The organism is Janthinobacterium glycogeni (assembly GCF_051380725.1).
Lineage (GTDB): Bacteria > Pseudomonadota > Gammaproteobacteria > Burkholderiales > Burkholderiaceae_D > Janthinobacterium.
Genome location: NZ_JBNYXP010000006.1, coordinates 226,683 through 447,162 on the forward strand (window position 1 = coordinate 226,683; position 220,480 = coordinate 447,162).

At 63.1% G+C, this 220,480-nt stretch carries 203 protein-coding genes, 2 tRNA genes and 1 rRNA gene (1 of these 206 running past the window's edge); 89 read left to right on the forward strand and 117 right to left on the reverse strand.

Annotation, left to right across the window (positions count from 1 at the left end; genetic code table 11):
* Both ACQ4W4_RS16130 and ACQ4W4_RS16135 read right to left on the reverse strand, forming a co-directional pair.
* Nucleotides 1–419, reverse strand: the 5' end (the start) of a protein-coding gene (locus ACQ4W4_RS16130; protein ID WP_436542853.1) for a DUF4132 domain-containing protein. 1,648 nt of this gene lie to the left of the window's left edge; 419 of the gene's 2,067 nt are visible here — the first part of the coding sequence; it begins with the start codon at nucleotides 417–419; its stop codon lies beyond the left edge, outside the window.
* Nucleotides 406–1,104 carry a Crp/Fnr family transcriptional regulator gene (locus tag ACQ4W4_RS16135; RefSeq protein WP_436542854.1) on the reverse strand — a complete coding sequence of 233 codons (699 nt, stop codon included), beginning with the start codon at nucleotides 1,102–1,104 and terminating at the stop codon, nucleotides 406–408. The genes ACQ4W4_RS16130 and ACQ4W4_RS16135 overlap by 14 nt, the downstream gene beginning before the upstream one ends.
* A gap of 180 nt (nucleotides 1,105–1,284) precedes the next feature.
* On the opposite strand from ACQ4W4_RS16135, the gene ACQ4W4_RS16140 reads away from it, so the two are divergent.
* The 9 genes from ACQ4W4_RS16140 to ACQ4W4_RS16180 all read left to right on the forward strand — a co-directional run bounded on the left by ACQ4W4_RS16140 (nucleotide 1,285) and on the right by ACQ4W4_RS16180 (nucleotide 10,729).
* Nucleotides 1,285–3,216 (forward strand): AMP-binding protein, encoded by a 1,932-nt coding sequence (locus ACQ4W4_RS16140; RefSeq protein ID WP_436542855.1) that lies wholly within the window; start codon nucleotides 1,285–1,287, stop codon nucleotides 3,214–3,216.
* 14 nt (nucleotides 3,217–3,230) lie between these two features.
* Nucleotides 3,231–4,046, forward strand: a complete 816-nt coding sequence (locus ACQ4W4_RS16145) for an ABC transporter ATP-binding protein (RefSeq protein WP_035828489.1) — start codon at nucleotides 3,231–3,233, stop codon at nucleotides 4,044–4,046.
* A 19-nt stretch (nucleotides 4,047–4,065) separates the two neighbouring features.
* Nucleotides 4,066–4,962: a branched-chain amino acid ABC transporter permease gene (locus ACQ4W4_RS16150; RefSeq protein WP_436543009.1), complete on the forward strand. Its 897-nt coding sequence runs from the start codon at nucleotides 4,066–4,068 to the stop codon at nucleotides 4,960–4,962.
* Between the two features lie 90 nt (nucleotides 4,963–5,052).
* Nucleotides 5,053–6,111: a branched-chain amino acid ABC transporter permease gene (locus ACQ4W4_RS16155; RefSeq protein ID WP_436542856.1), complete on the forward strand. Its 1,059-nt coding sequence runs from the start codon at nucleotides 5,053–5,055 to the stop codon at nucleotides 6,109–6,111.
* Between the two features lie 58 nt (nucleotides 6,112–6,169).
* Complete coding sequence (locus tag ACQ4W4_RS16160; RefSeq protein ID WP_099665905.1) at nucleotides 6,170–7,489, forward strand: ABC transporter substrate-binding protein; 1,320 nt, start codon at nucleotides 6,170–6,172, stop codon at nucleotides 7,487–7,489.
* Nucleotides 7,490–7,615: 126 nt separating this feature from the next.
* Complete coding sequence (locus ACQ4W4_RS16165) at nucleotides 7,616–8,455, forward strand: ABC transporter ATP-binding protein (RefSeq protein ID WP_099408128.1); 840 nt, start codon at nucleotides 7,616–7,618, stop codon at nucleotides 8,453–8,455.
* 16 nt (nucleotides 8,456–8,471) lie between these two features.
* Nucleotides 8,472–8,831, forward strand: coding sequence for an MmcQ/YjbR family DNA-binding protein (locus ACQ4W4_RS16170; protein WP_436542857.1), 360 nt, complete (start codon nucleotides 8,472–8,474; stop codon nucleotides 8,829–8,831).
* Nucleotides 8,828–10,084: a phenylacetate--CoA ligase family protein gene (locus ACQ4W4_RS16175; protein ID WP_436498100.1), complete on the forward strand. Its 1,257-nt coding sequence runs from the start codon at nucleotides 8,828–8,830 to the stop codon at nucleotides 10,082–10,084. The genes ACQ4W4_RS16170 and ACQ4W4_RS16175 overlap by 4 nt, the downstream gene beginning before the upstream one ends.
* A gap of 63 nt (nucleotides 10,085–10,147) precedes the next feature.
* Nucleotides 10,148–10,729 carry a hypoxanthine-guanine phosphoribosyltransferase gene (locus ACQ4W4_RS16180; RefSeq protein ID WP_070218966.1) on the forward strand — a complete coding sequence of 194 codons (582 nt, stop codon included), beginning with the start codon at nucleotides 10,148–10,150 and terminating at the stop codon, nucleotides 10,727–10,729.
* 106 nt (nucleotides 10,730–10,835) lie between these two features.
* Here the strand turns inward: ACQ4W4_RS16180 and ACQ4W4_RS16185 are convergent, their stop codons facing one another.
* From ACQ4W4_RS16185 to ACQ4W4_RS16195, 3 genes are all read right to left on the reverse strand, one after another.
* Complete coding sequence (locus ACQ4W4_RS16185; protein ID WP_436542858.1) at nucleotides 10,836–11,789, reverse strand: NAD(P)H-dependent flavin oxidoreductase; 954 nt, start codon at nucleotides 11,787–11,789, stop codon at nucleotides 10,836–10,838.
* A 100-nt stretch (nucleotides 11,790–11,889) separates the two neighbouring features.
* Nucleotides 11,890–12,813 carry an MBL fold metallo-hydrolase gene (locus ACQ4W4_RS16190; RefSeq protein WP_436542859.1) on the reverse strand — a complete coding sequence of 308 codons (924 nt, stop codon included), beginning with the start codon at nucleotides 12,811–12,813 and terminating at the stop codon, nucleotides 11,890–11,892.
* Nucleotides 12,814–12,821: 8 nt separating this feature from the next.
* Nucleotides 12,822–13,055 (reverse strand): DUF1289 domain-containing protein, encoded by a 234-nt coding sequence (locus ACQ4W4_RS16195; protein ID WP_436542860.1) that lies wholly within the window; start codon nucleotides 13,053–13,055, stop codon nucleotides 12,822–12,824.
* Between the two features lie 279 nt (nucleotides 13,056–13,334).
* On the opposite strand from ACQ4W4_RS16195, the gene ACQ4W4_RS16200 reads away from it, so the two are divergent.
* Nucleotides 13,335–13,748 carry a CopG family transcriptional regulator gene (locus ACQ4W4_RS16200; protein WP_034783786.1) on the forward strand — a complete coding sequence of 138 codons (414 nt, stop codon included), beginning with the start codon at nucleotides 13,335–13,337 and terminating at the stop codon, nucleotides 13,746–13,748.
* Between the two features lie 54 nt (nucleotides 13,749–13,802).
* The gene (locus tag ACQ4W4_RS16205) at nucleotides 13,803–15,065 is read left to right on the forward strand and encodes an extracellular catalytic domain type 1 short-chain-length polyhydroxyalkanoate depolymerase (RefSeq protein ID WP_436542861.1); all 1,263 of its coding nucleotides are present in this window, start codon (nucleotides 13,803–13,805) and stop codon (nucleotides 15,063–15,065) included.
* Here ACQ4W4_RS16205 and ACQ4W4_RS16210 read toward each other — a convergent pair.
* From ACQ4W4_RS16210 to ACQ4W4_RS16220, 3 genes are all read right to left on the reverse strand, one after another.
* Complete coding sequence (locus ACQ4W4_RS16210; protein WP_436498109.1) at nucleotides 15,058–16,209, reverse strand: response regulator; 1,152 nt, start codon at nucleotides 16,207–16,209, stop codon at nucleotides 15,058–15,060. The genes ACQ4W4_RS16205 and ACQ4W4_RS16210 overlap by 8 nt on opposite strands.
* 31 nt (nucleotides 16,210–16,240) lie before the next feature.
* Nucleotides 16,241–19,297, reverse strand: a complete 3,057-nt coding sequence (locus ACQ4W4_RS16215; protein WP_436498111.1) for a response regulator — start codon at nucleotides 19,295–19,297, stop codon at nucleotides 16,241–16,243.
* A gap of 99 nt (nucleotides 19,298–19,396) precedes the next feature.
* Nucleotides 19,397–19,594 (reverse strand): cysteine-rich CWC family protein, encoded by a 198-nt coding sequence (locus tag ACQ4W4_RS16220; RefSeq protein ID WP_436498113.1) that lies wholly within the window; start codon nucleotides 19,592–19,594, stop codon nucleotides 19,397–19,399.
* Nucleotides 19,595–19,825: 231 nt separating this feature from the next.
* On the opposite strand from ACQ4W4_RS16220, the gene argB reads away from it, so the two are divergent.
* Both argB and ACQ4W4_RS16230 read left to right on the forward strand, forming a co-directional pair.
* A complete protein-coding gene (gene argB / locus ACQ4W4_RS16225) occupies nucleotides 19,826–20,719 on the forward strand; it encodes an acetylglutamate kinase (protein WP_010393729.1) in 894 nt (297 codons plus the stop codon).
* 65 nt (nucleotides 20,720–20,784) lie between these two features.
* Nucleotides 20,785–20,859, forward strand: a tRNA-Thr gene (locus ACQ4W4_RS16230).
* 251 nt (nucleotides 20,860–21,110) lie between these two features.
* Here the strand turns inward: ACQ4W4_RS16230 and ACQ4W4_RS16235 are convergent.
* The gene (locus ACQ4W4_RS16235; RefSeq protein WP_436542862.1) at nucleotides 21,111–21,980 is read right to left on the reverse strand and encodes a TraB/GumN family protein; all 870 of its coding nucleotides are present in this window, start codon (nucleotides 21,978–21,980) and stop codon (nucleotides 21,111–21,113) included.
* 90 nt (nucleotides 21,981–22,070) lie between these two features.
* Between ACQ4W4_RS16235 and ACQ4W4_RS16240 the strand changes: the two genes are divergently transcribed.
* From ACQ4W4_RS16240 to pabB, 3 genes are all read left to right on the forward strand, one after another.
* Nucleotides 22,071–22,805 carry a pyrimidine 5'-nucleotidase gene (locus ACQ4W4_RS16240; RefSeq protein WP_436498117.1) on the forward strand — a complete coding sequence of 245 codons (735 nt, stop codon included), beginning with the start codon at nucleotides 22,071–22,073 and terminating at the stop codon, nucleotides 22,803–22,805.
* Between the two features lie 102 nt (nucleotides 22,806–22,907).
* Complete coding sequence (gene slmA, locus ACQ4W4_RS16245) at nucleotides 22,908–23,483, forward strand: nucleoid occlusion factor SlmA (protein ID WP_070313104.1); 576 nt, start codon at nucleotides 22,908–22,910, stop codon at nucleotides 23,481–23,483.
* 21 nt (nucleotides 23,484–23,504) lie between these two features.
* On the forward strand, nucleotides 23,505–25,349 hold the full coding sequence (pabB, locus tag ACQ4W4_RS16250) for an aminodeoxychorismate synthase component I (RefSeq protein ID WP_436542863.1): 1,845 nt from the start codon (nucleotides 23,505–23,507) through the stop codon (nucleotides 25,347–25,349).
* 400 nt (nucleotides 25,350–25,749) lie between these two features.
* Here the strand turns inward: pabB and ACQ4W4_RS16255 are convergent, their stop codons facing one another.
* Together ACQ4W4_RS16255 and ACQ4W4_RS16260 are read right to left on the reverse strand one after the other, a co-directional pair.
* A complete protein-coding gene (locus ACQ4W4_RS16255) occupies nucleotides 25,750–26,109 on the reverse strand; it encodes a DUF1428 domain-containing protein (protein ID WP_436542864.1) in 360 nt (119 codons plus the stop codon).
* A 115-nt stretch (nucleotides 26,110–26,224) separates the two neighbouring features.
* Complete coding sequence (locus ACQ4W4_RS16260) at nucleotides 26,225–26,824, reverse strand: glutathione peroxidase (protein ID WP_436498123.1); 600 nt, start codon at nucleotides 26,822–26,824, stop codon at nucleotides 26,225–26,227.
* Between the two features lie 175 nt (nucleotides 26,825–26,999).
* On the opposite strand from ACQ4W4_RS16260, the gene ACQ4W4_RS16265 reads away from it, so the two are divergent.
* Entirely contained in the window at nucleotides 27,000–28,127 is a 1,128-nt protein-coding gene (locus ACQ4W4_RS16265; protein WP_436542865.1) for an extracellular catalytic domain type 2 short-chain-length polyhydroxyalkanoate depolymerase, read from the forward strand.
* A gap of 157 nt (nucleotides 28,128–28,284) precedes the next feature.
* On the opposite strand, the gene gabD is transcribed toward ACQ4W4_RS16265, so the two are convergent.
* The 15 genes from gabD to ACQ4W4_RS16340 form a co-directional block, all read right to left on the reverse strand.
* Nucleotides 28,285–29,739, reverse strand: a complete 1,455-nt coding sequence (gene gabD / locus ACQ4W4_RS16270) for an NADP-dependent succinate-semialdehyde dehydrogenase (protein WP_436498127.1) — start codon at nucleotides 29,737–29,739, stop codon at nucleotides 28,285–28,287.
* Between the two features lie 92 nt (nucleotides 29,740–29,831).
* Complete coding sequence (locus tag ACQ4W4_RS16275) at nucleotides 29,832–30,674, reverse strand: PPK2 family polyphosphate kinase (RefSeq protein ID WP_436498129.1); 843 nt, start codon at nucleotides 30,672–30,674, stop codon at nucleotides 29,832–29,834.
* On the reverse strand, nucleotides 30,671–31,093 hold the full coding sequence (locus tag ACQ4W4_RS16280; RefSeq protein WP_436542866.1) for a CoA-binding protein: 423 nt from the start codon (nucleotides 31,091–31,093) through the stop codon (nucleotides 30,671–30,673). Before ACQ4W4_RS16280 ends, ACQ4W4_RS16275 begins: the two co-directional genes overlap by 4 nt.
* Nucleotides 31,094–31,159: 66 nt before the next feature.
* Nucleotides 31,160–31,813: a bifunctional 2-keto-4-hydroxyglutarate aldolase/2-keto-3-deoxy-6-phosphogluconate aldolase gene (locus ACQ4W4_RS16285; protein WP_436542867.1), complete on the reverse strand. Its 654-nt coding sequence runs from the start codon at nucleotides 31,811–31,813 to the stop codon at nucleotides 31,160–31,162.
* Nucleotides 31,814–31,826: 13 nt separating this feature from the next.
* Nucleotides 31,827–32,720 (reverse strand): SMP-30/gluconolactonase/LRE family protein, encoded by an 894-nt coding sequence (locus tag ACQ4W4_RS16290; protein ID WP_436542868.1) that lies wholly within the window; start codon nucleotides 32,718–32,720, stop codon nucleotides 31,827–31,829.
* 140 nt (nucleotides 32,721–32,860) lie between these two features.
* Complete coding sequence (gene araD, locus ACQ4W4_RS16295; protein ID WP_436542869.1) at nucleotides 32,861–34,591, reverse strand: L-arabinonate dehydratase; 1,731 nt, start codon at nucleotides 34,589–34,591, stop codon at nucleotides 32,861–32,863.
* On the reverse strand, nucleotides 34,588–35,601 hold the full coding sequence (locus ACQ4W4_RS16300; protein ID WP_436542870.1) for a 2-dehydro-3-deoxygalactonokinase: 1,014 nt from the start codon (nucleotides 35,599–35,601) through the stop codon (nucleotides 34,588–34,590). Before ACQ4W4_RS16300 ends, araD begins: the two co-directional genes overlap by 4 nt.
* A 77-nt stretch (nucleotides 35,602–35,678) precedes the next feature.
* Nucleotides 35,679–36,446 carry an aldose epimerase family protein gene (locus ACQ4W4_RS16305; protein WP_436542871.1) on the reverse strand — a complete coding sequence of 256 codons (768 nt, stop codon included), beginning with the start codon at nucleotides 36,444–36,446 and terminating at the stop codon, nucleotides 35,679–35,681.
* Nucleotides 36,443–37,642 carry a XylR family transcriptional regulator gene (locus tag ACQ4W4_RS16310; protein ID WP_436542872.1) on the reverse strand — a complete coding sequence of 400 codons (1,200 nt, stop codon included), beginning with the start codon at nucleotides 37,640–37,642 and terminating at the stop codon, nucleotides 36,443–36,445. The genes ACQ4W4_RS16305 and ACQ4W4_RS16310 overlap by 4 nt, the downstream gene beginning before the upstream one ends.
* Before the next feature lie 32 nt (nucleotides 37,643–37,674).
* Nucleotides 37,675–38,817, reverse strand: coding sequence for a sugar ABC transporter permease (locus ACQ4W4_RS16315; RefSeq protein ID WP_077398401.1), 1,143 nt, complete (start codon nucleotides 38,815–38,817; stop codon nucleotides 37,675–37,677).
* Entirely contained in the window at nucleotides 38,814–40,391 is a 1,578-nt protein-coding gene (gene xylG, locus ACQ4W4_RS16320) for a D-xylose ABC transporter ATP-binding protein (RefSeq protein WP_436542873.1), read from the reverse strand. Before xylG ends, ACQ4W4_RS16315 begins: the two co-directional genes overlap by 4 nt.
* Nucleotides 40,392–40,573: 182 nt before the next feature.
* Complete coding sequence (xylF, locus tag ACQ4W4_RS16325) at nucleotides 40,574–41,548, reverse strand: D-xylose ABC transporter substrate-binding protein (protein WP_099377905.1); 975 nt, start codon at nucleotides 41,546–41,548, stop codon at nucleotides 40,574–40,576.
* Between the two features lie 151 nt (nucleotides 41,549–41,699).
* Complete coding sequence (locus ACQ4W4_RS16330) at nucleotides 41,700–43,487, reverse strand: IlvD/Edd family dehydratase (protein ID WP_436542874.1); 1,788 nt, start codon at nucleotides 43,485–43,487, stop codon at nucleotides 41,700–41,702.
* Nucleotides 43,484–44,251: a D-xylose 1-dehydrogenase gene (xylB, locus tag ACQ4W4_RS16335; protein WP_436542875.1), complete on the reverse strand. Its 768-nt coding sequence runs from the start codon at nucleotides 44,249–44,251 to the stop codon at nucleotides 43,484–43,486. Before xylB ends, ACQ4W4_RS16330 begins: the two co-directional genes overlap by 4 nt.
* Nucleotides 44,252–44,277: 26 nt before the next feature.
* Entirely contained in the window at nucleotides 44,278–45,438 is a 1,161-nt protein-coding gene (locus ACQ4W4_RS16340) for a fumarylacetoacetate hydrolase family protein (protein WP_436542876.1), read from the reverse strand.
* A gap of 430 nt (nucleotides 45,439–45,868) precedes the next feature.
* On the opposite strand from ACQ4W4_RS16340, the gene chvE reads away from it, so the two are divergent.
* The 3 genes from chvE (at nucleotide 45,869) to mmsB (ending at nucleotide 49,759) form a co-directional block, all read left to right on the forward strand.
* Nucleotides 45,869–46,891: a multiple monosaccharide ABC transporter substrate-binding protein gene (chvE, locus tag ACQ4W4_RS16345; protein ID WP_436543010.1), complete on the forward strand. Its 1,023-nt coding sequence runs from the start codon at nucleotides 45,869–45,871 to the stop codon at nucleotides 46,889–46,891.
* 113 nt (nucleotides 46,892–47,004) lie between these two features.
* A complete protein-coding gene (gene mmsA / locus ACQ4W4_RS16350) occupies nucleotides 47,005–48,546 on the forward strand; it encodes a multiple monosaccharide ABC transporter ATP-binding protein (protein ID WP_436542877.1) in 1,542 nt (513 codons plus the stop codon).
* Nucleotides 48,536–49,759 carry a multiple monosaccharide ABC transporter permease gene (mmsB, locus tag ACQ4W4_RS16355; protein WP_436542878.1) on the forward strand — a complete coding sequence of 408 codons (1,224 nt, stop codon included), beginning with the start codon at nucleotides 48,536–48,538 and terminating at the stop codon, nucleotides 49,757–49,759. Before mmsA ends, mmsB begins: the two co-directional genes overlap by 11 nt.
* A gap of 81 nt (nucleotides 49,760–49,840) precedes the next feature.
* On the opposite strand, the gene ACQ4W4_RS16360 is transcribed toward mmsB, so the two are convergent.
* The 3 genes from ACQ4W4_RS16360 to ACQ4W4_RS16370 form a co-directional block, all read right to left on the reverse strand.
* Nucleotides 49,841–50,356 carry a hypothetical protein gene (locus tag ACQ4W4_RS16360; protein WP_326457819.1) on the reverse strand — a complete coding sequence of 172 codons (516 nt, stop codon included), beginning with the start codon at nucleotides 50,354–50,356 and terminating at the stop codon, nucleotides 49,841–49,843.
* 120 nt (nucleotides 50,357–50,476) lie between these two features.
* Complete coding sequence (locus ACQ4W4_RS16365) at nucleotides 50,477–52,108, reverse strand: NAD(P)-binding protein (RefSeq protein ID WP_436542879.1); 1,632 nt, start codon at nucleotides 52,106–52,108, stop codon at nucleotides 50,477–50,479.
* On the reverse strand, nucleotides 52,108–53,619 hold the full coding sequence (locus ACQ4W4_RS16370) for a polyamine aminopropyltransferase (protein ID WP_436542880.1): 1,512 nt from the start codon (nucleotides 53,617–53,619) through the stop codon (nucleotides 52,108–52,110). The genes ACQ4W4_RS16365 and ACQ4W4_RS16370 overlap by 1 nt, the downstream gene beginning before the upstream one ends.
* Nucleotides 53,620–53,678: 59 nt before the next feature.
* On the opposite strand from ACQ4W4_RS16370, the gene ACQ4W4_RS16375 reads away from it, so the two are divergent.
* The 8 genes from ACQ4W4_RS16375 to ACQ4W4_RS16410 all read left to right on the forward strand — a co-directional run bounded on the left by ACQ4W4_RS16375 (nucleotide 53,679) and on the right by ACQ4W4_RS16410 (nucleotide 59,918).
* Nucleotides 53,679–54,065, forward strand: coding sequence for a DUF350 domain-containing protein (locus tag ACQ4W4_RS16375; RefSeq protein WP_070313122.1), 387 nt, complete (start codon nucleotides 53,679–53,681; stop codon nucleotides 54,063–54,065).
* Nucleotides 54,066–54,096: 31 nt separating this feature from the next.
* Nucleotides 54,097–55,137 (forward strand): SPFH domain-containing protein, encoded by a 1,041-nt coding sequence (locus ACQ4W4_RS16380; RefSeq protein WP_436542881.1) that lies wholly within the window; start codon nucleotides 54,097–54,099, stop codon nucleotides 55,135–55,137.
* Between the two features lie 20 nt (nucleotides 55,138–55,157).
* Entirely contained in the window at nucleotides 55,158–56,621 is a 1,464-nt protein-coding gene (locus tag ACQ4W4_RS16385) for a DUF4178 domain-containing protein (RefSeq protein ID WP_436542882.1), read from the forward strand.
* Nucleotides 56,618–56,791 carry a hypothetical protein gene (locus ACQ4W4_RS16390; protein ID WP_170840580.1) on the forward strand — a complete coding sequence of 58 codons (174 nt, stop codon included), beginning with the start codon at nucleotides 56,618–56,620 and terminating at the stop codon, nucleotides 56,789–56,791. The genes ACQ4W4_RS16385 and ACQ4W4_RS16390 overlap by 4 nt, the downstream gene beginning before the upstream one ends.
* Nucleotides 56,792–56,793: 2 nt before the next feature.
* Nucleotides 56,794–57,159: an adenosylmethionine decarboxylase gene (speD, locus tag ACQ4W4_RS16395; RefSeq protein ID WP_436542883.1), complete on the forward strand. Its 366-nt coding sequence runs from the start codon at nucleotides 56,794–56,796 to the stop codon at nucleotides 57,157–57,159.
* Between the two features lie 63 nt (nucleotides 57,160–57,222).
* Nucleotides 57,223–57,777 carry a hypothetical protein gene (locus ACQ4W4_RS16400; RefSeq protein ID WP_436542884.1) on the forward strand — a complete coding sequence of 185 codons (555 nt, stop codon included), beginning with the start codon at nucleotides 57,223–57,225 and terminating at the stop codon, nucleotides 57,775–57,777.
* 348 nt (nucleotides 57,778–58,125) lie between these two features.
* Nucleotides 58,126–59,190: a ribosome small subunit-dependent GTPase A gene (rsgA, locus tag ACQ4W4_RS16405; RefSeq protein ID WP_436542885.1), complete on the forward strand. Its 1,065-nt coding sequence runs from the start codon at nucleotides 58,126–58,128 to the stop codon at nucleotides 59,188–59,190.
* A gap of 140 nt (nucleotides 59,191–59,330) precedes the next feature.
* Entirely contained in the window at nucleotides 59,331–59,918 is a 588-nt protein-coding gene (locus ACQ4W4_RS16410; RefSeq protein WP_436542886.1) for an HI_0983 family protein, read from the forward strand.
* A 67-nt stretch (nucleotides 59,919–59,985) separates the two neighbouring features.
* On the opposite strand, the gene ACQ4W4_RS16415 is transcribed toward ACQ4W4_RS16410, so the two are convergent.
* The 13 genes from ACQ4W4_RS16415 to mnmG all read right to left on the reverse strand — a co-directional run bounded on the left by ACQ4W4_RS16415 (nucleotide 59,986) and on the right by mnmG (nucleotide 71,822).
* The gene (locus ACQ4W4_RS16415) at nucleotides 59,986–60,405 is read right to left on the reverse strand and encodes a F0F1 ATP synthase subunit epsilon (RefSeq protein WP_065307860.1); all 420 of its coding nucleotides are present in this window, start codon (nucleotides 60,403–60,405) and stop codon (nucleotides 59,986–59,988) included.
* Nucleotides 60,406–60,467: 62 nt separating this feature from the next.
* The gene (atpD, locus tag ACQ4W4_RS16420; RefSeq protein WP_034752705.1) at nucleotides 60,468–61,868 is read right to left on the reverse strand and encodes a F0F1 ATP synthase subunit beta; all 1,401 of its coding nucleotides are present in this window, start codon (nucleotides 61,866–61,868) and stop codon (nucleotides 60,468–60,470) included.
* 29 nt (nucleotides 61,869–61,897) lie between these two features.
* Entirely contained in the window at nucleotides 61,898–62,773 is an 876-nt protein-coding gene (gene atpG, locus ACQ4W4_RS16425) for a F0F1 ATP synthase subunit gamma (RefSeq protein WP_086144317.1), read from the reverse strand.
* Between the two features lie 62 nt (nucleotides 62,774–62,835).
* On the reverse strand, nucleotides 62,836–64,377 hold the full coding sequence (atpA, locus tag ACQ4W4_RS16430) for a F0F1 ATP synthase subunit alpha (RefSeq protein WP_034752701.1): 1,542 nt from the start codon (nucleotides 64,375–64,377) through the stop codon (nucleotides 62,836–62,838).
* Between the two features lie 78 nt (nucleotides 64,378–64,455).
* Nucleotides 64,456–65,001, reverse strand: a complete 546-nt coding sequence (locus tag ACQ4W4_RS16435) for a F0F1 ATP synthase subunit delta (protein ID WP_034752699.1) — start codon at nucleotides 64,999–65,001, stop codon at nucleotides 64,456–64,458.
* 2 nt (nucleotides 65,002–65,003) lie between these two features.
* Nucleotides 65,004–65,474 (reverse strand): F0F1 ATP synthase subunit B, encoded by a 471-nt coding sequence (locus tag ACQ4W4_RS16440; RefSeq protein ID WP_099761157.1) that lies wholly within the window; start codon nucleotides 65,472–65,474, stop codon nucleotides 65,004–65,006.
* A 43-nt stretch (nucleotides 65,475–65,517) separates the two neighbouring features.
* On the reverse strand, nucleotides 65,518–65,796 hold the full coding sequence (atpE, locus tag ACQ4W4_RS16445) for a F0F1 ATP synthase subunit C (RefSeq protein WP_034752695.1): 279 nt from the start codon (nucleotides 65,794–65,796) through the stop codon (nucleotides 65,518–65,520).
* A gap of 59 nt (nucleotides 65,797–65,855) precedes the next feature.
* Nucleotides 65,856–66,665: a F0F1 ATP synthase subunit A gene (gene atpB / locus ACQ4W4_RS16450; protein WP_046681851.1), complete on the reverse strand. Its 810-nt coding sequence runs from the start codon at nucleotides 66,663–66,665 to the stop codon at nucleotides 65,856–65,858.
* A 51-nt stretch (nucleotides 66,666–66,716) separates the two neighbouring features.
* The gene (locus ACQ4W4_RS16455; RefSeq protein WP_034752692.1) at nucleotides 66,717–67,085 is read right to left on the reverse strand and encodes an ATP synthase subunit I; all 369 of its coding nucleotides are present in this window, start codon (nucleotides 67,083–67,085) and stop codon (nucleotides 66,717–66,719) included.
* A 270-nt stretch (nucleotides 67,086–67,355) separates the two neighbouring features.
* Complete coding sequence (locus tag ACQ4W4_RS16460) at nucleotides 67,356–68,240, reverse strand: ParB/RepB/Spo0J family partition protein (RefSeq protein WP_436542887.1); 885 nt, start codon at nucleotides 68,238–68,240, stop codon at nucleotides 67,356–67,358.
* Between the two features lie 64 nt (nucleotides 68,241–68,304).
* Nucleotides 68,305–69,075, reverse strand: a complete 771-nt coding sequence (locus tag ACQ4W4_RS16465; protein ID WP_034752687.1) for a ParA family protein — start codon at nucleotides 69,073–69,075, stop codon at nucleotides 68,305–68,307.
* A 168-nt stretch (nucleotides 69,076–69,243) separates the two neighbouring features.
* Nucleotides 69,244–69,888, reverse strand: a complete 645-nt coding sequence (gene rsmG, locus ACQ4W4_RS16470) for a 16S rRNA (guanine(527)-N(7))-methyltransferase RsmG (RefSeq protein ID WP_436542888.1) — start codon at nucleotides 69,886–69,888, stop codon at nucleotides 69,244–69,246.
* On the reverse strand, nucleotides 69,885–71,822 hold the full coding sequence (gene mnmG, locus ACQ4W4_RS16475; RefSeq protein WP_436542889.1) for a tRNA uridine-5-carboxymethylaminomethyl(34) synthesis enzyme MnmG: 1,938 nt from the start codon (nucleotides 71,820–71,822) through the stop codon (nucleotides 69,885–69,887). The genes rsmG and mnmG overlap by 4 nt, the downstream gene beginning before the upstream one ends.
* 315 nt (nucleotides 71,823–72,137) lie before the next feature.
* Here mnmG and ACQ4W4_RS16480 point away from each other — a divergent pair, with 315 nt between their 5' ends.
* The 4 genes from ACQ4W4_RS16480 (at nucleotide 72,138) to ACQ4W4_RS16495 (ending at nucleotide 74,907) form a co-directional block, all read left to right on the forward strand.
* Complete coding sequence (locus tag ACQ4W4_RS16480) at nucleotides 72,138–72,458, forward strand: DMT family transporter (RefSeq protein WP_436542890.1); 321 nt, start codon at nucleotides 72,138–72,140, stop codon at nucleotides 72,456–72,458.
* A gap of 11 nt (nucleotides 72,459–72,469) precedes the next feature.
* Nucleotides 72,470–72,829 (forward strand): NADH-quinone oxidoreductase subunit A, encoded by a 360-nt coding sequence (locus ACQ4W4_RS16485; RefSeq protein ID WP_436542891.1) that lies wholly within the window; start codon nucleotides 72,470–72,472, stop codon nucleotides 72,827–72,829.
* An 84-nt stretch (nucleotides 72,830–72,913) separates the two neighbouring features.
* Nucleotides 72,914–74,071, forward strand: a complete 1,158-nt coding sequence (locus tag ACQ4W4_RS16490; protein WP_436542892.1) for an iron-containing alcohol dehydrogenase — start codon at nucleotides 72,914–72,916, stop codon at nucleotides 74,069–74,071.
* Between the two features lie 44 nt (nucleotides 74,072–74,115).
* Nucleotides 74,116–74,907 carry an EAL domain-containing protein gene (locus tag ACQ4W4_RS16495; RefSeq protein WP_436542893.1) on the forward strand — a complete coding sequence of 264 codons (792 nt, stop codon included), beginning with the start codon at nucleotides 74,116–74,118 and terminating at the stop codon, nucleotides 74,905–74,907.
* Between the two features lie 54 nt (nucleotides 74,908–74,961).
* On the opposite strand, the gene ACQ4W4_RS16500 is transcribed toward ACQ4W4_RS16495, so the two are convergent.
* The 8 genes from ACQ4W4_RS16500 to ACQ4W4_RS16535 form a co-directional block, all read right to left on the reverse strand.
* Nucleotides 74,962–77,022 carry a 3-hydroxybutyrate oligomer hydrolase family protein gene (locus ACQ4W4_RS16500; RefSeq protein ID WP_436542894.1) on the reverse strand — a complete coding sequence of 687 codons (2,061 nt, stop codon included), beginning with the start codon at nucleotides 77,020–77,022 and terminating at the stop codon, nucleotides 74,962–74,964.
* A gap of 76 nt (nucleotides 77,023–77,098) precedes the next feature.
* On the reverse strand, nucleotides 77,099–78,079 hold the full coding sequence (locus ACQ4W4_RS16505; protein WP_436542895.1) for a branched-chain amino acid ABC transporter permease: 981 nt from the start codon (nucleotides 78,077–78,079) through the stop codon (nucleotides 77,099–77,101).
* A 31-nt stretch (nucleotides 78,080–78,110) separates the two neighbouring features.
* Nucleotides 78,111–78,995 carry a branched-chain amino acid ABC transporter permease gene (locus ACQ4W4_RS16510; protein ID WP_070288905.1) on the reverse strand — a complete coding sequence of 295 codons (885 nt, stop codon included), beginning with the start codon at nucleotides 78,993–78,995 and terminating at the stop codon, nucleotides 78,111–78,113.
* 161 nt (nucleotides 78,996–79,156) lie between these two features.
* Complete coding sequence (locus ACQ4W4_RS16515) at nucleotides 79,157–80,365, reverse strand: ABC transporter substrate-binding protein (protein WP_436542896.1); 1,209 nt, start codon at nucleotides 80,363–80,365, stop codon at nucleotides 79,157–79,159.
* A gap of 70 nt (nucleotides 80,366–80,435) precedes the next feature.
* The gene (locus ACQ4W4_RS16520) at nucleotides 80,436–81,164 is read right to left on the reverse strand and encodes an ABC transporter ATP-binding protein (RefSeq protein WP_092713169.1); all 729 of its coding nucleotides are present in this window, start codon (nucleotides 81,162–81,164) and stop codon (nucleotides 80,436–80,438) included.
* Nucleotides 81,164–81,934, reverse strand: a complete 771-nt coding sequence (locus ACQ4W4_RS16525) for an ABC transporter ATP-binding protein (protein ID WP_035823437.1) — start codon at nucleotides 81,932–81,934, stop codon at nucleotides 81,164–81,166. The genes ACQ4W4_RS16520 and ACQ4W4_RS16525 overlap by 1 nt, the downstream gene beginning before the upstream one ends.
* Nucleotides 81,935–82,067: 133 nt before the next feature.
* The gene (locus ACQ4W4_RS16530) at nucleotides 82,068–83,693 is read right to left on the reverse strand and encodes a GMC family oxidoreductase (protein ID WP_436542897.1); all 1,626 of its coding nucleotides are present in this window, start codon (nucleotides 83,691–83,693) and stop codon (nucleotides 82,068–82,070) included.
* Between the two features lie 426 nt (nucleotides 83,694–84,119).
* Entirely contained in the window at nucleotides 84,120–84,395 is a 276-nt protein-coding gene (locus ACQ4W4_RS16535) for a hypothetical protein (protein WP_436542898.1), read from the reverse strand.
* Between the two features lie 765 nt (nucleotides 84,396–85,160).
* Here ACQ4W4_RS16535 and ACQ4W4_RS16540 point away from each other — a divergent pair.
* Nucleotides 85,161–85,937, forward strand: coding sequence for a 5'-methylthioadenosine/adenosylhomocysteine nucleosidase (locus ACQ4W4_RS16540; RefSeq protein WP_436542899.1), 777 nt, complete (start codon nucleotides 85,161–85,163; stop codon nucleotides 85,935–85,937).
* A gap of 75 nt (nucleotides 85,938–86,012) precedes the next feature.
* Here the strand turns inward: ACQ4W4_RS16540 and putA are convergent, their stop codons facing one another.
* A complete protein-coding gene (putA, locus tag ACQ4W4_RS16545) occupies nucleotides 86,013–89,666 on the reverse strand; it encodes a trifunctional transcriptional regulator/proline dehydrogenase/L-glutamate gamma-semialdehyde dehydrogenase (protein ID WP_436542900.1) in 3,654 nt (1,217 codons plus the stop codon).
* Between the two features lie 207 nt (nucleotides 89,667–89,873).
* Here putA and ACQ4W4_RS16550 point away from each other — a divergent pair, with 207 nt between their 5' ends.
* Nucleotides 89,874–90,329 (forward strand): Lrp/AsnC ligand binding domain-containing protein, encoded by a 456-nt coding sequence (locus ACQ4W4_RS16550; protein ID WP_010393827.1) that lies wholly within the window; start codon nucleotides 89,874–89,876, stop codon nucleotides 90,327–90,329.
* A 203-nt stretch (nucleotides 90,330–90,532) separates the two neighbouring features.
* Nucleotides 90,533–92,092, forward strand: coding sequence for a methyl-accepting chemotaxis protein (locus tag ACQ4W4_RS16555; RefSeq protein WP_436542901.1), 1,560 nt, complete (start codon nucleotides 90,533–90,535; stop codon nucleotides 92,090–92,092).
* Between the two features lie 54 nt (nucleotides 92,093–92,146).
* On the opposite strand, the gene ACQ4W4_RS16560 is transcribed toward ACQ4W4_RS16555, so the two are convergent.
* Nucleotides 92,147–93,127 (reverse strand): LysR family transcriptional regulator, encoded by a 981-nt coding sequence (locus tag ACQ4W4_RS16560; protein WP_034752642.1) that lies wholly within the window; start codon nucleotides 93,125–93,127, stop codon nucleotides 92,147–92,149.
* Between the two features lie 192 nt (nucleotides 93,128–93,319).
* Between ACQ4W4_RS16560 and ACQ4W4_RS16565 the strand changes: the two genes are divergently transcribed.
* On the forward strand, nucleotides 93,320–93,625 hold the full coding sequence (locus tag ACQ4W4_RS16565) for a hypothetical protein (protein ID WP_101483346.1): 306 nt from the start codon (nucleotides 93,320–93,322) through the stop codon (nucleotides 93,623–93,625).
* 63 nt (nucleotides 93,626–93,688) lie between these two features.
* Here ACQ4W4_RS16565 and ACQ4W4_RS16570 read toward each other — a convergent pair whose 3' ends face one another.
* From ACQ4W4_RS16570 to ACQ4W4_RS16590, 5 genes are all read right to left on the reverse strand, one after another.
* On the reverse strand, nucleotides 93,689–94,285 hold the full coding sequence (locus tag ACQ4W4_RS16570; RefSeq protein WP_436542902.1) for a chalcone isomerase family protein: 597 nt from the start codon (nucleotides 94,283–94,285) through the stop codon (nucleotides 93,689–93,691).
* Between the two features lie 108 nt (nucleotides 94,286–94,393).
* The gene (locus ACQ4W4_RS16575) at nucleotides 94,394–94,660 is read right to left on the reverse strand and encodes a YfhL family 4Fe-4S dicluster ferredoxin (protein ID WP_070218911.1); all 267 of its coding nucleotides are present in this window, start codon (nucleotides 94,658–94,660) and stop codon (nucleotides 94,394–94,396) included.
* 14 nt (nucleotides 94,661–94,674) lie between these two features.
* Nucleotides 94,675–95,172 carry a pantetheine-phosphate adenylyltransferase gene (coaD, locus tag ACQ4W4_RS16580; RefSeq protein ID WP_034752633.1) on the reverse strand — a complete coding sequence of 166 codons (498 nt, stop codon included), beginning with the start codon at nucleotides 95,170–95,172 and terminating at the stop codon, nucleotides 94,675–94,677.
* 112 nt (nucleotides 95,173–95,284) lie between these two features.
* Nucleotides 95,285–95,944, reverse strand: a complete 660-nt coding sequence (rsmD, locus tag ACQ4W4_RS16585) for a 16S rRNA (guanine(966)-N(2))-methyltransferase RsmD (RefSeq protein WP_436542903.1) — start codon at nucleotides 95,942–95,944, stop codon at nucleotides 95,285–95,287.
* Between the two features lie 70 nt (nucleotides 95,945–96,014).
* Nucleotides 96,015–96,920 (reverse strand): DUF6279 family lipoprotein, encoded by a 906-nt coding sequence (locus tag ACQ4W4_RS16590; protein ID WP_436542904.1) that lies wholly within the window; start codon nucleotides 96,918–96,920, stop codon nucleotides 96,015–96,017.
* Nucleotides 96,921–96,945: 25 nt separating this feature from the next.
* Here ACQ4W4_RS16590 and glmU point away from each other — a divergent pair, with 25 nt between their 5' ends.
* Nucleotides 96,946–98,322, forward strand: a complete 1,377-nt coding sequence (gene glmU, locus ACQ4W4_RS16595; RefSeq protein ID WP_436542905.1) for a bifunctional UDP-N-acetylglucosamine diphosphorylase/glucosamine-1-phosphate N-acetyltransferase GlmU — start codon at nucleotides 96,946–96,948, stop codon at nucleotides 98,320–98,322.
* Between the two features lie 652 nt (nucleotides 98,323–98,974).
* Here glmU and ACQ4W4_RS16600 read toward each other — a convergent pair.
* Nucleotides 98,975–99,448, reverse strand: a complete 474-nt coding sequence (locus tag ACQ4W4_RS16600) for an Lrp/AsnC family transcriptional regulator (protein WP_436542906.1) — start codon at nucleotides 99,446–99,448, stop codon at nucleotides 98,975–98,977.
* 161 nt (nucleotides 99,449–99,609) lie between these two features.
* On the opposite strand from ACQ4W4_RS16600, the gene glmS reads away from it, so the two are divergent.
* Both glmS and ACQ4W4_RS16610 read left to right on the forward strand, forming a co-directional pair.
* On the forward strand, nucleotides 99,610–101,439 hold the full coding sequence (gene glmS, locus ACQ4W4_RS16605) for a glutamine--fructose-6-phosphate transaminase (isomerizing) (protein ID WP_436542907.1): 1,830 nt from the start codon (nucleotides 99,610–99,612) through the stop codon (nucleotides 101,437–101,439).
* Between the two features lie 148 nt (nucleotides 101,440–101,587).
* Nucleotides 101,588–102,730 (forward strand): serine hydrolase domain-containing protein, encoded by a 1,143-nt coding sequence (locus ACQ4W4_RS16610; RefSeq protein WP_436542908.1) that lies wholly within the window; start codon nucleotides 101,588–101,590, stop codon nucleotides 102,728–102,730.
* A 27-nt stretch (nucleotides 102,731–102,757) separates the two neighbouring features.
* On the opposite strand, the gene ACQ4W4_RS16615 is transcribed toward ACQ4W4_RS16610, so the two are convergent.
* Nucleotides 102,758–103,657, reverse strand: a complete 900-nt coding sequence (locus ACQ4W4_RS16615; RefSeq protein ID WP_436542909.1) for a LysR family transcriptional regulator — start codon at nucleotides 103,655–103,657, stop codon at nucleotides 102,758–102,760.
* Nucleotides 103,658–103,784: 127 nt separating this feature from the next.
* Between ACQ4W4_RS16615 and msuE the strand changes: the two genes are divergently transcribed.
* The 3 genes from msuE to ACQ4W4_RS16630 all read left to right on the forward strand — a co-directional run bounded on the left by msuE (nucleotide 103,785) and on the right by ACQ4W4_RS16630 (nucleotide 106,467).
* Nucleotides 103,785–104,366, forward strand: coding sequence for an FMN reductase (msuE, locus tag ACQ4W4_RS16620; RefSeq protein ID WP_436542910.1), 582 nt, complete (start codon nucleotides 103,785–103,787; stop codon nucleotides 104,364–104,366).
* A 70-nt stretch (nucleotides 104,367–104,436) separates the two neighbouring features.
* Nucleotides 104,437–105,417: a DUF1852 domain-containing protein gene (locus ACQ4W4_RS16625; protein WP_436542911.1), complete on the forward strand. Its 981-nt coding sequence runs from the start codon at nucleotides 104,437–104,439 to the stop codon at nucleotides 105,415–105,417.
* Between the two features lie 24 nt (nucleotides 105,418–105,441).
* Nucleotides 105,442–106,467, forward strand: coding sequence for a methionine synthase (locus tag ACQ4W4_RS16630; protein WP_436542912.1), 1,026 nt, complete (start codon nucleotides 105,442–105,444; stop codon nucleotides 106,465–106,467).
* A 111-nt stretch (nucleotides 106,468–106,578) separates the two neighbouring features.
* Here the strand turns inward: ACQ4W4_RS16630 and ACQ4W4_RS16635 are convergent, their stop codons facing one another.
* Nucleotides 106,579–108,258, reverse strand: coding sequence for a methyl-accepting chemotaxis protein (locus tag ACQ4W4_RS16635; RefSeq protein ID WP_436542913.1), 1,680 nt, complete (start codon nucleotides 108,256–108,258; stop codon nucleotides 106,579–106,581).
* Nucleotides 108,259–108,526: 268 nt separating this feature from the next.
* On the opposite strand from ACQ4W4_RS16635, the gene ACQ4W4_RS16640 reads away from it, so the two are divergent.
* Nucleotides 108,527–110,968: a DUF3772 domain-containing protein gene (locus ACQ4W4_RS16640; RefSeq protein ID WP_436542914.1), complete on the forward strand. Its 2,442-nt coding sequence runs from the start codon at nucleotides 108,527–108,529 to the stop codon at nucleotides 110,966–110,968.
* Here the strand turns inward: ACQ4W4_RS16640 and ACQ4W4_RS16645 are convergent.
* Nucleotides 110,965–111,453 carry a DUF2938 domain-containing protein gene (locus tag ACQ4W4_RS16645; protein ID WP_436542915.1) on the reverse strand — a complete coding sequence of 163 codons (489 nt, stop codon included), beginning with the start codon at nucleotides 111,451–111,453 and terminating at the stop codon, nucleotides 110,965–110,967. The genes ACQ4W4_RS16640 and ACQ4W4_RS16645 overlap by 4 nt on opposite strands.
* A 63-nt stretch (nucleotides 111,454–111,516) precedes the next feature.
* Between ACQ4W4_RS16645 and ACQ4W4_RS16650 the strand changes: the two genes are divergently transcribed.
* From ACQ4W4_RS16650 to ACQ4W4_RS16665, 4 genes are all read left to right on the forward strand, one after another.
* The gene (locus ACQ4W4_RS16650) at nucleotides 111,517–112,161 is read left to right on the forward strand and encodes an ArsR/SmtB family transcription factor (protein WP_070223320.1); all 645 of its coding nucleotides are present in this window, start codon (nucleotides 111,517–111,519) and stop codon (nucleotides 112,159–112,161) included.
* Complete coding sequence (locus ACQ4W4_RS16655) at nucleotides 112,158–112,673, forward strand: ClbS/DfsB family four-helix bundle protein (RefSeq protein ID WP_436542916.1); 516 nt, start codon at nucleotides 112,158–112,160, stop codon at nucleotides 112,671–112,673. Before ACQ4W4_RS16650 ends, ACQ4W4_RS16655 begins: the two co-directional genes overlap by 4 nt.
* Before the next feature lie 95 nt (nucleotides 112,674–112,768).
* Nucleotides 112,769–114,484 (forward strand): NAD+ synthase, encoded by a 1,716-nt coding sequence (locus tag ACQ4W4_RS16660; RefSeq protein WP_436542917.1) that lies wholly within the window; start codon nucleotides 112,769–112,771, stop codon nucleotides 114,482–114,484.
* Nucleotides 114,481–115,536: a bifunctional nicotinamide-nucleotide adenylyltransferase/Nudix hydroxylase gene (locus tag ACQ4W4_RS16665; protein WP_436542918.1), complete on the forward strand. Its 1,056-nt coding sequence runs from the start codon at nucleotides 114,481–114,483 to the stop codon at nucleotides 115,534–115,536. The genes ACQ4W4_RS16660 and ACQ4W4_RS16665 overlap by 4 nt, the downstream gene beginning before the upstream one ends.
* Nucleotides 115,537–115,559: 23 nt before the next feature.
* On the opposite strand, the gene ACQ4W4_RS16670 is transcribed toward ACQ4W4_RS16665, so the two are convergent.
* The gene (locus ACQ4W4_RS16670) at nucleotides 115,560–116,390 is read right to left on the reverse strand and encodes a hypothetical protein (RefSeq protein WP_436542919.1); all 831 of its coding nucleotides are present in this window, start codon (nucleotides 116,388–116,390) and stop codon (nucleotides 115,560–115,562) included.
* A 115-nt stretch (nucleotides 116,391–116,505) separates the two neighbouring features.
* Entirely contained in the window at nucleotides 116,506–117,408 is a 903-nt protein-coding gene (locus ACQ4W4_RS16675; protein WP_436542920.1) for a LysR family transcriptional regulator, read from the reverse strand.
* Nucleotides 117,409–117,538: 130 nt separating this feature from the next.
* On the opposite strand from ACQ4W4_RS16675, the gene ACQ4W4_RS16680 reads away from it, so the two are divergent.
* The 3 genes from ACQ4W4_RS16680 to ACQ4W4_RS16690 all read left to right on the forward strand — a co-directional run bounded on the left by ACQ4W4_RS16680 (nucleotide 117,539) and on the right by ACQ4W4_RS16690 (nucleotide 119,824).
* Entirely contained in the window at nucleotides 117,539–118,960 is a 1,422-nt protein-coding gene (locus tag ACQ4W4_RS16680) for an MFS transporter (protein WP_436542921.1), read from the forward strand.
* Nucleotides 118,957–119,367, forward strand: a complete 411-nt coding sequence (locus tag ACQ4W4_RS16685; protein WP_436542922.1) for a DUF4440 domain-containing protein — start codon at nucleotides 118,957–118,959, stop codon at nucleotides 119,365–119,367. The genes ACQ4W4_RS16680 and ACQ4W4_RS16685 overlap by 4 nt, the downstream gene beginning before the upstream one ends.
* A 112-nt stretch (nucleotides 119,368–119,479) precedes the next feature.
* Nucleotides 119,480–119,824, forward strand: a complete 345-nt coding sequence (locus ACQ4W4_RS16690; RefSeq protein ID WP_436542923.1) for a hypothetical protein — start codon at nucleotides 119,480–119,482, stop codon at nucleotides 119,822–119,824.
* 25 nt (nucleotides 119,825–119,849) lie between these two features.
* Here the strand turns inward: ACQ4W4_RS16690 and ACQ4W4_RS16695 are convergent, their stop codons facing one another.
* The 5 genes from ACQ4W4_RS16695 to ACQ4W4_RS16715 form a co-directional block, all read right to left on the reverse strand.
* Complete coding sequence (locus tag ACQ4W4_RS16695; RefSeq protein ID WP_436542924.1) at nucleotides 119,850–120,425, reverse strand: DUF1349 domain-containing protein; 576 nt, start codon at nucleotides 120,423–120,425, stop codon at nucleotides 119,850–119,852.
* A 25-nt stretch (nucleotides 120,426–120,450) separates the two neighbouring features.
* Entirely contained in the window at nucleotides 120,451–121,839 is a 1,389-nt protein-coding gene (locus ACQ4W4_RS16700) for an efflux transporter outer membrane subunit (RefSeq protein ID WP_436542925.1), read from the reverse strand.
* Nucleotides 121,836–124,934 (reverse strand): MexW/MexI family multidrug efflux RND transporter permease subunit, encoded by a 3,099-nt coding sequence (locus tag ACQ4W4_RS16705; protein WP_436542926.1) that lies wholly within the window; start codon nucleotides 124,932–124,934, stop codon nucleotides 121,836–121,838. The genes ACQ4W4_RS16700 and ACQ4W4_RS16705 overlap by 4 nt, the downstream gene beginning before the upstream one ends.
* Nucleotides 124,935–124,949: 15 nt before the next feature.
* Nucleotides 124,950–126,050 carry an efflux RND transporter periplasmic adaptor subunit gene (locus ACQ4W4_RS16710; RefSeq protein WP_436542927.1) on the reverse strand — a complete coding sequence of 367 codons (1,101 nt, stop codon included), beginning with the start codon at nucleotides 126,048–126,050 and terminating at the stop codon, nucleotides 124,950–124,952.
* 66 nt (nucleotides 126,051–126,116) lie between these two features.
* On the reverse strand, nucleotides 126,117–126,599 hold the full coding sequence (locus ACQ4W4_RS16715) for a DUF2165 family protein (protein WP_436542928.1): 483 nt from the start codon (nucleotides 126,597–126,599) through the stop codon (nucleotides 126,117–126,119).
* A gap of 125 nt (nucleotides 126,600–126,724) precedes the next feature.
* On the opposite strand from ACQ4W4_RS16715, the gene ACQ4W4_RS16720 reads away from it, so the two are divergent.
* Entirely contained in the window at nucleotides 126,725–127,384 is a 660-nt protein-coding gene (locus ACQ4W4_RS16720; RefSeq protein ID WP_436542929.1) for a helix-turn-helix transcriptional regulator, read from the forward strand.
* Here ACQ4W4_RS16720 and ACQ4W4_RS16725 read toward each other — a convergent pair.
* Nucleotides 127,381–128,658, reverse strand: coding sequence for an MFS transporter (locus tag ACQ4W4_RS16725; RefSeq protein ID WP_436542930.1), 1,278 nt, complete (start codon nucleotides 128,656–128,658; stop codon nucleotides 127,381–127,383). The two genes, ACQ4W4_RS16720 and ACQ4W4_RS16725, sit on opposite strands and share 4 nt — an antisense overlap.
* Before the next feature lie 111 nt (nucleotides 128,659–128,769).
* Between ACQ4W4_RS16725 and ACQ4W4_RS16730 the strand changes: the two genes are divergently transcribed.
* Complete coding sequence (locus ACQ4W4_RS16730; protein ID WP_436542931.1) at nucleotides 128,770–129,669, forward strand: LysR substrate-binding domain-containing protein; 900 nt, start codon at nucleotides 128,770–128,772, stop codon at nucleotides 129,667–129,669.
* Here the strand turns inward: ACQ4W4_RS16730 and ACQ4W4_RS16735 are convergent.
* Both ACQ4W4_RS16735 and ACQ4W4_RS16740 read right to left on the reverse strand, forming a co-directional pair.
* Nucleotides 129,666–130,418, reverse strand: coding sequence for an SDR family oxidoreductase (locus ACQ4W4_RS16735; RefSeq protein ID WP_436542932.1), 753 nt, complete (start codon nucleotides 130,416–130,418; stop codon nucleotides 129,666–129,668). The genes ACQ4W4_RS16730 and ACQ4W4_RS16735 overlap by 4 nt on opposite strands.
* A gap of 117 nt (nucleotides 130,419–130,535) precedes the next feature.
* Entirely contained in the window at nucleotides 130,536–131,567 is a 1,032-nt protein-coding gene (locus tag ACQ4W4_RS16740; protein ID WP_436542933.1) for a methyltransferase domain-containing protein, read from the reverse strand.
* Between the two features lie 127 nt (nucleotides 131,568–131,694).
* Here ACQ4W4_RS16740 and ACQ4W4_RS16745 point away from each other — a divergent pair, with 127 nt between their 5' ends.
* Nucleotides 131,695–132,585, forward strand: coding sequence for a helix-turn-helix domain-containing protein (locus ACQ4W4_RS16745; RefSeq protein WP_436542934.1), 891 nt, complete (start codon nucleotides 131,695–131,697; stop codon nucleotides 132,583–132,585).
* 57 nt (nucleotides 132,586–132,642) lie between these two features.
* On the forward strand, nucleotides 132,643–133,047 hold the full coding sequence (locus ACQ4W4_RS16750) for a VOC family protein (protein ID WP_436542935.1): 405 nt from the start codon (nucleotides 132,643–132,645) through the stop codon (nucleotides 133,045–133,047).
* A gap of 124 nt (nucleotides 133,048–133,171) precedes the next feature.
* Here the strand turns inward: ACQ4W4_RS16750 and ACQ4W4_RS16755 are convergent, their stop codons facing one another.
* A complete protein-coding gene (locus tag ACQ4W4_RS16755) occupies nucleotides 133,172–136,042 on the reverse strand; it encodes an insulinase family protein (protein WP_436542936.1) in 2,871 nt (956 codons plus the stop codon).
* Nucleotides 136,043–136,325: 283 nt separating this feature from the next.
* Here ACQ4W4_RS16755 and ACQ4W4_RS16760 point away from each other — a divergent pair, with 283 nt between their 5' ends.
* The 4 genes from ACQ4W4_RS16760 (at nucleotide 136,326) to ACQ4W4_RS16775 (ending at nucleotide 140,271) form a co-directional block, all read left to right on the forward strand.
* On the forward strand, nucleotides 136,326–137,738 hold the full coding sequence (locus ACQ4W4_RS16760; protein ID WP_436542937.1) for a HAMP domain-containing sensor histidine kinase: 1,413 nt from the start codon (nucleotides 136,326–136,328) through the stop codon (nucleotides 137,736–137,738).
* Nucleotides 137,735–138,277, forward strand: coding sequence for a hypothetical protein (locus ACQ4W4_RS16765; protein ID WP_436542938.1), 543 nt, complete (start codon nucleotides 137,735–137,737; stop codon nucleotides 138,275–138,277). Before ACQ4W4_RS16760 ends, ACQ4W4_RS16765 begins: the two co-directional genes overlap by 4 nt.
* Nucleotides 138,274–139,641, forward strand: coding sequence for a sigma 54-interacting transcriptional regulator (locus ACQ4W4_RS16770; RefSeq protein WP_436542939.1), 1,368 nt, complete (start codon nucleotides 138,274–138,276; stop codon nucleotides 139,639–139,641). The genes ACQ4W4_RS16765 and ACQ4W4_RS16770 overlap by 4 nt, the downstream gene beginning before the upstream one ends.
* Before the next feature lie 267 nt (nucleotides 139,642–139,908).
* Nucleotides 139,909–140,271 (forward strand): BON domain-containing protein, encoded by a 363-nt coding sequence (locus ACQ4W4_RS16775; protein ID WP_034752546.1) that lies wholly within the window; start codon nucleotides 139,909–139,911, stop codon nucleotides 140,269–140,271.
* 66 nt (nucleotides 140,272–140,337) lie between these two features.
* On the opposite strand, the gene ACQ4W4_RS16780 is transcribed toward ACQ4W4_RS16775, so the two are convergent.
* Nucleotides 140,338–140,781, reverse strand: a complete 444-nt coding sequence (locus tag ACQ4W4_RS16780; protein WP_436542940.1) for a hypothetical protein — start codon at nucleotides 140,779–140,781, stop codon at nucleotides 140,338–140,340.
* Between the two features lie 284 nt (nucleotides 140,782–141,065).
* On the opposite strand from ACQ4W4_RS16780, the gene ACQ4W4_RS16785 reads away from it, so the two are divergent.
* Complete coding sequence (locus ACQ4W4_RS16785) at nucleotides 141,066–142,079, forward strand: bile acid:sodium symporter family protein (protein ID WP_436542941.1); 1,014 nt, start codon at nucleotides 141,066–141,068, stop codon at nucleotides 142,077–142,079.
* 2 nt (nucleotides 142,080–142,081) lie between these two features.
* On the opposite strand, the gene ACQ4W4_RS16790 is transcribed toward ACQ4W4_RS16785, so the two are convergent.
* Entirely contained in the window at nucleotides 142,082–143,506 is a 1,425-nt protein-coding gene (locus ACQ4W4_RS16790; protein WP_436542942.1) for a UdgX family uracil-DNA binding protein, read from the reverse strand.
* A complete protein-coding gene (locus ACQ4W4_RS16795; protein ID WP_436542943.1) occupies nucleotides 143,503–144,735 on the reverse strand; it encodes a putative DNA modification/repair radical SAM protein in 1,233 nt (410 codons plus the stop codon). The genes ACQ4W4_RS16790 and ACQ4W4_RS16795 overlap by 4 nt, the downstream gene beginning before the upstream one ends.
* A 141-nt stretch (nucleotides 144,736–144,876) precedes the next feature.
* On the opposite strand from ACQ4W4_RS16795, the gene modA reads away from it, so the two are divergent.
* The 4 genes from modA to ACQ4W4_RS16815 are packed head-to-tail and all read left to right on the forward strand — an operon-like array spanning nucleotide 144,877 to nucleotide 147,849.
* Nucleotides 144,877–145,635: a molybdate ABC transporter substrate-binding protein gene (gene modA / locus ACQ4W4_RS16800; RefSeq protein WP_436542944.1), complete on the forward strand. Its 759-nt coding sequence runs from the start codon at nucleotides 144,877–144,879 to the stop codon at nucleotides 145,633–145,635.
* Between the two features lie 16 nt (nucleotides 145,636–145,651).
* Nucleotides 145,652–146,323 carry a molybdate ABC transporter permease subunit gene (gene modB / locus ACQ4W4_RS16805; protein ID WP_436542945.1) on the forward strand — a complete coding sequence of 224 codons (672 nt, stop codon included), beginning with the start codon at nucleotides 145,652–145,654 and terminating at the stop codon, nucleotides 146,321–146,323.
* A gap of 16 nt (nucleotides 146,324–146,339) precedes the next feature.
* Nucleotides 146,340–147,041, forward strand: coding sequence for a sulfate/molybdate ABC transporter ATP-binding protein (locus ACQ4W4_RS16810; protein ID WP_436543011.1), 702 nt, complete (start codon nucleotides 146,340–146,342; stop codon nucleotides 147,039–147,041).
* Between the two features lie 40 nt (nucleotides 147,042–147,081).
* Entirely contained in the window at nucleotides 147,082–147,849 is a 768-nt protein-coding gene (locus ACQ4W4_RS16815) for a TOBE domain-containing protein (RefSeq protein ID WP_436543012.1), read from the forward strand.
* A gap of 67 nt (nucleotides 147,850–147,916) precedes the next feature.
* Here the strand turns inward: ACQ4W4_RS16815 and ACQ4W4_RS16820 are convergent, their stop codons facing one another.
* On the reverse strand, nucleotides 147,917–150,991 hold the full coding sequence (locus tag ACQ4W4_RS16820) for a response regulator (RefSeq protein ID WP_436542946.1): 3,075 nt from the start codon (nucleotides 150,989–150,991) through the stop codon (nucleotides 147,917–147,919).
* 239 nt (nucleotides 150,992–151,230) lie between these two features.
* Between ACQ4W4_RS16820 and fnr the strand changes: the two genes are divergently transcribed.
* The gene (gene fnr, locus ACQ4W4_RS16825) at nucleotides 151,231–151,989 is read left to right on the forward strand and encodes a fumarate/nitrate reduction transcriptional regulator Fnr (protein WP_086137410.1); all 759 of its coding nucleotides are present in this window, start codon (nucleotides 151,231–151,233) and stop codon (nucleotides 151,987–151,989) included.
* A 137-nt stretch (nucleotides 151,990–152,126) separates the two neighbouring features.
* Here the strand turns inward: fnr and ACQ4W4_RS16830 are convergent, their stop codons facing one another.
* The 6 genes from ACQ4W4_RS16830 to ccoN all read right to left on the reverse strand — a co-directional run bounded on the left by ACQ4W4_RS16830 (nucleotide 152,127) and on the right by ccoN (nucleotide 157,313).
* On the reverse strand, nucleotides 152,127–152,651 hold the full coding sequence (locus ACQ4W4_RS16830) for a FixH family protein (RefSeq protein ID WP_436542947.1): 525 nt from the start codon (nucleotides 152,649–152,651) through the stop codon (nucleotides 152,127–152,129).
* Nucleotides 152,652–152,750: 99 nt separating this feature from the next.
* Nucleotides 152,751–154,133, reverse strand: coding sequence for a cytochrome c oxidase accessory protein CcoG (gene ccoG / locus ACQ4W4_RS16835; protein WP_436542948.1), 1,383 nt, complete (start codon nucleotides 154,131–154,133; stop codon nucleotides 152,751–152,753).
* Between the two features lie 4 nt (nucleotides 154,134–154,137).
* Complete coding sequence (gene ccoP, locus ACQ4W4_RS16840) at nucleotides 154,138–155,058, reverse strand: cytochrome-c oxidase, cbb3-type subunit III (RefSeq protein WP_436542949.1); 921 nt, start codon at nucleotides 155,056–155,058, stop codon at nucleotides 154,138–154,140.
* Entirely contained in the window at nucleotides 155,051–155,254 is a 204-nt protein-coding gene (locus ACQ4W4_RS16845; RefSeq protein ID WP_034752515.1) for a cbb3-type cytochrome oxidase subunit 3, read from the reverse strand. Before ACQ4W4_RS16845 ends, ccoP begins: the two co-directional genes overlap by 8 nt.
* A gap of 1 nt (nucleotide 155,255) precedes the next feature.
* Nucleotides 155,256–155,870, reverse strand: a complete 615-nt coding sequence (gene ccoO, locus ACQ4W4_RS16850; RefSeq protein WP_070223252.1) for a cytochrome-c oxidase, cbb3-type subunit II — start codon at nucleotides 155,868–155,870, stop codon at nucleotides 155,256–155,258.
* 15 nt (nucleotides 155,871–155,885) lie between these two features.
* Nucleotides 155,886–157,313 carry a cytochrome-c oxidase, cbb3-type subunit I gene (gene ccoN / locus ACQ4W4_RS16855; RefSeq protein ID WP_046681775.1) on the reverse strand — a complete coding sequence of 476 codons (1,428 nt, stop codon included), beginning with the start codon at nucleotides 157,311–157,313 and terminating at the stop codon, nucleotides 155,886–155,888.
* A 246-nt stretch (nucleotides 157,314–157,559) separates the two neighbouring features.
* Here ccoN and ACQ4W4_RS16860 point away from each other — a divergent pair, with 246 nt between their 5' ends.
* Both ACQ4W4_RS16860 and ACQ4W4_RS16865 read left to right on the forward strand, forming a co-directional pair.
* Complete coding sequence (locus ACQ4W4_RS16860; protein WP_436542950.1) at nucleotides 157,560–159,695, forward strand: T6SS effector phospholipase Tle3 domain-containing protein; 2,136 nt, start codon at nucleotides 157,560–157,562, stop codon at nucleotides 159,693–159,695.
* A gap of 134 nt (nucleotides 159,696–159,829) precedes the next feature.
* The gene (locus ACQ4W4_RS16865) at nucleotides 159,830–161,167 is read left to right on the forward strand and encodes a hypothetical protein (RefSeq protein WP_436542951.1); all 1,338 of its coding nucleotides are present in this window, start codon (nucleotides 159,830–159,832) and stop codon (nucleotides 161,165–161,167) included.
* Here ACQ4W4_RS16865 and ccoS read toward each other — a convergent pair.
* The 8 genes from ccoS to ACQ4W4_RS16905 all read right to left on the reverse strand — a co-directional run bounded on the left by ccoS (nucleotide 161,155) and on the right by ACQ4W4_RS16905 (nucleotide 171,497).
* On the reverse strand, nucleotides 161,155–161,337 hold the full coding sequence (ccoS, locus tag ACQ4W4_RS16870; RefSeq protein ID WP_436542952.1) for a cbb3-type cytochrome oxidase assembly protein CcoS: 183 nt from the start codon (nucleotides 161,335–161,337) through the stop codon (nucleotides 161,155–161,157). The two genes, ACQ4W4_RS16865 and ccoS, sit on opposite strands and share 13 nt — an antisense overlap.
* Nucleotides 161,337–163,766, reverse strand: coding sequence for a heavy metal translocating P-type ATPase (locus ACQ4W4_RS16875; protein ID WP_436542953.1), 2,430 nt, complete (start codon nucleotides 163,764–163,766; stop codon nucleotides 161,337–161,339). Before ACQ4W4_RS16875 ends, ccoS begins: the two co-directional genes overlap by 1 nt.
* A gap of 10 nt (nucleotides 163,767–163,776) precedes the next feature.
* Nucleotides 163,777–164,544 carry a sulfite exporter TauE/SafE family protein gene (locus ACQ4W4_RS16880; protein WP_436542954.1) on the reverse strand — a complete coding sequence of 256 codons (768 nt, stop codon included), beginning with the start codon at nucleotides 164,542–164,544 and terminating at the stop codon, nucleotides 163,777–163,779.
* 9 nt (nucleotides 164,545–164,553) lie between these two features.
* Nucleotides 164,554–166,002: an oxygen-independent coproporphyrinogen III oxidase gene (gene hemN, locus ACQ4W4_RS16885; protein WP_436542955.1), complete on the reverse strand. Its 1,449-nt coding sequence runs from the start codon at nucleotides 166,000–166,002 to the stop codon at nucleotides 164,554–164,556.
* 25 nt (nucleotides 166,003–166,027) lie between these two features.
* Nucleotides 166,028–167,686 (reverse strand): methyl-accepting chemotaxis protein, encoded by a 1,659-nt coding sequence (locus ACQ4W4_RS16890; protein ID WP_436542956.1) that lies wholly within the window; start codon nucleotides 167,684–167,686, stop codon nucleotides 166,028–166,030.
* Nucleotides 167,687–167,880: 194 nt separating this feature from the next.
* Nucleotides 167,881–169,989, reverse strand: a complete 2,109-nt coding sequence (locus tag ACQ4W4_RS16895; RefSeq protein WP_436542957.1) for an EAL domain-containing protein — start codon at nucleotides 169,987–169,989, stop codon at nucleotides 167,881–167,883.
* Between the two features lie 44 nt (nucleotides 169,990–170,033).
* On the reverse strand, nucleotides 170,034–170,465 hold the full coding sequence (gene yiaA / locus ACQ4W4_RS16900; protein ID WP_436542958.1) for an inner membrane protein YiaA: 432 nt from the start codon (nucleotides 170,463–170,465) through the stop codon (nucleotides 170,034–170,036).
* An 84-nt stretch (nucleotides 170,466–170,549) separates the two neighbouring features.
* Nucleotides 170,550–171,497: a DUF808 domain-containing protein gene (locus ACQ4W4_RS16905; RefSeq protein WP_436542959.1), complete on the reverse strand. Its 948-nt coding sequence runs from the start codon at nucleotides 171,495–171,497 to the stop codon at nucleotides 170,550–170,552.
* 193 nt (nucleotides 171,498–171,690) lie between these two features.
* On the opposite strand from ACQ4W4_RS16905, the gene ACQ4W4_RS16910 reads away from it, so the two are divergent.
* From ACQ4W4_RS16910 to ACQ4W4_RS16920, 3 genes are all read left to right on the forward strand, one after another.
* Complete coding sequence (locus ACQ4W4_RS16910; RefSeq protein ID WP_436542960.1) at nucleotides 171,691–172,332, forward strand: LysE family transporter; 642 nt, start codon at nucleotides 171,691–171,693, stop codon at nucleotides 172,330–172,332.
* A 103-nt stretch (nucleotides 172,333–172,435) separates the two neighbouring features.
* Nucleotides 172,436–174,208 (forward strand): DUF6600 domain-containing protein, encoded by a 1,773-nt coding sequence (locus tag ACQ4W4_RS16915; RefSeq protein WP_436542961.1) that lies wholly within the window; start codon nucleotides 172,436–172,438, stop codon nucleotides 174,206–174,208.
* Between the two features lie 315 nt (nucleotides 174,209–174,523).
* Nucleotides 174,524–174,820, forward strand: coding sequence for a DUF493 family protein (locus tag ACQ4W4_RS16920; RefSeq protein WP_070257888.1), 297 nt, complete (start codon nucleotides 174,524–174,526; stop codon nucleotides 174,818–174,820).
* Here the strand turns inward: ACQ4W4_RS16920 and ACQ4W4_RS16925 are convergent.
* Nucleotides 174,813–176,012, reverse strand: a complete 1,200-nt coding sequence (locus ACQ4W4_RS16925) for a multidrug effflux MFS transporter (RefSeq protein ID WP_436542962.1) — start codon at nucleotides 176,010–176,012, stop codon at nucleotides 174,813–174,815. The two genes, ACQ4W4_RS16920 and ACQ4W4_RS16925, sit on opposite strands and share 8 nt — an antisense overlap.
* A gap of 138 nt (nucleotides 176,013–176,150) precedes the next feature.
* Between ACQ4W4_RS16925 and pdxR the strand changes: the two genes are divergently transcribed.
* The 6 genes from pdxR to ACQ4W4_RS16955 all read left to right on the forward strand — a co-directional run bounded on the left by pdxR (nucleotide 176,151) and on the right by ACQ4W4_RS16955 (nucleotide 180,893).
* Complete coding sequence (pdxR, locus tag ACQ4W4_RS16930; RefSeq protein ID WP_436542963.1) at nucleotides 176,151–177,635, forward strand: MocR-like pyridoxine biosynthesis transcription factor PdxR; 1,485 nt, start codon at nucleotides 176,151–176,153, stop codon at nucleotides 177,633–177,635.
* Nucleotides 177,636–177,710: 75 nt separating this feature from the next.
* Nucleotides 177,711–178,415, forward strand: a complete 705-nt coding sequence (lipB, locus tag ACQ4W4_RS16935) for a lipoyl(octanoyl) transferase LipB (RefSeq protein WP_436542964.1) — start codon at nucleotides 177,711–177,713, stop codon at nucleotides 178,413–178,415.
* 39 nt (nucleotides 178,416–178,454) lie between these two features.
* Nucleotides 178,455–179,462, forward strand: a complete 1,008-nt coding sequence (gene lipA / locus ACQ4W4_RS16940) for a lipoyl synthase (RefSeq protein WP_101483288.1) — start codon at nucleotides 178,455–178,457, stop codon at nucleotides 179,460–179,462.
* Nucleotides 179,463–179,584: 122 nt separating this feature from the next.
* Nucleotides 179,585–179,854, forward strand: a complete 270-nt coding sequence (locus ACQ4W4_RS16945; protein WP_215410191.1) for a type II toxin-antitoxin system Phd/YefM family antitoxin — start codon at nucleotides 179,585–179,587, stop codon at nucleotides 179,852–179,854.
* Entirely contained in the window at nucleotides 179,835–180,140 is a 306-nt protein-coding gene (locus ACQ4W4_RS16950; protein ID WP_436542965.1) for a Txe/YoeB family addiction module toxin, read from the forward strand. The genes ACQ4W4_RS16945 and ACQ4W4_RS16950 overlap by 20 nt, the downstream gene beginning before the upstream one ends.
* Nucleotides 180,141–180,230: 90 nt before the next feature.
* Nucleotides 180,231–180,893, forward strand: coding sequence for a uracil-DNA glycosylase (locus tag ACQ4W4_RS16955; protein WP_436542966.1), 663 nt, complete (start codon nucleotides 180,231–180,233; stop codon nucleotides 180,891–180,893).
* A 77-nt stretch (nucleotides 180,894–180,970) separates the two neighbouring features.
* Here ACQ4W4_RS16955 and ACQ4W4_RS16960 read toward each other — a convergent pair whose 3' ends face one another.
* The 4 genes from ACQ4W4_RS16960 to ACQ4W4_RS16975 all read right to left on the reverse strand — a co-directional run bounded on the left by ACQ4W4_RS16960 (nucleotide 180,971) and on the right by ACQ4W4_RS16975 (nucleotide 184,990).
* A complete protein-coding gene (locus ACQ4W4_RS16960; RefSeq protein ID WP_436542967.1) occupies nucleotides 180,971–183,127 on the reverse strand; it encodes a TonB-dependent receptor in 2,157 nt (718 codons plus the stop codon).
* Nucleotides 183,128–183,227: 100 nt separating this feature from the next.
* A complete protein-coding gene (locus ACQ4W4_RS16965) occupies nucleotides 183,228–183,566 on the reverse strand; it encodes a hypothetical protein (RefSeq protein ID WP_436542968.1) in 339 nt (112 codons plus the stop codon).
* Nucleotides 183,567–183,633: 67 nt separating this feature from the next.
* Entirely contained in the window at nucleotides 183,634–184,455 is an 822-nt protein-coding gene (locus ACQ4W4_RS16970) for a helix-turn-helix transcriptional regulator (protein WP_436542969.1), read from the reverse strand.
* Nucleotides 184,445–184,990, reverse strand: a complete 546-nt coding sequence (locus ACQ4W4_RS16975) for a YbhB/YbcL family Raf kinase inhibitor-like protein (RefSeq protein ID WP_436542970.1) — start codon at nucleotides 184,988–184,990, stop codon at nucleotides 184,445–184,447. The genes ACQ4W4_RS16970 and ACQ4W4_RS16975 overlap by 11 nt, the downstream gene beginning before the upstream one ends.
* 214 nt (nucleotides 184,991–185,204) lie before the next feature.
* Between ACQ4W4_RS16975 and ACQ4W4_RS16980 the strand changes: the two genes are divergently transcribed.
* Nucleotides 185,205–186,362 (forward strand): PepSY-associated TM helix domain-containing protein, encoded by a 1,158-nt coding sequence (locus ACQ4W4_RS16980; protein ID WP_436542971.1) that lies wholly within the window; start codon nucleotides 185,205–185,207, stop codon nucleotides 186,360–186,362.
* A 90-nt stretch (nucleotides 186,363–186,452) separates the two neighbouring features.
* Nucleotides 186,453–186,875, forward strand: coding sequence for a PaaI family thioesterase (locus tag ACQ4W4_RS16985; RefSeq protein WP_436542972.1), 423 nt, complete (start codon nucleotides 186,453–186,455; stop codon nucleotides 186,873–186,875).
* Nucleotides 186,876–186,921: 46 nt separating this feature from the next.
* Here the strand turns inward: ACQ4W4_RS16985 and ACQ4W4_RS16990 are convergent, their stop codons facing one another.
* The 7 genes from ACQ4W4_RS16990 to ACQ4W4_RS17020 form a co-directional block, all read right to left on the reverse strand.
* The gene (locus ACQ4W4_RS16990) at nucleotides 186,922–187,617 is read right to left on the reverse strand and encodes an anti-sigma factor (protein WP_436542973.1); all 696 of its coding nucleotides are present in this window, start codon (nucleotides 187,615–187,617) and stop codon (nucleotides 186,922–186,924) included.
* Entirely contained in the window at nucleotides 187,614–188,204 is a 591-nt protein-coding gene (locus tag ACQ4W4_RS16995) for a sigma-70 family RNA polymerase sigma factor (protein ID WP_436542974.1), read from the reverse strand. Before ACQ4W4_RS16995 ends, ACQ4W4_RS16990 begins: the two co-directional genes overlap by 4 nt.
* A gap of 109 nt (nucleotides 188,205–188,313) precedes the next feature.
* A complete protein-coding gene (locus ACQ4W4_RS17000) occupies nucleotides 188,314–188,835 on the reverse strand; it encodes a peroxiredoxin family protein (protein ID WP_436542975.1) in 522 nt (173 codons plus the stop codon).
* 95 nt (nucleotides 188,836–188,930) lie between these two features.
* Complete coding sequence (locus ACQ4W4_RS17005; RefSeq protein ID WP_436542976.1) at nucleotides 188,931–189,617, reverse strand: BON domain-containing protein; 687 nt, start codon at nucleotides 189,615–189,617, stop codon at nucleotides 188,931–188,933.
* Nucleotides 189,610–190,206 carry a phosphoheptose isomerase gene (locus tag ACQ4W4_RS17010; protein ID WP_034752465.1) on the reverse strand — a complete coding sequence of 199 codons (597 nt, stop codon included), beginning with the start codon at nucleotides 190,204–190,206 and terminating at the stop codon, nucleotides 189,610–189,612. Before ACQ4W4_RS17010 ends, ACQ4W4_RS17005 begins: the two co-directional genes overlap by 8 nt.
* Before the next feature lie 57 nt (nucleotides 190,207–190,263).
* Nucleotides 190,264–190,623: a YraN family protein gene (locus ACQ4W4_RS17015; protein WP_436542977.1), complete on the reverse strand. Its 360-nt coding sequence runs from the start codon at nucleotides 190,621–190,623 to the stop codon at nucleotides 190,264–190,266.
* Nucleotides 190,624–190,633: 10 nt separating this feature from the next.
* Nucleotides 190,634–191,836, reverse strand: a complete 1,203-nt coding sequence (locus ACQ4W4_RS17020; RefSeq protein ID WP_436542978.1) for a penicillin-binding protein activator — start codon at nucleotides 191,834–191,836, stop codon at nucleotides 190,634–190,636.
* A 159-nt stretch (nucleotides 191,837–191,995) separates the two neighbouring features.
* Here ACQ4W4_RS17020 and rsmI point away from each other — a divergent pair, with 159 nt between their 5' ends.
* The gene (rsmI, locus tag ACQ4W4_RS17025; RefSeq protein ID WP_436542979.1) at nucleotides 191,996–192,904 is read left to right on the forward strand and encodes a 16S rRNA (cytidine(1402)-2'-O)-methyltransferase; all 909 of its coding nucleotides are present in this window, start codon (nucleotides 191,996–191,998) and stop codon (nucleotides 192,902–192,904) included.
* A gap of 41 nt (nucleotides 192,905–192,945) precedes the next feature.
* On the opposite strand, the gene ACQ4W4_RS17030 is transcribed toward rsmI, so the two are convergent.
* Nucleotides 192,946–193,545 carry a hypothetical protein gene (locus tag ACQ4W4_RS17030; RefSeq protein ID WP_436542980.1) on the reverse strand — a complete coding sequence of 200 codons (600 nt, stop codon included), beginning with the start codon at nucleotides 193,543–193,545 and terminating at the stop codon, nucleotides 192,946–192,948.
* A 205-nt stretch (nucleotides 193,546–193,750) separates the two neighbouring features.
* Between ACQ4W4_RS17030 and ACQ4W4_RS17035 the strand changes: the two genes are divergently transcribed.
* A tRNA-Pro gene (locus ACQ4W4_RS17035) sits at nucleotides 193,751–193,827 on the forward strand.
* Nucleotides 193,828–194,048: 221 nt separating this feature from the next.
* On the opposite strand, the gene ACQ4W4_RS17040 is transcribed toward ACQ4W4_RS17035, so the two are convergent.
* The 12 genes from ACQ4W4_RS17040 to ACQ4W4_RS17095 form a co-directional block, all read right to left on the reverse strand.
* Entirely contained in the window at nucleotides 194,049–194,972 is a 924-nt protein-coding gene (locus ACQ4W4_RS17040; RefSeq protein ID WP_436542981.1) for a hydroxymethylglutaryl-CoA lyase, read from the reverse strand.
* 1 nt (nucleotide 194,973) lies between these two features.
* Nucleotides 194,974–195,906: a 2-hydroxyacid dehydrogenase gene (locus tag ACQ4W4_RS17045; RefSeq protein WP_436542982.1), complete on the reverse strand. Its 933-nt coding sequence runs from the start codon at nucleotides 195,904–195,906 to the stop codon at nucleotides 194,974–194,976.
* Nucleotides 195,907–195,915: 9 nt separating this feature from the next.
* Complete coding sequence (locus ACQ4W4_RS17050; RefSeq protein WP_436542983.1) at nucleotides 195,916–197,943, reverse strand: acetyl/propionyl/methylcrotonyl-CoA carboxylase subunit alpha; 2,028 nt, start codon at nucleotides 197,941–197,943, stop codon at nucleotides 195,916–195,918.
* 160 nt (nucleotides 197,944–198,103) lie between these two features.
* A complete protein-coding gene (gene bioB / locus ACQ4W4_RS17055) occupies nucleotides 198,104–199,150 on the reverse strand; it encodes a biotin synthase BioB (protein WP_436542984.1) in 1,047 nt (348 codons plus the stop codon).
* 30 nt (nucleotides 199,151–199,180) lie between these two features.
* Entirely contained in the window at nucleotides 199,181–199,972 is a 792-nt protein-coding gene (bioD, locus tag ACQ4W4_RS17060; RefSeq protein WP_436542985.1) for a dethiobiotin synthase, read from the reverse strand.
* A complete protein-coding gene (bioF, locus tag ACQ4W4_RS17065) occupies nucleotides 199,962–201,158 on the reverse strand; it encodes an 8-amino-7-oxononanoate synthase (protein ID WP_436542986.1) in 1,197 nt (398 codons plus the stop codon). The genes bioD and bioF overlap by 11 nt, the downstream gene beginning before the upstream one ends.
* Before the next feature lies 1 nt (nucleotide 201,159).
* The gene (gene bioA / locus ACQ4W4_RS17070) at nucleotides 201,160–202,488 is read right to left on the reverse strand and encodes an adenosylmethionine--8-amino-7-oxononanoate transaminase (protein ID WP_436542987.1); all 1,329 of its coding nucleotides are present in this window, start codon (nucleotides 202,486–202,488) and stop codon (nucleotides 201,160–201,162) included.
* Nucleotides 202,489–202,533: 45 nt separating this feature from the next.
* Entirely contained in the window at nucleotides 202,534–203,322 is a 789-nt protein-coding gene (locus ACQ4W4_RS17075) for an enoyl-CoA hydratase/isomerase family protein (protein WP_436542988.1), read from the reverse strand.
* 13 nt (nucleotides 203,323–203,335) lie between these two features.
* Nucleotides 203,336–204,958, reverse strand: a complete 1,623-nt coding sequence (locus ACQ4W4_RS17080; protein WP_099408245.1) for a carboxyl transferase domain-containing protein — start codon at nucleotides 204,956–204,958, stop codon at nucleotides 203,336–203,338.
* 40 nt (nucleotides 204,959–204,998) lie between these two features.
* A complete protein-coding gene (locus ACQ4W4_RS17085; RefSeq protein ID WP_436542989.1) occupies nucleotides 204,999–205,451 on the reverse strand; it encodes a YchJ family protein in 453 nt (150 codons plus the stop codon).
* 81 nt (nucleotides 205,452–205,532) lie between these two features.
* Nucleotides 205,533–206,819, reverse strand: a complete 1,287-nt coding sequence (locus tag ACQ4W4_RS17090; RefSeq protein ID WP_436542990.1) for a D-amino acid dehydrogenase — start codon at nucleotides 206,817–206,819, stop codon at nucleotides 205,533–205,535.
* A gap of 91 nt (nucleotides 206,820–206,910) precedes the next feature.
* A complete protein-coding gene (locus tag ACQ4W4_RS17095; protein ID WP_436542991.1) occupies nucleotides 206,911–208,230 on the reverse strand; it encodes a serine hydrolase domain-containing protein in 1,320 nt (439 codons plus the stop codon).
* Between the two features lie 226 nt (nucleotides 208,231–208,456).
* Between ACQ4W4_RS17095 and ACQ4W4_RS17100 the strand changes: the two genes are divergently transcribed.
* Nucleotides 208,457–209,197: a GntR family transcriptional regulator gene (locus ACQ4W4_RS17100; RefSeq protein WP_436542992.1), complete on the forward strand. Its 741-nt coding sequence runs from the start codon at nucleotides 208,457–208,459 to the stop codon at nucleotides 209,195–209,197.
* A gap of 259 nt (nucleotides 209,198–209,456) precedes the next feature.
* On the opposite strand, the gene ACQ4W4_RS17105 is transcribed toward ACQ4W4_RS17100, so the two are convergent.
* The gene (locus tag ACQ4W4_RS17105) at nucleotides 209,457–209,738 is read right to left on the reverse strand and encodes a helix-turn-helix domain-containing protein (RefSeq protein WP_436542993.1); all 282 of its coding nucleotides are present in this window, start codon (nucleotides 209,736–209,738) and stop codon (nucleotides 209,457–209,459) included.
* Nucleotides 209,739–209,895: 157 nt separating this feature from the next.
* Between ACQ4W4_RS17105 and ACQ4W4_RS17110 the strand changes: the two genes are divergently transcribed.
* The 8 genes from ACQ4W4_RS17110 to ACQ4W4_RS17145 all read left to right on the forward strand — a co-directional run bounded on the left by ACQ4W4_RS17110 (nucleotide 209,896) and on the right by ACQ4W4_RS17145 (nucleotide 218,029).
* Complete coding sequence (locus tag ACQ4W4_RS17110) at nucleotides 209,896–210,165, forward strand: hypothetical protein (protein ID WP_436542994.1); 270 nt, start codon at nucleotides 209,896–209,898, stop codon at nucleotides 210,163–210,165.
* Nucleotides 210,166–210,567: 402 nt separating this feature from the next.
* Nucleotides 210,568–211,449, forward strand: coding sequence for an N-acetylmuramic acid 6-phosphate etherase (locus ACQ4W4_RS17115; protein ID WP_436542995.1), 882 nt, complete (start codon nucleotides 210,568–210,570; stop codon nucleotides 211,447–211,449).
* Nucleotides 211,450–211,494: 45 nt separating this feature from the next.
* On the forward strand, nucleotides 211,495–212,805 hold the full coding sequence (locus ACQ4W4_RS17120) for an MFS transporter (protein WP_436542996.1): 1,311 nt from the start codon (nucleotides 211,495–211,497) through the stop codon (nucleotides 212,803–212,805).
* 90 nt (nucleotides 212,806–212,895) lie between these two features.
* Entirely contained in the window at nucleotides 212,896–214,557 is a 1,662-nt protein-coding gene (locus ACQ4W4_RS17125) for a glycoside hydrolase family 10-like protein (protein ID WP_436542997.1), read from the forward strand.
* A gap of 94 nt (nucleotides 214,558–214,651) precedes the next feature.
* Nucleotides 214,652–215,599, forward strand: a complete 948-nt coding sequence (locus ACQ4W4_RS17130) for an N-acetylglucosamine kinase (protein WP_436542998.1) — start codon at nucleotides 214,652–214,654, stop codon at nucleotides 215,597–215,599.
* Between the two features lie 30 nt (nucleotides 215,600–215,629).
* Nucleotides 215,630–216,430, forward strand: coding sequence for an N-acetylmuramoyl-L-alanine amidase (locus ACQ4W4_RS17135; protein WP_436542999.1), 801 nt, complete (start codon nucleotides 215,630–215,632; stop codon nucleotides 216,428–216,430).
* 82 nt (nucleotides 216,431–216,512) lie between these two features.
* Nucleotides 216,513–217,415 (forward strand): LysR family transcriptional regulator, encoded by a 903-nt coding sequence (locus tag ACQ4W4_RS17140; protein ID WP_436543000.1) that lies wholly within the window; start codon nucleotides 216,513–216,515, stop codon nucleotides 217,413–217,415.
* Entirely contained in the window at nucleotides 217,415–218,029 is a 615-nt protein-coding gene (locus ACQ4W4_RS17145) for a M15 family metallopeptidase (RefSeq protein WP_436543001.1), read from the forward strand. The genes ACQ4W4_RS17140 and ACQ4W4_RS17145 overlap by 1 nt, the downstream gene beginning before the upstream one ends.
* Here ACQ4W4_RS17145 and ACQ4W4_RS17150 read toward each other — a convergent pair whose 3' ends face one another.
* Complete coding sequence (locus tag ACQ4W4_RS17150) at nucleotides 218,030–219,409, reverse strand: sodium-dependent transporter (RefSeq protein ID WP_436543002.1); 1,380 nt, start codon at nucleotides 219,407–219,409, stop codon at nucleotides 218,030–218,032.
* A gap of 488 nt (nucleotides 219,410–219,897) precedes the next feature.
* Between ACQ4W4_RS17150 and ACQ4W4_RS17155 the strand changes: the two genes are divergently transcribed.
* A 16S ribosomal RNA gene (locus ACQ4W4_RS17155) occupies nucleotides 219,898–220,480 on the forward strand; the annotation flags it as partial.

The window sequence follows — 220,480 nt, forward strand, 5'->3', positions numbered from 1 at the left end:
TAGGCCTGGTAGGGGCACTCGGCCCAGCCCGAGGTTTTGCCGAGAATGCGCCGCGCCTGCCCCGCCGTGCCTGCCGGTGCCTCGCCGTGCAGGCAAGCCAGGCAGCCGATGACATACTCCCATTCCCGGTTGTAATCGCCGGCCGCGTCCAGCGCATCGAGGAACATGTCGCCTGCCAGCGCCGGCGCCAGGTTCATGCTGCTCGCTTGTGCCAATAGCGTCGTGGCCAGCTCGCGCCGCGCCGTATCGTCATGGCCGAAGCGCGCCGCGCGGTGCAGCGCCCCCCAGATGGCGCCCAGTTCTTCGGGTGTCCAGTCGCTGAAATCGACGGGTGGCCCCGTGAATCGCGCATGCTCGACAAAGCCGCCATCGAGGCGCGCGCGCAGCGCAGCGGCGCGAGCGGACTCAGATGGCATCATCGGCCTCGTAGCGGCGCAAGCCTTCCAGGTCCAGCACGCGGATGCCGCCGTAATCGAGGCGCAATAAACCCTTTTTTTCCAGCACCTGCAAGGCCTGGTTGGCGCGCTGGCGCGAAGAGCCCGACAGCAGGCCGATTTCTTCCTGCGACAGCTGCACCAGCGTATCCACGCTCGGGTACAGGTGCGAATGGAACATCGAGGCCAGGCAGCGCGCCACGCGCGTGTTCAGGTCCAGCAGGCGCTCGTTTTCCACCATGCCGATGAACTGGCCCAGGCGCTCATTGAGCTGCATCAGCAGAAAGCGCGTGAATGGCAGGCTCGTTTCCAGCAGCCAGTGGAAGGTGGCGGCAGGCAGGCGCGCCACGCGCGTATCGCGCACGGCGATGGTGTCGTATTTGCGCATCTCGCGTTTGAGCAGCGAACCTTCGCCAAACCAGCTGCCTGGCGGCATGCCCGTAAACGTCATGGCCTTGCCGGACGCGGAAAAATTATTCATCTTGACCATGCCGCTGATGACGCCGATCCAGTTGTCCACCGGTTCGCCCTTGCGGCAGACAAAGCCGCCTTTCGGCACGAAGGTTTCAAACACATCCGCTTCGACCCGGGCCATTTGCACGGGGTCGAGCAGCTGCGCCCAGTTGGCCGCGCGCACGGCATCCTTGAGGCTGATATCAGGGTAGGTCATTGTGCGATGCACCATCGAAAAGTGGGTAAATGTCCCCGAAAAGACAACTCGGCAAACTAACGCAAGCTACTATCATTGCACAAACGCCTGACACATAAAAAACACAGAGCGCCATCCAACGAGGTGGAGCCTGAGACAAGCAACAGGGAGACACTGGTGCAAACGAATACCACAGCAACAATGCCGACTTTTCCGCGGCGCTTATTGCAACACGGGACAGTACGATCCGACAAGCCCGCCTTTCGCGAAAAACACCTGGGCATCTGGCAGACCTGGACCTGGGCCGAGGTCAACGAGGAGGTGCGCGCGCTGGCCTGCGGCCTGGCCGCCATCGGTTTCCAGCGCGGCATGAACCTGGCCATCATCGGCGACAACCGTCCCCGCCTGTACTGGGCCATGCTGGCCGCGCAAAGCCTGAGCGGCGTGCCCGTGCCGCTGTACCAGGACGCGCCGGCCGCCGACATGGCCTACGTGCTGCAGGATGCGGAAATCCGCTACGCCATCGTCGAAGACCAGGAGCAGGTCGACAAGCTGCTCGAACTCAAGGCCCTGTATCCGCACGTCGCCCACATCGCCTATGACGATGAACGGGGCATGCGCCATTACCGCCAGCCTGAGCTGACGTCCTTTGCCGCCCTGCAGGTGCTGGGCAGGGCCTACGACCGCGACCATCCGGGCTTTTATGATGCCGCCGTGGCGGCGGGCCAGGGCAACGACTCGGCCGTGATTCTGTACACCTCGGGCACCACGGGCAAGCCGAAAGGCGTGTGCCAGAGCCATACGGCGCTGCTGGCAGCGGGCGAAGGCGGCGTCGCCTTCGACCAGCTCACCGACAATGAGGACATCCTGTCCTACCTGCCCATGGCGTGGGTGGGCGACTGCCTGTTCTCGCTGGCGCAGGCCATGGTGGCCGGCTTTACCGTCAACTGCCCCGAGTCGGGCGACACGGTGATGATCGACATGCGCGAAATCGGCCCGACGTGCTACTTCGCGCCGCCGCGCGTGTTCGAGAACATGCTCACCAGCGTGATGATACGCATGGAAGACGCGAGCAGCATCAAGCGCCGCATGTTCAGTCATTTCATGGACGTGGCCAAGCGCTGCGGCGCGCAGATCCTGGATGGCAAACCCGTGTCGCCGGCGGACCGTCTCAGCTACAAGCTGGGCGAACTGCTCGTCTACGGCCCCCTGAAAAACGTGCTGGGACTGTCGCGCGTGCGCGTCGCCTACACGGCCGGCGCCGCCATCGGCCCCGACCTGTTCCGCTTCTACCGCTCGATCGGCGTCAACCTCAAGCAGCTGTACGGCTCCACCGAAACCTGCGCCTACGTGTGTTTGCAACCGGACGGCAATATCAAGTTCGACAGCGTCGGCTTGCCGGCGCCCGGCGTGGAAGTCAAGCTGGCGGCCAATGGCGAAGTGCTGGTCAAGTCGCCCGCCACCATGAGCGGCTACTTCAAGCGCCCCGACGCGACGGCTGAAGTGATCGACGACGACGGCTACTTCCACACGGGCGACGCGGGCGTGTTCGACAGCGAAGGCCATTTGAAAATCATCGACCGCGCGGCCGACGTGGGCAAGATGAATTGCGGTGCCATATTCGCGCCCAACTACATCGAAAACAAGCTCAAGTTCTTCCCCTTCATCAAGGAAGTGGTGGCCTTCGGCCATGCGCGCGACCAGGTGTGCGCCTTCATCAACATCGACATCGAAGCGGTGGGCAACTGGTCCGAGCGGCGCGGCATCGCCTATTCGGGCTACACGGACCTGGCGGCGCGCGCCGAGACCTACGGCTTGATCCGCGACTGCATCGAGCAGGTCAACGCGGAACTGGCGGCCGACCCCTTGATGGACCGCACGCAGGTGCACCGCTTCCTGGTGCTGCACAAGGAACTCGACCCGGACGACGACGAGCTGACGCGCACACGCAAGGTGCGCCGCAAATTCATCGCCGAAAAGTACGCGGTGCTGATCTCCGCCCTGTATGAAGGCAAAACAACGCAATACATCGAGACCCAGGTGAAATTCGAGGACGGCCGCACCGGTTCAACCAGCGCCGACCTGCAGATCTGGGACAGCAAAACGTACCGGCCCCAGGGCCTGGCCGCATGATGGAGCACAGCACGATGCAAATGAACGAACCCGACGCCCATTTCGGCACGGCCCGCAAGACGGGGCCCGTGATCCTCGACCTGAAGAACATCTCGCTGTCGTTCGGCGGCGTGAAAGCGCTGACCGACATCTCGTTCGACGTGAAACAGCATGAAATCCGCGCCATCATCGGCCCGAACGGCGCGGGCAAAAGCTCGATGCTCAACGTGATCAATGGCGTGTACCGCCCGCAGCAGGGCGAGATCATTTACCGGGGCGAGCACCGGCGCGGCATGGATTGCTACGCGGCCGCCAAGTCCGGCATCGCGCGCACCTTCCAGAACATCGCCCTGTTCAAGGGCATGACGGTACTGGACAACATCATGACGGGGCGCAACCTGAAGATGAAGTCGAATTTCCTGCTGCAAGCCCTGTACTGGGGCCCGGCGCGGCGCGAGGAAATCGAGCACCGCAAGAAAGCCGAGGAAATCATCGACTTCCTGGAAATCCAGGCCATCCGCAAGACGCCCGTGGGACGCCTGCCCTACGGCTTGCAAAAGCGCGTGGAACTGGGCCGCGCCCTGGTGGCCGAACCGGACATCTTGCTGCTCGATGAACCGATGGCCGGCATGAACGTGGAAGAAAAGCAGGACATGTGCCGCTTCATCCTCGACGTCAACGACCAGCTGGGCACGACCATCGTGCTGATCGAGCACGACATGGGCGTGGTGATGGATATCTCCGACCGGGTGGTGGTGCTCGATTACGGCAAGAAGATCGGCGACGGCACGCCCGACGAGGTGCGCAGCAACCAGGATGTCATCAACGCCTATCTCGGCGTGGCGCACTAGACGAGGAATAGCAATGAATATCAATTTTTTCTTTGAAGTGCTGATCGGCGGCCTGCTGTCGGGCGTCATGTATGCGCTGGTGGCGATCGGTTTTGTGCTGATCTACAAGGCTTCGGGCGTGTTCAATTTTGCGCAGGGAGCGATGGTGTTTTTCGCCGCCCTCACCTGCGTCGGCATCATGGACAAATTCGGCCTGTCGCTGTGGCTGGCCATCCCGCTGACGATGGTGACGATGATCGTATTAGGCATGGCGATTGAAAGGGTGGTCTTGCGCCCGCTCGTCAACCAGCCCGAAATCACGCTGTTCATGGCCACCATCGGCCTGACCTTTTTCATCGAAGGCCTGGCGCAGCTGATGTGGGGCTCGCAGGTGCACAAGCTGGACCTGCCCATCGAAGACGTGCCGATGCAATTCCTGATGGACCGCTTCGACATCAACATCTCGCAATTCGACCTGATGGCGGCCGGCATCTGCGCGCTGCTGGTGATCTGCCTGGCCCTGCTGTTCTCGAAAACCAAGGTGGGCCGCGCCCTGCGCGCCGTTGCCGACGACCACCAGGCGGCGCTGGCGGTCGGCATTCCGCTGCAGCGCATCTGGGCCGTGGTGTGGGGCGTGGCGGGCCTGGTGGCCCTGGTGGCCGGCTTGCTGTGGGGCGCCCGCAACGGGGTGCAGTTCGCTCTCACCTTCATCGCCTTGAAGGCCTTGCCCGTACTGATCCTCGGCGGCTTTACGTCGGTGCCGGGCGCCATCGTCGGTGGCCTGATCATCGGCGCCTCGGAAAAGCTGGCCGAAGTCTACCTCGGTCCCATGGTGGGCGGCGGCATCGAAGGCTGGTTCCCGTATGTGCTGGCCCTGCTGTTCCTGCTGGTGCGCCCGGAAGGCCTGTTCGGCGAGAAGATCATCCGGCGTATTTGATCCATTGCAGGTCGGATTAGCATCGTAGGTCGGGTTAGGCCGCAGGCCGTAACCCGACAACAGCCAACACAGTCATCAAAGGATATACCCATGATTTACCGTGAAGCAGGACAATTCAAGACCAGCTACCAGGCTGACAACCAGATTTTCCCGATCCGGCAAGACCGCCTGGCGCTGACGGCCACGCTGCTCGTCGCCGTCTTCCTCCTGCCGTATATCGCCTCGCCCTACATGCTGTCGGCGATCCTGATCCCCTTCCTGATCTTCGCGCTGGCGGCGCTGGGCCTGAACATCCTGACCGGTTACGCGGGCCAGCTGTCGCTGGGCACGGCCGCCTTCATGGCCGTGGGTGCGTTCGCCTCGTATAACTTCATGGCGCGCCTGCCGGGATTGCCGCTGCTGGTGTCGTTCATCCTGGGCGGCCTGTGCGCGGCCATGGTGGGCATCGCCTTCGGCCTGCCTTCCCTGCGCATCCGCGGCTTTTACCTGGCGGCGTCGACGCTGGCGACGCAGTTCTTCGTCGTCTGGTGCCTGACGAAGATCCCGTACCTGACCAATTACAGCTCCTCGGGCGTCATCACGGTGCAAAAGATGACCATCCTCGGCTACCAGTTCGACACGCCGCAAAGCAAATACCTGCTGGTGCTGGCCATCGTGGCCGGCATGGCCCTGCTGGCCAAGAACATGATCCGCTCGAACGTGGGCCGCTCGTGGATGGCCGTGCGCGACATGGACATGGCGGCCGAGGTAATCGGTTTCCGTCTGATGCGCACCAAGCTGCTGGCGTTTGCCGTCAGTTCGTTCTACTGCGGCGTGGCCGGCGCCCTGTATGCGTATGCCTACCTGGGCACGGTGGAGCCGGAAGCGTACAACCTGGACCTGTCCTTCCGCATCCTGTTCATGATCATCATCGGCGGCGTCGGTTCGATCCTCGGTTCCTTCCTGGGCGCGGCCTTCATCGTGCTGCTGCCCGTCTTCCTGAACACCATCGCGCATGGCCTGGCGTTGCCGACCAGCGTGGCCTCGAACCTGGAACTGATGGTGTTCGGCGCGCTGATCATCTTCTTCCTGATCGTCGAGCCGCACGGCCTGGCCAGGCTGTGGCAGATCGCGAAAGAAAAGTTGAGACTCTGGCCCTTCCCCCATTAAGTTTTTGCAGTCGATGTCGGTTCACTTGAATACCAAATAAAACAAGAGGAGACACACAATGAAACACATCAAATCGCTCATGCTGGCCGCCGCCATCGCCAGTGCCGCACTCACCATGGCCGGCAGCGCCCAGGCGCAGGACAAGGAACAATACATCGCCCTGCCGTCCTACCGCGTGGGACCGTACGCGGCCGGCGGCTCCGGTTTCTACGGCGGCATCATCGATTACTTCAACCTGGTCAACCAGGCCGGCGGCGTCAACGGCGTGAAAATCAGCTGGGAAGAATGCGAAACCGAATACAACCCGTCGCGCGGCGTCGAGTGCTATGAACGCCTGAAAACCAAGCAGGGCGGCGCGACGCTGGTCGAAACCCTGTCCACGGGCGTCGCCTACGGCATCCTGGACCGCGTGGCGCAGGACAAGATCCCCATGACGATGATCGGCTACGGCCGCTCGGACGCCGCCAACGGCAAGGTCTTCCCGTACGTGTATCCGCTGATCTCCAGCTACTGGAGCCAGGCCGCCGCCATGATCAAATACCTGGGTGACAAGGATGGCGGCATGGACAAGCTGAAAGGGAAAAAAATTGTCCACCTGTACCACGATTCGGCCTTCGGCAAGGAGCCGCTGCCCGTGCTTGAAGCGCTGTCGAAACAGTACGGTTTCGAACTGGTGAAAATTCCCGTCGCGCCGCCAGGCAGCGAACAGCAATCGCAATGGCTGCAAATCCGCCAGGCCAAACCGGACCACGTGATCCTGTGGGGCTGGGGCGTGATGAACTCCGTCGCCATCAAGACGGCGCAGCGCAACGGCTTCCCGCGCGACAAGATGCTGGGCGTCTGGTGGGCCGGCTCCGAGGAAGACACGATTCCATCGGGCGACGCGGCCAAGGGCTATACGGCGATGACGTTCAATACGCCGGGCAACTACCCCGTGCTCGACGACATCCGCAAGAAACTCTACGCCTCCGGCAAGGGCAACCTTTCCGACCAGTCGCGCATCGGCTCCGTCTACCACATGCGCGGCGTGACGGCCGGCATCCTGTGGGTCGAAGCGATCCGCACGGCGCAGGAAAAATTCGGCAAGGGCAAGCCGATCACGGGCGAGCAGATGCGCTGGGGCCTGGAAAACCTGAACGTCGACGATGCGCGCCAGAAGGCCGTGGGTGCGCTGGGCATGTTCCCCACCGTGAAAACCAGCTGCGACGACCATGAAGGCTCGGGCGCCGTGAAGGTGCAGCAGTGGGATGGCAAGAAATGGACCGCCATCACGCCGAAATGGATCGTCGGCGACAAGGCCCTGGTGCGCAAGCTCGTCGAGGAATCCTCGAACAAGTACGCGGAAGAGAAAAAGATCACGCCGGCGTGCATGAAGTAAGCGGCTCTCAAAGTGGTGTCGGATTACGCGCGTTGCGCTAATCCGACCTACCTCGATACGACGTAGGTCGGATTAGCCGAAGGCGTAATCCGACAAGCACCAACATCACATGAAAACGAAGCAGCCATGACACCCACTGCCACGCAAACACCAGACACCGCGCCGCCGCCCTACCTGTCGGTGAACAATATCGAAGTCATCTACGACCACGTGATCCTGGTCCTGAAAGGCGTGTCGCTGCAGGTCCCGCAAGGCAAGATCGTGGCGCTGCTGGGCGCCAACGGCGCCGGCAAGTCGACCACCCTGAAAACCATCTCGACCCTGCTGCGCGGCGAACGCGGCGACGTCACCAAGGGCGAAGTCCAGTTCAAGGGCGAACGCGTGGACCAATTGACGCCGAATGAACTGGTCAAGCGGGGCCTGTCGCAAGTGATGGAAGGGCGCCACTGTTTCGGCCACCTCACGATCGAGGAAAACCTGCTGACGGGCGCCTACACGCGCAGCCTGTCGCGTGGCGAACTGAAAGACGCGCTGGACAAGGTCTACCACTATTTTCCGCGCCTGAAAACCCGGCGCAGCAGCCAGGCCGGCTATACCTCGGGCGGCGAGCAGCAGATGTGCGCCATCGGCCGCGCGCTGATGGCCAAGCCATCGATGATCTTATTGGACGAACCCTCGATGGGTATCGCGCCGCAGATCGTCGAAGAGATCTTCGGCATCGTCAAGGACCTGAACCAAAAAGAAAACGTCTCCTTTTTGCTGGCCGAGCAGAACACCAACGTGGCGCTGCGCTATGCCGACTTCGGCTACATCCTGGAAAACGGCCGCGTCGTGATGGAAGGGCAGGCTCAGGAACTGGCCAGCAACGAAGACGTCAAGGAGTTTTATCTGGGTGTCTCCAGCGCCGGGCGCAAGAGCTTCCGCGACATGAAGTTCTACCGCCGCCGCAAGCGCTGGCTGGCCTGACAAGGGGGCTGCCGTCATGGACCTGGAACGGGCGAAGCAAGTGTGCCGCGGCTTTCCCGGCGCGACCGAAGACATCAAGTGGGGCGACGTGCTGGCGTTTTGCGTCGGCGGCAAGCTGTTCGCCCTGTGCGGCGCGGAAGCGCGCAGCACGCGCGGCATGAGCTTCAAGGTCGATGCGGAACGCTTCCTGGAATTGACGGACCGCCCCGGCTTTCGCCCGGCGCCCTACCTGGCGCGGGCCAAATGGGTGCTGGTCGCCAGCCCCGACGCGCTGGACGACGACGAAATGGCCGCCCTGCTACAGCGCTCATACAGCCTGATTTTTGCGGGGCTGACGAAAAAAATGCAACGTGACATTGGAGAATCCGCAACATGACCGATACGCTCGACAGTCTGGAAGCACGCGCCCCCGAAGCGCGCGAACGCGAAATGATGGCAGGCCTGCCGCAGCTGATCGCGCGCGCGCAACAGGCGCCGGGCTGGGCCCGCATCCTCGATGGCGTCAACGCGGCCGACGTCACCAGCCGCGCAGCGCTGGCGCAGCTGCCCGTGACGCGCAAGTCCGACCTCAAGCAATTGCAGCACGACGCCCTGCCGTTCGGCGGCTTGAACACGACGCCAAAAAACGCGCTGTCGCGCGTGTTCGTCTCGCCCGGCCCCATCTTCGATCCGGAAGGCCGCGGTCCCGACTGGTGGCGCTTCGCGCGGCCCATGTACGCGGCCGGCGTGCGCGCCGGCGGCTTGCTGCAGAACTGCTTTTCGTATCACTTCACGCCGGCCGCCTTCATGGTCGAAGGCGGCGCCGCGCGCATCGGCTGCACCGTCATCCCGGCCGGCATCGGGCAGACGGAAATGCAGGTGCAGGCGATGGCCGACCTCAAGCCCGACACGTATATCGGCACACCGTCGTTTTTAAAACTGATCATCGAGAAGGCGCGCGAAATGGGCGCCGACATCAGCAGCGTCACCAAGGCCGTGATGGGCGCGGAAGCGCTGCCGGAATCCTTGCGCAGCTGGTTTGCCGAGAACGGCGTGCCGCACGTGTTCCAGACCTATGCCTCGGCCGATATCGGCAGCATCGCCTATGAAACGGCCAGCAACGGCAAGCTCAATCCCGGCATGGTCGTCGACGAAAACGTGCTGCTCGAGATCGTCCATCCGGGCAGCGGCATTCCCGTCGCGCCGGGCGAGGTGGGCGAAGTCGTCGTCACCGTCTTCAATGCCGACTACCCGCTGATCCGCTTCGCCACGGGCGATCTGTCGGCCGTGCTGATGGACGCGCCGGAGTCGCCGTGCGGGCGCACGAATACGCGCATCAAGGGCTGGATGGGGCGCGCCGATCAAACCACCAAGGTGCGCGCCATGTTCGTGCATCCGTCGCAGGTGCATGAAATCGCGCGCCGCCACCCGCACATCAGGAAGGCGCGGCTGGTGGTGTCGGGGCGCATGGCCAACGACGAGATGGCCTTGCATTGCGAAGTCGACGATCCGACGGACGCCAGCGGCGTGGACGCCATCATCGGCTCGATCCGCGAACTGACCAAGCTGCGCGGCGACGTGGTGCTGGTGGCGGTGGGCAGTCTGGCCCAGGATGGGAAAATCATCGACGACATGCGCGATTACAAATAAGGCCGATTTGCGGGATAATACCGGCATTGACCATCAGCCCCTTTCATCGCCATGCAAGAGTCCATGCAAGAATTTCATCACAACCGTGCCCGTGACCTGATCAAGAACGCGGAACTGCTGTTCGACCAAGATACCGTGCAGGCGTCGATCACGCGCATGGCCGATGTGCTCAACACGCGCTTCAACGCCGAGGATTCGAAAGAGTTCCCGCTGGTGCTGGGCGTGATGGGCGGCGCCGTCGTGTTTACGGGCAGCCTGCTGCCGCAACTGAGCTTCCCGCTCGAATTCGACTACATCCATGTGAGCCGCTACGGCGACGACGACAAGGGTGGCGAAGTGGTGTGGAAAGTCATCCCCCGTTCGAACGTGGCGGGCCGCACCGTCATCGTGCTCGACGATATTCTCGACGAAGGCGAAACCCTGGCGCATGTCAAGCAGCGCTTGCTGGACATGGGCGCCTCCGAGGTGATCCTGGCCGTGTTCGCCGACAAGGCCATCGGCAAGAAAAAGCCCGTACAAGCCGACATTGTCGGCCTGGTGATCCCGAACCGCTTCGTCGTCGGCTTCGGCATGGATGCGTACGGCTACTGGCGCAACCTGCCAGGGCTGTGGGCCATCAAGCCCGAGGATTTGAAGCAGGAGTGATTGTGGTGTTGTCGGATTACGCGCTACGCGCTAATCCGACCTACCAGTGCCCGGTGGCGTAGGTCGGATTAGGCCAAAGGCCATAATCCGACAACGACCACCAGCGTTACAGCTTCAGCCGCGCGCGCGCCGCCTCATATTCGGCCTTCAGGCGCGCCACCATCTCTTCCACGCTCGGCACGTCATCCATCAAGCCCACACCCTGGCCCGCGCCCCAGATGTCGCGCCAGGCCTTGGCGCTGCCGGAGCCGAAATTCATCACGCTCTTGTCCGCTTCGGGCAAGGCTTCCGGATCGAGCCCGGCCGCTTCTATCGATTTTTTCAGGTAATTGCCGTGCACGCCCGTAAACAGGTTCGTGTAGACGATGTCGGCCGCGGCAGACTCCACGATGGCGTCGCGGTAGCCGTCGCTGACGTTCGATTCCTTGGTCGCCAGCCAGCGCGAGCCGATGTAGGCAAAGTCGGCGCCCATCGCTTGCGCGGCCAGCACGGCGTCGCCCGTGGCGATGGAGCCCGACAGCGCCAGCGGGCCGTCGAAGAATTTGCGCACTTCGCCCACCAGCGCGAACGGCGACAGGGTGCCCGCGTGGCCGCCGGCGCCGCTGGCGACTAGGATCAGGCCATCGACACCCGCCTCCAGCGCCTTTTTCGCGTGACGGATCGAAATCACGTCATGCAGCACGATGCCGCCATAGCTGTGGATGGCGTCGAGCATTTCCTTGGGCGGCGCGCGCAGCGAGGAAATGATGATGGGGACCTGGTGTTTCACGCACACTGCCACGTCATGCGCGAGGCGGTCGTTCGACTGGTGCACGATCTGGTTGACGGCGATCGGCCCGACTTTTTTATCGGGATGGGCGGCCTGGAAGGCGGCCAGCTCGGCCTGCAGGTCGGTCAGCCACGTATCGAGCAATTCGGCAGGACGCGCGTTCAGGGCCGGGAAGGAACCGACGATGCCGGCCTTGCACTGCGCCGCGACGAGGGCCGGGCCGCTGGCGATGAACATCGGCGAGGCGATAACGGGTAAGGAGAGGTTTTGCAACGCAACAGGCAATGCCATGGCGGACTCGCTGGAAAGTTGATCGGACGTAAAAGACACACTGAGCGTTGATTATAGTGCAGAAAAAGTACGATCGTGCTGAATTTATCGCGGACGTGTTTCAGCCGTCGTTAAGCAAGTACTCACCCTCGACCCGCGCCGCTGCTGCCCTGCATAGTTGCGACACGGCCCACTCGGCCAACGCGGCCGCCTCCTGGCGCAGGAAGCGCCGGTTGGCCGCTTCGAAGACGGGCATGCCGCGCAGCAGGGCCGATATCTCGGCGACGGCGATGCGCTGGCGCTCCAGCAGCAAAAATTTCAGCAGCACCTTCACCGCGTTCTGCGCGTTGCGCACGGGGTCGGATGCCAGGTAATCGAGACGAGAATAGGCGCGCTGCAGGGCGCCGGCGGCATCCGTGAACGGCCGTCCGTGGCCGGGAATGACGACCCGCACGTCCAGACTCGCGATCAGGTCCAGCGTGGCGCGCGCCTCCAGAAAGCCGGAGCCGCCATCGAGTTCCGGGAAGATCACGCCAAAGCCGTTTTCCCACAGGGCGTCGGCGGAGATCAGGATGCCCTCCTCGGCGCAGTAAAAAATCAGCGAGTGCGGGTCGTGGCCCGGTGCGCCCAGGGCCTGCCAGGCCATGTCGCCCAGCGTCAGCTTGTCGCCGGGCGAAACGGTGGCGTCAAAGCGGAAGCGCGGGCATTGCTGGCCCGTGGCCTGGAAACTCAGGGCGTCCACGTCCCAGGTTCGCACCTTGTCCGCTTCCAACACGGGAATGGCCGTATGGCAGCCGTATTCGGCTTGCAGCAGCGCATTGCCGCCGCAATGGTCGGAATGCAGGTGCGTATTGAACAGGCGGTCCAGCGGCCGGCCCGCCAGGCTGTGGCGCAGCAAGGCCAGGGTCTGCGGCGCATGCGTGACATAGCCGCTGTCGATCAGGGCCGTGTCATCGCTGCCCTGGAACAGGATGTTGTTCGACGACAGCCAGCCGCGTTCGAACACCTGCATGGCATCGGGGAACAGCGCTGGCGATCGCGGCATGGGCTTCCTCAGTAGTTGGGCTCGAAATCGAGCAGGGATTCTCGTCCCGGCAATTCGGCCCACACGGCGCGCTTGAAGTCGTCATCGGCCTTGCTCCAGGCGATGATCTCGTCAAGCGTGCGCAGGCAACCTTCGCACAAGCCGCTGTTGCGGTTCATCTTGCACAGGCTGACGCACGGCGACGGCACCGGCGACGGCAAGGGGAGCGGAACGGCTGGCGGAGGTGGGGGAGCGACCATCATGGAGCGGCATCGGTGTTTGTACAGGCTTGCATTATGCCGCGAAACCGCGCCGGCGAGTCGGTGGCATCGCCCCGCAATGTCTCCATGACTATTATTTCCTGGCAAAACAATGATCAACAACCGCTCTTGCGGAAATTTATTTTGCTGCCTGTTCTCACTCTGCGGGTGCTCGTCCTACAACACAATCAGGCCAGATCCTGCTTGACTTGAGACATTTCAGAACTATACTACCATCCATACAGATGGCAAATGGATGCCACGTGGAGTTTATGGAGAGATATGGCCAAGCAAGACAGCAAGCCCAAAATTGGGGAATCCGAGAAAATCACGATCAACCTCGGCTTGATTGACCTGGGGCAGATCGATCTGCTGGTCCAGGAGGGATTTTATTCCAACCGCACGGATCTGATCCGTACGGCCATACGCAACCAGCTCGGTATCCACGCCGACGTGGTGAAACAAACCGTGGCCCGTAAAAGCCTGGTATTGGGCATGCAGCATTACTCGCGCGCCGACCTGGAAGCGATCCAGGCAGCCGGCCAGCGACTGCAGATACAGGTGCTGGGACTGGCCAGCATCGCCAGCGACGTCTCGGTGGAACTGGCACTGGCCACCATCGAGTCGATTTTCGTATTAGGTGCCCTGCACGCCAGCACTGTCGTCAAGACGGCGCTCGCAGGGCGAATTCACTAGCGTATTGGTTCGCGGCGATGACCCGGCCGATGCGCGGCACCGTTAAGGATGGTCATGAAACTACCTCTCAACATGCTGGCGCAGATGCGCACAGCGACCCGTAATCTGATGGGCAGCGGTCCCGCCGCCGCCACCGAAGCGATCCAGAAGGCGCTGTCCGCCGCCGGCCTGGCGCCGCAAGCGGCCGCCACGCAAGCGCCGCCGCAGCCGATGCGCGACATTAATCCGCCACCAGCACAGGCCCGGACGCAGCAGCCGCACGCTGACGCCGCGCCGGAAGCGCCCGCCGCGCCGCCCACGCCCGCGCAGGCGGCACAGGATTTCGCGCAGGACTTCATGGCGCGCCTGGGCGTGCCGGCCGGCCTGGGCCAGCACAGCTTCGACATGCCCAGCTTCGATCTGCCCAATTTCCACCCGCCCGGCTTCAACGCGCCGGCCGCCACGCCGGCGGAGATCCCCGCCGGGGCGCAGTTCATCGACGGCGTGTACCGCAACCACGCAGGCACGCGTTCGTACAAGCTGTATATCCCCAGCAGCTACCACGGCCAGGCCATGCCGCTGATCGTCATGCTGCACGGCTGTACGCAAAATCCCGACGATTTCGCCGCCGGCACGCAGATGAATGCGCTGGCCGAGGAAAAGGAGTGTTTTGTCGTCTACCCGGCGCAGACGCAGGGCGCCAACAGTTCGCGCTGCTGGAACTGGTTCAACGCCATTGACCAGCAGCGCGACCAGGGCGAACCGTCGCTGATCGCCGGCATCGCCCAGCAAGTCATCGACGAATACCCGGTCAACGAGCGCGAAGTGTTCGTCGCCGGCCTGTCGGCGGGCGGCGCCATGGCCGTCATCGTCGGCACCCTGTACCCTGACCTGTTTGCCGCCGTCGGCGTGCATTCTGGCCTGCCCTTCGCCTCGGCGCAGGACTTGCCGTCGGCGCTGGCCGCCATGAAGGGCGGCGCCATGCCCAATGCCCAGCGCAAGGCGCCGGCCGGCGGCGTGCCCATCATCGTCTTTCACGGCGACCGCGACACCACCGTCAACCCGCGCAATGGCGATGAACTGATCGCCCAGGGCGTGCGCAGCCAGGCGGGCGGCAAGGCGGCCAAGGCCGCATCCGTCGACGGCAGCGTGCCGAACGGCCACCGCTACACGCGCACCACGCACAGCCAGGCCGACGGCTCGCCGCTGGGCGAACACTGGGTCATCCACGGCGCCGGCCATGCCTGGTCCGGCGGCAGCAACAACGGCAGCTATACGGACGGAAAAGGTCCGGACGCCAGCCGCGAGATGCTGCGCTTCTTCAAGACCGTCAGCTGATATTCTCGGTGTAGGGCGCGATCTGCCGCTGCTTGTCGGCGATCTCGCATACGCCGTCGGCATAGCGGTTGGAGATGGCGATGAACTGGTCCTGGATCTGCAGGAAAGCGTCGACGATCTCGGCGTCGAAGTGCGAACCGCGCCCCTCGACGATGATCTGCACGGCCTGCGCGTGGTCCATGCCCTGCTTGTAGATGCGCCGGCTGATCAGGGCGTCATACACGTCGGCCAGCGCCATCAGGCGCGCCGAAATCGGGATGGCGTCGCCCGCCAGGCCTTGCGGATAGCCGCTGCCATCCCATTTTTCATGGTGGCTGTAGGCGATCTCTTTCGCGTACTTGAGGAAATCGACCTCGATGCCCAGTTCGTGCTCGGCCGCCAGGATGGCGTCGCGCCCCAAGGTGGTGTGCGTCTTCATGATGGCCATTTCATGCGGCTCGAAACGCCCCGGCTTGAGCAGGATATGGTCGGGGATGCCCACCTTGCCGATATCGTGCAGCGGCGCCGTCTTGAACAGCAGTTCGATATTCTTGTCCGTCAAAAAATCGCGGAAACGCGGCAAGTTGCGCACCTTCTCGGCCAGCGCCTTCAGGTAGTGCGAGGTGCGGCGGATATGGTTGCCCGTCTCGCTGTCGCGCGTCTCGGCCAGCGAGGCCATGGCGTGGATGGTGACGTCCTGCAGCGCCGCCACTTCCTGCACGCGGCGCTCCACTTCCGTTTCCAGGTACTGGTTCTGGTCGCGCAGGAAATCCTGCATCTGCTTCATCGCCAGCTGTGTCTTGATGCGCGCCAGCACGATGGGTGCCGAAATCGGCTTGGTGATGTAATCGACGGCGCCCAGGGCCAGGCCCAGCTGCTCGTCGGCCACTTCGCTCATGGCGGTCACGAAAATCACGGGAATGCCTGCCGTGGCGGGATCGGCCTTCAGCGCGCGGCACACATCGTAGCCGCTCATGCCCGGCATCATGATGTCGAGCAGGATCAGGTCGGGCTGGTCGCTGCCGGCGGCGATCTTCAGGGCGCGCTCGCCATTGACGGCGATCTTGGTGCGGTAATCGTCTTCCAGCACCGCGCGCAGCAGATCGATATTGTCTGGCGTGTCGTCGACCACCAGGATGGTTGGCTTGCTTGCCGGCGCTCTCATACCCGTCCTTCGTTCTGCATAGTTATCCTTCTCACAGTGTCAACTCCAGCGCATCGGCCACCTCGCCCAGTTGCGCCAGCGCACCTTCGAAATCGTATTGTCCCAGCATGCGCTTCAACTGGCGCGCATGTTCCGCCTGCCCCGCCGCGACGAGCACGGGACCGATGCCGTCGAGGTGCTTGACGGCCTGCGCATCGTCCTGCTGCAGCAGCTGCGACAATTCGCGCAAGCCCGCTTCCAGGTATGCCCGGTCCACCGGCGCCACGTGCGCCACCGCCGCGCCGCCCGCTTCGGCCGCATTGCCGCGCGACTGCATGGCCAGCACGATCTTCGGCACCAGCTCGTCGAGCGCCAGGGTACAGGCGGCCAGCGCCTGCGGCAAACCGTCGTGCGAGCCCAGACTGAGCAAGTGCTCGACCCGCGCGGCGCTGTCGGCCAGGCCGCCGGCGCCGATATTGCCGGCCAGGCCCTTCAGGGTATGCGCTTCGCGGATCGCCGTCTCGAGCTGGTTGTTCTCGATGGCGGCAACGATGCGCTGCATGGCGTCGAACTGGGTTTCCACGAAACGGTCCAGCAATTTTCGCATCAAAGCGGCATTGCCGCCCACGCGGCGCATGGCTTCCGTCATTTTCAGGCCGGCGATCACGGGCAGCTCCGCTTCCGGCTGCGCCACCGCCGCCGTCATTGCCTGCGGCGCGGCCGGCGCGATCCAGCGCGCCAGGGTGCCGAACAGCTGCGCCACGTCGATCGGCTTGGCGATGAAATCGTTCATGCCGGCGTCCAGGCATTTCTCCTTGTCGCCGACCATGGCATTGGCCGTCATGGCGATCACGGGCAAATTCGAGTAACGGGGGTCCTGGCGCAGCTTGCGCGTCGCCTGGTAGCCATCCATCACCGGCATCTGGCAATCCATCAGCACGCCGTCATAGGCGTTTTCCTCGATCTTCGCCAGCGCGATGGCGCCATTGCCCGCGATGTCGACGCGGATGCCGGCGTCGTTGAGAATATGCTGCGCCACTTCCTGGTTCACTTCATTATCCTCGACCAGCAGCAGCCAGGCGCCGCGCAGGGCGCGCTCGTCATCGCGGTAGCTGCTCTGGCGCTGCGTCTTGCGGCTCTGTCCCGTCACGCCGCCAAACACGAACGCTATCTGGTCGAGCAAGGTCGAGGCGCTGACCGGCTTGTTCAATATCCCGTCGAGCGGCAAGTCGCGCTGACGCGCCGCCTCCAGCAGCGCTTCGCGATGGAAGGCCGTGACCATGATGCAGGCCGGCGTCGCATCGATGCCGGCGGCATCGGCACGGATGCCGGCAAGGGTATCGAGGCCGTTCATGCCCGGCATTTTCCAGTCCATCAGCAGCAGTCCGTACGGACGCCCCTCGGCGCGCGCCTGCGCCACGGCGCCGATGGCCAGCACGCCGCCAGACACGGCACGCGCCTCGAAGCCCAGCGCCGCCAGCATGCTGACGAAGATTTCACGCGCGCTGGGGTTGTCGTCGACCACCAGCACGCGCAGGCCCTGGAACTGCTGTTGATGTTGCAACTGCGGCAGATTATCGCGCGGCACGGCGGCCAGGCCGAAGCGGGCCGTGAAGAAAAAGGTGCTGCCCACGCCCGCTTCGCTGACCAGGTCGATCTCTCCTTCCATCATTTCCACCAGGCGTTTGCTGATGGTCAGCCCCAGGCCGGTGCCGCCATGGTGGCGCGTGGTGGAGGTGTCGGCCTGGGTAAAGGCCTGGAACAATTTGCTGCGCTGGGGCGGCGTCAGGCCGATGCCCGTGTCGCGCACGTCCACACGCAAGACAGCCGCATGCTCTTCCAGCTGCTGCAGGCGGATGGTGACGACGATCTCGCCCTTGTCCGTAAATTTGATCGCGTTGTTGGTCAGGTTGATCAGCACCTGGCCCAGGCGCAGCGGATCGCCCTGCAAGGCGTTCGGCACGTCGGGGGCGATGTCGAACAGCAGTTCGAGCCCCTTGTCCTGCGCGCGCATCACGGACAGGTCGGCGATCTGCGCCAGCACGTCCTCGAGGAAAAAATCGACTTTTTCAAAGGCCATCTTGCCCGCCTCGATCTTCGAGAAATCGAGGATGTCGTCGATGATGGCCAGCAGGTTCTTCGAAGCCGATTCCACCTTCTCCAGGTAGTTGCGCTGGGTCGACGTGAGTTCCGTCTGCAGCGCCAAATGGGTCATGCCGATGATGCCGTTCATCGGCGTGCGGATTTCGTGCGACATATTGGCCAGGAAGTCCGACTTCATCTTGGTCGCATCCTCGGCCACTTCGACGGCGTGGCGCAGGTCCTGCTCGACGGCCAGGCTGGTGCTCATATTCTTGAGCGCCTGCAGCAATTCGCCCGTCTCGTCGCGCGATGTCACCTCGATGACGGAACTGAAGTCGCCATTGGCCACGCGCGTGGCGATCGCCACCGCCTCGCCCAGTGGACGCGTGATCGAGCGCGCCGACCAGGCAAAAGCCAGTCCCGTCAGCAGGGCCGCCAGGCCGATGCCGCCCATCAGCAGCAGCGAGGTGTCGATGTCGTTGCGTATCCTGGCCGCGCTGTCGCGGATCAGCTGTTGCTGCAAGTCGTCGAGCCGGCCCACGTACAGCAGCACTTTTTCCAGTATCGGCAAGGTCTGCGTCTGTATGGCCTGCTCGGCGCGGGCATCCTCGCCGCGCTCGACCAGTTCGAACATCGTCTTGAGCGAGCCGTAGTACTCGGCGCGTGCCAGGTGCATCTGTTCCAGCAGGCGTCGTTCCTCGGGCCGCGCATCGAGACCGTCGAGAATGCGCACCTGCTCATCGATGCCTTGCTTGATCGCTTCCAGACGCACCTGGTTCGCCTGGCGCAGCGCCAGCTTGTGCTGGTTCGGCAGATTGCCGATGCGCGTGGCGGCCTCGCGCGCCAGCCCGTGGATCTTGCTGGTGGCCTTGGCGGCAACCCAGTCGCGCTGCAGGATATCGTCGGTCTCGGCGCGGATGGCGTAGATGCGGCTGCCAGAGAGGACGATGACGATCAGCATCAGCACGATCAACATGGCATAACCGGCATTGATGCGCACGCCGATACTGATATCCCTGAAGCGCATAAACTTTCCTATAAGAAATTCTTGAAAATCGAAGTCTGAACGTATTCCCCTACGAAATGCAAGGTTTATTGCAAAGCAATTGCATGCCGAAGTACTTATTTAGCCGACGTTAGGCTTGACAGGACGTGCCAGGGTGGCGATATGGGCTTGCAGGCAGGCGGGGCACCAGCAGCCCGCAGCGGCGCTGCCGGGCACGGGAACGGCGGGCGGCAGCGCCAGGCACCAGCAGGGTTCTCTGGCGTCCGGGTCAAGCTGGCCACACTGGAAAGTGGCGCCGCACAGGCTGCACTGGCTCATGGCTGTGTTTGAATTGGCAAGTGTGTGTCATGCTGCTGCGCGACGCGACGCAGATGTAACGGGCAGTAAAAGGGCTGGCTGGGGGGCATATCGGGCCAGACTATAGGATCATCAGGGAAAATACAACAAGATCGCCCTATAATGCCTCCAGGATTTTCTTCTTCCCTGTAAAATCGCACAAATCTATTTTCCGGACTCGCCATGAATCAACTAGCTAACTTGAACCTGGACATGAATGACGACTTGACGGCGGTGTCGCCGCAAATCAAGGCGCAGATTCTGGCCGAGGCCCTCCCTTACATCCGCAATTTCCATGGCAAGACCATCGTCATCAAATACGGTGGCAACGCCATGACGGACGAACGCCTGAAGCACGGCTTCGCGCGCGACGTCATCCTGCTCAAGCTGGTCGGCATGAACCCGGTCGTGGTGCACGGCGGCGGACCGCAGATCGACAACGCGCTGAAAAAAATCGGCAAGCAAGGCACCTTCGTGCAAGGCATGCGCATCACCGACGAAGAAACCATGGAAGTGGTGGAGTGGGTGCTGGGCGGCGAAGTGCAGCAGGATATCGTCATGCTGATCAACCATTATGGCGGCCAGGCTGTCGGCCTGACGGGCAAGGATGGCGGCTTGATCCGCGCACGCAAGATGCAGATGCCGGACCGCGAACATCCGGGCGAATTCCTCGACATCGGCTTTGTGGGCGAGATCGACGCGATCAACCCGGCCGTCGTCAAGGCGCTGCAGGACGACGCCTTCATTCCCATCATCTCGCCGATCGGTTTCGGCCAGGACGGCCAGGCCTACAACATCAACGCCGATGTGGTGGCGGGCAAGATCGCGGAAATCCTGAAAGCGGAAAAGCTGATCATGATGACCAACATCGCCGGCGTCCAGGACAAGCAAGGCAACCTGGTGACCGACCTGTCCGCGCGTGAAATCGACGAGATGTTCGCCGATGGCACGATCTCGGGCGGCATGCTGCCGAAGATCTCGTCCGCGCTCGACGCCGCCAAGTCCGGCGTGAACACGGTACACATCATCGACGGCCGCATCGAACACTCATTATTGCTGGAAGTGTTGACCGAGCAGGCTTTTGGTACTATGATCCGTTCGCACTAAAAAAATCGCAACGCATCACAGCGAGTAGTTTGGCGGCGCAGATTACCTGGCGCCGCTTTTAATTTGCCCTTGTAGCTCAGTGGTAGAGCACTCCCTTGGTAAGGGAGAGGCCACGTGTTCGATCCACGTCAAGGGCACCATCGATTTATCCCCGTATCTGAAAAATGTCCATGGCCGCGTTGTCTCGCCTCGCCGTACATGCGTACTGTCTTCGGCTCGACGCCTTGCCCTGAACACTTTTCATCTACTCTGCCGTCATCTCCCCATAGTAAAAATGTCCATGGCGGCGTTGTCCTTCCTCGCCGTACATGCGTACTGTCTTCGTCAGTCCGCCTTGCCCTGAACACTTTTCCATCTGCTCTGCTATCCGTCGCCCGCATCTCTCCGCGTTTCAATACACCCGCTCGACCTTCAAGCCCTTCTGACGCAATAAATCCGGCACGCTCTTTTCTCCGACCAGGTGCAGCACGCCGATGGCGGCGAGGCTGGACTTTTCGCGTGCCAGCAGTTTGGCGATGCCGTCGGCGAGGGCGGGGTTGCGGCCGTCGAGCAGCACTTTCTGCACGAACTGCGCGGCGAACGACGGGTCTTGCGCCGCTTTGGCCGCCAGCTTGTCGAAGGCGGCCGCGTCGGCGTTGCGCCAGGCATCGGCGATCTCGCGCGCTTCCTGGCTTTGTTCCTGATCCTCGATCGAGGCCACGCCGTCTTCCAGGAAGCGGCACTGGTCGGCCGGCGACATGGCGCCAAACAGCGCCATCTGGCCTTCCATCGATTCGAGTTCCACCACGGGGATCTTGCGCGCCTTGGCTTGCTGCGACAGATAATTGTCGACGGCCAGATCGGAGCGGTAGCCCAGGGTGGAAAATTCGCCGATGGCCAGCACGCTGGCGAGCATCCACGGCTTCATCGGCGCCACCGATTCGGCTGGAATGCCGTATTTTTGCAACAGCGGCGCCAGGCGCGGGGCCAGGCTCTGGCGGCAGTCAAGCGGCACCTTGCTGCCCGGCGCCTCCATGCCGTATTTCAGCACGGCGCTCACAGCCTTGTGCGGATCGGTGCCGGGATCGATCTCCAGCGCCAGCGCCCCGGCCTGGTGCAGCGCCTGCGTCACGGTGGGTTCGAGCGGATAAAAATCGGGCGCGCCGACATGGATGGTACCGAACAGATACAGGGTGTGGGCCGCGTCCTGCACCTTGAACAGGGCGCCGCGGTTTTGCGCCGCGGGCGGCGCTTCGGCGAAGGCCGCCTGCAACGGCAGCAAGAATAATCCGCAAAACATCACTATAATCTGGCGTCGCATGGTTTTCCTGATTGTTGAATTTTTCATCTTCTCTCGCTAGCAAAGACTCTCGTGCCTGTGTCCCATCTTAACCGCTCGTCGCCGGTCTGGCTGTTCGACCTCGACAACACGCTGCACAATGCCTCGCACGCCATCTTCCCCACCATCACGGCCAATATGAACACGTATATTGCCCGCGTACTGGGCGACGGCGTGACGCCGGCCGACGACGCCATCGTCAATGCGGCGCGCGCGGCCTACTGGCGCCGCTATGGCGCCACCTTGCTGGGCATGGTCAAGCACCATCAGGTGCAGGCCGCGCATTTTTTGCGCGAGACGCACGCCTTCGACGATTTGCGCGCCATGATACGCGCCGAGCGGGGACTGGGGGCTTTACTCAAACGCCTGCCTGGCCGTAAAATTTTACTCACCAACGCGCCGCTGCGCTATTCGAGCGACGTGATGCGCCACCTGGGACTGCGCCGGCACTTTTCACACCACATCGCCATCGAGGCGATGCAGGTGCACCGCCAGCTGCGGCCCAAGCCATCGACGCTGATGCTGCGCAAACTGATGCGCAAGCACCAGATCCGCCCTGGCCGCTGCATCCTGGTGGAAGACACCCTCGCCAACCTGAAGGGCGCAAAAAGACTGGGCCTGCGCACGGCCTGGGTCACGCAATACCTGAAAATGGCCGACCCGATCGGCGTGGCGAAGTTGCCCAAGGCGTTAAATCGCCCCGCTTACGTCGATGTCAAAGTAAAATCTGTCCGGCATTTGGCACGCCGCCTTCACCGTCTGCGTTGAAGGGGACTCCTGGACTTCCGGCTGACGCCGGAAGCCGCACCGCTAGCGGCGGTGACGGACTTCCCCATCAAGGCAGCATTTTTTTTAACGACAAGAGAAAATATGGCAAGCACACCGCCGGGCCAACGCAGGCTACAAATTCTTCAGGCCCTCGCCGCAATGCTGGAGCAGCCGAAAGGCGAAAAGATCACCACCGCCGCACTGGCGGCCAGACTGGCCGTCTCGGAAGCGGCCCTGTACCGCCATTTCGCCAGCAAGGCGCAAATGTTCGAAGGACTGATCGAATTCATCGAGTCGAGCGTCTTCGGCCTGATCAACCAGATCGCGGAAAAGCACAGCGACGGCATGACGCAAACGCGCGACATCATCGGCATGCTGCTCAATTTCGCCATCAGCAATCCGGGCATGACGCGCGTGCTGATCGGCGATGCGCTGGTCAATGAGGACGAGCGCCTGCAAGTGCGCATGAACCAGTTCTACGACCGCGTGGAACTGGCGCTCAAGCAGGCCTTGCGCGTGGCCGCCGCCGAAGGCCATGGCAAGGAAAGCGAAGTGGCGGCGCGCGCCACCCTGATCGTCAGCTTCGTCATCGGACGTTGGCACCGCTACGCCAAGAGCGGCTTCAAGATCAATCCTTCCCAGGAAGCGGCGCTGCAAATCGCCATGCTGCTGGGGTAAGTCACCGCCGCGGCTGTCTTCATGCATACCGACTGTTTCGCCCTGCTCGACGACGCCAGCACGCCTGGCGCCGCATCGCGCCTGTACACGGGCCTGACGGCGGTCTTGCAGTGCACCGAGGGGCAGGCCTGGCCCGAGTTGCTGGAAGGCCTGCAAGACGCCTTACATCGCGGCCAGTACGCCGTCAGCGTGTGCAGCTACGAGCTGGGCGCGCACTTGCTGGCCATGCCGCCGCGCGCGGCAGATCCCGGCGCGCCGCCGCTGGCGCAAGTGCTCGTCTTCGACCATTGCACGCAGCTGTCGCAGGACGAGGTGGCGCAGTGGCTGGACGCGCGCGTCCACGTGGACGCCGCGCCGGCCGGCGTGGCCGATATCCGCGCGAATGTCGACCAGGCGCAATTTACGCAGGCGCTGCACCGCATCCACGACTACATCGTGGCCGGCGACACCTATCAGGTCAACTACACCTATCGCTTGCGCTTCGACGCCTTCGGTTCGCCCCTGGCCCTGTATGCGCGGCTGCGCGCCCGCCAGCCCGTGCCGTACGGCGCGCTGGTGATGCTGCCCGATGGCGGCGCCCTGCTGTCGCTGTCGCCGGAGCTGTTCGTGCGCCATGCGCAGGGCGAGCTGACGGCGCGCCCCATGAAAGGCACGGCGCCGGCCGCCCCTGCGGATCAAACGGCAGAAAACGCGCGCCGCGCCGCCGCCCTGGCCCATGATCCGAAAAACCGCGCGGAAAACCTGATGATCGTCGACCTGCTGCGCAACGACATCGGCCGCATCGCCGCCACGGGCTCCGTCAAGGTGCCGGCCCTGTTCCAGGTGACGCGCTACAGCAGCGTGCTGCAGATGACGTCCACCGTGCAGGCACGCCTGCGCGAGGATGCCAGCCTGGCCGACATCTTCCAGGCCTTGTATCCGTGCGGCTCGATCACGGGCGCGCCCAAGCGGCGCACCATGGAGATCATCGCCGAACTGGAGCCGGCGCCGCGCGGCATCTACACGGGCGCCATCGGCTGGTTCGATCCGCCGGCCATCGGCGCCGCCCACCCGGTGGGCGACTTTTGCATGTCCGTGCCGATCCGCACCCTGGCCCTGCAGCCGGCGGGCCCTGGCGGCCCGCGGCGCGGCGAGATGGGCGTGGGCGCCGGCATCGTGCTCGACAGCGACCCGCAGGAGGAATTTGCGGAATGCCAGCTCAAGGCCCGCTTCCTGACGGGGCTGAGCAACGACTTCGAACTGTTCGAGACCCTGCATGCGAGCCGAGCCGATGGCTGCCGCCAGCAGGAGCGCCACCTGGCGCGCCTGGCCGCCTCCTGCGCCTACTTCGGTTTTGCCTGGGATGCGGACGCCGCCCGCGCCGCGCTGCAGGCCGCCTGCGCGGCGCGCCCCGACGATACCCCCTTCCGCCTGCGCCTGGCGCTGCGCCAGGATGGCCAGCTCACGCTGCAAAGCGGCGCGCTCAGTGCCTTGCCGGAGACGGTCAACGTCCTGCTGGCGCCCGACGCCACCGTGGCCGACGACCTGTTCCTGCGCCACAAGAGCAGCGTGCGCGCACGCTATGACGCGGCGTGGCGCGCGGCCGAGGCGCAAGGGGGCTTCGACATGCTGTTCTTTAACGAGCGGGGCGAGCTGACGGAGGGCGGGCGCAGCAATGTCTTCGTCCGGCTCGATGGCCACTGGCACACGCCGCCCCTGTCCTGCGGCCTGCTGCCTGGCGTGCAACGCGCAGCCATGCTGGCCGATCCCGCCTGGAACGCGCAGGAAACCATCATCACGCGCGCCATGCTGGCGCGGGCCGAGGCCATCGTCGTATGCAATGCGCTGCGCGGGGCCTTGCCGGCGCATATTATCGCCAGCGCCTGAAACCGTTCAGGGCAAAGCGCATTGCCGAAGGCAGTGCAACCGCACGACGAGGCACTGCAACGCCGCCATGGACTCCTGAAACAGTTCAGGGCAAGGCGCATTGCCGAAGGCAGTGCAATTGCACGACGAGGCATTGCAACGCCGCCATGGACTCCTGAAATCGATCAGGGCAAGGCGCATTGCCGAAGGCAGTGCGAACGCACGACGAGGCACTGCAACGCCGCCATGGACTCCTGAAACAGTTCAGGGCAAGGCGCATTGCCGAAGGCAGTGCGAACGCACGACGAGGCACTGCAACGCCGCCATGGACTCCTGAAACAGTTCAGGGCAAGGCGCATTGCCGAAGGCAGTGCGAATGCACGACGAGGCACTGCAACGCCGCCATGGACTGTTTCAGCCGCTAGAGATCTACCTGCATTTCATAACCGCCATAAATCATCCGCTTGCCATCGAACGGCAGCCTGGCCGGGTCCATCATCTCGGCCAGGCGCGGGTCTTTCATGACCTTGTCGTTGATTTCATCGCGCTTGGCGCGCGACGCATACACGATCCAGGAAAACACCACCACTTCGCCGTCCTGCAAGTCCACCGCCTGCGGGAACGAGGTCAGCTTGCCCGGCTTGACATCGTCGCCCACGCATTCGCGAAATTCCAGCGCACCGTACTCGCGCCAGACGGCGCCGCAGGCGCGCGACATGGCCAGGTAGGCATCGAGCTTGGCTTTCGGTACGGGCACCACAAATCCATCGACATACGCCATGATGATCTCCTTTGTTGTGACAAACGCGAACAACCAGCTTAGGATAATGATGGCAAGACGACAAGCGCGGCATTAAAAAAAAGCAGGCGTTCAAGCCTGCTTGTATATCGGCAACTTACATCGCCAGCGCTTTTTCCACCGCGCCAACGAGTTTCTTGTCGTCCGGCGTCACCTTGCTGGGGAAGCTTTCCACCACTTTCCCATGGCGGTCGATCAGGTATTTGTGGAAATTCCAGGCCGGGGTCTTGCCCGTCTGCTTGATCAGGTCCACGTACAGCGGGTTCGGATTGGGGCCGGAGACGACGGACTTCGAAAACATGGGGAACTTCACGCCGTAGGTGTTGTAGCAGAAGTCGGCGATTTCCTTGCTGTTGCCCGGCTCCTGCTTGCCGAAATCGTTCGACGGGAAACCCAGCACCACCAGGCCCTTGCTGCCGTACTTGGCGTACAGCGCCTCGAGCCCTTCATATTGATTGGTAAAACCGCAATAACTGGCCGTATTGACCACCAGCACGACCTTGCCCGCATACTGGCACAGGTTTTGCGGCGCTTCGTCCTGCAGGCGGTTGAAGGTCTGCTTGAGGATGGCGGGGCAGGCGGCCGGAGCTATGGCAGCGGCAGCTGTCGCGGTTTCGGCGGCATGGGCCGGCATGGCCAGGCTGGCGCCGGCGGCAAGGGTGGTGAGCGCAAACAGCTGGGCAAGGGTCTTGGACATGAGGGGCACCATGGTTGAACGGAAAAAAACCATTCTATGTCAAACGCCGCGCGCGCGCATGCGGGCCACAACAACAGCGATTGCTTGACCAGCATCAAGAACGGTGCAGTACTTGCCCAACGCACAGTTTTTTTACCTATGCTCGGCCTTCCTGTCCTTGCCTTGTGGAGTTGCCATGCCCTTCCCGCACCTGACCGCATTACCCGCCGCCCTGCTGGCCGCCAGCCTCGTCACCCTGGCGCCAGGCGGCGCGCACGCCGCCACGACGGCCAAAGCCGTCAAACCCGCCGCGACCAGGGACGCCCCCGCCCTGCCCGGCTACCAGGCTGACCTGAGCCAGACTACGGTGTCCGGCCTGTCCTCGGGCGGCTTCATGGCGGCGCAGTTTGCCGTCGCCTACTCGGCCACCGTCGCCGGCGCCGGCATCATCGCCGGCGGCCCGTATTTCTGCTCGGGCCAGCCGGGCCGCTTCCCGTATATCCCCTACCTGACGAATGCCCTGACCACCTGCATGAATCCAGGCAGCGCGCAGGTGGCGCCGCCCGTCGCCAGCGAATTGCTGCGCGCGGCGAACGATTTTGCGCGCGCGCGCCTCATCGACGACACGGCCAACCTGAAACGCCAGCGCGTATATCTGTTCAGCGGAACGAAAGACCAGACCGTGACGCGGCCGGTGGTGGAGCAGGTGGGGAAATTCTATCAACTGGCGGGCACGCCGGCGGCGCAGATCCGCTTCGTCGACACGGTCGGCGCGGGCCATGCCATCATCACCGACAACAACCAGGACAAGGCCTGCGACGTGACGGCGTCACCCTTCATCAACGACTGCGACTTCGTGCAGGCGCGCGACATCCTGCAGCACCTGTACCCGGACCTGCAACAGTCATCGACCACCCTGAGGGGCAAGCTGATCGCCTTCAACCAGCGCAGCTTCATCCAGAACGCGTATTCCAGCATGAACAATACGGGCTATGCCTACATCCCGAAAGCCTGCGACAGCGAGAGCTGCCGCGTGCACGTGGTATTCCACGGCTGCCTGCAAACGACGCAGGCCATCGGCGACCGCTTCTATACCAGCACCGGCTACAACCAGGTGGCGGACGCCAACAAGATCATCGTGCTGTATCCGCAGGCCGAACCGAGCCCCGTCTACCCGTACAACCCGAAAGGCTGCTGGGATTTCTGGGGCTACACCAGCCTCAATCCGATCGATCCGGATTTCTACCGCAAGAGCGGCACGCAGATGGAAGCGGTCAAGGGCATGCTCGACAGGTTAGGATCGGCTCGCAACAGCCATCGATAACAAACGTCACGGATGCTTGAGAAAATCGCAGCGAGCGGCAACGAGGCTCGGCGCCCCCATCTGGCTAAGAAGCGCAGCTGTACTTGGTACGGGGCCGCCGAGGCGGCGAGCATCGCAGGCCGGAAAGCGCGCCGCGCAGTAGATTTAATCAAGCATCCTAGATACCGCCCATGCAGATGTACTTGATGACGAGATAGTCCTCGATACCGTAGGTCGACCCTTCACGGCCCAGGCCCGATTGCTTGACGCCGCCGAAGGGGGCGATCTCGTTCGAGATCAGGCCCGTGTTGACGCCGACCATGCCCGTTTCCAGGCCTTCTGCCACGCGCCAGATGCGGCCGATGTCGCGCGAATAGAAATAGGCGGCCAGGCCGAATTCCGTGTTGTTGGCCAGGGCGATGACTTCATCGTCCGTCTTGAAGCGGAACAGGGGCGCCAGCGGGCCGAAGGTTTCCTCGGTGGCCACGCGCATGTCGTTCGTCACGTCGGCGATGATGGTCGGCTCGAAGAAGCCGTTGCCCAGCGCATGGCGCTTGCCGCCGGCCAGCAGGCGGCCGCCCTTGCCCAGCGCGTCGGCCACGTGTTCTTCCACCTTGGCGACGGCCTTGGCGTCGATCAGCGGGCCTTGCGTGACGCCCGCCTCGATGCCATTGCCCACCTTCAGCTTGGCCACGGCGGCCACCAGTTTGTCGGCAAACGCGTCGTACACACTGTCCTGCACGTACAGGCGGTTGGCGCAGACGCAGGTCTGGCCCGCATTGCGGTATTTCGAGGCGATGGCGCCTTCCACGGCCGCATCCAGGTCGGCGTCGTCGAAGACGATGAACGGCGCATTGCCGCCCAGTTCCAGCGACAGTTTCTTGATCGTCGGCGCGCACTGTTCGGCCAGCAGGCGGCCCACCTGGGTCGAACCCGTAAACGTCAGCTTGCGCACGATGGGGTTCGAGGTCATTTCGCCGCCGATGTCTTTCGGCGCGCCCGTGACGATGCTGAACACGCCCGCAGGCACGCCCGCGCGCTCGGCCAGCACGGCCAGCGCCAGCGCGGAAAACGGCGTCGCTTCGGCCGGTTTCAGCACCATCGGGCAGCCGGCGGCCAGGGCCGGGCCGACTTTGCGCGTGATCATGGCGGCGGGGAAATTCCACGGCGTGATGGCGGCGCATACGCCGATCGGCTCCTTGGTGATGACCAGACGGCGGTCCGGCCACGGCGACTGCAGGGTGTCGCCCGCGACGCGCTTGCCTTCCTCGGCAAACCACTCGATGAACGAGGCGCCGAACTGCACTTCGCCCTTCGCTTCCGGCAAGGGCTTGCCCTGCTCTGTGGTCATGATCAGCGCCAGGTCGTCGGCGTTTTCCAGGATCAGGTCATGCCAGCGGCGCAGCACGGCCGCGCGCTCCTTGGCCGTCTTCTTGCGCCAGGCGGGCCAGGCGGCATTGGCCGCCTCGATGGCACGGCGCGTCTCGGCCGCGCCCATCAGGGGCACCGTGCCGAGATGCTCGCCCGTGGCGGGATTGCTCACATTAATCGTCTGGCCGCCATCGGCATCGACCCAGGCTCCATTCACGTAAGCCTGGTGACGCAACAAGGTAGGATCTTTCAACTGCAGCATATGGATCTCCGGTCTGGTTTGAATTATCGACGAGGGATACTATGCCACAGCGCGGCCGATTCCGCAGGCGCAGCGCTGAACTGCCCTGACCTCTACTCGACCTTGAAAGACGACAGTTTCGGGTCCGGCGCCGGGTATTCCAGCTTCATGGCCTGCAGGGTTTCCAGCAGCAGGGACGCGACCACGAGGTTGCGCTGGGTCTTGGAATTGGACGGCACCACGTACCATGGCGCATGATCGGCATCCGTCTCGCGGATCGCCGTTTCATACGCGCGCTGGTAGCCATCCCACTTCTTGCGCTGGGCGATATCGTTGGGATCGAACTTCCACTGGCGGTCGGGATCGTCGAGCCGCTCCTGCAGCCGTCCCCGTTGCTCGTCCTTCGAGATATGCAGGAAGACTTTCAGGATGACGGTGCCCGTTTCGCTCAGCATGCGCTCGAAATCGCGGATATGCGCGTAGCGGCGCCGGCATTCGGCCTTGTCGATCATGTCCTGCACGCGCGTGATCAGCACATCCTCGTAGTGGCTGCGGTTGAAGATGGCGATCTCGCCCTTCACCGGCACGTGCTGGTGCACGCGCCACAGATAATCGTGCGCCAGTTCGATATCGGTGGGGCCCTTGAACGCCACGGCGCGGATGCCCATCGGGTTGATATTGCTGAAGATGGCCTTCACCGTGCCATCCTTGCCCGAGGTATCCATGCCCTGCAAGACCAGCAGCACTTTTTTCTTGTGCTGCGCGTACAGCATGCTCTGGCACTCGGCGATCTGCGCCGTCAGCGCCACGGTTTCCTCGATGTCCAGGGCCTTGCACTGGGCCGCCGTCAGCTTCTTGTTCGCTGCCTTGGTGGCTGCGCCCAGCAGGCGCTTGCCGGCGAAATCCTCGCTCAGATCAAAGCCTTTGCCGGCCCGGAATTGGGTGCGCGCCTTCATACCGCCACCGCCAGCTTGCGGTGCTCGATTTTTGTGCAGTGGTCCATCACCACGTCCAGGCCTGCCGCGCGCGCCAGCTGCGCCGCCTGCTCGTTGACGACGTCGAGCTGCAACCACAGGCAGCCGGCCTTGACGGCGATGGCTTCCTCGGCGATCGGCAGGATATCCTCGGACTTGCGGAAACAGTCGACGATGTCGATGCGTGCCGGCGCGACGGCCGCCGCGGCCTGCGTCAGGGTGGCGTAGGCGCGCTGCCCCAGCACGTCGCGCCCGGCGAGGGCCGGATTGACGGGCAGCACGCGGTAGCCCTGCCGCAGCAGGTAGTCGGCCACTTCATGGCTGGCGCGTTCGGGCTTGTCGGACATGCCGACGATGGCGATGATGCGGCTCTCTTGCAGGATGCGGGCGATGTTGGACATATTCTGTTCGTGGTTGGGCGTGCGACATTGCCCGCCTAGCGTAGCAGAATTATCCGGTGCAGGGAGCTATCCAGCAGTCCTGGAAGTCCGCACGGCTGCCATCTTCGCCACGAAGGCCTGCGCGCGCGCCGTCACGGCCGCGTAATCGCCCGTGGCGCCCGGACCACTGAGGCTGCTGCCGATGCCCACGGCCACGGCGCCGCCGGCAAACCATTCGTGCAGGTTCTCCACCGTCACGCCGCCCGTGGGCATCAAGGGCGCTTGCGGCAACGGTGCGCGCAAGGCCTTGATGTAGGCGGGGCCGAACATCTCGGCAGGGAAGACCTTGACGATGTCCGCGCCGGCCTGCAGGGCCGTGACGATCTCCGTCGGCGTCATCGCCCCCGGCATGGACAGCACCTGGTAGCGCTGGCACAGCGCGATGGTCTCCACGTTGACGCTTGGCGAGATGATGAACTGGGCGCCGGCCAGGATGGCGGCGCGCGCCGTCTCCGTATCGAGCACCGTGCCCGCGCCCAGCAGTACGTCGTGCCCATGGCGTTCGCGCAGGGTGCGCAGCACGCCCAGGGTATCGGGCGTGGTAAACGCCACTTCCAGCGCCGTGATGCCGCCGGCGATGCACGCCTCGGCGATCTGCACGGCCGCCTGCGCCGAATTGGCGCGTACGATACCGACCATGCCCCGTTCGAGGATGCCGTTGAAAACCATGTGCTTCTGCATCTGCTCTCTCCTGTCAGGCCGGCAGGGCGCCAAAGCGCACTTCCGGCAAACCGCGCACGCCCACCTGGCGCGCATGAAACAATCCGCCGGCCAGCGGTTCGCCCGCCAGCTGGGCCGGGGTCAAGCTTTCCTGCGCCGTCGTGACGAACAATTCGTCGTAGTGCGGGCCGCCCAGGCTCACGCAGCTGGGCTGCGAGACGGGCAGGCTGATATTACGCTCGACGCTGCCGTCCGGAGCGAAGCGCAAGACCCTGCCCGCGCCCCACTGCGCGCTCCACAGGTAGTCATCCGCGTCGATGGTGGCGCCGTCGGCGGCGCCGGGGCCCGGATCGAGCACGGCAAACACACGCACCCGGCTGGCGTCGCCGCCCAGGTAATCATCCCAACGGTAGATCGCCTTCTTCATCGAGTCGCAAAAATACATGGCCGTGCCGTCGACGCTGAAGCAGATGCTGTTCGAGATGGCGATCTGCGGCAGCGGCAGCCGTTCCAGGCTCAAGTCCAGGTTGAGGCGGTAGAAGCTGGCGACGGCGTCGCGGCGCGGCCGCTCATCGAGCGTGCCGAAGACAAAGCGCCCCTGGCGGTCGCAGCGGCCGTCATTCAGGCGCGTCATGGGCAAGTCCCCCTCCACCGTGTGCAAGCGCGTGACGGCCCCGCTGCGCGCGTCGAACCAGGCAAGTCCGGAAGCCAGTCCCAGCAGCAGCACCTCGTCGCTGTCCGTCAGCGCGAAGCACGCCAGGCGCTCGGGCATGGCCCAGCTCTGGCACTCGCCCGTGGCCAGCACCAGCGCATGCAGCTGGCAGCCTTCGATATTCGTCCAGAAAACGCGGCCGCTGCGTTCGCACCAGCGCACGCCCTCGCCGAGAAAATTCTGCGCATCGACCAGTAATTGGGCCTGTGTCCCCATCATTTTTCCTTTATTAACTTAACGCATGATAAAACCGTCGCGAGCGGAAGTCAGTTGTGACCGAGACGCGCAACTGTGCTTGAGCACAGTGAGCATCGAGGCCGCAAATGACGACGCGCAGCAGGTTTGATCGTGCGTTATCAATGTGACTCGCGCGGCACGGCAGATCCCCGGCAGCCGACGAGGAAATCGAGGTCCGCGCCTTCGTCTGCCTGCGTCACGTGCTTGATGTACATAGACTGGTAGCCGCCCTTCATGGCCGGCTCGGGGGCGCGCCACTCCGCGCGCCGGCGCGCCAGTTCCGCCTCGTCGACGTCCAGGTGCAAGCGCCGTCCCGCCACGTCCAGTTCAATCATGTCGCCATCGCGCACCAGCGCCAGCGGCCCGCCCACGGCCGCTTCCGGCGCCACGTGCAGCACCACCGTGCCGTAGGCCGTGCCGCTCATGCGCGCGTCCGAGATGCGCACCATGTCGCGCACGCCCTGCTCCAGCAGTTTTTTCGGCAGCCCCATATTGCCCACCTCGGCCATGCCAGGATAGCCCTGCGGGCCGCAATTTTGCAGCACCATCACGCAGCTGGCATCGATATCGAGCGCGGGATCGTCGACGCGTTTTTTATAGTGCTCGATGCTGTTGAAAACGACGGCGCGGCCACGGTGCTGCATCAGCTCGGGCGAGGCGGCGGACGGCTTGATGACGGCGCCGCGCGGGGCCAGGTTGCCATGCAGGACCGCGATGCCGCCCTCGTCCTTGAACGGCTGCGCCAGCGGCGTGATCACTTCGGGATTGAAATTTTCCGCTTCGGCCACGTTGACGGCCATGCTGGCGCCCGTGACGGTGAGCGCCTCGCCATGCAATGTGCCCAGCAGGTCGCGGATGATCACGGGCAGGCCGCCCGCATAGTAAAAGTCTTCCATCAGGTACTGGCCCGACGGCATCAGGTTCAGCAGGCAGGGAATGTCGCGGCCCAGGCGGTCCCAGTCGCCCAGGCGCATGTCCACGCCGATGCGCCCCGCGATGGCCAGCAGGTGGATCACGGCATTGGTCGAGCCGCCGATGGCGCCGTTGACCATGATGGCGTTTTCAAACGCGTCGCGCGTGAGGATCTGCGACAGCTTCAGGTCTTCATGCACCATGTCGACGATGCGCCGGCCCGTCAGCTGCGCCTGCAGCTTGCGGCGCGCATCGACGGCGGGAATGGCCGCGTTGCCGGGCAGGGTCACGCCCAGCGCCTCGACCATGCTGGCCATGGTGGAAGCCGTGCCCATGGTCATGCAGTGGCCGGCGGAGCGCGACATGCACGATTCGGCCTGTTTGAATTCGGCGGACGTCATGCGCCCGGCGCGCACGTCCTCGGAAAACTTCCACACGTCGGTGCCCGAACCGATCGGTTTGCCGCGGTAGTTGCCGTTCAACATGGGACCGCCCGACAGCACGATGGTGGGCAAGTCCACGCTGGCCGCGCCCATCAGCAGCGCCGGGGTGGTCTTGTCGCAGCCCGTCAGCAGCACCACGCCGTCGATCGGGTTGGCGCGGATCGATTCCTCGACATCCATGCTGGCCAGGTTACGGAACAGCATGGCCGTCGGGCGCAGATTCGTCTCGCCCAGCGACATGACGGGAAATTCGACGGGAAAGCCGCCCGCCTCGAGCACGCCGCGCTTGACCATCTCGGCCAGGTCGCGGAAATGCCCATTGCAGGGCGTCAGCTCGGACCAGGTATTGCAGATGCCGATGACGGGACGGCCATCGAAAGCGTCGCTGGGATAGCCCTGGTTCTTCATCCAGCTGCGGTGAATGAAACTGTCCTTGTCGTCGCCGCCAAACCACGCTTGCGAACGCAAGGGACGCTTGTTCTTGTTGCTGCTCATACTGTCTCCTGCGGGGAAATCAAGCCGCGCGCGGCGGCGATCAGCAGCGCACCGTGACCGGCCAGATTGGCCTGCTGCTGGTCGTCGACGATGATGCGCTTGCCATAAAAAAATCCGTGTTCTTCGATCAGCAGCCCGAGCGCCTGGCGCAGCATGGGCTTGCCGGTAATGACGAGCGGCGTATCGGGCCGCATCTGGATGGCGGTGCTGTTGCGCAGCGCCAGCAGGTCGCCGCTGAGGACGGCGCCCATCAGGAAGTTGGCCCGTTCATTGCATTCGACGGCGCTGAACTGGCCCAGGGTGCGCACGCTGAAGCAGGCGCGCGCCAGCCCCGTCTTTTGCGCCGCGGCCGCGCCGGCCAGCAGCATTTTCGGCACCAGGATCTGCGCAAAACCGCCATCGACCGATTGCTTGATCAGGGTGTGCTGCGTGATCGCCTGCAACAATTCCCCAGCGATGGTGGTGCTGCAGCCGAGGATGCGGCGCTGCTCGTCCACGCTGATCAATTTGGTATGCGAGCCGGGCATGATCAGGGTCGCCGCGCCGCGCAACTGCAGGCGCTCGAGCAGCGCGACGACTTCCGTCTCTTCGCCGCGCATCATGTCCATCGCTTCGACGTTATGCAGGCCGACGGCGCCATGCTGGTTACGCACGCCGGGAATCAGCCACAGGGGCTGCGCCAGCACGTCGGGCAAGTCCACCGCCTGCATGCCTTGCGCCAGCTGGGCCAGGCCGGCAGGCGCCGGCACATGCGGCACTTCCCGCACGCCCATGGGCGAGGTGATCATGCCCGAAGCGAGCGCCAGGTCCACCTCGGACGGCGCGATCCCCGCGCTGGCCAGCACGCTGGCGATGGTGTCGCGCAGTGCCTGTTTCAGCGCGCCGTTATGGCCATCGATGGCGGTATTGCGCACGCCCGTCTCCAGCTGCGCCTGGGCGACGACGGCGCCTGCGCGCCACAGCAAGGTACGCGTATTGGTGGTGCCGGCATCGATGGTGAGTATGTTCATGGCAGGTTGGCAGCGTCGGTAAGGGCAAATGAGGGAAAAACTACCCCATGGTAGAACTGCCCCGCATATCTGACCAATCACTTATTTGACATCATTGATACCGGTTCGGATATGTCAAACGCATCGATATCCTGCACGCCCAGACGGTAGGCAAGGTTGAAACGCCTCAGCTGTCCCGGCTGCAATTGCAAGCCCTGCGCCAGCAGGGAAAAACAGCGCGCATCGGAATACAGATGGCAACTGTCCTGGGTGCTGAAAAAACGCAGGACCCGCCCCGAAGCGGGGTCGGCAACCCGCGCTGCCTCGCGCAGCTGGCCGCTGCCCGTCCAGTAAAAATCATGCCGGAATCCCGGCAAGTTCACCAGCGCGGGCCAGGCCAGGCGCGACGCGAGCGGCGCCGGCTGGCGGAAGTCAAACGCGCTGCCCGCCACGTCGAGCGGAGCGCTGCACGCGTGGCCGCCAGGCCAGTAGCGGTCCGCGGCCAGGCGCAGCACATGGTCGCCCACGGCGGTGCGGCCGCCCTGCAGATTGAACAGGGGCGCGGCAAGCGCAAAACGGGAAACCGCATCGGCCGTGGCGACGCAATCGAGGTGCAGGCTGCCATCGTCGTCAAGCCGGTAGGCCAGGCGCACCGACAGGCCGTCGTGCGACAGGTGCAGCAGCAAGTGGCCGTCGTCCGGCGGCGCGCACTGCCAGACCGTGGACGACCGAGACGCAGGGGGCGCCGCGCCCAGCACGTCGGCCAGGCGGCCATAACGGTCGGGCGCCCACCAGGCACGCACGCTGGCATCGTGCGCGTCGATGGCCACGCGCATGCCGCGCGCATTGCGCAGCAGATGCATCATGGCGCCTGCCCGGGCGCTGGCGGTGGCCGGCTGCGCTGCTGGAATTCGCGCGGCGTGCAACCGAGTTCGCGCTTGAAGACGGCGTGCATATACTGCACCGTGGTAAAGCCGCAACGCACGGCCACCTCGGCCACCTGTCCCGGCCCGCGCGCCAGCAGAGTCTTTGCCGCATCGAGCTTGAAATGCAGGATCTCGTCGTGCACGCTGCGCCCCAGTTCGTGGCGGAAGTGCGCTTCCAGCGAGGAGCGCGACACGCCCACGTAATCGGCCACCTGCTCCGTCTTGATGCCCTGGCAGGCATACTGGCGGATGAAGTGGCGCGCCTGCATCACCTGCGGATGCTGGAAGGGCTGGTGGCGCGTGGAAGCGAGCACGTTCAGGCCCGCCGGCGGCACGAGGATGCGCGTGCCGGACAGGCGCGCGCCGTTGAGCATCTGGTGCAGCAGATGCGCGGCCGTGCGGCCCATTTCCTCGGTGCCCTGGATTACGGAACTCAAGGGAATGCGCGTGAGCATGCGCGCCAGCGGATCGTTATCGATGCCGATCAGGGCCACTTGCTCCGGCACGGCGATCCCCGCATGCATGCACGCTTGCAGCAGCTGGCGCGCGCGCGCGTCGCTCACGGCGATGATGCCGACGGGTTTTTCCAGGCTGTTGAGCCAGGCGATCTGCTGCTCCACCGCCTCGTCCCAAGACGGCGCGCTGGTGGCCACGCCCCGGTACACGTCGGCGCGCATGTGGTCGCGCTCCATCAGGGCGCAAAACGCCTTTTCGCGCTCCTGCGCCCAGCGGTTGACATCGGCCTCGGGCAGGCTGAAACAGGCAAAGCGGCTCAAGCCCGCTTCCACCAGATGTTCATAGGCCAGCTTGACGATCTTGAAATTATCGGTCGCCACGTACGGGATGCCGGCCGGGTAATCGTCTGCGCGCGCATACGAACCGCCCACGGCCACCACGGGCAGGCGGCTGTTTGCCAGCGCCGCGCAGACGGCGGGATCGTCGAAATCGGCGATGATGCCGTCGCCCTGCCAGCGCTCGATGCCCGGCAGGCGGCAGCGGAAATCCTCTTCCAGGAACAGGTCCCACGACACGCGCGTGGTGTTCAGGTAGGCGGCGATGCCCGCGATGATGTCGCGGTCGTAGATCTTGTTCCCGTTGAACAGCAGCGCGATCCGGTGCGCGGTCGGCAGTTTCATGGTGTCTCCTCGCGTGCCAGATCGTTTCACGGTTAACGACGCCCTGCCCGCGTGCTGACATCGACCCACACGGCGAGGGTGAGGATACTGCCTTTCACGATCATCTGCCAGTAGGTGTCCACGTCCAGCATGGACATGCCGTTATCCAGGCTGGCCATCACCAGCGCGCCGATCAGGGCGCCGTACACGGTGCCCGAGCCGCCGCGCATCGAGGTGCCGCCGATGAAGCAGGCGGCGATGGCATCGAGTTCGCTGAAGGTACCGGCCGAGGGTGAACCGGCTGCCAGGCGGCCCGTGTTGATCAGGCCCGCCAGCGCACACATCAGGCCCATGATGCCGAAGATCCACAGCTTGACGGCTTTCACGTTGATGCCGGACAGGCGCGTCGCTTCCATATTGCTGCCGACGGCGTAGATGCGGCGGCCGAACACGGTCTGGCTGGTGATATAGCTGAACAGCCCCAGCAAGGCCAGCAGCAACAGCACGGGCAGCGGGATGCCTTCATAGCCGTTCAGGGTCTGCACGAAGGCGTACAGCACGGCGCCGATGACGGCCAGGCGCAGGCCGTCGGCCCAGGGCGCCGTCTGCGGCAAGCCATGCTGCGCGCGGCTGGCGCGCGCGCGCCACGTCAGGAAAGCGGCCAGCAGGAACAGGCCGATGCCCAGCACGACGCCGGGTACCGCGGGCAGGTAGCCCTGTCCCAGGTAGACCATCGGCTCGGAAACGGGCGCGATCGTGATGCCGCCCGTGATGCCCAGCAGGATGCCGCGGTATGCCAGCATGCCGCCCAGGCCCACGATGAAGGACGGGATGCCCCGGTACGCCGTCAGGTAGCCGTTCAAGAGGCCGATCACCAGGCCGCAGCCGAGCACCGCCATCAGGTTCAGCGCCAGCGGCCAGTGCTGCGTGACGTCCAGCACGGCGGCGATGCCGCCGAGTAGCCCCAGCAGGGAGCCGATCGACAGGTCGATCTCGCCGGCGATAATCACCAGCACCATGCCGCAGGCGAGGATGCCGGTGACGGACATCTGGCGCAGCAGGTTCGACAGGTTGCGCGGGGTGAGGAAACTGCCCTGCGTCTTCCACGAAAAGAAGGCCCAGATCAGCGCCACGGCGATCAACAGGGCCAGCATCTTGTATTGGGTGAACAGCTGTTTGATACTGTGCGGTTTCATGCTGCGGCTTCCTTGTTTGCGGTGTTGACGGCGGGTGCAGGGCGCTGGTCCAGCGCCGCCGCCAGCACGGTTTCCTGGCTCAGGCCATCGTTGATAAAGTCGCCGCGCAGGCGGCCTTCGCCCATCACCAGCACGCGGTCGGACACGCCCAGCACTTCGGCCAGTTCCGACGAGACCATGATGATGGCCACGCCCCGGTCGGCCAGCGCCAGCATCAGTTTGTAGATTTCATATTTGGCGCCCACGTCCACGCCGCGCGTGGGCTCGTCGAGGATCAGCACGCGAGGGCGCGTCAGCAGCATCTTCGCCAGCACGGCCTTTTGCTGGTTGCCGCCCGACAGGCTCGTAATGGGCAGCGACGGGCTGGCCGCCTTCAGTTCCAGCTGGGCGATCTCGCCGCGCACGGCCGTCAGCTCCGCCTCGCCATCGATGCGCGTGGCGCGCGCGAATTGCTCCAGCACAGCCAGGGTGATGTTCTGTCCCACGTCCAGGTCCGGCACGATGCCGTGGTGCTTGCGGTCTTCCGGCACCATGGCCAGGCCCATAGCGATGGCCTTTTGCGGCGACGAAGTATCGATACGGCGGCCATCGAGCCACACTTCGGCCTGGCACGGCCCCAGGTAGGCGCCGAACAGGGCCGAGACAAGCTCCGTGCGCCCCGCCCCCACCAGGCCGGCGATGCCGAGGATCTCGCCCTTGCGCAGGGTGAACGACACATCGTCGACCCGCTTGCGCTGCGGGTTGTCGGCGTCAATGCAAGTCACATGGCGCGCCTCGAACAGCACCTCGCCGATGGCCGCCTTTTTCTCCGGCGCGCGCTGCGGATACAGCTGGCTCATTTCGCGGCCCACCATCTGCGCGATGATGCGCTCGACGTTCATCTGCGCCATCGGCGTGGTGGCGATATGCTTGCCGTCGCGGATGACGACGATGGTGTCGCAGATGGCCGCCACTTCATCGAGCTTGTGCGAAATGTAGATGCAGGTGACGCCCTTGGCCTTCAGCGCGCGCAGGATATCGAGCAGCACGGCGATTTCCGAGGCCGTCAGCGACGACGACGGCTCGTCGAGTATCAGCAGGCGCGCGTTCTTGTTGAGCGCCTTGGCGATTTCCACCAGCTGCTGGTGGCCGCCGCCATAATTCATCACGGGCTGCGCCACGTTCAGTTCGGGAATGTTCAGTTCGCGCAGCAGCTCGTCGGCGCGCTGGTACATGGCCGCGTAATGCATGCGCCCGCCGGGCAGGGTCAGCTCGCGGCCCATGAAGATATTCTCGGCCACGGACAGCTGCGGCACCAGCATCAGCTCCTGGTGGATGATGATGATGCCCGCGTCTTCCGTGTCGCGGATCGATTGCGCGCGCAGGGGCTGGCCATCCCACAGGATGTCGCCATCCCAGGTGCCGTGCGGGTAGACGCCCGACAGCACCTTCATCAGGGTCGACTTGCCGGCGCCATTCTCGCCGCACAGGCCGATGCACTCGCCGGCCCGCACCTGCAGGTCGATGCCGTCGAGCGCGCGGACACCGCCAAACTGTTTGACGATGCCTTTCATTTCAAGCAGATAGTCGGACATGCTCACTCTCGTTGCGGATACGGGGGAAAATGTCGGATTACGCGACGCCAAGGCGTCGCTAATCCGACCTACGGTCGATGCGGATGGCCGACAACACAACCGGCGATTGTCGGATAACGGCCGATGCGGGCAATCGTAGGTCGGCTTAGCGCGCAGCGCGTAAGCCGACATCAAGCGGGTGATCAATTACCCAGCTGCGCCTTGGTATAGAAACCGTCATCGACGAGAATGTTCACGTTCGCCTTGGTCAGCGGCGTTGGCTTCAGCAGCACCGTGCTGACTTTTTTCAGGCCGTTGTCATAGCTGGAGTTGTAGGCCGGCTTTTCATTGCGCGCCAGTTGCACGGCCAGCTTGGCCGCTTCGGCGGCGATGGTTTTCAGGGGTTTGTAGACGGTCATCGACTGCGTGCCGGCGATAACGCGTTTCACCGCCGCCAGATCGGCGTCCTGGCCCGAGACCGGCACCTTGCCGGCCAGCTTTTGCGCGGCCAGGGCCTGGATGGCGCCGCCGGCCGTGCCGTCGTTCGAGGCGACGATGGCGTCGATCTTGTTGCCGTTGGCCGTCAGCGCGTTTTCCACGATGGACAGCGCTTCGGTGGCGCTCCAGTCCTTCACCCACTGCTGGCCGACGATCTTGATGTCGCCCTTGTCGATGAACGGTTTGAGCACCTTCATCTGACCTTCGCGCAGCATCTTGGCGTTGTTGTCGGTCGGCGAGCCGCCCAGCAGGTAGTAATTGCCCTTCGGCTGCAGCTTGGTCACGCCTTCGGCCTGCATCTCGCCCACTTTCTCGTTGTCGAACGAGATATACGCATCGATATCGGCGTTCAGGATCAGGCGGTCATACGACAGCACCTTGATGCCGGCCTTTTTCGCTTCCTTGACGGTGTTGTTGAGGACTGTGGCGTTGAACGGCACGATCACCAGCACGTCCACGCCGCGCGAGATCAGGTTTTCGATCTGCGAAATCTGGCGCTGCTCGCTGGCGTCGGCCGACTGCACGAAGACCTTGGCGCCCTGCTTTTCGGCGGCGGCGATGAAGAAATCGCGGTCGCGCGTCCAGCGCTCCACGCGCAAGTCGTCGATGGAAAAGCCGATCTTCGGGTTTTTCGCATCGGCCAGGGCGGCGCTGCTGCTCAATGCCAGCATGGCGGTCATGATGGCTGCACTGATGATCTTGTTCATTGTGTGTCTCCTTGTGGATTTTATTAACGACGTTTTTTCACTGCGGGTGCTGCTGAAAAATTTTATGTCTGTGGTGGTGTCGGGTTACGCGCGCAGCGCTAACCCGACCTACGTGCTGCGACTGCTAATGGTTGTGGCGCGGCAGGGTCTGGCCCACGGCGCGGTATTTCAGGGCCAGCTCCATGCAGGCGCCCGTTTCCAGCTGGCCCACGCTGGCGCGGTAGAGCTCCTGCCACGGCGTGGCGCTGTCGTTGACGGGCGGCGGCAATTCCTGGGCGCGACGCGCCAGTTCCTGTGCATCGACCAGCATGTCGCACTGCCCCCCGTTCAGGTCCACGCGGATGATGTCGCCCGTGCGCAACAGCGCCAGGCCGCCGCCCACGGCGCTTTCCGGCGACGCGTTCAGGATCGAGGGACTGTCCGAGGTGCCCGACTGGCGCCCGTCGCCCAGGGTCGGCAAGTTCAGAATGCCCGCCTTGAGCAAGGCGTCGGGCGGCTGCATGTTGACCACTTCGGCCGAACCGGGCCAGCCCACGGGACCGGCGCCGCGCATGACCAGCATGCAGCTGTCGTCGATATTGAGCGCCGGGTCGTTGATGCGCGCGTGGTAGTCGTTTGAACCGTCAAAGACAATGGCGCGCGCCTCGAACACGCCCTCGCTGCCGGGACGCGACAGGTAGCGCTCGCGGAAAGCGGGCGAGATCACGCTGGTTTTCATGATGGCGAAGTCGAACAGGTTGCCCTGCAAGGCCATGAAACCGGCCTTTTCCTTCAGCGGCGCGGCAAACGGGCGGATCATCTCGCGGTCCGCGCTTTCGCGCCCGGCCAGGTTCGCCGCCATCGTCTGGCCCGTGACAGTGGGCCGCTCGGCATGCAGCAAACCCGCCTCGAGCAACTCCCACATCACGGCCGGCACGCCGCCGGCGCGGTGGAAACGCTCGCCCAGGTATTTGCCGGCCGGCTGCATATTCAGCAGCAGCGGCACGTCGTAACCGTGCGCCATCCAGTCGCTCGAATACAGTTCCACGCCCGCATGGCGCGCCATGGCCATCAGGTGCGGCTGGGCGTTGGTGGAGCCGCCGATGGCCGCGTTGACGATGATGGCGTCCAGGAAGGCCTCGCGCGTGAGGATGCTTGAAGGACGGACGTCCTCGAACGCCATGCCGACGATGCGGCGTCCCGTTTCATAGGCGATCTGGCCCCGTTCGCGGTATGGCGCGGGGATGGCCGAGCAGCCCGTCAGGGACATGCCCAGCGCTTCGGCCAGCGCATTCATGGTCGATGCCGTGCCCATGGTGTTGCAGTGGCCGGCCGACGGCGCCGAGGCGGCGGCGATCTGCAGGAATTTGTCGTTGTCGATCAAGCCGGCGGACAGCTGGCGGCGGCCCTTCCAGATGGCGGCGCCGGAACCGACCAGTTCGCCGTCCATCCAGCCGTCGAGCATGGGGCCGCCCGACAGCACGATGGCGGGAATGTCCACCGTGGCCGCGGCCATCAATTGCGCCGGCGTGGTCTTGTCGCAGCCCGTCGTCAGCACCACGGCGTCGATCGGATAGCCATGCAGGATCTCCACCAGGCCCAGATACGCCAGGTTGCGGTCCAGCGCGGCCGTGGGACGGCGGCAGTTCTCGAAGATCGGGTGCAGCGGGAATTCCATCGGGATGCCGCCCGCGTCGCGGATGCCGTCGCGCACGCGCTGCGCCAGCTCCAGGTGGATGCGGTTGCAGGGGCTGATATCGCTGCCGCTTTGCGCGATGCCGATGATGGGCCGGCCCGAACGCAGTTCCTCGGCCGTGATGCCGTAGTTCATGAAGCGCTCGAGGTACAGCGCCGTCATGTCGATATGGTCGGGATTGTCGAACCAGTCCTGCGAGCGGAAGCGCCGCGACGGGCGTTGGGCAGGAATGTTCATGCGCCGTACCAGCCTGCGTCGACGTAGTATTCGCGGCCGGCGCACTTGGCCGCATTGTCCGACGCGAGGAACAGCGCCAGCGCCGCCACGTCTTCCGGCTCCACGCGCAGCTGCAGGCATTGACCCTGCAGGATCACGGCTTCCGCTTCCGGCGTATGCCACAGCCGCTCCTGGCGCGGCGTGCGCACGGCGCCGGGAATGATGCAGTTGACGCGGATGCCGTCAACGCCCAGGTCGCGCGCCAGTCCGCGCGTCAGCCCTTCGATGCCGGCTTTGGCCGTCATGTAGATCGACAGATTTGCCTGCGCCAGGTGCCAGGAAATCGAGCCCAGGTTGAGGATCACGCCGCCGCCCTTGGCGCGCATGGCCGGCGCCACTGCCTGGGCGCAGAAATACTGGTGGCGCAGGTTGACGGCCATGCGCTCGTCCCAGTAGGCGGGCGTGACGTCCTGCAGCTGGTGGCGGTCGTCATTGGCCGCGTTGTTGACGAGGATATCCGTGGCGCCCGCGCTGTGCTCGATCTCGGCGAAGGTGGCGGCCAGGGCTGCCAGGTCCGTCAGGTCGCAATAGCGGAAAACGGGCGGCTGCGCCAAGTGCGCCAGCTTTTCCTGCAGCGCCAGCGACGCTTCGCGGGCGATGTCGAGAAAGGTGACGTGGGCGCCCTGGCGCGCGAACGCCTCGACGATGGCCACGCCGATGCCGGTGCCGCCGCCCGTGATGACGACGCGCTGACCTGCCAGGCTGGGATAGATTGCATGTTGCATGGTGTCTCTCTTTTAAAAAAATCGGATCAAAGCAAGCCGCGTTGGCCCAGGTTCTGGTACAGGGCGCGCACGCCGAACGTCCAGGGGGCGATCGCATCGCAGCGCTGCACGTCGTTGACCAGCGCGCCCAGCGCGGCGCTGGCAATCGTCACGCGGTCGCCCAGGTGGTGCGTGAAGCCGCCGCCCTGTGCGTCGCGGTCCTTCACGGGCGAGAACATGGTCCCCAGGAACAGCATGAAGCCGTCCGGATACTGGTGGTACTGGCCTGCCGTCTGGCGCACCAGGTCGAGCGGGTCGCGGCTGATCTCGCGCATGAAGCTGGCGCCTTCGAGGACAAAGCCGTCTTCCGCGCCCTCGATCAGCAGCGACACTTCCGCCTGGCGCACGGTGTCGAGCGTGAAGTGGTCGTCGAACAGGCGGATGAAGGGGCCGATCGCGCAGGAACCGTTGTTATCCTTGGCCTTGCCCAGCAACAGGGCGCTGCGCCCTTCGATGTCGCGCAGGTTGACGTCGTTGCCCAAGGTCGCTCCCAGCACCTCGCCGCGGCTGTTGACGGCCAGGACGATCTCGGGCTCCGGGTTGTTCCAGGCGGACGATGGCAGCAAGCCCACCTGCGCGCCGCAGCCCACCGACGACATGGGCTGCGCCTTGGTGAACACTTCCGCATCGGGGCCGATGCCCACTTCCATGTATTGCGACCAGGCGCCGCGCTGCTGCAGCTGCTGTTTCAGGCGCTGCGCCGCCTCCGAGCCGGGTTTTAAGGCGGACAAGTCGCCGCCCAGGGTCGTTTGCAGGGCGGTGCGCAGGCTCGCCGCGCGCGCCGCGTCGCCGCCCGCCTGTTCCTCGATCACCCGTTCGAGCAGGCTGACGGCGAAGGTCACGCCGCAGGCCTTGACGGCCTGCAGGTCGCACGGCGCCAGCAGCAATGGCTCGCCGGCAGGCGCGGCCAGCGCCTGCTCCAGCAGCGCCTGCACGGGGCCGAGGGCGATACCGGGCGCATGGCGGGCGATATCGAGCGCATCGCCGCGTTCGAACAGCTCGGCCACGGTCGCCACCGTCTGCGTGATGTCGACCACCTCGCCGCCACGCACGGCGACGACGCAAGGGCCGTCACGCCAGATGCGGCCGATGAGGAGGGCCTGCGCCAGGTCGGCAGGCAACAGGGAGGCGGGGGAAATCGGCTGCATGGCAAGCTTTCAAAAGGTCATGTCGGGATGGCTGGGCTTCAAGTCCGGACCGATTCTGCGCGCCGCCCTGTGTCGCCGCAATTACGAAAATCACCAAATTGAATGATGATTATTGGTATTGCAACGCACCAAAAAAAGCCGCCGCCCGGCCCCCGTTTCCACCCTGTCCGCAGGCGGGAAGGGGCGGCATGGCGCATTGCATCAATTGACCCATCGATATCGTTTTGGATATCGGCTATGCGAAAAAAGTGATTGGTGAGGGATGGATGGACAAACTAGTATCAGCCGTGGCCTGCAATCGGCCATCCGCACGGAGCCCGCCCACTGGGACGACGGCCCTGGCACATTCAACTATCGAAGACGGTGGAGACCTGAAATGAAAACAACAATGAAAATGCTGACCGCGAGCCTGGCGCTGGCCATCTCCGGCATGGCGGTAATGCCTTTGGCAAGCGCCGCCGACAAGGGCGCGATCGGCATCTCGATGCCGACCAAGTCGTCCATGCGCTGGATCGCCGACGGCGACAACATGGTCAAGGTATTCAAGGAGCGCGGCTACAAGACGGACTTGCAGTTTGCCGACGACGATATCCCGAACCAGCTGGCGCAGGTGGAAAACATGATCACCAAGGGCGCCAAGGTGCTGGTGATCGCCGCCATCGACGGCACCACCTTGTCGAACGTGCTGCAAAAGGCGGCCGACAAGGGCATCAAGGTCATCTCGTATGACCGTCTGATCCGCGGCACGAAAAACATCGATTACTACGCCACCTTCGACAACTTCCAGGTCGGCGTGCTGCAGGCGGGTTACATCGAATCGGCGCTGAAACTCAAGGAAGGCAAGGGCCCGTTCAATATCGAGCTGTTCGGCGGCTCGGCCGACGACAACAACGCGCACTTCTTCTACAACGGCGCGCTGTCGGTGCTGAAACCGTACATCGACAGCGGCAAGCTGGTGGTGCGCTCGAAGCAGATGGGCATGGAAAAGGTCGCCACCCTGCGCTGGGACGGCGCCGTCGCCCAGGCGCGCATGGACAACCTGCTCAGCGCCTACTACGGCAATGCGAGAGTCGACGCGGTGCTGTCGCCGTATGACGGCTTGAGCATCGGCATCCTGTCCTCGCTCAAGGGCGTCGGCTACGGCACGCCAAAACAGCCGTTCCCCGTCGTGACGGGCCAGGATGCGGAAATCCCATCGGTGAAATCGATCATCCGCGGCGAACAGGCATCGACCGTGTTCAAGGACACGCGCGAACTGGCCAAGGTGACGGCAAACATGGTCGACGCCATGATGTCGGGCAAAGTCCCGACCGTCAACGACACGAAGACCTATAACAACGGCGTGAAGGTCGTGCCGTCCTACCTGCTCAAACCGGTCACCGTCGACAAGGCGAACTGGAAGCAGGTGCTCGTCACCGGCAGCGGCTACTACACGGAAGCGCAAGTGAAATAAGCATCGACGGTACTGAAGGCCCGGCGCTGCCGGGCCTTTCGCTTCATGCACGATCAAGAACAAGACTGCCGCACGACCGGCGCCGACCAGCGCGGCCGTGCCAGAGAGGTTATATGACGAACACTATCCTGGAAATGCGCGGGATACGCAAAACATTCCCGGGCGTCGTTGCGCTCGACAATGTCAACCTGCGGGTACGCAGCGGCGAGATCCACGCCATCGTCGGCGAAAACGGCGCCGGCAAATCGACCCTGATGAAAGTGCTGAGCGGCGTCTACGGCCATGGCAGCTATACGGGCGACATCGATTACCTGGGCCAGACGCGGCACTTCCGCGGCATCAAGGACAGCGAAGAAATCGGCATCATCATCATCCATCAGGAACTGGCCCTGGTGCCCCAGCTGTCGATCGCCGAGAATATCTTCCTCGGCAACGAGCCGGCCCGCATGGGCGTCATCGACTGGGAATACGCGCAAGCGAAGACGCGCGAACTGCTGCACAAAGTCGGCCTGAAAGAGTCCCCGGACACCCTGATCACCAACCTGGGCGTGGGCAAGCAGCAGCTGATCGAGATCGCCAAGGCGCTGTGCAAGGACGTCAAGCTGCTGATCCTGGACGAGCCGACGGCCAGCCTGAACGAAAGCGACAGCGCGGCCCTGCTCGACCTGCTGCTGGGCCTGAAAGCCCAGGGCATCGCCTCGATCCTGATCTCGCACAAGCTCAATGAAATCTCAAGAGTCGCCGATGCCATCACGGTGCTGCGCGACGGGAACACGGTCGACAGTTTCGACTGCCGCGTGGAACCCGTCAGCGAAGACCGCATCATCGAAAAAATGGTCGGGCGCGAGATGGCCGACCGCTATCCGCCGCGCACGCCCACCATCGGCGAGACCATTTTCGAGGTACGCGACTGGCGCGTCTTCCATCCCGAGCATGCCGACCGCCCCGTCATCAAGGGCATCAATATGCACGCAAAAAAGGGCGAGATCATCGGCATCGCCGGCCTGATGGGCTCAGGGCGCACGGAACTGGCGATGAGCCTCTTCGGGCGCGCCTACGGCCAGCGCATCAGCGGCACGGTGCTCAAGAATGGCCAGGAGATCGACGTCAGCACCATCGGCAAGGCGATCGCCCACGGCCTCGCGTATGTCACGGAAGACCGCAAGGGCCTGGGCCTGATCCTCGAGGAAGACATCCAGAAGAACACCAGCCTGGCCAACCTGGACGCGATTTCGAAGCACATGGTGATCGACGAGCAGCGTGAATTCGGCGTGGCCGAGGAGTTCCGCCGCAAGCTCAAGACCCGTTGCTCGAGCGTGGCGCAGAAAGTGGTCAACCTGTCCGGCGGCAACCAGCAGAAAGTGGTGCTGGCGAAGTGGCTGTTTTCGCGCCCCGACATCCTGATCCTCGATGAACCGAGCCGCGGCATCGACGTGGGCGCCAAGTACGAGATCTACAGCATCATCAGCGAGCTGGCCGCCGAAGGCAAATGCATCATCATGATTTCCTCGGAAATGCCGGAATTGCTGGGCATGTGCGACCGGATCTATGTCATGAACGAAGGCCGCTTCGCGGCAGAACTGAGCGCGGCAGAAGCATCGCAGGAGCGCATCATGCGCGCGATCGTTACACACGGAGAAAACAATGGACAATAAATTGACAGCGGGCGCGCCAGCAGCGGCAGCAGGAGCGCCAGCGGCCGAGCCGGCCGCGAAAAGCTATGCCGGCTTCTTGAAAAACAATATGCGCGACTACGGCATGCTGCTCTCGCTGATCGTCATCATGGGCTTTTTCCAGTACATGACCGACGGCACCCTGATGCAGCCGCTGAACCTGACGAACCTGGTGCTGCAAAACAGCTACATCGTCATCATGGCGCTGGGCATGCTGATGGTCATCGTGGCCGGCCATATCGATTTGTCCGTCGGCTCGGTGGTCGGCTTCGTCGGCGCGCTGGCGGCCGTCCTGATCGTCAACTACCACATGCATTTTGTCGCGGCCAGCATCCTCTGCCTGCTGGCCGGCGCCGTCATCGGCGGCGCGCAAGGCTATTTCGTCGCCTTCTTCAAAATTCCGTCCTTCATCGTCACCCTGGCCGGCATGCTGGTCTTCAAGGGCCTGACCCTGGCACTGCTGGCAGGCCAGTCGGTCGGTCCCTTCCCGGAAGGCTTTCAGATGCTCAGCTCCGGCTTCCTGCCCGACCCGTTCGGCGGAGAGAATCTGCGCGGCCTGTCGCTGCTGCTGGGCGTGATCGCCGCCGCGGCGCTGATCGTCACCTCGCTGCGCAGCCGCGCCAAGCAACTGAAACATGGCATGGAAAACGAGCCGCGCGCCTTCTTCCTGCTGAAAAACGCCATCTTCGCGGCCGTGATGGTGTATTTCAGCTACCTGCTGGCGTCGTACCGTGGTTTCCCCAATGTGCTGGCCGTGATGTCGCTGCTCATCGTCGCCTACACCTTCATTACCAACCGCACCGTGCTGGGCCGCCGCGTGTATGCCGTGGGCGGCAACGAGAAGGCGGCGCGCCTGTCCGGCATCAAGACGGAACGGGTCAGCTTCTACACCTTCGTCAACATGGGCATGCTGGCCGCGCTGGCCGGCCTGATCTTCGCGGCGCGCCTGAACACGGCCACGCCGAAGGCCGGCACGGGTTTCGAGCTGGACGTGATCGCCGCCTGCTTCATCGGCGGCGCCTCGGCCTCGGGCGGCGTGGGCAAGGTGATGGGAGCCGTGATCGGCGCCTTCATCATGGGCGTGATGAACAACGGCATGTCCATCATGGGCATCGGCATCGACTACCAGCAAGTGATCAAGGGCCTGGTGCTGCTGGCGGCCGTGTTCATCGACGTGATTAATAAAAATAAATGAGAAGAACAAGGAAGCACAGGTTCGAGCCTTAGGGGGCTCTGGCCGGCGTTCGCGCCGGCCTTTTTTATTCCATTCACATCATCAATATGATTTCAGCAAGCCACCACGAAGTTTTCGCAACGAAAGATACCCGCCACTGACCACGAAAACACCTTCCTCGTTCCTGATCTCGATATTGCCCTCATCCCAGCGCAGCAAGCGCGGCAAATTCTGCCGATAGATAACGATGCCAGTATGGCGCGCTTCCTCGACATAATGCATTTTTAACAGACGCACTTCTATTTCCCCAAGCATGCCAAGTCCATTGTCCCGTACCTTGAATGCGGCCGGAAGGACGGCTATCAGCGAGAACGACGATCCTATCGCCGCCCCCAGCAATACCACCTCAAGTGGCGCCTTCGATTCACGATCCAGAGAAAAAAGATAAGTGATGGTTACCATGCATATCAGCAGGGTAACGATCCAGGAAGTTGCCTGGGCCTTGGATTGAAACAGCACAAAGTAGCGCCACTTTGCTAGCGGAAAGAAAATAGACGTGACACTACTGCGTATTTTTTCCATCCTGCCGTCCTCAAACCGATGCTTTGTCTGCTTCATTTTCGCTCCATTGTTAACACAAAAAGAAAGCTGTCCGCACAAGCGGTACAGCTATTTATTATGTTTTGGAAAAAAATGAAGAGGTTGACAGAAATCATCTAAGGCGACTTTTGCATCGCGTCAGACAGCCGCCAGCCGCGCCGCCCTGTCCCCCCACCACGCCGCTTCCTCGAACACGGAAAAGCCCGACAAATCCGCATGCGCGAACAGGATGGCGCCGTCGTGTTCGCGCAAGGCCTTCAAGCCCGCATTGCTGCGAAAGCCCGGTAACGGTGCGGCCATGGCGTGGCCGCGCACGGTGATGTCGACGCGCTCGACGCAGCGCGCAAAATCGCGCCCGTACGCCGTTTTCAGATCGACGCTGGCCAGCGCCAGCAACTCCTCGGGCGTGGCCACATCTAACCACTTGCGGGCTTGCTGCGGCGTGCGGTCGGACAGGGCGACATAAGCGCTGAAGACGGTTTTCTCGGGTGGACGCACGCGGATATCCTGGTGGGTCGAGACGACATAGCCGAGGCCCGGCTCCTGGTACACCACGTTGTCCCAGCACAGGGGCGCATGCGGCAGTTCGTCGGGAAAGCGTTTCAGTAAAAAATTCGCCACCAGCCACGGCGCATAGGCGGGCGTATCGCGCTTCGCGTCAAAGCCATACCCGGCAATGTTGTCGACCACGCGCGCGGCGACATACAGCGGCATGGCGCAGATGGCCTTGCGCGTCTTGACCAGGTAGGTGCGCGGCTGGCCGTCGACCAGTTCCAGGCACAGCGCCTCCACGCCCGTGTCCGTCGTCCGCACGGAAACCACCGTGCCCGCATGACGCTTGACGCCTGAGGCCTGCTCCATGGCCGTGGCGACCGGTTGCATGCCGCCCGGCCAGGTCAGCCAGGCGCCATTGCCCGCATTCGCCGCCTGCCCCCAGCGGCTGCAGTAGTAATGCAGGCCGGCCCAGGCCGAGACCTGGTCATAGCGCGTGCCGTAGTCGTCGCGGCAGCAGTAGTTCAAATACCAGTGCAGGGTGGGCGAGGTATAGCCTTCGCGTTCCATCCACTGCTTCAAGGTGATGGTGTCGAGCGCCTGCCAGGCCGGATCTTGCGACGACTCCACGGTAGGAAAGACGAAGACGCGCTTGCCATCGTTGCCGTGCGCCTGGCGCAGACGCCGCACTTCGGCAAAGAAGCGCTCGTGCTGCGCCAGCTCCGCAGGCGGCACGCCTTCGGTGGGAATGAAGCCGTCCTGCCAGTGGCCGTTGAACAGCAATCGCTCCTCGGGCGCGTGCAAAATATAGCGCTCGTCGTAATAGGGTTTTTCCGCCTGCGGGTCGCGCTCGATGATGCCCAGGTCGAACAAAATCTCGCGCACATGGGTCGATTCGGGCGAAGGCAGCGGCAAGTAATGGCCACCGGTCGGATAAGCCAGGTCGCCGAAGTGGCCGCCAGCCGCGTTGCCGTAGGGCTGGGGGCCGTCGATCATCAGGAAATCCGTGTGTCCCAGCTTGTTCAGGCGCCAGGCGGCCGTCAGGCCGGCGATACCCGAGCCAAGGATGGCGACATCCGTGGTGATGGTTGCCGAGGGCGTCGGCAGCGCCGTGCGCTCGCGCAGCAGCTGGCGCAAATAATGCCCCTCGCTGCGGCCCGGATACAGCACCTTGGGCGTGATTTCCTGCCAGCGCAGATACGCGGCGATGCTGCCGATGCCGGCGGCGGCCGCCGCGGTACCGCCGGCGGCCCACAGCATGAAGGAGCGGCGCTGCATCAGCGGATCACCCGGTTCCAGTCCTGCTCGAATTCATGCACGAGCGACTGGGTGTTGAGGCGATTCGGCACCATCGGCAGCGGCTGCATGTCGGGCGGGAAGATGAACATCTCGCGCGTGGTGTCCGCATTCAGGTAGCGCATCGGCAGGCGGTATTTCGTCGGCGGTGTGTAGTCGAGCTGGGGCGAGGCGAGGATAAAACCCCATTCGCCGAACGAGGGCACGTAGGCGTGGTAGGGCCAGGTACGCATGCCCACTTCGCGCAGGGTCGAATTGATGGTCCAGTAGGCATGTGGGGCAAAAAAGGGCGACGTCGATTGCACCACCATCAGGCCCTTGGCCGCCAGATGCTTTTTCACCAGGTCGTAGAACGGCACCGAGTACAGTTTGCCGAGCGCGAAGCTCGACGGATCGGGAAAGTCGACGATGGCCGCGTCGAACATGTCGCCGTTATTGCGCAGCCAGACGGCGGCATCGGCGTTGACGACGGTGACGCGCTTGTCCGAGAACGCGCCATTGTTCAGCTTGGCCAGTTCCGGGCGCGTGGTAAACGCGGCCGTCATGGCGGGATCGAGGTCGACCACGGTGACGTGTTCGATCTGTGGATAACGGAGGATTTCGCGCAGCGCCAGGCCATCGCCGCCGCCCAGCACGAGCACGCGGCGCGCCCACGGCAGCGCTTCCAGCACGGGGTGCACGAGCGCCTCGTGGTAGCGGTACTCGTCGCGCGAGGAAAACTGCAGGTTGCCATTGATGTACAGCCGCGTATCGTCCTTCCAGCGCGTGATCACCAGGCGCTGGTAAGGCGTGGTGGTCGAGTACACGATCTGGTCGCCGAACAGGCCGTGCTCGCCCCAGGCCACCATACGGTCGGACATGGCAAAGCCGGCGACCAGCACCAGCATCACGGCGCAGGCGCGCAGGAAGCGCCCCGTGAGGTTCTTCAGCTCCGCGCGGAACACGTAAATCGTCCACAGGCCCACGCCCACGTTGAGCATGCCGAACAAAAAGCCCGTGCGCACCAGTCCCAGGTACGGCGACAGCACCAGCGGAAACAGCAGCGAGACGGCCAGCGCCCCCAGGTAATCGAAGGTCAGCACGCGGCTGACCAGTTCGGAAAATTCCGTCTGGCGCGAGTTCAGGGCGCGCATCACCAGCGGCACTTCCATGCCGACCAGTGCGCCGATCAGGAACACCATCACATACAATAAGGTGCGAAAGGGCGCGGCCATCCACGAGAACGTCATGAACAGGATGGCGGCCGACAGGCCGCCGATCAGGCCCACGGCCAGCTCGATGTCGACGAAGCGCGAGAGCACGTCATCGTCCCGCACATACTTGGAAAAGTGGGCGCCCACCCCCATGGCGAACAGGTAGCAGCCGATAATGGTGGAAAACTGCAGGATGGAATCGCCGAGCAGGTAGCTGGACATGGCGCCGGCGATCAGCTCATATGCGAGGCCGCAGGAGGCGACCACGAAGACGGACAAAATCAGAATCTTTTTGTTCATTGGACTTTTTTTGTTCTAATATGCGTTGACGTTATCAAATACTCATTGCGAGGAAAGCCGTGCCCGCCATCCTAAACTATCTGATCCATCTTTTACTGGCCGCCGGGCTGCTGATTGTATTTTTTATCATCTACACGCGCGTCACGCCCTACAACGAAGTGCTGCTGATCCGCCAGGGCAACCAGGCGGCGGCCCTGTCGCTGGGCGGCGCGCTGCTGGGCTTTTCCGCCACCATCGCCTCGTCCCTGATGCACACGGCCGACTACCAGCAGTTCTTCGCCTGGGCCTTCGGCGCCATGGTGGTGCAATTGCTCGCCTATGTGGTCACCACGCGCCTGCTGCGCATGTCGAAGGACCAGATCGAATCGAACAACAGCGCTTTCGGCGGCCTGCTGGGCGCCATTTCCCTGTCGATCGGCGCCATCAACGCCGCCTGCATTTCCTGACACCGCTTTATCTTATTCAAGGATATCCATCATGAGCCTCGGCAGCTTTATCAAGAAGCAGTTTATCGACGTACTGCAGTGGAACGAAGAGACGGAAGGCGTACTGGCCTGGCGCTTCCCCATGCAGGATTTCGAGATCCAGAACGGCGCCATCCTGAATGTGCGCGAATCGCAGGTCGCCGTCTTCGTCAATGAAGGCAAGATCGCCGACGTCTTCGGTCCCGGCACGCACAAGCTGACGACGCAAACGTTACCGTTGCTGACCAACCTGAAAAACTGGGACAAGCTGTTCGATTCGCCCTTCAAGTCGGACGTGTATTACTTCAGCACCCGCGTGCAGACGGGCCGCAAGTGGGGCACGCCGCAGCCGATCACCATCCGCGACAAGGATTTCGACATGATCCGCGTGCGCGCCTTCGGCATGTACTCGTACCGCATCGCCGACGCCCGAACCTTCTTCACCGAGATCAGCGGCACGCGCGAAGTCTATACGCGCGACGAGGTGGAAGATCAATTGCGCGGCATTTTGATGTCCAGCATGGCCAGCTCGCTGGGCGGCGCGAACGTGCCCTTCCTCGACATGGCCGCCAACCAGGCGCTGATGGCGCACGAAGTCAAGGATGGCCTGGCGCAGGCGTTTGCCCGCTATGGCGTGGGCCTCGATGAATTCAACGTGGCCAGCATCAGCCTGCCCGAGGAATTGCAGGCGGCGCTCGACGAGCGTATTTCCGCCGGCATGAAGGGCGGCCTGGGCGCCGACAAGATGAGCGGCTACACGAAATTCCAGGTGGCCAATGCGATCCCGCTGGCGGCGCAGAACGAAGGCGGCATGGCCGGCATCGGCGCCGGTCTCGGCGCCGGGCTGTCGATCGGCCAGGTGATGGCGCAAAGCATGGGCGGCGCCTTGCAGCAGCCCGCCCCGGCACCCGCTCCGGCGGCGCCTCCCGCCCCCGCGGAAGAACCGATCGAGGCGCGCCTGGAAAAACTCAAGGGTTTGTTGGACAAGGGACTCATTTCACCGGCCGACTACGACGGCGCCAAGGCTGAACTGCTGAAAAAACTGATCGGCTGATTAGAGCGAAATACGACTGCATGCAAACTGTTTCCTGTCCCAGCTGCGGCGCGGAAGTTCATTTCCGCTCGCACGCTTCCGTGCTCGCCGTGTGCGAGTACTGCCACAGCACCATCCTCAAGGACGCCGATTCCGTCAGGGACATGGGCAAGATGTCGGCCGTCCTGGAAGACTATTCGCCGATCCAGATCGGCACGGCAGGCGTGCACGACGGCGTGCACTTCACCGTCGTCGGGCGCATCCAGCAGCGCTACAGCGCCGGCACGTGGAACGAATGGTATCTGCTGTTCGACGATGCCAGCACGGCGTGGCTGGGCGACTCGTCCGGCCTGTACACGCTGACGCGCGAACGCAAGACGCAGGACGCCCTGCCCGCCTTTGGCGCGCTGGCGCCGGGCAAGCGCTACACGATCTGCGGCGAACCATACACGGCGGCCGAGATCCGCAGCGCCGAATGCATCGCCGGCCAGGGAGAATTGCCCTTCAAGGTGGGCGCCGGCTGGCGCATCCAGGTGGCGGACTTGCGCAACTACGCCAGCTTTGTCACGCTCGACTACACGGACGGCCCGCAACCCGTCGTCTACCAGGGCGTGGCCGTCACGCTAGATGGTTTGCAGTGCCAGCTGCTGCGCGAGGACGATGCCATCGCCAAAAGCGCCGGCAAGTACCGCGGCAAGCTCGATGCGCTCGACTGCCCTTCCTGCGGCAGCGGCATCCAGTATGTGCCCGGCGCGGCGGCGCAGCTGGTGTGCCCCGCCTGCCACGCGCAGCTCGACGCCAGCGGCCCGGAAGCGCAGGTGCTGGCCATCGGCAAGCAGGTGCACGACAACGCCGACATCACGCTGGAGCTGGGCGCCAGCGCGAAGATCAGCAATGTGGATTTCACGGTGATCGGCATGATGCGCCGCGCCGACGATGAAGGCAGCGAGTGGAACGAATACCTGCTGTACAACGCGCGCGCCGGCTTCTTCTGGCTGGTCGAGACGGACGACGGCTGGTCGCGCTCGAACGTGCTGCCGAACTGGCCCAACTGGGCGTCATTGGACGCCGATACCTGCACGCTCGATGGCGCCACGTATCGCAAACTGTATGACTACGGCTCGCAGGTGGTGTACGCGGCGGGCGCCTTCAACTGGAAGGTGGCCGTCGGCGACAGCACGCGCGTGTTTGAATTCGAGCAGGGACAGACCAAACTGGCGGCCGAGCTCACCGGCGAGGAAATGACGTGGTCGCGTTCCGTGCCCGTCGCCTATGATCAGATGGCCGCCTGGTTCGGCGCCGCCTTCCATGGCGGCGCCAAGGTACACAATATCGAGCTCAGTCACCAAGGCATCGCCAAGGTCTTCATCGTCATCGTGCTGGTCTTGAATGCGATTCCGATGTTCGTCTCGTTCTCCAGCACCTTGATGTGGAGTCTGCTGGGCTGCCTGGCGCTGTTCCTGCCCGCCGTTTTCCTCGACAAGAATGCAAAGAATCCCCCATGAGTAAATACGTGATCTATGCCCTGATGGTGACGTTCTCCGTCACGGCCGCCAACTGGGTGCGCATGTTCAAGGTGGCCGGCAGCGGCAGCGGCGGCAGCAGCTGGAGTTCGCGCACGGGCAGCGGCGGCGGCAGCTATGGCGGCGGCTCCAGCGGCGGCAGCCACAAATAGGCATGGCGACCACTGCGCATCTGCCCCTGGGCACCCATCTGCTGGCCGACCTGTCGGGCATCGCGCCGGAACGCCTGCGCGATTGCGCCGCGCTCGAGCGCCTGCTGCGCGACGCCGCCGTCGCGGCCGGCGCGCAAGTACTGCACGGCCATTTCCACAGCTTTGGCCCGGGCCAGGGCGTCACGGGCGTGCTGCTGCTGGCCGAATCGCACATCTCGCTGCATACCTGGCCCGAAGTGGGCTTTGCCGCCGTCGACATCTTCATGTGCGGCGCGGCCCGGCCGCAGCTGGCGCTGGACGTCATCAAGGAGGCGCTGCAGGCGACGCAGTGCCAGCTGCAATCCGTGCGGCGCGCCCCGCCGGCGTAAGCTCGCTGGTGGATCGCGCGGCGATCGCTTACACTGTCGGCTGATCCTCCAACCGTGACTCCCATGCGCCGTTCCGCCCTCCTTGCCCTGCCCCTGCTGCTGCTGGTTTCCGCCTGCGATGACTACACGGCGCCCAGCCTGTACCAGGCCACCACGCCCGAGTGCAAGACGTGGACGGAGGGTTCGCGTTTCGAACTGCCGCGCGGCATCAGCATCTACGCCACGCCGCCCGTCACCTTGAAGGAAGGCGGCACGGAACTGGCGCTGATCTTTACCTTGCCCGTCGGCACGCAAGCCAGTTTTACGCGCCTGTCCTTCCTGCTGGAAGAGCCGCACAAGCAGCCGTTCGCCGAGGCCAAGATACTCACCATTTACCAGCGCGGCATGAACCAGAAAGCGGAAATCGTCGACGTCATCGAGCAGCTGCCCATCATGTTTTCTGCCGTGGGTTCTAGCGCCGAAACCCAGTGGCGCTTGCGCCTGCAACTGCCGCGCCAGCTGCCGCAGCGCTTTGATTTATCCATGCCCGACATGCTCGTCGGCGGCAAGCGCTATCCGGTGCGCACGTTTACGTACCGCTATTTCCCCGAGCGCAGCGCTTACGGCATGTGCAGCTAATTCAACAATCGCGCCAACAATGTGTCGGATTACGCCCTGCGGGCTAATCCGACCTACGGCATGTGCAGCTGAGCCACACCGTCCATTGACGCCGGCGCGCGCCGCTGGCACACTGACGTTTTCCATCACACAACAGGAGTAGACAACATGCGCCATTCGGATACTGCCGTGCTGTCGGCTGCCTGATCACTGTTTTACCCCGCTAAGTCCCTTAGCCCGCAATTGCCCATACGCGTGATCGCGTAGCCGACGTTCCCCTTCTTTCGTGCCAGTCCTCGCGACTGGCGGTGCCTGCACGCGCAGGCTTCACGTCCGCATGCGGACGACAGAATTTGGAATTACGCTACCATGATCGCATTCGATTTTGCGCAACTACGCCTTATCGGGCTGCAGCAGGCTATCGCCGGCGCGGCCACCCAACTCGACATCACTTCCCCCGCCGCGCAGCTGATGCGCGTGAGCGCCGTGCACCGCGACAGTATCGGCGTGCACGACGGCATCCTGGAACAGCCGGGGCAGATCCTGCCGCGCCTGCTGCACGAACTGCTGGCGCAGGACACCGTCCTTGCTGTCGGCGACTGGGTCGCCGCCGAACCCGATGTGCACGGCACGCTGTGGATAAGGGCGCACTTATCCCCAGTCACGCAGATCGCGCGGCGCGGCAATGACGGCCGGCGCCAGGTGCTGGCCAGCAATGTCGACACGGCCCTGCTGGTGATGGGACTGGACGAGGATTTTAATCCGCGCCGCCTGGAGCGTTATCTGGCCATCGTGCTGGCGGCGCACGTAACGCCCGTGGTGGTGCTGAGCAAGGCCGACGTGGCCGACGACGTGCCGGGCAAGCTGGCGCTGCTGAGACAGCGCCTGCCGCCCCACGTGCCCGTGTTTGCCATCGATACGCGCCATGCGTATGACGTGGCCATCCTGGAACCCTGGCTGGGCGCCGGCCAGACCCTGGTGCTGCTCGGTTCATCGGGCGCCGGCAAGTCCAGCCTGACCAATACCTTGTCTGCCGCGCAGCAAACGACCAATGCTGTGCGCCACGGCGACGGCCGCGGCCGGCATACGACGACGGCCCGCTCCTTGCACCTGTGCGCGGACGGCGCCTGCATCATCGACACGCCGGGCCTGCGCAGCTGGCAGGCCGATGCCGATGCGCAGACCCTGGCGGCCACGTTTGACGACATCGCGGCGCTGGCAGCGACATGCCAGTTCCGCGATTGCCGCCACACGGCCGAGCCCGGTTGCGCCGTACGCGATGCCATTGATGCGGACCGCCTGCGCAATTATCACAAGCTGCTGCGCGACGCCCGGCGCGGCACAGAGACGCCGCTCGAGCGCATCAGCGCGCGCGCCAAGTGGAAGGTAACGATGAAGGCCGTCAAGCAGCGCGGCAAAGACGGCCTTGTGTGAACAGTCGACCCGCAGCCAGGATGCTGGAATATATCAAAGTTGCAATTGAGAAATATGCAAGGTATAGTCAAATGCAGTACCAACAGACATGCGCCGCACGCAATGCGCACGGTCCGCCAACCATAAAATGAGGATGCACTGTGTTCAAGGGAAAAACCGTTTTACTTCTGAGTACGTTTTCGGCTTGCCTGTTCGCCAGCAGCGCACTGTTCGCGCAAAAGCTGATCGTGCCGCCAGAGATTCACTATGCCGACAAGATCTACACGCTGGCGTTTACGGCGCCGCAGGGTCGCAACAGCAAACGGGCCTTGTATGAATATACGACGAATGGCGAAGCGGTGGAAAAATGGAGCAGCCTGATTACCATACTCTACGAAGGCAATTCCAAGACCGATCCCTTGGCCTTCTCGGCAGCCCTGCTCAAGTCGCTGGCAGCCACCAAGCCGGAACCCATTTCCTCCGTCACGGTCGAAAATGGCCACGTGCTGATGCGGTCAGTCTATGAACCGGATGCGGCCAACCCCGTGTATGAATCGAACGTCAGCAAGAGCTTTCATGGCGCTGCCGCCTGTGGTGGCCTGCTGCAGTTTCAGTATGCGGTAAAAACACCACCTGGCGAAGACCAATCCGCGGCGGGCAAGCAGGCGACGCTGAAGCTGGTCAATGAGGGCAATGCCAGCCTGGCTGTCCAGTTACGCGATGGCACCTGGCAACCCACCTGCGAATAGGCGGGGTGCGCGGCATAAAAAAAGGCAGCCCGCAGGCTGCCTTTTTGTTTTACTGCATGCGAGCAAATTAATGCTTGCGCAGCTTCTGGATCGCTGCCAGCTGCGCAATCGCGCTGGCCAGCTCGGCTTGCGCTTGCGCGTAGTCGATGCCCGAATCCTTGTTGTGGATATTTTCTTCCGCCAACTTCTTCGCTTCCAGCGCTTTCGCTTCGTCCAGGTCGTGACCGCGGATCGCGGTATCGGCCAGGACGGTCACGGTATCCGGTTGCACTTCCAGCAGGCCGCCGGCAACGAAGACGAACTCTTCTTCAGCCTGACCGACTACCTTGATGCGGACCGCGCCCGGACGGATGCGGGTAATCAAAGGCGTGTGGCGTGGGTAGATACCCAGCTCGCCCTGTTCACCCGGCAACGCGACGAATTCTGCTTCGCCTGAAAAAATCAGTTCTTCAGCGGAAACCACGTCAACGTGAATTGTGTGTGCCATGTGTGTCCTATCGGGTTGAAGAACCCCGCCTTGTAAGGGGCGGGGTTAGGCCCAGACTTAACTTAGTTAAGTTTCTTGGCTTTTTCGATTGCTTCTTCGATCGTGCCGACCATGTAGAACGCTTGTTCCGGCAGGTGATCGAGTTCGCCCGAAGCGATCATTTTGAAGCCCTTGATCGTGTCTTTGAGCGAAACGTATTTACCAGGCGCGCCGGTAAAGACTTCAGCGACGTGGAAAGGCTGCGACAGGAAACGCTGCATCTTACGTGCGCGGGCGACCAGCAGTTTGTCTTCCGGTGCCAGCTCGTCCATACCCAGAATCGCGATAATGTCGCGCAATTCCTTGTAGCGCTGCAGGGTCGTTTGCACGGCACGCGCGGTGTCGTAGTGCTCTTGACCGACGATCAACGGATCGAGCTGACGCGAGGTCGAATCCAGTGGATCCACGGCTGGGTAGATACCCAGGGAAGCGATGTCACGCGACAGCGCAACGGTCGAATCCAAGTGAGCAAACGTGGTAGCAGGCGACGGATCGGTGTAATCATCGGCTGGAACGTAGACGGCCTGGATCGAGGTGATCGAACCGGTCTTGGTCGACGTGATACGCTCTTGCAGACGGCCCATTTCTTCGGCCAAGGTCGGTTGGTAACCCACAGCCGACGGCATACGGCCCAGCAGTGCCGACACTTCGGTACCGGCCAGGGTGAAGCGGTAGATGTTGTCGACGAAGAACAGAACGTCCTTGCCTTCATCACGGAACGATTCAGCGATCGTCAGGCCGGTCAGCGCGACGCGCAGACGGTTACCTGGCGGTTCATTCATCTGACCGTAGACCATCGCGACTTTGGAGTTCTCTGGGTTTTCCAGATCGACCACTTTCGCGTCAGCCATCTCGTGGTAGAAGTCGTTACCTTCACGGGTACGCTCACCCACACCGGCGAACACGGAAACGCCGCTGTGCGCCTTGGCGATGTTGTTAATCAGTTCCATCATGTTGACGGTCTTGCCTACGCCAGCGCCGCCGAACAGACCGACTTTACCGCCTTTTGCAAACGGGCAAACCAGGTCGATCACCTTGATGCCGGTTTCCAGCAGCTCTTGCGATGGCGACAGTTCGTCGTATGCAGGAGCGGTGCGGTGGATCGACGCGATCTGCTCGTGCGACACAGGGCCGCATTCGTCGATCGGGTTGCCCAGCACGTCCATGATGCGACCCAGGGTTGCTTTACCGACTGGCACCATGATAGGTTTGCCGGTGTTCTGGATCATCATGCCGCGACGCAGGCCATCGGACGAGCCGAGTGCAATGGTACGGACAATGCCGTCGCCCAACTGCTGTTGTACTTCCAGGGTCAGTTCCGAGCCTGCCATCTTCAAGGCATCAAATACCTTAGGCATCGCGTTGCGGGGAAACTCAACGTCCACCACAGCGCCGATACACTGAACGATTTTGCCATCAGCCATGTTCGTTCCTTCAATATAGTTAAATTCGTTTAAACCGCAGCCGCACCGGCGACGATTTCGGAGAGTTCTTTGGTAATCGCAGCTTGGCGGGTCTTGTTGTAGATCAGCTTCAATTCGCCGATCACACTACCCGCGTTGTCGCTTGCAGCTTTCATCGCGACCATCCGTGCCGATTGCTCGGACGCCAGATTCTCCGCGACTGCCTGGTACACCAGCGCTTCTACATAGCGCTCCAGCAATTCGTCGATGATGCTTTGTGCATCCGGCTCGTAGATGTAATCCCACGAGTGTGCGCTCTTGTCGGCGACCATCTTGTCGGCCGTCAACGGCAGCAACTGTTCGACCACTGGTTCCTGCTTCATCGTGTTGATGAATTTGGTGTAGCACAGGTACACTGCGTCGAGCTTGCCTGCCTGGAACTCTTCGAGCATGACCTTGACAGGTCCGATCAATTTGTCCAGGTGGGGCGTATCACCGGTTTGAATGGCAGAGGCGACGATCTTGACGCCGATGCGATTCAAAAAACCCAAACCCTTGTTACCGATGGCAACTGCTTCAATCCGGTTGCCAGCTGCTTCCAGCTCGCGCGACTTGCTCGTCACCTGGCGCAGGATGTTGGTATTCATGCCGCCGCACAGACCCTTGTCGGTCGTGACAACGATGAAACCCACTGCCTTCGCTTGCGTGCCCTGGGCAGCTGCCAGGAACGGGTGCGTGTATTCCGGATTGGCGGTCGCCAGATTGGCGGCGATATTCCGAATCTTGTCACTGTAGGGACGGGCGGCCCGCATCCGGTCTTGCGCCTTGCGCATTTTGGACGCGGCGACCATTTCCATCGCCTTGGTGATCTTCTTCGTATTCTCTACGCTCTTGATCTTGCCTCGTATCTCTTTGCTTGATGCCATGAGTCCTTACTCCTTCTGCGCGTAGGGCGGCGCCTCACTCGAGGCGGGCGCCGCCTGGCCGCTTAATATGCGCCGGATTTCTTGAAATCAGCAATGGCCGCCGACAGAGTTGCTTCGCTGTCTTTGTCGAGTTGCTTGGTTTCTTCGATCTTGGCCAGCAGAGCAGCTTGCTTGGTCTTCATGTAAGCGTGGACACCAGCTTCGAACGACAGCACTTGCTTGACTGGCACGTCGTCCATGAAGCCTTTGTTCACCGAGAACAGCGATACGGCCATCAGCGAGATCGACAGTGGCGAGTATTGGGCTTGCTTGAGCAATTCCGTTACGCGCGCGCCGCGGTCCAGCTGCTTGCGGGTCGACTCATCCAGGTCCGAAGCGAACTGCGCAAACGCGGCCAGTTCACGGTACTGCGCCAAGTCGGTACGGATACCGCCGGACAGGTTTTTGATGACCTTGGTCTGGGCGGCGCCGCCGACGCGCGATACGGAAATACCGGCGTTAATGGCAGGACGGATACCGGCGTTGAACAGCGAGGTTTCCAGGAAGATCTGACCGTCGGTAATCGAAATCACGTTGGTTGGAACGAATGCGGACACGTCGCCAGCTTGCGTTTCAATGATCGGCAGTGCCGTCAGGGAACCGGTCTTGCCTTTGACGGCGCCGTCGGTAAACTTCTCGACGTAGTCGGCGTTCACGCGTGCTGCGCGCTCCAGCAGGCGGCTGTGCAGGTAGAACACGTCGCCTGGGTACGCTTCGCGACCTGGTGGACGGCGCAGCAGCAGCGAGATTTGACGGTATGCAACAGCTTGTTTGGACAGATCATCGTAGACGATCAGTGCATCTTCACCGCGGTCACGGAAGTATTCGCCCATGGCGCAACCGGAGTACGGCGAGATGTATTGCATGGCGGCCGATTCCGAAGCGGAAGCGGCGACAACGATGGTGTACTCCATCGCGCCGTGCTGTTCCAGCGAGCGCACGATGTTCTTGATCGACGAGGCCTTTTGGCCAATCGCGACGTAGATACATTTCATGCCCTGGCCTTTTTGATTGATGATCGCATCAATCGCCACAGCCGACTTGCCGGTTTGACGGTCGCCGATGATCAGTTCGCGCTGGCCGCGGCCAACGGGAACCATCGCATCGATCGACTTCAGGCCGGTTTGCATCGGTTGCGACACGGACTCACGGGCGATCACGCCCGGCGCGATTTTTTCAATCGCGGCCGTCAGTTTGGTTTCGATGGCGCCTTTGCCGTCGATCGGCTGACCCAGCGCGTTGACAACGCGGCCGAGCAGCTCAGGACCGACTGGCACTTCCAGAATGCGGCCGGTGCATTTCACCGTGTCGCCTTCGGAGATGTGCTCGTAGGCACCCAGAATCACGGAACCGACGGAGTCGCGTTCCAGATTCATTGCCAGGCCAAACGTGTTGCCTGGGAATTCCAGCATCTCGCCTTGCATCACGTCCGACAAACCGTGGATGCGGCAGATACCGTCGGCGACGGAAATAACCGTGCCTTGATTACGCACTTCAGCGCCGCCGTCAAGACCTTGGATCCGGCTCTTGATCAACTCGCTGATTTCAGATGGGTTGAGTTGCATACTAACTCCTAAAAGTGTTTCTCTCAGCTTGCGCGAGGGGTAAGGGTCTGTCTAAGCTGGCCTGCCGAAGCGCGTGTCTTACGACACCAGTGCAGCGTGCAGTTGCTGCAGCTTGGCGCGCACCGAGGTATCGAGCACTTGGTCGCCAACAACCACGCGCACGCCGCCGAGCAGCGATGGATCCACTGTGACGGCAGGGTTGAGCTTACGACTGAATTTCTTTTCCAGCGTTGCGACCAGCTCGGCCGTTTGGCCTTCGCTCAGATCGAAAGCGCTCGTGATCTCGGCGTCAGCCGCACCTTCCAGGCCATTTTTCAAGGCATGGAATTGCGCGCCGATTTCCGGCAGCAGGCTGATGCGGCCATTTTCGATCAACATCGTGACGAAGTTTTTCACTTCCTCATTGAGCGGCGATTTCAACAACGACAGGATGGTGGCGGCGACGTCGCTTTCCGAAACCTTCGGATTGCGCGCGTACGCCTGTACCTCGGGGTGGCTACCGATCTGTGCCAGTTCGGACACCAGCTCGGACCACGCCGCGAGGTTGCTTGACTCCTTACCAGCTTGGGCTACGCGGAACAAAGCTTCCGCGTAGGGACGGGCGACGGTTGCGAGTTCTGCCATGATTACAGCTCGACAGCAAGACGCTGCAACATTTCGGCGTGAGCCGTGGCGTTGACTTCACGCTTCAAGATCTGCTCGGCACCCTTGACAGCCAGGTCAGCCACCTGAGCGCGCAATTGTTCGCGTGCTTTCGACAGTTGCTGTTCGGCGTCCGACTGGGCTTGCGCAATGATACGCGCAGCTTCAGCTTGTGCATTTTGCTTGATCTCTTCAGCAACCAGCTGCGCGCGCTTTTCAGCGTCCGCAACGCGTTGCGACGCTTCTTCACGTGCACTGTTCAATGCCTCTTGCGCACGCTTTTCAGCGACTGCCATCGAAGCCTGACCTTGATCGGCCGCAGCCAATCCATCCGCGATTCGTTTGGCACGCTCATCCAGCGCTGTGTTCAGCGCTGGAAATACGAACTTCATCGAGAACCAGACCAACACCGCGAAGGTGATCATCTGGCCGATGAGCGACATATTGATGTCCATACCTTTGCTCCTAACTAAAAGTTTCTCCTAGGGTTGGAGCGAATTACTGAGCAACAGCCGTCAGAGCGGACAGGAACGGGTTAGCGAACGTGTACAGCAGAGCAACACCAACGCCGATCATCGAGATAGCATCCAGCAGACCAGCGATAACGAACAGTTTGGTTTGCAGTTGTGGCATCAGTTCTGGTTGACGTGCCGAAGCTTCCAGGAATTTGCCACCCAAGATAGCGAAGCCCAGAGCGGTGCCGATTGCGGCCAGGCCGATGATGATTGCTGCTGCCAGAACGGTCATGCTTTGTACTTGTGCGATCAGAGCTTGCATAAAATTCTCCTAAATTTAAAAACGAAAGATACTAAAAAAACAAAATATAAAGTTAATGATTAATGTTTCTCAACCGCAAGGCTCAGATACACAACCGTCAACGCCATAAACACAAAAGCTTGCAAAGTTACAATCAAGATATGGAAAATTGCCCATGGACCACCCAACGCCCACTGTGCCCACCAAGGCAACAACGCGATCAAGATGAAAATCAGTTCGCCGGCATACATATTGCCGAACAGTCGCAGCGACAGGGAGATCAGTTTTGCAACCAGCTCAACCATTTGCAGCAGGAAATTGACAGGTGCCAGGGCGATCGTGCCGATCAGGCCGCTCGCATGGAACGGTGCCGTGAACAGTTCCTTGATCCAGCCGCCCAGGCCCTTGGCCTTGATCGAGAAGGCGATCACGCACAGCACGACCGACAGCGACATGGCGAAGGTGTGGTTGACGTCGGCGGTCGGCACGGCGCGCAGTTTATGCACGCCAAACCAGCTCAGAATCTTCGGCAACAGGTCAACCGGCAGGAAGTCCATCGCGTTCAACAACCAGACCCACACAAAAATAGTGATGGCCAGCGGCGCGATGACCTTGCTTTTCGCGTGGAAGGCCCCATTAATAGTGTCATTGACGATTTCCATGACCATTTCGACGAAGTTTTGCAACTTGCCAGGGACACCAGCCGTCGCGCGGCGCGACGCCATATAGAAAACAGCCAGGAAAACAAAGCCCAAAATGGCCGAAATCCAGAACGTATCCAGATTGATCATGCCGTCGGCACTTCTCAGGTGGGCCAGATGGTGACTGATGTATTCTGTGGCGTTGGCCGGGGCAGCATGGCCCGCTTCAATAGCGTGTTCTGTGGTCATAATGAATTTAGATTTGTCGTTTCAGAGCTCAACAGGCCCCAAAACCAATGATTAAACAGCGAGCAATGAAAACCAGTATGCTAAGGTTGCCACCGCGAAACCCAAGATCAGCCATAACCAGGCGGCCGACTGAAACAACACCAGTGCCAATATAAACAGCACCGCTGTGATAAATATTTTCACCACTTCTGCGCGCAAATGCGCCCGGAATGCCTTGTTGGCGTCGCTAGAACCGCGAACCACCAACAGGGCATACACCAGGCTACCGATGACTGCGATAGCGCCGCCGTATGCGGCGGACCAGCCTCTGACACTGCCACCAAAAAACAGGGTGACCGTGGCAAAACTGATAGCGATTGCTAGCTGCAATGCAACTACTTTGTAGACTGGCTTGGCAATACTTTGTTGTGAATCACTCAATTGCCAAGTTCCCAGAAAAATCTACACACGCAAAGACACGGGATTATAGTTGGCTTTGATCTATAGAGTCAAACGTTGGTGCACCGCAGCAGGGCGATTGCTGCGTGAAACTGACGCTTTACCGACTATTCGCCGCCATTTGCACCACTATATGGCAAAGTCGCTTGTCTGGCCGCTTCCAGCCGTGTTATCAAGGAATCACGTGGTGCATCCGGAAAGCATGGCCGGATCGGCCACACCCGCATGGCCCCTGTCTTTGCAGCTTGCTATTTAACCACGCAAGCGGGTCAACAAACCATCCAGTACGTCAAGATCGGCAAAATCGATGACCAATTGACCACGGCCCTTGTTACCCATCTTGAACACCACGGGCGTGGCCAGCGCATCGGACAGCTCTTCTTCCAGGCGCGCGATGTCGCCGGACTTTTCCTTCTGCCGCGGCTCGACCGGGTTGGCCGCTTCCTCGAGCGTGCGGGTGACGAGCTTTTCCGTTTCGCGCACAGACAGGCGCTTGGCCACGACCTGGTTGGCCAGGGTGATCTGGCTGGCCGCATCGACGGCCAGCAGCGCGCGCGCATGCCCCATGTCGATATCGCCGGCCATCAGCATGGTTTGCACGGGACTGGCCAGGTTCATCAAACGCAACAGGTTCGACACGGCGCTGCGCGAGCGTCCCAGCGCAGTGGCCGCTTGCTCATGCGTAAAACTGAAGTCGGCGATCAGGCGGTGGATGCCCTGCGCCTCTTCCAAAGGATTGAGGTCTTCGCGCTGGATGTTCTCGATCAGCGCCATGGCCGCGGCGGCCAGGTCGTCCACGTCGCGCACCAGCACCGGCACTTCCGTCAGGCCCGCCAGCTGCGAGGCGCGGAAACGGCGTTCGCCGGCGATGATTTCATATTTGACAAGGCCGCTCAGGGTGTCCTGCCCGATCGGGCGCACCAAGATCGGCTGCATCAGCCCCTGCGCCTTGATCGAGGCAGCCAGTTCATTCAGGGCGCCCTCGTCCATCCGCGTGCGCGGCTGGTATTTGCCGGCTTGCATTTGCGACACGGGCAAGTTCGACGGTTGATGCGTGTCCGGACTGGCGAAATCGCCGCCGCCGCCCAACAGGGCGTCGAGTCCGCGACCCAGTCCTTTTAATTTTTTCGTAGCCATGCTGTCCTAATCGTGTTTTCAGAGTAAGCACTCACATCATAATGTGCAGGCGCTCGCCCCTTGTTTACATATGTTTGATGCGTTCGACCATCTCGGCGCCGAAGGCGATGTACGCCTGGGCGCCTTTCGAGCTGGGGTCGAAGGTCACGCCGGGCAAGCCGTACGATGGCGCTTCGGCCAGGCGCACGTTGCGCGGGATGATGGTATTGAATACCTTATCGCCGAAGTGCTGTTCCAGCTGCGCCGACACTTGTTGCGATAATGTCATGCGCGGATCGAACATCACGCGCAGCAGGCCGATGATCTTCAAATCCGGGTTCAGGTTCGCATGCACCTTCTTGATGGTATTGACCAGGTCGGACAAACCTTCCAGCGCGTAGTACTCGCACTGCATCGGGATGATCACGCCATGCGCGGCGCACAGGCCGTTCAAGGTCAGCATCGATAATGCCGGTGGGCAATCTACTAATATGAAGTCATATTCGCCGTCCACTTCGGCCAGCGCATCCTTCAGGCGGCGTTCGCGGTTGTCCAACTCGACCATCTCCACTTCGGCGCCGGCCAGCTCGCGGTTCGACGGCAAGACATCGAAGCGCCCCGCTTCCGAACGCTGGCGTGCCGTCTTGACATCGGACTCACCCAGCATCACTTCATAGGTCGACGCCTTCAGGCCGGCCTTGTTAATGCCGGCGCCCATGGTCGCATTGCCCTGCGGGTCGAGGTCGACCAGCAGCACGCGTTGGTTCAACTTGGCCAGACCGGCGGAGAGGTTGACGCTTGTTGTGGTTTTACCAACACCACCCTTTTGATTTGCTACACAAAAAATTTTGGCCATGTATCTTCTAGTTGTAAAGAGATGCAAACTTCATCGTGCGCCCCGGCGTCCCGCCGAAACGATTTATACTATTTATTTTATTTATACGATATAAATCGTTTATACGGTTTATATGATTTATACCGTATAAACTATTCATACGATTTATACCGTTTAATTCTGCGACCTTTAAATTCTTGCTATAAAGACCAGATGACGCTCTGCATTTAGCCCTGGCACCTGGATAGGCCGCAATTGGGTCACTTGCCAGTCTGCCGGCAGTCTCTCGCGCTCGTCTGGCGGTGCCACCCCTTTCAAGGCGATGAATTGCCCGCCCTCGGCCAGCACGTGGTGTGACCAGTTGACGAAGTCGGACAGGTCGGCAAAGGCGCGCGAGGTGATCACGTCGAATTTCTGCGCCACTTCCAGCTGTTCCACGCGTTTCGTGTACACGGTGACGTTGCTCAACCCCAGTTCCGCCTTCACTTGCGTCAGGAATGCCGTCTTTTTATGCACCGTGTCGATCATCGACACCTTCACATCGGGCCGCGCGATGGCCAATACCATGCCCGGCAAGCCGCCGCCGGCGCCCACGTCGAGCACGTTTTTTGCCTCCGCGAAGGCCGGCACGGCGGCCAGCGAATCGAGCACGTGCAGGGTCAGCATCTGCAGGGGATCGCGCACCGACGTCAGGTTGTACACGCTATTCCATTTGGCCAGCAAGGCCAGGTAATCGAGCAGTTTTTCCGTCTGATCCGCGCTCAGGTCCAGCCCCAGCGCGGCGATGCCTTCCTTCAAAATGGGGGCCAATGCGGCCCGGTCAAACTGCTTCATTCAACAACCTCGTCCTTTAAAGTGGTGGTCTGCGCGGCGCCGAAGCCGCGCTTTTTCAGGTGCACCAGCAGCAGCGAAATGGCCGCCGGCGTCACGCCCGAAATGCGCGAGGCCTGGCCCAGGGTTTCCGGACGCTGCTTGTCGAGTTTTTGCCGCACTTCGACCGACAGCGCGCCGATATCCAGGTAGTTGAAACCGGCCGGCAAGGCCAGGTTTTCATAGTGTTCGTGGCGCTCGATTTCCTTGCTCTGGCGCTCGATGTAGCCAGCGTATTTGAGCTGGATTTCCACCTGCTCGCGCACGGCGGGGTCTTCCACGCCGGGGCCGGCCAGGGCCTGGCCTTCCATGCCCGTCATGCTCATCAGGGTGTCGTAGGCCACGTTCGGGCGGCACAGCAGGTCCGCCAGCGAATACTCGCGCTCGATGGCCTGGCCGACGATGCGTTCCGATTCCGCCGCCGCCAGTATGCGCGGATTGACCCACGTGGAACGCAGGCGCTCGAGCTCGCGCGCCACCGCTTCGCGCTTGGTCTCGAACGCTTGCCATTGGGCGTCGCCCACGCAGCCCAGCGCGCGGCCGATTTCCGTCAGGCGCATGTCGGCATTGTCTTCGCGCAGGCTCAAACGGTACTCGGCGCGGCTGGTGAACATGCGGTACGGTTCCTGCACGCCCTGGGTGATCAGATCGTCGACCAGCACGCCCAGATAGGCCTCGGAGCGGCCCGGTACCCAGGCTTCCTTGTCCTGCGTCAGCAAGGCCGCATTCAAGCCCGCCAGCATGCCTTGCGCGGCCGCTTCCTCGTAGCCCGTGGTGCCGTTGATCTGGCCGGCGAAGAACAGGCCGGCGACAGCCTTCGTTTCCAGCGAGGCCTTCAAGCCGCGCGGGTCGAAATAATCGTATTCGATGGCATAGCCCGGGCGCAGGATGTGGGCGTTTTCCATGCCCTTCATCGATTGCACCAGGGCGATCTGCACGTCGAACGGCAGGCTCGTGGAGATGCCGTTCGGATAGAACTCATGCGTCGTCAAGCCTTCCGGCTCGAGGAAGATCTGGTGCGATTCCTTGCCCGAGAAACGGTGGATCTTGTCTTCGATCGAGGGGCAATAGCGGGGGCCCACGCCTTCGATCACGCCCGTGTACATGGGGCTGCGGTCCAGGCCGGCGCGGATGATATCGTGCGTCTGGCTATTCGTGTGCGTGACCCAGCACGGCACCTGGCGCGGGTGCATGGCCGTGTTGCCCATGACGGAAAACACGGGCACGGGATCGAGGTCGCCCGCCTGTTCTTGCATCACGGAAAAGTCGATCGTGCGGCCATCGATGCGCGGCGGCGTGCCCGTTTTCAGACGGCCCTGCGGCAGTTTCAATTCCTTCAAACGGGCCGACAAAGAGATGGCGGGCGGGTCGCCGGCGCGGCCGGCCGAATAGTTATTCAAGCCCACGTGGATCTTGCCGTCGAGGAAAGTGCCTGCCGTCAGCACGACGGCGCGCGCCAGGAACTTCAGGCCGATCTGCGTCACGGCGCCGACGACCCGGTCGCCTTCGACGATCAAATCATCGACGGCTTGCTGGAACAGCCACAGGTTCGGCTGGTTTTCCAGGCGCGTGCGGATGGCGGCTTTATAGAGAAGACGGTCGGCCTGGGCGCGCGTGGCGCGCACTGCCGGGCCTTTCGAGGAGTTCAGGATGCGGAACTGGATGCCGGATTCGTCGGTGGCAATCGCCATCGCGCCGCCCATGGCATCGACTTCCTTGACCAGGTGGCCCTTGCCGATGCCGCCGATGGAAGGGTTGCACGACATCTGGCCCAGTGTCTCAATATTATGCGTGAGCAATAGCGTCTTCTGCCCCATGCGGGCGGAAGCGAGGGCCGCCTCGGTACCGGCGTGACCACCACCGACAACGATGACGTCGAATTCTGTAGGAAATAACATGATAAATAGGTAACAGTGCAAGTAAAATGCGGGATGAGAGCTCCGATTATAGAGTCTTTTTGCGAGCGCAACCTTGCGCAGCGCATTTTTTGCTTAATTTTTACTCAGCAGGGGCAAGCCAACGGCGATTCCTGTTTCACGTGGAACACGCAGCATGGTCAGGCACAGGGCTGCGGCAGCGTGCAATGTTTGCTACAATTACCGCATCGTCCGCCAACATGACCACGCCAGTGGCCAGCGGGACGAGCATCCAGGAGGACGGCCTCCCCCATCATGGGAACACACCGGGACGGCCCGCTCTGTAAAGGAGCCGCCATGGCCTGGATACTGTTACTCATTGCCGGCATGCTTGAAGTCGTATGGGCATACTCGATGAAACTCTCCGAGGGTTTCACCAAACTCACTCCCTCCGTTGTCACCGTCGTCATGATGATGGCCAGCTTCGGCTTGCTGTCGCTTGCCATGCGCACCCTGCCCCTGGGCACGGCCTATACGATCTGGACGGGCATCGGCGCCGTCGGCGCCTTCATCGTCGGCGTCGTCGTTCTGGGCGAGCAGCTCAACACCCTGCGCGTGTGCGCCGCCGTTCTCATCGTGTGCGGCATCGTGCTGATGAAACTGTCATCGAGCCACTGAGAGGAAACCCCATGCTCCTCGAAAAATATTTTCCCGTCCTCCTGTTCATTTTGATCGGCATCCTGGTGGGCATCGTGCCCATGCTGCTGGGGCGCGCTCTGGGTCCGCACAAGCCCGACGCGCAGAAGCTGTCGCCGTACGAATGCGGCTTCGAAGCGTTCGGCGACGCGCGCATGAAGTTCGACATCCGCTTCTATCTGGTCGCCATCCTGTTCATCCTGTTCGACATCGAGGTAATCTTCCTGATGCCGTGGGCGGCCAACGTCAATGCACTGGGATTGCACGGCTTCTGGGCCGTCATGGGTTTCCTGAGCGTGCTGACCATCGGCCTGGCTTATGAATGGAAGCGCGGCGCGCTCGAGTGGGAGTAATCGCGCCTCTGGTTCCACGTGAAACAGGCACGGGGCAGGAAAGCGGAGTATGCTGGACTTCTGTCTTCACTGTCAGGAGCATGCATGTCCGCCTTCCAGTTCCGTACCGTGCCGCATCTAATCGTTGAACCGGGCGCCGCCGCCCAACTGGGCGCCCATATCGCCCACCACTTCCCTGCCGTGCGCCGCGCCCTGCTCGTCACCGACGCGGGCTTTTTGCACACGGGTCTGGCCGATGCTCCCCTGGGCAGCTTGCAAGCGACCGGCATCGAGGTGCATGTCTTTTCCGATGTGCAAGCCGATCCGCCCGAAGCCGTCGTGCTGGCTGGCGTGGCCCAGGCGCAGATGTTTCACGTGGAACTGATTATCGGCCTCGGAGGCGGCAGTTCGCTGGACGTGGCCAAGCTGATCGCCGTGCTAGCGCCCGGTCACCAGGAACTGGCCCAGCTGTACGGCATCGGCAATGTGCACGGCCAGCGCCTGCCCCTGGTGCAATTGCCGACCACAGCCGGCACGGGCTCGGAAGTCACGCACATCGCCATCGTCACCACGGGCGCCACCAGCAAGATGGGCGTGGTCGCGCCGCAACTGTATGCGGACCTGGCCATCCTCGACGCCAGCCTGACCCTGGGCTTGCCGCCCGCCGTGACGGCCGCCACCGGCATCGATGCCATGGTGCATGCGATCGAAGCCTACACCAGTCGCCTGCTGAAAAATCCCTTGTCCGACATGCTGGCCACCCAGGCGCTGTCGCTGCTGCACGCCAACATCGTCAACGCCTGCCGCGATGGCAGCAACTTGCCGGCGCGGCAAGCCATGCTGCTCGGCGCCATGCTGGCCGGCCAGGCATTTGCCAACGCGCCCGTGGCCGCCGTACATGCGCTTGCTTATCCCATCGGCGGACTGTTCCACGTGCCACACGGCTTGTCGAATGCGCTGGTGCTGCCGCACGTGCTGCGTTTTAATCTATCCCATGCGGCGCCCCTGTACGCGCAACTGGCCACCATTCTCCAGCCCGGCATCACGGGGAGCGAGGAAGCGCGGGCCGAGGCCCTGATCGGCGCCATGCAGGAGATTGCCGTGGCTAGCGGCATCGCGCGCACCTTGCGCGAAGTGGGCATCACGGCCGGCGACCTGGACCGCCTGGCCGATGAGGCCATGCTGCAGACGCGCTTGCTGGGCAACAATCCGCGGCCCCTCACGCGCGGCGATGCGCGCGCCATCTATGCGGCCGCACTGTGAGCCAGCAAACGAAGTCAGCCAACCCACCCTGCTACACTGCCGCCATGACGCCTCCCGACATCCCCATTCATCCTGACAGCACCCACTTTCCCTACGGTGCCTGTGCCGGCTGCCACGACAGCGCGCCGCTGCCGTTTGCCTTCGAGTATGCCTATCAACCAATCGTCGACCTGGCCACGCGCAGCATCTATGCGCACGAGGCGCTGGTGCGCGGCCCCAACGGCGAAAGCGCGGCCAGCGTGCTGGCGCAAGTCAATGACGCCAACCGCTACCGCTTCGACCAGGCGTGCCGCGTCAAGGCCGTGGCCGGTGCCGCCCGCCTCGGCATGCAGGGTTTTTTGTCGATCAACTTCCTGCCCAACGCCGTCTACCGCCCGGAAGTGTGCATTCGCAGCACTCTGGAAGCGGCCAGGCTGCACCGCTTCCCCACCGATAAAATCATCTTTGAAGTCACTGAAGGGGAACGGGTGCAAGACCGTCCCCACCTGGTCGATATCTTCCGCGCCTATCGGCGCTTCGGTTTCCAGACGGCCATCGATGATTTCGGCGCCGGCTATGCGGGCTTGAACCTGCTGGCCGAGTACCAGCCCGACATCATCAAGATCGACATGGACCTGGTGCGCGGCATCGATACGCAGGCGCCACGCCAGGCGATCGTACGCGCCATCGCCAGCCTGTGCCATGAGCTTGGTATCCGCGTGCTGGCCGAGGGCATCGAGACCCGCGCCGAGCGCGACTTCCTGGCCAGCTGCGGTATTTCCCTGATGCAGGGCTACTGGTTTTCCAAGCCGGTCTTCCAGGGACTCGGGCAGATCGCCGATACGGCCTGGGCATAATAAAAAAGGCCACGTGCAACGTGGCCTTGGGTTTCATGCAGATGCCGCCCGCGCCTAATTGGGGATATCCACCTGCGTCCCCGTCACGCTGATGGCGTTAGCAGGCGCCGGCGTTGCCGCAATCGCCGGCACGTTGACATTCGTAATCAAGGTCGACGCATCGGCGCGCGTTACCGTGCGCACCACCTGCGATGGCGGCAAGGCTTGCTTGGCACTCAAGTGCGCATACATGGCGTCGAGCGCCCGGTTCAGGTAGACGTGCAGCGGCACGATCAGGGTCGGCAAGGCATTGCTGAAGGAATCGAAATGGTTGGCATTGGTCACCTCGATATAGCGCAGCTGGCTATTTGCCCCTTCCACGGCGGCGTTCAGGCCAAGATAGGCGCGCGAGGCATGATTGACAGGAATCAAGGTGTCGCTGCGGCCATGCACGACGATGGCCGGCTTGCCCTGCAATTTGCCGCTGGCCGCGACTTCGGCCATGCCGGCCCGCACGCGCACGCTCTGCTCGGCCAGGGTGCCCTGCAAGTTGGCGCCGCTGACGGCGTCGCGTCCCGTCGCCAGGCTGCGCAGGCACAGGAAGCCGTCGAGCGACTGGTCCGACAGGCTGGTCGATGGCGACACGCCGGCCGTGTAGACCTTGGCGCCGCCCACGCTGTTCTCGTATACGACATTGCCGAGGATGCCGTTTTGCGCGGCAAAGCTGGCGGCCTTTTGCGCCGTGGTAAACGCGATCGGATTGCCGCTGCCGTCCGTCTGCGCAAACGTGAAACCGCAGACTTTATCGGTCACGGAGAATTTTCCGTAGGCATAGGCATACGTGACGGCCACGAGGATATTCGTTCCCGCGTGCGCGGCCTGCAGCGGATCGGAATCGACCAGCCAGCCATACGCGCGCAAGCGCTGCTTCGCGTCGGCCTGCTGCGCCGCCAGGTCGGCGCCGTTCAATAGCCCCTTGCTGACGAGCGCCGTGCAGCGTCCCGCATTGCCGGCCACGGCAGCGATGCATGGCTGATACAGGGCCGCATAGGTGGCATAGTCGAACAGCGCGCGGCCGGGATTGGCCACCACCGCCCCGCCCTGGCGCACGCTGTAGGCGTTCGACGCCGCCGGCTGGATTTGCGGTTCGCTGGCTGCCACGCCGCTGATCAAGCCTTTCGTATCCTGTTCCGCCGCCAGCAGGGCCGAGCCGGCACCGTTGGAAATGCTCGAGGCGATCGTGATGGTGTTCTTCGGCGTCAGGCGCACGATGCGCGAACTGCCGTCGCGGGCCAGCACGCCGTAGCGTTCGTTCAAGACGTAAAACGCCATCTCGACCGCCTGCAAGGTGACCTTGCCCCAGTCCTTCTCGGGGTTTTGCTGCGAGTGCGCATGCTTGAAGGCGATGCGGTTCGGGTTGGCGCCAGCCCAGGCCAGCCGGTCGGCATCGCTCAAGTCCGGCGCGAAGAGCGCGTTCTTGCCCGCCGCCACCCTGCCCGCGCGCAGACCGTTCTGCAGGTTGACGCTGTCGTCTTCGAACACATACAGGCCCGTGCCGGAACCCTTGTCCGCATACGCCACGGCGCAACCCTTTTTCAGGCCCCATTCGCCCGAGCTGCCGATGGCGCCGTAGATGCCGCGCGAACCGCTGGACGTGCCCGTGACGATGCAGGCGTGGTCCGGGTCGAAGCTGGCCGGTACCTGCACCATCAGGGTGACATTTTTCTTGCCCGTGCCATCATCGGCATAGGCGATGTACTCGCTGCCCGCCACCAGGCCTTCGCCCGTACCGACATTGCCGGCCGTATCCACGTTCGGTCCGTACAGGGTGCCGTAGCCGCTGTTGGCGGCAATATCGAGCACGGCGCGGTAATTGGCATAGATCGCATTGCGGCGCAGCTCGAGCGGCGTCGGCTGTTCAGCATTCGCATACGCGGGCGTAGCGCCCGCCAGCCCTGTCTTGCCCAGCCCTGCCGTCAGCAGATCGTTCGTCTTGCCGTCGTAGTCGGCGCGCGTGATGGTGCCCAGGTAGCCGGGCATCTGGTTCAGTTCTTCCGGCGCATGGTTGCTGCCGCAGGCTGCCAACGCCAGCAGGGTACACAGACCGCTCCCCGCGCGCGTGATCGTCATTTGCATGGTGGTTCTCTCCGTTAAGGTAACAGTGGACGCACAATGAAAAACGCCGGACGATCCGTCCGGCGTTGCTTGAAAATCAGACAGGGGCTTTGGCAGCCCTGCCGCCGAAGCGCGCGATGGCTTCGCCGACAATGCCGCGCCGGAACAGCAGCACGCAGATGACGAAGATCACGCCAGTGACCATGCCGACCGATTCGCCCAGGGTGCCGAACCACTCGATACCCGTGTGCGTGGCCAGGTAGGTGCCGACATCGCCCAGCTTGTTTTCCAGCGCGATGATCAGTACGGCGCCGAGGATGGGACCGGACAAGGTGCCCATGCCGCCCACCAGGGTCATCAGCACGACCAGGCCCGACATGCCCCAGTACACGTCGGTCAAAGTCTCAAAGCCCAGCACCAGGGTCTTGGTGGCGCCGGCCAGCGCGGCCAGCGAAGCGGACAGGACGATGGCCACCAGCTTGTACTTGTTGACGTCGTAGCCGAGCGAGATGGCGCGCGGTTCGTTTTCCTTGATCGCCTTGAGCACCTGGCCGAACGGCGAGTGGATCGTGCGCACGATCAGGGCGAAGCCGGCGACAAAAATGGCCAGCACGACGTAGTACAGCACCGTGTCATTGGCCAGGTCTATCGTGCCCAGCAAGGTTCCACGTGGAACACCCTGCAAACCATCCTCGCCGCCCGTGAACGGCAGGCGCAAGGCCAGGAAGTACACCATCTGCGCCAGCGCCAGGGTGATCATCGTAAAGTAGATGCCCTGACGGCGGATCGCCAGGCCGCCGATCACCAGGCCCAACAAGGCGCCTGTGGCGACGCCGGCCAGCAAGCCCAGTTCCGTCGGCCAGCCCCAGGTGCGCAGCGCATAGCCGGTGACATAGCCGGCGCCGCCAAAAAACGCCGCGTGGCCGAACGACAGCAAGCCCGTATAGCCGATCAGCAAGTTAAAGGCGCAGGCAAACAGGGCAAAGCACAGCAACTTCATCAGGAAGACGGGATAACCGTAAAACGGGGCCGCCAACGCCAGCAGCAAGGCAATGGCGTAGCCTACATTCTTATTCATCGTGGTAGCTCCAATACATGACTGATGAGGATTACTTTTCTTTGCCGAACAGGCCGGCGGGACGCAGCAGCAGCACAATGACCATCACCACGAACACCACGGTGGCCGAGCCTTCCGGGTAGAACACGCGGGTCAGGCCCTCGATCACGCCCAGGCCCAGGCCCGTCAGGATGGAACCCATGATGGAACCCATGCCGCCGATCACCACCACGGCAAACACAACGATGATCAGGTTCGAGCCCATCAGCGGCGAGACCTGGATGATGGGCGCGGCCAGCACGCCGGCGAAACCGGCCAGGGCCACGCCGAAGCCGAACGTCAACGTCACCATCAGCGGCACGTTGATGCCGAACGCTTCCACCAGTTTCGGGTTTTCCGTCCCGGCACGCAGGTAGGCGCCCAGTTTGGTTTTTTCGATGACGAACCAGGTGGCCAGGCACACGGAGAGCGAAGCGATCACCACCCACGCGCGGTAGTTCGGCAGGATCATGAACCCGAGGTCGGTGGCGCCGGCCAGCGCTTCGGGCACGGCATACGGCTGGCCCGAGACGCCATAGAAGGAGCGGAACACGCCTTCCATGATCAGGGTGATGCCAAAGGTCAGCAGCAAGCCATACAGGTGGTCGAGTTTATACAGCCAGCGCAGCATGGTCTTTTCGATCAGGATGCCGACCAGGCCGACGAGGATCGGGGCGATGACCAGCATGGCCCAGTAATTGATGTCGAAATAGCTGAGGCCCATCCAGGCCAGGAAGGCGCCCATCATGTACATGGCGCCGTGCGAGAAATTAATAACGTTGAGCAAGCCGAAGATGACGGCCAGACCGAGGGACAACATGGCATAGAACGAGCCGTTGACGAGACCCAGCAGAAGCTGGCTCATCATCGCTTGTAATGGAACGCCGAAAATTTCCATGGCATCACAGTATAAAAAGCACCGCCGGGTAGCGGTGTGGTATCAAGGGAAACGCGCCACCGCAAACGGGTGCGGCGGCGCAAGGCGAACCCTGCGAGCGAAGCGCATGCAGGACGGAGCGCCCGCGCGGCGACGGGCGATCCGCAGGGATTACTACAGCGTTACTTCCACAGCGAACACTTCGATTCGGCCTTGGTCACGTACGCCTGAGCACCGGGCACGGTGGCGACCACCTTGTAGTAATCCCATGGGTATTTCGACTCGGATGGTTTCTTCACTTCCATCAAATACATGTCGTGCACCATGCGGCCATCGGGACGCACTTCGCCATTCTGGGTGAACATGTCGTTGATCTTGGTCTTTTTCAGGTAAGCCATGACCTTCTCGGTGTCATCCGTGCCCACCGCCTTGACGGCTTTCAGGTAGTTCGCCGCGGCCGAATAGTCGGCCGCCTGCAGCATCGACGGCTCCTTCTTCATCTTGGCGAAATAGCGTTTCGACCAGGCGCGCGTTTCAGGATTCAAGTCCCAGTACCAGCCATCGGTCAGATACATGCCCTGCGTCAGGTTCAAGCCCAGCGAATGGATGTCATTGATGAAGATCAGCAAGCCGGCCAGTTTCATCGATTTCGTCAAGCCGAACTCGTTGGCCGCCTTGATGCTGTTGATGGCATCGCCGCCCGCATTGGCCAGGCCCAGGATCTGCGGCTTGGCCGCCTGCGCCTGCAGCAGGAAGGAAGAGAAATCCGAGGCGCCCAGCGGATGCTTGACGCTGCCCAACACCTTGCCGCCGGCCGCCTTGACGACCTCGGCTGTGTCTTTTTCCAGCGAATGGCCGAACGCGTAGTCGGCCGTCATGAAATACCAGTTCTTGCCGCCCTGCTTGACGATGGTGCCGCCCGTGCCGCGCGCCAGCGCCACCGTGTCGTAGGCGTAATGCACGGTGTACGGCGTGCATTCCTCATTCGTCAGGCGCGAGGAGCCGGCGCCGATGGCGATGAAGATTTTCTTCTTTTCCGCCGCGACCTTGGCCATGGCCAGGCTGGCGCCGGAATTGGTGCCGCCGATCAGCATGTCGACGCCCTGCTGGTCGAACCATTCGCGCGCCTTCGAAGCGGCGATGTCGGCCTTGTTTTGATGGTCGGCGGAGATGAATTCCACCTTCTTGCCGGCCAGTACCACGCCGGCATCGGCGATCGCCATCTTGATGGCTTCCGCGCCACCGAGGCCGTCGACATCGGAATACACGCCTGACATGTCGGAAATAAAACCGATCTTGATGGTATCGCCCGATATCTGGGCGTGCGCGGCGCTGGACAAGCCCAGGGCGCAAAGAGTGGCGGTGGCAATGGCGATAGCGTTACGTTTCATAGTGTCTCCGTTGGGATTATTGTTTGCTATTTAAACGATTGCTCGACGACGATACGGAACTACATGGGCATTACACGCCAAGCAGCTCGGTCAATACCGGCATCTTGGCTTCCAGTTCGGATGCAGCAAAAGTCTCGACGATCTGACCGTGCTCCATCACGTAAAACCGGTCCGCCAGCGGCGCGGCAAACCGGAAATTCTGTTCCACCATGACGATGGTGTACCCCTTTGCCTTCAGGGTGGTAATCATGCGCGCCAGGCCCTGCACGATGACGGGCGCCAGGCCTTCGGAAATTTCATCGAGCAGCAGCAGGCGCGCGCCCGTGCGCAGGATGCGCGCCACGGCCAGCATCTGCTGTTCCCCGCCCGACAGGCGCGTGCCCTGGCTGTGGCGGCGCTCCTGCAAATTCGGGAACATGGCGTAGATTTCCTCCACCGACATGCCCTTCTCGCCGCTGGCCAGGGTGGGCGGCAGCAACAGGTTTTCCTCGGTCGACAGCGAGGAAAAAATGCCGCGCTCTTCAGGACAATACCCGATGCCCAGGTGGGCGATTTTGTGCGTGGCCAAACCGATCGCTTCGGCGCCGTTGACTTTGATGGAGCCCGTGCGCGCGCCCGTCAAGCCCATGATGGCGCGCAAGGTGGTCGTGCGGCCGGCGCCGTTGCGGCCCAGTAAAGTCACCACTTCGCCCTGCTGCACTTTCAGGTTGACGTCGTGCAGGATGTGCGATTCTCCATACCAGGTGTGCAGTTGCGTAATTTCCAGCGCGGGTGCGCCGCCATTCACTTGTGTCGCCATCAATGCGCCCCTTCCAGTTCCGCGTGGGTGGTGCCCATGTACGCTTCCATCACTTGCGGATTGCGCGACACTTCCGCGTAACTGCCTTCGGCCAGCATGGCGCCGCGCTGCAGGACGGAAATCTTGTCGCAGATGCCAGAGACCACGCTCATATTGTGTTCCACCATCAAAATCGTGCGGCCGGCCGACACCTTCTTGATCAGCTCGGTGACGCGGTGCACGTCTTCGTGGCCCATGCCCTGCGTCGGCTCGTCGAGCAGCATCATTTCCGGCTCCATCGCCAGGGTGGTGGCAATTTCCAGCGCCCGCTTGCGCCCATAGGGCATGTCGACCGTGATGGTGTCGGCAAATTCCGTCAGGTCGACCTCGGCCAGCAAGGCCATGGCGCGGTCGTTGAGCTGGTTCAATGCGCGTTCGCTTTGCCAGAAGTGGAATGAGGTACCGAGCTGGCGCTGCAAGCCGATGCGCACATTTTGCAGCACGGATAGGTGGGGGAAGACGGCGGAAATCTGAAAGGAACGGATCACGCCCATGCGCGCGATCTGGGCCGGTTTGGCGGCCGTGATATCTTTCCCATTGAACAGGATCTGTCCGGAAGTGGGGACCAGGAATTTGGTGAGCAAGTTGAAACACGTGGTCTTGCCGGCGCCGTTAGGACCGATCAAGGCGTGGATATGGCCCCGCTCTACCTTCAGGTTCACCTCGCTCACAGCGGTGAAACCCTTGAATTCCTTGGTCAAATTTCTTGTTTCCAAGATTACGTTTGACATCGTGTCTCCTAGTTGTACTTTTTGTACTACTTAGTCATTTTTATAATACACAACTTAAATTTAACGCACAATACAGTATAACTACGGGGATTTTTCGCCAGCCCGAATGGCGCAAACTCGCACGTTTACCCGGCTATTTCCAGGCCGCCTGTATCATTTGCGCCGCTTTTTCCGCGATCATCACGGTGGGCGAGTTCGTATTACCAGAAGTAATGTAGGGCATGATCGAGGCATCGACGACGCGCAAACCGGCCACGCCGAGCACGCGCAAGCTGCTGTCGACCACGCTGGACGGATCGCCTGCCACACCCATGCGGCAGGTGCCGACCGGATGAAAAATGGTGGTGCCGATCTGGCTGGCCGCCTGCGCCAGTTCTTCCTGGCTCTGGAATTGCACGCCAGGCTTGTACTCTTGCGGCGCAAACTTACTTAACGCCGGCGCGGCGGCGATGGCCCGCGTCAGGCGCAAGGCGTCGGCCGCCACGGCGCGATCCTGCTGGGTACTGAGATAGTTAGGGACAATGTGCGGCGCCGCATAGCTGTCCCCCGACGCGATGTGGACGTGGCCACGCGAAGTGGGGCGCAGATTGCAGACGCTGGCCGTAAACGCGGGAAACGCGTGCAAGGGTTCGCCGAATTTGTCGAGCGACAAGGGCTGCACGTGGTATTGCAGGTTCGGCGTGGCTTGCTGCGGATCGGACTTGGCGAATGCCCCCAGCTGCGACGGCGCCATCGACATGGGCCCGCTCTGGAACAGCGCATATTGCAAGCCGATCTGCATCTTGCCCAGCATATTTCCAGCCATGACGTTCAGGGTTTTCACGCCGTGCACCTTGTACACCATGCGTAGCTGCAGATGGTCCTGCAGATTGCCGCCCACGCCAGGCGCATCCAGCACGGGCGTGATGCCGTGTTCGCGCAGCAAGGCAGCCGGACCGATGCCGGACAATTGCAGCAATTGGGGAGAGCCGATGGCGCCTGCCGTCAGCAGGGTTTCCCGCCGGGCCGTCGCCTGCCACTGCGTGCCGCCGCCCGTAAACACGATGCCGGTGCAGCGCGGTCCCGATTCCGTCGTCTCGAGCAGCAGACGTTCCACGTGGCAACCCGTCATGATGGTCAGGTTCGGGCGGCGCGCGGCCGGTTTCAGGAACGCTTTCGAGGTATTCCAGCGAATGCCGCGACGCTGGTTGACGTCGAAATAGGCGCTGCCGCTATTGTCGCCGCCATTGAAATCGCTGGTTTTCGGAATGCCCACCTGCTGCGCCGCGTCGCGGAACGCGTTCAGGATATCCCACGACAGCCGCTGTTTTTCCACACGCCACTCGCCACCGGCGCCATGGTTTTCCGACGCGCCGCCGTAGTAATCCTCGCTTTGTTTAAATAGCGGCAAGACCTTGTCCCAGCGCCAGGAAGCGTCATCCGTCAAGTCGGCCCAGTGGTCGTAATCGCCGGCCTGGCCCCGCATGTAGATCATGCCGTTGATGGACGAGCTGCCGCCCAGGACTTTGCCGCGCGGATACATCAGGCTGCGCCCGCCCAGTCCCGCGTCCGCCTGCGTGGAATACAGCCAGTCTGTGCGGGGATTGCCGATGCAATGCAGATAGCCGACGGGGATGTGGATCCACACGTAATCGTCCTTGCCGCCCGCTTCCACGAGCAAAACGTGGGCATCCTTGTCGCGTGTGAGCCGGTTGGCCAGCACGCAACCTGCCGTGCCGCCGCCCACGATGATGTAGTCGTATTCGCCTGCCGATTCCAATGAAGCTCCTTTCGGTATGCCATCAAGCTGTCGCGCGGCGTGTCTCCCCACCGCGTCCCGCTACCAGAGTCTGTCTTTCTTCATGCATGCATGGCTGCTGAGCCGCCTTGAGATTACCACCAGTGCCGGGCCAGAGCGACATTAATCGTGGTCAGCCCTGACCGCACGCATGACGGCAAGGTCAAAACAGCGCAAAACAGGGGTCGCCAAGCTGTGGATAACCGTATGGATATCCACAGGTACGATATGTGCGTAAACGAAAAAATTTTTGGACGTCTATTTTTTATCCCAAAACCATCCCAGGCAGATACAACGCTTACTCAGCGTTTATCCGTACGCCAAGCGATTGTTTACAAGGATAAATCCGTACTTATCCACAGAATATGCCGCCGTTAACTACTATTACTATTCTTGTATACGAACTTATTAAGGTAAACCCGACAACGCGCGCTTTGCCTGCCGTACGCCTTCCAGAACACTCGCAGGGCTCGTTTCAAAAAAACAAGCAAGCAAGCAGCGTTGACTGAAAAAAAATCCAGCCAACAACTGAGCAACGAAAACCGGCACGGCCGGCATCACGCGCACAACACTGCCAAACCGTTTTGCAAAATGGAAACGCCAACAGGCCTGAGCAGGCACAACGCCAGCAAGCGGTTCGATATGTAAAAGAGGGGAAATTTGAGACGATTGTGGATAAGTCACTTGATATCCACAGGATGACTTGTGCGTAAACACGAACTTTTGCGCAAGCCCGCATTTTATACAATTTTACTCCTCGCGTGATACAGCGATTATGCACGCTTTATTTTGCGTGTAAACGCTTGATCCTGTTGAAAAAAAGCGACTTATCCACAGAAAAAAACGCGTTTACTATTACTACTATTTTTATATATAGATCTATTGTAAACCGACAAAAAAAGCGGAAGTCCGGGGACATTTCCCAAAAGCAGGCAAAAAACGCTCAAAAAAAAAGCCAACGGCGACAGCGCGACCCACTGCCAAACCGTCTTCCAGGAATCACTTGGATGCCAAGGTCAGTGAAAGAACAACGCTCGTGGTTGCTGAACCTGGATTGCCAGGCAAGGATCAAGGCAAACGAAACACGTCAAACATGCCACGACAGCAAGAAAAACCGCGATTTCTGCTTGCTGTTGTGGATAAGTGCCTGCATATCCACAGGATGAGATGTGGGAAAAGTCGATTTTTGTCCACAAGCCGATTTTTATCCCAAACAAGTCCTCCGTAGATACAATGCTTGTGCGCCTACTTTTTTGTGCGCCAAGTCGATGATTTTTATAAGGTATACCGACTTATCCACAAAAAAATGGCCGTTTACTATCACTACTATTTTTATGTATACATCTTTATTTAAAACACAGAGACAAACGCGAACGGTGGAAAAGTCGCCGAAACGGCTGTTTTCACCGTATACACCGTCTGGCAATCCCAAAAACCTGTAAAAACAGCATGAATCCACACAAAAAAATGCGTTTAGGCATCATCAGTGCCTTGCACGAAGAACAGCAGGGGCTGGTAGAAGCCATGCAAGGCCCCCAGAGGCATTCGCACGGCATGCGCGACTACACCCTGGGAACCCTGTGGAATATCGACGCTGTGTGCGTCCTGTCGCGTCTGGGCAAGGTTGCCGCTGCCATGACAGCTTCTATCCTTGTGGAAAAGTACGGAGTTACCCACATCGTCTTTACCGGTGTGGCCGGCAGTGGCGATAAACACGTGAAAGTGGGCGATATCGTCGTGGCTGAATCGCTGCTGCAACACGATATGGATGCCCGTCCTTTGTTTCCCCGCTTCGAAGTGCCGCTGACGGGCTTGCAGCGCTTTGCCACGGACCTGGAACTGAGCACGCAACTGGCCGCCGCCGCGGAAGATTTTCTGCGTGACGATGTTTCCAGCGTGCTCAAGGCGGCCGATATCGCGGCATTTGGCTTGCAGCACGCCAAAGTACACCGCGGTCTGATCGCCAGCGGCGACCAGTTCATCAGCAGCGCCGCGCATATCAACCAGCTGAAAGCGGATATCCCTGACTTGCTGGCCGTCGAAATGGAAGGCGCCGCCGTGGCGCAAGTGTGTTTTGAACTCGGCGTGCCGTTTACGGTCATGCGCACCATTTCCGACAACGCCAACGAAGAGGCGGCCATCGACTTCATGCGTTTCGTGCAGACCGTCGCCTCGCCGTACGCGTTTACGGTGATCCAGCAATTGTGCCAGCGCCTGGCTGACTGATTTTTCATCAAGCGTGCATAAAAAAAGGGCAGAACCACTGGTTCTGCCCTTCTGCGTTGATGACCTGCTTAACTATTAGACGCTGAGCATCATTAAACTCGCGTTGCCACCGGCCGCCGTCGTATTTACGCACAGCGCCCGCTCAGCGACCAGGCGCCACAGGGGGATGGTACCGTCCTGCGTGGTGGCGATGGTGCCCACCAGGGCCCCTTCCCGTGCCGCCAGCAGCGGTTTGAGCTGGCCATCGAGGCAAGGCTCGATCATGGCGATCTGGAAATCATGCTTGACGGACTCCAGGCTGCTGACGATCTGGATGCGGTCTTTCAGCGCGGCCGGCAAATCTCCCGGGATCAGATCCGGCGCTTGCGCCAGCACGATGGCCTGGTTACCTGTGGCCAGCACGGCCGCCAGCTGGTTCATCAAGGTGCCGGACGTGGCTGCCGCGCACAGAATCGTGCCGCGCGCGGCAAAGCTCAGGGTATTGCGCTCGCCTGTCGGGCCTGGCAAGACGGTGGTGCTGCCCAGCAAGGTGGTGCGCGCGTATTCCTGCGCCAGTTGCTGCACCTTGTCGTGGCCATGCATCTTGGCCCACACGGTCAGCGCGTCGAGCGCGGGCGGCGCCTGGCGCTGATGCTGCGCGTCGGCCGGCGCATTGCGCTGCAGGCGTTTCAGGTACAGGGGGCCGCCCGCCTTCGGGCCGGTCCCCGATTTGCCTTCGCCGCCGAACGGCTGCACGCCGACGACGGCGCCGACGATGTTGCGGTTCACATAAATGTTCCCCACGTGTGCGCGCTGGGTGATGAAATCGATGGTTTCATCGATGCGCGTATGGATGCCCAGCGTCAAGCCGTAGCCGCTGTCGTTGATCGATTGCACCAGTTGCGGCAGTTCGGACCGCTTGTAGCGGATCACGTGCAGCACGGGACCGAAGACTTCCTGCGTCAATTGCGCCAGCGACTTGATTTCCAGCACGGTCGGGGCGACAAACGTGCCTTTGACGGTGGGCAAATCGAGCGAATAATGGTCGATGGCCATGGTTTTCATCTTGTTGATGTGGGCCAGCAGATTGCCTTGCGCTTCCGCATCGATGACGGGACCGATATCGGTTGCCAGGCGGTCAGGATTGCCAACGCGCAATTCCTGCATGGCGCCTTTCAGCATATGGATGGTCTTGTCGGCGATTTCCGTTTGCAGGAACAGCACGCGCAAGGCCGAGCAGCGCTGGCCGGCGCTGTCGAAAGCGGACGACATCACGTCCTGCACCACTTGTTCCGGCAAAGCGGACGAATCGACGATCAGCGCGTTCTGGCCGCCCGTTTCGGCGATCAGGGGAATGTCGATGCCTTCGGCCACGGCCCGCGCGGCCAGGTTGCGGTTGATCAACTGCGCCACTTCCGTCGAGCCCGTGAAAATCACACCTTTCACGCGCGCATCGTTGCACAGGCCGGCGCCCACGACTTCTCCGCTGCCGGGAAGGAATTGCAGCGCACCGCGCGGCACGCCCGCCGCATGCAGCAATTGCACGGCGCGGTGGCTGATCAGCGGGGTCTGCTCGGCCGGCTTGGCCAGCACTACATTGCCCGCTGCCAGGGCGGCGGCCAGCTGGCCCGTAAAGATAGCCAGCGGGAAGTTCCACGGGCTGATGCAGGTGACGGGACCGAGCGCCAGGGTGTTTGGCGCGTGTTCCACCTGCGCCGCGTAATAGCGCAGGAAGTCGACGGCTTCGCGGATTTCCGCGATCGCGTTCGGCAGCGACTTGCCCGCTTCGCGCACGGCCAGGGCCATCAGCTCGATGTGATGCTCCTCGAACAGGTCGGCGGCGCGCAGCAACGCTTGCGCGCGGATCGACGGTTCCGTGGTTTGCCAATCCATGGCATACGCGCTGGCGCTGGCCAGCGCCGTTTCCACGTCGGCCGGACCGGCTTCCATGATCTTGCCCACGACATCGTCGTGCTGGGCCGGATTGTGGATGATTTGCATCGGCGTATTCAGGCTGACGGCGCCATCGATCAGCGGCGCCGCCTGCCATGTCTGCTGCTGCGCCAGGCCGGTGGCCAGGGTGCGCAAGGTGTCTTCATTCGACAGGTCCAGGCCGGCCGAGTTCCTGCGCTCGCTGCCAAACATGTCCAGCGGCAGCGGGATCGACGGGTGCGGCAGGCCGCCCTGCAGGCGCGCCTGCTCGAGCGGATCGCGGATCAGGCTATCGATGGCCACGCTTTCGTCGACGATCTGGTTGACGAACGACGAGTTGGCGCCGTTCTCCAGCAGGCGGCGCACCAGATAGGCCAGCAGGGTTTCATGCGAGCCGACGGGCGCGTAGATGCGGCACGGCTTGTCCAGGTTGTCGGGGCCGACGACCTGGTCGTACAGGGTTTCGCCCATGCCGTGCAGGCACTGGAATTCATAATCGGTAATGCCGTCGCGTTTCGCCCAGGTGTAGATGGTCGACAGGGTTTGCGCATTGTGCGTGGCAAACTGCGGGTAGATCAGGCTGCTGGCGGCCAGCAGTTTTTGCGCACACACGAGGTAAGAAACGTCGGTGTAGACCTTGCGCGTGTAGACGGGATAGCCTTCCTGGCCGTCGACTTGCGCGCGCTTGACTTCCGCATCCCAATACGCGCCCTTGACCAGGCGCACCATGAATTTGCGGCCGCTGCGGTGCGCCAGGTCGATCAGGAAATCGATGGCGAACGGGCAGCGCTTTTGATACGCCTGCACCACGTAGCCGATGCCGTCGAAGCCGGCCAAATCTGTATCAAAAGCCAGTGCTTCCATCAGGTCGAGCGACAATTCCAGGCGGTCCGTTTCTTCCGCATCGATGTTGAAGCCGATGTTGTACTGTTTTGCCAGCAACAGCAACGCTTTGACTTTCGGCAGCAATTCTTCCAGGACGCGGGCGCGCTGGGCGCGGCTGTAGCGCGCGTGCAGGGCCGACAGTTTCACGGAAATGCCGGGGCCGTTGCGGATGCCGCGGCCGTTCGATGCCTTGCCGATGGCATGGATCGCCGTTTCGTACGAAGCGTAGTAGTTGGCCGCGTCGGCTTGCGTCAGGGCTGCCTCGCCTAACATATCGTACGAGTAACGGTAGCCGCGCGTTTCATTCTCGCGGCTGTTTTTCAACGCTTCCTCGATGGTCTGGCCCGTCACGAACTGGTTGCCCAGCATGCGCATGGCCAGGTCGACGCCCTTGCGGATTAGCGGTTCGCCGCCTTTCGCGATGAGCTTGGTCATGGCCGAACCGAGGCCCGATTCGCTGCTGGTACTGACCAGTTTTCCCGTGATCAGCAAGCCCCAGGTGGCCGCGTTGACGAACAGCGATGGCGATTCGCCCAGATGCTTCTTCCAGTCGCCCTTGCTGATTTTGTCGGCGATCAAACGGTCGGCCGTCTGACTGTCGGGTATACGCAACAGCGCTTCCGCCAGACACATTAATGCAACACCCTCTTCCGACGATAGCGAGAATTCGTGCATCAGTGCATCGACGCCGGACGCGCGGGTGCGTTTTTGGCGCACGTTCGAGACCAGGCGATGCGCCAGCGCTTGTCCTTCGGCGATCGTTTCGGTGCTGCTGGGGCGCACTTGTTGCAACAGCCACTGTACGGCGGAAACCTCATCGCGCCTATAGGCGGCAGTGATGGCGGCGCGTTGTGGTGTCGCTTCGGGCAGGATTTCTGCCTGGAACGCAGCAAAAGGAATCGGGGTAAAAGCCGAGGGGCCTGCAGGGTGCATAAGTGCTCTTTACAAGGAAAAAGGGGACGAAAACTGACGTAATTCTTGCTCTTTTTTGGTGCAAAAAAATACAGAAAGTCGGACGTTAAGATGATTCGATTGTAAAGGGGATTCTTATGGATTAATTCTGGTAATACAGGGGGCTAGCAATAGATAGTTTTTGATGCGACAATTTAACCAAATAATATTAATTTGGGGGTGATAGGGATGCTGGACAAGATCAGTAAGAAAATCTTGATGGAATTGCAGAGCGATGGACGCATCAGCAATGTGGAGCTGGCCGCGCGCGTGAACCTGTCGCCCGCCGCTTGCCTGGAGCGCGTGCGCAAGCTGCACGAATCCGGTTACATCATGGGCTATACGGCCCAGCTGAACCCGCAGTTGCTCGACGTGTCGCTGCTGGTGTTCATCGAAGTGGTGCTCGATCGCACGACACCGGAAGTGTTCGACGCCTTCAAGCATAGCGTACAAATCATTCCAGAGGTACTGGAATGTCATATGGTGGCCGGCGGCTTCGATTATCTGGTCAAGGCGCGCGTCAAGGACATGGCCGCCTACCGCGAATTCCTGGGCAAGACCTTGCTGCAAAAAGGTGTGCGGGAAACCCACACTTATGCCGTCATGGAAGAGGTCAAAAACACCACCAAATTGCCAATTAAGTGACCTTGGTGCAGCGGCCCCACTTTTCTGATTGAGCTATCGGAACAAATGTTGTAGGGTAGAACCACACACTGCTATCCAGTAGTCGCCTGAAACGCCGCGCAGACGGTAACTTCAGGGTGCAAGGTGGGCAATCGTGCCCACCTGCATACGGTTACAGCACGTCCCCTCAATGGGACGTGACGGGTTCGCGCAGCGGGGGACAAATGAAGCAGTTGCAGCATCAGCTGGTGCGTTTCTTTGTATTCACGATCCTGGCCATGGCCGTCGCCTGTTGCCTGGCCTATCTGTTGCTGCTGTCGGGCGGCGAGCATCCCTATCTGATCGCTTGCGTGGCCGCCGCCATCGGCGCCGCGCTGCTGGCGTTTGCCGGCCGTCCGCGCGGCGAACCGGGTTTGCACCAGTTCGCCTATACGGTGGGCAACGCCATCGACGCCATCATGATCGGTGCGGCGGAAACTTCGTATTTTGTCGATTCCGTCAAACAGAAGGTGGAACTCGATGTGCGCACGGCCAGCGACATTGCCGACAGCTCCGTACAAAATGCCGCGATGACGGAAAAGATCGCCGCCAATGCGGAACGGGCCGCCAAGGTGGCCGCCGGGGTGCGTGTGGAAAGCGTGGCAGCGCGCGCCGAAGTGGACCAGGGCTTGCGCCGCATCAACAACGCACGCGAGGAAGCGCAAGGCGCTTCCAGCTCCATGCTGAGCTTGCAGGAAAAATCCAAGCGCATCACGGGCTTTACGGAAGCCATTTCCGATATTTCCGCACGCACCAACTTGCTGGCGCTGAACGCCGCCATCGAGGCGGCGCGCGCCGGCGAACATGGGCGCGGTTTTGCCGTGGTGGCGGGCGAAGTGCGGCAATTGGCGCAGCGCACCAAAGAAGCCTCCGATGAAATCAGCGTGATGGTGCGAGAAATCAATGAACAGTCGGAAAAGGCCGCACGCGGCATGAGTTCGCTCGCGGCCGGCGTCACGGAAGCGGCACGCAATGTGGAAAGCGTGCACGCCTCGCTCAGTCATATCGAGGAATCGTCGGGCGAGTCGGAAGATGAGATCGGGCAAATCGCCCGGGCCTCGCGCGAACACGTCGACACGACGCAGCTGATCGCCGACGCCATCCTGCAAATCCGCGACAGCATGCTGTCGACGAATGCGGAACTGCCGCGCGCCACGCAGTCGGCCATGGCCCTGGCCGAGCGGGCCGAGGTGATCGCCGGCGCGCTGGGCGAATCGAGCGTGGCCACGCCGCACGACGAGATCCGCGAGGCGGCCCAGCGCGCCGCGCGCGAGGTGGGCAAACTGTTCGAGCAGGCGATCGCCTCGGGGCGCATCACGCGCGAAGCCCTGTTCGACCGCCACTACCGCCCCATCCCGAACACGAATCCGCCCAAGCACAATACCAAGTTCGACGCGTTTACCGACAAGGTGCTGCCGGACCTGCAGGAAGGCGTGCTGGCCGCATTACCCCATCTGGCCTATGCGGGCGCCGTCGACAACAATGGATATTTTCCAACGCACAACAAGAAATTTTCCCAGCCGCTGACGGGCGACTACGCCACCGATATGGTAAACAACCGCACCAAGCGCATCTTCAGCGACCGCACGGGCAAGCGCTGCGGCAGCAACACCAAGCCCTTCCTGTTGCAGACGTATAAACGTGACACGGGCGAGGTCATGCACGATTTATCCGTGCCCATCCACGTCGAGGGCAAGCACTGGGGCGGTTTTAGAATTGGTTATCGCTCCAGCAGCCATGCATGAAAAAAAACGCCTGATGATTCATCAGGCGTTTTTTTTCTGGTGCTGGCAGATCATTTATTCGATATGCGGCTTGGGTGCCACGCCGCCGCCGGCCGCCGTGGCCGTGCGCAAGGTGGGCGTATTCATGCTTTCCAGGTGGTTGCGCAGCCATTTGTGGGCGGGGCTGCGGGCGTCGCGTTCGTGCCACAGCATGTCCAGGTGGACGGCCGGCAGGGTCAATGGCAAATCTTTGTACAGCAAGGATTCCGTCATGCCCGTCGAGGCGATCAAATGGCGCGGCAAGACCGTGATCAGGTCGGAATTGGCGACGACTCTGCCTGCGGTGAAGAACTGGTTGACCGTCAACAGGATGCGCCGTTCGCGGTGGATCTGCGACAGCGCTTCGTCGATCAAGCCATGTGCGCGGCCGGAAAAACTCACCAATAAATGGTTGGCCGCACAATAGTTATCCAGGGTCAATTCCTTGTCGGCCAGCGGATGGCCGCGCCGCATCACGCATACATATTTGCCGGAATACAGGCGCTCGTGGCGGATGGGCGAACCCGTTTCGCTCGACAGTTGCGCCGCCACGCCGGGAAAGAAGCCCACGGCCAGGTCGATGTCGCCGCGCAGCAGCATGGGACGCGGTTCGCGCGTGGTCAGCGGCATCATGCGCACGTTGACGCCTGGCGCTTCCCGTTCGATCGAGCGCATCAGGGAAGGCAGCCAGAAGGCGGCCGTCGCATCGGCCATGGCCATGCGGAAGGTGGCGTGCGTTTTTGACACGTCGAAGGTTTCCGGCGTGACGGCCGCTTCCAGGCTGGCCAGGGCCGAGCGTACGGACGGCCACAGCGCTTCGGCGCGTGGCGTGGGTTTCACGCCATACGCCGTGCGGATCAGCAATTCGTCACCGAGGCTCTCGCGCAGGCGTTTGATGGCGTTCGATACCGCCGGCTGCGTCATCGCCAGGTGGCCCGCTGCGCGCGTCAGGTTTTGTTCCGTCATGACGGCGTCGAAAACACGCAGCAAGTTCAGATCCAGCGTCAGAAAACTCATGGAAAGCCCAAGATAAAAGTTGAATTGATTACTTAAGAGTGTAAACCGCGCCGGGCACGAATATTTTCACTCGTAAAAAAATATTACAGTTTTCCATTCACGATTCATATAATTGGTATCAAGAAATGGAATTAGATTTATATGTTGCACTGCACTATAGTACTGGCAAATTCTATAATGCACTGGAACAGTATGTCTACCTTCGCCTCCGCCCTGTACGCAGTATCCGCACCCGTGCTGGAGATTTCCCTGCTCAACGCCCTGCAACTCGTGCTGGTGATCGTCGCCGTCGGCGCTTTCGCCCTGCTGTTCAAGCCTTTGCTGGTGGGCATCGCCCGCGCCATGGTGCTGGTGGTGCGCCCCAAGCTGAGCCGCGAAGAGCGCCTGGCGCGCCAGCAGATGCGCGAAGCGCAAGCCTTGAAACGCACGCTCGGCAAGATGGATGGCGTGTCGCCAAGCAACGCCGCCGAATTGCGCGCCCTGTCGACGCGCGCCTGAGATCGCCTGTTGCACATGACAAGCCGGCCTGCGCCGGCTTTTTTTACGCCCGCCGCCCGTCGATTACGCCACGTCGCCCAGCAAATGCGCGCGTAACACCGTGTCGGCCGGATGGGCGCCGATCCAGATTTTCAGCAGCGCATTGTAAAAGGCCAGGTCCGGCACCGTGTCGCCCACCTGTTTTCCGTTCAGCTTGCACAACGTCCCCGCTTCCGGCAGCCAGTCCACGGTGAGGATGTCGCCCTTTTTCAGCCCGGGCACCGTTTCGAACATGGCGCCGAACTGCATCGTCTGGCTCAGTAGGCGCGTACGGTCGGCCTGGTCGGAACTGCGCTTCAAGCCCTGCATGAAGGCTTGCCCCAGCTCATCGGAAGTGATGTCGCGCAGCATGACGATTTCCAGGCGGCGTGGCCCGGGCAGCGCGAGGATGTCGGCCAGCTGGGTTTTCTTTTCCGGCAGGTACAGCGCAATCGTGTAGACCTTGAAGATGACCTTGTAGCGTACGCCGGCGCCGTTGAGTTTCAATTCGCGGCTGGCCAGCTGCACCGTGTCGTCCAGCCTGACGCCGCCCACCTCGACTGCCAGCGCTGCTTGTGCCAGGGCGGCGCACAGGCAGGCGGCAGCCAGGGAGCGGCCCAAACGCGATGTGCGTATTTGCATCTTCTGCCTCCGTGGAGAAACATGTGCTGTGGATAAGTCCGCACAAGCACACAGTGTAGAACAGTTGGCAGAAGCTGGCGCCACGCAGAAGTGGCGAGGAAGAAATGCTTAGGGTTTGGCGGCAGGCAGCTCCGCCTGCAGGCGTTCGTACTTGGCCATCAATTGCTCCGGGCTTTCGCGCCAAGCGGGATTGAAGGGGATGCAGCTGACGGGGCACACTTGCTGGCATTGCGGCTCGTCAAAGTGCCCCACGCATTCGGTGCACTTGTTGGGATCGATTTCGTAGATTTCCGCGCCCATGTAGATCGCGTCATTCGGGCACTCGGGCTCGCAAATGTCGCAATTGATGCATTCGTCGGTGATCAGTAATGCCATGATTTCACTCTTACTTATTGCGATGAGGCAGCGTTGGCGGCAATCTTGTTTTGCAGCCAGCGGTTCACCGAGGGGAAGACAAACTTGGAGACATCGCCGCCCAGCGCCGCGATTTCGCGCACGATGGTGCCGGAAATAAACTGGTACTGGTCGGATGGCGTCAGGAACATGGTTTCGACATCGGGCAGCAGGTAGCGGTTCATGCCCGCCATCTGGAATTCGTATTCGAAGTCGGAGACGGCGCGCAAGCCGCGCACGATGACCCGCGCTTCATGCTTGCGCACGAAATCCTTGAGCAGGCCGGAAAAGCTTTCCACTTGCACATTCGGGTAGTGGCCAAGCACTTCGTTGGCGATTTCCAGGCGTTCGTCGAGCGAGAAAAACGGTTGCTTGTTCTTGCTGTCGGCCACACCGACGATCAGCTTGTCAAACAGACCCGATGCGCGGCGCACCAAATCTTCATGACCGCGCGTGAGCGGATCGAATGTTCCTGGATAAACGGCTACAACCATTGCGGCTCCCTGATGATGCACCAATATAGACGCGCATTATGCCTGAAATTGGTGACCACCTTGATGTTGCGCCTTGGGCCAGGGAGCTTTTTTGCCTCATTTATAGGCAGATTCAGGCAGTTGCCGGCACTTTGTTGTAAGTTAGCAAATGATAATAAACGGTGCCCGCCTTGTCGGCACGGATGACTTCCCACGGCGCCATCCATTCGGGTTTTTCCAGTGCGCTGGTGTCATCGAAGACCAGCGGCAAGCCCGATTCCGCGTACACGATGCCGCCTTCCTTGAGCAGGTTGGCGCACAGCGGCAACACTTTCGCCAGGAAATCCTGCTGGTAAGGCGGATCGAGGAAGATCAGGTCGTAACGCTGGCCGCGCGATGCCAGGCCTTGCGCCGTCAGCAAGGCGTCGCCGCGCAGCAGTTGCACGTTGTCGGCGCGTAATTTCGTCTTGTTTTCTTCCAGCTGGCGGATCACGGGCGTATGCGTATCGACCATGGTGACGGCGGCGGCGCCGCGGCTGGCCGCTTCAAAACCCAGCGCGCCGCTGCCGGCGAACAGGTCCAGCACCTGGGCATTGGACCAGTCGCCTTCGCGCAAGTGGTTGATCCAGTTGAACACGGTTTCGCGCACGCGGTCCGGCGTCGGGCGCAAGCCCAGTGCCTGCAAAACAGGCAGCACAGAACGCTTCCACTGGCCGCCGATGATGCGTACCTGGTTCGGTGGCGGCGCGTGGTGGACGGGGACTTTGGCGGGTTTTTTTATTTTCTTTTGCATGGGGATTTCTTCAATTCGGTGGCGGCCACTATAGCATATGGCCCCCTCCCCCCCTGCTGGCGCTGCCGCTCTATTTGGGTTGCGTGGCCAGGGAATTGAAATCGTCGATCCAGCCCTGCATGCGCTTGACGGCATGCGCCTTTTGCGCCGGCGTGGCGATCTTGATCACCGTCAAAACCATCTGCGCCGTGCTGCTTTCGTAGGCATCGAAGAAGGCCTTGCGTTCCGAATGCTCGAGGCGCTCGAAACTGTCCTTGATCAGGGTCGTGATCAAGCCTGCGGTGGCTTCCTTGCCGAGTTTTTCCTGGTGGACTTTCTTGACCAGGTTCAACACATTCTGCTGGCGCCGCATGCGTTCGTCGAGCCAGATCTCGTTGTTCAGCGGACGCGCGTCGGACGCCTTGCGGATGATGGCTTCCTGCTCGCTGCTGAAGCCGCCGAACCACAGTTCGAATTGCTCCATGGCTTTCTTGTAGCGCAGCTTCTGGCGCTTCTCTTGGTCTCCGCTCAGGTATTTCTTGCGGTAATCCTCATTGTTCGACTTGAACTTCTTTTCCATCTGCGCGATCTGCTCGGGCTTGAGCGAGCGCGCCAGGTCGGCCAGCTCGGGCGCTGCTTTCAGCAGCAGCGCCTGGGTGCGCTGCTTGATCTCGCTGTAATCCATCATCAGATCCGCTTGCGTGATATTGCCTTGCAGCTGCTTCTGGCCCGTGCGCAGGATTTCCACGTAATCCTTCAATTGCGTCTTGCGGTGCCAGTCGAACAGCTTGTCGATATCGTCACGCACCCAGCCCTTCTGGTCGCGGTCGAGGTCGACATACGCGTTTAGCCACCAGTACAGCACGGTATCGCCATTGTTGTAGGCCAGGCGCAAGCCGCTGCAGCCGGCCATGACGACGAGCATGATGGCCAGCACGGCATAAGTAAACCGCTGGAAGGGCGTGGACGACGGGGCCTGCGTGTTAAACTTTTTCATATTCTTAACTTATAAAAGACGGTCTATGAACGTTGTCATTCTCGCTGCCGGTATGGGCAAACGCATGCAGTCGGCACTGCCCAAGGTATTGCACCCGTTGGCGGGCAAGCCGCTGTTGTCGCACGTCATCGACACGGCGCGCAGTCTGGCGCCGTCCCGATTATGCGTGATTTACGGGCATGGGGGCGCAGCGGTGCTGAAGTTGCTCGACGGCTACAAGACCAAGCAGGATCTGGCGATCGACGCGGCGGAACAAACGCAGCAGCTGGGCACCGGTCATGCCGTGCAGCAAGCCGTGGCTTTGTTGGACGACAGTGTGCCCACCCTGATCCTGTACGGTGACGTGCCGCTGACGAGCGCCGCTTCCCTGCAGCAACTGGTGCAGGCGGCGGGCAAGGATAAGCTGGCCATCCTGACCGTGGAACAGGACGATCCCTTCGGCCTGGGCCGCATCGTGCGCGAGCACGGCGCCATCGTGCGCATCGTCGAGGAAAAGGATGCCACGCCTGAAGAGCGCGCCATCCGCGAGATCAACAGCGGCATCATGGTCGCGCCTACCGTGCAGCTGAAGCAATGGCTGTCGGCCTTGTCGAATGACAATGCCCAAGGGGAATACTATCTGACCGATATCGTCGCCCAGGCCGTCGCCGACGGCGTGGCCGTCACTTCGGCCCACCCGACCGCCGTGTGGGAAGTGGCGGGCGTCAACAGCAAGGTGCAGCTGGCCCAGCTGGAACGCATCCACCAGAACAATATCGCGCAAGCCTTGCTCGAGCGCGGCGTGACCCTGCTCGACCCGGCCCGCATCGACGTGCGCGGCGAACTCATTTGCGGCCGCGATGTCACCATCGACGTCGGCTGCGTGTTCGAAGGCCGCGTGGAACTGGGCGACGGCGTGCGCGTGGGCGCCAACAACGTCCTCATCAATGCCACCGTGGCCGCTGGCGCGCACATCAAGCCCTTCTGCCATCTCGAGGACGCCATCGTCGGCGCCGCTTCCATCATCGGCCCTTACGCGCGCCTGCGCCCGGGCACGGTCCTGGCGGAAGACGTGCACATCGGTAACTTTGTCGAAGTGAAAAACAGCCAGATCGCCGCGCACAGCAAAGCCAACCATCTGGCCTACATCGGCGACGCCACCATCGGTTCGAAGGTCAACATCGGCGCCGGCACGATCACCTGCAACTATGATGGCGTGAACAAGTTCCGCACGGTGATTGAAGACGACGCCTTCATAGGCAGCGACAGCCAGCTGATCGCCCCCGTTACCGTCGGCAAGGGCGCCACCCTGGGCGCCGGCACGACCTTGTCGAAAGATGCGCCGGCCGGCAAGCTGACGGTGTCGCGCGCGCGCCAGGTGACCATCGACGGCTGGACGCGTCCCGTGAAAATTCCCAAGTAAGCCGTACCGTTTTCAGCACGCATGACGCCGCCAGCCTGTCCGGGCTGGCGGCGTTTTTTTATGCCTGTGGATAATCCTGTGGAAAGTTGGCTGGCAACCCGGGATAAGTCCTGCCATTTTTCGCATCCAGCATATTGTCTGCATTATCGAGTGTGGATAAACATGTGCACAAGCATGCGGACAAGGGATGGATAAGCCCGGTATAAGCTGCGTATAAATGGTGAAAAACCTGTGGAAAAGGCGGGATAAGTTATCTGGCCCGGTTCGGCGGGTGAGACGGTAAGCTAGTCTCGCAAGCGACGAAAGTATCGTCATATTTTTGCTTTTCTGGATTGTGGATAAACTTGTGCGTAATTGGATGATAAGCCATGAATAACTTATAAGTCATTGTATTGCAAGGATATTTAAGGCGAATTTATAAAGCCTGGCTGTGGGTAAAGCTGTGCAAAAGCCTGTGATTAATCGGTGGGCAAGCGATGGATAAGGCCGGATAAGTTTTATCCGGGAGTTGAGGTATCTTTATGGAGAGGTCTCCTGCGAGGCGCGATGGTGGCGGCCGTGGAAATCCGTGATTTTCTTGCTGTGGATAAGCTTGTGCATAAGTGGGCAAAAAAGCGGGGATAAGCGGGGATAACTTCTCTGCCAGCCGGATTTACACGGCGATGCGCGTCTCGAATTTGCTGCGAAACGTGGAAAAATAGCTTTTCACGTTGCGCACATTCGCGTGCGCGGCAAACAGGCGGTGCGCCAGCGCGTGATAGGCGGGCATGTCGGCCACCTGCACCATCAGCACGAAGTCGGGCCCGGGCGAGACGCGATAGCACTGCAGCACGGCGGGCTCGTCCGCCACCAGCTGCTCGAATTCGGCCATGCGCTCAAACGCCTGCACGTCGAGCGTGATTTCCACGATGGCCGTCAGGCGCGCGCCCACCAGCTGAGGCGCGACGATGGCCACTTGCCGCTCGATGACGCCGCTTTCCCGTAACTGCTTGACCCTGCGCAAACAGGTGGGCGCTGAAACGTGCACGGCTTGCGCCAGTTCGCTGTTGGTTTGCGATGCATCAATTTGCAAGGCATTCAGGATGCGACGATCGATGTCATCGAGGGTAATGTTGTGCTCGCTCATGATTTTGACTAATTAGAAAATATATCGAGTATAAATGAAATAATATTTCATCGTAAAATAGTCGTGAAATATTCAGTCAAAAATACATTGATTTAGAAAGCATATTTCATTCACTCTGCATTAGCATGCGTGCATTGATTAAATTTTAGACAGAGGTTTCCATGTGCGGCATCGTCGGCGCGGTAGCGCAACGTAATATCACTCCCATCCTGCTGGAAGGCTTGAAGCGCCTGGAATACCGCGGCTACGATTCCTGCGGCATCGCCCTGCACGCGGATGGCCGTTTGCAGCGTTCGCGCTCCACCGCGCGCGTGGCCGAGCTGGAAAAGCAGATCGGCGAAGAAGGCTTGAGCGGTTTTACGGGCATCGCCCATACGCGCTGGGCCACGCATGGCGCCCCGGTCTCCTTCAATGCCCATCCGCACTTTTCCCCGACGGAAGAGAACGCGCGCGTGGCGCTGGTGCATAACGGCATCATCGAAAACCACGACGAACTGCGCGCCGAACTGACGGCCCTCGGTTACGTCTTCCAGAGCCAGACGGACACGGAAGTGATCGCGCACCTGGTCGAGCACATGTACAACGGCGACCTGTTCGAGACCGTGCAGCAGGCCGTCAAACGCCTCGACGGCGCGTATGCGATCGCCGTCTTCTGCCGCGACGAGCCGCACCGCGTGGTGGCCGCGCGCCAGGGCTCGCCCCTGATCGTCGGCCTGGGCAATGGTGAAAACTTCGTCGCCTCCGACGCCATGGCGCTGGCCGGCACGACAGACCAGATCATCTACCTGGAAGAAGGCGACGTGGTCGACCTGCAACTGTCGCGCTGCTGGATCGTCGACGTCGACGGCAAGCCTGTCGAGCGCGAAGTGAAGACCGTGCACGCCCATACGGGCGCGGCCGAGCTGGGCCCGTACCGCCACTACATGCAGAAGGAAATCTTCGAGCAGCCGCGCGCCATCGGCGACACGCTCGAAGGCGTGACGGGCATCATGCCGGAACTGTTCGGCGACGACGCGTATAAAATCTTCAAGCAGATCGACCGCGTGCTGATCCTCGCCTGCGGCACCAGCTCGTACGCGGGCATGACGGCCAAATACTGGATCGAGGCGATCGCCAAGGTGCCCGTCAGCGTGGAAGTGGCCAGCGAATACCGCTACCGCGACAGCGTGCCGCACCCGAACACCCTGGTCGTCACCATCTCCCAGAGCGGCGAGACAGCCGACACCCTGGCCGCCCTGAAACATGCACGCAGCCTGGGCATGCACCACACCTTGACCATCTGCAACGTGGCTACCAGCGCCATGGTGCGCGAATGCGCGCTGGCCTACATCACGCGCGCCGGCGTGGAAGTGGGCGTGGCGTCGACCAAGGCGTTTACGACGCAGCTGGCCGGCCTGTTCCTGCTGACCCTGTGCCTGGCGCAAGTCAATGGCCACCTGTCCGAAGAACAGGAAGCGGCGCACCTGAAAGCCATGCGCCACCTGCCCGTCGCCATCGCTTCCGTGCTGGCGCTGGAACCGCAGATCATCGCCTGGTCCGAGGAATTCGCGCGCAAGGAAAACGCCCTCTTCCTGGGCCGCGGCATGCACTACCCGATCGCCCTGGAAGGCGCCTTGAAACTGAAGGAAATCTCGTACATCCACGCCGAAGCGTATCCGGCCGGTGAACTGAAGCACGGCCCGCTGGCCCTGGTGACGAATGAAATGCCGGTCGTCACCATCGCGCCGAACGACGCGCTGATCGAAAAGCTCAAATCGAACATGCAGGAAGTGCGCGCGCGCGGCGGCCAGCTGTACGTCTTCGCCGACGTCGATTCCCGCATCAGCTCCGGCGAAGGCTTGCACGTGATCCGCCTGCCCGAGCACTACGGCGACCTGTCGCCGATCCTGCACGTGGTGGCGCTGCAATTGCTGGCTTACCACACGGCATTGGCGCGCGGCACGGATGTGGACAAGCCAAGGAATCTGGCCAAATCGGTGACGGTGGAGTAAGCAGGCCGGGTGCTGTCCCGGGCCAGCAAGAATAAAAACGCCACCTCCGGGTGGCGTTTTCTTTTATCCGGCAAACCATGCGCGTGACTTTTTTCTGTCACCGCTGAATCCATTGTGCGAGAATGCCCCTCCCCCTTCGATGGTGCGCATGATGACCAAACTCGCCGCAATCATGACTGGAATGACACTCGTGCTGGCAGCTTGCAAGCCTGCAGCCACGGCACCTGCGCATGACATTCCTGCGGCAATGAGGCAGACCGCGACCACCCTGCTGCAGTCGACATTGCTGCACGCGACCTCGATCGCGGTCGTTTATCGGGGCAAGGAATTCATCCTGCATCAAGGTGAGCTGGAGACCGGCAAAGCCAATCCGCCGAACGACACCACGCTGTATGAAATCGGCTCGGTCAGCAAAACTTTTGCTGGCCTGCTGCTGGCGAACGCCGTGCTGGATGGCAAGGCGGCGCTCGATGATCCCATACAACAGTACCTGCCGGCCGCCTACCCGAACCTGCAGTCGCAGGGGGAGCCCATTCGCTTGCGCCACTTGATCACGCATACCAGCAATATGCCGGGCATGCTGCCATTGCAGGTAAACACCGTCTTGCAGGATTTCACCGCACACGCCACGCCGGCAAAGCTCAATGCCGCCTACGCCAACTACGGACAACCGCAATTCTGGCAGGACTTGCACGCAGTCCGCATCAAGGGGCCGCTCGGCAAGGACTACGCCTATTCCAGCGCCGGTACCGAACTCATTGCGCACGCGCTCGAAACAATCTATGGCATGCCCTATGCTGTGCTGCTGACGCAATTTCTCGCGCGCGAAGCCGGCATGCACGATACCAGGCTGAGAATCACCGCCCAGGATGCCGGCCGGCTGGCGCCCGGCTACCACAGCGACAATCCCGCCGTCACCACGCCGATGCCGCAACTGCCCTGGGGGGCGGCCGGCAACCTGAAGTCGACCATGCCGGACATGGCGAAGTACCTGCGCCTGCAATTGGGCGCCCATCCCGCGGTCGCCGAATCGCACAAGCCTTTGGCGCGCTTTCAGGACGACTTCAGCATCGGCTATTTCTGGAACATCGGCAGCAATCGCCAGTTGGGCACGCATTATGTCCACCATGGCGGCGTGCCCCGTGCGCAAAGCTATGCCTACGTCGTGCCTCAATATCAGCTTGGCGTCTTCATCATCACCAACCAGAGCGGCGACGCGACTGCCGGCGCCATGGAAAGCGCGCTGGCGCATATCTTCGACACCGTGGCATCCATGGAAGGCGCGCAGTAGCCGGCTCCAGCGAACAGGCGTGCGTGCTTAGCTTCCCTGCGCAAGGACAGGCTGGCGCGCCAGCGCGATGAAGGCGCGCACGTAGTCGATGGCGGTGTCCGTCTCGCGTGCGCCCAGGAAGATCTGCTTGGCGATGCCGCGCGCGCCCAGCCGCACGGGCACCACCTCCATCTTGAGCGCGTATTCCTCGACCAGCCAGCGCGGCAGGGCGGCCACGCCGCGGCCGCTGGCCACCATCTGCAGCATGATGTCGGTCGTTTCGATGGCTTTGTGGCGCTTGGGCGTGACGCCGGCCGGCAGCAGGAACTGGTTGTAGATGTCCAGGCGCTCGATGTCCACGGGGTAGCTGATGAGCACTTCCTGCGTCAGTTGCTGCGGCTGCACATACGCCGCCGATGCGAGGGCATGGCCCTTGGCCACGACGAGCACCTGCTCGTAGTCAAACACGGGTTCGAAGGTCAGCCCCGGCTTGTACAGCGGGTCGGGCGTGACCAGCAGGTCGATCTCGTAGCCGAAGAGCGCGCCAATCCCGCCGAACTGGAACTTTTGCTTGACGTCCACATCCACGTCGGGCCATGCGGCCAGATACGGTGACACCACCTTGAGCAGCCACTGGTAGCAAGGGTGGCATTCCATGCCGATGCGCAGCGCACCGCGCTCGCCCTGCGCGAACTGGCCCAGGCGCTCCTCGGCCAGGTCCAGTTGCGGCAGCACCCGGTTCGCCACCGCCAGCAGGTATTGGCCGGCTTGCGTCAGGCGCAGGTTGCGCCCTTCGCGCAGCCAGACGTCGGTGCCCAGTTGCTGTTCCAGCTTTTTCATGCTGTGGCTCAAGGCCGACTGGGTCAGGTGCAGCACGCCTGCGGCGGCCGTCAACGAGCCCTGTTTTTCGACCTGCTGGACGATGCTGAGGTGGATGCGTTCAAGCATTGAAATGAGCCATATTCATGGATGTATGAAATATGACCATTATACTTCATCGATTCCCGCCGCTATCATCGATCCCCTTGCTGCCGGCATTTGTCGGCCCTCGCGCATCATCCCTATGAAAGCACACATGACACGTCCCCTGCGCATAGTCGCGGTTTCCGGCGGGCTGCAACGCCCTTCCAAGGCGGCAGCCCTGGCCGAGCACCTGATGGATCTGATCGCCGACGAAGTGTTGTGCGAACAACACCTGGTCGAGCTGGGCCAGCTCGCGCCGCAGCTGGCCGGCGCCGTCTGGCGCTCGCACCTGTCCGAGACGGTGGAGCGGGAACTTGCGGCGGTCGAGCAAGCCGACATTTTGGTGGTGGCCACACCGGTGTATCGCGGCGCGTACACGGGCCTGTTCAAGCACTTCTTCGACTTCATTCATCAGGACGCCTTGATCGACAAGCCCGTCTTGCTGGCGGCCACCGGCGGCAGCGAGCGTCATGCCTTGATGATCGACCACCAGTTGCGGCCGCTGTTCAGCTTTTTTCAGGCACGCACCTTGCCGCTGGGCGTCTACGCGACCGACAAGGATTTCCTCGACTACCGTCTGCAGGATGAGGCGCTGATCCAGCGGGCCGCACTGGCGGTCCAGCGGGCATTGCCCTTGATCGCATTGACGCGCCATGCGAGGTTGGCCACGGCTGCAGAGCTGGCCGCAGCCTGATATGGATGGCCACAGTCACCAAGCACTCAACACATTCATCTTTTCGCAGAATTCAGGACAGCAGAACACCATGAGCAACGATTTTGTATTCAGCATCAAGAGCATTGTTTTCGATGAAAACTATCACCCATCGGACAATACGCGCCTGACGACCAACTTTGCCAATCTGGCCAGGGGAACGAGCCGCCAGGAGAACTTGCGCAACACCCTGAAAATGATCGACAGCCGCTTCAACAGCCTGGCGCATTGGGATAACCCGAAGGCAGACCGCTATTCTGTCGAGCTCGAAATCATTTCCGTCGAGTTAAATATTGATGTCAAAGGCGGCAATATCCCGTTGATCGAGATACTGAAGCCGAATATTGTTGATGAAAAAACCGGACTACGCATCGATGGCATTGCGGGCAATAACTTCTCCTCTTACGTGCGCGATTACGACTTCAGCGTGTTGCTGCCAGAGCACAACAATAATAAATCCGCATTCAGCACGCCAGAGAACTTCGGCGATTTTCATGGCAAGCTGTTCAAGCACTTTGTCAGATCAGATACTTACAAGCGGCATTTCAAGAAGCTGCCGGTGATCTGCCTCAGCGCATCGAGCAGCAAAACCTATCAGCGGACGGAAAACCAGCACCCCATTCTGGGCGTCGAGTATCAACAAAATGAGTTCTCCTCGACGGATGAATATTTCGAGAAAATGGGGATGCAGGTGCGCTATTTCATGCCGCCAAACAGTGCCGCGCCGCTGGCTTTTTATTTTATCGGCGACCTGCTGGCCGACTACAGCAATCTTGAACTGATCGCCACCATCAGCACGATGGAGACATTTCAAAAGATTTACCGGCCCGAAATCTACAACGCCAATTCCGCGGCGGGGAAATGCTATCAGCCCAGCCTGAAGAATCAGGATTATTCGTTGACGCAAATTGTCTATGACCGGGAAGAGCGCAGCCAGCTGGCTGTCAAGCAGGGCAAATATACGGAAGAGCACTTCATCAAGCCCTACAAGCATATTCTTGAACAATGGGCTGCCACCGCGCTCGCTGATTAATCCAAATACACGAAATCGCAGATCATGAAAAAATTATTGCCTACTTCAACCGCCGGCAGCCTGCCGAAACCTTCCTGGCTGGCGCAGCCTGAAAAACTGTGGTCGCCCTGGAAATTGCAGGACGAGGAATTAATCGAAGGCAAACAGGATGCCTTGCGTTTGTCCTTGCAGGAACAGCAGCAGGCGGGCATCGATATCGTCAGCGATGGCGAGCAGACCCGCCAGCATTTTGTCACCACGTTCATCGAGCATCTGAGCGGCGTCGATTTTGACAAGCGCGAGACCGTTCGAATCCGTGACCGCTACGATGCGAGCGTGCCGACCGTCGTGGGCGCCGTGAGCCGCACCAAGCCGGTGTTTGTCGACGACGCCAAATTTTTACGCCAGCAAACCACGCAGCCGATCAAATGGGCCCTGCCAGGTCCGATGACGATGATCGATACGCTGTATGACAGCCACTATAAAAGCCGCGAAAAACTGGCCTGGGAATTCGCCAAGATCCTCAATCAGGAAGCGCGGGAACTGGAGGCGGCCGGCGTCGACATCATCCAGTTTGACGAACCCGCCTTCAATGTCTTCTTTGATGAGGTCAATGACTGGGGCATTGCCACCCTGGAGCGGGCGATCGAAGGGCTCAAATGCGAAACGGCCGTGCATATTTGCTATGGCTACGGCATCAAGGCCAATACGGACTGGAAAAATACGCTGGGGTCCGAGTGGCGTCAATACGAGGAATCGTTTCCCAAGCTGCAGCAATCGAATATCGACATCATCTCGCTGGAATGCCACAACTCGCGCGTGCCCATCGACCTGATTGAACTCATACGCGGCAAGAAAGTGATGGTCGGCGCCATCGACGTGGCAAGCAACACCATTGAAACGCCGGCGGAAGTGGCCAACACCCTGCGCAAGGCGCTGCAGTTTGTCGATGCCGACAAGCTCTACCCGAGCACCAACTGCGGCATGGCGCCCTTGTCTCGCCGCGTCGCCCGAGGCAAACTGCATGCGCTCAGTGCGGGCGCGGACATCATCCGCAGGGAAATTTCCTAGCAGGAGGGGACATACCGAGTAGGTGAGTTTTGCCTTGCTGTAACAGGAAGCAGACTATGCTGCATGACGCCACAGGCACCGGCAGGTGTCCGTGGCGTTGTTATTGCGGCCTTAGAATTCTTCCCAGCCGGATGACGCCGTTGCTGCCGGCGCAGCTTTCCTGGCAGCGGGCACGCGCACGGCGATGGCTTGCTGGCGCGGTGCCTTGCTCGTGGCGATTGCTGCCTTGGTCTGTGGCTTGCCGGCGTCAAGGTTAAATGCGCTCACCACCTGCGCCAGGGTCGCCGCCTGTTCCTGCATGGCGGCGGCGGCCGCCGCCGATTCTTCCACCAGGGCCGCGTTTTGCTGGGTGACGTTGTCCATCTCGCTGATGGCCTGGTTGATTTGCTCGATGCCGGCCGTCTGTTCCGCGCTGGCGGACGTGATCTCTTCCATGATGTCGGTGACGCGGCGCACGCTGTCGACCAGGTCGCTCATGGTGTTGCCGGCCTGGTGCACGAGCTCGCTGCCGGCCGCCACGGTCTGGGTCGAGTCGTCGATCAGGGTCTTGATTTCTTTGGCCGCCGCGGCCGAGCGGTGCGCCAGGCTGCGCACTTCCGTGGCCACGACGGCAAAGCCACGGCCCTGCTCGCCCGCGCGCGCCGCTTCCACGGCCGCGTTCAAGGCAAGGATGTTGGTCTGGAAGGCGATGCCATCGATGACGCCGATGATGTCGGCGATCTTGTTCGAGGAGGCGTCGATTTGCCGCATGGTCGCCACCACTTGCGCGATGACGGCGCCGCCGCGCTGCGCCACGCCGGAAGCCGTGTCGGCCAGCACATGCGCCTGGCGCGCATTGTCGGCATTCTGCTTGACGGTCGAGGTCAGCTCTTCCATGGAAGACGCTGTCTCTTCCAGCGAACTGGCTTGCTGTTCCGTGCGCGCAGACAGGTCCAGGCTGCCCGCCGCCACTTCGCACGAGGCCGAGGCGATCGTTTCCGTGCCGGCGCGCACCGTGCCCACCGTGTGCGCCAGGTTGTCATTCATGCGCTTGAGCGCCTGCAGCAGTTGCCCCATTTCATCGCGCGACTGCACGGTGATCTGGCTGCGCAAATCGCCGGCGGCCACCGTGTTGGCCACCTGCAGCGCCGTGGCGACGGGACCGGTGATCGAGCGCGTGATGCCATATGCCAACGCCGCCGCGATGGCCAGCGCCGCCAGCGACATGCCGATCAGCAAGGTACGCGTGTTGGCATAGGTGGCATTGGCCTTGTCGCCCGCCGTAGTGGCCAGGGTATTTTGCAAGCTGATCTGTTCAGCGATCAATTGCTTGTAGACGAGTAAGACGGGGCGCAGCTGGCCGTACAGGTAGGCGCTGCTGTCGTCCGGCGTGCCGCTCCTGATCCGTTCCAGCAGCACTTCCTGCCCCTGCGCGTAGCGCGTGTTGGCGTCGTTCATCCTGGCCAGCAAGGCGCGCTCGCGGTCGGAGTCGAGCATGCGCGCGAGCTTGCCGAGGTTGCCGGCCGCCGCCTGGCGCGCGGCCAGGATGGCGTCGGTCTGCTTGCGCTGGTCGGCCGGATCGGCGCTGAGCATCATGTTGCGCAGAGCAATGGCGATGTCGTTGATGTTGGCCGACACGCTGTTGGCGAGCTCGATCTTGGGCATGCTGTCACGCACGATATGGCCGGTGCCCTGGTTGATCTTGCCCAGCATGGCAATGCCGAGGCAGGAGATGATGATCAGCATGGCGCCGATGGCGCCAAAGCCTGCGGCAAGGCGTGTGCCGATGGTCAGATTGGATAAAAACTTCATGGCTGTCTCAATACGGAGGGAATGGTGAAAAGGTCGGCGGCGTGCAGATGGGTGCCGCGCCGCCAAGCGGACAACGATCCTAGACCTTTTCGAAGGACATTTCCATAGGGCAATATGCCTAGTTGCTCCCCGGAGCGCACGCCAGTTCCGCCTATCCTGCGGCTTGCGCGTGTTTTCAGCTATATTGACAGGCACCCGCCGGGCGGCGCGCCATGACCGGCGGCGCTGCCAATCCGGCAGTTCTTCTCTTTTTCAGCCATAGGTCCGCATGACTTCTTTCCGTCTCCGTTTCTTCCCCTTCCTGCTGCCGTTGCTGTTGACCCTGCTATTGGCATGCTCGCTGGCCGCACCGCCCGCCTGGTCGCAGCCCGTCGATGACGCCGCCACGGCCGACCAGCGCCTCGATGGCTTGCGCAAGCAGATTACCACCATCCAGAAGGCGCTCGATGGCGAGGCAGAGCTCGATGACGCGACCCTGTCACAGATGCGCGCCGATGCGCTGGCGGCCAGCGCCGAGGCCGACAAGGTGGCCGATGCGCTCGTGCCCACGCTGTCTAGCGTGCAGGCGCGGCTTGCCGAGCTGGGCAAGCCGGCGGCGGGCACGAAAGACGCCCCCGACGTGGCGGCCCAGCGCAGCCAGCTGGACCGCACCAGCAGCGCGCTCGATGCGCAGGTGAAATTGGCGCGCTTGCTGGCCGTGGAAGCGACGCAGGCGTCGGAGCAAGTGTCGACGGTGCGCCGCGCGCAGTTGCAGGCGCGTTTGGGTGAACGCACGGCGTCGATACTGGCCGGTTCGTTCTGGAAACAGCTGCATGCGGAATTGCCGCAGAATCTGCAGCGCCTGCGGGCGCTGGAGCTGGAATTGACGAACGCGGCCAGCGCCACGCCGTGGTCGGCCTGGGGGGGCTTGCTGGCCGGCATCGTGGCCGTGTTCGGCGCCAGCGTCTGGGCTTCGCGCTATCTGCTGGTAGTCACGGCCACGCGCGTGCCGCATGGCCGTTTGCGCCGTTCGCTGCATGCGCTGGCCGTGCTGGTGCTGGCGGCGGCCACGCCGGGCCTGGTGGCCGAATTGCTGGCCATGGGGCTGCGCTGGGAGGGCGGCCTGTCCGAAAAAACCTCGACTTTCCTCAGCAGCTTGATCGGCATCATCTGTTTTGCCGGCTTTACGGCGGGGCTTGGCCACGCGCTGTTGTCGCCACGCCGCGTCTCGTGGCGCTTGCTGCCCCTGCCCGATGCGCTGGCGCACCGCATGCGCAATTTTCCCTCGATGTTTTCCTTCATCGTCGTGCTCGTGTGGGCCACGGAACGGGTCACCATCGTCATCAATGCGGGCCTGTCGACGGCCGTGGCCGTCAATTGCATCGTCGCCCTGGTGATGAGCACGACCATCGCCTACGGCCTGATGCGCGCCGAACGCTGCTGGCGCCAGTTGCGCGAGGCCGATCCCGCCACCCTGGTCACGCCGCTGTGGCTGCGCTGCGTCACGGTGCTGCTGTGGCTGGCGCTGGCGTCCAGCGTCATCAGCTTGCTGGTCGGCTATGTGGCGTTCGGCAGTTTTATTGCCAAGCAAATCGCCTGGGTCATCGTGGTGCTGTGCAGCACCTATCTGCTGACGGTGCTGGTCGACGATATCTGCATGCTGCTGGCTTCGACCCCGCCGCCGCCGGACGCCGCCCATCCTGTGCTGGCCACGCCCAAGGCGCGCGACCAGGCGGCCGTGCTGCTGTCGGGCATCGGCCGCGCCATCGTCGTGCTGCTGGCCCTGATGCTGCTGCTGGCGCCGTTTGGCGAAGGCCCGGGCGAGCTGTTCCAGCGCGTGGGCAAGCTGCAGGATGGCCTGGCCATCGGCGAGGTGGCGATCCGCCCGGCCGCCATGATCCAGGCGCTGCTGGTGCTGGTCGTCGGCTTTATCGCGCTGGGCCTGTTCAAGCGCTGGCTGCAAAACAGTTATTTGCCGACCACCAATCTCGATACCGGCATGCAAGTGTCGTTCATCACCCTGTTCGGCTACATCGGCGGCGTGCTGGCCGTGGCGCTGGCCCTGTCGGCGGCCGGCATCGGCCTGGAACGCATCGCATGGGTGGCGTCGGCCTTGTCGGTGGGTATCGGCTTCGGCTTGCAGGCGGTGGTGCAGAACTTTGTTTCCGGCTTGATCCTGCTTGCCGAGCGCCCTGTGAAAGTGGGCGACTGGGTCTCGCTCGGCGGCGTGGAGGGCGACATTCGCCGCATCAATGTGCGCGCCACGGAAATTCAGCTGAGCGACCGTTCGACGGTGATTGTGCCGAACTCGGAATTCATTACCAAGACGGTGCGCAATGTCACCCTGGCCAATCCGCTGGGCCTGGTGCAAGTCAAGCTGCCGTTGCCGCTGGGCACGGACGCGCAGGAGGCGCGCGCGCTGATCCTGTCCGTCTTTGTCGATAATCCCGACGTGCTCGATACGCCGGCGCCCAGCGTGCAGCTCGATGGCATCGACAATGGCCTGTTGTTGTTCAACGCCACCGGCTTTGCCGCGTCGCCGCGCCTGACATCGGGCATCCGCAGCGCGCTGCTGTTCGAACTGCTCAAGCGCCTGGACGATGCGCACATCGCGATCCCCAAGCCCAGCACGATGGTGCTGAGCACCTTGCCGGCGCAGCCCGAGGCGCCGGCCATGTCAGCGGTGGCCGCCGCACCGGCACCGGCTCCCGTGCCGCCGCTGACGTCCTAGCGCACGGTCGACCACAGCAGGGCCGCCAGGTACAGGCCGATGCCGAACGCCGCGTGGGCCATCAGGCTGCGCAGGCGGGCGGCGGCCGGATGCGGCGTCTTGCTGGCGGCCAGGCCGGCGCCCATGCCCGGCTGCAAGATGCAAAACGGCGCGGCCACGCTCACCAGGCCCGCCAGCAGGGCCGGCGCGAAGGTCGGCCCTTGCACCCACTCCTGCCCCACCAGCGCCAGCAGCACGGCCGCAAACAGCACGCCGACCGCATAGTGAAACGTCCAGCCCAGGAAGGCTTCATCGCTCACGGGCGCCGCCTGGGCGATGTTGACGTGGGTGAAGGTACCGCGCGGGAGATGGCCGAGCCAGCGCCCCACCATCGCCAGGTTCAGCGAGGGGATGCACCAGAAGCGCTTTAAGGCCACCGCCCACACATCCATCACCGCCGTCGCGCCCACGCCGATCGCCAGGGCATCGAGCCAGAGTATTTGCATCGTGTCTCCCTTATAACATTCAATTGATTGCTTGAATGTTATAAGGGTGCTAGCATCGTGTCAATGAAAAATGCCGATATTGAATTGCTTACCGGTTCCGCCGGGTTTGCCCATATTTTAGGCAGCGCGCCGCGACTGCGCCTGCTCGAGCAGATCGCGCACGGCGAGTATGCGGTGGAGCAACTGGTGGAGTTGACGGGCTTATCCGTGGCGAATACCTCGCAGCATTTGCAACAGTTGCGGCGCGCCGGTTTCGTGCAGGCGCGGCGCGACGGCAAGCGCGTGCTGTACCGGCTCGGCAACGGCCCTGTCATGCAGTTGCTCGCTGCGCTGGACGTGTATGCGCAGCACCAGCGCAGCGAGTTGCAGGCGCTGGGCCGGGGCGACCATGTGGAAGCGATCACGGGCGACGAGCTGCGGGAACGCATGCAGGAAGCCAGCATCACCGTGCTCGACGTGCGGCCCGCGCAGGAATTTGCCGCCGGCCACTTGCCCGGCGCGATCAATATTCCGTTTGACGACTTGCAGCGCCGCCTGGGCGAACTGCCCGCGAACGCGGAGATCGCCGCCTACTGCCGCGGCCCGTACTGCGTGCTGTCCGTGCAAGCGGTGGCGGCCCTGCGCCAGCACGGCTTGCAGGCGCGCCGTTTGGGCAGCGGCTATGACGACTGGCAGGCGGCCGGCTTGCCTGTCGTGAAGGCGGCATGATGGCGATCCCGAACAGCAAGCAGGAACTGCTCGAGGCGATTACCACCACGTACGCGAAACTGACGCAGGAGCTGGCGCGCGTGCCGCCGGCGCTGGCGCGCGATCCCGTGCTGGAAGGACAAGTGGCGGGCACGCGCATGAGCGTGTGCGATCTGCTCGCGTATCTGGTGGGCTGGAACGAGCTGGTCTTGCACTGGCACGCCCAGCTGCGCGACGGTAAACGCATCGAGGATATCGCCTTCCCTGCCGAAGGTTTCACGTGGAACGCTCTGGGAAAACTGGCGCAGCGCTTCTATGCCGACTATGCTGAACTGGGCATGGACGACTTGCTGCAGCGCCTGGAGCAGGCGAAAAATCGGCTGCTGGCGCTGGTCGACGCGCACGACGACGCGCAATTGTATGGCCAGCCCTGGTACACGCATTACACGATGGGACGCATGATCCAGTTCAACACCTCGTCGCCGTATGCGAATGCGCGCACGCGCTTGCGGGCCTGGCTCAAGACCTTGTAGCACGCGGATCGGCGGGCTTGCACGATTGCATCAGTACCTTCAGAAACGTTTTCAGGCAGGATAGTGGTTTCAAGCGTAACCAATGAAGGATCGCCATGCTGACCATCGCCCTCGCCCAGATGAACCCCACTGTGGGCGACTTCGACGCCAATGTCGCCGCCATCACCGCGCGCATGGCCCGCGCCAGCAGCGATGGCGCCGACTTGCTCGTATGCCCCGAACTGTCGCTGTGCGCGTACTACCCGGGCGACCTGTTCGAAGATGCCGCCTTCCTGCGCGGCCTGCAGCAGGCGCTCGAGTCCTTGCTGCAAGCGTCCATGCGCTGGCCGGAACTCGTCACCGTCATCGGCACGGCGCGGCCCAACCCCGGCGTCGGCAAGCCCCTGTACAACGCTCTGCTGGCCATCCGCGACGGGCGCATCGTCGCCGAGTACTACAAGCAGCTGCTGCCGACCTACGGCATCTTCGACGAAGGCCGCCATTTCGAGCCGGGCCCGCCCGGCGCCTGCACCCTCGATATCGCTGGCTGTAAAGTCGGCTTCATGATTTGCGAGGATGGCTGGAACGACGACGGCCGCGCCTACGCCGTCAATCCCTTCGAGGCCCTGCACGCGGCGCGGCCCGACCTCATCGTCAGCATCAACGCCAGCCCGTCCGACATCGGCAAGCGCGCGCAGCGCCACGCCGTGTTTGGCGCCGCCTGCAAGCGCGTGCACCTGCCCCTGCTGTTCGTCAACCAGGTGGGCGGCCAGGATCAGCTCGTGTTCGACGGCGCCTCATTCGCCATCTCGCCGGGCGACGGCGTGCAATTCGAGGCGGCCCGATTCGTCGAGGATTTTCCCTTGCTGCGCTTTGCCGATGGGCGTTTTAGCCGTACCGATGGCGCGGCGTTTCCCGTGCCGGACCCGGACGGCATCCCCGCCGTCGAATTTGCGCGGCGCCAGATCGTACTCGGCTTGCGCGACTACGCGCGCCGCTGCCGCTTTACGCAAGTCGTCGTCGGCTGCTCGGGCGGCATCGATTCCGCGCTGACCCTGGCCCTGGCCGTCGAAGCGCTCGGTGCCGACAATGTGGTGGCGATCACCATGCCGTCCGTGTTTTCCAGCGCCGGCTCCGTCACCGATTCCGTCGCCCTGTGCGCCAACCTCGGCATCGCCCTGAGCACGCATGCCATCCGCGACATCGTGGCGCAATACGAAGCGGGCTATGCGGCGGCCTTCGACGGCAAGCTGCAGGGACTGCCGCTGGAAAACCTGCAGGCGCGCGTGCGCGGCACGATCCTGATGGAATACTCGAACGCGTTCGGCGCCCTGCTGCTCACCACCGGCAACAAGAGCGAAATCTCGGTGGGCTACTGCACCCTGTACGGCGACACGAACGGGGGCCTGGGGCTGATCGGCGACCTGTATAAAACGGAGGTATTCGCCCTGTCGCGCCACATCAATGCCAGTGCCGGGCGCGAACTGATTCCTGTGGCCGTGCTCGAGAAACCGCCGTCGGCGGAGCTGGCGCCGGGCCAGCGCGACACCGACAGCCTGCCGCCGTATCCCGTGCTCGATGAAATTTTGAAGTGGCATATCGAGGGGCGTCGCCTGCCGGCGCAAGAAAGCGCGCAGGCGCTGACCCTGGTCGACCAGCTGCGCGAGACGGACGAGGGACGCGCGCTCGTGACGCGCATTCTCGGCATGGTCGCCCGCAACGAATACAAACGGCGCCAGGCGGCGCCCATCATCCGCGTGCGTTCGCGCGCCTTTGGCAGCGGCCGTCAATTGCCGATCGCCGCCCACTACCCTACCGGAGACGACGCATGACCCTCGCCTATTCCGCCGACGCGGCCATCCTGATCGGCCGTTTCCAGCCTTTTCATAACGGCCATGCCGGCCTGCTGCAGAAGGCGCTGACGACGGCCGCGCAAGTGGTGGTGGTGCTCGGTTCCGCCTTCCATGCGCGCAGCCCGAAGAACCCGTTTACGTGGCAGGAGCGGGCCGCCATGATTGCCGCCACCCTGCCCGAGGCGCAGCGCGCGCGCGTGCATTACGTGGCCGTGCGCGATTACTACGACGACGGCCTGTGGGCCGACGCCGTGCGGCGCGCCGTGACGGGCGCCGTGCCCGCAGCGCAGCGTATCGCCCTGGTGGCCTGCTTCAAGGACGCCACCAGCTATTACCTGCACCACTTTCCCCACTGGCAGCTGCTCAATCTGGAGATCGACCCTGGCGCACCGATAGGCGCGACGGCCATCCGCAACGTGCTGTTCGAGGCGGAAGACGTCGACGTGTCGCTGAGCGCCGTGGCGCAGCTGCTGCCGGCGGCCATCGGCCAGTATCTGAAAGCGTGGACCTTGCTGCCGTGGTACGCGCCGCTGGTGCAGGAATACCGCGCCATCGAGGCCTACAAGGCGCGCTGGAAAGTGGCGCCGTATGCGCCCATCTTCACCACCGTCGATGCGCTGGTGCAGACGGGCGGCCACGTGCTGCTCGTGCGCCGCGGCGGCTATCCGGGCAAGGGCCTGTGGGCCTTGCCCGGCGGCTTTTTGGAGCCGCGCGAACGGCTGCTGCAGGGAGCGTTGCGCGAGCTGGCGGAAGAAACCCAGCTGGGCGTGCTGGCGCCCACCCTCGTCGAGGCGCTGGTGGGCGTGGCCGTGTTCGACCACCCGGACCGCAGCCAGCGCGGGCGCACCATCACGCATGCGCATTATTTCGATCTGAAGACGCGCCAGCTGCCGGCCGTGACGGCGGCCGACGACGCGGCGCTGGCGCAGTGGGTGCCCGTGGCGTCGCTGCCGGCCATGGAAGAGCAATTCTTCGAAGACCACTTCCACATCCTGAACCACTTCCTCAAGCTCACGCACGAGGGACGCTGAGGGAAGCCCCCCCTCGGCGCGCGTCAGGACGTCACGCGTTCCCAGCCATGCTTGATGGCCGCCTTGAAGTTCTCCCACGCCGACTGGGGATACGTGTGCTCCCACGTGGAACGCAGGTCCGTTTCCACCTCGTCCCATGGGCGGCCCCGGTAGCTGTCGCTGTTGGCCATGGAATGGCCATAGCGGTAGGCGGGATCGTAGTCCTCGAAGCGCGCGCCGGTGGCGACATAGGTGGCGCTCCAGTGGCTGCGGTAGTACTGCTCGTCGTCGTAGCTGGTGCCGGGCAGGTTGTCGGCGCCGGGATAGCGGCGCACGTTGGCGCCCGCGCCGGACGGCGGCGGCGACGCCATGTCGCTGGCAAACTGCTGCGACCCTGGCGCCTCGTTCATATTGCCGGCGGACGTGCCTTGCTGCGATGGCGCGCCCGACTGCATGCTGGCGCCCTGGCGCCTCGCGCTGTCGTCTTGCGGCGCGCCTTGCCAGCCGCCGGCGCGCCAGTGCTCGGCGTGCGCATCGATGTCGAGCGGCGCATAGCGCTCGACGATGTCGGTGGCGCGCTGGATATCGGCGTCGCTGGCGTTCTCGAGCGTCAGCACGACATGCCCACGCCGCACGGCTTCCGCATAGATGTGGCGGTCGGCGTGGCTGCCGAACAGGTCGGTAAAGAAATGCTTGATGTTGTCGAGCAGGCTGTCGCTGTCGTCGCGGCGGATGTTTTCCGTGGCGGAAAATTCGTCGCTGCCCGCATCGTGCAGGCGGATGTTGGCGCTGGGAAAGCCCGCCGTGATCAGGTCGTGCCGGGCGCGCTCGGCCATGTCGCGCACGGCGAAAACTGCTGCCAATGTATGTGCCATGATGGTCTCCAATCGGTGAACAACGTCCTTCCAGTGTAGGCCGTGAAAAACGAAAGCGGCGCTCGTTTGCCCTTTGGAAATCGTTGACCTCATCAAATATTGGCGAAGTGAAATCTCAGTCCGGCGCGCCCACGAACGCGCGCAAAAAGTCGATAAAGGCGCGCACCTTTTCCGCAATATGCTGGGTGTTCGGATACACGGCATACACGCCCTGTTCCGGGAAGACGACATCGGGCAGCAGGCGGCGCAGGCGTCCCGCGCGCACGTCCCCTTCCACCAGCCACTGCGGCAGCAGGGCCACGCCGCAGCCGCCCAGGGCAAAGCCCAGCAGCGCCGAGGCGGAGTCGGAATGGATGGCGGCGTCGTCCTGCACGGCAAAGGCGGCGGGGCCGTCGGGCGTCTGCACGTCCCAGCGCAGCGGCGAGGCCAGGCGGCTGTGCGCCAGCCAGCGCGCGTGCTGCAAGTCGTCCAGGGTGGCGATGCCCGTGCCGGGCCGGCTGGCCAGGTAGGCGGGCGAGGCGACGGGCCAGATCGCGTACGGCTCGATCAGCGCGGCGCGGTAGCTTGAATCGTTGAGGGACCCCATGCGGATGGCCAGGTCATAGCGGCCCGAGATCAGGTCTTCGTGCGACGACGAAGACGAATGCTGGATCTGCAACTGCGGGTGGGCGGCGGCGAAGGCGATCAGCGCAGGGATCACCGTGCGGCTGCCGTATTCGACGGTGGTGGTCAGGCGCAGGGTGCCGCGCAAGCCCCGCTGGCCCTGGCGCGCCGTCTCGATGGCGCCGTGCGCTTCGCTCAGCACGCGCTGGCAATCCTCGTAAAAGCGCCGTCCCACGTCGGTCAGCGCCAGGCTGCGCGTGCTGCGGGTGAGCAGCGACACGCCCAGCTCCGCCTCCAGCTGTTTCAAATTAAAACTGACGACGGCCTTGCTCTGGCCCAGCACGGCGGCGGCGGCCGTCAGCGAACCGGCATCGACGATGGCAATGAATATACCCAGGCGGTCAAGACTGATCATAGATAAGAAGAATAAGAAGAGATGCGGCTCGCAGGGCTTTGTCAAAATAGGTTTGACAGTGTAATCGGAGCTGGCCCGTTACGCAAATGACGATGGGCGCTTAAGCTGGCCGTTTGCCATTTGGAGCACCATGGACTATCGCAAAAAAGTGGCGGCCATCTATCTGCTGGGGTTTTTCGTCGACCTGATCAACATGTTCATCACCAGCGTCGCCTACCCTGACATCGGCCATGCCTTGCACGCCTCGGTGGCGCAGCTGGCCTGGATCAGCACCGCCTACATCCTCGGCCTGACCATCGTCATTCCGGCCAGCGCCTGGCTGGCTGCCTATTATGGCAGCAAAACCGTGTTCATGGCATCGTTGCTAACTTTTTTAGGCGCGAGCATCGGCGCCGGCCTGGCGCCCTCGATCGAGGCGCTGATCGCCTGGCGCTGCGTGCAGGGCCTCGGTGGCGGCTTGCTCATCCCGCTGGGGCAAAGCATGACCTACCAGCTGTACCAGCCTGCCGAGCGCCCTGGCCTGTCGTCGGTCATCATGCTGGTGGGCTTGCTGGCGCCCGCCCTGTCGCCGGCCTTGGGCGGCGTGATCGTCGACAGCCTGTCGTGGCGGGCGATTTTTTACCTGAACGTGCCGTTTGCCGCGCTGGCGTTGCTGCTGGCCGCCTGCTGGCTGCGTCCCGACCCGCCGCGCGCGGCCGTGCCCCGCCTTGACGTGGGCGGCTTGCTGGCGGGCAGCACGGCGATTTTGCTGCTGTTGCTGGGCCTGACCATGCTGGGCACGCCGGGCGAGCTGGCCGCCGGCGCCGGCGTGCTGGCGCTTGGCGCCGCCTGCGCGTGGGCGTATGTGCGCGGCGCGCTGCGCAAATCGACGCCGCTGCTGAACCTGCGCCTGGCCGCCGAACCGCTGCTGCGCATTGCGATGCTGATGTATCTGCTGGTGCCGGGCGTCTTCATGGGCGTGAGCCTGCTGGCTATGCTGTACCTGCAGGGCGTGCTGGGCATGCCGGCATCGACGGCGGGCGCACTGATGCTGCCGTGGGCGCTGGCCTCGTTTGCGGCCATTTCGCTCACCGGGAAAAGCTACCGCCGCGTGGGGCCGCAGCCGCTGTTCATCGCGGGCGCGCTGCTGCAGGCGGCGGGCATGCTGATGCTGCTGCGGGTGGATGCGGCGGACCAGTTGTTTTGGCTGGCCGGCGCCTATGCCGTGATGGGCTTTGGCGGCGGCTTGTGCAGCAGCACGGCGCAAAGCACGGCCTTCCTGCGCACGCCGGACGCGCAACTGAGCCAGGCCAGCGCCGTGTGGAATATCAACCGCCAGCTGGGCTTTTGCCTGGGCGTGGCGCTGCTGAGCGTACTGCTCAATGGCTTGCTGGCGGCGCACGACATCGGCAGCCTGGACGACCCCGCCCTGCATGCGCGCGCGGCGCAGGTATTTCACTGGTGCTTTGCGCTGGCCGCCGCTTCGTGCGTGCTGCCTTTGGCGCTGTGCCTGCGCATCGACAACCGCGCCGTTCTCGATCTTTTACTACACCATGGAGCAAGCAAAAAATGAATGCATCTAACCCTTATTTTGACGACGTTTTATCGACGCATGTGCTGATCCGCGCTTGGCTCAGCGGCGAGGCGACGGCGCCGCAACATTGCGCCGATTTGCTCGCGCGTTTTTCGCCCGGTTTCACGATGGTGGCACCGGGCGGGATGCGGCTCGACGGCGCTGGCCTGGCGGCGTTTTTTCAGGGCGCCGGCGGCAGCCGGCCCGGCCTGGCCATGCGCATCACGGACTTGCAGCTGATCCAGGAAAGCGCGGCCGGCGCCACCGTGTCCTACCGCGAATTCCAGTCGCTGCCCGGCGCGGAAAACACCGAGCGCTGGTCCACCGTCGTGTATGAAAAAACGGCTAGCGGCGCCCTGCTGTGGCACCATTTGCACGAGACGTGGGCGGCGCCGGCGGCCGCGTAAAGCAGCACCGCGCGCGGCATTTTCCTACAGGAAGACTAGCCGCGCGCTGGCTGCGCAGTAGGAATTATCGGCTCAAGATGGGATTTTATCGACTATTGGCAGGAGAAGCGCGATGAACGATACCCCCTCGAAGCCCGCAGACCAGGCCCGCAATAGCAGCATGGACAAGACCGCTGCCGCGCAAGCGGATGGCGACACCTATGCCAATCAAGGCGGCGGCAAGCCCGCCAGCGGCAATGTCGCCAGCGGCCACTGGGCGAACAATGTGATCACGCCACAGGGGCCGCCCGACGCCGTGGAGCAGGAAAACCTGCCTGGCCTGGGACAGCCGGAACACCGCGACCACGTCAAGGGCGTGGCCCAGCAGCCGCACAGCGAAGCGGGCAAGCTGGCCGATGACAGGCCGGGGCGCAACGAGTCGAAAGACGTGCACCGCTCGCTCAACCAGCACGAATAAACAGCCGTGATTTTATGTTGAAAAATCAGCTTAAATCATGCAACGCTTTTTGCAGCGCGGGACCGGTGGAAAACTGCGAAAAAACTACTTCCAGGCCGCCGCGTTCCGGCGTGCAGCACATGGGGCCCACGCGGTAGTGGCTGGCCTCGGGAAACGGCGCCAGGCGCAGCAGCGGCCACAGCTTGCCGTCGGTCGAATACTGCACCCGGATGACGCCCTGTTCCACCGTCACGCGCAGCCAGAAACCGTCCGGCATGGCGGGCGCCAGGCTGACGGCCCAGTCCGATTTGTCCACCGTCAGCACGGAGCTCAATAGCAGCTGGCCGTCGGAAAATTCGACGCCGCATTTGATCCAGTGTTGCTCGTCGATGCGCACCATCATGCCGGCCTGGTCGTACAGCGCCGCGTACTGCGCGGCCACGTGCAGCTGCGCCGTGAAATCGCCGTCGATTTCAGTGCCGAAAAAGTGGCCGCTGTCGCGGATAAAGCCATACGAGGTCTTGCGCCAGAAATCCGTGTTCGCATCGGTCGTCACGCGCAGCTGCGCGCCGTCGGCGGACCAGTTTTCCGGTGGATTGAGCCAGCTGCCTTGTGTGAACATCGTGTGCCTTTTGGAGCTAAAAAGATCACATAGTGTGCCCCCATCCCAGCGCCTTGTACAGGGCGATCGCATCGATGTAGGACGCCGTTTCCGCCAGCAGCGCTTCGCGCCGGATATCGTACAAGGCGCGCTGGTTTTCCAGCACGGCCTGGTAGCTGCCACCGCCGCCCGCATAGCGCGTGCTGGCGATGCCGAGGGCCGCATTGCCGTGGCGTGCCGATTCCAGCAGGGAGGCCAATCGCGTCTGGTTTTCCGCCAGCTGCGTGACGGCGTTTTCCACGTCTTCCTGCGCCACTAACATCGTTTGTTCATAGCGCGCCAGGGCGCCCTGCGCCTCGGCTTGCGTGCCGCGCAGGCGCGCCCTGACGCTGCCCAGGCGGAAGGCCGGATAGCTGACGGAGGGCGCCACTTCGAACGCGCGCGCGCCGCCGTCGAACACGCCGCTGCCGCGCAGCGCAAAGAAGCCCAGGAAGCCGCCGAGGCTCAGGCGCGGATACAGGTCGGCTCTTGCCGCCCCCACGTCTTCGCTGGAGGCGGCCAGCAGGCGCTCGGCGCGTACCACGTCGGGCCGCTGCTTGATCAGGCGGTTGACGTCGCCGAGCGGCAGCTGGCCAGCCAGCGGCGCCTGCTGGCGCGGCATGGTCGCCAGCGCGATGGCGCCCGGCGCTTGGCCGCTCAGCACATCGAGCCGGTACTGCGCCTGGCGCAAGCCCGCCTGCAAGGGCGGCAATGCCGCTTCGCTGCGCGCCAGGTTGGCCAGCGCGTTGTGGCGTTCTTCCGGCAAGCCGCTGCCGGCGCGGATGCGCGCGTCGGTCAATGCCACCGTGTCGCGCCAGCTTTGCACCTGCGCGTGCGTCAGCGCCAGGTTTTGCTGGTAGCCCAGCGCCTCGTAGTAATTGCGCGCCACCTCGGCGGCAATCGTCAGCCGCACTTGCCGCAAGTCCGCCTGCGCCGCATCGGCGCGCGCCTGCGCCGAGCGGCTCATGTGCGCCAGGCGGCCGAACAGGTCGATCTCCCACTGCGCGTCGAATCCCACGCGCGTGCTGGCGCTGGCGGCGCGGCTGTCCGGCGTGTCTTGCTGGACGCTGCGCTGCCAGCCCGCCTGGCCCGTGACAGTGGGCAGTTCGTCGAGCCGGCGTGCGTCGAAGACGGCGCGCGCGGCCAGCAGGTTCGCCTGTGCCTGGGCGATATCGAGGTTGTGTTCGAGCGCGCTGGCGATCAGCTGCGACAGCCGTGCATCATCGAAAAACGTCCACCAGGCGGCCTCGCTGACGGCGCCCGTGCCAGGTCCGAATTGCGCTTGCTGCGGGCTGGCCAGGGTGATGGCGGGCGTGCCCGGCGTGACGTAGGCGGGGCTGACGGCGCAGCCGGCCAGCAGGGGGAAAAGAGAGACAAGATAGCGGTAATTTTTCATGGGGATTCCTTCAGCGCCTGCGACAAATCGCGGGCGCGCGGCGTGGCATGGTCGGCCGTGTGGCGACGGGCCAGAAAGGTGTACACGGTGGGCAGCACGAACAGGGTAAAGAAAGTGCCGATCACCATGCCCGAGACGATCACGACGCCCAGACCGAAGCGGCTGTTGGCGCCCGCGCCCGAGGCGAACAGCAGCGGCACGAGGCCCACCACCATGGCGGCCGTCGTCATCAAAATCGGGCGCAGGCGGATCTGCGCCGCCTTGCGAATGGCCGTGATGCGGTCGAGCTGTTCATGCACCTGCAATTCATTGGCAAACTCCACCATCAAAATCCCGTGCTTGCTGATCAAGCCGATCAGGGTCACGAGGCCGATCTGCGTGTAAATGTTGACGGTGGCGTAGCCGAGCGCCAGCGGAATCAGCGCGCCGCAAATCGACAGCGGCACGGTGATCAGGATGATCAACGGGTCCGTCAGGCTTTCATATTGCGCCGCCAGCACCAGGTAAATCACGACGACAGCCGCCAGGAAGGCCAGCAGCAGGGCATTGCCTTCCGTGGCGAACTGGCGCGCATCGGACTGCCAGTCGTAGCTGAAGCCCGGCGGCAGGGTCTTGGCCACGCCATCGAGGAAGGCGACGGCGTCGCCCAAGGTCACGCCCGGCGCTGGCACGCCCTGGAAGGTGGCCGCGTTTTGCTGGTTGAACTGCGTCAGCATGTTCGGCTCGATCTGTTCGCTCACCGAGACGACGGCGGACAGGGGCAGCAGGCTGCCGTCGTCGGCGCGCACGTACTGCTGCGTCAGCGCTTGCGCCGTCAATCGCTGTTCGCGCGGGCTTTGCGCGATGACGTCGTACGCGCGGCCATCCATGCCGAAGCGGTTCAAATAATTCTCGCCCACCAGCACGGCCAGCGATTCGCCGATGTCCTGCATGCGGATGCCCAGGCTGTTGGCTTTCGAGCGGTCCACGCGTACTTTCACGACGGGGTTGTTGTAATCGAGGTCGCTGTCGACGACGGCAAACAGGCCGCTATCGCGCGCGCGCTGCTTGACGTCTTCCATGGTGCGAAACAGGGTGGTGTAATCCTGCGCGCTGCGCAAGACCATCTGCACGGGCAAGCCGCCGCTCGACCCCGGCAGGGGCGCCAGCTGGAAGGCGAAGATGCTGGTGCCTTCCACGTCGCCCACGGCGTGCTGCAATTCGGCCTGGATGACGGCCGCATTGCGCGTGCGTTCAGCCCACGGCGTCAGGTTGATGCCGCCGATGCTCGATGCCGGGCCTTCGCCGCCATTGATGATCCAGCGCGACGCCGTTTCGGGGATATGCTTGTAGATGTCATCGAGCTTGTACGAGAAGCGCTCGACGTAATCGAGGTTGGCGTGCTGCGGCGCCTTGATGGCCGTCAGCACGCTGGCCTGGTCTTCCGCCGGCGCCAGTTCGCGCTGCGGCAGCAGGTATAAAAACGGCAGACTGACCATCACCAGCGCGGCGAAACCGGCACTCCACCAGCGGTGGTGCAGCGAGCGGTCCAGCAGGCGCGCATAGCGGCTGGTGAGACCCGCGAAGAAATGCTCGGCGGCGCGCGCCATGCGCCCTTCCGCTTGTTTCGGCTGCAGCAGCAAGGAGCTCATCACGGGCGACAGGGTGAGCGCCACCACGCCCGACACCACCACGGCGCCGGCCAAAGTGAGCGCGAATTCCTTGAACAGCGCGCCCGTGAGGCCTCCCATCATGCCGATCGGCGCATACACGGCCGCCAGGGTAATCGTCATGGCGATCACGGGACCGGCTACTTCGCGCGCGCCGACCAGCGCGGCGGCCACGGGCGTCTTGCCTTCCTCGATATGCCGGTGCACGTTTTCCACCACGACGATGGCGTCGTCGACCACCAGGCCCACGGCCAGCACCATCGCCAGCAGGGTGAGCAGATTGATGCTGAAGCCGAAGGCCAGCATCAGCGCCGCCGCGCCCAGCATCGACAGCGGAATCGTCACGACGGGAATGAGCACCGAGCGCAAGGAACCCATGCACAGATAGATGACGATGACGACGATGAGCAGCGCCTCGAGCAGGGTGTGGGCCACCTCGTCGATGGACGACTGGATGAAGCGCGCCGTCTCGAACGCCAGCTCCACTTTCACGCCGGGCGGCAGGGTTTTCTGGATCTCGGGCAGCAGTTTTTTGATGCCGTCGACGATCACCAGCGGGTTGCCGCCCGGCGTGGGCGACAGGCCCAGATACACGGCCGGCACGCCATCCATGATGCCGCTCGTTTCCGTGGCGGCCGCGCCCAATTCCACCGTGCCCACGTCTTTCAAGCGCACGAGTGCGGCGCTGTCTTTTGCATCGCCGCCCTTGGTGATGACCATGTCGCGGAACTGTTCCACGCTGGTCAGATCCGTGTTGACGCTGATGTTGGATACGACGAATTGTCCCTTCACCTTGCCCGGTGCCGCCTGGTAGTTATTGCGCCGCACGGCGTCGGCCACGTCGGCCGCCGTCAAGCCCCGCGCCGCAAGTTTGGCCGGGTCGATCCACAAACGCATGGCCAGCTGCTGGCCGCCATACACGTCGACTTTCGCCACGCCGTCGATGGTGGCGAACATTGGCTGCACCACGCGCGCCAGGTAGTCCGTCAGCGCGGGCGCCGAGACGCTCTCGCTGGCAAAGCCGACATAGGCGACGGCCGAGGAATCGCCGGCCGAGCGCTCGATGACGGGGTCAAAAGCGCCTTCGGGCAGCTTGTAGCGTACCTGGTTGACCTTGGCCATGACTTCCGTCAGCGCCTGCGTGGAATCGCGGTTCAGCTCCATGCGCACGGTGACCGTGCTGCTGCCCTGCACCGACGACGAGGTCAGGTAATCGATGCCTTCCACCGACGATACGGCTTGCGCGATCGGCTGCGTGACAAAACCCTGCATCAGTTCCGCCGAGGCGCCCGGATACGTGGTGCTCACGGTGATGGTGGACGATTCGAGCATCGGGTATTGGCGGATCGGCAGCTGCAGGATGGCGATCACGCCCAGCATCAGGATCAAGGTGCTGATCACCAGCGCCAGCACGGGGCGGCGCACGAATAAATCGGTCAATTTCATGGTGGTGGCCATCCCTTAAGAGCCGGCCTTGGGCGCGGCGCGTTTGACTTCATCGAGGGTGTTGGCCACGGCCTGCACGGCCATGCCGTCGGCCAGTTTCAGCTGGCCCGAAGCGACCACGCGCTGCCCTTCGCGCAAGCCGTCGAGGATGGCCACGCGGCCCCCGGCCCGCTCGCCCAGTTTGACGCCCACGCGCTTGACGGTGAGCGGCTGTTTTCCTTCCTGCTGCGCGACAAACACCGTGTCGCCATACGCGCTGTAGGTCACGGCCGTTTCCGGCACCGTCAGCTGCTGTCCCGCTTCGCGCGCCACGCGCACATTCGCGTACATGCCCGGCCTCAGGGCGCTGCGGGGATGGGCGAGCGCCGCCTGCACCTGCACCATGCGCGAGCGGGCGATCAGCGGGTCGATGGCGTTGATCCTGGCCGTAAAGACCTCGCCGGGATACGCGTCCACCAGCACTTGCACGGCCTGGCCTGGCGCCAGCTTCGCGCTGCTCTGTTCATCGAGGGCGAAGTTCACCATCAGCGACTTCGTGTCGATCAGGCTGGCCACCGTGTCGGCCGCGTTCAGGTACTGGCCCGCGTGCACCTTGCGGATGCCCAGCTGCCCGGCGAACGGGGCGCGGATGGTCTTTTGCGCGATCAGCGCCTCCGTCTGGCGCACGTCGCCCAGGGCCGCATCGCGCCCGGCCAGGGCGCTATCCAATTGCTCCTGCGTGGCTGCTTTTTCCCTGACCATCTGCGCCGTGCGCGCATGGCTGCTTTCCGCGTTTTTCAGCTGTGCGCGCTGGCGCAGCAGGGCCGCCTGTTCCTGGGCGTCATTGAGCTGCACGAGCACGGCGCCGGCCGCCACGTGCTGCCCCGATTCGAAGCGGATCTGCGTGACGCGCCCGCCCGTTTCAGCGGCCACTTGGACTTGCCGCGCCGCTTCCAGTTCGCCCACGCCCGCAAAAAAACGCTCTTGCGTGCCCAGCACAACGGGCACCAGCGCCACCTTGGTGGCGGGGTAGGCGGCGGCATCGGCCGCATGGGAGGCGGCGCGCGGATAGCGCGCGGCGCCCGCGACGGCCAGGGCGATGGCCAGCGCGGAGGCGCCGACGATTTTCGTATTCATGATGAAGTCCTTTACAGCATTGACAGGGATAACGACACAGGGAAAAAGAGGCGCAGCGGAGGCTGATCAGGTCCGCTGCGCGTTGAAAAGTAGGAACAGGCCGATGGTCCACAGCAGCAGCACCAGGTGCGTCGTCTGCAAGCCTTCCTGCGCGATCCAGTAGCCGAACCACAGGCCGCCCAGGTGCATCAGCAGCAAAAAGGCGGCCATGGCGCACAGGGCCAGGTTCAGCCAGGGCAGCGCATCCATCAGCGATGCGCCAAAGAACAGCGCCACGCCCGTCCAGGCGGCGATGGCGGCGGCAAGTTGCAGCGCCAGCACCGCGCCCAGCGACAGCCGGTGCAAGGCCAGCGATGTGAGCGCGCGGCGCAGCAGCGGTGTCTCGATGCTCGGGTCCTGGCGCAGCGGGTCCATGCGCATGGTGTTGCCGATGGCCCAGACGGCGCCGTGGAAGGCGTGCAGGTTGTTGAGGGTGGCCAGGGTCAGCCAGATGGCCAGGCCGGTGGCGAGGAGGGCGTGAAACAGCCAGATCGAGTCAGACAGTTGCATGGGGAAATCCTGTCAAAAGAGTACCTTGCCGGCATACGGACGTGGAAACTCCTCGACAGCGGGGAGCTACCGGCCTATTATGCAAGTAATTAGTTGGTTAACTGGCCCCATGATAGTTGAGCGAAATGAATTACACAAGTAAACGTTTGGATAATAGCGAGGCGCCGCAAACGACGGAGCGCATCCTGTATTTCATCAAGACCAAGGGACCCGTCTCCACGGCGACCCTGGCCAAGACCCTGGACATGACTGGCGAGGCGGCGCGCCAGCAGGTGCAAAAGCTGGTGGCGGCGGGCTTGATCGAGGGGCGCCAGGAAGTGCAGGCGGGCGCGGGCCGGCCGCGCCAGAACTGGGTCTTGACGGAAGCGGGCAATGCGCGCTTTCCCGACACGCATGCGCAGCTGACGATCAAGCTGATCGGTTCGGTGCGCCAGCTGTTCGGCGAGGCGGGCCTGGATAAACTGATCACCCAGCGCGAAGAGGAAAGCCGCAGCGCGTATGCGCTGGCGTGCTCGGCGCCGGACTTGCCCACGCGCTTGCAGCAGCTGGCCGCCGTGCGCGACGAAGAGGGCTATATGGCGCGCGTGGAAGCGGACGGCGACGACTGGCTGCTGATCGAAGACCACTGCCCCATCTGTGCGGCCGCGCGCACCTGCCAGGGCTTTTGCCGCTCCGAGCTGCAGCTGTTCCAGGAAGTGGTGGGGCCGAGCGCCAGCATCGTGCGCGAGCAGCACGTGCTGGCGAACGCGATGCGCTGCGTTTACCGGATTTCGCCGCTTTCTTAAGGCTTCGGAAACAGCGGCCGGGCGGCCAGCGCCACCAGTCCCGCCAGCCACCATACGACGGGCCAGTTGCTGGCCGCCAGCAGGTGCGGGATGGCGATCGGCGTGAGGAAGAGCCCCACGTAGACGGCCGTGTTCGCCATGCCCAGGGCCGTGCCCGCGTTGGCGCCGCCCGCTTCCGTTGCCAGTTCCGTGTAGGCCACGCCATGCCAGGCGGACACGGCGATGCCGGCGAGCACCACGGCGGCCATCAACAGCCAGCCCGGCGCCTGCAGCCAGGCGATGCATCCCAGCACAACGAACGAGGCCAGCGCCACCAGGGCCGAGCCGCGCAGATAGGCGGGCCGGTTCGCGTGGCGGTCCGTGTGGCGTCCGCTCCAGATGCGCATCACCATGGCGCCCGCCTGCAGGGCCACCATCACGGCCGTGATGGCGGCCAGGCCCAGGCGGCCATGGTCGTGCAGGAAGACGGTGGCATAGCTGAGCACGGCAAACTGGGGCACGCACAGCAAGCCGATGGCGGCCACCATGCGCCAGACTTTGCGGTTTTTGAGCGGAGCTGGCAACGGCGGCGCAGGCTGGACCGCGATCGGGCCCGTGGACGCGTTTTGCGGCCCCGTGGCGGCCTCGGCAGAGAAATCGGGCTCATGCATCCATCGCCACGTAAAAAACGCCGACAGGCCGCATACGAGGGCCAGGGCGCCAAACACCGGCATGAAGCCGTAGCGCGATGCCAGGCTGGGCAGGACGAGGGCGCCGAGACCGCCGCCGAGCGGCACGGCCGTCTGACGGATGCTCATGGCGAAACCCCGTTCGCCGGCGCCGAACCAGCGCATCACGGCGCGGCCGCTGGCGCCGTTCACGCTGCCGCCCAGCACGCCGACCAGCGCCAGCCCGGCCGCCAGCGCCCATAACGGCGGCACGGACCCGTCAGCGGGCGTGATCCACAGCAGCAAGGTCAATAGCGCCAGCATGGTGCCCAGCAAGCCGGTCAGCAGCACGGGGCGGTCGCCCCAGCGGTCGGTGGCCATGCCCCATGGCAATTCGGTCAGGGCCACGCCCAGGCCCATGGCGCCCAGCGCCACCCCCAGTTGCGTATTGCTCAGGTGATAGCCGCTGCGCAGCCAGATGGCCGTGGTGGGCATGCCGTTGGCGGCGGCGGAAAAGCTGGCATTGGCCGCCACGCCGACGGCCAGCACTTTCCAGCGGTGGGCGTCGCCCAGCACGGGCGCGGCGACGGGGGCAGAAACGGGAACGACGGGGCAGCTGGTGGTCATGGCAAGGAGGGAAAGTGGTTGACCCTGACAGTGTTGCGCAGTACGATCGTTCTGAATATCAGATAATTTACGCTATACCATCCCATAAAACCGGACGATCATCTCCATGCCATGAGCCTGCTGAATTTCGACATCGCCTTTCTGCGCAGCTATGTGGCTGGCGTCGAGCTGGGCAGCTTTGCCCGCGCGGCCGACAAGGTGGGCCGCTCCACCTCTGCCGTCAGCGCGCAGCTGAAAAAACTCGAGGAGCAGGCGGGCATGCCCCTGTTCCGCAAGGATGGCAGGGGCCTGGCGCTCACGCCGGCCGGCGACGTGCTGCTCGGCTATGCACGCCGTCTGCTGGAACTGAACGACGAGGCGGCCGTCGCCTTGCGCGGCGCGGAACTGGAAGGCTGGATCAGGCTCGGTTTGCAGGAGGATTTTGGCGAAGCCTTGCTGCCGGACGTGCTGGGGCGTTTTGCCCGCGCGCATCCGAAAGTGCGCATCGAGGCGCACGTGGCGCGCAACACGGCCCTGATGGAAGGGCTGGCCATGGGCCAGCTGGACCTGGCCCTGCTGTGGGGCGGCGCCTGCATCGCCGACGTGGCCGAATATCCGCCGCAGCAGCGCCAGCATATTGCCCAACCGTCCATGCGCTGGATCGCCTCGTCCAGCCTGGCCTGGCGCCCCGAGTCGGGCGAGCCGCTGCCGCTCATTACCTTCGACCGCGACTGCCTGTTCCAGCGCTGCGCCACGCAGGCGCTCGATGGGGCCGGCATCGCCTGGCGCACGGCGTTTACCAGTCCCAGCCTGGCGGGACTGTGGGCGGCGGCCGCCGCCGGGCTGGGCGTGACGGTGCGCACGGGCCTGGGCTTGCCCTCGACCGTGCGCGCGCTCGATCACGTGGAAGCGGGCTTGCCCGCCCTGCCCCCGCTGTCGCTGGAATTGCTGCGTGCTTCAACGGTGTCCAGGCCGCCCGTCGAGCGCCTGGCCGGCCTGATCATCGCCTCGCTGCAACAGGATGCCGCTTAAAACGCCTGCGCCGTCGGGCGCAGCACGATTTCATTGATATCCACGTCGGCCGGCTGCTCGATCGCATACGCGATGGCGCGCGCTACGGCATCGGCGGGAATGGCGATCTGGTAGAACTCCTTGACGGCCTTGGCGCTCTCGGCGTGGCTGCTGCCCTGGCTCAATGCCGTGTCCACGGCGCCCGGCGCAATGACGGTGGTGCGGATGGTGCCGCCGCTGGCGGCCAGTTCATGGCGCAAGCCTTCCGAAATGGCGCTGACGGCAAACTTGGTGCCGCTGTAGACGGTGCCGCCCGGGCTGAAGACTTTTTGCCCCGCCACCGACGAGACATTGATGAAGTGGCCGCTGTTTTGCGCCTGGAAATATGGCAGGACGGCAGCGATGCCGTTCAGCACGCCTTTGATGTTGATATCGATCATGTTGTTCCATTCATCGACCTTCAGGGCGCTCATCGGCGCGATGGCCATCAGCCCCGCATTGTTGATCATCACATCGACCTTGCCGAACACGGCCAGGGCCGTGTCGACCAGACGCTTCAGGTCGCCCGCCTGAGTGACGTCGGTCTGGGCAATGGCGGCCTGGCCTCCGGCGGCCGTGATTTCCTCGGCGATGGTATTGAGCAAATCCATACGGCGCGCACCGAGCACGACGCAGGCGCCCAACGCGGCCAGATGACGCGCGGTGGCTTCGCCCAGGCCGCTGCTGGCACCGGTGATGAGGACGACTTTCCCTGCAATAGCTTGACTCATGATGGGTTCCTTGTGAAGGCAGCACAGTGCTGCGGATGACATCGATCAATGCCGGCACAGCTTAGCGCATTTGCGTCCCTTTTTGCTATAAAAAAGATAATTACTAAATCGTAATTGTTAGGCGCGAGCAATCAGCACCTGCACGGGCGCCATGGGAAAATCGCTGGCGCCATACTGCTCCACCTGCCGCCAGCCCATGTCGCGCAGCAGCTGCGCCAATTCACCATGCCGTGTCACCGTGCGGCCCAGCATGCGCATCGGCAAGTAATACGGCAGCACGCGCGCCGCGTCGCCCGGTGCCGCCGCGATTTCCGCCTGCACGCAGACGAGCACGCCTCCGGGCTTCAAGGCTGCCTGCATCTTGCGCAAGGCCGCCGCCATGTCGGGCACGAAATGCAATACGGACGAGCACCAGATCAGATCGTAATCGCTGCCGATATCGTCGCTGTCCAGGTCGCCGCCCAGGGCCTCCAGGCGGTCGGATAGTTGCGCATGGGCGATGTTCGCGGCCGCCACGGCCACCGCTTCCGGCCAGTCGAAAACGCAGCCCTGCACGCCCGCATGGGCTTGCGCCAGCGCAATAGCCACCCAGCCAGGACCGCCCCCCACGTCGAGCAGGCGCAGCGGCATGTTGCCGTCCGCAAACGGGGCGACGCGCTGCATCACGGACAGGGCCGCGCGCATGGTGACGGCGCGCTGCTCCTGGCCGATCTGCTGCTGTGCGGCGGCGGCCCAGTTGATGCCATTGGCTGTGCTGTAGGGTTTTACCTTGCCGCCATCGCGCACGAGGGTACTGAGCTGGGTGGCGAAATGGCGCAGCGCGTGCAGCCGGTACAGCCAGGCGTCGCCGCAAAAGGCAACCGAGTCGCGGCAGAAATACTGCAAGGTGGCGGCCGTGCAGCGGTAGCGCTGTGCCTCAGCATCGGCCCCGTCGCGTTCCAGCACCTGCATGCTCCAAAGCAGTTCCAGCAGCAGCGCCGTGTGCGGCGCATGCAGCGACAGGGCCTCGGCCAGTTGCGCCGGCGTGTGCGGCGTGGCCAGCACCTCGAAAATACCCAGTTCCAGGGCGGCGGCCAGCCCATCGGCCTGGATGGGCGCGACGGCCAGGTCCCAGTACGGTTGCAAGGCGTGTTGTGTATTGAATGACATGATCTTCCTTTCGGCGAAGTGGGCATCAGCGTCATTTTATGCAACAATGAGAATAATTATCATTTGCATTTGTATGCGGTACGGCGTATTTCGTATGCGCGGCGGCGCGCAAGGACAGGAAGGAGCGATGATGGAACAGGACAGGGAAGCGGCAGGCTGGACGCGGCGCCAGCTGGACCCGGGCATGGGCGAATGCCGCGCCGACCAGAGGCAGATCGACCAGGGCTTGCTGCTCGTGCATTCCGATTACCGCCCGCGGCTTGCGCTCGTCGAGCAATCGCAGCATGACGACGGGGGCGGCATGGTGATCACCATCGGCCTGCAAGGCGCGTCCGGCTATGTCGCGCGCGATGGCCAGCACCTGCGTTTCCAGGGCGGCCATACGACGGTGACGGCGTTTCGCCACGTCAGCGGCGAGCGCCGTTTCGAGGCGCATCAGCGGGCGGCGCAATTGCGCGTGCTGGTCGATGAAAACGCGCTGGCGCGCTATTGGCCGGAGGGCTTGCTATCCGTGTTGCCCGACGGCGGCGCGCGCCAGCTGGCGCATGCGGTCACCACGCCCGCCGCCGCCCAGCACGCCCGCTCGCTGCTGCGCGCGACGGACCCGCTGGCCGTGCATATCGGCGTGCTGAGTATCCTGGCGGAGCAGCTGCGGGGACTGCGGCCCGCGCCGGCGCGCGTGCCGCGCTGGTCCGAGGCCGACATCATCAAACTCGAGCGCGCCTACGCGCTGATGCAGGAGCAGATGGCGCAGGCACTCACGCTCGATTACCTGTGCGCGCAAGTGGGGCTGAGTTTGTTCAAACTCAAGCAGGGATGGCGCTACCGCTACAACGACAGCCCCCAGCGCACTTTGCTGGCGCTGCGCATGCAGCGGGCAAAGTTACTGCTGGAAAATGGTTGCCAGGTGGCGCAGGCGGGCTGGCAAACGGGCTACCGCCACCCGGCCAATTTCAGTGCCGCCTTCAGCCGTTATTTCGGCTACGCGCCGAAGACCGTGGGACGCGCGGGCGCGTAAAAAGCCGGTGTAGAATCGGCGGGCAGCAAATAATCATACGACCTACAAGGAGACATGATGGCCCGCAAAATCTTTGTCAATCTGCCCGTCCAGTCGCTGGAACGCTCCGTGGCGTTTTTCACGGCGCTGGGCTTCAGTTTCAATGCCCATTTCACCGATGAAACAGCGACGTGCATGATCGTTGCCGACGATATCTTCGTGATGTTATTGACGCACGACAAGTTCAAGCAATTCACGCCCAAGCAGCTGTGCGACACCAAGGTGGCGACGGAAGTGCTCGTGTGTTTGTCGGCCGAGAGCCGGGGCGAAGTCGATGCGCTGGTGGCAAAAGCCGTCCAGGCGGGCGGCAGCATCTACAAGGAGCCGATCGATTTCGGCTTCATGTACGGCCACAGTTTCCAGGACCCCGATGGGCATCAGTGGGAATTGATGTATATGGAAGCGAATTCAATACCGCAATAGCAGCGCAGGTCGGATTAGCGGCGGTACGCCGCGTAATCCGACAATATTATTGACCGGTGGTGGTGTCGGATTACGCGCGGCTTCGCCACGCTAATCCGACCTACCCGACTGTTAAACCTAAGCTTTAGCTGGCCAGTGCCAGCAAATCGACCACGTCCAGCCCGGCCAGGTCTTGCGTCGTGTTGCCCGCGAACGCGGCGCGGCTCTGCTGACCGTTTTTCAGCCAGGTGCGCGTGACGTCCTTGATCTGCGCCAGGGTGCAGTTCAGCACGCCGGTACGGAATTGCTGGCGCACGGCTTCCGTCGTGCCGCGCTGCTGCATGTTCCACGCCGTCAGCGCTTCCGCATACGGCGAGTGCGGCTTGTCGAGGCCCTTGATGACGCAGATGATTGCCTCTTCCACCTGCTCCTGCGAGAAATCGCCGTCGAGGATTTGATCGAGCGTCGTGCCGAAGTCGGCGTACGTGCCGGCCAGGCGCGGATCGCGGTAGGAACTGAGCGTAAACGTGCCGGCGCCGGCCGCATAGCTGGCGCTGCCGCCATAGGCGCCGCCTTTTTCGCGCAGGGCCGTATGCAGCACCTGGTTGGTCATCAGCTCGGCGGCGACGGCCAGGGCGGAAGCGTCCGGATTGTGTACGCCAGGCACGGCCCAGGAAACGAAGCAATGGTTGATCTGGCTCGTCGCATGCAGGGCCGTGTTGGCCAGCGGCAAAGCTGCCGGTGCTGGCGTTTCCGTCGCTGCGGCGGCATCCGTGCTGGCGGCCGGCAATTCCAGCAAGCGGGCCAGGGCGATGCCGTCCTGCTCCAGGCCGGCGCACAGCACGGTTGGCTGCTGGGCGATGATGTGCGCGTGCAGGGTGTCGAGCTCGCGCGCGATTTCCTGCAAGCCCTCGGACGTCTTGCTCAGCTGCTGCAGACGGCGGTAGAACGGCAAGGCCGCCGGGCCGCCGACGATGTCGTCGAAGCGGCGCGTCGGCGACAGCGGCGCCGCCGACGCGAGCATGGCGTAGCGGTTGCCCGATTCGGCCAGGCTGCTCAATTTGTCCTGTACCAGGCTTTCGATCAGGAAAGCCAAGCGCTCTTCTTCATCGAAGCGTGGCTTGGCGATCCAGGCCGACAGCACGGCGGCGATCGCCGCGTGTTCTTCGCGCAAGCCGCTGGCCGAGAACGACAATTCCACGCGCATCGCCTGTTGTGGGCGGGGAATGGCTTCCAGGCCGATGTGGAACGACGGCACCATGCTCTGGCGCCAGGCGCTGGCGTCGTCGAACGACATGTCGCCCACGCCCAGTTCCGGCGCCAGGTCCGTGTACAGGCGCAGCCATGGCCACGACGCTTCCGGCAAGCCCGACACGTCGTACAGCACGTTGGCATAGCTGATGCCGTTCGAGGCAATGCTGAAGGCCACGGCGCCGTCGACGGCGGGTGGAATCGGCAGGGCCGGGCGCGGCGCGGCGCTGACGTCGCCGGGGCGGATGCGCGGCAAGACTTCCGAATTCGACGGCAATTGCTGATGCGCTTCCAGCGCGGCGGACTCGGCCACGATGTGCTCGCGCTCGGCGTCCGTCAGCTGCGCTTGCAGGGCCGCCAGCCTGGCGTCTTCCTGGGCGGCGCGGTCCGTGAAGTAGGCGCTGTCGGGCACCACGTGCGTCGTCAAACGGGTCGGATTGGCGATCAGTTCGCGCACCAGCTGCTTGAAGAATTCCGGATCTTCGATCTGCTGTTCCAGGGTTTCCAGGATGGCCGCATTGTCGAAGGCATCCATCACGTTGCCGTCATACATGGCCAGCGGCAGGGCGTGCAGCAAACGGCCCAGGCCGTACGGCATGCGGCCGCTGCTGATTTCGCGCTGGCTGTATTTGATGTCGCGCAAGGCCGCGTGCAGCACGGCGGCGGGGATGCCCTCTTGCGCCGTCTCTTCCAGCGCCGTCCAGATGCGCTGGTGCGCGTCGGCGATCTGTTCTTTGGTTAAACCTTCCATGCCGATGTGGAACACCATCTGGCGGATGCCCGCATCGCGGCCATTCATGTCCGATGGGCGTCCATAGCCGGCCGATTCCATGGCGCGCATGACGGGCGCCGACGATTCACCGAGCAAGCCGTGCGACAGCAGGTGCGCGTGGTAGTAGGCGATGGGGTCGCTCGACTCGCCCATCAGCCAGGCGAATTGCAGGCCGAATTCATCGTCGCGCGCTTCCTGCGAAGGAATCTTGACGATATTTTCCTGCGGCGCCGTCCACGCGGGCGCCAGCTGCGGCAGGCGGCGCGGGCTGAAGCCGCTGAGCTTGGACAACACGCGTTCGGCGACCTGTTCCTGCACGGCCGATGCTTCGATATTGCCGGCGGTCATGATCACGGCTTGCGAAGGATGGTAGTGGCTGGCGTGGAATTCTTTCAGCATGTCATGCGTCAGCTCGGGGATATTCAGCGGATCGCCGCCCGATTCCACTTCATACGTCGTGCCCTTGAGCAAGGCGCTGGCGATGCCGCTGTCGAGCGCGCGCATGGGGCTGTTGAAGGCGCCCTTCATTTCATTGAAGACGATGCCCTGGTACACGAGCTTGTCGCCTTCGAACGCATGGCGCCAGCCTTCCTGACGGAAGTTCAGGTAATCGAGGTTGGGGAAGAAGGCGGCGTCCAGGTAGACGTCGAGCAGGTTGAAGAAATCCTTGCGGTCGGTGCTGGCGAACGGATACACGGTGCGGTCCGCATAGGTCATCGCATTCATGAAGGTGGCCGTCGAGCGGCGCAGCATCGAGAAGAAGGGGTCGCGCACCGGGTAGCGCGATGAGCCGCACAAGGCCAGGTGTTCGAGGATGTGGGCGCGTCCGTCGCTTACTTCCGGCACAGTGGGAAAGGCCACCAGGAACACCATCTCAGCCTGCTCGGTATGCATGTGGATATGGCGCATGCCCGTTGCTGGCTCGACATATTGCTCGATGGTTGCCTGCAAGACTGGAATGAAGTTGCTGCTGACTTTTTCAAATGTGCTCATGCGGTATGGGATCTCTGCGGTAGGTGATTCGGAGTGTCGGTGGGGCTGCATCACATATGGGGGCAAACTGGCGCAATGCCAGGGCGGGTGCCAGTTTGATGCCTGTATGAAGCTTTTCCCTATTGTACTAGGAGTATTCGTGCGCCGCCGCCGGGGCCTTGCCGGCCGCCGGAAAAGCGACAGTGTTGCAAAATTGATCATTGCAAGCTGGGTGGCGTCTCCGAATGAACGCTTAGCGTACCATGCGCCTTTTGCACTCCAGACTGAACCGAAGGCGCCCATCTTGTCCCGACTTTCCTTTCGCCAACTGTTATTTGCCGCCTTCATTTTGACGACGGGCATTTTGACGGCCACCTCCGTGCAAGCCCTGCTGACCCTGGAACACCTGGCGCGCCTGGGGCGCGAGACGGCGGCGCAGGCGATTGCCCTGACGGAACAGTCGCAGCGCCTGTCCGAGCGCACCCTGGCCATGGAGCGCAGCGCGCGCCAGTTTCTCGTACTCGACGACCCCGTGTTCCGTGAGCGCTACGCGGCGGCGCGCGACGAAGCGACGGCGGCGCTGCAAGTGCTGAACCGCGCCACGCCCGAGTTCGCCTCGCAACTGGCCGACGAGTGGACGGCGCAGGCGCAATCGGCGTGGGAAGTCTTGCAGGCCGGAAAACGCCGCAAGCGCGATGGCCACGCCGTCGTGTACCGCGCGTTTGCCCGCATGACGCAGATCAATGACAGCCTGGCGCGCGAAAGCAAGACGGAAATCGGCAGCCGCAACGATGCCCTGCTGGCCGAGCTGGAACGCCAGCGCCGCGTGCTGGGCATGCTGGTGGGCGGCGCCGTGCTGCTGGCGGCCGTGCTGGCCACCTGCTTCGGTTTTCTATTGTCGCGTCCGCTGCGCCGCATCGAGACGGCCATTGAGCGCCTGGGCGAGAAGCGCTACGACCAGCCCATCGTCGTCGGCGGCCCGGCCGACACGCGCCGCCTGGGCCAGCAGCTCGACTGGCTGCGCCAGCGCCTGGCGGACCTCGATGCCGACAAGGAACGCTTCCTGCGCCACATCTCGCACGAGCTGAAAACCCCGCTGGCGGCCCTGCGCGAAGGCGTGGCCTTGCTGGAAGACGAGGTGGCCGGCAAGCTCAGCGATAGCCAGCGCGAAATCGCCGGCATCCTGCAGCAAAACACGGCCTCGCTGCAAACCCAGATCGAAGACTTGCTGCGCTACAATACCGCCGCTTTTGACGCCCAGCATCTGGCGCACAGCAAGGTCGACTTGCTGGTCTTGCTGCAAGATGTGGTGGCCGCGCAGCGCCTGCAATGGCTGGCGCGCCGCTTGACGGTCGAGGTGCAGGGCGCATCCCTGATCGTGCAGGCCGACCGCGACAAGCTGGCGACGGCGCTGGCGAACCTGCTGTCGAATGCCGTGCGCTTCAGCCCGGAAGGCGGCACCGTGCGCTTTGCCTTGTCCTGTGAAGGCGGCCGCGTGCGCATCGACTGCATCGACGAAGGCGCCGGCGTGGCGCCCGAGGACGCCGCGCGTATTTTTGAACCGTTTTACCAGGGAGTGCGCCAGGCGGTGGGCGCGCGCAACGGCAATGGCATCGGCCTGTCCATCGTGCGCGAATATATCGCCGCCCACGATGGCAGCGTCACTCTTTTACCGCGCCCCGCCGGCGCGCATTTTCGGATAGAACTGCCCTTATGATGACGAGAACTTCCCTGGCCGCCATGGCCGCCTGCGCGCTGCTGTTGGGCGCTTGCGCCGCCAAGCCGCCCCTCCAGACGCCCGTGCTGGTGCAGACGCCGCCGCGCGTGGTGGTCGTGGCCGATCCCCAGCTGACCGAACTGCTCGCGTATCAAAGCGCCTTGCGCCTGATGACGCCGTCGGAACTGGCGAAAGCGCAGCTGGACCTGGCGAAAGCCGATCATGCGCCGCACAACACGCTACGCCGCGCCATGCTGCAGGCGACCGTGCGCGCCCCCGGCGACCTGGCCCGTGCGCAAGCCTTGCTGGAACCCTTGCTGACGGCCACGGGCAAGGATGCGCAACTGCTGGCGCCGCTGGCGCAATTGCTCAGCAGCCAGTATGCGGAGCTGCGCCGCCAGGACGAGAGCATCGACAAGCTCAACACGCAGCTGCGCGACGCCCAGCGCCGCAACGACTTGCTCAATGAAAAACTGGAGGCGCTGAAAAACATCGAGCGCAGCCTGTCCGTGCGCCCCGCCGCTGGAGCGCCGAAATGAGCGAGCACGCCCACATCCTGCTGGTCGACGACGACCCCGACCTGCTGCGTCTGCTGACCATCCGCCTGAAGGCGGGCAATTACCGCGTGACGGCCGTGGGCAGCGCGGAAGCGGCGCTGGCGCGCCTGGCCGTGGAATTGCCGGCCCTGGTCATTACCGACGTGCAATTGCCAGGCCGCGACGGCCTGGCCCTGTTCGATGAAATTCGCCGCCAGCATGCGGCCCTGCCCGTCATTTTGCTGACGGCCCACGGCACCATCCCCGACGCCGTCGACGCGACGGCGCGCGGCGCGTTTGCCTACCTGACGAAACCGTTCGACGGCAAGCTCTTGATGGAAAAGGTGGCGTATGCGATCAACTTGTCCACCGTCATGCCGGCGCCCGCGTCCGGCGACGAGAGCTGGCGCGCCGAGCTGATCAGCCGTAGTTCGCAGATGGCCGAGCTGCTGGCCGAAGCCAAGCTGGTGGCGGGTTCCGACGCCAGCATCCTGATCCGTGGACCTTCCGGCACGGGCAAGGAATTGCTGGCGCGCGCGCTGCACAACGCCAGCCGCCGCGCCAAGGCGCCATTCATCGCCGTCAACTGCGGCGCCATTCCCGAGCAATTGCTGGAATCGGAACTGTTCGGCCACGTAAAAGGCTCGTTTACGGGCGCCGTCGGCAACCGCGAAGGCTTGTTCCAGGCGGCCGATGGCGGCACCCTGTTTTTGGATGAGATCGGCGACATGCCCCTGCCGCTGCAGGTCAAATTGCTGCGCGTGCTGCAGGAGCGGGCCGTGCGTCCCGTCGGCGCCGACCAGACGCGTCCGGTGGACGTGCGGCTGCTGTCGGCCACGCACCGCGATCTGGACGTGGCGATGACGGAGGGGCAGTTCCGCGAAGACCTGTATTACCGCCTCAATGTCGTGACCTTGACCTTGCCGCCGCTGGCCGAGCGCCGCGAAGACATTTCTCTGCTGGCGAACCATTTCCTGCAGAAACTGGCGGCCAAGTACCAGAAACCGTTGAACGGCTTCGCGCCCGACGCCCTCACGGCGCTGGTGGCCGCGCCATGGCCCGGCAATGTGCGCCAGCTGGTCAATGTCGTCGAGCAAGTGTGCGCGCTGGCGACGGCGCCGCTGGTGCCCTTGTCCCTGGTGCAGCGCGCCCTGCGCGTGCCATCGCTGGAAGCGCTCAGCTATAACGAAGCGAAGCAGCGCTTCGAGCGCGACTACCTGATTCAATTGCTGCGCTTGACAGACGGCAACGTGGCCGATGCGGCCCGTCTGGCCGACCGCAACCGCACGGAGTTCTACCGCTTATTGCAGAAATACGAGCTGACGCCGGCCCTGTTCCGGGCCGACGGCGACCCTGTCGCTGATTAGCGACAAAAATAAAGTATTAATAATCAACGACTTATTGTAAAACATTGATATTGTTGCCACAGGCTGTCGCTGGCAGGCGACAAAAAGCCCGGATTTTCGGCCCGGAACGCCGCGAAACGGGCAGGAAAAATCCATACTAAAGCTAAGTCGTTGATTTTGAATGAAATTTAAAAGCTGGCACGGTGCTTGCTGTATGGGTAGATGTGACGCTTCAAAGTGTTGCTTTATCCAAGTAAGAAGCTTTTAACTTCATTGAGAGGAACTACCATGCAAACATCGAAACTGTTCAATACCCTGGTCGCCGCTATCGTACTGTCGGGCGCCTCGATCACCGCTTCGCATGCAGCTGACTCCGCCCCAAAAGCACAAGCTCCTGCTGACACCGTCGTGGCCGCCAACGCTGCCGCTGCCGTCCCTGATGAAACCATCACTTCCTCGGCCAAGGCCGCCCTGAGCGCCGATGCGCAAGCCGCTGCCCTGCCAGTCAAGGTGGCAACCCAGCAAGGTGTCGTCGTCCTGTCGGGCGACGTGCCGAGCGCCGAAGCGGGTGACCGCGTCGTACAGATCGTCGCTTCCGTGAGCGGCGTGAAAGAAATCAAGAACGAGCTGAAAGTCAAAGCCGCCGGCTAATCGCCCTCGCGCTGTACTTTACTCCGGGTTGCCCTGTCTGCGGACAGGGCATTTTTTTTGCCTAATTCAGTTAGTTTTGACTGTTTCGACAGCTGCTTGCGGAGGCGGCAGTGTCACCGGCGCTGTGGCGATGTCCCGCATCTGGATTGTTGTCGTATTGGGATAATCAAATCCCGCTCCTGTATTCCGGTCAACAATGTAGCCGATGCCGCCGCCCAGTAGAATATTGCCCCATACGGCACCATTCGACTTCGATACCAAGGTCGAACTTCCAGACAGATTGCCTTTCTTGCAGTCGACGATCATGTCGCCAGTGCTCTTATGCACCATTACGCTGCCAGGGCTGACAACGAACCAGTTTCCTGCATCGTTGCTGAGATTGCAGCCAATACCGGACACTTCCTTGCTCTCATGAATGGTCTGAATGGATACAGGCTGAAATTTTTCACCCGCGACGGATGCGCAGCCAGTTAACGCCAGTGAGGCTAAAACAAGAGATAGCTTATGCATATTGACCCTAGATGTAGTTATAATTTTTAGAACAAACTAGTGTAAATTGGCATTGTTTATTTATCTATAAAAATATTTTAATTATGGAAATTTTGTTTCTTTTTAGATGAATTCCTTGAAGCGCGAATAATGCGAGCAGTAAAGCCTCGTTCATTCTCACTGTATGATTTTTAGCGTTGATGAATCGAGTTCAACTGTAGAATAGCCAGCACTGGCGCCGTTTCCGGCGCTTTTTGTCATCCATGGCGCAGTGTTGCAAGGCTGGGCCGCTACCAGGCTACCGCATGTCTTCTTTTTCTCCCGCCGCCCTGCTGCGCAATCTAAAACCCGACAACTTCACCATCGCCCTGCTCGTCACCGTGGCGCTGGCCAGCTTCCTGCCCTGCACGGGCCAGACGGCCGTAGTCTTCGGCCATATCACCACCGTTGCCATCGGCGCCCTGTTTTTCCTGCACGGCGCCAAGCTGTCGCGCGAAGCCGTGGTGGCCGGTGTCATGCACTGGCGCCTGCATTTGCTGGTGCTGGCCAGCACGTTTATTTTGTTCCCCCTGCTGGGCCTGGCCCTGCGTCCGCTGGCGCTGACCTTTCTCACGCCCGAGCTGTACGTGGGCATCTTGTTCCTGTGCGCCTTGCCATCGACCGTGCAATCGTCGATCGCCTTGACGGCCATGGCGCGCGGCAACGTGCCGGCCGCCATCTGCAGTGCCTCGGCCTCGAACTTCATCGGCATCTTCCTCGCGCCGATTCTCGTCGGCTTGCTGGTGGCCAAGGGTGCGGAAAGCAAGTCGTCGGTCGACGCCGTGCTGTCCATCGTCATGCAGCTGCTGCTGCCCTTCCTGGCCGGCCAGTTCCTGCGCCGCTGGATCGGCCGCTGGGTCGACCGCCACAAGGCCATGCTGAAATTCGTCGACCAGGGGTCCATTTTGCTGGTGGTCTACACGGCCTTCAGCGAAGCCGTCAGCGAAGGCCTGTGGCACACGATTTCGGTGGAAACCCTGGTGGCGCTGGGCCTGTTCAGTATCTTGCTGCTGGCGCTGGTCCTGGGTCTGATGACGTTCATCAGCCGCCGTCTGGGCTTTAGCAAGGAAGATGAAATCGCCATCGTCTTCTGTGGCTCGAAGAAAAGCCTGGCCAGCGGCGTACCGATGGCCAAGGTACTGTTTGCCACGCACTCGCTGGGCATGGTGATTTTGCCGCTGATGCTGTTCCACCAGATTCAATTGATGATCTGCGCCGTGATCGCGCAACGCTATGCGCGGCGCGATGAGGCGCAGGAAGTGCCGGCGACGACGCGATAATGCTAGTCTCGCAATAGCGTCAACGCCTGCCGCAAGCCCTCGACGATCACCCGATACGCCTGCCGCCGGCTCATCTCATCGGGCGCGCGCAGCACATACGCCGGGTGATACACGGTAATCACCCAGCGCCCGTCGTGCTGGATCGGCGTGCCGAGCAGCGGCGTCATGCTGGCCGCGCCATCCTGCAGTACGGATTTGAATGCAGTGCTGCCCAGCGCCACGATCACCTGCGGTTGGACCCGCTCGATCTCTTCTTCCAGCCAGCCATGGCAGGCGAGGATCTCGCGCTGGGCCGGGGTCTTGTGCAGGCGGCGCTTGCCGCGCGGTTCCCACTTGAAATGCTTGACGGCGTTGGTCAGATAGAGGCTGTCGCGCGCCAGGCCCGCTTCTTCCATGGCCCTGTTCAGCAGCGCACCGGCCGGGCCGACGAAGGGCAGCCCGGCCAGGTCTTCCTGGTCGCCCGGCTGCTCGCCCACCAGCATGATGCGGGCGGTGTGCGGGCCTGTGCCGGGCACGGCTTGCGTGGCATGCTGCCATAGTGCGCAGCGGCGGCACCGGTCCAGCGTCGTGGGGACGTCGCGAGCGGGCTGGGCCCGCTCTGCGCTGATCGGGATCATGGCGGCGCCCTGCCGCTGTCCCACGCTGGCCGTCTGGCCCGTGCGCCGCTCGCCGTTGGCCGCGCCGCTCAGCATGGCGGGCACGATGGCGCCTTCCGGCAGGTTTTTCCAGAAGCGCGAGGGGATATGGCTGTGCAGCAAATCGGCATTCACGCGCGCGGGATTGAAGATGCTGCGGTAGTAGGTCAGCCACAGGGCTTCGCCCGCATCGTCGATGTCGGCCGCGCCACGCAGCAGGGCCGGTCCCGCGTGCAAGGTGGCGCCATCCCACAGCATGCTGGCCGCCGGCGTGGCGATCATCCAGCTGGTCGATCCCATGCGGCGCGCGAAGTGGCGCGCCACCTGCGGCAGCACCTCGTGCGTCGGTTCGAACCAGGCGACGAAGCGGGGAGCGCCCTCGCTTTCCGCCCGCTCGCGAAAGCGCACGTACGCATGCATGTCGTGCTCTTCGCGATGCACGGCCTTGACCATGGCGTGCAGGCGCGCACCATCGGCGTCGGCCGGCGAGAGCACGTCGTGCTGGCCCTGCTGCCAGCGCCAGAGCACCTGATATAACAACGCCCAGCGGTCATGCACGTTGAAACAGGCGGCGGCCTGCAGCAATTCCACCAGGGCACGGGGCAGGCGCAGCGGCGGCGCGCTGGTATCCGTCGCATCCGGCGTAGAGGAAAACAGGTCGCCCTCGCCTGGCTGCGATTGCCAGGCCACGTCGGCAGGCGGCACCTTGAGCGCGATCAATTCGCGTGCCGCCGCGCGCCATTCGTCGAACGATTGCGCCAGCCGCACCACGCGCTCATTGACAGCTTTCATGCGGCCTGCAGTTCCGGCCACAGAGGCATCTGCTGCGGCGCATCGGCCATGGCGCGGCGCAAGTGTTCCGAGGCCGTGGTGTCGCGCGCGGGAAAGTAATCGGCCGTGATGATGAAGGGGGCGATTTTCTTCATGCTGCAGCGCAGGCGCGACAGGTCGGCGTAGCGCACCTGCCGCAGCTGGCGCAGCTCGACGATGCGCTGCGCGTTGCGCAGGCCGATGCCGGGCACGCGCGCGATCATGTGCTGCGCCGCGCGGTTCAAGTCCAGCGGAAAATGTTCGCGGTGCGCCAGCGCCCAGGCCAATTTCGGATCGATGTCGAGCGCCAGGTTGCCGCCGCTGGCGGGCAGCAGTTCGCTGGCCTGGAAACCATAGCTGCGCAGCAAGAAATCGGCCTGGTACAGCCGGTGTTCGCGCAGCATCGGCGGCGGCGCCAGCGGCACGCTTTTCGGGCTGTCGGGGATAGGGCTGAAGGCCGAGTAGTACACGCGCTTGAGCTTGTAGCTGCCGTACAGGGTCTCGGCCGTGGCGAGGATCTGCTGGTCGTCGCTGGCGTCGGCGCCGACGATCATCTGCGTGCTTTGCCCGGCCGGCGCGAAACGCGGCGAGCGCGGTTCTTCGGCCTTTTCATCGAGCTTGCGGCGGATGGCGCCCATGGCCAGCTTGATCGTGTGCACGCTTTTTTCCGGCGCCAGTTTCTGCACGCTGTCCTGCGTCGGCAATTCGATGTTGACGCTGAGCCGGTCGGCATAGCGGCCCGCCTGCGCGACCAGGACCGGATCGGCGTCGGGGATGGTTTTCAGGTGAATGTAGCCGCGGAACTGGTGTACTTCGCGCAACTCGCGCGCCACCTGCACCAGCTGCTCCATCGTGTAGTCAGCCGACCGGATGATGCCGGAACTGAGGAACAGGCCGTCGATGTAATTGCGCAGGTAAAAGTCGGCCGTCAGCTTGACCACTTCGGCCACCGTGAACCGCGCGCGCGGCACGTTCGAGCTGCGGCGGTTGACGCAGTACTGGCAATCGTACAGGCAGTAATTGGTCAGCAGCACTTTCAGCAGCGAGACGCAGCGCCCATCCGGCGTATAGCTGTGGCAGATGCCCATGCCCGAGGTGGCGCCAAAGCCGTCCTTGCCGATGGAATCGCGCCTGGGCGCGCCGCTGCTGGCGCAGGACGCATCGTACTTGGCCGCGTCGGCCAGAATTTCCAGCTTGTCCGTCAATTCCATGGCTCACCTCAATATACTGTGTTTATATACAGTATATCAGGGAATACACCTTGCACCGTCTTGACTTGCGCGATGGCAGAACGCTATATATAAGTGTATATTACGGTCCTTGTTCACCGTTCACTTTACAAGGATACGACCATGCGCCTCACCTCCCTCGCCAAGCTCCTCGGCACTGCCCTGCTGGCCACCGCCGCCACCTCCGCCCTTGCCGGCGAAGTGGTGGTGTCGGCCGCGGCCAGCCTGACGAACGCGTTCAAGGATGCGGCGCAAAGCTACGAGGCGCAGTATCCGGGCAGCAAGGTGTCCCTGAACTTTGCCGCCTCGGGCGTGCTGCTGCAGCAGATCGTCAAGGGCGCGCCCGTGGACGTGTTTGCCTCGGCCGACCAGGAAACCATGGATGCGGCGCAAAAGCAGGGCCTCGTCTTGCCGGCCGACCGCATGGACTTTGTCGGCAACAGCCTGGTGCTGATCGTGCCGCACGATAGCAAGCTGGGCATCAAGAGCCTGAGCGACCTGACGCACAAGGGCGTGACCCGCGTGGCCATCGCCAACCCGGCCAGCGTGCCCGTCGGCCGTTACTCCGAAGGCGCGCTGAAGAAGGCGAAATTGTGGGAAGCCGTGCAACCCAAAGCCATCGGCACGCAGAACGTGCGCCAGTCGCTCGACTACGTGGCGCGCGGCGAAGTCGACGCGGGTTTTGTCTACGCCACCGACGCGGCCATCATGAAAGACAAGGTCAACGTGGTGCTGGACGTGCCATTGGACGCGCCCGTGCTGTATCCGATCGCCACCATCAAGGACAGCGGCAATGCGGCCGAAGCGAAGCGCTTCGTCAGCTACCTGCAGACGGCGCCGGCGCAAGCCATCCTGGCCAAGTACGGGTTTAAAAAGCCATAAAGTAAAACGACTGCACATGGATATCGCCTGGACCGCGCTGGCCCTGTCGCTGAAAGTGGCGGCATGGGCCACGGCGCTCAATTTGTTGCTCGGCATCGGCACGGGCTATCTGCTGGCGCGCACGCGTTTTCCCGGGCGCGAGCTGCTCGACGCCCTCCTGACCCTGCCGATGGTGATGCCGCCCACCGTGCTCGGCTATTACCTGCTGGTGCTGCTGGGCCGGCGCGGCACCCTGGGCATCTGGCTGCAGGACAACTTCGGCATCAACCTCATCTTTACGTGGCAGGGCGCCGTGATCGCGTCCACCGTGGTCGCCTTTCCCCTCGTCTTCAAGCCGGCGCGCGCCGCCTTCGAGGCCGTCGACGGCCAGCTGGAGCAGGCGGCCCGCGTGCTGGGCATCCCGGAGCTGGCCATCTTTTTCCGCGTCACGTTACCGCTGGCGTGGCGTGGCATCCTGGCCGGCGTGCTGCTGGGATTCGTGCGCGCGCTGGGCGAGTTCGGCGCCACCCTGATGGTGGCCGGCAGCATTCCCGGCAAGACGCAGACCCTGTCGGTGGCCGTGTATGAAGCCGTGCAGGCGGGCCAGGACGACGTCGCCAACACGCTGGTGCTGATCACCTCCCTCGTCTGCATCGTGGTGCTGTTGTCGGCGGGCCGCCTGGCGCCCGGGCGCATCGCGCACAAATGAGCCTATGATGACGCCCATGCAACTCGACCTCGACATCCGCGCCACCTTGCGCTCCGGCAAACGCCGTTTCGACCTGCAGGTGCAATGCACCTCCGGCAGCCAGCGCATCGCCATGTATGGCCCGTCCGGCGCCGGCAAGAGCATGACCCTCAAAGCCATCGCCGGACTCTTCACGCCTGACTCTGGCCATATCCGCTTGAACGGCCGCACTCTGTTCGATGCGGCCGCCGGCATCAACCTGCCGCCGCAGCAGCGCAATGTCGCCTACCTGTTCCAGGATTACGCGCTGTTCCCGCACCTGACGGTGCGCCAGAACGTGGGCTTTGGCCTGAGCCGCGGCTGGTTCAACCCGCGCGCGCGCGAAAAATTGCAGAAGATCGAGCATTGGCTCGACGCCTTCCACTTGCAGGAACTGGCGCACCAGTATCCCGACGAGTTGTCCGGAGGCCAGCGCCAGCGGGTGGCGCTGGCGAGGGCGCTCGTGGCCGAACCGGCTGCGCTGCTGCTCGACGAGCCGTTTGCCGCTCTCGATCCGGCCCTGCGTGTCAAAATGCGGCTGGAACTGAGCCAGTGGCAGCAGCGCCTGGACGTGCCCATGATCCTGATCACACACGATCCGGAAGATGCGCGCATCCTGGGCGAGCATGTGCTGTACTTGCGTGACGGACAGATCGATAACAGGGAAGAACACATGGCATTGGGTGAACGCATTGGATAAATCAGCGGCAGCGGAAATCGGCCTGCAAGGCTCGGTATGGATGACGGTGGGCGGCGAGCACCTGGGCGGTGCCGGCCGGGTGGAATTGCTGGGCGCCATCGCCGAATGCGGCTCCATCACGCAGGCGGCCAAGCTTGTGAAGATGAGCTACAAGGCGGCCTGGGACGCCATCGACGCGATGAACAACCTGGCCGGCGAACCGCTGGTCGAGCGCCTGACGGGCGGCAAGGGCGGCGGCGGCACGCGGCTGACGCCACGGGGACGCCAGCTGGTCGACAATTTCCGCATCATCGAGCGCGAGCATGCGCGCTATCTGCGCCAGTTGGGCAGCCAGGCCGAAGGCATCGCCGACGATCTTTTACTCATACGGAGAATGGCCATGAAAACCACGGCGCGCAATCAATTCCTGGGCAAGGTGGCCGAACTGAAACAGGGCGCCGTCAACGATGAAGTCACGCTGGAATTGCCGGGCGGCCAGCACATCGTGGCCATCGTCACGCAGGGCAGCAGCGCCAGCCTGGGCCTGGTGCCGGGCGCGGAAGCGTTTGCGCTGATCAAGGCCTCGTCCATCATCCTCGTGGCGGACAGCGCAGGGGCGCGCTTTTCCGCACGCAACCAGCTGGCCGGGCTTGTGACGCGCGTGCAGACGGGCGCCGTCAACACGGAAGTGGTGCTGGACCTGCCGCGCGGCGGCACCATCGCCGCCATCATCACGAACCAGAGCTGCACCGAGCTGGGCATTGAGCCTGGCAGCAATGTGACGGCGATTTTCAAGGCGTCCAGCGTGATCCTGGGCGTGCCGGCGTAAACGGCGACGCTGAGCAAAGTTCCGGGGTCAGACCCGGCGGGTCTGACCCCAGCTTTACGTTGCAGGCCTAATCCTTCAACCGCGACAACCAATCGGCCGCCGCCGCCAGCGCCTGTTCCAGTTCCTGCGCCGTCTGCGCCAGCAGTGCCGGCACTTCGTCCAGACGGCCCGCATCGATGGCTTCCTCGGTGGCGAACGCGGTGCGGATCAGGCGTTTCGTGCCCAGGGTGCCGACGGAGCCGCGCACGCTGTGCAGGATGCGCGCCACGTCGCTGTGGCGGCCTGCCTGCAAGGCCGTTTCGGCGTCGCGCATGGGCGTCATGCCCTTGTTCAGCGCGTCTTCGACCATGCGCCGCAGCACGCCGCGCCCTTTCGCATCGCGCCCCATCACGCGCATCAGCGGCGCCATGGAAAAAATTTCTTCATCGGCGACGGGCACCGGTCCGGCCGTCTGCACCGGCGGGCGCCTGGGCAGGTGGCGCAGGATGACTTCCATCATCTCTTCCACCACCACGGGCTTGGCGATGAAATCGCTGATGCCGGCCGTCATGCAGCGCTCGCGCTCGGACGCCAGCACGCCGGCCGTCATGGCGATCACAGGCAGGCTCAAGCGTAGTTCCGTGCGGATGATGTGGGTGGCGCTGAAACCGTCCATGACGGGCATCTGCATGTCCATCAGCACGATATCGTAGCGCAGCGCTTCCGTGCGCAGCCGTTCCACCGCTTGCAAGCCGTCACCCACCACGTCCAGCGTGGCGCCCATGTGTTCGAGGATGCCGCGCGCCACGGCCTGGTTCAAATGATTGTCTTCCACCAGCAGGAAATGCACGCCGGCCAGTTCCGTGCCCAGCGGCCGCTGCAGCATGTGCTGCTCGCCGCCGTCGTTTTTGGTAATCAGCGCCTGGTGCAGGGCATCGAACAGGCTCGAGCCCGTGATCGGCTTCATCAGCACGACGTCGGCCTCGGCCGCGCTGGAAATTTCTTCCAGGTGGTTGCGGGCGAAGGCGTTGACCATTACCACGATGGGCTGGCGCTGGCCGCTGGCCGCCTGGCGGATGGCCTTGGCCGTGGCCAGGCCGTCCATGACGGGCATGTGCCAGTCGGCCAGCACCACGTCGTAGGGCTGCTGCTGCGCCAGGCGCTCGCGGTACAGTTCGATGGCGGCAAAGCCGGAGTCCACTTCGTCGGCCAGCCAGCCCCACGCCTCGATCAGCTTGACGATCAGTTCGCGCGTGGTGCGGTTGTCGTCGGCCACCAGCAGGCGCAGCTGGCCCAGGGCGGGCGTGCGCCGCGTTTCGGCCGGCTGCGCCAGCATGTCGAAGGGCACGCTGAACCAGAAGCGGCTGCCCTTGCCTTCGCTGCTGGCGACGGCGATGTCGCCGCCCATCATGTGGATCAGCTGTTTGCTGATGGCCAGGCCCAGGCCCGTGCCGCCGAAGCGCCGCGTGATGCTCTGGTCGCCCTGTGAAAACGCGGCAAACAACTGCTGTTGCTGCAACTCCGTCATGCCGATGCCCGTGTCGCGCACTTCGAAGCGCAGCCAGGCGCGGCGGTTGTCTTTCTCGGCCAGGCTGACGGCCACCACCACTTCGCCGCTCTCGGTGAACTTGATGGCGTTGCCGGCCAGGTTGACGAGAATTTGCTGCAGCCGCTGGGCGTCGCCCACGAGGCGGCGCGGCACGTCGGGCTCGACGGCGATGGCCAGTTCCAGTTCCTTTTCGCCCGCATTCATGGTCATCGTCGTGGCCAGCGTGTTCATGACCTCGTCGAGGTCGAATTCGACGGGCGACAATTCCATGCGGCGTGCCTCGATCTTCGAATAATCGAGCACGTCGTTGAGGATGCCCAGCAGCGACTGGCCCGCCACGCGCACCATGGTCAGATATTTGCGCTGTTCCGTGTCGAGCTTGGTATTGCCCAGCAAATACACCATGCCCAGCACGGCATTGAGGGGCGTGCGGATTTCATGGCTCATGTTGGCCACGAAATCGCTCTTCGCGCGGTTGGCCGCCTCGGCCCGGTCGCGCTCCTGCTCCAGCTCCGCCGCGCGCGCTTCGAGTTCCTGCTGCAGGCGGTCGCGTTCGCCCATCAGGCCGTTGAACGCTTCCGTCAGTTCGCCGATTTCGTCGCGCTGCAGCACCGGTACGGGCGTGAAGCGGCTGCCGCTGGTGCGCAGCGCCTGCAGGGTGTCGCGCAGGCGCACCAGCGGCGAGAGCAGGCGCACGGTGACCCAGCCCAGCACGGCTGCGGCCAGCAGCGAGGCGAGTATGCTCCACAGCACCAGACGGTACAGCACGCCGTCGAACGGTTCGAAGGCGTCGTCGAGGGGCAGCGAGGCGGCCAGCAGCCAGTTCACCGATTTCAGGCGCTTGAAGCTGTTGACGGCCGTGATGCCGCGGCTGTTGGTGCTGACCATGCTGCCTTCGCCATCCATCTTCAGCAGCTGCGTGGTCGTCAGGTTGGCGTTCGGCTGGCGCGGCTGCAGCAAGCGGCTGGTATCGGGATGCAGCACGTAGCGCGGCACGGCGCCGCGCGTGAGGATGAAATAATAGCCGCTCTTGCCGATCTTTTCCGAGCGCAGGCGTCCCAGCAGGTTGTCCTTGTACAGGCGCAGCACGCCGATCACCACGCCGGCCACCTGGCCATCGGCGGCCAGCACGGGCGCGGCCATCTGCACGATGGGCATGCCGCTCGATTTGCCCAGCATCGGCTCGGTGATCATGGGCTGGCGCGTGCGCAGCACGGTCTGGAAATACTCGCGCTCGGCGACGTTGATGCCGGCGCGCCCCGCCACTTCCGGCATGTCGGCCACGACGGCGCCGTGCGCGTCGAGCACCAGCACGTCGTCGAACAGCACCAGCATCGAGCGGCGCGAATAGTAGTCGCGCAATTGGGCGGGCTGGGCGATCAGTTCCGGCGGCTGCTGCCGGGCCGTCAGGGTGACGATCTGCAGCAGCATGGCCAGCTTGTCGTCGAGTTCGGCGGCGGTGCGGGTGATCAGCGACGACTGCTGACTCAGCAGTACCCGGGTGAAGTCGGCGCGCATGTGCTGCACCTGGATCATGGTGACCAGCGCGATCATGGCGATCGAGGTCAGGCTGGTGGCCAGCGCGACTTTTGCTTTGATGCCGAGAGGCTTCATGATTTCCTTTTCAGTACCGGGCGGCACAGGCGGCAGATAATGCTGTCAGGAATTTTCCTATCAATACCCCAGCTTAGCAAGCGCCGCCACGCAAATTGCCCTCTCCGCATGGGCTTTTGACGATGTTGCCATATAATTAAAGGCTGGACGTGGTTTATTCGCCGAAATTGCGGTGAAATTGGCACACGGCAACCCTGTATGCAGTAAACTTCTTATTGCATTTTCTAAAAGGTACCGACATGACTGAAGCGCTCCTTACTCCGACCTTGCCCACAGTGACCGTGGAAGCGTTGCGTGCGCGATGCTCGACCTGCAGCATGCATCAATTGTGCCTGCCGATGGGCCTCGATGTGGGCGACATGGACAGGCTCGACCAGATCATCGGCCGCCGGCGCAAGATCGTGCGCGGCGCTTCGCTGTTCCGCATCGGCGACTCGTTCCAGAATCTGTATGCGATCCGCCTGGGGCACTTCAAGACCTACCAGATCAATCCTGGCGGCGAAGAGCAGGTGACGGGTTTCCAGATGGCCGGCGAACTGCTGGGCATGGACGCCATCAGCGCCGACCGCCACCACTGTAATGCGGTGGCGCTGGAAGACAGCGAAGTGTGTGAAATCCCGTTTTCCAGCCTGGAACAATTGCTGGGCAATATGCCGACCCTGCTGCGCCATTTCCATCGCATGATGAGCCAGGAAATCACACGCGAGCAAAGTGTCATGCTGTTGCTGGGCAACATGCAGGCGACGCAGCGTTTTGCCGCCTTTATCGTCAACCTGGCGTCGCGCTATGAAGCGCGCGGCTATTCGGCCAGCAAATTTCAACTGCGCATGTCGCGCGAGGAAATCGGCAACTACCTGGGCCTGACCATCGAAAGCGTCAGCCGTTTATTGTCGAAATTCAAGAAGGAAGGCTGGCTGCGCGTCTCCAACCGCGAGATCGAGATCCTGCAGCCGGCCAAGTTGAAGGCTATTACGGCCGGCACGGACGTCTGCAAATAACAGCACCGTCAAAACCTACTGCGCGTCGCGCTTTGCGGCCTGCGATGCTCGCTGGCTCGGCGCCCCCGTGCATAGCACAGCTGTGCTTCTCAGCCACAAATCACTGCCGCTCGCTACGGTTTTCCCGGCACTGTACGTTATAGTTCCTCATCGGCATGCAGCGCGATGCTGCGTTGCAGCGGCCAGGTCCAGATGCCCGACAGGCGCCACTCGCGTTTGTCGTTTTCCACCAGCACCTGCCAGCGGCTGCGCTCGAGCATCGGCAGCGCCACGGAAAAATTGCCGGCCGCATCGGGCTGCACCAGCAGCTTGATATCCTTTTCCGGCAGGGTCGCATGCGCCAGGTGCAGCAGCAAAGGCTTCTGGTACGCCTTGCCGAAGCTGTGCACGGAACCGCTGAGGCGCGCTGCAGCGACGTCATATGACAGGGTCGTATCCATGGCCAGGTCGCTGGCGATCGTGTCGCGCTTCAAATCCTGGTTGATCGCCTTGCCCTGCTTGTAATAGTCGCCCACCACCAGCGCGTCGGGCTGCGTAAACGCGATATAGCCCATGAAGCTGCCGACGACCACGGACAGGCCGGGACCGATCATCAGCAGCCATGGCCAGCGATGCTTGTACCACGGTGCAACGGGAGGTTGCAGTTTCAGACTGTCGGACATGGTATTTCTCCTGTGTAAACGGCCAGTCCCCATGCGGGGACTGACCTTCCTGCAACTTCGTGGCGGCGAGGGCAGCCGGTCCCCGTCCGCCTTTCCTTGTTAACGTGGCACGATGAAGACCGCGCTTTCACGCACATGCAGCGACGGGTCGTCCAGCGAGTGCAATTCGATCGCAATCTTGTTCGAGCCCTTTTCGCCGACGCCGTGCGGCACGCGCAGGCGGATCGGCCAGCCCAGCGTTTCCGTCGGCTGCAAGGTCACTTCTTCGCGCGTCAGCAAGGTCAGGCCCGGCAAGCCGGAAGCGCTGATTTTGAAATGCTGGCTTTGCTCGGAGGTGTTCATGATCTGCAGACGATAGACGTTTTCGATCATGCCGTCTTCCACTTCGCGTCCCATCGAACCGCGGTCGCGGATCACGTCCATTTTCAGCGGCGTGCGCAGCGCCAGCGAAGTACACACGGCGATGATGATCAGGGCCAGGATGGACGTGTAGATCAGCACGCGCGGGCGCATGGCGCGCTGGCGGATCTGCTTCGAATTGAAGTTGTTTTCCATCGCATGGTCGGTGCTGTAGCGTATCAGCCCCCGTGGCCGCTCGACCTTGTCCATCACGCTGTTGCAGGCATCGACGCAGGCGGCGCAGCCGATGCATTCATACTGCAGGCCGTTGCGGATATCGATACCGGTCGGACACACCTGTACGCACAAGGTGCAATCGATGCAGTCGCCCAGCTTGTCGTTGTTGCCGGCCTTCTTGCTCATGGCGCCGCGTGGTTCGCCGCGCTTGGCATCGTAGGTGATGATCAGGGTGTCCTGGTCGAACATGGCGCTCTGGAAGCGCGCGTAGGGGCACATGTATTTGCACACCTGCTCGCGCAGCCAGCCCGCGTTGCCGTAGGTTGCCAGGCTGTAGAACAAGACCCAGAACCATTCCCAGGGACCGAAATTGAGGGTGGTCACCTCGCGCGCCAGTTCCTTGATCGGCGTGAAGTAGCCGACAAAGGTAAAGCCCGTCCACAGGGCGATGGCGCCCCATACCAGGTGCTTGGCCGTCTTCTTGAACGCCTTGCGCACGGAGGGGCCCTGCTTGTCGAGGGCCATGCGCGCGCTGCGCGTGCCCTCGATGCGGCGTTCGACCCACAGGAAGATTTCCGTGTATACCGTTTGCGGGCAAGAGAACCCGCACCACACCCGCCCGGCAATGGCCGTGACGAGGAACAACAAATACGCACAGATGATCAGCAGGGCCGCCAGATAGATGAAATCCTGGGGCCACAGCACGACGCCGAAAATGTAGAACTTGCGCGTGGTCAAATCGAACAGCAGGGCTTGCCTGCCATTCCAGGTCAACCACGGCAAGCCGTAGAACGCGAGCTGGGTAAGCCATACGCATACCCATCGCCAGGTAGCGTAGCGTCCTTTGGCCTCGCGAGGGTAGATTTGCTCGCGGGCCGCATACATCTTGATGACTTGAGGTTCCATTACATCATTTCACGGGCGTCTGGGGATTCGACAGGCTCCAGACATACGCCGACAGCACGTGTACCTTGGATTCGCCGAGGAAGTCGCTGAAGGCCGGCATGGTGTTGTTGCGACCCTTGCGCACGGTTTCCATGATGGTATCAGCGCTGCCGCCGTACAGCCAGATCTTGTCCGTCAGGTTAGGCGCACCGAGCATCTGGTTGCCCTTCGCGTCGGCGCCGTGACAGGCCATGCAGGCGCCGAACTTGGCCTTGCCCAGCACGGACTTGACGGGGTCCGACGTGGAACCGGACAGGCTCAGCACGTAATGGGCCACGTTCTCGACATCCTTTTCGGAACCCAGCGCGGCGCCCATCGGCGGCATCTGCCCATTGCGGCCGTGCATGATGGTGGTCTTGATGATGTCGGGATCGCCGCCATACAGCCAGTCCTTGTCGGTCAGGTTGGGGAAGCCCTTGTTGCCGCGCGCATCCGAACCGTGGCATTGCGCGCAGTAGGTCAGGAACAGGCGCTGGCCGATGGCTTGCGCCTGCGGATCGGCAGCTACCGTCTTGATATCCTGGCTCAGGTACTTGTTGAACAGGGGGCCGTAGTCGGCTTCCGCCTTCTTCAGCTCTTCCTCGTACTGGCCCGTCGATTTCCAGCCCAGGCTGCCGGCGTAGGTGCCCAGGCCCGGATACAGGAACAGGTAGGCCAGCGCGAAGACGATGGTGATGTAGAACAGCCACATCCACCAGCGCGGCATTGGCGTGTTGAGTTCCTTCAAGTCCTCGTCCCACACGTGGCCCGTGGTGCCGTCGGCGGGGGCGCCGGCGGCCACTTTCACTTTCGACTGCGAGTACAGCAGCACGCCGCAGCCGATGATGCCCAGCAGGGACAGCACGACGATGTAGATATTCCAGAAGCCATTGGTAAAGTCAGCCATGGTTATGCTCCTTCGCCAGGTTCATCTCGGCCTCGGCCGGATAGTCCAGTGCGTCGTCGGCGAACGGCAGGCGTGCCGCCGCGTCGAAGTCGCTGTTGCTGCGGCTGAACGTCCACCACAGGATGCCCACGAACGTCGTAAAGGAAACCACCGTCATGACGCTGCTGGCGCTGTCAAACAGGTTTTCGATTGCCATGCTAATTCCTTGTTTTGATTAATGTACCGAGGCCTTGCAGATAGGCGACCAGGGCGTCTTCTTCCGTCTTGTCCTGCAGCTGCGCGGGGCCGGCGGCGATCTCTTCGTCGCTGTACGGCTGGCCCAGGCGTTTCAGGGCGCGCATCTTCGGCATGATGTCGTCAGGCACCAGCTTGGTCTTCGCCAGCCATGGGTAGGCCGGCATGTTCGACTCGGGCACCACGTCGCGCGGGTTGTTCAAGTGCGTGCGGTGCCATTCGTCGCTGTAGCGGGCGCCCACGCGGGCCAGGTCCGGCCCCGTGCGCTTGGAACCCCACTGGAACGGACGGTCGTAGACGAACTCGCCGGCGACCGAGTAGTGGCCATAGCGTTCCGTTTCCGCGCGCAGCGGACGCACCATCTGCGAGTGGCAGTTGTAGCAGCCTTCGCGCACGTAAATGTCGCGGCCCGCCAGGCGCAGCGGCGAATACGGCTTCAGGCCGGCGACCGGTTCCGTCGTGCTCTTCTGGAAGAACAGGGGGACGATCTCGACGGCGCCGCCGATGCTGATCACCACCGTGACCAGGGCGATCAGCAGCCAGGGGTTTTTCTCAATCCATGCATGTGAAAATTTCATTTGCTTTTGCTCCTATCAGGCGTGCGCCGCGTTCAGTTCCGGAATGCGGGCGACGGGGAGTTTGCTGCCGCGCAGAGTCATCCAGGTGTTGTAGCCCATGATGCACATACCCGACAGGTACAGCAGGCCACCGGCCACGCGCACCACGTAGTACGGATACGTTGCTTTCACGCTCTCGACAAAGGTGTAGGTCAGGGTGCCGTCCGGATTGACCGCGCGCCACATCAAGCCCTGCATCACGCCGGCGATCCACATTGCCGCGATGTACAGCACGATGCCGATGGTGGCCACCCAGAAGTGCACGTCGACCAGGCGCGTGCTGTGCATCTGCGTGCGGCCCGCCAGGCGCGGCAGCAGGTAGTAGATCGAACCCATGGTGATGAAGCCCACCCAGCCCAGGGCGCCCGCATGCACGTGGGCAACGGTCCAGTCGGTGTAGTGCGACAGCGAGTTGATGGTCTTGATCGACATCATCGGACCTTCGAAGGTGGCGATGCCGTAGAACGACAGCGAGACGATCATGAATTTCAGGATCGGATCGGTGCGCAGCTTGTGCCAGGCGCCCGACAGGGTCATGATGCCGTTGATCATGCCGCCCCAGCTTGGCGCCAGCAGGACCAGCGAGAAGACCATGCCGATCGATTGCGTCCAGTCAGGCAAGGCCGTGTAGTGCAGGTGATGCGGGCCCGCCCACATGTAGGTGAAGATCAGCGCCCAGAAGTGGACGATCGACAAACGGTACGAGTACACGGGGCGCTCGGCCTGTTTCGGGATGAAGTAGTAGACCATGCCCAGGTAGCCGGCGGTCAGGATGAAGCCCACCGCGTTATGGCCGTACCACCACTGGATCATGGCGTCCTGCACGCCCGCGTAGGCGGAATACGACTTGGTGAACGAGGCTGGCATGACGGCGCCATTGACCACGTGCAAAATCGTCACGGCCAGGATGTAGGCGCCGAAGAACCAGTTGGCCACGTAGATGTGCTTGACCTTGCGCTTGATCAGGGTGCCGAAGAAGACGATGGCGTAGGCGATCCAGACGACGGCGATGAGGATGGCGATCGGCCATTCCAGCTCGGCGTATTCCTTGCCGCGGGTCAGGCCCATGGGCAGGCTGACGACCGCGCACAGGATCACGGCTTGCCAGCCCCAGAAGGTAAAGGCGGCCAGTTTGTCGGAAAACAGGCGCACCTGGCAGGTGCGTTGGACAACGTAGTACGAGGTGGCGAACAGGCCGCAGATGCCGAAGGCGAAAATCACCGCATTCGTGTGCAGCGGACGCAAACGTCCGTATGTCAGCCAAGGTATGTCGAGGTTCAGGGCAGGCCAGGCCAGCTGAGCGGCGATGATAACGCCAACCAGCATGCCGATGATGCCCCATACCACAGTAGCGACCGCGAATTGCTTCACGATCTTGTAGTTATAGTTCAGCGATTGATCCACAAAGACTCTCCCTGGAATTACTATTTATGATGGTGGCCAGAGAGTAAGTGTTTGACCGGGAAAAAACTTTGATGTGGATCAAAATTCCCCGGATGAAATAAGCGTAGCGAACTGGCATCGAAATAAAGTGATATTTCGATCAAAAAAGCCATGCAAGATCCCTGCAACGGCTGGCTTGACATGGCGTAAAACGTGCATGGAAGCAATGGCCTACAGTGGCTTGTCCAGACACGCCCAAGGCCCGCCATGGAAGACCCCGAACGCCGCGATCCGTTTGATGCCCAGGTGGACATGGTCGTGGGCAAGGCCGAGGGCACAACCCTGTTCAGTCACTGCCTGCTCGATTGCCTGCAGCAGATGCCGTCGCCGGGCATCGTCATCTTCGTGCATGGCGTCAATTCCGACGGCGAGTGGTACCGCGCGGCCGAAGCAGGCCTGTGCGCCGGCCTGAACACGCGCATGAAGCGCTGCGACGAGCACCTGTGCCACGCCACGCCCGAGGCCGGACAATTGACGCCGCTGCGCTACCGGAGCGAGTTGAGCGATGACGGCTATGTCGATCCCGACTATACGGCCAGCACCTTCATCGGGCCGCAAGCGCATTTCTCGCCCGTGATCCAGTTCCGCTGGGGCTACAAGGCCAGCGACAAGGAGTTGCAGGCGTATGGCGATTCGGTCTACCTGAACGAACACGCTTACTGGGGCGGCGGCCCGTTCGCCAATGGCTGCTCCTCGCTGCCGGATCTGTGGGGCGAGGGTTTGTCGGACGCCCTCTTCCTGTTCATCCATATCGAACACCTCAATCCCGTTAACGACCGCATCGTGTATGCCTGCCCGCCGCGCCCCTACTTCGTGCTGGCGGCTTTGCGCCTGGCGCATCTGGTAGCTGCCATCCGCCAGCAGCAGGCCGATGTGCCGATTACCCTCGTCTGCCACAGCCAGGGCAATATGGTGGGCATGGCGGCCGCGTTTCTGGGCAACAAGATGGCTGACGTGAAAGATGCGGCAGGCAAAAGCGGCCGTTGCGTGGCCGATACTTATGTTTTATGCAATCCTCCGTACAGCCTGTTGCGCAGAAACGATACGGAAGGCTGGCTGCAGGGGAAAGTCAAGGATGTCGATGGCAATGTGGGCCGGCAAAGCGGCGAGGCGCGCCGCCAGACCCTGGCGGCATTCTTCGACATCGTGCGCGGCCAGGCCACAGAGCCGCCATTGTCCACCGCGCTGGCGCAGATGGCTGCCAACGTGCGCCATGCTTTCACCCTGGAGAAGGACCGGGCCGCCTATGCCTGCGGCCCGCAGCCCACCACGCGCGGCCGCGTCACCCTGTATTGCAATCCGCACGACCAGGTGATTTCCGCCACGCCCATCCAGGGCATCGGCTGGCTGGGGCTCAGCGCCGAGGAGATCAAGGCCACGCGCGGCGACGGCGTCTTCAGCCAGCGGGTGTTTGCGCAAGGCTTTCCCGTTGGCCAGCACGGCGATTATGACTATTGGAGCAACCACTATCGCCACCCCGCGCGGGGCAGCGCCGATTTCTGGCATCCCCGTTCGCCGATCTCCAGATACGACCCGAATAAAGGCGTGCGCGCCAGCACCAGCGCGGCAGGCAAGGCGGCGACCGTGCGCACGGCCGCGGCCACGTCGGCCCTCATGAAGATGCTGAAGACTCCCATCAATGCCGTGCCGCCCGACGACTGGCGCATCCCCGTGACGGCGCCCGCCTTGCCGGAAGTGTTTGCACCGCAGGCCATGCGCTTTGGCGTACCCAGCCCCCAATTCGACCAGGATATCGATCCGCCCGGCACGCACCGCTATGCGGGCAAGGCGCGCCAGGAAGGCGACCCGTACGCCGATGACGGCGTGGGCGCCGCGCCGCAGGGCAACCGCGATACCGAGGCGGCATTGCGCTATGAAGACCATGCCCGCCTGCGCATGAAGGCCCGCCGCGAGAAGCTCGACGGCAATGACGGCAAGGCGATGATGGAAGACGACCTGTCGACCGCCACGCCGGCATATCTGCAATGGCGCCGCCAGGAAATCGCCGCGCAACTGGTGGCCACCTGCGACACGCATGCGACCGACCACTCCACCATCCTGAGCAATCCCGGGCACGCGGAAAAGGCGCTGGCGTACGACGTGGCGATTGGGGTGTGCCATATCAGCGAGAAGGCGATGCGACAACTGCGTATCGCGGCAGATTGGCGTCTTTTAATCACCGGTAATGAAATGCTGCCATTGAAAATACTCCGTGAGTATTTTTTGACGGGAACGTTCAATGAACTGCCATTGCTGGATTGGGTGCGCAACGGTGGCAGCACGGGAAGCATGCCTTCTGAAATTGTGGATGAGCGCATGTACAAGCGCCCGGAGACATCTTGATGTACAACTTGATTGCTACTCTTCCGCGCAGGCTGGGCTGGAGCATGGTCGTATTCGGTCTGGCGTCTGGTATTGCATTCTGGTCGGTATTGCAGACCGGGCCAATCGATGTTCCTCTTGAAGGAGGATTGCTGATGAAACGACTGTTATTGATGCCGGCAGTGCTGGCGCTTGCCGTCCTTTTCCTGACCTCGGCCTGCGCCAGCAAGGCGCCCGTCGCGGCACCGGCTGCCGCCGTCGCATCCGCTGCGCCAGAATCGCGGTACATGGCTCAGGTGGTCGGCGTGCAGTGGCTCAATCCCCTGCAGCGGCGCGACTATCCGACGGAATGGCAACTGTTGTGGACACTGGGCCTGGCGAAGCCAAACAAGGACGATAGCAAAGTGAAAGAGAATCCCGTGCGCTTTGGCAAGGTGCAATCGATAGGCATGATTGCCTATGGTAATGATGGGACAGAAACCTTTAAAGGATACCATCAGCAATACGTTGCCGAGTTAATTTATCGCTTTCGTGACATCTATTTTTCCAGCAAAGAGTATTTTTACAATGCCCATTCGCTGACCGACAAATCCACGCGTCGCGAACTGGCTGGCATCCACGTCGAATACGCGCTGCCTGCGGAACGTCTCGATCCCATACAAGCCGAAAAATATGCGCAGGATACAATCAGGCGCGCCTTCAGCATCGGCAATCCCTCCTTCCCCGATTCCTGGACCACGGCCACGCCGCCCGACGTGCGCGTGACGATGGGCGGCGCCAATGCGGGCTTTACGTCCCTGGCGGCGGGGCTGGCGTATCTGCAGGCGAACCCCGACAAGACGGTGTGGGTGATGAACTGGGACGCGCCCAGCTATCCGCCCAAGGATGAGCAGATCAATGAAAACATGGTCTTGCTAGTGCTGGCCGGCCCGAGCTATCAGACGGACCGCGCGCCGCTGGCGTGGCTGGGCTTTCCCGCCACGCGCAGCACCGCCGATTTCGCCGCCGGCAAGGGACAGTCCCCGCGCGCCGTGCAGGCCTGGAGCGGCGCCATCGACGCCGCCGCGCGCAATGCGCAATTGACCGATGACGCCATCGGCTACGTCATCCACGATGCGGGCAGCACCTATCCTGTTTCGTCAGAGCGGATTGGCCCGCTGGCGCAAAGCCTGACGGAGCAATTGCCCGACTTCGATTTCAACCGTCAAACCTTCAACATGCCGGCGCTCCTGGGTGAGACGGGCGCCGGCACGGCGCTGACGAACGTGGCGCTGGCCATCGCCCACGCGAACCACGTGGGCCGGCCCGTCCTGGTGGCGGGCACCAGCGACGCGCAGACATTGACCGCGCTGGTGGTGGCGCCGCCGGCCGTCGTGCGGCCCGTCGGCCACGAGCAGCCGTGGTTCCGCGCGCGCGGCGGCAATACCGTGTTCCTGCCGTGGTGGGGCCGGCGCTTCGATGCGCGGCCGGGGTCGCAGGGCTATTCGCGCTGAGGAGCCGGCGGGGCGGCCGCTTCCGGCGGCGTATCGTCGTCCTGCAGCACGCGCAGGCCCGGTCCGACGAGGTCGTCGAACTGGCCGCTGTCCGAGGCCGTGAAATACACCCACAGGGCGATAAAGACGACCAAGACGCTCAAGGGGATGAGGAGGTAGAGAGCTTCCATTAGACTTTCCGCAGGCGCAGGGCGTTGGCGATGACGACGGCCGAGCTGGCAGCCATGCCGACGCCAGACAGCCAGGGGTTGAGGTAACCCAGCGCGGCGGCCGGGATGGCCGTCAGATTGTACAGGGTTGCCCAGCCCAGGTTTTCGCGGATGATGCGCATGCTGCGCGCGGCCGTTTTCGCCGTGTCGAGCACGGACACCAGTTGGCTTGACAGCAGCACCGTGTCCGCATGCGCCTGCGCCAGCGCGGCGCCGGAACCCATGGCGAAGGACACGTCGGCGCCGCTCAGCACGGCGGCGTCGTTGATGCCGTCGCCGACCATCGCCACCACGGCGCCCGTCGCCTGCAATTGCTGCACGAAATCGAGCTTTTCATCGGGCAGGCATTCGCCGCACGCCGTGTTGATGCCCAGTTCCGTCGCCACGCTTTGCGTCAGCGCTTCCTGGTCGCCGCTCAGCAGCACGACTTGCTTGCCGCGCCGCTGGAAAAACGCGACCACGTCGCGCGCTTCCGGGCGCAGCGCGTCGCTGAGCAGGAAACGCGTCAGCCAGCGGCCCTGCGTGCCCAGGTACAGCGGCGTCATGCCCTGCATGCCGACGGCCGTGTCGCCCAGCGGCGGACCCGCGATGGCGGCGACAAAGGCCGCATTGCCCAGGCGGTAGCGCACGCCGTCGACGACGCCTTCGAGGCCCTGGCCCTGCACTTCCTGCAGGTGCTCCGCATGCGTGCGCGGCGTTTCTCCCGCTGCTGCCAGGATCGCCTGCGCCAGCGGATGGGCGCTGCCCGCTTCCAGCGTGGCGGCCACCTGCAGGCAGTTGTCTTCCGTCATGCTGTCCAGGCCCTCGATCTGTTTCAGCACGGGCCGGCCCAGGGTCAATGTCCCCGTCTTGTCGAAGACGATGTGGGTGGCGCGGTGCAGGGTCTCCAGCACGTGCGGCTGGACGATCAGCACGCCGCGCCGCAGCAGGCTGTCGGTGGCGGCCGCCAGCGCCGTCGGCGTGGCGAGAGACAGCGCGCACGGGCACGACACGACCAGCACGGCGATGGCCACGGGCCACGCCTGCGACGGGTCGTGCCAGCTCCAGAAGGCGAACACGGCGACGGCGAACAGCAGCAGGCCCAGCACGAACCAGGCGGCGACCTTGTCGGCCCACTGCGCGATCTGCGGCTTGCCGCTGCCGGCCCGCTCGATCAGTTTCAACAGGTCCGACAGCGTGCTGTCGCGCGCCGGTTTCAGTACGCGCAAGATCAGTGCCGCGCTGGCGTTGATCGCGCCGCCCGGTACCCGCTCGCCCAGTTTGCGGCGCTGCGCCGCGCTCTCGCCCGTCAGCAGCGATAAATCGAGCGCGCTCGTGCCTTCGATGATGACGCTGTCGGCGGCGATCGCCTCGCCCGGTTTGACTAAAATGATGTCACCGACGGCCAGGCTGCCGGCCGGCACCAGGGCGGTGGCGCGGTTGTCCGGAAAGTCCGCCATCAGCGAGGCGGACGCGGGCAAGGCATGCTGCAAGCGCTCCAGCGCCGAGGCGGCCTTGCGGCGCGCCTGCAGCTCGAAATAGCGGCTGCACAGCAGGAGGAAGATGAACATTGTGGCCGAGTCGTAATACACCTCGCCGCGGCCCGTAAACGTCGCCACCACGCTGCCGAAGAAGGCCGCCAGGATGCCCAGCGCGACGGGCACGTCCATGCCCAGGGTGCGCGCGCGCAGGCTGGCCCAGGCGCCCTGGAAAAACGGCATGGCCGAATAGCAGATGGCGGGCAGGGTCAGCAATAAACTGGCCCAGCGCATCAGGCTGGCCATGCTGTCGTCCAGGGTGCCGTCCTCGGCGGCCAGGTAGGCGGGCGCCACGTACATCATGACCTGCATCATCGACAGGCCCGCCACGAACAGCTGGCGGCCCAGCGTCTTGCTGGCCTTTTGCAGGCGCTCGCCATGGCGCACGGCGTCATACGGATAGGCCGTGTAGCCGACTTGCCGCACGGCTTGCAGGATGTCGCCCGGCTCGCACTGCGCGCGGCTCCAGCGCACGTACAGGCGCTCCGTGGCGACGTTCAGGCTGGCCGCCTGCACGCCGGGCAGGCGCGTCAATTGTCGTTCGATCAGCCAGACGCAGGCGGCGCAGCGGATGCCCTCGACGGACAGGGTCGCTTCGCAGCTGCTGGCGTCGCGCGCGAATTGCGCGTCGTCATTGCTGTACAGGCGCAGCTCGGGCGGCACCATGGTCGCATCGGCCGCGTTGACGGCATATTCGTCGCGGTCGCGGTAATACGCGCTCTGGCCGATGTCGACGATGGTTTGCGCCACGGCTTCGCAGCCGGGACAGCACATGGCGCGCGGCACCTCGTCGATGGTGACGAGCCAGTTCGAGCCGGCCGGGACGGGCAAGCCGCAATGGAAGCAGGCGGAGGTTTGTAAAACAGCATTCATACGATTCTTTTCATGGATGGCCCGTGACGCACAGGGCGTCGAGCCAGCCCAGCGACACGCCATTCGCGGCGCGCAGCAGGCCCAGCAAGCCAAAGCCCAGCACCAGCAAGCCGCTGGCGATGCGCACGGGGCGGCGCTGCATCTGCGTGCGCAAGCGCGTGCCCAGCAAGCCCATGCCCAGCAAAGTGGGCAGGGTGCCCAGGCCGAAGGCGGCCATCGTGGCCGCGCCGCTCAATGCCGAACCTTGCATCATGGCCGTCAGCAGCGCGCTGTAGACCATGCCGCACGGCACCCAACCCCACAGGCCGCCCACGGCCAGCGCCTTGAGCGGCGTATCCATGGGCATCAGCGGTTTCAGCAGGGGACGCACGCGGCGCCAGACGACGTTGCCGGCAGCTTCCAGCCGGGCCAGGCCGCGCCAGGCATCCATCAGGTATAGGCCCAAAGCAACGAGCATCAGGTTGGCCAGCCAGTAGCCGGCCACTTGCAGTGACGCCAGGTGCAGCATGCCGGCGCCGGCCAGGCTGCCGGCCAGGGCGCCGGCCAGCATGTAGCTGGCGATGCGCCCGCCGTTGTAGGCCAGCACGCGCAGCACGTTCGTCTGCACGCTTGTCTGCAATGCCGGGCGCGCCACGGCGATGGCGATCACGGGACGCGTCGGCGCCGGTGCCCCGCCGCTGATCGACAGGGCGCCCACGATGCCGCCGCACATGCCGATGCAATGCACGCTGCCGGCCATGCCGACCAGGAACATGGGCACGAGGCTGAGGGCGTTCATCGGGCGGTGTTACACCGTTTTCGAGTAGCGCAGCGGCTGCACCGCGTCCGGCGCCGCGTTCGCGCGCGCCATGGTCAGGTAGCGGTCGAACACCATGCAGATATTGCGGATCAGCAAGCGCCCTTTCGGCGTCACCGTCAGCCAGTCTTCCTCGATGACGAGCAAGCCGTCACGCGCCAGTTCGCGCAGCTTTTCCAGTTCCGTGGCGAAGTAGCTGCGGAATTTCACGGGATGCGCCTGCTCGATGGTGGCGATCGACAATTCGAAGTTGCACATCAGCATCTGGATGATGATACGGCGCAGTAAATCATCGGTATCGAGCTTGATGCCGCGCGCGATCGGCAGCACGCCTTCGTCGAGCTTTTCATAGTACGCGTCGAGCGTCTTTTCATTCTGGCTGTAGACGGCGCCGACGGAGCTGATGGCCGACACGCCGCAGGCGATCAGGTCCGCTTCCGCGCGCGTGGAATACCCCTGGAAATTGCGGTGCAAGCGGCCCTGGCGCTGCGCCACGGCCAGGTCGTCCGTCGGCTTGGCGAAATGGTCCATGCCGATGTAGACATAGCCGGCGGCCGTCAGGCGCGCGATGCACAGGCCCAGCATGGCCAGCTTGGTGGCGCTGTCGGGCATGTCGGCGTCGAGGATGCGGCGCTGCGGCTTGAACAAATGCGGCATGTGCGCGTAGTGGTACAGGGCGATGCGGTCGGGGCTGGCGTTGATCACCTTGCGCAGGGTTTCCGTCATCGTGTCCAGGTTTTGCTTGGGCAAGCCGTAGATCAGGTCGATGCTGATCGAGCGGAAACCGGCGTCGCGCGCCGCCTGCATGATGGCCACCGTTTCCGCTTCCGGCTGGATGCGGTTGACGGCTTTTTGCACGTCGGCGTCGAAATCCTGCACGCCCAGGCTGATGCGGTTGAAACCTTGCGCGCGCAGGGAAAACACGCGCTCGCGCGACACGGTGCGCGGGTCGATCTCGATCGAATATTCGCCGTCTTCATCGGAAGCGAACTCGAAATGCTGGCGCAGGTGCGCCATCAGTTCGTCCATCTGCTTTTCGCTCAGGTACGTCGGCGTGCCGCCGCCGAAGTGCAATTGTTCGATCTGGTTCATGCCGGCAAACAGTTTGCCCTGCATGGCGATTTCCTGTTTCAGGTAGCTGAGGTAGGTGGCGGCCTTGCTGCGGTCTTTCGTGATGATCTTGTTGCAGGCGCAGTAGTAGCACAGGGTGTCGCAGAATGGCACGTGCACGTACAGCGACAGCGGACGGCGGCCGCCGCGCATGCGCAGGGCGGCCAGCGCTTCGAGGAAATTGCCGTAGCCAAAGTCGGCATTGAAACGGTCGGCGGTCGGATACGACGTGTAGCGGGGGCCGGACTGGCTCATCTTGCCGATGATGACCGGGTCGAATTCGACGACGGCGTCCAGGTCGGCGGAAGCACTGCTGAGGAGTGTAGGCATGATGTGTTTTTATGTCTTGAAAGGTTTAGGCGGCCAGGCGTTTCATGGCGGGTTTGCCGGCGTTCGCGGCGCCCGATTTGCCGCCAGGCATGGCGACGCGGCGCGGTGGCGGCATCTTGCCGAAATTGAACAGGCTCACGGCTTGCGACAGGCTGGCGGCTTCTGCCGCCAGGCGCGTGGCGGCCGCGGCGGCTTCTTCCACCAGGGCCGCGTTTTGCTGCGTCACCTGGTCCATGTGGGCGATGGCCTGGTTGACCTGGTCGACGCCGATGCTCTGCTCGCGCGAGGCGATGGAAATTTCCTGCATGATGGCCGTCACCTGCTGGACGGAGCTGACCACTTGCTCCATGGTGGCGCCGGCGCGGTTCACCTGCAGCATGCCGGCGCCCACTTTGCCGACGGAAATTTCAATCAGCTGCTTGATGTCCTTGGCCGCCACGGACGAGCGCTGTGCCAGGTTGCGCACTTCGCCCGCCACCACGGCGAAGCCCCGGCCCTGTTCGCCGGCGCGCGCCGCTTCTACGGCCGCGTTCAGGGCCAGGATGTTGGTCTGGAAGGCGATGCCTTCGATCAGGCCGATGATGTCGACGATCTTCTTCGACGAGGTGTTGATGTCGTCCATGGTGGTGATCACTTCGGAAACGATCTCGCCGCCCTGCACGGCCACCTTCGAGGCGGCCACGGCCAGCTCGTTCGCCTGCACCGAGTTGTCCGCGTTCTGTTTCACCGTCGACGAGAATTCCTCGATGCTCGAGGCCGTCTCTTCCAGGCTGGCCGCCTGCGATTCCGTGCGGCCCGACAGGTCCATATTGCCGACGGCGATTTGCTTGGTGGCCACGGCCATGGTTTCCACGTTGATGCGCACGTCGCGGATGGTGGCGATCAGGTTGCTGTTCATCTGTTGCAGCGCGCGCAGCAGCTGGCCCATTTCATCCGTGCTGTCCGTCTCGAAACTGCCCGACAGGTCGCCGGCGGCGATCGCCCGCGCGCCGTTCAGGGCCTTGCCCAGCGGCTTGAGCACGGACATGCGCAAGGTGTACCAGAGGAAGACGTTGATCAGGAAACCGAACAGGGTGGCGCCGAAGATGGCGTAATTGGTGATCTTGCCGCCGCTGGCGAACAGGCTGATGACGCACACCAGCAACTGCAGGCAGTTGACGATGGAGGTGGCGGCCCAGATGCGCAGGTTGAGCGACATGTGCGTCAGGTTGTGCAGCAGGTGGGCCAGGCCCGGGCGCACGATCTGCCCGTGCTTGATGACGATGTTGCCGCCTTCCTTGTTGCGGATGGCCGCGTAGGCTTCCTCGGCCGCCTTGACCTGGTCCTTGTCGGCCTTTACGCGCACCGACATGTAGCCGATGGTCTTGCCCGCTTCGCGGATGGGCGTGACGTTGGCGCGCACCCAGTAAAAATCGCCGTTCTTGCAGCGGTTCTTGACCAGGCCCGTCCATGGCGTGCCGGCCTGGATCGAGGCCCACAGGTCGGCAAACGCTTCGGCCGGCATGTCCGGGTGGCGCACGATGTTCTGGGGCGAACCGAGCAGCTCTGCCTCGCTGAAGCCGCTGACCTGGCTGAAGTACGGATTCACGTACACGATATTGCCGTTCATATCCGTTTTCGACACGATGGCCTGGTCGTCCTGGACGAGGACTTCACGGTTAGTCACTGGCAAATTTTGTCGCATGGTCGCGGCTTCCTGATCGGTTGAAGAGCTAATTGGTAAGTAAGACTTGCACGATTGCAAGAATGGAGATCAGTGTAAGGAGTCGACTGCGCAAATTTATTGATGTAGATCAAAATCCTCCAGATTGGTCGTGCTTGTGCGCATTTAGCGATAGCAATGCGGCATTGTTTTAAAGGTACTGGTTGCCGGGGGGGTTAATCGACGCCCGCCGTCAGCGGGCGCAGGCTGCCCACGGCGTAGCCTTGCGCGTAGTCGATGCCCAGCTCGCGGATGACGGCCAGGGTTTCCTCGTCTTCCACGTATTCGGCCACCGTCTTCAATCCCATCACGTGGCCCACCTCATTGATGGCCTTGACCATGGCGCGGTTGATGGCGTTGGTGGCGATGTCGCGCACGAAGACGCCGTCGATCTTCAAATAGTCGACGGGCAGGGCCTTCAGGTAGCCGAACGAGGAAAAGCCGCTGCCGAAGTCGTCGAGCGAGAAGCGGCAGCCCATGGCCTTGAGCTGGCGCATGAACACTTGCGCCTTGGGCAGGTTGGCGATGACGGCCGTTTCCGTGATTTCAAAACAGATTTGCTCGGGCGCAATGGCAAATTGCACGAACTGCTCGGTGATGTAGTCGTGCAAGCCCGTGTCGGCCAGCGACATGCCCGACAGGTTGACGGAATACAGGGCCGGTGCGCGGCGCCGGCTTTCCGCCAGCGCATCGAGTGGCGGCAGGCTGTCGCGCACGCTCTGGATATGCGCGCAGACGGCGCGGATGACCCAGCGGTCGATGGACAGCATCATGTCGTAGCGTTCGGCGGCGGGGATGAAGGCGCCGGGCAGGATCAGATCGCCCTTGCTGTTGCGGATGCGGATCAGCACTTCGTCGTGGTGTTCCGGGCCGTCGTGCAGGTGCACGATGGGCATGGCGTAGAGGCGGAAATAGTCGTGTGTGAACGCTTCGTTCAGGCGTGAAATCCACAGCATTTCGCCATGCCGCTGCGCCAGCATGACATCGGACTCCTGGTAGACGTGCAGGCGGTTGCGGCCCTGCTCCTTGGCCAGGTAGCAGGCCTGGTCGGCGGCGCTCAGCAGCTCGCTCATGGACTTGCTGTCCTGGTTGATTTCCACGATGCCGATGCTCACGCCCAGCTCGAAGCTGCGTTCGTCCCAGGCGAAACGGAATGCGCGCACGGACTGGCGCAGCTGGTCGCCGATCTGGCGCGCGTGCTCGAGCGCGCAGTGGGGCAGCAGCACCCCCAGTTCGTCGCCGCCCAGGCGCGCCAGGATGTCGCTGTCGCGCATGCGCCCCTGCAGCATCTTCGCCAGCAGCTGCAGCAGCACGTCGCCGGCGCCGTGGCCGCAGGTGTCGTTGATGACCTTGAACTGGTCCAGGTCCAGGTACAGCAGCGCATGCACGTGGCCGGCCTGCTTGGCCGTGTGCAGGGCGCCGGCCACCAGGTGTTCGAATTCGCGCCGGTTGATCAGGCCCGTCAGGGTGTCGTGCGAGGCTTGCCACGACAGTTCCTGGCTCAGCTTGCGCTCGTGGCTGACGTCGCGGAACACGACGACGGCGCCGAGGATGTCGCCGTCGCTCGACCAGATGGGCGCGGCCGATTCCTCGATGGCGATGCGCCGCCCTTCGCGCGTGATCAGCTGCGAGTGGGGGGAAATGCCGATGGCCTGGCGCTGTTGCAGGCAGCGCATGGCCACGTGCTCGAGCGCTGCGCCCGTGCGTTCATCGGCCAGCGGCATGGTCAGGCCGATGTCCAGGCCCTGCGCCAGCTCGTTGCTCCAGCCCGTCAATTGCTCGGCTACCCGGTTCAGGTAGCGCGTCTTGCCGTGCGGATCGGTGGTGATGACGCCGTCGGCGATGGAGCTGAGCGTCACTTCGGCCAGTTCCTTGCGTTCGGCGATCATCAGCTCGCGCGCCATGTGCTCGGTGATATCCCAGATGATGCCCAGGGTGCGTTCGGGATGCCCGGCGTCATCCATGAAAACGTGCGCCTTGGCCGCCAGCCAGTGTTCGCTGTCGTCGGGCCAGATGACGCGGTATTGCAGGGCATAGCCCGCGCGCCGGCGCACGCCGTCCTGCAGCACGCTCAGCACCTTGTCGCGGTCGCTGGCGTGCACGCAGTCGAGAAAGACGCGGAACGGCTGCGTCAGCGGGCGCTCCTCCAGGCCCAGCAAGGCGGCACCCTTGGCCGACCAGCTGACCGTGCCGTCGATGACCTGGCCATCGACGATGCGCGAATCCCAGATCGCCATGTGCGCCGCTTCCAGCGCCATCTGCAAACGTTTCTGCTGGTCGCCCATCATCCTCTCCCGACATGGATAAGGGATAGATGCGCCGCTGGTGCTTAAGTTCCCGGCAGCTCGGCGGGTGTGGTGGCCGAGGCGCGCGCCACGTCGCGCACATTCTTTTGCACGGCCACGGCGGCAAACAGGCTCAGCAGGAATGCCATCGCATAAAACCCTTTCTCGCTATTTTGCAGAGTAGCGTTCCACAGGCCGACAGTCAATAACAGCAAGGCCAGCAGCACGGAAATCCAGCACAGGCCAAAGTAAATCCCCGTCACGGCGATGCCTTCCGCGCGATCGCGCACGGATTTCTGCAGCGAGATGGCGGCGAACAGGCCATACATGAGGATGGTGAAGTAATAGCCCTTCTCGTTGAGGGCCATGTTGGCGTTCCACAGGCCGGACAGGTAAGTGACGATGCCAATCAGCAATGCCGCCCAGGAAGCACCGATAAAGGCGCTGCTGGGGCGTGGGGCGGGGGAAGTCTGCATAGGGTCTCCATGGGCAGCGGGCGCCGCCGGCATGGCCGGGGCGGCAGGCACGGATGCGCCTGCCGCCTCATCAGACCAGAAAGTTTATTTGCCTGGTTTGACCATGCGCAATAAAGCGGACACGGCGGTGACGCCGGCCAGCACCAGACCGCCTGCGATGAGGCCGGCCGCCGCATTGATCAGGCTGGGCGTGACGGCCGCCAGCACGGGGCCGATGCCGGCCACGCCGCCGACGGCTTCTTCCGCGTGGTGCAGCATGCCGCTGGCCCACGGCCAGCCGTGCGTCAAGATGCCGCCGCCGACCATGAACATGGCCAGGGTACCCACCACGGAGAGGAATTTCATCAGTTTCGGCGCCGCCGACACGAGCATGCGGCCAAAGCCGCGCACGCCGTCCATCAGCGCGCCCGCGCCCTTGCGCGCCGCCAGGTAAAAGCCCGCGTCGTCGAGCTTGACGATGCCGGCCACCAGGCCGTACACGCCCACCGTCATGATGATGGCGATGCCGACGACGACGGCCACCTGCTCGGCGAAGGTGGCCGCGGCCACCGTGCCCAGGGCGATGACGATGATTTCCGCCGACAAAATGAAGTCGGTGCGGATGGCGCCCTTGATCTTGTCCTTTTCCAGCGCGACCAGGTCGACTTGCGGGTCGCGCAGCGCCTGCGCCAGCTCGGCCTTATGGCTGTCGTCCGGGTGCAGGTATTGGTGGGCGATCTTTTCGAAGCCCTCGAAGCACAGGTAGGCGCCGCCCACCATCAGCAGCGGCGTGATGGCCCAGGGCGCAAACGCGCTGATGGCCAGCGCGGCGGGCACGAGGATAGCCTTGTTCTTCAGCGAACCGACGGCGACGGCCCAGACGACGGGCAATTCGCGCTCGGCGCGCACGCCGGCCACTTGCTGCGCGTTCAGGGCCAGGTCGTCGCCGAGCACGCCGGCCGTCTTCTTGGCGGCCACCTTGGTCATCAGGGAAACGTCATCGAGGATGCTGGCGATGTCGTCGAGCAGGGCCAGCAGGCTGGAGCCGGCCATCTCAGCGCGCTCCCATGGCGGTGGCAGGAAATCGTGGGGCGAGGAAAGTGTTGTTTTTCATGATGTTATTCTTGGTTGTACGGCAAGGAACGATGTGGCTAAGGCGTGACCGCGATCTTACCTCAGGGCGAGCCGGCAAGGCCGCACTGAGCGGGTTAAAATTGCTCATCGTCACCATTTTTTTGGACTCCGCATGCACTTCGCCACCTGGATCACCTTTGTCATCGCCGCTTCCATCATCGCCGTCTCGCCCGGCTCGGGCGCCGTGCTGTCGATGTCGCACGGCCTGTCGTACGGGGTGAAAAAGGCCAGCGCCACCATCCTCGGCCTGCAACTGGGGCTGCTGGTGGTGCTGGGCATCGCCGGCGCCGGCGTCGGTTCCCTGCTGCTCGCTTCCGAAGTGGCGTTCAATATCGTCAAGACGGTGGGCGCCTTGTACCTGATCTACCTGGGCCTGTCGCAATGGCGCGCCAAGGTAGCCGTCACGGGCGACCTGCATGCCGACGCCGTGGTGCCATCGATGCGCCGGCGCGTGCTGACGGGTTTTCTGACCAACGTGACGAATCCGAAGGGCATCATCTTCATGGTGGCGGTGTTGCCGCAATTCATCAGCCCGACGTCTCCGCTGTTGCCGCAATTGCTGATCCTGGCCGTCACCATGTGCACGATCGACCAGATCGTCATGCACAGCTATGCCTTTTTAGCGTCCTCGATGCAGCGTTTCTTCCGCGACGCGCGCGCCGTGAAAAAGCAGAACCGCTTCTTTGGCGGCTTGCTGATGGCCGTCGGCGCGGCCCTGTTCTTCGTCAAGCGCGGCAGCCAGGCGGCATCCTGAACGAAGTCAATATGCAAACATTTGTAAGCCCGCTTGCGATGCCGGCACTATGCGGATGTAATCGATAGCATGTCTTCCTTGTAGTCCTGCCTGGAGCGCTGCCATGCGTCCTATCCTGTCTTCCCCTTTTCTCAACACCGTGTGCGCCGTGCTGCTGTCGTCGGCGTGCACCCTGGCCCTGGCGCAGGACCCGCCCGCCCGCGTGGGGCGCATTTCCACCGTCGAAGGGCAGGTGCTGGTGCGCGCCGGCGATGGCGACGCGCAAAACGCCTTGCTGAACTGGCCCGTCACGACGGATAACCGCTTGACTACCCGGCGCGGTGCGCTGGCGGAATTTCGCGTGGGCGCGGCCGCCGTGCGCCTCGATGGCGATTCCGAGCTGGAAGTGAGCGAACTCGATGACGACAGTTTCAAGCTGCACCTCGGCTATGGCACGGTCAGCGTGCGCGTGCGCAATCCCGATGCGCTGCGCGGCTTCGAGCTGACTACGGCCCAGGCCCGCGTGATCCTGACCCAGCCCGGCTGGGTGCGCATCGAGGCAGGACGCCAGCCCGGCGCCAGCGTCGTCAGCGTGCTCGACGGCGCGGCCGACGTGGATGGCGCGACGGGCAGCGTGACCTTGCGTGCCGGCAAGCGCGCCGAGTTGACGGACGAGGAATTGCGCACGGGCGCGGTGCAGCGCGTGGCGTTCGACAACTGGCCCGAAGCCTTGTCCGCCGCAGCGCCAGCCTTGCGCTATGTCACGGACGATACCACCGGCTATGAAGAGCTGGACCGCTACGGCGCCTGGCAGGAGGATGCGCAATACGGGCCCCTGTGGCTGCCCAGCGCGGTGCCGGTCGGCTGGGCGCCGTACAGCGACGGGCGCTGGACGTGGATCGCGCCGTGGGGCTGGACCTGGGTCGACAATGCGCCGTGGGGCTATGCGCCCTCGCACTACGGCCGCTGGGTGCTGCTGGGCCACCGCTGGGGCTGGGCGCCCGGCCGCGAGCGCGGCCGCGTGCCGTGGGCGCCGGCCCTGGTGGGCTGGGTCGGCGGCAACCACTGGCAGCAGCACGGCCAGCGGCCGGGATCCGGCGTGGGCTGGTTTCCCCTGTCGCCGCACGAGCGCTACGTGCCCGGCTACCGCGCCAGCGCGGACTATGAACGCCGCATCAACCGCGTGGCCGAAGGACGCCGCCCGGTAATGGGTGAGCGGGGTGAGCGCGAACGGCGTGCAGGCATGACGATGCTGCCGGGCGAGCGTTTTGGCGGCGCGCGCACGGTCGACGTGCCGCGCCGCAACCGCACCACCATGCCGCCGCCCGTCATGCAAAGCTTGCCCTTGAGCACGGCGCCTGCGCCGGCGGGCAACTGGCAGCGTCCAGCCGATGCGCCGCGCGGCGACCGGGAGCCCCGGCGCGATTGGGGCAGCCGCCCTGGCCGCCTGCAGACGGACGATGGCCAGACGCATCTGGCGCCGCATCCCCTGCAGCCGAACCGCCCGCCCGTACCGGCCCAGCCGCAGCAGCCACAGCAGCCGCCCATGCCGGCGCAGCCCGTGATGCCGGCGATGCCGGTCTTGCCACCGGTGCATGACCATGTGGCCCGTCCTGGCTGGCGTGGCGAGGAGCGGCCCCGCGCCGACTGGCCCCGCGCCGAGCGTGGCCCCCGCCGCGAGGTGCTGCAGACGGCGCCGCCGGTTTCCATGCCCGCGCCGCCGCCCGTGGTACAGCCGCGGCCCGCGCCGCCGCCGATGCCGGCTCCTGCCGCCCGTCCGGCCCAGGAGGCGCGCAGCGCCGAGCGTCCCAATCCGCCGCGTGAACGCAGCAATGAGCGCAACAACGAGCGTGGCGGTCCCGGCCGCAATGGCCGGATGCAGGAAGTGGAGCGCTGACGGCCGTGCCGCCTGTCGCGCCGTATCGACGTTCAAGCCGCGAAATGCGCAGTTCGTCACATACCGGAGGTAAAGCCGCCGTGGTTTGGCTACAGTACGGCCACTGCTTATCCTCCAAGTGACAGCATCGACTTTTCCGGCTATTTTGTCCAAACGAAATAGTTTTCGCCAGCTTACCCAGCTGGCTTTTTTTTTCCGCGCCCCTGGGGCCATGGCGGCCGGCGCAGGCGCTGCCAAAGTTGGCTACAATACGCCTTTATGCAGCCGCCGCGCGATAAGCGCTGCCTGTTCTGACCGGCACTGATTGGATTTCCCATGCAAACGACCCCACCGACCGAAGTGACGATTCCTCCCAGCGAATCGCTGATCGAATACCCGAGCGATTTTCCCATCAAGATCATGGGTCCGACGCATGTCGACTTCGCGCCGACCATGCTCGAGCTGGTCATCAGCCACGATCCGACCTTCCATGCGGGCCGCATGGAAGAGCGTCCATCGGGCAAGGGCAATTACACGGGCCTGACCGTCACCGTGCGCGCCATCAGCCGCGAACAGCTCGACGCCCTGTACATGGCGCTGTCGGGCCATCCGATGGTCAAGATCGTCATGTAAGGCTGGCTGCCGCCACGCTGGCCCGGCTCTTCGTGAGCAGCCAGACGGCGGCAAAGGCGCCGCTGGCCGCCGCCGTCACCCACAGCAGCGGCTTTTCGCTGCCGTCCGTGATGGCGGCGATGACGGCGCCGCAGGCGGCCGTGATCGCCATTTGCACGAAGAAGAACAGGCCCGAGGCGCTGCCCGCCTGTGCGCCATACGGCTGCAGCACAGCCAGCTGGCAGGCGGGAATCGCCATGCCCACCGATACCATCACCAGCAGCATGGGCGCCACCAGCGACGCCACGTGTTGCGGCGCCAACGTCCCGGCCAGTAACAGGCTGGCCGCCCCCGCCACATTCAGCAGTACCGCCACGCCCAGCATGTGATCGGCGCCCAGGCGCGGTCCCAGCGCGCGGAACAGGCTCGACCCCGCGATATAGCCGCTCACCGTCAGCCCGAACACCAGCGCATACGCGCTGGGCGACAGCTGCATGCCCCTTTGCAATAGCACGGACGATTCCGCAATGAAGGGGAAATACGTGCAATACACGCAGCCGATGGCCAGCGCATAGCGCAGGAAATATCTGTCGCCCAGCAGGCGGCAGTACAGCGCCAGGGTATTGCCCTGTGGCACGACGCTGGCCGGCTTGGTTTCCGGCACCCAGGCGGCGATCAGCCACAGCGACAGCGCACCCAGCAGACACAGCACGCCAAACACGGCGCGCCAGCCGAACGCCGCGTCGAGCACGCTGCCGGCCAGCGGCGCCAGGATCGGCGACAAGCCCATCGCCATCGATATTCTGCCCAGCATGCGCGCCTGCGTGGCGGGATCGAAGCGGTCGCGCACCATGACCCGGCCGATGATGGTGCCGCTGCAGCCGCCGAACGCCTGCAGCACGCGCGCGGCGATCAGCACATGCACATCGCTGGTGAAGGTGCAGACGATGCTGGCGAGCACAAAAATGCCCGTGCCGGCCAGCAGCACGGGACGGCGTCCGTAGCGGTCCGCCAGCGGCCCGCAGGCGAGCATCGAGGCGGCCGAGCCGGCCATGAACAGGCTCAGCGTCAGTTGTAACTGGGCATCGCTGGCATGCAGGGCATCGGCCATGGCCGGCAGCGAAGGGAGATAGATGTCGATGCTGATGCGCGACAGGCAGACCAGCAGCAGCACGATGCCGCCCCAGGCCCATAAAGCGATGTGTTTCTGCATTGTTTTATACGATCCTCTCATGTGTCCCTGCATGCGTGCGCACCGCTGGCGCACCGGAACGGTGGAGAATAGGATGGTTGTGGTGTAATGCGAAGTGCCACTCATCAGAAAACGCATTGGACCACTTGGACGATTATCATGCCGCGAGGAAAATCACCGCACGCCCTGGACTTGCCTCGTCCCACCAGCTGGCTCGACCAGGCAGGCGTCAACAAGCAGGATGGCGCGTATGAAGCGCTGCGCTCGGCCATCCTGACGAAGATGCTGCCGGCGGGCAGCCGGCTGCCGTCGAGCCGCACCCTGGCCGAACGGTGGGAGTTGTCGCGCGGCACCATCGAAACCGTGTTCGACCGCCTGCACGCGGAAGCGTACGTGATGCGCGTGCCCGGTTCCGGCACGCGCGTGTGCGCCGTGGTGCCGGAACGCTTCCTGATGGCAGGATTTGCAGATACCACCCCGGCCGCGCCGGTCAGCGTGCCCGCGCCTGCCTCGGACACGGGCGTGCGCGACGGCTTGCCCTTCGTGGCGCGGCGCGCCGACGCCAGCCTGTTTCCCATGGCCGCCTGGTCCAAGTGCGCCACGCGGGCGCTGGCCGCCGCCACGCCGGAGCAGCTGTGCAGCGCCGATCCTGCCGGCCTGCCCCAGCTGCGCCAGCAGATTGCCGATTTCCTCGCCAAGTACCGCGGCATCCGCTGCGACCCGCACGACATCGTTGTCACGACCGGCATCCGCCACGCGATCGACTTGCTGGCACGCAGCATCGTGCGCGATGGCGACAAGGTATGCCTGGAAGAGCCGGGCTACCCGGCCGCGCGCGCCCTGTTCGCCCTGGCCGGCGCCATGCCGGTGGACATCGCCGTCGACGCCGAAGGCATCGATTGCGCCGCGCTGGCCGCGCACACGGACGCCTGCCTCGCCTACGTGACGCCGGCGCACCAGTCGCCGCTGGGCGTGACCATGTCCGTCACGCGCCGCCTGGCCCTGCTGGAATGGGCGAACGACCACGGCGCCTGGGTGGTGGAAGACGATTACGACAGCGAATTCAATTACCAGAGCGCGCCGCTGGCGGCCCTGAAGGCGCTGGACCAGTACCAGCGCGTGATTTATTGCGGCAGTTTTAACAAGACCCTGTTTGCCGGCCTGCGCGTGGGCTTCGTGGTGCTGCCGCCCGCCTTGCGCCCGCAGCTGCTGCGCATGGTGCAGTTGACGGGTCGCTCCGTGGGCGTGACGGAACAGCTGGCGCTGGCCGCCTGGATGGAGGAAGGCGCCTTCGTGCGCCATCTGCGCCAGGCCCGGCTGGCCTACAAGGAGCGGCGCGACCTGCTGCTGGCCTGTCTCGAACAGACGGCGACGGGCCGCTATACGGTCACGGGCCAGCAGGCGGGTTTTCATTGCGTGCTGTGGCTGCCGCCGGACAGCGATGAGCGGGCGTTTTGCGCGCGCGCCGCGCAAGAGGGGCTGGCCCTGCAGCCGCTTGGCGATTTTTGCCACAGCGCCAGGCTGGCGCCGGCCGTGCTGCTCGGTTACACGGCCCTGAGCCTGGCCCAGGTGCGCCACGCTGCGCAAAAATTGGGCAGGTTGCTGCTGCCTGCCGAGAATGACGAGGCCGCCCCGGCTGAATGAAACGCCGGCCTGGCTTATAATCACGGCTTCGCCGCAGCGTCCGCAGGGCGCCGGCAGCTGATTACAGAATCTGTCATGACCACCACCCGCACCGAAACGGCGCTGATCCGCGAGCTGGGCCGCGTCGATTACGAGCCGACCTTTGCCGCCATGCGCGCCTTTACCGACGCGCGCACGACGGACACGCGCGACGAACTGTGGATCGTCGAGCATCCGCCCGTGTTTACCCTGGGCCTGGCGGCCGACCGCGGCCATCTGCTGGCCGGCGCGGACGCGATCCCCGTGGTGCAGACGGACCGGGGCGGCGAAGTGACGTTCCACGGCCCCGGCCAGGTGGTGATTTATCTGCTGATGGACTTGCGCCGCAACAAGCCGGGCGGCAAGCTGTATGCGCGCCAGTTCGTGCATAAAATCGAGCAAGCCATCATCAACGTGCTGGCGGCGTATAATCTTGCTGGCGAGCGCATCGATGGCGCGCCTGGCATCTATATTGCCGGCGGGCCAAGCAAGGGTGCGAAGATCGCCGCGCTGGGCTTGAAAGTGCGCGGCAACGGCTGCACCTACCATGGCGTGTCGCTCAACGTGGCGATGGACCTGGCGCCGTTTTCCTGGATTAACCCCTGCGGCTATTCCGGCCTGAAGACGGTGGATATGCGCAGCATGGGCGTGTCGGTGCCGCTGGCCGAGGTGCAGCGGGCCCTGGCCCATGAATTGACCGTATTACTCGATGTAAGCGAAGTACACAGCGCCGCAGGCGCGCCTCAGGCAGCGGATGCCTGAGCAAACAAACCAAACTTTGCCCCTCAAGGGCTTGCAGCCATGACTTCTGAGACCATTTCCAGCACCGCCCCCGCCGCTCCCGCCTACAACCCGAGCGAAAAGCAAAAAGGCGCCAGCAAGACTTCGCGCATCCCGATCAAGATCGTGCCGATCGAGCAGATCGAGCGCCTGAAAAAGCCGGACTGGATCCGCGTCAAGGCCGCCTCGGCATCGACCCGTTTCTATGAAATCAAGGATATCCTGCGCGAAAACAAGCTCGTCACCGTGTGCGAGGAAGCCAGCTGCCCGAACATCGGCGAGTGCTTCGGCAAGGGCACGGCCACCTTCATGATCATGGGCGACAAGTGCACGCGCCGCTGCCCGTTCTGCGACGTGGGCCATGGCCGCCCGGACCCGCTGGACAAGGAAGAGCCGGCCAACCTGTCGAAAACCATCGCCAAGCTGCGCCTGAACTACGTCGTCATCACCTCCGTCGACCGCGATGACTTGCGTGACGGCGGCGCCGGCCATTTCGTCGAGTGCATCCAGCAAACGCGCGCCCTGTCGCCCAACACCCGCATCGAAGTGCTGGTGCCCGACTTCCGCGGCCGCCTGGAAAAAGCCCTGGACCTGTTCAAGGATGGCTTGCCTGACGTCATGAACCACAACCTGGAAACGGCGCCGCGCCTGTACAAGGAAGCCCGTCCCGGCTCCGACTACATGCACTCGCTGAAGCTGCTGAAAGACTTCAAGGCCATGTACCCGGACGTGAAGACCAAGTCCGGCATCATGGTGGGCCTGGGCGAGACGGACGAGGAAATCCTGCAAGTGATGCGCGACATGCGCGAGCACGACATCGACATGCTGACCATCGGCCAGTACCTGGCGCCATCGAACAGCCACTTGCCCGTGCGCCGCTACGTGCACCCGGACGTCTTCAAAATGTTCGAGGAAGAAGCGTACAAGATGGGCTTCACCCACGCGGCCGTGGGCGCCATGGTGCGCAGCTCGTACCACGCGGATGAACAGGCGCACAGCGCCGGCGTGGAATCGGCGCTGAATTTCTAAGCACCTTGTGCCGTATCAAAAACCGTCCGCTTTAGCCGGGCGGTTTTTTTTGCCTGATTGAGGTGATGTACAACATCCTGTACAATTATCCGCATGTACTTTCAATGGGACGGTGGCACGGCATGAATATCCTGACTTTCAGCGAGGCGCGCGCGGGCCTGAAAAGCGTGATGGACGACGTCTGCAACGACCACACGCCCACGGTGATCACGCGCGTGAATGGCGAACACGTGGTGATGTTGTCCTTGTCCGACTACAACAGCATCGAGGAAACCCTGTACTTGCTGGGCACGGCCAAGAATGCCAGCCGGCTGATGGCGTCCGTGGCGCAGATCAAGGCGGGCAAGGCCAAGCCCAGGGAATTGGCGCAACATGAAAAACCGGAAGGCTGAAAATAAGCAGCAGGCGCACGCTGCCGTGCTGGCCTGGACCGATCATGCCTGGGAAGATTATCTGTTCTGGCAAGAGAACGATCTGAAAATCCTGCAAAAAATCAATGACTTGCTCGATGAATGCCTGGCCGACCCGTTCAAGGGCACGGGCAAGCCGGAACCGCTGAAAGGCGAGCTGACGGGTTTCTGGTCGCGCCGCATCGACCGCCAGCACCGGCTCGTCTACCTTCCTGACGGGGGCTGCATCTATGTGGCCGCGTGCCGCTATCACTACGACGACAAATAGGCATTGCGCGGCCGTACCGTAACGCGGTACCGGCCATGACGCGGCTATACTGATCGATGATGTTTTAAAAACATGATTGACGGAGGAGCCATGGACGTACGCATCGACGCATCGTGGAAGGCGCGGCTGGAGGGCGAGTTTGCCCAGCCCTACTGGGAACGCCTGGCCGCCTTCGTGAAGGAAGAGTACGCGGCGGGGCCGTGCTGTCCTCCCGGGAAAACCATTTTCCGCGCCTTCGACCTGACGCCGTTCGAGCAGGTGAAAGTCGTGATCCTGGGGCAAGATCCGTATCACACGCCCGGCGCGGCCATGGGCCTGTGTTTTTCCATTCCCGAAGGCATGCCACCGCAGCCGAGCCTGCAGAATATCTTCAAGGAATTACAGAGCGACCTGGGCGTGGTGCGCACGCGCACGGATTTGACCGACTGGGCGCAGCAAGGGGTATTTTTGCTCAACAGCGTGCTGACGGTGCGCGCGGGCGCGGCCGGTTCGCACGCGGCCAAGGGCTGGGAAAAGCTGACGGACAGCGCGATTCGTCACCTGTCCGCCGAGCGCAAGCACCTGGTCTTCATCCTGTGGGGCGGCTATGCGCAAGCGAAACGCAGCCTGATCGATCCCGGCAAGCACCTGGTGCTGACGGCGCCGCATCCGTCCCCCTTGTCGGCAAATAAAGGTTTCTTTGGCAGCAAGCCGTTCAGCCAGGCGAATGCCTACCTGCAGGCGCACGACCAGGCGGCCATCGCCTGGGGATAAGGCATGACACGGGACGGCAACCGACAGCGGCAGGCGTTGCTCCCTGCCGCTGTCTTCGCGCGTAACGGTGGTAACGGTTAAAAACTGGTCGACAGGCCGGCATAAATGCTGCGGCGGGCGCCATACTGCGGCGCTCCCACGCCCACGCCGGAACCGTCGCGCAGCAGATACGACTTGTCGAACAGGTTGATCAGGGCCAATCGTCCTTCCACCTTGCCGACGGGCGTGTTCTTCCACGTGTGCGTGAGCGCCGTGTTGACGGTGAAGTAGCTCGGCAGATGGCCGGAATTCGGTGCGCCGCCGTCCGGCGTCATGCGCAAGCCGCTGCCGTAGAGGAAGTCAGCGCTCACTTGCGAGTCGCCAAAGTGATAATGACCGCCACCGGACAGCGTGTATTTCTGGTCATGATCGAGGTAGACATAGTGGGAGCGGATGTAGTTCAACTCATCGGCGCCAAACAGGGCTTGCCCCGAATTGATGTTGCGGCCTTGCGCCTTTTGCGTGCTGGCGTTGAGGAACAGGCCCCAGTTTTTCTCGCTGTAGATGGCGGACAGCTCCAGCCCCTTGGCGTAGCCGTCCGCATAGTTGAACGGCGTCAAAATCAATGCCTGGCCGAACTGGCCTTCGTCGAGCAGGTTGTTGATCTTTTTATAGTACACGTCCGCCGTCAGGGTCAGCTTCGGACTCACCTGGTGGCTGATGCCCACGTCGTAGTAATGCGTGCGCTCGGCCTTGACGTTGTCGGACTGGCCGATTTCCGGCGCGTTCGTCGTGTTCGCGTACAGGTCGATGCTGGCTTGCGCGGCCAGCTCCTGCGGCGGCGGCGTGAAGTAGCGCGAATAGCCGGCGTGCAGGGCCGTGCCTGGCGCCAGCTGGTACGCCAGGTTGACGCGCGGGCTCCATTGCTGCTCGCTCGTGTAGGCCGAGACCTTGTCGAAGCGCGCGCCATAGTTCAGGGTCAAAGGCTTGCTGATATGCCATTCATCCTGCAGGTAGACGCTGGCCAGGGTGCCGGTCTTGCCGCTGTTGTCCAGCACCGTGATGGGCGTGGTGGCGGTTTGCGCGCCGTCCAGCGCCGGGAAGACGGCCACCGTGTTGTCGCTCGTCGTCTTTTGCCGTGTGTAGGCCAGGCCGGCGCGCACCGTGTGGTCCGGGTGCAGCTTGTAGCTGATGTCGAACTGGGCGCCGGAAGCGCTGTTCGCGCGGCGCGAGTCCGAGGCCACGCCGTTGTAGATCAGGTCGCCGATGGCGTCGGGCGTGAAGTGCAATTCCGAATACTGGTGGAAGGCCGACACCTGGTAATTGACGTCGCCCAGGCTTTTTTGCAGCGACAGCACGAGGAAGCGGTTCACCTCGCGCTGGTTTTCATTCAGCTGCGACGACGGCAGACTGGACGTGCCCGCCTGCGCGTCGCTGTGGCCGGCCAGCGAGAAGGCCGGCGCCTGGTCCGGGTTATTCGGGATCTGGAAGCGGCCGTTATAGGTGCCGAACATGGCGCCCAGGCGCGTGTTGTCATCGAGGAAATACGACAGGCTGCCGAACGACTTGTTCTGGCGCGTCTTGTCGTGCAGGGCGCTGCGCGTATCCTGCGGGTTTTCCACGCCCAGTGCATTGCCCAGGTAGCTGCCGGACAGGTAGTAATTGAACTTGCCCACGCTGCCGAAAAATTCGGCACTCGGCTCCACGTGGTCGTGGCTGCCGACCATGACGCCGATGCGTCCGCCCGGCGTCATGCCGCCCTCTTTCGTTTCGATGTCGACGATGCCGGCCGTGCGCAGGCCGAACTGGGCCGGCAAGGCGCCCGTCATGAAATCCGTCTTGTCGATCAATCGCGTGTCGATCGACTGGCCGAAGCCGCTGATGCTTTCGGGAAGTTGCACGCCATTGATGCGGTATTGCACGTTGGCATGGTCGTCGCGCACATGCAGGGCGCCGGAACCCTTCGAATCCTGCGACACGCCCGGCAGGCGCAGCAGCACTTCGTTGAATGGCGTGTTGTCGCCCTGGCCCAGCATGTCGACCATGTGGCTGTCGATGCTGTAGATGGTGGTGCCGACTTTCGGCGACAGTTCGATGCGCGCGCTTTTCAGGTGGGCGGACGTGACTTCCACCTTTTGCATTTCCGGCGGGGCGGCATCGCTATTGGCGCCGGCAGGCTCGGCGGCATGGGTGGAAACGGTAAACAGGCTGGCAAGGGCGAGCGACAGCGCGCTCAGGCGTGGAGTGTGTTGCATGGTGAACCTCGAAAATAGTCAACGCCAGGCTGCCCGGCGCGCATGCGGAGAACGCGGCGCGCGGCGGTGCAGCCTGAAAAGGAAAAAAACAGCGTGGGAACTACAGCGAGGCGGCAGGCGGGCCGCGCACGGGCGGCAGGACGAGGGCGGCGACGGGCGCCAGGGTGGCGGGCGCGATGGCCAGCAGGCGGTACGGCAGTAACTGGGCAGGCGGCTCGGCGATGGCCGGCGGCACGGCGAGATCGGCCACCTTGTCGATGACCGTGGCGCACAGCGCGCATTCTTCCGCGTCGAGCGTCGTCTTGTGCAGGTGCGAGGCGGCCGTCGACAGCAGGAACACGAGGGCCAGCGCACTGAACAGTGCCACGCACAGCCGCCACGGCGTGCGCGCGAGGGCGGACGCCGGGTAAGGCTTGCGGGATGGCTGGCGGGAAGACATGGGCGCATAGTAGCAAGAAAATCACCCCGCTGTCAGCGCTTGTTGCGTCTTTTGCGCTGGAGCGGACTTACAAGGTGGCGCGCAAGTCGCGCGGCGACACGCCATAGTGCTGGCGGAAACGGGCCGCGAAGCGCGAGGGCGAGGCGTAGCCGCAGGCGGCGGCGATGTCGCCGATGGGTAAGATGCCAGATTGCAATTCCTGCAAGGCCAGTCCCAGGCGCACGTCCTCCAGGATGGCGCGGAAATGGCGCTGTTCCAGGGCCAGCTGGCGGCGCAGCGTGGAGGCGCCCAGGTGCAGCTGCCTGGCGACTTTGGCCACGCTCCAGTCGGCGCCCGGGTCCAGCAGCAGCACTTGCTGCACGCGCGCGGCCAGCGGGTCGCGGCGGTCCAGCAGCAAGGGGCCGCAGTGGCCGCCCAAGGCCAGGGCCAGCAGCAAGCCCTCCGCCTGGTGCGCCAGCAGCGCGGGCGGCGCGTCGGCAGCCAGACTGGCCGTCAACTGGTCCCAGGCCCGCGCCGCGTGCACGTCGAGCGGCACGCACAGGCTGGCCGTGGCCGCCCGGCGCAGCTGGGCATCGACGAGGCCGCCATGGCGCGCGCGGAAACGGGCGATCAGGGCCGGCGAAAAACTCAGCACTTCCGCCCGGTAGCCTTGCGCGCCGGGCAGGTTGGCCACGCCCAGTTCCTGTCCCGCCGGCATCAGCACCACGTCGTGCGTGCCGGCGCGCGCCTGGCGCGCGCCCCATTCCAGCAGCTTGGTTCCCTGCCGCACGCGGCACAGGGCGCTCTGGAAGACGGGCACGCGGCGCAAGGTTTGCGCGCGGCGCGCTTCGATGGTGCCGTGGGCGATGCGCAGTTCGCTCAGGGCCACCGCTTCCATCTCATCTGCCATACAGTCCCGTCAGCTGTGCCTTGCCCAGTGCGTTGGCATTGAGCATGTAGCCGAGCATGGCGCCGCTGGCGTGCCGATCCAGCGCCAGCTTGTCTGTTTTCAGGGCCCACACCGTGATCTGGTAGCGGTGGGCCTTGTCGCCCGGTGGCGGGCAGGCGCCGCCGTAGGCGCTGTCGCCGTAATCGTTGCGCCCTTGTACGGCGCCGGCCGGCAAGGTGGCGGTTGTCGTTCCCGCAGGCAAGAACGTGGTGCTGGTTGGCACATTGAACACGCTCCAGTGCCACCAGCCGCTGCCCGTGGGTGCGTCGGGATCGTACAGGGTGATGGCGTAGCTTTTGGTGCCGGCCGGCGCGTTGCTCCACGACAATTGCGGCGACAGGTTGCCGCCCGTGCAGCCGAAGCCCTGGAATACTTGCGCGCTTGCCAGGCTCTGGCCGGGGGCGATGTCGGTGCTGGTCACCGTGAAATCGGCGGCGTGCGCGCCCAGGTGAAGAGCGAGGCCCAGCGTGGCGGCGAGGAAGCGGGAGGCGGTCATAATTTTCCTTTCGATAAGTATAGGGGAAAGTGTACGCCGCGCAACATTGACCCGCGATGCCGATATGCTCGACTTTGGTGCCGAAACGCTCGCTTTCAGCCGATTTCCACGTTGCCATGAGCGTGTTATGCGGTTTGCCGCCTTCTTGATGGGTATGATTTTCACTGCGGGGCTTTCATGCTATCGTTCCGCAGCCCAGTTCCTCAAAGTTTCCATGTCACAACGCCCGATCAAATGGTTGTTCGCCAAGCTGCACTTGTATGCGGGCCTGTGGTTCGGCGCCCTGTTCGTCCTGCTGGGCTTGACGGGTTCCGCCATCGCCTGGATGCCGGAGCTCGACGCCTACCTGAATCCCACTCTGTTGCAGGCGAGCACGCCCGCGCCTGGCCAGGTGTTCCAGGTGACGCCGCGCACGGTGCAGGCGGTGGTGGACCAGCTCGCGGCCGACCCCGCCTACGGCAAGCCGAGTCAGCTCAATCCGCCCGCCGATGCGCGCGACGTGTACGTGGCGTCATACCGCCAGGCTGGCAAACCTTCTGCCTTCAGCCAGGCCATCGTGCGCCAGGTGATGGTCGATCCCTACACCTGGCAAGTCAAAGGCGAGCGCGACTGGGGCCGCTTCGGCCTCTCGCGCCCATTGCTGATGTCGGGCATGTTTCATTTGCACCGCTATGTATTGTCCGGCGAAGTGGGCAAGACCATCACGGGTATCTCGGGCGTGATGCTGCTGCTGATGGCGCTCACCGGCATTTATCTGTGGTGGCCGCGCCTGCAGTGGATGGCGATCAAGCGCGCCCTGACGGTATCGCATGGCGGCTCATGGCCCCGTTTTAACTACACGTTGCACAAGGCGGCCGGCTTCTTTGCCGCACCCGTGCTGGCCGTGATCGCCTTTTCCGGCATCTATTTCAATTTGCCGCAATTGATCGTGCCGCTGGTGGAGCTCGTGGCGACGGTGCCGGACACGGCCAAGCTGAAGAATGTGGCCCGGGACGGCGCCGAGCTCGATGCGGGCGCCGCCATGGCCGCCGCGCAGCGGCTGTATCCGCAGGCGCGCGTGTCGCGCATCGTGCTGCCGGCCAAGAAGGACCAGCCGTATGACGTGCGCGTGCGCCAGCCCGGCGAGATCGCCCACGGCGACGGCGCCACGCGCATTACCTTGGACGCGCGCAGCGGCTTGCCCCTGCGCATACGCGATCCCTTGCGGGCGCCGGCCGGAGACGTTTTCCTGGGCTGGCAATTTCCCCTGCATTCGGGCCAGGCGTTTGGCGTGGCCGGGCGCGCCTTCATTACGCTGTTCGGCCTGATGCCCTTGCTGTTCCTGCTGACGGGGACCCTGGTGTGGTGGAAACGGCGGCGCGGCCGGAAATAGGCGGCTGCGAAACCGTTGCGGGGAAAGTTGCTATCATCATAGTATTTTCCGGCAGATCCGCTGTCCGGACTCACCCGCACAAGGACCAGCATGAGCCATCCCGAGATCACCGTAGCAATGTTGAATGAACGCGGCACGGGCCGCCTGCCCGGCCATCTGGGCATCGTCATCACGGCAGTGGGCGACGGCCAGCTGACGGCGGAATTGCCCGTGCTGCCGCATCTGCTGGCGCCGAACGGCTATCTGCACGCGGGCAGCGTGGTGACCCTGGCCGACACGGCGTCCGGCTATGGCTGCATCGTCAACCTGCCCGAGGGCGCCAGCAATTTCACCACCATCGAACTGAAATCGAACCACCTGGGCACGGCCCGCGAAGGCACGCTGACCTGCACGGCCAAGGTTGAGCACAAGGGCCGCAACACGCAAGTGTGGGATGCCGTGGTGAAAAGCAAGGAAACGGGCAAGACCATCGCCCTGTTCCGCTGCACGCAGATGATTCTGTATCCAAAATAGGCCGGTAGGTCGGGTTAGCAGCAGCGCTGCGTAACCCGACATTTCCTTATAGCCTGACCCAGTTACCTTTATACAAAACGGGTCCCGTCGGTCCGTCCGGATTCGGCGAGCCGCCTTTCGGCTCCAAGGTGACGGCCAGCAAAGCCACGTCGTTGCCGATGGCGCGCTGCGACAACGCCAGTTTCACGTTACCCTTGTCCGCCAGCAAGCCCAGGGAGCGCGGGTTGCCGCTCTTCGGCACGGCCCACAGTTCCAGGTCGCGATCGGCAGGCACGGGCGCGTTGCCCACCATGCGCACCTCAAGCGCGCCGTGACGGCTGTCGGCCGTCAGCAGCAGGGCCGTTTGCGCTTTTTCGTCCGTCAGGCTGGCGACATAGCTGATCTGCGGCGCATCCACCACGCGCGTGGCCACGACGATCACCAGCAGCGCGGCGATGGCGCTCGACGCCATGCCCAGACCACGCCAGAACGACAGCGAATCGCGCAACCAGGACCAGCCGCCCTGCGGCTTCAGGTGCAGGCGCTGCTCGATCTGCTGCCACACGCGCTTGGGCGGCGCCACGGGCGTGGCGAATTCCGCCATCGGTTCCAGGCGCTGGCGCCATTCGGCCGTGATATTGCGCAAATCGGCGTCGTTGTGCAGCCAGCCTTCGAAACGCCGCCGCGCGCCCCCTTTCAGGGTGCCCAGCACGTATTCGGACGCCAGTTTCTGGCGCAGGGCGTCATTGCCGCGGATATTCATGATGCCTCCCGTTTCGCCAGGCATGTGCGCAGCCGCTCCAGGCTGCGGCGTATCCACGTCTTCACGGTGCCGATCGGCAGAGACATCTGCTGCGCCACTTCGCTGTGCGACAGGTCGTGATAGAACGCCAGGGCGACCACCTGCCGGTGCAGCCCTTCCAGGGCGGACATGCAAAACGCCAGCGCCTTGGCGTCACCGCTCAGTTGCAGCGATTCGATCGGCGTGGCCTGGGGGTCCCGGAGTGCATTCATGACTTCGCTATCAAACTGTTCGGCATCGATTTCCACGGTATCGTCGCTGCGCCGCAGCACATCGAAGGCCTTGTTGCGCACGATGGTGGCCATCCAGGTCATCGGCGCTGCCAGATGGCTCTGGTAAGCGGCGGCGTTGTTCCAGATGGCGACGAACCCCTCTTGCAAGGCTTCTTCAGCGAGCTCTTGCTTATGCAATATACGCAGCGCGAAGCCAAACAGTTTCGATGAGGTGGAAGTATACAGCTGGCGGAACGCCGTGGCGTCCTTGTTCCCGGTGGCAAGCAGCCAGGTTTTCAGTTGCTGCGGGTCGAGCGATTGAGCGGCTGGGGACACGGCTGGCCTTCACAAGGTGAATGGGATCACGCCTGTAAAGGTTATAACAGTTTGGCAACACTTGGCAACAGAGTTTTGTGCGGTGTAGGGCGGGTATTTTTGCGTTGGATCAACCGGCGATGGCGGTTTCCAGCAGCTTGTGCAGTTCGGCGAATTCCGGCTTGCCCACGTAGCGCTTGAGGATCTTGCCCTGCTTGTCGAGCACGAAGGTGGTGGGCGTGAGGGCGACGTCGCCGTAGGCCTTGGCCGCTTCGCCCGTCACGTCGAGCGCCACCTTGAAGGGCAGCTGGCGCGTTTCGGCGAAGTTCAGCACGTAGTTGGCCGGGTCGTATTTCATGGCCACGGCCACGAATTCCAGGCCCTGCCCCTTGTACTTGTTGTAGGTGTCGACCATGTCCGGCATCTCCGCCACGCAAGTGGTGCACGAGGTGGCCCAGAAATTGACCATCACGACCTTGCCGCGCAGGCTGTTTGACGTGATTTTCTCGCCATGGATGCCGTGGAAGGTCACGTCCGGCGCGCTTTGCTTGCCATTGAGCGACAGATAGCCAGCTGCCGCCACACCCGCCACGAAGACGGTGATCAGGGCTGGCTTGATCCAGGACTTGCTTGCGGATGGCGAAGTTGACATGGCGAAGTTGAAATGAGTCACTTGAAAAGCGCGACGATGCGTCCATTATAGACGCATCGTCAGTCTGGCGCCGTAGGCCGGATGGGGGAGAACGCTTACTGCTGCACCGTATCGCTGACCGTGCTGGTCGTGCGCTGCTGCGGCGGATCGGGCTGCAATTGCTTCAGTTCCGCTTCCGAGATGTAGTCGAACAGCTTGACCACTTTCTGCACGCCGCCCACGCCGCGCGCCACGTCGGCCGCGACCGTGCCTTCGCGCTGGGTCACGCGGCCCATCAGGAACACGGTGCCGTTCTCGGTGACGACCTTGAACGAGGCGGCCGAGATGGTTTTCATGTCGACCAGGCTGGCCTTGACCTTGGTGGTGATCAGCGCGTCGTTCGAGCGCGAGGTATAGCTGGCCGGGCCGGCGATGATCAATTCATTGGCCACCGACTCCACGCCCTCGATATTGCGCACTTCGCGCTCGACGGCATTTTTCATCGCCTCGTCGCGCACTTCGCCCGTCAGCAGGACACGGCGGTTGAAGCTGGTGACGTTCACGTGGCCCGCATCACCGACGATGGACGGGACGCGCGCCTCGCCCTTGACGGCGATCGACTTGTCTTCGGTCTGGGCGCCCAGGGTGCGGCGGTCCGCCGCGGCAACGCCGCCCATCACCGCGCCGCCGACCATCAATTCGATGCAGCCGGTGAGCGAGGTGAGCATGGCGCCGCACAGCAGTGCTGTCGCCAACGGGCGTTGTACGCGTTTCCAGCCTGGGCCAGTACCGAATTTAGTCATTCACGTCTCCTCCGAATAGCGCGACGTCGATGCCGTCGCAGATGCAATGTATGGTGGTCAGGTGGACTTCCTGGATGCGCGCCGTGCGCTCGGCCGGCACGCAGATATGCACGTCGGCGTCCGTCAGCATCTTGCCGATGGCGCCGCCGTCCTTGCCCGTCAGCGCCACGACGCGCATTTCGCGCTCGAGCGCCGCTTCCACGGCGGCCATCACGTTGGCCGAATTGCCCGACGTGGAGATGGCCAGCAGGATGTCGCCGGCCTGGCCGAAGGCCTGTACCTGCTTCGAGAAAATCTCGCGGTAGCTGTAGTCGTTGGCCACGGCCGTCAGGATCGACGTATCCGTCGTCAGCGCCAGGGCCGGCAGCGGAAAGCGCTCGCGTTCGAAGCGTCCCACCAGCTCGGCCGCGAAATGCTGGCAGTCGGCGGCGGAACCGCCGTTGCCGCAGGCGAGGATCTTGTTGCCGTTGGACAATGCATAAAACATCAGGTCGATCGCCTGCGCAATGGGTTGCGCCAGTACGGTGGCTGCCTGGATCTTGAGTTCGGCACTTTCGTGGAAGTGCGAGAGGATGCGTTGATTATTCATAGTCTGCCGATTATAGTGCAGGCGCGCGGCATGGCGGACAAGCACTGTTAAAAATGCTTACATATCGAGGATGTTCTTCAACCAGCTGATGCGCCCGCCATCGATGGCCAGCGCGTCGAAGCGGCACGGCGGCACGGTTTTTTGTCCCTGCAGCCAGGTTTGCGCGGCCACCGCCATGCGCCGCTGCTTGGCTGGCGTGATGCTGGCCAGGGCGCCGCCATAGGCCGCGTTGCTGCGCAGCCGCACTTCGACGAAAACAATGGAGGGGCCATCGCGCATGATCAGGTCCAGCTCCCCTCCCTTGCACAAATAGTTGCGTTCCAGCAGCACCAGGCCTTGCAGCAGCAGATACGCGAGCGCATCGTCTTCCCCCTGCCGTCCCCGTTCCCGTTTGTTCCAGAAAGCGAAGGGCGGCATGGTTGCCTCCTTATTGTACCGGCGGCGTGGCCGGTGCGGCCGGTGGCCAGGTGCCCAGCACGCCCTGCTGGTAGGTGGCGGCCTGTTCCGTGCGTTCGAACACGCTTTGATCGTTCTCAAAGCGCACAGCCAGGCGGCCCGTCACGCCGTCGAGCGTGAACGGCGCGTTTGGCCGCAGCGCCACTTCGCGCGCCACGCGGAAGGCGTCGATGCCCAGCGCGTACAGGCGTTCCATGTCGGCCGTCAGGCGGGCGTCGGCCGGTTGCGGCGGCTGCGGATACACCATCACTTGCGGATGGTCGCGCCGCACTTGCCATGGCAGGTCCAGCAGGCGCGCGCCATCGAGCTCGGGACCGCTGGCGCCGCGCCCGGCGCCGGGATTCAGTGACGAAGTGCCGTACAGGGGCAGGTCGCTGCCGATGGCCACGCGCAGCTGGCGTGCCTGGTCGGCGTCGAGCGCGGCGAACAGCAGGCCTGGCGGCGTGGCGGCCAGGCGCGCGCGCAGCTGCACCAGCTCGGCATCGCTCAGGTAGCCATTCGTGGCCGTCAAATCCATCGTCTCGACCTTGCCGCCCTGGCGCAGCCATTCCTGCTTGAAGGCGGCGCTGATGCGTCGCTGCGAGGGCGAACCGGCCGACAGGACCAGCGCGCTCGCGCCCGGCTGTTCGCTGGCGGCCCAGGCGGCGACCTGGCGCGCTTCCGCCTCGATCGACAGGCCCATCACCAGCAGCTTGGCCGGCAGGCGCGCCTCGCCGCGGTTGTCCGGGTGGTTCAGGGCGATCGTTGGTTTACGCACCAGGTCGCTGTTCGCCACGGCCGTGACGGCCGAGCGCGACAACGGCCCCACGACGACATCCTGTTCCTCTTGTGCTTGCGCAAACTTGTTCAGGACGTCGCTGCTGCCGTCGCCCGTGTCGATCACCGTCACTTCGAAGCCGCTGCGGTCGCGCTCGTACGCGGCCATGAAACCGGCGCGCAGCAGTTCGGCGGCCGGGCCCAGGGACGCGGAGCGCAGCGGCAGCAGCAGGCCGATGTGGTGGACCTGGCCGTCGGACGGCGCCGGCGCCGTGGCGGCCGGCATGTCCTGCGGCGTGCCCGTTGCCGGCTTGGTGTTGATGGGCGCCAGCGGGGCGCCATTGCCGTCGTACGCGGTGATATCGGGCACGGCCACGGCAAACGTCACCGGTTCGGGCGCGGACGGCTTGGGCGGCACGGGCAGCGGCTTCGGTGGCGGCAGCGCCCTTGTGTTAGATTCAATAGGCGCGCACAATTGCCCGGGCGCGTCGCAAGGCGTGCTGCAAGCGCTCAGCATGCCGGTCGCGGCACAAACAAGCAGTAACTTCACACTATTAGCAAGCATTCAACCTCCAAAATGACCGTACAAGAAATCAGTTCCATCGCCAGCCTGCCCATCATGACAGAGGCGGCGCACCAGGTCTATCCTATCGCAACATTGTATATAGTGGCCACGCCGATCGGGAATGTGACCGATATCAGCCTGCGCGCGCTGCACTTGCTGAGCCTTGCCGACGCCGTCGCCTGTGAAGATACGCGCAACACGGCGCACCTGCTGACACGCTTTGGCTTGAACAAGCCATTGATTGCGGCGCATCAACATAACGAACGCGAAGTGGCGCAGACCCTGATCGCCCGCCTGCACGCCGGCGAGCGCATCGCCCTCGTTTCCGACGCGGGTACGCCCGCCGTGTCCGACCCGGGCGCGCGCATCGTCGACGCCGTGCGCGCAGCCGGCTTGCGCGTGCTGCCCCTGCCCGGCCCGTCGGCTGCGATCACGGCCATTTCCGCCAGCGGCCTGTTGAATGACCAGTTTTACTTTGTCGGCTTCCTGCCAGCCAAGGCCAAGCAGCGCGAAAACATGCTGCACAGCCTGCGCGGCGTGACGGCCACCATGGTATTTTATGAAGCGCCGCACCGCATCCTCGATTGCGCCACGGCCCTGGCGGCAGCGTTCGAGCCGACGCGCCAGGTGGTGTTCGCGCGCGAACTGACGAAAATGTTCGAGGAAATCCACCGCTGCCCCCTGTCCGAGGCGGAAAGCTGGATCCGTGCCGACGCGCACCGCGAAAAGGGAGAGTTCGTCGTCCTGCTGGAAGGCGCCACCGAAGCGCAGGATGCGGAAGATGTGGAAGCGGAACGCATCCTGAACATTCTATTGGCCGAATGCAGCGTCAAGCAGGCGGCGAATCTGACGGCGCAGATCACGGGCCGCAAGAAGAACGCCCTGTATGAGCGGGCGTTGCAGTTGAAGGGGCAGGAATAATCTGATGGCGGCATACCGATGATGGGGATATTGCCAAATCATCACCACTTGCAGCCGCTATCCTTCTTGTCCAGCAACATCAGCACGGGCGCCAGCAGGCCAGCGCCGGCATAAGCGGTGCGGCAATCGCCGCGCTTGCCCTGGGCGATGTCGCGCGCCAGCTGGGTTTCCGTTTGCAGCGGCTTGTCGGGAATTTGCCCCACGGCCGTGCCTACCTTGGACGGGTCGCGCTCACTAGCCATCTTGCGCGCCGTCTTCCTGGCCGCCTCCATGTCGAATTTCGGTATGTCTTGCGTGAAGGTGTCGGGATTAGCCGCCGGCGTGGCTGGTGCTGCCGGCACAAGCGTGATGGCTTGCTGGCTGGATGCCGGCGCCGTGGCCGCCGCCGGCGCTTCCCGGCTGGTGGCGAGTTTCGGCTTGCTGATGGGCTTGGGTTCGCGCTTCGGTTTGACCACCTCGACAGGCGGAGGCAGCGGGGGCGGTTTGGCGGCCAGCGGACGTATCCACACGGCGATCGATTCGACGCGCGGCGCCGTGTCTAGCGGTGCGGCTGGCTGCACATGGCGCCACAGAGTGATCAAGGCCCCATGCAGCAGCAGGGACACGGCGATGCCCAGCGCGATGCCGCGGCGGTTCGGCATGGGCCGGCCGCCGTCGCTTCTTTCTATCCTGAACTCCATTGCCGTCGTCGCCTTCATGTCTGATCGGGAAAACTTGCCTAGCCAGTGTCGCATATTTCTTGCGTGTTGAAAAATACATGAGCCGCTATGCCGCGCGTAAATAATTTACACAGAGTTTCACCTGACCCTTGACCGAAGTCGATACGGCCTGTATTATCTTGGTCTTCGGAGTGTGGCGCAGCCCGGTAGCGCACCTGGTTTGGGACCAGGGGGTCCAAGGTTCGAATCCTTGTACTCCGACCAAATTTGTAGAAAAAAACCCAAGAGTTTCGGCTCTTGGGTTTTTTTTCGTCTGTACTGCCGGGGTCAGACCCCCGGATGTGTTGGCGCTGAGCTTGACGCTAGCGGCATTGAGGGTCTGCCCCCAGCCGGGTAGGTCGGGTTAGCGCAAAGCGCGTAACCCGACAACAGTGCCGGCCATGGCGTTGGTGGCGTCGGATTACGCGCTTGCGCGCTAATCCGACCTACGCCGCGAGGCGTTTCGCCGCAATGGCATTGCCGGCGCGGCTGGAACCCTTGCGCCCCAGCTGCTGTGCAATGAACTGCCCCGCATCGACCACCAGGTCCAGGTCGATGCCGGTGGCGATCCCCAGTCCCTGCATCATGTACAGCACGTCCTCGGTGGCCACGTTGCCGGTGGCGCCTTTGGCGTAGGGGCAGCCGCCCAGGCCGGAGACGGACGAGTGATAGATCGCGATGCCCGTTTCCAGGCTGGCGTAGATATTCGCCAGCGCCTGTCCATAGGTGTCGTGGAAGTGGCCGGACAGGCCGCCCACGTGGAATGCCGCGATGGCGCGCTCCATCACCGCCTGCGTCTTGCGCGGCGTGGCCACGCCGATGGTGTCGGCGATGTCGATTTCGTCGCAACCGAGATCGCGCATGCGTTTCACCACGTCGGCCACGGCGTCCAGCGGCACTTCTCCCTGGTAGGGACAGCCGAAGGCGCAGCTGATGCTGCCGCGCAGGCGCAGGCCGTGTTCCTTGGCCGCCTTGGCCACGCCCTCGAAGCGGGCGATCGATTCGGCGATCGAGCAGTTGATGTTCTTTTGCGAGAATGCCTCGGACGCGGAGCCGAAGATCACCACTTCATCGGCCTTCGCCGCCAGCGCCGCCTCGAAACCCTGCATGTTCGGCGTCAGCGCCGAGTAAATCGTGCCGGGGCGGCGCGCGATCTTTTCCATCACTTCCGCGCTGGTGGCCATCTGCGGCACCCATTTCGGCGAGACGAAGGACGCCGCCTCGATGTTGGCGAAGCCGGCCAGGGTCAGGCGGTCGACCAGTTCGATCTTGACGGCGGCGCTGATGGTGTCCTTCTCGTTTTGCAGGCCGTCGCGCGGGCCCACTTCGACGATCTTGACCTGCTTGGGCAAACTGGTAGTAGGGTTCATTTCAATATCCTTGCGAACGGTTGACGATGCCGGCGACCACTTCTCCGGCGTGCAGGCGGCGCATCTTGGCGGCGATCTGCGCCACGCTTTCGCGGCGCAGGGTAGCGGCCGAAATATGCGGCGTGATGGTGATGCGCGGTTCTTGCCAGAACGGGTGCTGCTGCGGCAGCGGCTCGTTGCGGAACACGTCCAGGGTCGCCCCGGCGATATGTCCGGAGCGGATCAGGGTCAATAAATCCGGCTCGGCCAGATGCGCGCCGCGCGCCACGTTGATGACGTAGGCGCCCGGCAGCAGCATGGACAGACGCGCGCGGTCGAGCAGATTGTGCGTCTCGGGCGTGAGCGGCAGCATGCATACCAGCACGCGCGTGCCGCGCAGGAAGGCTTCCAGCTCCTCCTCGCCCGCGTAGCATTCGACGCCATCGACGTGCTTCTGGCTGCGGCTCCAGCCGCGCAGGGGGAATTCGAACTGCGCCAGCGTCTGCAGCACGCGCGTGCCCAGCACGCCCATGCCCAGCACGCCGACGGGAAAATCCGCCTTGTCGAACGCGGGCAGCGGCTGCCAGATGCCCGCGCGGCCCTGCGCCTCGTAATCGTCGAAACGGCGGAAGTGGCGCAGCACGGCGTGGCTCACATACTCGGCCATCTGCACGCCCATGCCCGCGTCGTCGAGGCGCACCAGCGGCACGTGGGCGGGCAGCGCCTCGCCGAATTTCAACAGCGCGTCGACGCCGGCGCCCGTGTTGAAGATGGCGTTGACCTTGGCCAGCTCGGGCAGCATGGCGGCCGGCGGCTGCCACACGACGGCGTAGTCGCAGGGCGCGACCGCCTCGCCTTCGCGCCAGAAGTGGATCTGCGCTTCGGGCAGCAAGTCTTTAAAATCGGCGATCCACGCCGCTTCCTTGCCATCCGCGCGCTGTAAAAGGATGCGCATCGCGTGTCCTTACGCGGCAGCCTTGAAGGCCAGCAGCGGCGCGCCGTCTGCCACCTGGTCGCCGACCGCATACAGCACGTCTTCCACCAGGCCGTCGTGCGGCGCGGCGATCGTGTGTTCCATCTTCATCGCTTCCATGATGACCAGCGGTTCGCCCTTCCTGACGTCCTGGCCCTTGTTCACCAGCACGGCGACGACCTTGCCCGGCATCGGCGCCGTCAGGCGCCCGCCTTCCGCTTCCGTTTCGCCCGCATGGGCCATCGGGTCGTTGTAGTGCAGTGTGTAGTGCAAGCCGCTGGTGAAGACGTGGAACTGTTCGCCATCGCGCAGCACCGTGCCATGCACGGCACGCTCGCCCAGCTTGATGTGCAGTTCGTTGCCTGTGCGCGCCGTCAAGGTGAGGGGCTGCCCGTTGAACAGCCAGCCCTCGGTTTTGTAGGCGATGCGCGCGGCATAGGTTTTGTCGTCGCTGCCCAGTGCGAATTCATCGGTGAACGACAGGCTGCGCCCCAGGGTGCTGTTCAAGCGCCAGCCCAGGGCGTTGCCCCACGGGTCGGCGCGGTGGGCCGACTGCGCTTCGGCGGCTGTCTTCTCTTCCAGCAGCAGGGCGACGGACGCCAGCGCCAGGGCCGTGTCGGGCGCCGGCTGCAGGGCGGGGAACAGCGACGCTTGATTGCGCTCGATCAGGCCCGTGTCGAGATCGGCAGAGCTGAATGCCTGGCCTTCGACCAGGCGTTTTAAAAAGGCGATATTGCTGGCCAGGCCCACGATCTGGTAGTCGGACAGCGCCTGCGCCATGCGCGCCAGCGCTACGCGGCGGTCCGCGCCCCAGACGATCAGCTTGGCGATCATCGGATCGTAGAACGGCGAGATGGCGTCGCCTTCGCGCACGCCTGAATCGATGCGCACGGACGCCGGCTCCACCGTGCCGCCCAGTTCGAACGTCACGGCGGAAGGCGATTGCATGTGGCGCAGGGTGCCGATCGACGGCAGGAAGCCCTTTTCGGGGTTTTCCGCGTAGATGCGCGCCTCGATGGCGTGGCCGTGGATCGCCAGTTCGCTTTGTTTTTTCGGCAGCGGCTCGCCAAAGGCGATGCGCAATTGCCATTCCACCAGGTCGGTGCCCGTGATCATTTCCGTCACCGGATGCTCGACCTGCAGGCGCGTGTTCATCTCCATGAAATAGAACGAACCGTCCTGGTTGGCGATGAACTCCACCGTGCCCGCACCCACGTAACCGACGGCCTTGGCGGCGGCGACGGCCGCTTCGCCCATGGCGGCGCGGCGCTCGGCCGGCATGCCCGGCGCCGGCGCTTCTTCCAGTACCTTCTGGTGACGGCGCTGCACCGAGCAATCGCGCTCGAACAGGTAGATGCAGTTGCCTAGCGTGTCGGCGAACACCTGGATTTCGATATGCCGCGGGCGCGACAGGTATTTTTCGGCCAGCACCTTGTCATCGCCGAAAGAGCTGATCGCTTCGCGCTTGCACGAGGCCAGTGCCGCCTTGAAGTCGGCGCTGTTCTCGATGACGCGCATGCCCTTGCCGCCGCCGCCGGCGGACGCCTTCAGCAGCACGGGATAGCCGATCTTGTCGGCCTGGCCGTGCAAAAATTCCGCATCCTGATTCTCGCCATGGTAGCCGGGCACCAGCGGCACGTTCGCTTTCTCCATCAGCGACTTGGCGGCCGACTTCGAGCCCATGGCGCGCATGGCGGACGCCGGCGGGCCGATGAAGACCAGGCCCGCCGCCTGGCAGGCGTCGGCGAAGTCGGCGTTCTCGGACAGGAAGCCGTAGCCGGGGTGGATCGCCTGCGCACCAGTGGCCAGCGCCACGGCGATGATCTTGTCGCCGCACAGATAGCTTTCCTTGGCCGGCGCGGGGCCGATCAGCACCGCTTCGTCGCACACGGCGACGTGCTTGGCGTTGGCGTCCGCTTCCGAATACACGGCGACGGTCTGGATGCCCATGCGGCGCGCGGTAGCGGCGACACGGCAAGCGATTTCGCCGCGGTTGGCGATCAGAATTTTAGTGAACATGGTCTCTCTCTATTCTCTCAAAAAGGGGCAGCTGTCTCTTGGTGGACGTTGTCTGCTGGTTTGTCGGTTTACGCGCTTTGCGCCAAGCCGACCTACGCATGGTGAGGCTGGATATCGTAGGTCGGGTTAGCCGGGACGGCGTAACCCGACAAGGCTGTCATCAGCAGCCGCACTTCTCTTTCTGTACCGATTCCAGCATGGCACCGCGCGTCTGCAAGCCCAGTTTACCCAGCAAGGTGCGGTCGTCTTCCGCTTCCGGGTTGTCGGTGGTGAGCAGCTTGTCGCCATAGAAAATGGAGTTGGCGCCGGCCAGGAAGCACATCGCCTGCACGGCTTCGCCCATCTGGCGGCGGCCGGCCGACAAGCGCACGCGCGCCTTCGGCATGGTGATGCGGGCAACGGCGATCGTGCGCACGAATTCGAACGGGTCGAGCGCTTCCAGGCCGTACAAAGGCGTGCCTTCCACCTGCACCAGGTGGTTGACGGGCACCGATTCCGGATACGGATTCAGGTTCGCCAGCTGGGCGATCAGGCCCGCGCGCTGCAAGCGCGTTTCGCCCATGCCGACGATGCCGCCGCAGCACACTTTCAAGCCCGCTTCGCGCACGCGGCCCAGGGTGTCCAGGCGGTCCTGGTATTCGCGCGTCGAGATGACGTTGTCGTAGAACTCTGGCGCCGTATCGAGGTTATGGTTGTAGAAATCGAGGCCCGCGTTCTTCAGGCGGTCCGCTTGTCCTTCTTCCAGCATGCCCAGGGTGGCGCAGGTTTCCAGGCCCAGCGCTTTTACCTTGCTGACCATCTCTTCGACTTTGTCCATGTCGCGGTCCTTCGGGCCGCGCCAGGCGGCGCCCATGCAGAAGCGCGTGGCGCCGTTGGCTTTCGCCTGGCGGGCCGCGTCGAGCACCGTGTCGATATCGAGGATTTTTTTCGCTTCCACGCCCGTGTCGTAGCGGGCCGCCTGCGGGCAGTAGCCGCAGTCTTCCTCGCAGCCGCCCGTCTTGATCGACAACAGGGTCGCCAGTTCCACGTCGCCATCGGGGAAGTTGACGCGGTGGGTTTGCTGGGCCTTGAACATCAGGTCATTGAATGGCAGGTCGAACAGGGCCAGCACATCGGCGACGGGCCAGGTGGCCGCGTCGGGTACGGTGATGCGCGCCGCAGGGCGGTGCAGTTCGACGGTTTTTGCTGCTTCTTGGACGTGAGACATGTGATTCCTTCGCTTCTATTTTTGGATACGTTAGGTGTTTGGATGCTGCGCCGGCCAGTTGGGCAAGCCGGTGAAATCGAGATACGCGGCGGCCGCTTCCGCGCTCGGTTGCGCCAGGCGGGGCACCCTGCCCAGCAGCGGCGCCGGGATGCGCTCGATCAGCGCATCGATATTTTCGTCGAGGAAGCGCATTTCCACTTCCAGCGTGTTGGCAACCCAGCCGATCACCGTCAGGCCGCGCGCTTCGATGGCTTCCAGCGTCAGCAAGGCCTGGCTGATGCAGCCGAGACGCATGCCGACCACGAGGATCACGGGCAAATCGAGCTGCTGCGCCAGGTCGGCCGAGTCGAAATCGCTTGACAGCGGCACGCGGAAACCGCCCACGCCTTCGACCACTACCGCGTCCGACGCGGCGGCGATTTCCAGGTAGGCGGCCAGGATGGGCACGGACTCGATGCTGACGCCTTCGAGCGCGGCGGCGATGTGCGGCGCGGCCGGCTCCTTCAGCATGTAGGGCGTCGTCAGGCTGCGCAGCATGGTGACGTTGCCGGCGGCGATCAGGCTGTCGGCGTCTTCATTATGCAGTTCGCCGTCGCGCATCTCGGCGCCGGCGGCGACGGGCTTCATGCCGCAGGCGCGCACGCCGCGCGCCACCAGCGCGTGCAGCAGGGCCGACGAGGTCAAGGTCTTGCCGATTTCCGTGTCCGTGCCGGTGACGAAACAGGCAAAGCGCGAGGGCAGGCCGATGGCTGCCGGTGCCGCCTGCACGGCCGGCGCCAGGTCCGCCAGCACTTCCGCCACGATGGGGTCATCAAGGCTCATGGCGTGTCCTTTCCAGGGTGTTGACTGCGTTGATCAATTGCGCCACTTCCTGCGCCGTATGGCCGGCCGACAGGGTCACGCGCAGGCGCGCCGTGCCGGCAGGGACGGTAGGCGGGCGGATGGCGCCGACCCACAGGCCTTGCTGGTACAGATTCGCGGCGACGGCCAGCATGTCCGCATTTTCACCGATGATGACAGGCTGGATGGCGGACAGCGATGGCAAGGCTTGCCAGCGCTGCAGCTGCAAGCCCTCGTTCCATTGCGCCACCAGCGCCGCCAGGTGCATCCGGCGTTGTTTTCCTTCTTCACCGGCGATGATGTCCAGGCTGGCGAGCAGCGCATGCGCGAGAGCGGGCGCGGCCGCCGTCGTAAAGATGTAGGGGCGCGCCTTCTGGATCAGCGTCTCGATCACGGCTTCGTGGGCGCACACAAAGGCGCCGCCCACGCCGGCCGATTTGCCCAGGGTGCCCACGTAGACCAGATACGGCGAATGCAGGCCGAAGTGTTCCAGGGCGCCGCGGCCGTTATCGCCCAGTGCGCCGAAGCCGTGCGCGTCGTCGACCACCAGCCAGGCGCCGTGCCGCTCGCACAGGGCCAGCAGCGCGGGCAGCGGCGCCAGGTCGCCATCCATGCTGAAGACGCTGTCGGTGACGACGATTTTCGTTTTGGCCGTGCTGGCCGCCAGCAGGGCCGCGAGGGCGTCGAGGTCGGCGTGCGGATACACGCGCGTCTTGACGCGGGCCAGGCGCGTGCCGTCGATCAGCGAGGCGTGGTTCAGCGCTTCCGAGAAAATCTCCGCGTCCGCATCGCCCGCCGCCAGGGCCGTCAGCACCGCCAGATTAGCCATGTAGCCCGTGCAGAAATACAGCGCGCGCGCGTTTTCCAGGTTGGCGCCGACGAAATCGGCCAGGCGCTCTTCCAGCTGCGCGTGGGCGCGGCTGTGGCCGCTGATCAGGTGCGAAGCGCCGCTGCCGGCGCCATACAGGTCGGCGCCCTCTTTCAGCGCGGCGACGATGCGCGGATGCGCGGCCAGGCCCAGGTAGTCATTGCTGCAAAAGGCCAGCATGGCGCGTCCATCGACCGTCAGGCGCGGCGCGCACGGCGTGTCGACGGTGCGGCGGCGGCGGATCAGGCTGCGCTCTTCCAGCCCCTGCAACTGCTGCTTCAAGCGTGTGAGCAGTTCCATCTCAGGCTCCGATCACTTTGTTGAAGACGTCCAGGGTTTGCTGGCCCAGGCCCGCGATTTCCGCGTCGTCGAGAATGTACGGCGGCATCAGGTAGACGGTGGAACCGATGGGGCGCATCAGCAGTTCGTGTTCCAGCGCCGTGCTGAAGAAACGGCGCGAAAAGTCGGGCGCCGCGTCCACCGCATCGAAGGCCCAGATCATGCCCTGCTGGCGGAAGTGTTTTACGCGCTCGTGCTGCGCCAGCGGCGCCAGGGCGCGCGTGATCTTGGCGGCGCGTTCGCGGTTGGTGGCCAGCACGTCGTCTTCCTCGAAAATCGACAGGGTCGCCAGCGCCGCGCGGCAAGCCAGCGGGTTGCCCGTGTACGAGTGCGAATGCAAAAAGCCGCGGCGCACGTCGGTGCTGTAGAACGCTTGATAGATGTCGTCGCGCGTCATCACCAGGGACAGGGGCAGATAGCCGCCGCTGATGCCCTTCGACAGGCAGACGAAGTCGGGCCAGATGCCGGCCTGTTCGCACGCAAAGAAGGTGCCCGTGCGGCCGCAGCCGACGGCGATCTCGTCGAGGATCAAATGGACTTGATAACGGTCGCACAGGTCGCGCACCAGCGACAGGTATAGCGGATCGTGCATGGCCATGCCGGTGGCGCATTGGACCAATGGTTCGATGATGATGGCGGCAATCTTGTCGGCCTTCTGCTGGAACAGCCGTTCCACGTCGGTGGCTGCGCGGCGCGCCACGTCCTGGGCGGACTCGCCCTCGGCCGCCTGGCGGAAGTCGGGCGACATCACCGTCGTTGTGGCGCGCAGCAGGGGGCCGTAGGCATCCTTGAACAGGGCGACGTCGGTGACGGCCAGCGCGCCGATGGTTTCGCCGTGGTAGCTGCCTTTTAAACAGACGAATTCCTGTTTTTCACTCTTGCCGCTGTTGCGCCAGGCGTGAAAGCTCATTTTCAGGGCGATTTCCACGGCCGAGGCCCCGTCGGACGCGTAAAAGCTGTGACCAAGCACGCCGCCCGTCAAGGCGGAGAGCTTTTCCGACAGCTCGATCACCGGTTCATGCGTGAAACCGGCCAGCATCGCGTGTTCCAGCCGGTCCAATTGGTCCTTGAGTTCCGCATTGATGCGCGGATTGGCGTGGCCGAACAGGTTCACCCACCAGGAGCTGATGGCGTCCAGGTAGCGTCGTCCTTCGTGGTCATACAGCCAGGCGCCGCGGCCATGGCTGACGGGGATGAGGGGAACCGTCTCGTGGTGCTGCATTTGCGTGCACGGATGCCACACGCTGCGCAGACTGCGTTCGACCCAGCCCGATTGTTTTTCTGCTTTCAAAACTGCTCCAATGATATTCTTAGTCCATGAGCTGTGGACTATTAACTAGCCCATGAGCCAACCCGGCTTGCGCTTGTCGAGGAAGGATTGCACGCCTTCGCGCCCCTGCTCCGAGGCGCGGATCTGCGCGATGCGTTCGGCGGTGTCCGACAGCAGCGCGTCGTCGACCGGCTGGCCGGCGATCTCGCGCACCAGCGTTTTCGCTTGCGCCACGGCATGCGGGCTGTTGCCCGTCAGCGCCTTGAGTACCTCGGCGGTTTTCGCGTCCAGCGCGCTTGCCTCGACTACCTCGTGGGCAAAGCCGATGCGCAGCGCTTCCTGGGCGGAGAATCGCTCCGCCGTCAGGAAATAGCGGCGTGCCGCGTTTTCGCCCATGGCCTTGATGACATATGGTGAAATAGTGGCCGGGATCAGTCCCAGCCGCACTTCGCTCAGGCAGAAATGCACGTCTTCCGCAACCAGAATGATATCGCATGCGGCGACGAGACCCATGCCGCCCGCATAACAGTCGCCCTGGATCTTCGCCACCACGGGTTTCGGACACAGGTAAATCGTGCGCAGCATCTGCGCCAGCTGCAGCGCATCGGCCTGGTTTTCGGCATGCGTGTAGCCGGCCATCTTCTTCATCCAGTTCAGGTCCGCGCCGGCGCAGAAGGCCGCACCATTCGCGGCCAGCACGATGGCGCGCACCATGTCGCTGCGTCCCAGTCCCTCGAAGGCGCGCGCCAGTTCGGCGATCGTCGTCTCGTTGAAGGCATTGCGCACGTCGGGGCGGTTCAGGGTCACGGTGGCGACATTGCCCTCGATGACCAGCTTTAAGGTTTCAAATTCCATGCTTTTCTCTCCCTTACATGCGGAATACGCCGAACTTCGTGTCCGGGATTTCCGCGTTCAAGGCGGCCGACAGGCCCAGGCCCAGCACCATGCGGGTATCGGCCGGGTCGATCACGCCATCGTCCCACAGGCGCGCGGTGGCATAGTACGGGTGGCCCTGGTGTTCATATTGATCCTTGATCGGCTGCTTGAAGGCCGCTTCCTCGTCCGCGCTCCATGCGCCGCCCTTGCCTTCGATCCCGTCGCGCTTGACGGTGGCCAGCACGGACGCCGCCTGGTCGCCGCCCATGACGGAGATGCGCGCATTGGGCCACATCCACATGAAACGCGGAGAGAACGCGCGGCCGCACATGCCGTAATTGCCGGCGCCGAAGCTGCCGCCGATGATCACCGTAAATTTCGGCACGGCGGCCGTCGCGACGGCCGTGACCATCTTGGCGCCATTGCGGGCGATGCCCTCGTTTTCGTACTTGCGGCCCACCATGAAGCCCGTGATGTTTTGCAGGAAGACGAGCGGGATCTTGCGCTGGCAGCACAATTCGATGAAATGCGTGCCTTTCAAGGCCGATTCGGAGAACAAAATGCCGTTGTTGGCGATGATGCCGACCTTGACGCCATAGATATGCGCGAAGCCGCAGATCAGGGTGGTGCCGTAGCGGGCCTTGAATTCGTCGAAATCGCTGCCGTCGACGATGCGCGCGATCACCTCGCGCACGTCGAACGGTTTGCGCGTGTCGACGGGGATCACGCCATACAGTTCCTGCGTCGGGTATTTCGGCTCGACGGACTCGCGCAAGGCCATCTGCTGCGGCTTGGTGCGGTTCAAATTCGAGACGATGGTGCGCGCCAGCGACAGTGCGTGCAGATCGTTCTGCGCCAGGTGGTCGACCACGCCGGACAAGCGCGTATGCACGTCGCCGCCGCCCAGGTCTTCGGCCGTCACCACTTCGCCCGTCGCCGCTTTCACCAGCGGCGGGCCGCCGAGGAAAATCGTGCCCTGCTCCTTGACGATGATCGATTCGTCGCTCATGGCCGGCACGTAGGCGCCGCCCGCCGTGCAAGAACCCATCACGACGGCGATCTGCGGGATGCCCTTGGCCGACAGGTTCGCCTGGTTATAGAAGATGCGGCCGAAATGGTCGCGGTCGGGGAAGACGTCGTCCTGGTTCGGCAGGTTGGCGCCGCCCGAGTCGACCAGGTAGATGCAGGGCAGATTGTTCTGGTCGGCGATTTCCTGGGCGCGCAAGTGCTTTTTCACGGTCATCGGGTAATACGTGCCGCCCTTGACGGTGGCGTCGTTGCAGACGATGACGCATTCCTGGCCCGAGACCCTGCCGATGCCGGTGATGATGCCGGCGCTAGGCGCCGCATCGACGCCCTTGGCGTCCTGGTACATGGCGTAGGCCGCCATCTGGGAAAACTCGAGGAACGGCGTGCCGGGATCGAGCAGCATCTGCACGCGGTCGCGCGGCAGCAGTTTGCCGCGCGCCAGGTGCTTGGCGGCCGCCGCCTCGCCGCCGCCGGCCGCGATTTTCTCGACCTTGTCGCGCAGATCGTCGACGATGGCTTGCATGGCCGCGGCATTGGCCTTGAAATCTTCACTGCGCGGATTGAGTTTGCTTTCGATGTGCGGCATTGCGGTTCCTTTTTATTATCGCCCGGTCTCTCGGGTCGCGCTATTCGGGAAAACTGCCGTCGAGATAAAACCAGCGCAGCGTGCCATCGCCGCCCTCGCCCGCTTCGCGCACGAAGCGGCTCACCTCATGCAGGCGGTGCGCGCGGCCGTTGACCTTGTAGCGGGCCACGAATTCGACGGTATCGCGGTGTATCTCTTCGGCTTGATCTGCTGATTCTGCTTTACGTTGACGTAAACGTAAAGCAGATTTTACCTCAAGTCCCAGCCAGTACACTTTTTCTTCTTCCGCAAATAAAGCGTCGGCGGGAAGGGTGCTGGCATGCCAGGTGGCGCGCAGGTAGGGTTCGTCGCGCAAGGTAAACGCCGTGTAGCGCGAACGCATCAGGGCTTCGGCCGTGGGCGGCAAGGCGTCGCCCGCGATATACGGGCCGCAGCAGCTGGCGTAGGAGTCGCCGCCACAGGGGCAGGCGGAAGATGTCGAAGGTGTGGACATGCGGTGACGGATAGGGGAACAGGAAAGTTCCGCAATTATCCGCCATATCGGCGGCGCCGGTCGCCGCTGCCGCTGCTGCGCTTATTTTTTCGGGCTGAGGAAGTCCAGCGCGAACGGCGGCGCCTTGCCCGCCATGAGGTCGGCCAGGATGCGCGCCGTGCCGGCGGCGAAGGTAAAGCCCAGCGGGCCATGGCCCACGTTGAGCCACAAATTGGCGACTTTGCTGGCGCCCACCAGCGGCGCGCTGTTCGGCGTGGCGGGGCGCAGGCCGGCCCAGGCCGTGGCCTGGTCGTAATCGGCGCCGTGCGGCATGGCTTCGCGCGCCAGCCGCGTCAGACCGGCGATGCGGCCCCAATCGATGCTGTTGTCGGCGCCCACCATGTCGACCATGGCGGCCACGCGCAGGTCGCTGCCGATGCGCGCATACAGCACCTTGCGCTCGAAATCCGTGATGCTGATCTCGGGCGCCCGGTGCTGCGCGCGGATGGGCGCCGTCAGGCTGTAGCCTTTCAGCGGGTACAGGGGCAGGTAAATGCCCGCCGTGGCGGCCAGGTCGCGGCTCTGGATGCCGGCCGCCAGCACATAGTGATCCGCCTGCAGCAAACCCAGGCTGGTGTCGACGCCCGTGATCTTGCCTTTGTGGGTGACGAGACGGCGCGCCTCGCCTTTTAACAGGAGTGAACAATTCGGATGCTGCAGCAAGCGCGCTTCCAGCGCCAGGCAAAAGGCGTGGCAATCGGCCACCGCTTCGCCCTCGGTAAAAATGCCGCCCGCCAGCGCGCCCTGCAAGGCGGCCAGCGCCGGTTCGCGCTGTACGGCTTCTGCCGGTGACAGCACGATGCGCGCTTCTTCCGATTCCGGCCGCGCCACGGCCCGCTGGAAGATGGCGGGCGTGCGGTAGACGATGAGCTTGCCCGCATCGCGCCAGGCATACGCTTCGGGCGGCACCGTCAGTTCCAGCTGCGCCATGCCGGCGCGGCTCCATTCGCCCAGCTGCAGCAGCTTGGCCGTCGTGCGGGCATTGCTGGCGGCATTGCAATTGCGCAAGAAGCTGGCCAGCCAGCGCCATTGGCGCCAGTCCGCTTCGGGACGGAAGCGCAGCGGACCGTCTTTCTGCAACAACCATTGCAGGGCCTTGAAAGGCACGCCCGCGTCCGCCAGGGGCGCCACATAACGATAGCTGAGCTGGCCGCCATTGCGGTAGCTGGCGGCGATCGCCACCTGTTCATTGCGTTCCAGTACCGTGACCTTGTAGCCGGCCTCGGCCAGCCACCAGGCCGATGTCAGACCGACGATGCCGCCGCCGATGATGATGACTTGTTGCTGCATGTTGCCTCGCTGCGTTGCGCTCCCATGGTGCGGGAGCATTCGATGAGAGCTTAGAGGCTGGCCATCACGGGAGCCAATGAAACATCATGGTGCAGCCATAACTTTCAGGAATGCACTGTTTTTGTGCAAATCATTCATGCTTGTCAATCGCGCCACGATACAAGGTGGTGAGTATCCGTTCCTCGCTGCGCCCCATGGCGGAATACGTGCCCGGATAGCGCTCCGGATCGCTGCCCGTGCCGCCCACCAGCATCACCATGCCATTCCTGTGCTTGAAATCGAGCACGAAGGCGGAGACGAGGCCATACGCGTCGCCCAGGTGGCCCACGGCGGAGAAGCTGGCGCCCTCGACCAGGCTGTTGCCCTGCCCTGCCACCGCATCGAACTGCTGGTTGCCCAGACCCCAGGCGCGGTACAGGCCCCGCTCGCTGTCGCCATTGCGGGCATCGGGTGCCAGCTGCCATTGGCGGCCAAACATCAGGGCGATTCTGGCTGGCTGCAGTAGCTGCTGATTCTGGTAGCGGCCGCCGTCGAGCAGCATCTGCATGATCTTGCCCAGTCCCGCGGCGGAGATGCGCAAGCCGCCCGTGGGACTGAAGACGGTGGCGTTGCTGCCGATCACATAACGCCCGATGCCGGCAGGCGGGCGCTGGTAAAAATCGTCGGCCTGGGCGATCCAGGGGCCTGCCGGACGCCACTGTTCTGTCTCGAGCGTGCGCTTGCGGTACAGGGTGGCCGTGTTCTCCACCTCATCCGTGGTGAATGCCGCCGGGTGGTAGCCGCCGCGCACATCGAGTGGATCGAGCAGCAGGCGCCGCATCAGCAAGTCGAAGCGCTCGCCCGTGACTTTTTCCATCACGGTGCCGATCACGCCCCAGTTCAGGTTGCAATAGGTAAAGTAACTGCCGGGTGCCGCGTTGGCATCCCAGATCGTGTCGCCGCCGGCCGTAAACACGTCGCGCAGGCTGCGTTCCGGTCCCCACGAGTAGCCGCCCGCGTCGCGCAGCGAGGACGTGTGGCTGAGCAGGCTGCGCAAGGTCAACGGTTGCTGGGGGAAATGCGGGTTGCGCAGGGAAAAGCCCAGGTAGATGCCCACATCCTGATCCAGGCTCAGCTTGCCCTGCTCGACCAGCCGCATCAGGCCCAGGGTCGTCATCATCTTCGAGACGGAAGCGATGCGGAACAGGGTGTCCGGTGTTACTGGTAAATGCTCCGCCGGCGTGGCGCCGATGTGCCGGTAGCCAAATTGTTGCTGATACGACACCTTACCATGGCGAATGGCCAGCACCGACAGGCTGGCCAGCGGGTGGGCCGCATCATCGACGATGGCGGATAGGGCCGCATCGAGCGCGCGCTGCTGGTCCTTGCCGCTACCGGGCGGCGCGGCCAGCGCGCTCCAGGTTGTGCCCAGCAGCAGCAAGCCCAGCAAACCCGTCATTTTATTGTGCATGTTCCCTGTTTCTCAGTGTGGTGGAGGCATCGCCAGCATAGGGCGGGATCGTTTGCCAGGCTAATGAAAATTGCTTATTTATCTATAATGCAAAGCTATACGTACGGTAAAACATCGTTTTTTTAAGTGTATAACCGTTATTTATGGTCATTTTCCATTTATTCATGGGTCGACGGGCTACGCGCAAGCGCCATCGCTATTACACTAGGAGGACAAGGAGAACTGTATGAGCCAGACCAGCGTAGAACTCAAGGTCGATTTAAATGACAATTCGCCTTTATATATGCAGATCGCCCGCAAGCTGAGCGATGACGTACGCAATGGCCGCTACCAGGTAGACCAGGCCCTGCCATCCGAACGTACCCTGTCCGAACTGCTCGACGTATCGCGCGTGACTGCCCGCAAGGCCATCGACCAGCTCGTCGAGCAAGGCCTCGTCGTGCGCCGCCGCGGTTCGGGCAACTATATTGCCCCGCGCATCGAGCAGCCGCTGTCGAACCTGTCGAGCTTTTCCGAACAGCTGCAGCAGCGTGGCTACCGCCCCGGTTCGCGCTGGCTCAAGCGTGAAGTCGTCATCGCCAGCAGCGATGAACAGCTGAGCCTGGGCCTGGCGCAGAACACGAAAGTGGCGCGCCTCGAGCGCTTGCGCCTGGCCGACGACGTGGTGATGGCGTATGAGGTGAGCGTGCTGCCCTTCAGCGTGGTGCCGGACCCGGCCGCCATGGGCGACTCGCTGTATGAATACTTGAGCAGTATCAAGAAAGCTCCCGTGCGCGCCTTGCAGCACATCCGCGCCATGAATGCGACGGACGTGCTGGCCCAGCAACTGGGTATCCCCGATGGCCAGGCCGTGCTGTTCATCACGCGCATCGCCTACCTGGAAACGGGCGAGGCGGTGGAACTGACGCACTCGTATTGCCGCAGCGACCATTACGACTTCGTGGCCGAAATGCGCCGCGCGCCGTAAATTTATTGCTCGATGAGGCGGATCATGGATTCCGCCACGCCAACGGACGATTCCCAGCTCATGCCCGTCACTAAGTAGGTCGCAATAAATTATTGTGATTTCTGACCTCCATAACCGGCGCCCTGCGGCGTTGCCCGCTCCTAGCAGTGCCCGCACTGCGTCGCATCGGGCGCCTTGCAGCGCATCCGGCTCTGTTCGTCATAACTTCACAATAATTTTCCACGACCTACTTAGCCGGCCATCGACCTCGACGTGACTCTTACCGTTGGCGCCGTGCCGGAATATGCCGCCATGGTGCTTGATGCTGGCTTCTGCCGAAAAGGGATAGGCCTTGTATATCGGCGATTCCTTGTTGAGAAACGAGAAACGCATCGGGGAAGGAGGTGGGCACCTTGCCCTTGCCAGTCTGGCTGGAATGGAACCCGCAGCGCACGGCAACGGTATCCATGTTCAGTTGCCGTTTGTCAGTTAGTAATTGATTGGCTTTGGCAATACGGTATTCGTTGACGTAGGTATGGAAGCTCTTGCTCAGCTGCGACACTTGCTCCCGCGTGTATCCCGTCCGCATGACGAGTTGGGGCAGGTTCCGACTTGACTCCGGGTCCCTGAATTAACAAATTCGGCAACTGGTTTACCGCCGTATCGAAGTACGCGTAGTACTCCACGTTTTCGGGTGGATAGCGAGCTACTTCGGCAGCTTGCTGCTCGCTGCACTTGTCGCTCCCATTGTTTTACGTTCTCAAATTGCGAAACATCGGTTGGACCGTGCGACTGCCCGCTTTAGTTCGATCTTCCGGTTTCACGACGCGCCTTGGTACTACCTGTTGACTGGAGCCGATTTTTCACAGGACGAAAAGCCCGACCTCATCATGATCTCGGCAATTGTAGAAGTGGCGAAGGATGCGGTGCTCTATGTTGGCGTACTGGATGACTTTTTTTTGATTCAGAAGGTAACCTTGATCGCTTGATCTTGCAGGGAGTGGCAAGGCGTCCGTTGAGTGCTGATAAAAGTATGACTTCACAGGAAGGTGGCGCCAGCGAGGAGCGGTTCTACAACATGGATGGCGACTCTTTCGTGCTTCGGTACCAGGACGTGAAGACTCTTAACGTTCAGTACGTGAAGCTAACTACCGCCGAGCCGGCGGCTGAAATGTAAGGCAAAGCGGTTGTTCCTGGCCACGTGATCCCTACGAGCTCGCTGGTGCGGCATATATTGTCGACAGCAGGGTACTGACTGTATTGGGATTTGGCACAAACCGGTTGCCCCTGTACGACCCATAAGCTCCCGTTATGCCCGCCCGCCAAGCTTTCATGGTTGATCCCGCTCGTTGGTATTAAACTGGTTTCACCTTCAACCATGTTCGAAAATCATGTTGAAAACTGAAACCCCGAGCCGGCGGCATCTGGATCTGGACCTGTATCCGGTGGAGCAACTGGTGGCGGCGCTGGTCGATGACCAGTTCTGGGCCGTCGAAGCCGTGCGGCTGGCCTCGCCGCAAATCGGGGCCGCCATCACGGCCGCCCTGCCCCGCATCGCCGCCGGCGGACGCCTGCTGTATGTCGGCGCGGGAACGTCGGGACGCCTGGGCGTGCTCGACAGCGTTGAATTGACCCCCACGTTCTCCTGGCCGCCCGAACGGGCCGTCGCCATCCTGGCCGGCGGTGCGGGCGCCATGTTTGCGGCCGTCGAAGGGGCGGAAGATGATGCACAGCAAGGCGAGCGCGATGTGCTGGCACTGTTGCCGCAAGTCAATGACGTGGTGATCCTGCTGGCCGCCTCCGGCGCCACGCCGTACGTGCTGGGCGCCCTGCTGGCCGCGCGCAAGACCGGCGCCTTGACGATAGGCATTGCCAACAATGTGGACGCTCCCGTGGCGCACGAGGCGCAATGCGGCATCGTGCTCGACACAGGCACGGAAGTCATTTCCGGCAGCACGCGTTTGAAAGCGGGCACGGCGCAGAAAATCACCCTGAACACGATTTCCAGCGCCCTGATGGTCGGTTTGCACAAAACTTACGGAAACTTAATGGTAGACTTGAAGCCGACCAACGCCAAGCTGATCTGGCGGGCGGTGCGTCTGACCATGCATGCCACCGGCGCCAGCGAAGTGCAGGCCAGGACCGTGCTGGAGCAATGCCACTATCACGTCAAGGTGGCGATTGTCGCCTTGATTAAAAAAATCAATACAAACCAGGCACAGGCATTGTTGGCCGGCGCGAACGGCAGTGTGCGGGCGGCACTGGCGGCGTGATCCGAAGGCGCGGCATTCTTCTGTCTGGGAGACAAAGAAGGATGTATGGAGCTAGTGAAACAACCCGCCCCGGCGCGCGCGCATAAGCCGTCAAATAAGCCGTGGCTGTGGATCCCTTCCCTGTATTTCGGCCAGGGTATTCCCTATGTAGTGGTCATGACCTTGTCCGTGATCATGTACAAGAACTACGGTTTTTCCAATACGGATATCGCGCTGTATACCAGCTGGCTGTACTTGCCCTGGGTCATCAAGCCGCTGTGGTCGCCCTTCATCGATATGTACCGCACCAAGCGTTTCTGGATCGTCGGCTTGCAGCTGGTGATCGGCGCCGCGCTGGCGCTGGTGGCCCTGACGACGTCGCTGCCCCACTTTTTCCAGATCAGCCTGGCCATCTTCTGGCTGATGGCGTTCAGTTCCGCCACGCATGACATCGCCGCCGACGGCTTTTATATGCTGGGCCTGGAAGAGCACCAGCAGGCGGCTTTTGTGGGCGTGCGCAGCACGTTTTACCGTCTGGCCATGATCGCCGGCCAGGGCGGCCTCGTGTACCTGGCCGGCTACCTGACGCATGCGACGGGCAATGTGCAGCTGGCCTGGTCCGTCGTGTTCGCGATTCTGGCAGGCCTGTTCATCGCCCTCTTCCTGTACCACTATTTTGTCTTGCCGAAACCCAAGGACGACCGCCCCAGCATTCAGGGCGCCGGTATTTCTCCGTTGCAAGAGTTCATCGCCACCTTTGCCGCGTTTTTCAGGAAGAAAGATATTGTCGTCATCCTGGGATTTTTGCTGCTGTTCCGCCTGGGCGAAGCGCAACTGCTCAAATTGGCCGCGCCCTTCCTGCTCGACCCTGTCACCAAGGGTGGCCTGGGCCTCAGCACGGAGCAGGTGGGCCTCGTCTACGGCACCATCGGCGTCATCGCCCTGACCCTGGGCGGCTTGCTGGGCGGCTTCATTATTTCCCGCTTCGGCTTGAAACGCTGCCTGTGGATCATGGTGCTGTCCGTCCACTTGCCCGACCTGGTTTTCGTTTACCTGGCCAGCGCCTTGCCCAGCAATATCTATGTGATCGCGGCTGGCATTGCGTTGGAGCAATTTGGCTATGGCTTCGGCTTCGCCTCCTATATGTTGTACATGATCATGGTCTCCGATGGCGCGCATAAAACGGCCCATTACGCCATCTGCACGGGTTTCATGGCCCTGGGCATGATGCTGCCGGGCATGGCCAGCGGCTGGATACAGCAAATGCTCGGCTACCAGCACTTCTTCATCTGGGTCTGCATCGCCACCATTCCCGCTTTCATCATGGCCGCGCTGGTCAAGATCGATCCCGAATTCGGCAAGAAGGCAGAGGCCTGATTCTTTTGAACCGTGCGCCCGCAAGGATGGCGGGCGCACAGTAAAATGCCCCACCGATCGACCTGCGCTTCACCACTGCAAGGAATTGTTTTGTTGTCTACTTTCAAAAAACGGCTGGGCGCCACGGCTGGCGTGCTGGCCGCCTTGGCCACCGCCACATTGCTCAGCAGCTGTACCAGCACCAGGATGCCGTCCGCAGTGACGCCAGGCGAAGCGGGCTTGCCGGCCGTGCCGCCCGTGCAGCACATCACGGGCGAAGTGCCGCCGCCGGCGCCGCGCGAATTCCGCGCCGCCTGGGTCTCCACGGTCGCCAATATCGACTGGCCCAGCCGCAGCAATTTGCCTGTCGCCAAGCAGCAAGCGGAAGCGATCGCCATCCTCGACCGCGCCAAGTCCTTGAATCTGAACGCGATCGTGCTGCAGGTAAGGCCCAGCGCCGATACGATTTACCCGTCGCAACTGGAGCCATGGTCGGAATACCTGACGGGCAAGCAAGGCCAGCCGCCATTGCCCATGTATGACCCGCTGGCCTTCTGGGTGGCGCAGGCGCATGCGCGCGGCCTGGAATTGCACGCTTGGTTCAATCCCTACCGGGCCCGTCACGCGACGGCCAAGTCGCCGCTGGCGCGCGACAGTTTCGCGTCCACCAACCCGGCGTCCGTCAAGCAATACGGCCGCTACCTGTGGATGGACCCGGGCGACGCCGCCGCGTCCAAGCACACGACGGACGTGGTGCTGGACGTGGTGCGCCGCTACGATATCGACGGCGTGCACATCGACGACTACTTTTATCCGTATCCGATCGACGCGCCTGGCGCCGGTGCGGGGGCCGAGACGGCCGCGCTGGACGCGGGCAATGGCGGCGCCAAGCGCGAACTGCCGTTTCCCGATGAACCTTCCTGGCAGCAATATCTGCTGGCCGGCGGCCAGCTGGACCGCGCTTCCTGGCGCCGCCAGAACGTCAACCAGCTGATTGAAGCCTTGTATACAGGCATCCACCGCGAAAAGAGCTGGGTGCGTTTCGGCATCAGCCCGTTCGGCATCGGCCGTCCCGATCGCCGCCCTGCCGGCATCGTCGGCTTCAGTCAGTACGATAAATTGTATGCGGATGCGGAACTGTGGCTGGCCAAGGGCTGGCTCGATTATCTGTCGCCGCAGCTGTACTGGCCTGTGGCGCAGGCGCCACAGGCGTTTGGCGTGCTGCTCGACTACTGGCTGGCGCAAAACCCGTATGGCCGCCATGTGTGGCCGGGCTTATATACGAGCCGCATCGACAATTCCGCCAAGTCCTTCACGCCGCAAGAGATCATCAAGCAGATCGAAGTGACGCGCACGCGCCCCGGCGCGAATGGTCAGGTGCATTTCAGCATGGCGCCACTGATGCAGAACCGCAAGGGTGTCAGCGAGCAACTCAAGGCGACCGTGTATCAAAGCCCTGCCCTGATTCCTGCCACGCCATGGCTGGGCAAGGAAGCACCGGGCACGCCGGTGCTGGCCTTGCGCCGCGATTCCACCAGCCTGAACGTCAAGTTGACGGCGGGCGGCGGTAAAGCCGTGGCGCAATACGCCGTCTGGGCCCGCTACGGCGAAGACTGGCGTTTTACCGTGGTCACGGGCGTGCAGGGTGAGCTGACCCTGGTCGACGATGCCGTTGGTAAAGTCAATGCGGTGGTGGTCAGCGCCGTGGACCGCCTCGGCAATGAAAGCCCTCGCGTCACCGTGCGTGCGCCGTTTACGGTCCCCGCCAAGTAATTGTTGAACATTCATCGCTAGTCCATAACCTGCAGGCATGAAACATGCGCAAGCTTTCATGCCTGCAAGCACCGCTTGGCTTTACACTCATGCCATGATTTCCTCCCCTGCAACTCATACTGATACTGCCGTGCTCGGGCTGGGCATCGACGCGGGTGGCACGCAGACGCGCTGGGCCTTGGCCAATGCGGACGGTGCCATCGTGGCCGACGGCGCCGTCGAAGGCTTGTCTGCCTTGCAAATGGGCAGCGATGCGGGCCGCGCCGCCGTGCACGCCACGTTTGCCACATTGTGCAAGCAAGTGCTGGCTGTCGGCCCGCCGCGCGCCGTGGTGGCGGGTTTGACGGGTTTTGGCGGCGACGATGTTGTGCTGGCGAAAATGTTGTCCGCCTTGCTGGCGCTGGACGCCGGCGACATCCGCGTCGGCAACGATATCGACATCGCCTATCGCGACAGTTTTGAACCAGGCGAAGGTTATCTGGTCTACGCTGGCACGGGCTCGATTGCCGCCTGGATCGATGCCGATGGCGTGTTTCACCGCGCGGGCGGGCGTGGCGTGCTGCTTGACGATGGCGGCGGCGGTTACTGGATCGCGCGCGAAGCCTTGCGCCACATCTGGCGCCGCGAAGACGAGGCGCCCGGCAGCTGGCAAAGTTCGCCCATGGCCGAAGCCGTATTTACGCAACTGGGCGGCAGCGACTGGTCGCTGTCGCGCGCCTTCATGTATGGCCAGGACCGGGGCGCGATTGGCCGGCTGGCGCTGGCCGTGGCCGCCAGTGGGGACACCGACCCGCTGGCGCTGGACATCTTGCAGCGCGCAGGACAGGAACTGGCGCGTTTGGCGCTGGCCCTGACGGCGCGCTATGGTCCCCGTCCCGTTGTGCTGGCGGGCCGCGCGGCGCAATTGCACCCGGCCATCGCGGCAGCCATGCGCGCCGCTTTGCCTGTATCGTTGAGAATGGAGCAAAAAGTTGCCCGTTCGCATGAGACCGCAGCCAAGCTGGCGGCCCGGGCAGCCAGCCAGGACACCGGCAAAGACTGACTATTTTATTAACCCGAACACGGATCTTTCATGAAAAAAATCGCCCTCGCCCTGCTGGTGGCCCTGCTCTCCGCCTGTACCACGCCCGCGCCGCACCTCGACCACAGTTTGACGGCGCGCAGCCAGAGCCCGCGCGTGAAATTCATCGTCATCCATTACACGGTCAGCGACTTGCCCCGCTCGATCAAGATCCTGACGGAACAAGTGGTCAGCAGCCATTACTTGCTGACCGACACGGATAAGCCGAAGTTTTACGTGCTGGTCGACGAATCGCGCCAGGCCAATCACGCGGGTGTGAGTAACTGGAAGACTTATACACAGTTGAATGTCAGCTCGATCGGCATCGAGATCGTCAACCCCGGCTACAAGGACACGCCGGAAGGCCGCCTCTGGTATCCATTCCCGCAGGCACAGATCGATGAGCTGATTCCGTTGCTCAAGGATATACAGGCCCGCTACAACATCGCGCCGGAAAATATCCTCGGCCATAACGAGATCGCCCCTCAGCGCAAGCAGGATCCGGGTCCATTGTTCCCTTGGCGCCAGCTGGCCGATGCGGGCCTGATCGTCTGGCCCGACGCGAATCGTGTTGCCGCGCAGCGCCTGATTTTTGAGCAGCAAGTGCCGGATGCCGTCTGGTTCCAGAAAAAGCTGGCCCAGCACGGTTATGCGACGCCGAATACGGGCGTCTTCGATGAAGCGACGCGCAATGTGCTGATCGCCTTCCAGATGAAATACCGCAATAAACTGTTCGATGGCACGCCGGACGGCGAAACGGCGGCCCTGCTGGAAGTGCTGACGACGCCGGCCCCGGCTGTTGCAACAAAGTAGCACGACCGTTCCAGCCCATGACTTTTTCTTATATGCTGAACGTTACGGCCCAGGCGGCCACGGCAAGGTAAAGGAATAGTTCATGCGGCTGCGTCATATCGAAGTGTTTCACGCCATCATGCAAGTTGGCACCATCAGCGGCGCCGCCCAGGTGCTGCATATCTCGCAACCGGCCGTGACCAAGGTCTTGCAGCATTGCGAGTTACAACTGGGCATGCCGCTGTTCGAGCGCGTGCGGGGCAAGCTGTATCCGAAGCCCGAAGCGCACCGTTTGTTTGTCGAGACGGAAAAACTCAACCGCGATCTATTGGGCATCCGCCGCCTGGCGGCCAGCCTGAAGGGCCACTCGGTGGAAACCATCCGCCTGGTGTCCACGCCGACGCTCGCCATCAGCGTCTTGCCGTTCGCTATGACGGAATGGCGGCGCGACTTTCCCCACACGCGTTGCCAGCTGGCCACCCACCACACGGGCGAGATCGTCAATACCTTGCGCCTCGGTGAAGCGGACCTGGCCGTGTCGTTGCAAGACCCGCGCCATCCTGGCATCGTGGCCGAACCGATCGCGCAGGGCGTCATGACGGTGATCGCGCCGGCTGGTACCTGGCATGCGGCCGATTGCGGCACGCCCTTGACGGCGCATGGCCTGAACGGTGAGTTGATCGGCCATGCGGACAACGATCCGCTGGGCGAACTGGTGGTGGCCGCCTGCGAGGCGCAGGACATCCATCCCGTCTTCAGTACCGTGGTGCAGACGTATCAAATCGCCCGTTCCCTGGTGGAAGCGGGCGCCGGCATGGCCGTGGTCGACCCGTTTACGGCCGCCTCCGGCTCGCCCGAGCGGTTGCAGCGCCGTCCCTGGGCGCCAGCCATCCCCATCCAACTGTATTTATTGACGGCGAGCCACTCGCCGCTGTCGCATGGCGCGCGGCGCCTGGCCGACAGCATCGGCGTGGCGGCGCGCAACTGCCTGGAAAGAGGAGTCTGATGTCTGTTGCAAGTTTGCAATTAGAAGCGGTCGGCAGCGATCCGCAATTTCGCCACCTGAGCAGCATCGCCGGCATCGCCGTCGACTTGCGCTATGCCACGCCCGACAATTTCGTCGGCCGCGACTTATACAGCCCCATCGATTGCGCCTGGCTGCACCGCGATGCCGCCGCCGCGCTGGAACGGGCCGTGGCCTGGCTGGCTGCGCATCGCCCCGATCATCATCTCTTGGTGCTCGACGCCCTGCGCCCGCAGCGGGTGCAGCAGCAATTGTGGGACGCACTGCAAGGAACGGAGTTGCTTGGCTATATTGCCGAACCGTCGCGCGGTTCCATTCACTCGTTCGGCATGGCGCTCGACATCACCATCGTCGGCCCGGACGGCCGGGAACTGGACATGGGCACGGGCTTCGATGATTTGAGTGAGCGCTCGCATCCGGCGCTGGAGCTGGTCTTGCTGGAAAAGGGAGAAATTACGCAGGAGCACGTGGAACACCGCCGCTTGTTGCGCGACGCCATGTTTCAGGCGGGCTTCTTCGGCATCAACAGCGAATGGTGGCATTTCGATTGCGGCGACCGGGTGCTGGTGCGCCAGACCTACACCCGGGTACTCTGATTAAAAGACCTTTAATCCCTTCAACATCACGATCAGGATCAGCACAGGCGAGACAAAGCGCAGCAGGAACAGCAGCACATGCGCCAGGGTTTTATTCTGCAACTGGCCATGGTTGCCGATTGCATCAATGAAATGGTCCTTGCCCCAGGCCCAGCCTGTAAACAAGGCAATCGCGATGCCACCCACGGGCAGGAAGATATTCGACGAGACGAAGTCGAACAGATCAAACATATTCAAATTGAATAGCTTGAAGTCTGCCAGGCTGCTGTTACTCAGGGCGCATACGGAACCGAGCACGGCCAGCAGCAGCATGGTCACGATGGTGGACTTGGTGCGCGTCCAGCCGAAGCGTTCATGGAAAATCACCACGGGCACTTCCATCAGCGACAGCATCGCGCCCGTGGCGGCGACGGCGGCCAGGATGAAGAACACCACCATCAGGGCTTGTCCCATGGGAATTTGCGAGAACACGGCGGGGATGGTGATGAATACCAGCGACGGCCCCGCGCTGGGAGCGAAGCCAAACGTGAACACGGCGGGGAAGATGGCGATGCCGGCCAGCATCGATACACCGAGGTCGGCCGCCATCACGCGCAAGGTGGTGACGGGGATATTCTGGTCATCGCGGAAATAGCTGCCGTAAGTCATCATCGTACCCATGCCGACGGACAATTTAAAGAAGGCCAGGCCCATGGCCGTCAGCACGACGGACGCCGTCAGTTTGGAAAAATCAGGACGGAACAGGAAAGCCAGACCTTCGCCCGCTTTATCGAGCGACAGGCTGACCGCGCACAGCAGGAGCAGCAGCAAGAACAGCAGTGGCATCAGTTTCTTGGCAATCGCCTCGATGCCCTTGGTCACGCCCAGCATCAAGATGCCGCCGATAAACAACAGCACGCCCCATTGCCAGAACAGCGATTGCCAAGGATTGCTGATCAGGGAGGCGAAGGCCGCTTCCGTCACCAGCTTATCGCTGCTGAGGATGGAGCCGTCGATGGCCTTGGCGATATAGGCAAACACCCAGCCCACCACTTCCGAATAGAACGCGACGATCAGGAAGGCGGCGACCATGCCGATGAAGCCGACCAGCCACCAGGGCTTGCCCTTCGGTGCCAGCTGTTCCATGGTGGAAATCGGATTGACCTTGGCACGGCGCCCCAGGGTGATTTCCGCAATCATCACGGGCAGTCCCACTAATAAGGTAGCGAGCAGATAGATGAGCAGGAAGCCGGCGCCACCATTGGCACCCGTCAGGTAAGGGAATTTCCAGATATTGCCGAGACCGACTGCGGAACCGAGGGTGGCGGCGAGCACGCCGAAGCCAGTGGTAAAGCCAGCTCGTTTCAGGGTCAGGCCTGATCCTTGAGCTTGTTGTTTCATGGTGAATCTTCTATGGATGGACGCGAATGTGCGCTGAGGGGGCGAAATTGTAGCAGTTGGCCGCAAATACCCCGGAAAAGTCTTGCTACTCCCGGGGCGCTTTGCTATAGTTCGCCTCCCCAATGAGACGCACTAGTTTGCGGCACAAAAGGGACAGCCTTCAGGGGCTGGGTAGTAGAAAAGAAGGTGTTGACGATTGTGCTGAAATGCTTCATACTCTTCCTTCTTCGCAGCTGACAAACACAACGCTTTGTCAATAGCGCGAAAGCAGTAACCGAATACAGTTCTTTAACAATTAACAGTCGATAAGTGTGGGCATTTGATGTAAGTGCAGCGTCAATCTTCGGATTGGTGTCTAACTTAAAATATATCAAATGTTCACAAGAAATAATGAAATAGGCGCTACGAAAGTAGTGGCCTGTCAGTTTTTTGAGTGAGCGACCCGTCAGCAATGACGGTGCCGGTAAAACGGCAAAGTAACAGAGATTAAACTGAAGAGTTTGATCCTGGCTCAGATTGAACGCTGGCGGCATGCCTTACACATGCAAGTCGAACGGCAGCACGGAGCTTGCTCTGGTGGCGAGTGGCGAACGGGTGAGTAATATATCGGAACGTACCCTAGAGTGGGGGATAACGTAGCGAAAGTTACGCTAATACCGCATACGATCTAAGGATGAAAGTGGGGGATCGCAAGACCTCATGCTCGTGGAGCGGCCGATATCTGATTAGCTAGTTGGTAGGGTAAAAGCCTACCAAGGCATCGATCAGTAGCTGGTCTGAGAGGACGACCAGCCACACTGGAACTGAGACACGGTCCAGACTCCTACGGGAGGCAGCAGTGGGGAATTTTGGACAATGGGCGAAAGCCTGATCCAGCAATGCCGCGTGAGTGAAGAAGGCCTTCGGGTTGTAAAGCTCTTTTGTCAGGGAAGAAACGGTGAGGGCTAATATCCTTTGCTAATGACGGTACCTGAAGAATAAGCACCGGCTAACTACGTGCCAGCAGCCGCGGTAATACGTAGGGTGCAAGCGTTAATCGGAATTACTGGGCGTAAAGCGTGCGCAGGCGGT

Excerpts from the sequence above, each read along its gene's own strand:
- ACQ4W4_RS16610 (WP_436542908.1), top strand. The coding sequence starts at position 101,588 with ATGATGACCAAACTCGCCGCAATCATGACTGGAATGACACTCGTGCTG.
- ACQ4W4_RS16955 (WP_436542966.1), top strand. The coding sequence starts at position 180,231 with ATGGACGTACGCATCGACGCATCGTGGAAGGCGCGGCTGGAGGGCGAG.
- ACQ4W4_RS16910 (WP_436542960.1), top strand. The coding sequence starts at position 171,691 with ATGCACTTCGCCACCTGGATCACCTTTGTCATCGCCGCTTCCATCATC.
- ACQ4W4_RS16520 (WP_092713169.1), bottom strand. The coding sequence starts at position 81,164 with ATGGCGACACAAGTGAATGGCGGCGCACCCGCGCTGGAAATTACGCAA.
- ACQ4W4_RS16880 (WP_436542954.1), bottom strand. The coding sequence starts at position 164,544 with ATGAACGCCCTCAGCCTCGTGCCCATGTTCCTGGTCGGCATGGCCGGC.
- ACQ4W4_RS17130 (WP_436542998.1), top strand. The coding sequence starts at position 214,652 with ATGATTTCCTCCCCTGCAACTCATACTGATACTGCCGTGCTCGGGCTG.
- ACQ4W4_RS16905 (WP_436542959.1), bottom strand. The coding sequence starts at position 171,497 with ATGGCCGGCTCCAGCCTGCTGGCCCTGCTCGACGACATCGCCAGCATC.
- ACQ4W4_RS16970 (WP_436542969.1), bottom strand. The coding sequence starts at position 184,455 with ATGGCAGATGAGATGGAAGCGGTGGCCCTGAGCGAACTGCGCATCGCC.
- ACQ4W4_RS16920 (WP_070257888.1), top strand. The coding sequence starts at position 174,524 with ATGCAAACGACCCCACCGACCGAAGTGACGATTCCTCCCAGCGAATCG.
- ACQ4W4_RS16865 (WP_436542951.1), top strand. The coding sequence starts at position 159,830 with ATGAAACGACTGTTATTGATGCCGGCAGTGCTGGCGCTTGCCGTCCTT.
- ACQ4W4_RS16380 (WP_436542881.1), top strand. The coding sequence starts at position 54,097 with ATGAGCCTCGGCAGCTTTATCAAGAAGCAGTTTATCGACGTACTGCAG.
- ACQ4W4_RS17085 (WP_436542989.1), bottom strand. The coding sequence starts at position 205,451 with ATGTCCACACCTTCGACATCTTCCGCCTGCCCCTGTGGCGGCGACTCC.
- xylG (WP_436542873.1), bottom strand. The coding sequence starts at position 40,391 with ATGTCCGACTATCTGCTTGAAATGAAAGGCATCGTCAAACAGTTTGGC.
- ACQ4W4_RS17030 (WP_436542980.1), bottom strand. The coding sequence starts at position 193,545 with ATGCCGAACCGCCGCGGCATCGCGCTGGGCATCGCCGTGTCCCTGCTG.
- ACQ4W4_RS17135 (WP_436542999.1), top strand. The coding sequence starts at position 215,630 with ATGAAAAAAATCGCCCTCGCCCTGCTGGTGGCCCTGCTCTCCGCCTGT.
- ACQ4W4_RS16145 (WP_035828489.1), top strand. The coding sequence starts at position 3,231 with ATGCAAATGAACGAACCCGACGCCCATTTCGGCACGGCCCGCAAGACG.
- ACQ4W4_RS16390 (WP_170840580.1), top strand. The coding sequence starts at position 56,618 with ATGAGTAAATACGTGATCTATGCCCTGATGGTGACGTTCTCCGTCACG.
- ACQ4W4_RS17015 (WP_436542977.1), bottom strand. The coding sequence starts at position 190,623 with ATGCCGCCCTTCGCTTTCTGGAACAAACGGGAACGGGGACGGCAGGGG.
- ACQ4W4_RS16755 (WP_436542936.1), bottom strand. The coding sequence starts at position 136,042 with ATGAGCACATTTGAAAAAGTCAGCAGCAACTTCATTCCAGTCTTGCAG.
- hemN (WP_436542955.1), bottom strand. The coding sequence starts at position 166,002 with ATGCCTACACTCCTCAGCAGTGCTTCCGCCGACCTGGACGCCGTCGTC.
- rsmI (WP_436542979.1), top strand. The coding sequence starts at position 191,996 with ATGACCGTACAAGAAATCAGTTCCATCGCCAGCCTGCCCATCATGACA.
- ACQ4W4_RS16600 (WP_436542906.1), bottom strand. The coding sequence starts at position 99,448 with ATGAGCGAGCACAACATTACCCTCGATGACATCGATCGTCGCATCCTG.
- ACQ4W4_RS16360 (WP_326457819.1), bottom strand. The coding sequence starts at position 50,356 with ATGAAGCAGACAAAGCATCGGTTTGAGGACGGCAGGATGGAAAAAATA.
- ACQ4W4_RS16435 (WP_034752699.1), bottom strand. The coding sequence starts at position 65,001 with ATGGCAGAACTCGCAACCGTCGCCCGTCCCTACGCGGAAGCTTTGTTC.
- ccoS (WP_436542952.1), bottom strand. The coding sequence starts at position 161,337 with ATGGAAGCTCTCTACCTCCTCATCCCCTTGAGCGTCTTGGTCGTCTTT.
- ACQ4W4_RS16890 (WP_436542956.1), bottom strand. The coding sequence starts at position 167,686 with ATGCGACAAAATTTGCCAGTGACTAACCGTGAAGTCCTCGTCCAGGAC.
- araD (WP_436542869.1), bottom strand. The coding sequence starts at position 34,591 with ATGAGCAGCAACAAGAACAAGCGTCCCTTGCGTTCGCAAGCGTGGTTT.
- ACQ4W4_RS16895 (WP_436542957.1), bottom strand. The coding sequence starts at position 169,989 with ATGGGCGACCAGCAGAAACGTTTGCAGATGGCGCTGGAAGCGGCGCAC.
- ACQ4W4_RS16415 (WP_065307860.1), bottom strand. The coding sequence starts at position 60,405 with ATGGCACACACAATTCACGTTGACGTGGTTTCCGCTGAAGAACTGATT.
- ACQ4W4_RS16685 (WP_436542922.1), top strand. The coding sequence starts at position 118,957 with ATGAATGCATCTAACCCTTATTTTGACGACGTTTTATCGACGCATGTG.
- ACQ4W4_RS16480 (WP_436542890.1), top strand. The coding sequence starts at position 72,138 with ATGGCCTGGATACTGTTACTCATTGCCGGCATGCTTGAAGTCGTATGG.
- ACQ4W4_RS16945 (WP_215410191.1), top strand. The coding sequence starts at position 179,585 with ATGAATATCCTGACTTTCAGCGAGGCGCGCGCGGGCCTGAAAAGCGTG.
- ACQ4W4_RS16965 (WP_436542968.1), bottom strand. The coding sequence starts at position 183,566 with ATGTCTTCCCGCCAGCCATCCCGCAAGCCTTACCCGGCGTCCGCCCTC.
- ACQ4W4_RS17005 (WP_436542976.1), bottom strand. The coding sequence starts at position 189,617 with ATGACTAAATTCGGTACTGGCCCAGGCTGGAAACGCGTACAACGCCCG.
- ACQ4W4_RS16495 (WP_436542893.1), top strand. The coding sequence starts at position 74,116 with ATGACGCCTCCCGACATCCCCATTCATCCTGACAGCACCCACTTTCCC.
- ACQ4W4_RS16280 (WP_436542866.1), bottom strand. The coding sequence starts at position 31,093 with ATGTCCAACATCGCCCGCATCCTGCAAGAGAGCCGCATCATCGCCATC.
- ACQ4W4_RS16490 (WP_436542892.1), top strand. The coding sequence starts at position 72,914 with ATGTCCGCCTTCCAGTTCCGTACCGTGCCGCATCTAATCGTTGAACCG.
- ACQ4W4_RS16810 (WP_436543011.1), top strand. The coding sequence starts at position 146,340 with ATGCAACTCGACCTCGACATCCGCGCCACCTTGCGCTCCGGCAAACGC.
- argB (WP_010393729.1), top strand. The coding sequence starts at position 19,826 with ATGAATGACGACTTGACGGCGGTGTCGCCGCAAATCAAGGCGCAGATT.
- ACQ4W4_RS16155 (WP_436542856.1), top strand. The coding sequence starts at position 5,053 with ATGATTTACCGTGAAGCAGGACAATTCAAGACCAGCTACCAGGCTGAC.
- gabD (WP_436498127.1), bottom strand. The coding sequence starts at position 29,739 with ATGCTGCAGTTGAAAGATCCTACCTTGTTGCGTCACCAGGCTTACGTG.
- ACQ4W4_RS16440 (WP_099761157.1), bottom strand. The coding sequence starts at position 65,474 with ATGGACATCAATATGTCGCTCATCGGCCAGATGATCACCTTCGCGGTG.
- bioB (WP_436542984.1), bottom strand. The coding sequence starts at position 199,150 with ATGTCTCACGTCCAAGAAGCAGCAAAAACCGTCGAACTGCACCGCCCT.
- bioF (WP_436542986.1), bottom strand. The coding sequence starts at position 201,158 with ATGGAACTGCTCACACGCTTGAAGCAGCAGTTGCAGGGGCTGGAAGAG.
- ACQ4W4_RS17150 (WP_436543002.1), bottom strand. The coding sequence starts at position 219,409 with ATGAAACAACAAGCTCAAGGATCAGGCCTGACCCTGAAACGAGCTGGC.
- msuE (WP_436542910.1), top strand. The coding sequence starts at position 103,785 with ATGACACGTCCCCTGCGCATAGTCGCGGTTTCCGGCGGGCTGCAACGC.
- ACQ4W4_RS16570 (WP_436542902.1), bottom strand. The coding sequence starts at position 94,285 with ATGCAAATACGCACATCGCGTTTGGGCCGCTCCCTGGCTGCCGCCTGC.
- glmU (WP_436542905.1), top strand. The coding sequence starts at position 96,946 with ATGAACGTTGTCATTCTCGCTGCCGGTATGGGCAAACGCATGCAGTCG.
- ACQ4W4_RS16720 (WP_436542929.1), top strand. The coding sequence starts at position 126,725 with ATGAATTACACAAGTAAACGTTTGGATAATAGCGAGGCGCCGCAAACG.
- ACQ4W4_RS16750 (WP_436542935.1), top strand. The coding sequence starts at position 132,643 with ATGGCCCGCAAAATCTTTGTCAATCTGCCCGTCCAGTCGCTGGAACGC.
- ACQ4W4_RS16780 (WP_436542940.1), bottom strand. The coding sequence starts at position 140,781 with ATGCATAAGCTATCTCTTGTTTTAGCCTCACTGGCGTTAACTGGCTGC.
- ACQ4W4_RS16400 (WP_436542884.1), top strand. The coding sequence starts at position 57,223 with ATGCGCCGTTCCGCCCTCCTTGCCCTGCCCCTGCTGCTGCTGGTTTCC.
- ACQ4W4_RS16560 (WP_034752642.1), bottom strand. The coding sequence starts at position 93,127 with ATGAGTTTTCTGACGCTGGATCTGAACTTGCTGCGTGTTTTCGACGCC.
- ACQ4W4_RS16735 (WP_436542932.1), bottom strand. The coding sequence starts at position 130,418 with ATGAGTCAAGCTATTGCAGGGAAAGTCGTCCTCATCACCGGTGCCAGC.
- ACQ4W4_RS17040 (WP_436542981.1), bottom strand. The coding sequence starts at position 194,972 with ATGAACCCTACTACCAGTTTGCCCAAGCAGGTCAAGATCGTCGAAGTG.
- ACQ4W4_RS16175 (WP_436498100.1), top strand. The coding sequence starts at position 8,828 with ATGACCGATACGCTCGACAGTCTGGAAGCACGCGCCCCCGAAGCGCGC.
- ACQ4W4_RS16505 (WP_436542895.1), bottom strand. The coding sequence starts at position 78,079 with ATGAATAAGAATGTAGGCTACGCCATTGCCTTGCTGCTGGCGTTGGCG.
- ACQ4W4_RS16705 (WP_436542926.1), bottom strand. The coding sequence starts at position 124,934 with ATGAAATTGACCGATTTATTCGTGCGCCGCCCCGTGCTGGCGCTGGTG.
- ACQ4W4_RS16650 (WP_070223320.1), top strand. The coding sequence starts at position 111,517 with ATGAAAAATGCCGATATTGAATTGCTTACCGGTTCCGCCGGGTTTGCC.
- ACQ4W4_RS16715 (WP_436542928.1), bottom strand. The coding sequence starts at position 126,599 with ATGCAACTGTCTGACTCGATCTGGCTGTTTCACGCCCTCCTCGCCACC.
- modA (WP_436542944.1), top strand. The coding sequence starts at position 144,877 with ATGCGCCTCACCTCCCTCGCCAAGCTCCTCGGCACTGCCCTGCTGGCC.
- ACQ4W4_RS16190 (WP_436542859.1), bottom strand. The coding sequence starts at position 12,813 with ATGCCGCGATCGCCAGCGCTGTTCCCCGATGCCATGCAGGTGTTCGAA.
- ACQ4W4_RS16820 (WP_436542946.1), bottom strand. The coding sequence starts at position 150,991 with ATGAAGCCTCTCGGCATCAAAGCAAAAGTCGCGCTGGCCACCAGCCTG.
- ACQ4W4_RS17080 (WP_099408245.1), bottom strand. The coding sequence starts at position 204,958 with ATGCCGCACATCGAAAGCAAACTCAATCCGCGCAGTGAAGATTTCAAG.
- ACQ4W4_RS17000 (WP_436542975.1), bottom strand. The coding sequence starts at position 188,835 with ATGTCAACTTCGCCATCCGCAAGCAAGTCCTGGATCAAGCCAGCCCTG.
- ACQ4W4_RS16980 (WP_436542971.1), top strand. The coding sequence starts at position 185,205 with ATGTCACAACGCCCGATCAAATGGTTGTTCGCCAAGCTGCACTTGTAT.
- ACQ4W4_RS17090 (WP_436542990.1), bottom strand. The coding sequence starts at position 206,819 with ATGCTCCCGCACCATGGGAGCGCAACGCAGCGAGGCAACATGCAGCAA.
- ACQ4W4_RS16255 (WP_436542864.1), bottom strand. The coding sequence starts at position 26,109 with ATGGCGTATGTCGATGGATTTGTGGTGCCCGTACCGAAAGCCAAGCTC.
- rsmG (WP_436542888.1), bottom strand. The coding sequence starts at position 69,888 with ATGAAGCAGTTTGACCGGGCCGCATTGGCCCCCATTTTGAAGGAAGGC.
- ACQ4W4_RS16220 (WP_436498113.1), bottom strand. The coding sequence starts at position 19,594 with ATGAGCCAGTGCAGCCTGTGCGGCGCCACTTTCCAGTGTGGCCAGCTT.
- xylF (WP_099377905.1), bottom strand. The coding sequence starts at position 41,548 with ATGACCGCCATGCTGGCATTGAGCAGCAGCGCCGCCCTGGCCGATGCG.
- modB (WP_436542945.1), top strand. The coding sequence starts at position 145,652 with ATGGATATCGCCTGGACCGCGCTGGCCCTGTCGCTGAAAGTGGCGGCA.
- ACQ4W4_RS16690 (WP_436542923.1), top strand. The coding sequence starts at position 119,480 with ATGAACGATACCCCCTCGAAGCCCGCAGACCAGGCCCGCAATAGCAGC.
- ACQ4W4_RS16915 (WP_436542961.1), top strand. The coding sequence starts at position 172,436 with ATGCGTCCTATCCTGTCTTCCCCTTTTCTCAACACCGTGTGCGCCGTG.
- ACQ4W4_RS16950 (WP_436542965.1), top strand. The coding sequence starts at position 179,835 with ATGAAAAACCGGAAGGCTGAAAATAAGCAGCAGGCGCACGCTGCCGTG.
- ACQ4W4_RS17100 (WP_436542992.1), top strand. The coding sequence starts at position 208,457 with ATGAGCCAGACCAGCGTAGAACTCAAGGTCGATTTAAATGACAATTCG.
- ACQ4W4_RS16185 (WP_436542858.1), bottom strand. The coding sequence starts at position 11,789 with ATGGCATTGCCTGTTGCGTTGCAAAACCTCTCCTTACCCGTTATCGCC.
- ACQ4W4_RS16875 (WP_436542953.1), bottom strand. The coding sequence starts at position 163,766 with ATGAATGCTGTTTTACAAACCTCCGCCTGCTTCCATTGCGGCTTGCCC.
- ACQ4W4_RS16765 (WP_436542938.1), top strand. The coding sequence starts at position 137,735 with ATGATGACGAGAACTTCCCTGGCCGCCATGGCCGCCTGCGCGCTGCTG.
- ACQ4W4_RS17010 (WP_034752465.1), bottom strand. The coding sequence starts at position 190,206 with ATGAATAATCAACGCATCCTCTCGCACTTCCACGAAAGTGCCGAACTC.
- ACQ4W4_RS16215 (WP_436498111.1), bottom strand. The coding sequence starts at position 19,297 with ATGCGCTTCAGGGATATCAGTATCGGCGTGCGCATCAATGCCGGTTAT.
- ACQ4W4_RS16315 (WP_077398401.1), bottom strand. The coding sequence starts at position 38,817 with ATGAAACCGCACAGTATCAAACAGCTGTTCACCCAATACAAGATGCTG.
- ACQ4W4_RS16985 (WP_436542972.1), top strand. The coding sequence starts at position 186,453 with ATGAGCCATCCCGAGATCACCGTAGCAATGTTGAATGAACGCGGCACG.
- lipA (WP_101483288.1), top strand. The coding sequence starts at position 178,455 with ATGACTTCTGAGACCATTTCCAGCACCGCCCCCGCCGCTCCCGCCTAC.
- ACQ4W4_RS16785 (WP_436542941.1), top strand. The coding sequence starts at position 141,066 with ATGTCTTCTTTTTCTCCCGCCGCCCTGCTGCGCAATCTAAAACCCGAC.
- ACQ4W4_RS17120 (WP_436542996.1), top strand. The coding sequence starts at position 211,495 with ATGGAGCTAGTGAAACAACCCGCCCCGGCGCGCGCGCATAAGCCGTCA.
- ccoP (WP_436542949.1), bottom strand. The coding sequence starts at position 155,058 with ATGGCTGACTTTACCAATGGCTTCTGGAATATCTACATCGTCGTGCTG.
- ACQ4W4_RS16500 (WP_436542894.1), bottom strand. The coding sequence starts at position 77,022 with ATGCAAATGACGATCACGCGCGCGGGGAGCGGTCTGTGTACCCTGCTG.
- ACQ4W4_RS16290 (WP_436542868.1), bottom strand. The coding sequence starts at position 32,720 with ATGGGGACACAGGCCCAATTACTGGTCGATGCGCAGAATTTTCTCGGC.
- pabB (WP_436542863.1), top strand. The coding sequence starts at position 23,505 with ATGCATACCGACTGTTTCGCCCTGCTCGACGACGCCAGCACGCCTGGC.
- ACQ4W4_RS16170 (WP_436542857.1), top strand. The coding sequence starts at position 8,472 with ATGGACCTGGAACGGGCGAAGCAAGTGTGCCGCGGCTTTCCCGGCGCG.
- rsmD (WP_436542903.1), bottom strand. The coding sequence starts at position 95,944 with ATGCAAAAGAAAATAAAAAAACCCGCCAAAGTCCCCGTCCACCACGCG.
- ACQ4W4_RS16340 (WP_436542876.1), bottom strand. The coding sequence starts at position 45,438 with ATGCAGCCGATTTCCCCCGCCTCCCTGTTGCCTGCCGACCTGGCGCAG.
- ACQ4W4_RS16515 (WP_436542896.1), bottom strand. The coding sequence starts at position 80,365 with ATGAAACGTAACGCTATCGCCATTGCCACCGCCACTCTTTGCGCCCTG.
- ACQ4W4_RS16675 (WP_436542920.1), bottom strand. The coding sequence starts at position 117,408 with ATGATCAGTCTTGACCGCCTGGGTATATTCATTGCCATCGTCGATGCC.
- ACQ4W4_RS16775 (WP_034752546.1), top strand. The coding sequence starts at position 139,909 with ATGCAAACATCGAAACTGTTCAATACCCTGGTCGCCGCTATCGTACTG.
- ACQ4W4_RS16695 (WP_436542924.1), bottom strand. The coding sequence starts at position 120,425 with ATGTTCACACAAGGCAGCTGGCTCAATCCACCGGAAAACTGGTCCGCC.
- ACQ4W4_RS16565 (WP_101483346.1), top strand. The coding sequence starts at position 93,320 with ATGTCTACCTTCGCCTCCGCCCTGTACGCAGTATCCGCACCCGTGCTG.
- ACQ4W4_RS17045 (WP_436542982.1), bottom strand. The coding sequence starts at position 195,906 with ATGCGCATCCTTTTACAGCGCGCGGATGGCAAGGAAGCGGCGTGGATC.
- ACQ4W4_RS16710 (WP_436542927.1), bottom strand. The coding sequence starts at position 126,050 with ATGAATACGAAAATCGTCGGCGCCTCCGCGCTGGCCATCGCCCTGGCC.
- ACQ4W4_RS16795 (WP_436542943.1), bottom strand. The coding sequence starts at position 144,735 with ATGGAATTGACGGACAAGCTGGAAATTCTGGCCGACGCGGCCAAGTAC.
- ACQ4W4_RS16790 (WP_436542942.1), bottom strand. The coding sequence starts at position 143,506 with ATGAAAGCTGTCAATGAGCGCGTGGTGCGGCTGGCGCAATCGTTCGAC.
- lipB (WP_436542964.1), top strand. The coding sequence starts at position 177,711 with ATGACCACCACCCGCACCGAAACGGCGCTGATCCGCGAGCTGGGCCGC.
- atpB (WP_046681851.1), bottom strand. The coding sequence starts at position 66,665 with ATGACCACAGAACACGCTATTGAAGCGGGCCATGCTGCCCCGGCCAAC.
- ACQ4W4_RS16485 (WP_436542891.1), top strand. The coding sequence starts at position 72,470 with ATGCTCCTCGAAAAATATTTTCCCGTCCTCCTGTTCATTTTGATCGGC.
- ACQ4W4_RS16160 (WP_099665905.1), top strand. The coding sequence starts at position 6,170 with ATGAAACACATCAAATCGCTCATGCTGGCCGCCGCCATCGCCAGTGCC.
- ACQ4W4_RS16660 (WP_436542917.1), top strand. The coding sequence starts at position 112,769 with ATGCTGACCATCGCCCTCGCCCAGATGAACCCCACTGTGGGCGACTTC.
- ACQ4W4_RS16670 (WP_436542919.1), bottom strand. The coding sequence starts at position 116,390 with ATGGCACATACATTGGCAGCAGTTTTCGCCGTGCGCGACATGGCCGAG.
- ACQ4W4_RS16275 (WP_436498129.1), bottom strand. The coding sequence starts at position 30,674 with ATGAAGGCGCGCACCCAATTCCGGGCCGGCAAAGGCTTTGATCTGAGC.
- ACQ4W4_RS16990 (WP_436542973.1), bottom strand. The coding sequence starts at position 187,617 with ATGAATATCCGCGGCAATGACGCCCTGCGCCAGAAACTGGCGTCCGAA.
- ACQ4W4_RS16635 (WP_436542913.1), bottom strand. The coding sequence starts at position 108,258 with ATGAAGTTTTTATCCAATCTGACCATCGGCACACGCCTTGCCGCAGGC.
- ACQ4W4_RS16550 (WP_010393827.1), top strand. The coding sequence starts at position 89,874 with ATGCTGGACAAGATCAGTAAGAAAATCTTGATGGAATTGCAGAGCGAT.
- atpE (WP_034752695.1), bottom strand. The coding sequence starts at position 65,796 with ATGCAAGCTCTGATCGCACAAGTACAAAGCATGACCGTTCTGGCAGCA.
- ACQ4W4_RS17115 (WP_436542995.1), top strand. The coding sequence starts at position 210,568 with ATGTTGAAAACTGAAACCCCGAGCCGGCGGCATCTGGATCTGGACCTG.
- ACQ4W4_RS16860 (WP_436542950.1), top strand. The coding sequence starts at position 157,560 with ATGGAAGACCCCGAACGCCGCGATCCGTTTGATGCCCAGGTGGACATG.
- ACQ4W4_RS16195 (WP_436542860.1), bottom strand. The coding sequence starts at position 13,055 with ATGATGGTCGCTCCCCCACCTCCGCCAGCCGTTCCGCTCCCCTTGCCG.
- glmS (WP_436542907.1), top strand. The coding sequence starts at position 99,610 with ATGTGCGGCATCGTCGGCGCGGTAGCGCAACGTAATATCACTCCCATC.
- ACQ4W4_RS16370 (WP_436542880.1), bottom strand. The coding sequence starts at position 53,619 with ATGAACAAAAAGATTCTGATTTTGTCCGTCTTCGTGGTCGCCTCCTGC.
- ACQ4W4_RS16740 (WP_436542933.1), bottom strand. The coding sequence starts at position 131,567 with ATGTCATTCAATACACAACACGCCTTGCAACCGTACTGGGACCTGGCC.
- ACQ4W4_RS16590 (WP_436542904.1), bottom strand. The coding sequence starts at position 96,920 with ATGAAAAAGTTTAACACGCAGGCCCCGTCGTCCACGCCCTTCCAGCGG.
- ACQ4W4_RS16730 (WP_436542931.1), top strand. The coding sequence starts at position 128,770 with ATGAGCCTGCTGAATTTCGACATCGCCTTTCTGCGCAGCTATGTGGCT.
- ACQ4W4_RS16700 (WP_436542925.1), bottom strand. The coding sequence starts at position 121,839 with ATGAAAAATTACCGCTATCTTGTCTCTCTTTTCCCCCTGCTGGCCGGC.
- ACQ4W4_RS16725 (WP_436542930.1), bottom strand. The coding sequence starts at position 128,658 with ATGACCACCAGCTGCCCCGTCGTTCCCGTTTCTGCCCCCGTCGCCGCG.
- ACQ4W4_RS16510 (WP_070288905.1), bottom strand. The coding sequence starts at position 78,995 with ATGGAAATTTTCGGCGTTCCATTACAAGCGATGATGAGCCAGCTTCTG.
- atpD (WP_034752705.1), bottom strand. The coding sequence starts at position 61,868 with ATGGCTGATGGCAAAATCGTTCAGTGTATCGGCGCTGTGGTGGACGTT.
- ACQ4W4_RS16300 (WP_436542870.1), bottom strand. The coding sequence starts at position 35,601 with ATGAACATACTCACCATCGATGCCGGCACCACCAATACGCGTACCTTG.
- ACQ4W4_RS16630 (WP_436542912.1), top strand. The coding sequence starts at position 105,442 with ATGAAAAAATTATTGCCTACTTCAACCGCCGGCAGCCTGCCGAAACCT.
- rsgA (WP_436542885.1), top strand. The coding sequence starts at position 58,126 with ATGATCGCATTCGATTTTGCGCAACTACGCCTTATCGGGCTGCAGCAG.
- ccoG (WP_436542948.1), bottom strand. The coding sequence starts at position 154,133 with ATGGAACCTCAAGTCATCAAGATGTATGCGGCCCGCGAGCAAATCTAC.
- ACQ4W4_RS16770 (WP_436542939.1), top strand. The coding sequence starts at position 138,274 with ATGAGCGAGCACGCCCACATCCTGCTGGTCGACGACGACCCCGACCTG.
- coaD (WP_034752633.1), bottom strand. The coding sequence starts at position 95,172 with ATGGTTGTAGCCGTTTATCCAGGAACATTCGATCCGCTCACGCGCGGT.
- fnr (WP_086137410.1), top strand. The coding sequence starts at position 151,231 with ATGACTGAAGCGCTCCTTACTCCGACCTTGCCCACAGTGACCGTGGAA.
- atpG (WP_086144317.1), bottom strand. The coding sequence starts at position 62,773 with ATGGCATCAAGCAAAGAGATACGAGGCAAGATCAAGAGCGTAGAGAAT.
- pdxR (WP_436542963.1), top strand. The coding sequence starts at position 176,151 with ATGCCGCGAGGAAAATCACCGCACGCCCTGGACTTGCCTCGTCCCACC.
- ACQ4W4_RS16365 (WP_436542879.1), bottom strand. The coding sequence starts at position 52,108 with ATGCAGCGCCGCTCCTTCATGCTGTGGGCCGCCGGCGGTACCGCGGCG.
- ACQ4W4_RS16845 (WP_034752515.1), bottom strand. The coding sequence starts at position 155,254 with ATGGCAATCGAAAACCTGTTTGACAGCGCCAGCAGCGTCATGACGGTG.
- ACQ4W4_RS16640 (WP_436542914.1), top strand. The coding sequence starts at position 108,527 with ATGACTTCTTTCCGTCTCCGTTTCTTCCCCTTCCTGCTGCCGTTGCTG.
- ACQ4W4_RS16815 (WP_436543012.1), top strand. The coding sequence starts at position 147,082 with ATGACGGTGGGCGGCGAGCACCTGGGCGGTGCCGGCCGGGTGGAATTG.
- ACQ4W4_RS16680 (WP_436542921.1), top strand. The coding sequence starts at position 117,539 with ATGGACTATCGCAAAAAAGTGGCGGCCATCTATCTGCTGGGGTTTTTC.
- ACQ4W4_RS16140 (WP_436542855.1), top strand. The coding sequence starts at position 1,285 with ATGCCGACTTTTCCGCGGCGCTTATTGCAACACGGGACAGTACGATCC.
- ACQ4W4_RS17095 (WP_436542991.1), bottom strand. The coding sequence starts at position 208,230 with ATGCACAATAAAATGACGGGTTTGCTGGGCTTGCTGCTGCTGGGCACA.
- ACQ4W4_RS16285 (WP_436542867.1), bottom strand. The coding sequence starts at position 31,813 with ATGCAGAAGCACATGGTTTTCAACGGCATCCTCGAACGGGGCATGGTC.
- ACQ4W4_RS16555 (WP_436542901.1), top strand. The coding sequence starts at position 90,533 with ATGAAGCAGTTGCAGCATCAGCTGGTGCGTTTCTTTGTATTCACGATC.
- xylB (WP_436542875.1), bottom strand. The coding sequence starts at position 44,251 with ATGCAACATGCAATCTATCCCAGCCTGGCAGGTCAGCGCGTCGTCATC.
- chvE (WP_436543010.1), top strand. The coding sequence starts at position 45,869 with ATGGCGGTAATGCCTTTGGCAAGCGCCGCCGACAAGGGCGCGATCGGC.
- ACQ4W4_RS16305 (WP_436542871.1), bottom strand. The coding sequence starts at position 36,446 with ATGATGCATCTGCTGCGCAATGCGCGCGGCATGCGCGTGGCCATCGAC.
- ACQ4W4_RS16575 (WP_070218911.1), bottom strand. The coding sequence starts at position 94,660 with ATGGCATTACTGATCACCGACGAATGCATCAATTGCGACATTTGCGAG.
- ACQ4W4_RS16385 (WP_436542882.1), top strand. The coding sequence starts at position 55,158 with ATGCAAACTGTTTCCTGTCCCAGCTGCGGCGCGGAAGTTCATTTCCGC.
- ACQ4W4_RS16310 (WP_436542872.1), bottom strand. The coding sequence starts at position 37,642 with ATGAAACTGCCGACCGCGCACCGGATCGCGCTGCTGTTCAACGGGAAC.
- ACQ4W4_RS17075 (WP_436542988.1), bottom strand. The coding sequence starts at position 203,322 with ATGGAATTTGAAACCTTAAAGCTGGTCATCGAGGGCAATGTCGCCACC.
- ACQ4W4_RS16260 (WP_436498123.1), bottom strand. The coding sequence starts at position 26,824 with ATGTCCAAGACCCTTGCCCAGCTGTTTGCGCTCACCACCCTTGCCGCC.
- ACQ4W4_RS16960 (WP_436542967.1), bottom strand. The coding sequence starts at position 183,127 with ATGCAACACACTCCACGCCTGAGCGCGCTGTCGCTCGCCCTTGCCAGC.
- ACQ4W4_RS16205 (WP_436542861.1), top strand. The coding sequence starts at position 13,803 with ATGAAACTACCTCTCAACATGCTGGCGCAGATGCGCACAGCGACCCGT.
- ACQ4W4_RS17145 (WP_436543001.1), top strand. The coding sequence starts at position 217,415 with ATGTCTGTTGCAAGTTTGCAATTAGAAGCGGTCGGCAGCGATCCGCAA.
- atpA (WP_034752701.1), bottom strand. The coding sequence starts at position 64,377 with ATGCAACTCAACCCATCTGAAATCAGCGAGTTGATCAAGAGCCGGATC.
- mmsB (WP_436542878.1), top strand. The coding sequence starts at position 48,536 with ATGGACAATAAATTGACAGCGGGCGCGCCAGCAGCGGCAGCAGGAGCG.
- ACQ4W4_RS16975 (WP_436542970.1), bottom strand. The coding sequence starts at position 184,990 with ATGACCGCCTCCCGCTTCCTCGCCGCCACGCTGGGCCTCGCTCTTCAC.
- mmsA (WP_436542877.1), top strand. The coding sequence starts at position 47,005 with ATGACGAACACTATCCTGGAAATGCGCGGGATACGCAAAACATTCCCG.
- ACQ4W4_RS16665 (WP_436542918.1), top strand. The coding sequence starts at position 114,481 with ATGACCCTCGCCTATTCCGCCGACGCGGCCATCCTGATCGGCCGTTTC.
- ccoO (WP_070223252.1), bottom strand. The coding sequence starts at position 155,870 with ATGAAATTTTCACATGCATGGATTGAGAAAAACCCCTGGCTGCTGATC.
- ACQ4W4_RS16165 (WP_099408128.1), top strand. The coding sequence starts at position 7,616 with ATGACACCCACTGCCACGCAAACACCAGACACCGCGCCGCCGCCCTAC.
- slmA (WP_070313104.1), top strand. The coding sequence starts at position 22,908 with ATGGCAAGCACACCGCCGGGCCAACGCAGGCTACAAATTCTTCAGGCC.
- bioD (WP_436542985.1), bottom strand. The coding sequence starts at position 199,972 with ATGAGCCTTGATGACCCCATCGTGGCGGAAGTGCTGGCGGACCTGGCG.
- ACQ4W4_RS16460 (WP_436542887.1), bottom strand. The coding sequence starts at position 68,240 with ATGGCTACGAAAAAATTAAAAGGACTGGGTCGCGGACTCGACGCCCTG.
- mnmG (WP_436542889.1), bottom strand. The coding sequence starts at position 71,822 with ATGTTATTTCCTACAGAATTCGACGTCATCGTTGTCGGTGGTGGTCAC.
- speD (WP_436542883.1), top strand. The coding sequence starts at position 56,794 with ATGGCGACCACTGCGCATCTGCCCCTGGGCACCCATCTGCTGGCCGAC.
- ACQ4W4_RS16615 (WP_436542909.1), bottom strand. The coding sequence starts at position 103,657 with ATGCTTGAACGCATCCACCTCAGCATCGTCCAGCAGGTCGAAAAACAG.
- ACQ4W4_RS16655 (WP_436542916.1), top strand. The coding sequence starts at position 112,158 with ATGATGGCGATCCCGAACAGCAAGCAGGAACTGCTCGAGGCGATTACC.
- ACQ4W4_RS16830 (WP_436542947.1), bottom strand. The coding sequence starts at position 152,651 with ATGTCCGACAGTCTGAAACTGCAACCTCCCGTTGCACCGTGGTACAAG.
- ACQ4W4_RS16135 (WP_436542854.1), bottom strand. The coding sequence starts at position 1,104 with ATGACCTACCCTGATATCAGCCTCAAGGATGCCGTGCGCGCGGCCAAC.
- ACQ4W4_RS16330 (WP_436542874.1), bottom strand. The coding sequence starts at position 43,487 with ATGAACATTCCTGCCCAACGCCCGTCGCGGCGCTTCCGCTCGCAGGAC.
- ACQ4W4_RS16745 (WP_436542934.1), top strand. The coding sequence starts at position 131,695 with ATGATGGAACAGGACAGGGAAGCGGCAGGCTGGACGCGGCGCCAGCTG.
- ACQ4W4_RS16925 (WP_436542962.1), bottom strand. The coding sequence starts at position 176,012 with ATGCAGAAACACATCGCTTTATGGGCCTGGGGCGGCATCGTGCTGCTG.
- ACQ4W4_RS16180 (WP_070218966.1), top strand. The coding sequence starts at position 10,148 with ATGCAAGAATTTCATCACAACCGTGCCCGTGACCTGATCAAGAACGCG.
- ACQ4W4_RS16525 (WP_035823437.1), bottom strand. The coding sequence starts at position 81,934 with ATGTCAAACGTAATCTTGGAAACAAGAAATTTGACCAAGGAATTCAAG.
- ACQ4W4_RS16265 (WP_436542865.1), top strand. The coding sequence starts at position 27,000 with ATGCCCTTCCCGCACCTGACCGCATTACCCGCCGCCCTGCTGGCCGCC.
- ACQ4W4_RS16645 (WP_436542915.1), bottom strand. The coding sequence starts at position 111,453 with ATGCAAATACTCTGGCTCGATGCCCTGGCGATCGGCGTGGGCGCGACG.
- ACQ4W4_RS17140 (WP_436543000.1), top strand. The coding sequence starts at position 216,513 with ATGCGGCTGCGTCATATCGAAGTGTTTCACGCCATCATGCAAGTTGGC.
- ACQ4W4_RS16625 (WP_436542911.1), top strand. The coding sequence starts at position 104,437 with ATGAGCAACGATTTTGTATTCAGCATCAAGAGCATTGTTTTCGATGAA.
- putA (WP_436542900.1), bottom strand. The coding sequence starts at position 89,666 with ATGCACCCTGCAGGCCCCTCGGCTTTTACCCCGATTCCTTTTGCTGCG.
- ACQ4W4_RS17050 (WP_436542983.1), bottom strand. The coding sequence starts at position 197,943 with ATGTTCACTAAAATTCTGATCGCCAACCGCGGCGAAATCGCTTGCCGT.
- yiaA (WP_436542958.1), bottom strand. The coding sequence starts at position 170,465 with ATGCAGACTTCCCCCGCCCCACGCCCCAGCAGCGCCTTTATCGGTGCT.
- ACQ4W4_RS16210 (WP_436498109.1), bottom strand. The coding sequence starts at position 16,209 with ATGAGAGCGCCGGCAAGCAAGCCAACCATCCTGGTGGTCGACGACACG.
- ACQ4W4_RS16540 (WP_436542899.1), top strand. The coding sequence starts at position 85,161 with ATGAATCCACACAAAAAAATGCGTTTAGGCATCATCAGTGCCTTGCAC.
- ACQ4W4_RS16200 (WP_034783786.1), top strand. The coding sequence starts at position 13,335 with ATGGCCAAGCAAGACAGCAAGCCCAAAATTGGGGAATCCGAGAAAATC.
- ACQ4W4_RS16465 (WP_034752687.1), bottom strand. The coding sequence starts at position 69,075 with ATGGCCAAAATTTTTTGTGTAGCAAATCAAAAGGGTGGTGTTGGTAAA.